The 229230-nt window shown below is 69.6% G+C and carries 220 protein-coding genes and 4 pseudogenes (2 of these 224 cut by a window edge); 86 read left to right on the top strand and 138 right to left on the bottom strand.

The window, feature by feature from the left end:
- The 3 genes from ACUZ2Y_RS28245 to ACUZ2Y_RS28235 form a co-directional block, all read left to right on the top strand.
- Positions 1-313, top strand: the 3' end of a protein-coding gene (locus tag ACUZ2Y_RS28245) for a M15 family metallopeptidase (protein WP_476324557.1). It extends 578 nt beyond the left edge of the window; 313 of the gene's 891 nt are visible here — the last part of the coding sequence; its start codon lies beyond the left edge, outside the window; it ends in the stop codon at positions 311-313.
- A 4-nt stretch (positions 314-317) separates the two neighbouring features.
- Entirely contained in the window at positions 318-650 is a 333-nt protein-coding gene (locus ACUZ2Y_RS28240; RefSeq protein WP_476324554.1) for a YnfA family protein, read from the top strand.
- A gap of 278 nt (positions 651-928) precedes the next feature.
- Complete coding sequence (locus ACUZ2Y_RS28235; RefSeq protein ID WP_476324552.1) at positions 929-1762, top strand: ABC transporter substrate-binding protein; 834 nt, start codon at positions 929-931, stop codon at positions 1760-1762.
- A gap of 206 nt (positions 1763-1968) precedes the next feature.
- Here ACUZ2Y_RS28235 and ACUZ2Y_RS28230 read toward each other — a convergent pair whose 3' ends face one another.
- Entirely contained in the window at positions 1969-3021 is a 1053-nt protein-coding gene (locus tag ACUZ2Y_RS28230) for a M48 family metallopeptidase (RefSeq protein ID WP_476324550.1), read from the bottom strand.
- A 128-nt stretch (positions 3022-3149) separates the two neighbouring features.
- On the opposite strand from ACUZ2Y_RS28230, the gene ACUZ2Y_RS28225 reads away from it, so the two are divergent.
- From ACUZ2Y_RS28225 to ACUZ2Y_RS28215, 3 genes are read left to right on the top strand one after another with little or no spacing between them, the layout of a single operon-like run.
- On the top strand, positions 3150-3686 hold the full coding sequence (locus tag ACUZ2Y_RS28225) for a YbhB/YbcL family Raf kinase inhibitor-like protein (protein WP_476324548.1): 537 nt from the start codon (positions 3150-3152) through the stop codon (positions 3684-3686).
- Between the two features lie 36 nt (positions 3687-3722).
- Positions 3723-5102, top strand: a complete 1380-nt coding sequence (locus ACUZ2Y_RS28220) for a mycothione reductase (protein WP_476324546.1) — start codon at positions 3723-3725, stop codon at positions 5100-5102.
- Positions 5103-5143: 41 nt separating this feature from the next.
- Positions 5144-5818: a FadR/GntR family transcriptional regulator gene (locus ACUZ2Y_RS28215; protein WP_476332114.1), complete on the top strand. Its 675-nt coding sequence runs from the start codon at positions 5144-5146 to the stop codon at positions 5816-5818.
- A 186-nt stretch (positions 5819-6004) separates the two neighbouring features.
- On the opposite strand, the gene ACUZ2Y_RS28210 is transcribed toward ACUZ2Y_RS28215, so the two are convergent.
- Positions 6005-7552, bottom strand: a complete 1548-nt coding sequence (locus ACUZ2Y_RS28210; protein WP_476324544.1) for a cobyric acid synthase — start codon at positions 7550-7552, stop codon at positions 6005-6007.
- Positions 7553-7601: 49 nt separating this feature from the next.
- Here ACUZ2Y_RS28210 and ACUZ2Y_RS28205 point away from each other — a divergent pair, with 49 nt between their 5' ends.
- Positions 7602-8291, top strand: a complete 690-nt coding sequence (locus ACUZ2Y_RS28205) for an alpha/beta fold hydrolase (RefSeq protein ID WP_476324542.1) — start codon at positions 7602-7604, stop codon at positions 8289-8291.
- On the opposite strand, the gene map is transcribed toward ACUZ2Y_RS28205, so the two are convergent.
- From map to dxr, 8 genes are all read right to left on the bottom strand, one after another.
- Positions 8288-9145: a type I methionyl aminopeptidase gene (gene map, locus ACUZ2Y_RS28200; RefSeq protein WP_476324540.1), complete on the bottom strand. Its 858-nt coding sequence runs from the start codon at positions 9143-9145 to the stop codon at positions 8288-8290. The genes ACUZ2Y_RS28205 and map overlap by 4 nt on opposite strands.
- A gap of 21 nt (positions 9146-9166) precedes the next feature.
- Entirely contained in the window at positions 9167-10972 is a 1806-nt protein-coding gene (locus ACUZ2Y_RS28195; protein ID WP_476324538.1) for a penicillin-binding transpeptidase domain-containing protein, read from the bottom strand.
- Between the two features lie 46 nt (positions 10973-11018).
- Complete coding sequence (locus ACUZ2Y_RS28190) at positions 11019-11876, bottom strand: GNAT family N-acetyltransferase (protein WP_476324536.1); 858 nt, start codon at positions 11874-11876, stop codon at positions 11019-11021.
- Between the two features lie 41 nt (positions 11877-11917).
- Entirely contained in the window at positions 11918-12520 is a 603-nt protein-coding gene (locus ACUZ2Y_RS28185; protein ID WP_476324534.1) for an HNH endonuclease, read from the bottom strand.
- Positions 12521-12651: 131 nt separating this feature from the next.
- Positions 12652-14016: an AAA family ATPase gene (locus ACUZ2Y_RS28180; protein ID WP_476324532.1), complete on the bottom strand. Its 1365-nt coding sequence runs from the start codon at positions 14014-14016 to the stop codon at positions 12652-12654.
- Positions 14017-14074: 58 nt separating this feature from the next.
- Positions 14075-15202 (bottom strand): flavodoxin-dependent (E)-4-hydroxy-3-methylbut-2-enyl-diphosphate synthase, encoded by a 1128-nt coding sequence (gene ispG, locus ACUZ2Y_RS28175; RefSeq protein ID WP_476332112.1) that lies wholly within the window; start codon positions 15200-15202, stop codon positions 14075-14077.
- 41 nt (positions 15203-15243) lie between these two features.
- On the bottom strand, positions 15244-16464 hold the full coding sequence (locus ACUZ2Y_RS28170) for a M50 family metallopeptidase (RefSeq protein ID WP_476324530.1): 1221 nt from the start codon (positions 16462-16464) through the stop codon (positions 15244-15246).
- A 2-nt stretch (positions 16465-16466) separates the two neighbouring features.
- Entirely contained in the window at positions 16467-17717 is a 1251-nt protein-coding gene (gene dxr / locus ACUZ2Y_RS28165; protein WP_476324529.1) for a 1-deoxy-D-xylulose-5-phosphate reductoisomerase, read from the bottom strand.
- Between the two features lie 215 nt (positions 17718-17932).
- Between dxr and ACUZ2Y_RS28160 the strand changes: the two genes are divergently transcribed.
- Together ACUZ2Y_RS28160 and ACUZ2Y_RS28155 are read left to right on the top strand one after the other, a co-directional pair.
- On the top strand, positions 17933-18202 hold the full coding sequence (locus ACUZ2Y_RS28160; RefSeq protein ID WP_476324527.1) for a GlsB/YeaQ/YmgE family stress response membrane protein: 270 nt from the start codon (positions 17933-17935) through the stop codon (positions 18200-18202).
- A gap of 290 nt (positions 18203-18492) precedes the next feature.
- Positions 18493-18768, top strand: coding sequence for a DUF2631 domain-containing protein (locus ACUZ2Y_RS28155; RefSeq protein ID WP_476324525.1), 276 nt, complete (start codon positions 18493-18495; stop codon positions 18766-18768).
- Between the two features lie 52 nt (positions 18769-18820).
- Here ACUZ2Y_RS28155 and ACUZ2Y_RS28150 read toward each other — a convergent pair whose 3' ends face one another.
- The 10 genes and pseudogenes from ACUZ2Y_RS28150 to ACUZ2Y_RS28105 form a co-directional block, all read right to left on the bottom strand.
- Positions 18821-18982 (bottom strand): hypothetical protein, encoded by a 162-nt coding sequence (locus tag ACUZ2Y_RS28150; protein WP_476324523.1) that lies wholly within the window; start codon positions 18980-18982, stop codon positions 18821-18823.
- Positions 18983-19237: 255 nt separating this feature from the next.
- A complete protein-coding gene (locus ACUZ2Y_RS28145) occupies positions 19238-19582 on the bottom strand; it encodes a type II toxin-antitoxin system PemK/MazF family toxin (protein WP_476324521.1) in 345 nt (114 codons plus the stop codon).
- Positions 19576-19824 carry a CopG family transcriptional regulator gene (locus ACUZ2Y_RS28140; protein WP_476324519.1) on the bottom strand — a complete coding sequence of 83 codons (249 nt, stop codon included), beginning with the start codon at positions 19822-19824 and terminating at the stop codon, positions 19576-19578. Before ACUZ2Y_RS28140 ends, ACUZ2Y_RS28145 begins: the two co-directional genes overlap by 7 nt.
- Positions 19825-19859: 35 nt before the next feature.
- Positions 19860-20432, bottom strand: a pseudogene (locus tag ACUZ2Y_RS28135) (radical SAM protein); the annotation flags it as partial.
- A 13-nt stretch (positions 20433-20445) separates the two neighbouring features.
- On the bottom strand, positions 20446-20880 hold the full coding sequence (locus tag ACUZ2Y_RS28130; protein ID WP_476324517.1) for a PIN domain-containing protein: 435 nt from the start codon (positions 20878-20880) through the stop codon (positions 20446-20448).
- The gene (locus ACUZ2Y_RS28125; RefSeq protein ID WP_476324515.1) at positions 20877-21122 is read right to left on the bottom strand and encodes a FitA-like ribbon-helix-helix domain-containing protein; all 246 of its coding nucleotides are present in this window, start codon (positions 21120-21122) and stop codon (positions 20877-20879) included. The genes ACUZ2Y_RS28130 and ACUZ2Y_RS28125 overlap by 4 nt, the downstream gene beginning before the upstream one ends.
- Before the next feature lie 67 nt (positions 21123-21189).
- A pseudogene (locus tag ACUZ2Y_RS28120) lies at positions 21190-21714 on the bottom strand (dual-specificity RNA methyltransferase RlmN); the annotation flags it as partial.
- A gap of 77 nt (positions 21715-21791) precedes the next feature.
- A complete protein-coding gene (locus tag ACUZ2Y_RS28115; RefSeq protein WP_476324513.1) occupies positions 21792-22124 on the bottom strand; it encodes a HepT-like ribonuclease domain-containing protein in 333 nt (110 codons plus the stop codon).
- Positions 22121-22630 (bottom strand): helix-turn-helix domain-containing protein, encoded by a 510-nt coding sequence (locus tag ACUZ2Y_RS28110; protein ID WP_476324511.1) that lies wholly within the window; start codon positions 22628-22630, stop codon positions 22121-22123. The genes ACUZ2Y_RS28115 and ACUZ2Y_RS28110 overlap by 4 nt, the downstream gene beginning before the upstream one ends.
- 150 nt (positions 22631-22780) lie before the next feature.
- Positions 22781-23353, bottom strand: a pseudogene (locus tag ACUZ2Y_RS28105) (radical SAM protein); the annotation flags it as partial.
- 128 nt (positions 23354-23481) lie between these two features.
- Between ACUZ2Y_RS28105 and ACUZ2Y_RS28100 the strand changes: the two are divergent.
- Entirely contained in the window at positions 23482-23703 is a 222-nt protein-coding gene (locus ACUZ2Y_RS28100; protein WP_476324509.1) for a nucleotidyl transferase AbiEii/AbiGii toxin family protein, read from the top strand.
- Between the two features lie 19 nt (positions 23704-23722).
- Here the strand turns inward: ACUZ2Y_RS28100 and rlmN are convergent, their stop codons facing one another.
- The 6 genes from rlmN to ACUZ2Y_RS28070 all read right to left on the bottom strand — a co-directional run bounded on the left by rlmN (position 23723) and on the right by ACUZ2Y_RS28070 (position 31760).
- Positions 23723-24829, bottom strand: coding sequence for a dual-specificity RNA methyltransferase RlmN (rlmN, locus tag ACUZ2Y_RS28095; protein WP_476324507.1), 1107 nt, complete (start codon positions 24827-24829; stop codon positions 23723-23725).
- Positions 24830-24956: 127 nt separating this feature from the next.
- Positions 24957-27503, bottom strand: coding sequence for a phosphocholine-specific phospholipase C (locus ACUZ2Y_RS28090; RefSeq protein ID WP_476324505.1), 2547 nt, complete (start codon positions 27501-27503; stop codon positions 24957-24959).
- Positions 27504-27535: 32 nt separating this feature from the next.
- Complete coding sequence (locus ACUZ2Y_RS28085; RefSeq protein ID WP_476324503.1) at positions 27536-28402, bottom strand: carbohydrate ABC transporter permease; 867 nt, start codon at positions 28400-28402, stop codon at positions 27536-27538.
- Positions 28402-29355 (bottom strand): carbohydrate ABC transporter permease, encoded by a 954-nt coding sequence (locus ACUZ2Y_RS28080; RefSeq protein WP_476324501.1) that lies wholly within the window; start codon positions 29353-29355, stop codon positions 28402-28404. The genes ACUZ2Y_RS28085 and ACUZ2Y_RS28080 overlap by 1 nt, the downstream gene beginning before the upstream one ends.
- 100 nt (positions 29356-29455) lie before the next feature.
- Positions 29456-30772, bottom strand: a complete 1317-nt coding sequence (locus tag ACUZ2Y_RS28075) for an ABC transporter substrate-binding protein (protein ID WP_476324499.1) — start codon at positions 30770-30772, stop codon at positions 29456-29458.
- Between the two features lie 202 nt (positions 30773-30974).
- Entirely contained in the window at positions 30975-31760 is a 786-nt protein-coding gene (locus ACUZ2Y_RS28070) for a DeoR/GlpR family DNA-binding transcription regulator (RefSeq protein ID WP_476324497.1), read from the bottom strand.
- A 197-nt stretch (positions 31761-31957) separates the two neighbouring features.
- On the opposite strand from ACUZ2Y_RS28070, the gene ACUZ2Y_RS28065 reads away from it, so the two are divergent.
- From ACUZ2Y_RS28065 to ACUZ2Y_RS28045, 5 genes are read left to right on the top strand one after another with little or no spacing between them, the layout of a single operon-like run.
- Positions 31958-32848: an SIS domain-containing protein gene (locus ACUZ2Y_RS28065; protein WP_476332110.1), complete on the top strand. Its 891-nt coding sequence runs from the start codon at positions 31958-31960 to the stop codon at positions 32846-32848.
- 26 nt (positions 32849-32874) lie between these two features.
- Positions 32875-33780 (top strand): ROK family protein, encoded by a 906-nt coding sequence (locus ACUZ2Y_RS28060; RefSeq protein ID WP_476324495.1) that lies wholly within the window; start codon positions 32875-32877, stop codon positions 33778-33780.
- The gene (nagA, locus tag ACUZ2Y_RS28055; protein ID WP_476324493.1) at positions 33777-34895 is read left to right on the top strand and encodes an N-acetylglucosamine-6-phosphate deacetylase; all 1119 of its coding nucleotides are present in this window, start codon (positions 33777-33779) and stop codon (positions 34893-34895) included. Before ACUZ2Y_RS28060 ends, nagA begins: the two co-directional genes overlap by 4 nt.
- Positions 34892-35818, top strand: a complete 927-nt coding sequence (locus tag ACUZ2Y_RS28050) for a 1-phosphofructokinase family hexose kinase (RefSeq protein ID WP_476324491.1) — start codon at positions 34892-34894, stop codon at positions 35816-35818. Before nagA ends, ACUZ2Y_RS28050 begins: the two co-directional genes overlap by 4 nt.
- Complete coding sequence (locus ACUZ2Y_RS28045; protein WP_476324489.1) at positions 35799-36635, top strand: class II fructose-bisphosphate aldolase; 837 nt, start codon at positions 35799-35801, stop codon at positions 36633-36635. The genes ACUZ2Y_RS28050 and ACUZ2Y_RS28045 overlap by 20 nt, the downstream gene beginning before the upstream one ends.
- Positions 36636-36687: 52 nt before the next feature.
- On the opposite strand, the gene ACUZ2Y_RS28040 is transcribed toward ACUZ2Y_RS28045, so the two are convergent.
- A complete protein-coding gene (locus ACUZ2Y_RS28040; RefSeq protein ID WP_476324487.1) occupies positions 36688-37776 on the bottom strand; it encodes an ABC transporter ATP-binding protein in 1089 nt (362 codons plus the stop codon).
- Positions 37777-37903: 127 nt separating this feature from the next.
- On the opposite strand from ACUZ2Y_RS28040, the gene ACUZ2Y_RS28035 reads away from it, so the two are divergent.
- From ACUZ2Y_RS28035 to ACUZ2Y_RS28020, 4 genes are all read left to right on the top strand, one after another.
- Positions 37904-38791 (top strand): SIS domain-containing protein, encoded by an 888-nt coding sequence (locus ACUZ2Y_RS28035; RefSeq protein WP_476324485.1) that lies wholly within the window; start codon positions 37904-37906, stop codon positions 38789-38791.
- 15 nt (positions 38792-38806) lie between these two features.
- Positions 38807-40555: a glycoside hydrolase family 35 protein gene (locus tag ACUZ2Y_RS28030; protein ID WP_476324483.1), complete on the top strand. Its 1749-nt coding sequence runs from the start codon at positions 38807-38809 to the stop codon at positions 40553-40555.
- Positions 40556-40739: 184 nt separating this feature from the next.
- Positions 40740-44543 carry an endo-alpha-N-acetylgalactosaminidase family protein gene (locus ACUZ2Y_RS28025; protein WP_476324481.1) on the top strand — a complete coding sequence of 1268 codons (3804 nt, stop codon included), beginning with the start codon at positions 40740-40742 and terminating at the stop codon, positions 44541-44543.
- Positions 44544-44578: 35 nt separating this feature from the next.
- Entirely contained in the window at positions 44579-45829 is a 1251-nt protein-coding gene (locus tag ACUZ2Y_RS28020; RefSeq protein WP_476324479.1) for an ROK family transcriptional regulator, read from the top strand.
- Positions 45830-45935: 106 nt separating this feature from the next.
- Here ACUZ2Y_RS28020 and ACUZ2Y_RS28015 read toward each other — a convergent pair whose 3' ends face one another.
- From ACUZ2Y_RS28015 to rpsB, 6 genes are all read right to left on the bottom strand, one after another.
- On the bottom strand, positions 45936-46703 hold the full coding sequence (locus ACUZ2Y_RS28015) for a class I SAM-dependent methyltransferase (protein WP_476324477.1): 768 nt from the start codon (positions 46701-46703) through the stop codon (positions 45936-45938).
- A 20-nt stretch (positions 46704-46723) separates the two neighbouring features.
- Entirely contained in the window at positions 46724-47572 is an 849-nt protein-coding gene (locus tag ACUZ2Y_RS28010) for a phosphatidate cytidylyltransferase (protein WP_476324475.1), read from the bottom strand.
- 81 nt (positions 47573-47653) lie between these two features.
- A complete protein-coding gene (gene frr / locus ACUZ2Y_RS28005; protein ID WP_187223802.1) occupies positions 47654-48211 on the bottom strand; it encodes a ribosome recycling factor in 558 nt (185 codons plus the stop codon).
- 34 nt (positions 48212-48245) lie between these two features.
- Positions 48246-48971 (bottom strand): UMP kinase, encoded by a 726-nt coding sequence (gene pyrH / locus ACUZ2Y_RS28000; protein WP_476324473.1) that lies wholly within the window; start codon positions 48969-48971, stop codon positions 48246-48248.
- Between the two features lie 87 nt (positions 48972-49058).
- Entirely contained in the window at positions 49059-49874 is an 816-nt protein-coding gene (tsf, locus tag ACUZ2Y_RS27995) for a translation elongation factor Ts (protein WP_476324471.1), read from the bottom strand.
- Between the two features lie 99 nt (positions 49875-49973).
- A complete protein-coding gene (rpsB, locus tag ACUZ2Y_RS27990; protein ID WP_091370961.1) occupies positions 49974-50822 on the bottom strand; it encodes a 30S ribosomal protein S2 in 849 nt (282 codons plus the stop codon).
- A gap of 152 nt (positions 50823-50974) precedes the next feature.
- On the opposite strand from rpsB, the pseudogene ACUZ2Y_RS27985 reads away from it, so the two are divergent.
- A pseudogene (locus tag ACUZ2Y_RS27985) lies at positions 50975-51907 on the top strand (murein hydrolase activator EnvC family protein); the annotation flags it as partial.
- 126 nt (positions 51908-52033) lie between these two features.
- Here the strand turns inward: ACUZ2Y_RS27985 and ACUZ2Y_RS27980 are convergent.
- The 20 genes from ACUZ2Y_RS27980 to ffh all read right to left on the bottom strand — a co-directional run bounded on the left by ACUZ2Y_RS27980 (position 52034) and on the right by ffh (position 70096).
- Entirely contained in the window at positions 52034-52954 is a 921-nt protein-coding gene (locus ACUZ2Y_RS27980; protein WP_476324468.1) for a FliA/WhiG family RNA polymerase sigma factor, read from the bottom strand.
- Positions 52926-54020 carry a tyrosine recombinase XerC gene (locus ACUZ2Y_RS27975; RefSeq protein ID WP_476332108.1) on the bottom strand — a complete coding sequence of 365 codons (1095 nt, stop codon included), beginning with the start codon at positions 54018-54020 and terminating at the stop codon, positions 52926-52928. Before ACUZ2Y_RS27975 ends, ACUZ2Y_RS27980 begins: the two co-directional genes overlap by 29 nt.
- A gap of 31 nt (positions 54021-54051) precedes the next feature.
- On the bottom strand, positions 54052-55185 hold the full coding sequence (gene dprA / locus ACUZ2Y_RS27970) for a DNA-processing protein DprA (protein ID WP_476324466.1): 1134 nt from the start codon (positions 55183-55185) through the stop codon (positions 54052-54054).
- 117 nt (positions 55186-55302) lie between these two features.
- Positions 55303-56814 (bottom strand): YifB family Mg chelatase-like AAA ATPase, encoded by a 1512-nt coding sequence (locus ACUZ2Y_RS27965; RefSeq protein WP_476324464.1) that lies wholly within the window; start codon positions 56812-56814, stop codon positions 55303-55305.
- A gap of 265 nt (positions 56815-57079) precedes the next feature.
- On the bottom strand, positions 57080-57436 hold the full coding sequence (locus ACUZ2Y_RS27960; protein ID WP_476324462.1) for a YraN family protein: 357 nt from the start codon (positions 57434-57436) through the stop codon (positions 57080-57082).
- 146 nt (positions 57437-57582) lie between these two features.
- Positions 57583-57906 (bottom strand): DUF2469 domain-containing protein, encoded by a 324-nt coding sequence (locus ACUZ2Y_RS27955; RefSeq protein WP_091371416.1) that lies wholly within the window; start codon positions 57904-57906, stop codon positions 57583-57585.
- A 34-nt stretch (positions 57907-57940) separates the two neighbouring features.
- The gene (locus tag ACUZ2Y_RS27950; RefSeq protein WP_476324460.1) at positions 57941-58678 is read right to left on the bottom strand and encodes a ribonuclease HII; all 738 of its coding nucleotides are present in this window, start codon (positions 58676-58678) and stop codon (positions 57941-57943) included.
- Complete coding sequence (lepB, locus tag ACUZ2Y_RS27945) at positions 58675-59511, bottom strand: signal peptidase I (protein ID WP_476324458.1); 837 nt, start codon at positions 59509-59511, stop codon at positions 58675-58677. The genes ACUZ2Y_RS27950 and lepB (ACUZ2Y_RS27945) overlap by 4 nt, the downstream gene beginning before the upstream one ends.
- A gap of 9 nt (positions 59512-59520) precedes the next feature.
- A complete protein-coding gene (lepB, locus tag ACUZ2Y_RS27940) occupies positions 59521-60372 on the bottom strand; it encodes a signal peptidase I (RefSeq protein WP_476332106.1) in 852 nt (283 codons plus the stop codon).
- 86 nt (positions 60373-60458) lie between these two features.
- Positions 60459-61394 (bottom strand): signal peptidase I, encoded by a 936-nt coding sequence (gene lepB / locus ACUZ2Y_RS27935; RefSeq protein ID WP_476332104.1) that lies wholly within the window; start codon positions 61392-61394, stop codon positions 60459-60461.
- 537 nt (positions 61395-61931) lie between these two features.
- On the bottom strand, positions 61932-62291 hold the full coding sequence (gene rplS / locus ACUZ2Y_RS27930; protein WP_476324456.1) for a 50S ribosomal protein L19: 360 nt from the start codon (positions 62289-62291) through the stop codon (positions 61932-61934).
- Between the two features lie 140 nt (positions 62292-62431).
- Entirely contained in the window at positions 62432-63211 is a 780-nt protein-coding gene (gene trmD / locus ACUZ2Y_RS27925) for a tRNA (guanosine(37)-N1)-methyltransferase TrmD (RefSeq protein ID WP_476324454.1), read from the bottom strand.
- Between the two features lie 9 nt (positions 63212-63220).
- Positions 63221-64288 carry a hypothetical protein gene (locus tag ACUZ2Y_RS27920; protein ID WP_476324452.1) on the bottom strand — a complete coding sequence of 356 codons (1068 nt, stop codon included), beginning with the start codon at positions 64286-64288 and terminating at the stop codon, positions 63221-63223.
- A gap of 206 nt (positions 64289-64494) precedes the next feature.
- Entirely contained in the window at positions 64495-65013 is a 519-nt protein-coding gene (gene rimM / locus ACUZ2Y_RS27915; protein ID WP_476324450.1) for a ribosome maturation factor RimM, read from the bottom strand.
- A gap of 16 nt (positions 65014-65029) precedes the next feature.
- Positions 65030-65269, bottom strand: coding sequence for an RNA-binding protein (locus tag ACUZ2Y_RS27910; RefSeq protein ID WP_054050002.1), 240 nt, complete (start codon positions 65267-65269; stop codon positions 65030-65032).
- Positions 65266-65748, bottom strand: coding sequence for a 30S ribosomal protein S16 (rpsP, locus tag ACUZ2Y_RS27905; protein WP_476324447.1), 483 nt, complete (start codon positions 65746-65748; stop codon positions 65266-65268). Before rpsP ends, ACUZ2Y_RS27910 begins: the two co-directional genes overlap by 4 nt.
- Before the next feature lie 171 nt (positions 65749-65919).
- Positions 65920-66675, bottom strand: a complete 756-nt coding sequence (locus ACUZ2Y_RS27900) for a LamB/YcsF family protein (RefSeq protein WP_476324445.1) — start codon at positions 66673-66675, stop codon at positions 65920-65922.
- Positions 66672-67412 (bottom strand): lysostaphin resistance A-like protein, encoded by a 741-nt coding sequence (locus ACUZ2Y_RS27895; RefSeq protein ID WP_476324443.1) that lies wholly within the window; start codon positions 67410-67412, stop codon positions 66672-66674. The genes ACUZ2Y_RS27900 and ACUZ2Y_RS27895 overlap by 4 nt, the downstream gene beginning before the upstream one ends.
- A gap of 75 nt (positions 67413-67487) precedes the next feature.
- Positions 67488-68561 (bottom strand): amidohydrolase family protein, encoded by a 1074-nt coding sequence (locus tag ACUZ2Y_RS27890; protein ID WP_476324441.1) that lies wholly within the window; start codon positions 68559-68561, stop codon positions 67488-67490.
- A complete protein-coding gene (gene ffh, locus ACUZ2Y_RS27885) occupies positions 68558-70096 on the bottom strand; it encodes a signal recognition particle protein (protein WP_476324439.1) in 1539 nt (512 codons plus the stop codon). Before ffh ends, ACUZ2Y_RS27890 begins: the two co-directional genes overlap by 4 nt.
- Before the next feature lie 493 nt (positions 70097-70589).
- Here ffh and ACUZ2Y_RS27880 point away from each other — a divergent pair, with 493 nt between their 5' ends.
- Together ACUZ2Y_RS27880 and ACUZ2Y_RS27875 are read left to right on the top strand one after the other, a co-directional pair.
- Entirely contained in the window at positions 70590-71699 is a 1110-nt protein-coding gene (locus ACUZ2Y_RS27880) for an RNA-guided endonuclease InsQ/TnpB family protein (protein WP_476332102.1), read from the top strand.
- A 333-nt stretch (positions 71700-72032) separates the two neighbouring features.
- Positions 72033-73724, top strand: coding sequence for a vWA domain-containing protein (locus ACUZ2Y_RS27875; RefSeq protein ID WP_476324437.1), 1692 nt, complete (start codon positions 72033-72035; stop codon positions 73722-73724).
- Positions 73725-73932: 208 nt separating this feature from the next.
- On the opposite strand, the gene ACUZ2Y_RS27870 is transcribed toward ACUZ2Y_RS27875, so the two are convergent.
- Together ACUZ2Y_RS27870 and ACUZ2Y_RS27865 are read right to left on the bottom strand one after the other, a co-directional pair.
- Entirely contained in the window at positions 73933-75417 is a 1485-nt protein-coding gene (locus ACUZ2Y_RS27870; protein ID WP_476324435.1) for a CoA-acylating methylmalonate-semialdehyde dehydrogenase, read from the bottom strand.
- A 16-nt stretch (positions 75418-75433) separates the two neighbouring features.
- A complete protein-coding gene (locus ACUZ2Y_RS27865) occupies positions 75434-76429 on the bottom strand; it encodes a LacI family DNA-binding transcriptional regulator (protein ID WP_476324433.1) in 996 nt (331 codons plus the stop codon).
- A gap of 137 nt (positions 76430-76566) precedes the next feature.
- On the opposite strand from ACUZ2Y_RS27865, the gene ACUZ2Y_RS27860 reads away from it, so the two are divergent.
- The 9 genes from ACUZ2Y_RS27860 to iolD are packed head-to-tail and all read left to right on the top strand — an operon-like array spanning position 76567 to position 85934.
- A complete protein-coding gene (locus ACUZ2Y_RS27860) occupies positions 76567-77574 on the top strand; it encodes a Gfo/Idh/MocA family protein (protein ID WP_476324431.1) in 1008 nt (335 codons plus the stop codon).
- On the top strand, positions 77571-78461 hold the full coding sequence (locus ACUZ2Y_RS27855) for a TIM barrel protein (protein WP_476324429.1): 891 nt from the start codon (positions 77571-77573) through the stop codon (positions 78459-78461). Before ACUZ2Y_RS27860 ends, ACUZ2Y_RS27855 begins: the two co-directional genes overlap by 4 nt.
- Positions 78462-78494: 33 nt before the next feature.
- Positions 78495-79517, top strand: coding sequence for a sugar ABC transporter substrate-binding protein (locus ACUZ2Y_RS27850; RefSeq protein ID WP_476324427.1), 1023 nt, complete (start codon positions 78495-78497; stop codon positions 79515-79517).
- A 20-nt stretch (positions 79518-79537) separates the two neighbouring features.
- On the top strand, positions 79538-80584 hold the full coding sequence (locus tag ACUZ2Y_RS27845; protein ID WP_476324425.1) for an ABC transporter permease: 1047 nt from the start codon (positions 79538-79540) through the stop codon (positions 80582-80584).
- Positions 80581-81366, top strand: a complete 786-nt coding sequence (locus tag ACUZ2Y_RS27840; protein ID WP_476324423.1) for an ATP-binding cassette domain-containing protein — start codon at positions 80581-80583, stop codon at positions 81364-81366. The genes ACUZ2Y_RS27845 and ACUZ2Y_RS27840 overlap by 4 nt, the downstream gene beginning before the upstream one ends.
- The gene (iolC, locus tag ACUZ2Y_RS27835; protein WP_476324421.1) at positions 81363-82295 is read left to right on the top strand and encodes a 5-dehydro-2-deoxygluconokinase; all 933 of its coding nucleotides are present in this window, start codon (positions 81363-81365) and stop codon (positions 82293-82295) included. Before ACUZ2Y_RS27840 ends, iolC begins: the two co-directional genes overlap by 4 nt.
- Positions 82292-83197 (top strand): Cgl0159 family (beta/alpha)8-fold protein, encoded by a 906-nt coding sequence (locus tag ACUZ2Y_RS27830; RefSeq protein ID WP_476324419.1) that lies wholly within the window; start codon positions 82292-82294, stop codon positions 83195-83197. Before iolC ends, ACUZ2Y_RS27830 begins: the two co-directional genes overlap by 4 nt.
- Positions 83194-84087, top strand: coding sequence for a 5-deoxy-glucuronate isomerase (iolB, locus tag ACUZ2Y_RS27825; protein WP_476324417.1), 894 nt, complete (start codon positions 83194-83196; stop codon positions 84085-84087). The genes ACUZ2Y_RS27830 and iolB overlap by 4 nt, the downstream gene beginning before the upstream one ends.
- Positions 84084-85934 (top strand): 3D-(3,5/4)-trihydroxycyclohexane-1,2-dione acylhydrolase (decyclizing), encoded by a 1851-nt coding sequence (gene iolD, locus ACUZ2Y_RS27820; protein WP_476324415.1) that lies wholly within the window; start codon positions 84084-84086, stop codon positions 85932-85934. Before iolB ends, iolD begins: the two co-directional genes overlap by 4 nt.
- A gap of 132 nt (positions 85935-86066) precedes the next feature.
- On the opposite strand, the gene ACUZ2Y_RS27815 is transcribed toward iolD, so the two are convergent.
- The 4 genes from ACUZ2Y_RS27815 to ACUZ2Y_RS27800 all read right to left on the bottom strand — a co-directional run bounded on the left by ACUZ2Y_RS27815 (position 86067) and on the right by ACUZ2Y_RS27800 (position 90831).
- The gene (locus ACUZ2Y_RS27815; protein ID WP_476324413.1) at positions 86067-86369 is read right to left on the bottom strand and encodes a hypothetical protein; all 303 of its coding nucleotides are present in this window, start codon (positions 86367-86369) and stop codon (positions 86067-86069) included.
- A gap of 359 nt (positions 86370-86728) precedes the next feature.
- Entirely contained in the window at positions 86729-89110 is a 2382-nt protein-coding gene (locus ACUZ2Y_RS27810; RefSeq protein ID WP_476324411.1) for a [protein-PII] uridylyltransferase, read from the bottom strand.
- A gap of 3 nt (positions 89111-89113) precedes the next feature.
- On the bottom strand, positions 89114-89452 hold the full coding sequence (locus tag ACUZ2Y_RS27805) for a P-II family nitrogen regulator (RefSeq protein WP_133794075.1): 339 nt from the start codon (positions 89450-89452) through the stop codon (positions 89114-89116).
- A 5-nt stretch (positions 89453-89457) separates the two neighbouring features.
- Complete coding sequence (locus ACUZ2Y_RS27800; RefSeq protein WP_476324409.1) at positions 89458-90831, bottom strand: ammonium transporter; 1374 nt, start codon at positions 90829-90831, stop codon at positions 89458-89460.
- A gap of 173 nt (positions 90832-91004) precedes the next feature.
- On the opposite strand from ACUZ2Y_RS27800, the gene ACUZ2Y_RS27795 reads away from it, so the two are divergent.
- The 3 genes from ACUZ2Y_RS27795 to ACUZ2Y_RS27785 are packed head-to-tail and all read left to right on the top strand — an operon-like array spanning position 91005 to position 92233.
- Entirely contained in the window at positions 91005-91577 is a 573-nt protein-coding gene (locus tag ACUZ2Y_RS27795) for a (2Fe-2S)-binding protein (protein ID WP_476324407.1), read from the top strand.
- A 27-nt stretch (positions 91578-91604) separates the two neighbouring features.
- The gene (locus tag ACUZ2Y_RS27790; RefSeq protein ID WP_476324405.1) at positions 91605-91838 is read left to right on the top strand and encodes a hypothetical protein; all 234 of its coding nucleotides are present in this window, start codon (positions 91605-91607) and stop codon (positions 91836-91838) included.
- A complete protein-coding gene (locus ACUZ2Y_RS27785; protein WP_476324403.1) occupies positions 91799-92233 on the top strand; it encodes a PIN domain-containing protein in 435 nt (144 codons plus the stop codon). The genes ACUZ2Y_RS27790 and ACUZ2Y_RS27785 overlap by 40 nt, the downstream gene beginning before the upstream one ends.
- 12 nt (positions 92234-92245) lie before the next feature.
- Here the strand turns inward: ACUZ2Y_RS27785 and ACUZ2Y_RS27780 are convergent, their stop codons facing one another.
- From ACUZ2Y_RS27780 to ftsY, 3 genes are read right to left on the bottom strand one after another with little or no spacing between them, the layout of a single operon-like run.
- Positions 92246-93469 carry a DUF6986 family protein gene (locus ACUZ2Y_RS27780; protein ID WP_476324401.1) on the bottom strand — a complete coding sequence of 408 codons (1224 nt, stop codon included), beginning with the start codon at positions 93467-93469 and terminating at the stop codon, positions 92246-92248.
- A gap of 1 nt (position 93470) precedes the next feature.
- A complete protein-coding gene (gene aceB / locus ACUZ2Y_RS27775; RefSeq protein ID WP_476324399.1) occupies positions 93471-95000 on the bottom strand; it encodes a malate synthase A in 1530 nt (509 codons plus the stop codon).
- Positions 95001-95037: 37 nt separating this feature from the next.
- Positions 95038-96471, bottom strand: a complete 1434-nt coding sequence (ftsY, locus tag ACUZ2Y_RS27770; protein WP_476324397.1) for a signal recognition particle-docking protein FtsY — start codon at positions 96469-96471, stop codon at positions 95038-95040.
- A 94-nt stretch (positions 96472-96565) separates the two neighbouring features.
- Here ftsY and ACUZ2Y_RS27765 point away from each other — a divergent pair, with 94 nt between their 5' ends.
- Both ACUZ2Y_RS27765 and ACUZ2Y_RS27760 read left to right on the top strand, forming a co-directional pair.
- Positions 96566-97744, top strand: a complete 1179-nt coding sequence (locus ACUZ2Y_RS27765; RefSeq protein ID WP_476324395.1) for an anhydro-N-acetylmuramic acid kinase — start codon at positions 96566-96568, stop codon at positions 97742-97744.
- A 1-nt stretch (position 97745) separates the two neighbouring features.
- Entirely contained in the window at positions 97746-99293 is a 1548-nt protein-coding gene (locus ACUZ2Y_RS27760; protein WP_476324393.1) for a sodium:solute symporter, read from the top strand.
- Here ACUZ2Y_RS27760 and ACUZ2Y_RS27755 read toward each other — a convergent pair.
- From ACUZ2Y_RS27755 to ACUZ2Y_RS27745, 3 genes are read right to left on the bottom strand one after another with little or no spacing between them, the layout of a single operon-like run.
- Positions 99219-99830 carry a GNAT family N-acetyltransferase gene (locus ACUZ2Y_RS27755; protein WP_476324391.1) on the bottom strand — a complete coding sequence of 204 codons (612 nt, stop codon included), beginning with the start codon at positions 99828-99830 and terminating at the stop codon, positions 99219-99221. The two genes, ACUZ2Y_RS27760 and ACUZ2Y_RS27755, sit on opposite strands and share 75 nt — an antisense overlap.
- 13 nt (positions 99831-99843) lie before the next feature.
- On the bottom strand, positions 99844-101283 hold the full coding sequence (locus ACUZ2Y_RS27750; protein ID WP_476324389.1) for an FAD-binding protein: 1440 nt from the start codon (positions 101281-101283) through the stop codon (positions 99844-99846).
- A gap of 43 nt (positions 101284-101326) precedes the next feature.
- Complete coding sequence (locus tag ACUZ2Y_RS27745) at positions 101327-102247, bottom strand: N-acetyltransferase family protein (protein WP_476324387.1); 921 nt, start codon at positions 102245-102247, stop codon at positions 101327-101329.
- Positions 102248-102494: 247 nt separating this feature from the next.
- Here ACUZ2Y_RS27745 and ACUZ2Y_RS27740 point away from each other — a divergent pair, with 247 nt between their 5' ends.
- A complete protein-coding gene (locus tag ACUZ2Y_RS27740; RefSeq protein ID WP_476324385.1) occupies positions 102495-102971 on the top strand; it encodes a hypothetical protein in 477 nt (158 codons plus the stop codon).
- A 53-nt stretch (positions 102972-103024) separates the two neighbouring features.
- Here the strand turns inward: ACUZ2Y_RS27740 and smc are convergent, their stop codons facing one another.
- The 5 genes from smc to ACUZ2Y_RS27715 all read right to left on the bottom strand — a co-directional run bounded on the left by smc (position 103025) and on the right by ACUZ2Y_RS27715 (position 108765).
- Positions 103025-106651, bottom strand: a complete 3627-nt coding sequence (gene smc / locus ACUZ2Y_RS27735) for a chromosome segregation protein SMC (protein ID WP_476324383.1) — start codon at positions 106649-106651, stop codon at positions 103025-103027.
- Positions 106652-106738: 87 nt separating this feature from the next.
- Positions 106739-107389, bottom strand: a complete 651-nt coding sequence (locus ACUZ2Y_RS27730) for an anti-sigma factor family protein (protein ID WP_476324381.1) — start codon at positions 107387-107389, stop codon at positions 106739-106741.
- The gene (locus ACUZ2Y_RS27725; RefSeq protein ID WP_476324379.1) at positions 107386-107901 is read right to left on the bottom strand and encodes a sigma-70 family RNA polymerase sigma factor; all 516 of its coding nucleotides are present in this window, start codon (positions 107899-107901) and stop codon (positions 107386-107388) included. The genes ACUZ2Y_RS27730 and ACUZ2Y_RS27725 overlap by 4 nt, the downstream gene beginning before the upstream one ends.
- Before the next feature lie 39 nt (positions 107902-107940).
- Positions 107941-108237 (bottom strand): acylphosphatase, encoded by a 297-nt coding sequence (locus tag ACUZ2Y_RS27720; RefSeq protein WP_476324377.1) that lies wholly within the window; start codon positions 108235-108237, stop codon positions 107941-107943.
- 216 nt (positions 108238-108453) lie between these two features.
- A complete protein-coding gene (locus ACUZ2Y_RS27715; protein WP_476324375.1) occupies positions 108454-108765 on the bottom strand; it encodes a hypothetical protein in 312 nt (103 codons plus the stop codon).
- Between the two features lie 177 nt (positions 108766-108942).
- On the opposite strand from ACUZ2Y_RS27715, the gene ACUZ2Y_RS27710 reads away from it, so the two are divergent.
- Both ACUZ2Y_RS27710 and ACUZ2Y_RS27705 read left to right on the top strand, forming a co-directional pair.
- Positions 108943-109686, top strand: coding sequence for a CAP domain-containing protein (locus ACUZ2Y_RS27710; RefSeq protein WP_476324373.1), 744 nt, complete (start codon positions 108943-108945; stop codon positions 109684-109686).
- Positions 109687-109723: 37 nt separating this feature from the next.
- On the top strand, positions 109724-109951 hold the full coding sequence (locus ACUZ2Y_RS27705) for an AbrB/MazE/SpoVT family DNA-binding domain-containing protein (RefSeq protein ID WP_476324371.1): 228 nt from the start codon (positions 109724-109726) through the stop codon (positions 109949-109951).
- 215 nt (positions 109952-110166) lie between these two features.
- Here ACUZ2Y_RS27705 and ACUZ2Y_RS27700 read toward each other — a convergent pair whose 3' ends face one another.
- Positions 110167-111318, bottom strand: coding sequence for a DUF1700 domain-containing protein (locus ACUZ2Y_RS27700; protein ID WP_476324369.1), 1152 nt, complete (start codon positions 111316-111318; stop codon positions 110167-110169).
- The gene (locus ACUZ2Y_RS27695) at positions 111315-111644 is read right to left on the bottom strand and encodes a PadR family transcriptional regulator (protein WP_476324367.1); all 330 of its coding nucleotides are present in this window, start codon (positions 111642-111644) and stop codon (positions 111315-111317) included. Before ACUZ2Y_RS27695 ends, ACUZ2Y_RS27700 begins: the two co-directional genes overlap by 4 nt.
- A gap of 133 nt (positions 111645-111777) precedes the next feature.
- Here ACUZ2Y_RS27695 and ACUZ2Y_RS27690 point away from each other — a divergent pair, with 133 nt between their 5' ends.
- Entirely contained in the window at positions 111778-112161 is a 384-nt protein-coding gene (locus tag ACUZ2Y_RS27690; protein ID WP_476324365.1) for a VOC family protein, read from the top strand.
- Here ACUZ2Y_RS27690 and mutM read toward each other — a convergent pair.
- The 7 genes from mutM to rsmD form a co-directional block, all read right to left on the bottom strand.
- Positions 112156-113007, bottom strand: a complete 852-nt coding sequence (gene mutM, locus ACUZ2Y_RS27685; RefSeq protein ID WP_187223839.1) for a bifunctional DNA-formamidopyrimidine glycosylase/DNA-(apurinic or apyrimidinic site) lyase — start codon at positions 113005-113007, stop codon at positions 112156-112158. The two genes, ACUZ2Y_RS27690 and mutM, sit on opposite strands and share 6 nt — an antisense overlap.
- Positions 113008-113751, bottom strand: coding sequence for a ribonuclease III (rnc, locus tag ACUZ2Y_RS27680; protein ID WP_476324363.1), 744 nt, complete (start codon positions 113749-113751; stop codon positions 113008-113010).
- Between the two features lie 15 nt (positions 113752-113766).
- Positions 113767-113949, bottom strand: coding sequence for a 50S ribosomal protein L32 (rpmF, locus tag ACUZ2Y_RS27675; protein WP_091370894.1), 183 nt, complete (start codon positions 113947-113949; stop codon positions 113767-113769).
- A 70-nt stretch (positions 113950-114019) separates the two neighbouring features.
- Positions 114020-114595, bottom strand: a complete 576-nt coding sequence (locus tag ACUZ2Y_RS27670) for a YceD family protein (protein WP_476332100.1) — start codon at positions 114593-114595, stop codon at positions 114020-114022.
- Between the two features lie 336 nt (positions 114596-114931).
- On the bottom strand, positions 114932-115654 hold the full coding sequence (locus tag ACUZ2Y_RS27665; protein WP_476324361.1) for a DivIVA domain-containing protein: 723 nt from the start codon (positions 115652-115654) through the stop codon (positions 114932-114934).
- A 141-nt stretch (positions 115655-115795) separates the two neighbouring features.
- Positions 115796-116293, bottom strand: coding sequence for a pantetheine-phosphate adenylyltransferase (coaD, locus tag ACUZ2Y_RS27660; RefSeq protein ID WP_476324359.1), 498 nt, complete (start codon positions 116291-116293; stop codon positions 115796-115798).
- A gap of 25 nt (positions 116294-116318) precedes the next feature.
- The gene (gene rsmD, locus ACUZ2Y_RS27655) at positions 116319-116915 is read right to left on the bottom strand and encodes a 16S rRNA (guanine(966)-N(2))-methyltransferase RsmD (RefSeq protein WP_476332098.1); all 597 of its coding nucleotides are present in this window, start codon (positions 116913-116915) and stop codon (positions 116319-116321) included.
- Positions 116916-116995: 80 nt separating this feature from the next.
- On the opposite strand from rsmD, the gene ACUZ2Y_RS27650 reads away from it, so the two are divergent.
- The 3 genes from ACUZ2Y_RS27650 to ACUZ2Y_RS27640 all read left to right on the top strand — a co-directional run bounded on the left by ACUZ2Y_RS27650 (position 116996) and on the right by ACUZ2Y_RS27640 (position 121193).
- The gene (locus ACUZ2Y_RS27650; RefSeq protein WP_476324357.1) at positions 116996-117439 is read left to right on the top strand and encodes a helix-turn-helix domain-containing protein; all 444 of its coding nucleotides are present in this window, start codon (positions 116996-116998) and stop codon (positions 117437-117439) included.
- Positions 117440-117572: 133 nt separating this feature from the next.
- Entirely contained in the window at positions 117573-119696 is a 2124-nt protein-coding gene (locus tag ACUZ2Y_RS27645; protein ID WP_476324355.1) for a HelD family protein, read from the top strand.
- Positions 119697-119705: 9 nt separating this feature from the next.
- Positions 119706-121193 carry a GGDEF domain-containing protein gene (locus ACUZ2Y_RS27640; RefSeq protein ID WP_476324353.1) on the top strand — a complete coding sequence of 496 codons (1488 nt, stop codon included), beginning with the start codon at positions 119706-119708 and terminating at the stop codon, positions 121191-121193.
- 151 nt (positions 121194-121344) lie between these two features.
- On the opposite strand, the gene ACUZ2Y_RS27635 is transcribed toward ACUZ2Y_RS27640, so the two are convergent.
- Both ACUZ2Y_RS27635 and ACUZ2Y_RS27630 read right to left on the bottom strand, forming a co-directional pair.
- Entirely contained in the window at positions 121345-124719 is a 3375-nt protein-coding gene (locus tag ACUZ2Y_RS27635) for a pyruvate carboxylase (protein WP_476324351.1), read from the bottom strand.
- Between the two features lie 195 nt (positions 124720-124914).
- Positions 124915-125985, bottom strand: coding sequence for a discoidin domain-containing protein (locus tag ACUZ2Y_RS27630; RefSeq protein WP_476324349.1), 1071 nt, complete (start codon positions 125983-125985; stop codon positions 124915-124917).
- Between the two features lie 298 nt (positions 125986-126283).
- Between ACUZ2Y_RS27630 and ACUZ2Y_RS27625 the strand changes: the two genes are divergently transcribed.
- Complete coding sequence (locus ACUZ2Y_RS27625) at positions 126284-127477, top strand: RNA-guided endonuclease InsQ/TnpB family protein (protein ID WP_476324347.1); 1194 nt, start codon at positions 126284-126286, stop codon at positions 127475-127477.
- Between the two features lie 37 nt (positions 127478-127514).
- On the opposite strand, the gene ACUZ2Y_RS27620 is transcribed toward ACUZ2Y_RS27625, so the two are convergent.
- Positions 127515-128612 (bottom strand): S8 family peptidase, encoded by a 1098-nt coding sequence (locus tag ACUZ2Y_RS27620; RefSeq protein ID WP_476324345.1) that lies wholly within the window; start codon positions 128610-128612, stop codon positions 127515-127517.
- Positions 128613-128727: 115 nt separating this feature from the next.
- Between ACUZ2Y_RS27620 and ACUZ2Y_RS27615 the strand changes: the two genes are divergently transcribed.
- Positions 128728-130281 carry a coiled-coil domain-containing protein gene (locus ACUZ2Y_RS27615; RefSeq protein ID WP_476324343.1) on the top strand — a complete coding sequence of 518 codons (1554 nt, stop codon included), beginning with the start codon at positions 128728-128730 and terminating at the stop codon, positions 130279-130281.
- 75 nt (positions 130282-130356) lie between these two features.
- Here ACUZ2Y_RS27615 and ACUZ2Y_RS27610 read toward each other — a convergent pair whose 3' ends face one another.
- From ACUZ2Y_RS27610 to ACUZ2Y_RS27590, 5 genes are all read right to left on the bottom strand, one after another.
- Positions 130357-132114 (bottom strand): choline/carnitine O-acyltransferase, encoded by a 1758-nt coding sequence (locus tag ACUZ2Y_RS27610; protein ID WP_476324341.1) that lies wholly within the window; start codon positions 132112-132114, stop codon positions 130357-130359.
- A 45-nt stretch (positions 132115-132159) separates the two neighbouring features.
- Complete coding sequence (locus ACUZ2Y_RS27605; protein WP_476324339.1) at positions 132160-132966, bottom strand: class I SAM-dependent methyltransferase; 807 nt, start codon at positions 132964-132966, stop codon at positions 132160-132162.
- 9 nt (positions 132967-132975) lie between these two features.
- On the bottom strand, positions 132976-133845 hold the full coding sequence (locus tag ACUZ2Y_RS27600) for a HalD/BesD family halogenase (protein WP_476324337.1): 870 nt from the start codon (positions 133843-133845) through the stop codon (positions 132976-132978).
- 102 nt (positions 133846-133947) lie between these two features.
- Positions 133948-136131 (bottom strand): ATP-dependent DNA helicase RecG, encoded by a 2184-nt coding sequence (gene recG / locus ACUZ2Y_RS27595; protein WP_476324335.1) that lies wholly within the window; start codon positions 136129-136131, stop codon positions 133948-133950.
- Positions 136132-136187: 56 nt separating this feature from the next.
- Positions 136188-137822, bottom strand: a complete 1635-nt coding sequence (locus tag ACUZ2Y_RS27590) for a DAK2 domain-containing protein (RefSeq protein WP_476332096.1) — start codon at positions 137820-137822, stop codon at positions 136188-136190.
- Between the two features lie 176 nt (positions 137823-137998).
- On the opposite strand from ACUZ2Y_RS27590, the gene rpmB reads away from it, so the two are divergent.
- On the top strand, positions 137999-138190 hold the full coding sequence (gene rpmB, locus ACUZ2Y_RS27585; protein ID WP_054294989.1) for a 50S ribosomal protein L28: 192 nt from the start codon (positions 137999-138001) through the stop codon (positions 138188-138190).
- A gap of 38 nt (positions 138191-138228) precedes the next feature.
- On the opposite strand, the gene ACUZ2Y_RS27580 is transcribed toward rpmB, so the two are convergent.
- The 4 genes from ACUZ2Y_RS27580 to ACUZ2Y_RS27565 form a co-directional block, all read right to left on the bottom strand.
- Complete coding sequence (locus ACUZ2Y_RS27580; protein WP_476324333.1) at positions 138229-139416, bottom strand: MFS transporter; 1188 nt, start codon at positions 139414-139416, stop codon at positions 138229-138231.
- Positions 139417-139702: 286 nt separating this feature from the next.
- On the bottom strand, positions 139703-140377 hold the full coding sequence (locus tag ACUZ2Y_RS27575; protein ID WP_476324331.1) for a uracil-DNA glycosylase: 675 nt from the start codon (positions 140375-140377) through the stop codon (positions 139703-139705).
- Between the two features lie 150 nt (positions 140378-140527).
- On the bottom strand, positions 140528-141046 hold the full coding sequence (locus ACUZ2Y_RS27570) for a gamma carbonic anhydrase family protein (protein WP_476324329.1): 519 nt from the start codon (positions 141044-141046) through the stop codon (positions 140528-140530).
- Entirely contained in the window at positions 141019-141495 is a 477-nt protein-coding gene (locus ACUZ2Y_RS27565; RefSeq protein ID WP_476324327.1) for a GNAT family N-acetyltransferase, read from the bottom strand. The genes ACUZ2Y_RS27570 and ACUZ2Y_RS27565 overlap by 28 nt, the downstream gene beginning before the upstream one ends.
- A gap of 72 nt (positions 141496-141567) precedes the next feature.
- Here ACUZ2Y_RS27565 and ACUZ2Y_RS27560 point away from each other — a divergent pair, with 72 nt between their 5' ends.
- The 6 genes from ACUZ2Y_RS27560 to ACUZ2Y_RS27535 all read left to right on the top strand — a co-directional run bounded on the left by ACUZ2Y_RS27560 (position 141568) and on the right by ACUZ2Y_RS27535 (position 144335).
- A complete protein-coding gene (locus ACUZ2Y_RS27560; RefSeq protein ID WP_476324325.1) occupies positions 141568-141780 on the top strand; it encodes a hypothetical protein in 213 nt (70 codons plus the stop codon).
- Positions 141767-142270, top strand: coding sequence for a DUF6879 family protein (locus tag ACUZ2Y_RS27555; RefSeq protein ID WP_476324323.1), 504 nt, complete (start codon positions 141767-141769; stop codon positions 142268-142270). Before ACUZ2Y_RS27560 ends, ACUZ2Y_RS27555 begins: the two co-directional genes overlap by 14 nt.
- Entirely contained in the window at positions 142257-143090 is an 834-nt protein-coding gene (locus tag ACUZ2Y_RS27550) for a helix-turn-helix domain-containing protein (RefSeq protein ID WP_476324321.1), read from the top strand. Before ACUZ2Y_RS27555 ends, ACUZ2Y_RS27550 begins: the two co-directional genes overlap by 14 nt.
- A gap of 98 nt (positions 143091-143188) precedes the next feature.
- Positions 143189-143743 carry a DUF5753 domain-containing protein gene (locus ACUZ2Y_RS27545; RefSeq protein WP_476324319.1) on the top strand — a complete coding sequence of 185 codons (555 nt, stop codon included), beginning with the start codon at positions 143189-143191 and terminating at the stop codon, positions 143741-143743.
- Positions 143744-143802: 59 nt separating this feature from the next.
- The gene (locus ACUZ2Y_RS27540) at positions 143803-144111 is read left to right on the top strand and encodes a hypothetical protein (protein WP_476324317.1); all 309 of its coding nucleotides are present in this window, start codon (positions 143803-143805) and stop codon (positions 144109-144111) included.
- On the top strand, positions 144108-144335 hold the full coding sequence (locus ACUZ2Y_RS27535; protein ID WP_476324315.1) for a hypothetical protein: 228 nt from the start codon (positions 144108-144110) through the stop codon (positions 144333-144335). Before ACUZ2Y_RS27540 ends, ACUZ2Y_RS27535 begins: the two co-directional genes overlap by 4 nt.
- Here ACUZ2Y_RS27535 and ACUZ2Y_RS27530 read toward each other — a convergent pair.
- Entirely contained in the window at positions 144332-145297 is a 966-nt protein-coding gene (locus ACUZ2Y_RS27530; RefSeq protein WP_476324313.1) for a thiamine-phosphate kinase, read from the bottom strand. The two genes, ACUZ2Y_RS27535 and ACUZ2Y_RS27530, sit on opposite strands and share 4 nt — an antisense overlap.
- A 109-nt stretch (positions 145298-145406) precedes the next feature.
- Between ACUZ2Y_RS27530 and ACUZ2Y_RS27525 the strand changes: the two genes are divergently transcribed.
- A complete protein-coding gene (locus ACUZ2Y_RS27525; RefSeq protein WP_091370855.1) occupies positions 145407-145640 on the top strand; it encodes an Lrp/AsnC ligand binding domain-containing protein in 234 nt (77 codons plus the stop codon).
- Positions 145641-145659: 19 nt separating this feature from the next.
- Positions 145660-146229 carry a DUF3515 domain-containing protein gene (locus ACUZ2Y_RS27520; protein WP_476324311.1) on the top strand — a complete coding sequence of 190 codons (570 nt, stop codon included), beginning with the start codon at positions 145660-145662 and terminating at the stop codon, positions 146227-146229.
- On the opposite strand, the gene ACUZ2Y_RS27515 is transcribed toward ACUZ2Y_RS27520, so the two are convergent.
- Complete coding sequence (locus ACUZ2Y_RS27515; RefSeq protein ID WP_476324309.1) at positions 146226-147317, bottom strand: D-alanine--D-alanine ligase family protein; 1092 nt, start codon at positions 147315-147317, stop codon at positions 146226-146228. The genes ACUZ2Y_RS27520 and ACUZ2Y_RS27515 overlap by 4 nt on opposite strands.
- A gap of 11 nt (positions 147318-147328) precedes the next feature.
- Complete coding sequence (gene pdxR / locus ACUZ2Y_RS27510) at positions 147329-148753, bottom strand: MocR-like pyridoxine biosynthesis transcription factor PdxR (protein ID WP_476324307.1); 1425 nt, start codon at positions 148751-148753, stop codon at positions 147329-147331.
- A 68-nt stretch (positions 148754-148821) separates the two neighbouring features.
- Here pdxR and ACUZ2Y_RS27505 point away from each other — a divergent pair, with 68 nt between their 5' ends.
- Positions 148822-149484, top strand: coding sequence for a pyridoxamine 5'-phosphate oxidase family protein (locus ACUZ2Y_RS27505; RefSeq protein ID WP_476324305.1), 663 nt, complete (start codon positions 148822-148824; stop codon positions 149482-149484).
- 39 nt (positions 149485-149523) lie between these two features.
- On the top strand, positions 149524-149976 hold the full coding sequence (locus tag ACUZ2Y_RS27500) for a DUF1203 domain-containing protein (protein ID WP_476324304.1): 453 nt from the start codon (positions 149524-149526) through the stop codon (positions 149974-149976).
- Here the strand turns inward: ACUZ2Y_RS27500 and ACUZ2Y_RS27495 are convergent.
- Positions 149954-150427, bottom strand: coding sequence for a cysteine dioxygenase (locus ACUZ2Y_RS27495; protein ID WP_476324302.1), 474 nt, complete (start codon positions 150425-150427; stop codon positions 149954-149956). The genes ACUZ2Y_RS27500 and ACUZ2Y_RS27495 overlap by 23 nt on opposite strands.
- Positions 150428-150695: 268 nt before the next feature.
- Here ACUZ2Y_RS27495 and ACUZ2Y_RS27490 point away from each other — a divergent pair, with 268 nt between their 5' ends.
- Together ACUZ2Y_RS27490 and ACUZ2Y_RS27485 are read left to right on the top strand one after the other, a co-directional pair.
- Complete coding sequence (locus ACUZ2Y_RS27490) at positions 150696-151292, top strand: sigma-70 family RNA polymerase sigma factor (RefSeq protein WP_476332093.1); 597 nt, start codon at positions 150696-150698, stop codon at positions 151290-151292.
- Complete coding sequence (locus ACUZ2Y_RS27485; RefSeq protein WP_476324300.1) at positions 151289-152011, top strand: anti-sigma factor; 723 nt, start codon at positions 151289-151291, stop codon at positions 152009-152011. The genes ACUZ2Y_RS27490 and ACUZ2Y_RS27485 overlap by 4 nt, the downstream gene beginning before the upstream one ends.
- Positions 152012-152205: 194 nt before the next feature.
- On the opposite strand, the gene ACUZ2Y_RS27480 is transcribed toward ACUZ2Y_RS27485, so the two are convergent.
- From ACUZ2Y_RS27480 to ACUZ2Y_RS27470, 3 genes are read right to left on the bottom strand one after another with little or no spacing between them, the layout of a single operon-like run.
- Positions 152206-153294 (bottom strand): cystathionine gamma-lyase, encoded by a 1089-nt coding sequence (locus ACUZ2Y_RS27480; protein WP_476324298.1) that lies wholly within the window; start codon positions 153292-153294, stop codon positions 152206-152208.
- Positions 153291-154292 carry an NAD(P)H-dependent glycerol-3-phosphate dehydrogenase gene (locus ACUZ2Y_RS27475; protein WP_476324296.1) on the bottom strand — a complete coding sequence of 334 codons (1002 nt, stop codon included), beginning with the start codon at positions 154290-154292 and terminating at the stop codon, positions 153291-153293. Before ACUZ2Y_RS27475 ends, ACUZ2Y_RS27480 begins: the two co-directional genes overlap by 4 nt.
- Before the next feature lies 1 nt (position 154293).
- Positions 154294-155016 carry a lysophospholipid acyltransferase family protein gene (locus ACUZ2Y_RS27470; protein ID WP_476324294.1) on the bottom strand — a complete coding sequence of 241 codons (723 nt, stop codon included), beginning with the start codon at positions 155014-155016 and terminating at the stop codon, positions 154294-154296.
- Between the two features lie 104 nt (positions 155017-155120).
- On the opposite strand from ACUZ2Y_RS27470, the gene cofC reads away from it, so the two are divergent.
- From cofC to ACUZ2Y_RS27455, 3 genes are all read left to right on the top strand, one after another.
- Positions 155121-155750, top strand: coding sequence for a 2-phospho-L-lactate guanylyltransferase (gene cofC / locus ACUZ2Y_RS27465; protein ID WP_476324292.1), 630 nt, complete (start codon positions 155121-155123; stop codon positions 155748-155750).
- A 63-nt stretch (positions 155751-155813) separates the two neighbouring features.
- Complete coding sequence (locus ACUZ2Y_RS27460) at positions 155814-158012, top strand: RNA degradosome polyphosphate kinase (protein ID WP_476324290.1); 2199 nt, start codon at positions 155814-155816, stop codon at positions 158010-158012.
- A 4-nt stretch (positions 158013-158016) separates the two neighbouring features.
- A complete protein-coding gene (locus ACUZ2Y_RS27455) occupies positions 158017-158889 on the top strand; it encodes an NUDIX hydrolase (RefSeq protein WP_476324288.1) in 873 nt (290 codons plus the stop codon).
- A 271-nt stretch (positions 158890-159160) separates the two neighbouring features.
- On the opposite strand, the gene ACUZ2Y_RS27450 is transcribed toward ACUZ2Y_RS27455, so the two are convergent.
- From ACUZ2Y_RS27450 to leuC, 3 genes are all read right to left on the bottom strand, one after another.
- Complete coding sequence (locus ACUZ2Y_RS27450) at positions 159161-159898, bottom strand: HU family DNA-binding protein (protein WP_476324286.1); 738 nt, start codon at positions 159896-159898, stop codon at positions 159161-159163.
- A gap of 237 nt (positions 159899-160135) precedes the next feature.
- Positions 160136-160738 (bottom strand): 3-isopropylmalate dehydratase small subunit, encoded by a 603-nt coding sequence (gene leuD, locus ACUZ2Y_RS27445; protein ID WP_476324284.1) that lies wholly within the window; start codon positions 160736-160738, stop codon positions 160136-160138.
- Between the two features lie 14 nt (positions 160739-160752).
- Entirely contained in the window at positions 160753-162156 is a 1404-nt protein-coding gene (gene leuC, locus ACUZ2Y_RS27440) for a 3-isopropylmalate dehydratase large subunit (protein ID WP_476324282.1), read from the bottom strand.
- 64 nt (positions 162157-162220) lie between these two features.
- On the opposite strand from leuC, the gene ACUZ2Y_RS27435 reads away from it, so the two are divergent.
- Both ACUZ2Y_RS27435 and ACUZ2Y_RS27430 read left to right on the top strand, forming a co-directional pair.
- Positions 162221-162922, top strand: coding sequence for an IclR family transcriptional regulator (locus tag ACUZ2Y_RS27435; RefSeq protein WP_176926721.1), 702 nt, complete (start codon positions 162221-162223; stop codon positions 162920-162922).
- A 209-nt stretch (positions 162923-163131) separates the two neighbouring features.
- Positions 163132-165000: a DUF2339 domain-containing protein gene (locus tag ACUZ2Y_RS27430; RefSeq protein ID WP_476324280.1), complete on the top strand. Its 1869-nt coding sequence runs from the start codon at positions 163132-163134 to the stop codon at positions 164998-165000.
- A gap of 79 nt (positions 165001-165079) precedes the next feature.
- Here ACUZ2Y_RS27430 and ACUZ2Y_RS27425 read toward each other — a convergent pair whose 3' ends face one another.
- From ACUZ2Y_RS27425 to ACUZ2Y_RS27405, 5 genes are all read right to left on the bottom strand, one after another.
- Positions 165080-168226, bottom strand: coding sequence for a M36 family metallopeptidase (locus ACUZ2Y_RS27425; RefSeq protein WP_476324278.1), 3147 nt, complete (start codon positions 168224-168226; stop codon positions 165080-165082).
- Positions 168227-168329: 103 nt separating this feature from the next.
- Complete coding sequence (locus ACUZ2Y_RS27420) at positions 168330-169265, bottom strand: hypothetical protein (protein WP_476324276.1); 936 nt, start codon at positions 169263-169265, stop codon at positions 168330-168332.
- Positions 169262-169849: an RNA polymerase sigma factor ShbA gene (gene shbA / locus ACUZ2Y_RS27415; protein WP_476324274.1), complete on the bottom strand. Its 588-nt coding sequence runs from the start codon at positions 169847-169849 to the stop codon at positions 169262-169264. The genes ACUZ2Y_RS27420 and shbA overlap by 4 nt, the downstream gene beginning before the upstream one ends.
- 290 nt (positions 169850-170139) lie before the next feature.
- Positions 170140-171093: a lysyl oxidase family protein gene (locus ACUZ2Y_RS27410; protein ID WP_476324272.1), complete on the bottom strand. Its 954-nt coding sequence runs from the start codon at positions 171091-171093 to the stop codon at positions 170140-170142.
- 129 nt (positions 171094-171222) lie between these two features.
- The gene (locus ACUZ2Y_RS27405) at positions 171223-171909 is read right to left on the bottom strand and encodes an FAD-dependent oxidoreductase (protein WP_476324270.1); all 687 of its coding nucleotides are present in this window, start codon (positions 171907-171909) and stop codon (positions 171223-171225) included.
- Positions 171910-172099: 190 nt separating this feature from the next.
- Between ACUZ2Y_RS27405 and ACUZ2Y_RS27400 the strand changes: the two genes are divergently transcribed.
- Entirely contained in the window at positions 172100-172627 is a 528-nt protein-coding gene (locus tag ACUZ2Y_RS27400; protein ID WP_476324268.1) for a glycosyltransferase family 4 protein, read from the top strand.
- 147 nt (positions 172628-172774) lie between these two features.
- Here ACUZ2Y_RS27400 and ACUZ2Y_RS27395 read toward each other — a convergent pair whose 3' ends face one another.
- From ACUZ2Y_RS27395 to ACUZ2Y_RS27380, 4 genes are all read right to left on the bottom strand, one after another.
- Positions 172775-173191 carry a hypothetical protein gene (locus ACUZ2Y_RS27395; RefSeq protein ID WP_476324266.1) on the bottom strand — a complete coding sequence of 139 codons (417 nt, stop codon included), beginning with the start codon at positions 173189-173191 and terminating at the stop codon, positions 172775-172777.
- An 84-nt stretch (positions 173192-173275) separates the two neighbouring features.
- Positions 173276-173647, bottom strand: a complete 372-nt coding sequence (locus ACUZ2Y_RS27390) for a cupredoxin domain-containing protein (RefSeq protein WP_476324264.1) — start codon at positions 173645-173647, stop codon at positions 173276-173278.
- 10 nt (positions 173648-173657) lie between these two features.
- On the bottom strand, positions 173658-174461 hold the full coding sequence (locus ACUZ2Y_RS27385; RefSeq protein ID WP_476324262.1) for a ferritin-like domain-containing protein: 804 nt from the start codon (positions 174459-174461) through the stop codon (positions 173658-173660).
- On the bottom strand, positions 174458-175267 hold the full coding sequence (locus tag ACUZ2Y_RS27380; protein WP_476324260.1) for a ferritin-like domain-containing protein: 810 nt from the start codon (positions 175265-175267) through the stop codon (positions 174458-174460). Before ACUZ2Y_RS27380 ends, ACUZ2Y_RS27385 begins: the two co-directional genes overlap by 4 nt.
- A gap of 297 nt (positions 175268-175564) precedes the next feature.
- Between ACUZ2Y_RS27380 and ACUZ2Y_RS27375 the strand changes: the two genes are divergently transcribed.
- The 20 genes from ACUZ2Y_RS27375 (at position 175565) to ACUZ2Y_RS27280 (ending at position 189762) form a co-directional block, all read left to right on the top strand.
- On the top strand, positions 175565-176143 hold the full coding sequence (locus ACUZ2Y_RS27375; protein WP_476324258.1) for a sigma-70 family RNA polymerase sigma factor: 579 nt from the start codon (positions 175565-175567) through the stop codon (positions 176141-176143).
- A 139-nt stretch (positions 176144-176282) separates the two neighbouring features.
- A complete protein-coding gene (locus tag ACUZ2Y_RS27370) occupies positions 176283-176774 on the top strand; it encodes a DUF4383 domain-containing protein (RefSeq protein WP_476324256.1) in 492 nt (163 codons plus the stop codon).
- 62 nt (positions 176775-176836) lie between these two features.
- Positions 176837-177385, top strand: coding sequence for a hypothetical protein (locus tag ACUZ2Y_RS27365; protein WP_476324255.1), 549 nt, complete (start codon positions 176837-176839; stop codon positions 177383-177385).
- A gap of 101 nt (positions 177386-177486) precedes the next feature.
- Positions 177487-178107, top strand: coding sequence for a D-sedoheptulose-7-phosphate isomerase (locus ACUZ2Y_RS27360; protein ID WP_476324253.1), 621 nt, complete (start codon positions 177487-177489; stop codon positions 178105-178107).
- Positions 178107-178322: a HypC/HybG/HupF family hydrogenase formation chaperone gene (locus tag ACUZ2Y_RS27355; RefSeq protein WP_476324251.1), complete on the top strand. Its 216-nt coding sequence runs from the start codon at positions 178107-178109 to the stop codon at positions 178320-178322. The genes ACUZ2Y_RS27360 and ACUZ2Y_RS27355 overlap by 1 nt, the downstream gene beginning before the upstream one ends.
- A gap of 27 nt (positions 178323-178349) precedes the next feature.
- Positions 178350-179048 (top strand): D-sedoheptulose-7-phosphate isomerase, encoded by a 699-nt coding sequence (locus ACUZ2Y_RS27350; RefSeq protein ID WP_476324249.1) that lies wholly within the window; start codon positions 178350-178352, stop codon positions 179046-179048.
- Positions 179045-180118, top strand: a complete 1074-nt coding sequence (locus tag ACUZ2Y_RS27345; RefSeq protein ID WP_476324247.1) for an NADH-quinone oxidoreductase subunit B family protein — start codon at positions 179045-179047, stop codon at positions 180116-180118. Before ACUZ2Y_RS27350 ends, ACUZ2Y_RS27345 begins: the two co-directional genes overlap by 4 nt.
- Positions 180119-180148: 30 nt before the next feature.
- Positions 180149-181930 (top strand): nickel-dependent hydrogenase large subunit, encoded by a 1782-nt coding sequence (locus ACUZ2Y_RS27340; RefSeq protein ID WP_476324245.1) that lies wholly within the window; start codon positions 180149-180151, stop codon positions 181928-181930.
- A gap of 6 nt (positions 181931-181936) precedes the next feature.
- A complete protein-coding gene (locus ACUZ2Y_RS27335) occupies positions 181937-182497 on the top strand; it encodes a NifU family protein (RefSeq protein WP_476324243.1) in 561 nt (186 codons plus the stop codon).
- Positions 182470-183117 (top strand): DUF5947 family protein, encoded by a 648-nt coding sequence (locus ACUZ2Y_RS27330; protein ID WP_476324241.1) that lies wholly within the window; start codon positions 182470-182472, stop codon positions 183115-183117. Before ACUZ2Y_RS27335 ends, ACUZ2Y_RS27330 begins: the two co-directional genes overlap by 28 nt.
- A complete protein-coding gene (locus tag ACUZ2Y_RS27325) occupies positions 183110-183742 on the top strand; it encodes a DUF6084 family protein (RefSeq protein ID WP_476324239.1) in 633 nt (210 codons plus the stop codon). The genes ACUZ2Y_RS27330 and ACUZ2Y_RS27325 overlap by 8 nt, the downstream gene beginning before the upstream one ends.
- On the top strand, positions 183742-185076 hold the full coding sequence (locus tag ACUZ2Y_RS27320; RefSeq protein ID WP_476332091.1) for a hypothetical protein: 1335 nt from the start codon (positions 183742-183744) through the stop codon (positions 185074-185076). Before ACUZ2Y_RS27325 ends, ACUZ2Y_RS27320 begins: the two co-directional genes overlap by 1 nt.
- A gap of 144 nt (positions 185077-185220) precedes the next feature.
- Positions 185221-185709 carry a hydrogenase maturation protease gene (locus ACUZ2Y_RS27315; protein ID WP_476324237.1) on the top strand — a complete coding sequence of 163 codons (489 nt, stop codon included), beginning with the start codon at positions 185221-185223 and terminating at the stop codon, positions 185707-185709.
- Between the two features lie 4 nt (positions 185710-185713).
- The gene (locus ACUZ2Y_RS27310; protein ID WP_476324235.1) at positions 185714-185818 is read left to right on the top strand and encodes a DUF6893 family small protein; all 105 of its coding nucleotides are present in this window, start codon (positions 185714-185716) and stop codon (positions 185816-185818) included.
- 9 nt (positions 185819-185827) lie between these two features.
- Positions 185828-186100, top strand: a complete 273-nt coding sequence (locus ACUZ2Y_RS27305; RefSeq protein WP_476324233.1) for a HypC/HybG/HupF family hydrogenase formation chaperone — start codon at positions 185828-185830, stop codon at positions 186098-186100.
- A gap of 11 nt (positions 186101-186111) precedes the next feature.
- Positions 186112-187239 (top strand): hydrogenase formation protein HypD, encoded by a 1128-nt coding sequence (hypD, locus tag ACUZ2Y_RS27300; RefSeq protein ID WP_476324231.1) that lies wholly within the window; start codon positions 186112-186114, stop codon positions 187237-187239.
- Positions 187236-188315, top strand: coding sequence for a hydrogenase expression/formation protein HypE (gene hypE, locus ACUZ2Y_RS27295; protein WP_476324229.1), 1080 nt, complete (start codon positions 187236-187238; stop codon positions 188313-188315). The genes hypD and hypE overlap by 4 nt, the downstream gene beginning before the upstream one ends.
- Complete coding sequence (locus ACUZ2Y_RS27290) at positions 188315-188644, top strand: hydrogenase maturation nickel metallochaperone HypA/HybF (RefSeq protein WP_476324224.1); 330 nt, start codon at positions 188315-188317, stop codon at positions 188642-188644. The genes hypE and ACUZ2Y_RS27290 overlap by 1 nt, the downstream gene beginning before the upstream one ends.
- A gap of 1 nt (position 188645) precedes the next feature.
- Entirely contained in the window at positions 188646-189428 is a 783-nt protein-coding gene (gene hypB / locus ACUZ2Y_RS27285) for a hydrogenase nickel incorporation protein HypB (RefSeq protein ID WP_476324222.1), read from the top strand.
- The gene (locus ACUZ2Y_RS27280; protein ID WP_476324220.1) at positions 189397-189762 is read left to right on the top strand and encodes a hypothetical protein; all 366 of its coding nucleotides are present in this window, start codon (positions 189397-189399) and stop codon (positions 189760-189762) included. The genes hypB and ACUZ2Y_RS27280 overlap by 32 nt, the downstream gene beginning before the upstream one ends.
- Here the strand turns inward: ACUZ2Y_RS27280 and hypF are convergent.
- From hypF to ACUZ2Y_RS27205, 15 genes are all read right to left on the bottom strand, one after another.
- Positions 189744-192011 (bottom strand): carbamoyltransferase HypF, encoded by a 2268-nt coding sequence (gene hypF / locus ACUZ2Y_RS27275; protein ID WP_476324218.1) that lies wholly within the window; start codon positions 192009-192011, stop codon positions 189744-189746. The genes ACUZ2Y_RS27280 and hypF overlap by 19 nt on opposite strands.
- A gap of 149 nt (positions 192012-192160) precedes the next feature.
- Entirely contained in the window at positions 192161-193180 is a 1020-nt protein-coding gene (locus ACUZ2Y_RS27270; protein WP_476324216.1) for a gluzincin family metallopeptidase, read from the bottom strand.
- 211 nt (positions 193181-193391) lie between these two features.
- Positions 193392-195080, bottom strand: a complete 1689-nt coding sequence (locus ACUZ2Y_RS27265; RefSeq protein ID WP_476324214.1) for a fatty acyl-AMP ligase — start codon at positions 195078-195080, stop codon at positions 193392-193394.
- Positions 195077-197806 carry an aminotransferase class III-fold pyridoxal phosphate-dependent enzyme gene (locus ACUZ2Y_RS27260; RefSeq protein WP_476324212.1) on the bottom strand — a complete coding sequence of 910 codons (2730 nt, stop codon included), beginning with the start codon at positions 197804-197806 and terminating at the stop codon, positions 195077-195079. Before ACUZ2Y_RS27260 ends, ACUZ2Y_RS27265 begins: the two co-directional genes overlap by 4 nt.
- Positions 197803-198063, bottom strand: coding sequence for an acyl carrier protein (locus ACUZ2Y_RS27255; protein ID WP_476324210.1), 261 nt, complete (start codon positions 198061-198063; stop codon positions 197803-197805). The genes ACUZ2Y_RS27260 and ACUZ2Y_RS27255 overlap by 4 nt, the downstream gene beginning before the upstream one ends.
- A gap of 74 nt (positions 198064-198137) precedes the next feature.
- Entirely contained in the window at positions 198138-198659 is a 522-nt protein-coding gene (locus ACUZ2Y_RS27250) for a 4'-phosphopantetheinyl transferase superfamily protein (RefSeq protein ID WP_476324208.1), read from the bottom strand.
- Positions 198660-198730: 71 nt separating this feature from the next.
- Positions 198731-199003 carry an acyl carrier protein gene (locus ACUZ2Y_RS27245; RefSeq protein WP_476324207.1) on the bottom strand — a complete coding sequence of 91 codons (273 nt, stop codon included), beginning with the start codon at positions 199001-199003 and terminating at the stop codon, positions 198731-198733.
- On the bottom strand, positions 198996-199862 hold the full coding sequence (locus ACUZ2Y_RS27240) for an alpha/beta fold hydrolase (protein WP_476324205.1): 867 nt from the start codon (positions 199860-199862) through the stop codon (positions 198996-198998). Before ACUZ2Y_RS27240 ends, ACUZ2Y_RS27245 begins: the two co-directional genes overlap by 8 nt.
- On the bottom strand, positions 199862-200848 hold the full coding sequence (locus ACUZ2Y_RS27235; protein ID WP_476324203.1) for an NAD(P)H-dependent flavin oxidoreductase: 987 nt from the start codon (positions 200846-200848) through the stop codon (positions 199862-199864). Before ACUZ2Y_RS27235 ends, ACUZ2Y_RS27240 begins: the two co-directional genes overlap by 1 nt.
- Positions 200848-201675, bottom strand: a complete 828-nt coding sequence (locus ACUZ2Y_RS27230) for an aminoacyl--tRNA ligase-related protein (protein WP_476324201.1) — start codon at positions 201673-201675, stop codon at positions 200848-200850. The genes ACUZ2Y_RS27235 and ACUZ2Y_RS27230 overlap by 1 nt, the downstream gene beginning before the upstream one ends.
- Positions 201672-201917 (bottom strand): hypothetical protein, encoded by a 246-nt coding sequence (locus ACUZ2Y_RS27225; protein WP_476324199.1) that lies wholly within the window; start codon positions 201915-201917, stop codon positions 201672-201674. Before ACUZ2Y_RS27225 ends, ACUZ2Y_RS27230 begins: the two co-directional genes overlap by 4 nt.
- Positions 201914-202795 carry a diiron oxygenase gene (locus tag ACUZ2Y_RS27220; RefSeq protein WP_476324198.1) on the bottom strand — a complete coding sequence of 294 codons (882 nt, stop codon included), beginning with the start codon at positions 202793-202795 and terminating at the stop codon, positions 201914-201916. Before ACUZ2Y_RS27220 ends, ACUZ2Y_RS27225 begins: the two co-directional genes overlap by 4 nt.
- 38 nt (positions 202796-202833) lie before the next feature.
- The gene (locus ACUZ2Y_RS27215) at positions 202834-203808 is read right to left on the bottom strand and encodes a hypothetical protein (protein ID WP_476324196.1); all 975 of its coding nucleotides are present in this window, start codon (positions 203806-203808) and stop codon (positions 202834-202836) included.
- A gap of 403 nt (positions 203809-204211) precedes the next feature.
- Complete coding sequence (locus ACUZ2Y_RS27210; RefSeq protein WP_476324194.1) at positions 204212-204538, bottom strand: hypothetical protein; 327 nt, start codon at positions 204536-204538, stop codon at positions 204212-204214.
- Positions 204539-204612: 74 nt separating this feature from the next.
- Positions 204613-206412, bottom strand: a complete 1800-nt coding sequence (locus ACUZ2Y_RS27205; RefSeq protein WP_476324192.1) for a carbamoyltransferase family protein — start codon at positions 206410-206412, stop codon at positions 204613-204615.
- A gap of 459 nt (positions 206413-206871) precedes the next feature.
- Between ACUZ2Y_RS27205 and ACUZ2Y_RS27200 the strand changes: the two genes are divergently transcribed.
- Entirely contained in the window at positions 206872-207843 is a 972-nt protein-coding gene (locus ACUZ2Y_RS27200) for an alpha/beta hydrolase (RefSeq protein WP_476324190.1), read from the top strand.
- A gap of 105 nt (positions 207844-207948) precedes the next feature.
- On the opposite strand, the gene ACUZ2Y_RS27195 is transcribed toward ACUZ2Y_RS27200, so the two are convergent.
- From ACUZ2Y_RS27195 to ACUZ2Y_RS27185, 3 genes are all read right to left on the bottom strand, one after another.
- Positions 207949-209697, bottom strand: a complete 1749-nt coding sequence (locus tag ACUZ2Y_RS27195; RefSeq protein WP_476324188.1) for a fatty acyl-AMP ligase — start codon at positions 209695-209697, stop codon at positions 207949-207951.
- 963 nt (positions 209698-210660) lie between these two features.
- Positions 210661-211251: a response regulator transcription factor gene (locus tag ACUZ2Y_RS27190; protein WP_476324186.1), complete on the bottom strand. Its 591-nt coding sequence runs from the start codon at positions 211249-211251 to the stop codon at positions 210661-210663.
- 855 nt (positions 211252-212106) lie between these two features.
- Positions 212107-213474: an MFS transporter gene (locus ACUZ2Y_RS27185; protein WP_476324184.1), complete on the bottom strand. Its 1368-nt coding sequence runs from the start codon at positions 213472-213474 to the stop codon at positions 212107-212109.
- 210 nt (positions 213475-213684) lie between these two features.
- On the opposite strand from ACUZ2Y_RS27185, the gene ACUZ2Y_RS27180 reads away from it, so the two are divergent.
- Positions 213685-214398, top strand: coding sequence for a TetR/AcrR family transcriptional regulator (locus ACUZ2Y_RS27180; RefSeq protein ID WP_476324183.1), 714 nt, complete (start codon positions 213685-213687; stop codon positions 214396-214398).
- A gap of 68 nt (positions 214399-214466) precedes the next feature.
- Here the strand turns inward: ACUZ2Y_RS27180 and asnB are convergent, their stop codons facing one another.
- The 10 genes from asnB to ACUZ2Y_RS27130 all read right to left on the bottom strand — a co-directional run.
- A complete protein-coding gene (gene asnB, locus ACUZ2Y_RS27175) occupies positions 214467-216311 on the bottom strand; it encodes an asparagine synthase (glutamine-hydrolyzing) (protein ID WP_476324181.1) in 1845 nt (614 codons plus the stop codon).
- A gap of 264 nt (positions 216312-216575) precedes the next feature.
- On the bottom strand, positions 216576-218003 hold the full coding sequence (locus tag ACUZ2Y_RS27170; RefSeq protein WP_476324179.1) for an ABC transporter ATP-binding protein: 1428 nt from the start codon (positions 218001-218003) through the stop codon (positions 216576-216578).
- On the bottom strand, positions 218000-218755 hold the full coding sequence (locus tag ACUZ2Y_RS27165; RefSeq protein ID WP_476324177.1) for an energy-coupling factor transporter transmembrane component T: 756 nt from the start codon (positions 218753-218755) through the stop codon (positions 218000-218002). Before ACUZ2Y_RS27165 ends, ACUZ2Y_RS27170 begins: the two co-directional genes overlap by 4 nt.
- Positions 218752-219327, bottom strand: a complete 576-nt coding sequence (locus tag ACUZ2Y_RS27160) for an MptD family putative ECF transporter S component (protein WP_476324175.1) — start codon at positions 219325-219327, stop codon at positions 218752-218754. The genes ACUZ2Y_RS27165 and ACUZ2Y_RS27160 overlap by 4 nt, the downstream gene beginning before the upstream one ends.
- A 101-nt stretch (positions 219328-219428) precedes the next feature.
- Complete coding sequence (locus ACUZ2Y_RS27155; protein ID WP_476324173.1) at positions 219429-220145, bottom strand: thioesterase II family protein; 717 nt, start codon at positions 220143-220145, stop codon at positions 219429-219431.
- 89 nt (positions 220146-220234) lie between these two features.
- Entirely contained in the window at positions 220235-221950 is a 1716-nt protein-coding gene (locus ACUZ2Y_RS27150) for an ABC transporter ATP-binding protein (protein ID WP_476324171.1), read from the bottom strand.
- Positions 221947-223788 (bottom strand): ABC transporter ATP-binding protein, encoded by a 1842-nt coding sequence (locus tag ACUZ2Y_RS27145; protein ID WP_476324169.1) that lies wholly within the window; start codon positions 223786-223788, stop codon positions 221947-221949. The genes ACUZ2Y_RS27150 and ACUZ2Y_RS27145 overlap by 4 nt, the downstream gene beginning before the upstream one ends.
- A gap of 134 nt (positions 223789-223922) precedes the next feature.
- On the bottom strand, positions 223923-224978 hold the full coding sequence (locus tag ACUZ2Y_RS27140) for a Gfo/Idh/MocA family oxidoreductase (protein WP_476324167.1): 1056 nt from the start codon (positions 224976-224978) through the stop codon (positions 223923-223925).
- Between the two features lie 20 nt (positions 224979-224998).
- Positions 224999-229036: a non-ribosomal peptide synthetase gene (locus ACUZ2Y_RS27135; protein ID WP_476324165.1), complete on the bottom strand. Its 4038-nt coding sequence runs from the start codon at positions 229034-229036 to the stop codon at positions 224999-225001.
- Positions 229033-229230, bottom strand: the final stretch of a protein-coding gene (locus ACUZ2Y_RS27130) for an amino acid adenylation domain-containing protein (RefSeq protein ID WP_476324163.1). 4302 nt of this gene lie beyond the right edge of the window; 198 of the gene's 4500 nt are visible here — the last part of the coding sequence; its start codon lies off the right edge, out of view — the gene reads right to left on this strand; it ends in the stop codon at positions 229033-229035. The genes ACUZ2Y_RS27135 and ACUZ2Y_RS27130 overlap by 4 nt, the downstream gene beginning before the upstream one ends.

Here is a 229230-nt window from a genome sequence, read left to right as displayed (position 1 = left end):
CGACCTGCACCCGACCGGGGACGGGAACAACACCTCGGCGTTCGTGTGCCGCAAGACCGTGCGCTCGACGACGTGGTCGGCACACGCCTACGGGCTCGCCGTCGACATCAACCCGTTCTGCAACCCGTACATCCGCGGCGACTTGGTGTTGCCCGAACTGGCATCGTCCTATGTGGACCGGAAGAACGTCCGGCCGGGCATGATCTTCGCGGGGGACGTCGTGGTTCGTGCGTTCAGGTCGATCGGGTGGACGTGGGGCGGGACGTGGACCTCACCTGTCGACATCCAGCACTTCAGCTCAACCGGAAGGTGAAGCGGTGAACGTCGTGAAGTCGGTCCTGCTGTTCGGGGTGGCGGCGGTCGCCGAGATCGGCGGGGCCTGGCTGGTGTGGCAGGGCGTCCGGGAACAGCGTGGGTGGCTGTGGATGCTCGGCGGCGTACTGGCGTTGGGGGCGTACGGGTTCGTGGCCACGCTGCAGCCGGACGCGCATTTCGGGCGCATCTTGGCCGCTTATGGCGGCGTCTTCGTCGTTGGGTCGCTGCTGTGGGGGATGGCGGCGGACGGCTTTCGGCCTGACCGGTTTGACGTGATCGGGGCCGCCGTGTGCCTGGTCGGCGTTGTGGTGATCATGTACGCGCCGCGTGGGTGAGCTCACCGGTTCCACTTCAGTCAACCCGAGATGGTCTGGTCCATTCTTTTCAGCAGCCCACACGGCCGTCTTGACTCGAATCCACAAAGGATAGTGCTCAAGCTGGACAATCTCCGTTGCGTGCGTCGACTTTCGACCATTGTGGACAGCGCTTTTGTTTCCGGCAACTTGCCACCCGACTCGACAATCTGCATACTCTCATGCCCGGGACGCAATTTGCGCACTTCACTCTGCAGTCACTGACCCCGAAAAGACCGCCGGGGACAGGGGTTGACCTCGTGTTCCCTGCCGCACCCGACGTCCGAACGGCCTTGCTTCCCGCGAAAGCGCGCGTCCCCGAGGTCAGGGACCAGAACGAGGGGGACAACTACACCGCGCCCCTCGGTGGTGCGTTCGCGAACGCCATCAGGGCGGACAAGACCGGCAAGTACGAGTTGGTGGATCCCCCGATGGTGTTCAACTCGACCCTCGACAGCGCCGGAACCATCCTCGGCGGCAACGCCAACAAGGTGTGCGACCACCGGGTCGACGTCGTCCACTTCGCCGGACGCGGCGGGGACTTGCGGGGGTTTCTGCACGGGCTCGCCCTGCGGACCTGCGCGGCTGAACGCCCCCTGCTGGTGCTCGGCCCACCGGATATCGCCCGCAACGTGGACGACGAGCTGTGGCGCAGCGGGTCCGCGGCGAACATGACTCTCCTCGTCCCTGGTCTGACGAGCGCCGAGATGTGGGAGCAGGACAAGGGAGCCGCGTCGGCGGAGATCGTCGCGCGCTTCGGCGAATGCCAAGGCTGCTACCGCGACCTCTTCCACAACGAGACGATGTTCGACAGTGACGCCGCACTGTCCCACGATGCCGTGTGGACGGCGATCTTGGCGATCCAGCAGGTCGTCAAACAAACCAACTCGACGCGGCCCAAGCGCGCACAGGTCGCCCAAGCACTCAATCAGCTCACCGTCAGCGGAGTGAGCGGATGGATCTGCACGTTCGACGCGAATCACAACCCGGTCAACAAGGCCGTGCCGATCCTCACTCTCGACCACGACGGCCGACTCAAGTATCAGGGCCTGTCGTCCACTCTCGGCTCGCCCGCCATCAACGGCTGCGGCTAGCTCCTGGCCTGCGAGTCCGGCACGCGCTATCCGCGCCCGGACTCACAGGACAGGTCCTAGGGATCGATAGAGCCGAAGCGGGGCGACCCGCTCTTGACCGCCAACGGCGGCTCGTCTCGACCGATCAATCGAGGCGAGCCGCATTGTCGACGCAGCAGCAGGCAGCATCGACCTGGGCGCCTTTCACCACCGCAGACCGCGGTGTGTCAGGAGTCGGTGGTGGTGTTCGCGTTGCCGTCGGGGCGGTTGCCGAACTTGCTGAAGACCTTGTTGGCCGCGTCGGACATGGCGTCGCCTACGCCGTTGAAGATTTTGAAGAGGGGGTCTGACGACTCGTTGAAGGAGTCCTTGTAGGACTTCGCGGCGGTGCGGAGGTCGTCGGTGAAAGCCGAGGAGGGGGTGTCGTCGTCTCGACGGGCGTAGGTGCCGGCGAGGATGGCTCGGTATTCCTCGGAGGCGGCCCACTTCTGCAACTGGGCGGCGCGGACTACGGCGAAGGGGTGGCTCATGCCCTCGACGCTGCGGAGCTTGTGGATGCTGTCGCGGATGTCGTCGACTTCCTCGTACTCCTTGGCCTGCTGCAGGAACGACGGGATATCGATCTGCGTCAGGTCGGTGCCGCCCGCGAGGTAGACGTGGGTGCGCAGCGCGGCCGCCGGGTCTTGGGCGCAGAGGAGTCCCGCGCGGTCGCAGGTCAGTTCGGCCTTGCGGAACCACTCGCGTAGGGCGGCGATGGCGGCTCGTAGGGCTAGGGCGCCCGCGGGGATGAAGGCGATCGTCATCTGCAGGTGGAGCAGGCGCAGCAGCAGGGTGCGCAGGACGGCGTGGCCGGACAACACATGGCCCATCTCGTGGCCGATGACGAACCGCAGGCTCTCAGTGTCGAGCGCCTCCACGAGGCCTGTCGTCAGGACGATGAACGGCTCGTCGATGCCGACGGTCATCGCGTTGGCGACCGGGTTGCGCTCGACATAGACCTTGGGGACGACATCGAGGTCGAGGGTCTCGGCGCACTCGACCACCAGCTGGTGGATCTTCGGGTACTGCTTCTCCCCCACCCGGATCGCCGACGCGAGCGCCAGCAGCCGCTCGCCGCGCTCGCTGAACAGGCCGGAGACCGCCTTGAGCACCTCGGACACACCCGGGATCGCGCGCAGACCAGCCATCGCGCCGCGGTCGGCCGGGTGTTCGTAGGCGCGCGGGCTGATCCGCGGGAACCGCACGCGCGTGGTCGAGCGCGAGACCTCGTTGTCCGTCACTTTCGTTCCTCCCCTGGGTGTGTTCCGGACCCACAGTAGGCCGATTCGGCGGAGAGCGTCGGCGTTTGTCCACAGGCACTAACCTTCGGATGAACAAGCATCGGCGAGCCCGCGGAGGATTGAAGACGATGAGCCTGGAACGCCCTGTCGCACCCGACCCGTACGCGCTGTTGCCGCGAACCGAGTCGTTCACCGTGACGTCCGACGACGTCCGCGACGGCGAGAAGGTCGCCCGCAAACACGTCTACGGCGGGGTGGGCGGCGACAACGTCTCCCCGCACCTGGCCTGGAGCGGCGCGCCGGAAGGCACCAAGAGCTTCGTCGTCACCTGCTTCGACCCCGACGCCCCGATCCCCGGCGGCTTCTGGCACTGGACCGCGGTCAACATCCCGGCGTCGATCACCGAGCTGGCCGCAGGCGCGGGCGCGCGGGACGAGACCCTGCCCGAGGGTGCTTTCCACGTCCGCAACGACTTCAGCACGCGCGACTACGCGGGCTCGGCCCCGCCCGAGGGCGACCAAGACCACCGCTACTACTTCGTCGTGCACGCCGTGGACGTCGAGAAGCTCGATGTCGACGAGAACTCCAGCGCGGCGGTGGTGAGCTTCAACCTGGCCTTCCACACCCTGGCCCGAGCCATCATCACCCCTACCTACCGGCACTAGGACGTTCACCGAGGGCCGATGCGGTTTGATGGGAAGGTGCGCCACTTCGATTTGATCATCATCGGGACCGGTTCCGGCAACTCCCTGCTCGACCCCAGGTTCGCGGACCTGGACGTTGCCATGGTCGAACGCGGGGTGTTCGGCGGGACGTGCATCAACGTCGGGTGCATCCCGACCAAGATGTTCGTCCACGCCGCCGACCTCGCCGCGACGCCGAAGGCCGCCGCCCGGCTCGGGGTCGACGCGACGCTCGACGGCGTGCGCTGGCCCGAGATCCGCGACCGGATCTTCGGACGGATCGACCCGATCGCCGAGGGCGGTCAGAAGTACCGCGAAGAGCACCCCGACAACGCGAACGTGACCCTCTACACGGGCAACGCGCGGTTTGTGGGCGAGCGGCGGTTGGAGATCGACGGCCAGGAGACGATCACTGCGGACCGGATCGTGCTCGCAGCCGGCGGCCGGCCGGTGGTCCCCGCGATCGAGGGCATCGACGACGTCGAGTTCCACACCAGCGACACGGTGATGCGACTCGACGAGCTGCCCGCGCGCATGGTGATCCTGGGTGGCGGGTTCATCGCCGCCGAGTTCGCCCACGTGTTCTCGTCGTTCGGTGTCGAGGTGACCGTGGTGGTCCGCTCCAGGGCTCTGCTGCGCCAAGAGGACCGCGACATCAGCGCCCGGTTCACCGAGCTGGCCCAGGCCCGCTGGGACGTCCGGCTCGACCGCAAGATCGAGCGCGTGGAGCGCGCGGGCGACGGTGTGCGGGTGCGGCTGGTGGGTGACGAGGTGATCGACGCCGACGTGCTGCTCGTCGCCGCCGGTCGCACGCCGAACTCCGACCAGCTCGACGTCGCCGCGGCCGGCATCAAGGTCGACGACCACGGCTACGTGGTGGTCGACGAGTTCCAGCGGGCGAGCGCGGAGGGCGTGTGGGCGCTGGGCGACATCTGTTCGCCGTGGGAGCTCAAGCACGTCGCGAACCACGAGGCGCGGGTCGTGCGGCACAACCTGCTCAACCCGGACACGCTGCTGGCCGCCGACCACCGGTTCGTCCCGCACGCGGTGTTCACCTCGCCCCAGATCGCCTCGGTCGGGCTCACGGAGCAGGAGGCGCAGCGCCAAGGCGTGAACTACGTGGTCTCCACGCAGGAGTACGCGGGCATCGCCTATGGGTGGGCGATGGAGGACACCACCGGTTTCGCGAAGCTGCTCGCCGACCCGAAGACCGGGCAGTTGATCGGCGCCCACATCATCGGCCCGCAGGCGTCCACGGTCATCCAACCGGTCGTCCAGGCGATGAGTTTCGGGCTCGACGCGCGGTCCATGGCGCAGGGTCAGTACTGGATTCACCCGGCCATGCCGGAGCTGATCGAGAACGCGCTGCTCAACCTCCCACTCGAGATGGGACACTGAACCCGACGGATGTGGGATGGCAGGACGAGAGGATGAGCGCGGTGCCGTTGGCGACGACTCGGCGAGCCGGTCTGGTGGACCAGGTGATCGAGCAGATGCGCACGGCGATCGCGAACGCCGAATGGAAGGTGGGCGAGCGCATCCCCACCGAGCCCGAGCTGGTCACCGCCCTGGGCGTCGGGCGGAACACGGTCCGGGAAGCCGTTCGCGCGTTGTCCCACGCGGGTCTGCTGGAGGTCCGTCAGGGCGACGGCACGTTCGTCCGGGCGACCAGCGAGTTCTCGGGTGCCGTCCGCCGGTTGGCGGGCACTGAGCTGCGCGATGTCCTTCAGGTCAGGCGCACCTTGGAGGTCGAGGGCGCCCGGCTGGCGGCGAGCAACCGCACGGACGCGGAACTGGCTGAGCTGACCACCCTGCTCGACGCTCGTGAGCGGGCGATGGAGGCGAAGGACTACGAGGTGGGCGTCGACAAGGACGCGGCTTTCCACCTCGCGGTGGTCCGGTGCTCGCACAACCAGCTGCTGGCGGAGCTGTACCAGGGGCTGACGGAGGTCGTGCGCGCTTCGGTGGCGAGCACGGTCCGCACCACACCGAGCAAGGCGAACGTCGACCACCGCCAGCTGCTCAACGCCATCCGAGACCAGGACGCGGACCGCGCGGCAGCCGAGGCAGCTGGCTTCCTCGACGAACTCCTAGCCAACCTCGACACCCCCTAGCCCCCACAAAGTCGCGAGTCGCCCCTCCAGGCAAGTGAGTCGCCCCTTCAGGCGACTGAGTTCAACGTTCAAGACCAGTCCGAGCCTTGGCGCCCGCGTCGCCTGCCCATGCCGCAGCCGCTCATGTCGGCGCCCAATGCGAACTCAATCGCCTGAATGTTGAACTCAGTCGCCTGAAGGGGCGACTCACTTGCCTGGAGGGGCGACTCGCGGTTTGGGGGCGCCGGGGGGGATGAAGGGGAGGGTGGGTGGGGGGCCGGTGTCGATCAGGTGGCGGATGGCGGCGGTGTCCAGGTGGTTTTCGACCAGGTCGCCGAGGATGTCGAGTTGGGTTGCTCGGGCGGTGGCGAACGAGGTGTCCGAGGCGGGCTTGAAGCCGTCGCGGCCTGCCCACTCGGCGGCCCAGCGCAGGATCGCGCGGCGGGGGGCGTCGTTCTCCAGCAGGCCGTGCCAGTGGGTGCCGAGGATCGCACCGTCGATGACGCCCTCGGTCGACCCGTCGGGCAGCGTCACCAAGCCCTCGTGTTCCGACCTGGTGACCCGCCCGTGGTGAATCTCGTAGCCGACCGCCTGCTCGCCGAAGACCGTCCCGTGTGGACGCGTCAGGACTTTCTCCGCGGCGAATTCCACGTCCATGTCCAGCAGCCCCAACGCCTCCACGGCTCCCGCGCCGGACTCGACCCGGTCGTCGATGCCGGTGCCGAGCATCTGGAAGCCCCCGCAGATGCCCACCACCGGCAGGCCGCGTCGGGCATGGGCCATGACGGCGTCGGCCAGACCGGTCCGGCGGAGCCAGTGCAGATCGTCCACTGTGGACTTCGAGCCGGGGAGGACGACCAGGTCGGCATCCGCGAGCCGCGACGGCTCGGTGACAAACCGGACCGAGACGCCGGGTTCGCAGGCCAACGCCTCGACGTCGGTCGCGTTCGAGATGCGGGGCAGGCGGACGACGGCGACGCGGAGCCACTGGGTGCCGACGGGAGGCGCGGGTCGGCCGACGACACCGTCGGCGGCGTATGACAGCGAGTCCTCCGCGTCGAGCCAGAGGTCTTCGGACCATGGGACAACACCCAGGACATCGCGGCCGGTCAGGGAACGCAACTGGCGCAGGCCCGGTTCGAGCAAGGCCGGGTCGCCGCGGAACTTGTTGATGACGAAGCCGGCGATCAGCGCCTGGTCGGCCGGATCGAGCAGGGCCAGGGTGCCGAAGAGGTGAGCGAAAACACCACCGCGGTCGATGTCGCCGACGACCAGGACCGGCAGGTTCGCCGCCCGGGCCAAACCCATGTTCGCGATGTCACTGGCCCGCAGGTTGATCTCCGTGGGCGAGCCCGCGCCCTCGCAGACGACGACTTCGTAATCCGAGCGCAGGTCGGCGAGAGTCGCCAGAACGGTCTCCATCAGCTCGCTCTTGCGCGCGCGATACGACAGCGCGGTAGTGACGCCGACCGGTTTGCCCAGGACCACGACCTGCGAACTGCGGTCGGACCCCGGCTTGAGCAGCACCGGGTTGAAGCGGACGCTCGGCTCGATCCCGCACGCCGCCGCCTGCAACGCCTGGGCCCGGCCGATCTCGCCGCCGTCGGGGGTGACCATCGAGTTGTTGGACATGTTCTGCGCCTTGAACGGCGCCACCCGCACCCCGGACCGGGCCAGCCACCGGCACAGACCCGCCACGAGGACGCTCTTGCCCGCGTCCGAGGTCGTCCCCGCGACCAACAACGCTCCGGACATTCGACCGTCCCCTCACCTTTCGTCGGGCCAGGCTGCCATCATCCCCGTTATGCCCGCCGCACCCGTCACCGCCGTCCTGGTGCACAGCCCGTTCCTCGGGCCCGCCAGCCTGCGTCCGCTCGCCGACGCGCTCGCCGCTCTCGGGCATCCCGCGGTCCTGCTGGACCTGCGCCTGAGCGTCGTCGCCTCACCCGTCCACCAGCGGCTCATCGGCGCGTTCGCCGACGCCCTGTCCGACGTGCCGCTCACCGGGCCGGTGGTCCTCGTGGGCCACAGCGCCGCCGGGCCGCTGCTGCCCGCGTTCGCCGAGGACCTGGAGGACGCCGTCGCGGGTCTGGTCTACCTCGACGCCGGCCTGCCGACGCCGGGTCAGAGCTGGCGCGAGACGGTGGCCCCCGAGGTCTACGACGGGCTGTACAAGATCAGCCGCAACGGCAGGCTTCCCCGCTGGCCGGACTGGTTCGACGCCGACCCGCTGCCCGACCTGGTCCACGACGAGGCCCTGCGGGCGGAGATCGCCGACGAAGCCCCCGAGGTGCCGATCGCGTTCCTCAAGGAGGCACGGCCGAGCGTGGAGTGGTCCGGCCCGTCGAGCTACGTCTGCCTCTCCGAGGCCTACGTCGATGAACTGACCCAGGCTCGCGAACTCGGCTGGCCGACCCGCGTGCTCGACTCGCACCACTTGGCTCCGGCGACCGATCCGGGACCGGTCGCCGCGGCTGTCCTAGAGGTGCTCTAAGCGAGCGTGAGGATCTCGGAGCCGGTGTCGGTGACGACGATGGTGTGCTCGAACTGGGCGGTCCAGCTCTTGTCCTTGGTCGTGACCGTCCAGTCGTCGTCCCAGATGTCGTAGTCGATGCCGCCGAGGGTGATCATCGGCTCGATCGTGAACGTCATGCCGGGCTCGATCATCGTGGTGACCGTGGGCTCCTCGTAGTGCAGGATCACCAGTCCACTGTGGAACGACGTGCCGATGCCGTGGCCGGTGAAGTCGCGCACCACGCCGTAGCCGAACCGCTTCGCGTAGGCCTCGATGACGCGGCCGATCACGTTGATCGCGCGACCCGGCCGCACGGCCTTGATCGCGCGCATCGTGGCCTCGTGGGTGCGCTCGACGAGCAGCCGGGCCTCCTCGGCGACCTCGCCCGCGAGGAACGTCGCGTTGGTGTCGCCGTGCACGCCGCCGATGAAAGCGGTGACGTCGATGTTGACGATGTCGCCGTCCTCGATCACCGTCGAGTCGGGGATGCCGTGGCAGATGACCTCGTTGAGCGAGACGCAGCAGGACTTCGGGAAGCCGCGGTAGCCCAGGGTCGACGGGTAGGCGTGGTGGTCGAGCAGGAACTCGTGCACGACCGCGTCGACGTCGTCGGTGGTCGCGCCCGGCTTGACGGCCTTGCCGCCCTCCCGCAGCGCCTGCGCGGCGATCCGCCCGGCCACCCGCATCGCCTCGACGATCTCCGGCGGCTGCACCCACGGGTCGGTGTTCTTCCGGGGCGCGGGCCGGTCGACGTACTCGGGACGGGCGATGGTGGAGGGCACGACGCGGCGAGGCGACTGCTCTCCCGGCTTCAGTGGAGCACGCACAGACATGACTACCAGCCTACGACCCGCTCAGGCGACCGCGCCGAGGAACCTCGCGGTGGCCTGCACGGCCGTGCCCGATTGGCCCACGTCGGTCAGCAGCACGGCGAACGCGAGGTCGCCGCGGTAGCCCACGAACCAGCCGTGCGAGTGCGTCCCGTCACCGAACTGCGCGGTGCCGGTCTTGCCCCGGACGTCGCCGTAGGGGCCGAGCGCGCCGGCAGTGCCGCCGGTGACGACCTCGCGCATCATGTCCCGCACCGGACCGAGCACCTCGGCGGCCACCGGCTCCGCAACGGTGTCTGACTTCGTCTCCGAGCCGCGCACCAGGACCGGCTTGGGCACCGAGCCGGACGCGACGGTGGCGGCCACGACCGCCATGCCGAACGGGCTGGCGACGACCTTGCCCTGGCCGAACCCGTCCTCGGCGCGCTCGACCTTGCCCGTGGCGGGCGGCACCGAGCCGGTGATGGTGGTGAAGCCCGGCACCACGTAGTCGACGCCCAGGCCGAGTTGCTTGGCCATGTTCGTCAGCTCGTCGGGTGCCATCGCGACGGCCAACTCCGCGAACGTGGTGTTGCACGAGAACGCGAACGCCGAGCGCAGCGGGATGACGCCCTTGTCGAACTTGCCGCTGTTGGGGATCTCGCGGCCGTCGATGACCTTGGTCCCCGGGCAGGCCAGCGGGGTGTCCGCGGCGGCCTTGCCGGACTTCAGCGCGGCCGCGGCGGTGACGATCTTGAACGTGGAGCCCGGCGGGTACCGGCCGGTGAGCGCGAGCTGGCCCGCGGCGTCGGCGGGCGCGTTCTGCGCGACCGCGAGGACGTCACCGGTGGACGGCTGGATCGCCACGATCATCGACGGCGTCGCCTCGCCGGCGATCGCGGCCTGGGCGGCGGTCTGCACCTGCTTGCTCAGCGCGACCCGCACCGCTGTCGCGGTCTCGGCCTGCTTGCTGAACAGCTCCTCGACGTCGGCACCCGCGCCGTCCACGGTGTGCACGCTCCACCCGGCCGCACCCTCGACCTGCTGTTCGACGAGCTTGCGGATGCCCGGCAGCAGGGTGGGCGCCAGCGCCTTGTCCACCGGCAGCAGCCGCGACTCGGCGGTGAAGCGGACCCCTTGCAGCTCGTAGATCTGCGCCCGGACCTTCTGGTAGTCGCCGTCGCGCAGCGCCACGATCTGGTAGGCCTTGCCGCCCGCTTTGGTCGCCCCGTCGAGGATCGACGCCTGGGTGATCGTCGGGTCGACCCCGGACAGCGCGCCCGCCAGCTGCCCGGCGATCGCGGTGGCGTCACCGGCCTTGCCCTGGTCGAACAGCACCGAGACCACCCGTTCGGGTTGCAGCATGGGTGTGCCGTCGCGGTCGAGCACCGGGGCGAGCGACGCCTCGATGTCGTGCACGGCGATCGTCTGCTGGGCGGCGAGCTTGGGGTGCAGGACGCTGGGCTCCCAGTGCACCTTCCACGCGTCGTTCTCGGTGCGCAGGTCGAAGGTGCTCGTGTAGGTCCAGAGCCTGCCGCGACCGAGGTCCCAGGTGATCTCGTAGGTCGCCTTCGCCGACGGCTCGCCTTCGGTGGCCACGATGTCCTTGACGTGCGCGATCACCGTCGCGGGCTTGATCCCGCCGCGCACCTTGTCCATCAGCGCCTTGGCCGATTCGACGGAGTCTGTGTGCTGGGAGGCGGTCACGGTGTCGCCGCCTGCGAACGCGGCGACGAACTGGTTGGCCGCGTCCTTGGGACCAGGGTCGGACCCGAAGCCGCAGGCGGTCAGCGGGAGGACGGCCACCAGCGCGGCGAGGAGAGCGGCGGGGCGGCTGAGGGAGACGCGCACGCCCCGCAGTATGCCCGTCGCCGTGTGCGGCTCGTGCGGGATCTCCTCAGAACAGCACCGTCGCGTACTGGCCGACCTGTGCGAACCCGATGCGCGTGTACGCGGCGCGCGCCGCGGAGTTGTACGAGTTCACGTAGAGGCTCGCCGTGCGACCCATGCCGTCGACCAGGCGGTGCACGACGGCGGCGGTGCCCGCGCTGCCGAGGCCCTCGCCGCGGCGGTCGGGGTGCACCCACACCCCCTGGATCTGGCCGACCGCGCTCGACAGCGCGCCGATCTCGGCCTTGAACACCACGTCGCCGCCCTCGAACCGGGCGAACGCGCGCCCGCCCGCGATCAGTTCGGCGACCCGCGCGCGATAACCGGACCCGCCATCTCCGATGCGGGGGTCGACACCGACCTCCTCGATGAACATCGCGATGGCGGCGGGCAGGTAGCGGTCGAGCTCGTCGGGCCGGACCGGGCGGACGAGCGGGTCGGGCGCGGTGGCGGGCGCGGTGGAGATCGCCATCAGCGGCTGGTCGGCGCGGACCTCGCGGGCCGGGCCCCAGTCGGGCTCCAGTTCCGACCACAGGCCGAGGACCTGCTCGGCCGGGCCGACCATCGACGAGCACATCCGGCGCCTGCGCAGCGCCCGCTCGGCGAAAGCCTGTAGAGCGGACCGCTTGCCGCGTAAGGGAATCAGATTGGGGCCGGCGAAGCAGAGCGCTTCCAACCTGCTCACCGGGCGCAGCCCGCGGGTCTCGCAGCCCCAGACCTCGCCACCCAGGCGCCACGGGTCCAGACCGACGGATTCGACTCGAGAGGCGACCATGCAGGACGCCACAGGGTCGGCGGTGAGCACCGCGCGCACCGCCTGACCGTCCCGTTCGTCGAGCAGCCGCGCTCCTGCAAGCCGCAACACCCCTCAAGCCTGCCAGAAACCGGGCCGCACGGGAAACGGAATCACCTGGCCAAACACGCGCGGAGCCGGGGATCGCGCAGGGTGGGCAGGACGTCGCTGTCGCGGCCGAAGACGATCTCTGCGCGCGGTACGTCGGCTTGGCGCAGCATCGCGTGGCACACGTCGGCGAACGGCTGCTCGCGGATGGTGAGGACGCATTCCTCCATGTCCGGCCCGTTGTCGCGGGTCCGGGCGCGCTCCCAGCCGCGCAGGCTCGCCACGACGACCCGTCTGGCCTGCTCACGGCCGCGCACCAGCAGCGCGCGGTTGAGCCCGAACACCTCGATGGTCGCGGTCCCTTTCGGCGTCAGCGCGCGGTACTCGCCGACCGACAGCGACAGCAGGAGGTGGTCGAACGGGTCTTCGCTGGTCGGGTCGACGAGCAGCGGCCTGCCCTTGTCGTCGACGGGGAACCGGTCGCGCTTCTGGTGGCTGTTGCACACCGAGCAGGCGAGGAGGTGGTTGAGCCAGTCGAAGGTCCGCAGCGGGGATCGGGAGAGCGGGTCGAAGTGGTCGATGTCGGCGCCGAGGCTGTCGCCGCAGTACATGCACCGCTGGACACCGGGGGCCATGTAGGCCAGCGCTTCACGAAGGGAGGCTTTCACCGCGGAATTCGTCCGCCAGAAGGCGCGAGCCGACGCCACACGTTCCGCGCGGCGGACGGCGGAGATTTTGTTGGTCAGGTCCGATAGTCGGTCCGTTGTTGTCGAGTGCAAAGTGACGCGAGCGATGCGAATCACGCGCCGGCAGCTCCCGCTTCGTGCAGCCGGGCAGTCACCTCTCCCACCCTGGCCACGGGTGAACTCTCAAGCAATTCGCGCAACTGCAGATAGCGCCGTTCCTGCTCTTCGTCGGCGACATCAGTGACGACCGCGACCTCAAGATCGACGAGTTCGCGGCGCAATGACTGCGCCTTCTCCGAGTATGGCGTATCCAGGCCGAAAAGGTCAGAGAGCACCGCGTCGTCCCCGCTGCCGAAAACGATGCGCTCATACAGGTCCTGACCGACCACGGAAGGAGGTTCTTCCTGGTCAGGGCCGGCAAGGCGGATCAGACCACCGGGGTCGGCGGCCTGGCAAATGTAGGGGCTATGGGTGGTGACAATGAATTGAATGTTGGGAAAATGAGACTTCAGCCAGCCACCGATACGCTTCTGCCAGGAGACGTGCAGGTGGGCGTCCACCTCATCGATGATGACCACTCCGGGTGCGGTGACCGCGGTGATCCCGGAGTCATTATTCACCGGAATGGTCCCATACGCGTCGTTGATCTGCTTCAACAAGTCGACAACGAGTGCCGCTACCGTTCGGTAACCGTCACTCATTTCGCGCAATGGGAATCGTTTGTCCCCATTGGCCACCCACAGGCCGTCGGAATCGACCTTCTCGATCCGATAACCGTCCGGTAGCAGTCCGTTCGCCAGAATTTGTAGCGCCGCTACCTTCAGCTGCTCGGCGCCGGGCCGCTCTTCGAGGGTTCGAAGGTGCTGCTCGATGAGCCACCCGACGCCCTCGGCGAGCGAGGCGTCCTCGTGGAAGAGGCTCACGAGCCGCGCGACCGGTCCGGGGCTGAGCATCAGCCGCTGCGCGTCACCGGCTCCGCCGACCAGCCTGCGGAACGGTCCGTAGGCCGCGCAGAACCACCCTCCCGGGTTGTCCTGCCACGGGCCGCGGGCGACGAACTGGCTGCGGCTGCTGGGGCTGCCCGCGGCCGCCATCGACGGCTGGTTGATGCGCCTGCCGTCGTCGCTGTCGTCCGGGTAGGTCCACTGCAGGCCCGCGCCGAAGTCGCGGGCGGGCAGCCTGCCCTTGCCGTAGAACCGGTCGAAGACCGGGTCGTAGGCGATGCGGACCTGGGCGGAGGCCTCGCGGCACCCCACCGTCACCCAGTTCTCGAAGTCGGGCACGAGACTGCGGGCCACGGCCGGGCCGCTGACCGCGAGGGCGATGCCCCGCAGCAGGGACGTCTTGCCGGATCCGTTGCGGCCCGCGATCACGGTCCAGCCCGCGTGCGAGCCGTCCGGTCGGGTGAGTGGCAGGTCGACGTCGCGCGCGCCGGAGAATCCGCGGATGTTCCGCAGTGTCACGCGGGCGAGGTACATGACGAAGGTCCCCTCTCCTGTCGACGCGGGGAACTCTACGGAAATTGATCCGTGTTCGTCAGCCCACGGTGACCGATGGCGTCCCTTCGGACTCGCCCATCTGCTCCGCGAGCCGCATCGCTTCCTCGATCAGGGTCTCGACGATCTGGTGCTCAGGCACGGTCTTGATGACCTGGCCCTTGACGAAGATCTGGCCCTTGCCGTTACCGGAGGCCACACCGAGGTCGGCTTCCCGTGCCTCGCCCGGCCCGTTCACGACACAGCCCATGACCGCGACGCGCAGCGGGACCTCCATGCCCTCCAGCCCCGCGGTCACCTCGTCGGCCAGCTTGTAGACGTCGACCTGGGCGCGCCCGCACGACGGGCACGACACGATCTCCAGCTTGCGCTGCTTGAGGTTGAGCGACTGCAGGATCTGGATGCCGACCTTGACCTCTTCGACGGGCGGCGCGGACAGCGAGACCCGGATCGTGTCGCCGATGCCCTGGCGCAGCAGGGCGCCGAACGCCACCGCGGACTTGATGGTGCCCTGGAACGCCGGACCGGCCTCGGTGACACCGAGGTGCAGCGGGTAGTCGCACTGCTCGGCCAGCAACTCGTAGGCGCGGATCATCACGACCGGGTCGTTGTGCTTGACCGAGATCTTGATGTCGTGGAAGTCGTGCTCGGCGAAGAGCGATGCCTCCCAGAGCGCCGACTCCGCCAACGCCTCCGGAGTGGCCTTGCCGTACTTCTTGAGCAGTCGCGGGTCGAGCGAACCGGCGTTGACGCCGATGCGGATCGGGGTGCCGTGGTCGCGCGCGGCCGCCGCGATCTCCTTGACCTGGTCGTCGAACTTGCGGATGTTGCCCGGATTCACCCGGACCGCGGCACACCCGGCCTCGATCGCGGCGAAGACGTACTTCGGCTGGAAGTGGATGTCGGCGATCACCGGGATCTGCGACTTCTTCGCGATCGCCGCCAGCGCCTCCGCGTCGTCCTGCGACGGGCACGCCACCCGCACGATGTCGCAGCCCGCCGCGGTCAGCTCGGCGATCTGCTGCAGGGTGGCGTTCACGTCCGCGGTGACCGTCGTCGTCATCGACTGCACCGAGATCGGCGACTCGCTGCCGACGCCGACGGAGCCGACCTGCAACTGCCTCGTCTTGCGGCGCTCGGAGAGCACCGGGGGCGGCAGCGCGGGCATCCCGAGCATCACGTCGGACATGTTCCTCAGACCTCTCGTGGTTACTGCAATCGAATCGGGTTGACGATGTCGGCGGTCACGGTGAGCAGCACGATCGCGCCACCCACGATCACCAGGACCATGGTGATCCCGGTGAGCTTGGTGTAGTCGACCGGACCCGCCGGGGCCAGGCCGCGCAGCTTGCGGATCAGATCGCGCGCCCGCTCGTAGAGCGTGATGGCGATATGCCCGCCGTCGAGTGGGAGCAGCGGCAGCAGGTTGAACACGCCGACGAAGAAGTTCAGCGCGGCCAGCATCAGGACGAAGATCTCCCAGATGCCCTGCTCGGCCGCGTCCGCGCCGATGACACTCGCGCCGACGACGCTGACCGGTCGCTCGGGGTCATTCTCCGCCCCGCCGATCGCGCGCACCACAGCGGGGATCTTCTCGGGGAAGCGCATGAGGCCTTCCCAGGTCTTGACGAACATCTCGCCGGTGAACGACACGGTGCCGCCGACCGCGGAGAGAACCGAGAAGTCGACCATCGCGGCCTTGCCGATGCCGACCGCGCCGACCTCCGTCAGCTTGGTGTCGTCCTTGCCGGGCTGCGCGTCGACCGGCACGCGCTTGACCGCCGCGACCGCGACCTTCATGGTCAGCTCCTGGCCGTCGCGGACGACGACGAAGGTGCTCTCCCCGCGCAGGTCGCGGACCGTGGTGAGGACCTCGGACCAGTTCGCGGTGCGCTTGCCGTTGACGCTGACGATCTCGTCGCCCTCGCGGATCCCGGCGGTGATGGCGGGCGACGGGTCGTTGGGGCCGCACTCGGCCTGCTTGAACGTCTTCGGGTCCATCGTGGGCGCCGCGCACGACGTGGAGCCGACGACCGCGCGGTTCTCGTAGTTCGGCAGGCCCATGGACACGGCCATCAGGTACAGGATGATGAAGCCGAGGATGAAGTGGGTGATCGACCCGGCGGACAGCACGACGATGCGCTTCCAGGCCGGGTAGCGCCACATGGCGCGGGGCGCCTCCTCGGGGGTGACCTCGTCGAGCGCGGTCATGCCCGCGATGTCGCAGAAGCCGCCCGCGGGGATCGCCTTGAGGCCGTACTCGGTCTCGCCGCGGCGGAACGAGAAGATCTTCGGTCCGAAACCGATGAAGTACCGGCGGACCTTCATGCCGAACGCCTTCGCGGTCAGCATGTGCCCCGCTTCGTGCAGTGCGACGGACACGCAGATGCCCAGCGCGAAGAGCACGAGACCCAGGAGCCAAACGAGCACGGTCAGTTCCTTCCCGGCCCGACGACGTCACGCGGACCAGCTGTCACCGCGAGGCGTTCTCGCGCGCGGGCGCGTGCCCAGTGCTCAGCGGCGAGCACCTCATCGACGTCGCGTGGCGCACCCTGCCAGTCGCCCGCGTCGTCGAGCACCCGAGCAATAGTGTCCACAATGGCTGTGAAGGTGGCGTCGCCTCGCAGGAAGGCGGCGACCGCCTCCTCGTTGGCCGCGTTGTAGACCGCGGGCAGGCAGCCCCCGGTCTCCCCCGCCGCCTGGGCCAGCCGCACCGCCGGGAACGTCTCGTGGTCGAGCGGTTCGAACGTCCATTGGGTGGCGGTGGTCCAGTCGCACGCCTTCGCGGCGCCCGGGATGCGGTCGGGCCAGCCCAGGGCCAGCGCGATCGGCAGCCGCATGTCCGGCGGGCTGGCCTGGGCCAGCGTCGACCCGTCGGTGAAGGTGACCATGGAGTGCACGATCGACTGCGGGTGCACCACCACGTCGATGCGGTCATACGGCACGTCGAAGAGCAGGTGCGCCTCGATCAGCTCCAGCGCCTTGTTCACCAGGGTCGCGGAGTTGATGGTGATGACCGGGCCCATCGCCCACGTCGGGTGCGCGAGGGCGTCGATCGCGGTGACGTCGGTCAGCTCGGCGCGGGTCTTCCCCCGAAAGGGACCACCCGATGCGGTGAGGACGAGTCGGTCGACCTCCTCGCTGCGACCGCCCCGCAACGCTTGGGCCATCGCCGAGTGCTCGGAGTCCACGGGGACGAGCTGGCCGGGCTTGGCCGCGTCCAGGACCAGCGAGCCGCCCGCGATGAGCGACTCCTTGTTGGCGAGGGCGAGCGTGGCGCCCGACTCGAGGGCCTTGAGGGTCGCGGGCAGGCCGCGGGAGCCGGTGATGGCGTTGAGGACGATGTCGGCGGGCACGGCCTCGATGAGGTCGGTGACCGCGTCCGGGCCCGCGAAGATGCGCGGCATCCGGAAGTCGCCCGAGGTGTAGCCCCGCTTCTGGGCCTCGGCGAACAGGGCTAGCTGGACGTCCTGGGCGGCCGTGGCCTTGGTGACCGCGATAGCGCCCGCCTGGAACCGCAGCGCCTGCTCGGCGAGCAGGGCCGGGTCGGACCCGCCCGCGGCGAGCCCCGCGACGGTGAAGCGGTCGGGGTTGGCGGCCACGACGTCGAGGGCCTGCGTCCCGACCGAACCGGTCGAGCCGAGTACCAGCAGTGAGCGCTCACGCGCGGGAGAGGGAGTCATCACGGTCCATTGTTCCCGAAGTCCGGCGGTCGGACGCACAGGTGGGGCGTGATGTAGCTGTCCGTGACGCGGGTCTCGCCGGTTCCCCCTGCCGTCGGACGCAAAATTAGCCCGTTCAGCGCAATCTGATCTCCGGGACGAATACCCGGGAGTTTCTGCGGGCACTCATCCGGCAGGACCCCGCAGGACGCGGGGCCCAAGCGAAGGAGTACCCGATGGGCATTCTCGGCTGGATCGTTCTCGGACTGGTCGCCGGTCTCATCGCCAAGGCCATCATGCCTGGTAACGACCCTGGTGGCGCCATCGTCACCATCCTGATCGGCATCGTCGGCGCCATTCTCGGCGGCTTCATCGGCAATGCCATCTTCGGCGGCGGCTTGGCCACATTCTTCAACCTGCGAACGTGGTTGCTGGCCATCCTGGGCTCGCTGATCCTCCTCGGCGTGTACCGACTCGTCACGGGGCGTGGTCGAGCGCGGGTGTGACCTGTCACGGGGCAGGCGGATGCCGCTAGCGTTTCGGTGGCGGTGAAAACCAAGCCGCCTGCCCCGTGACTTGGGTCGGTTGTATCGAGATCTGCTGCGCCGCCGGTTCGGGTGTCCCGTCCGGCGGCAACGGCGGGCTGCGAAGTGGTGTGCTCACCAGAGCACGCTCGCTGCGCAACGGTGTAGCGACTCCGATCACAGTGCGGGCGCCGTGGTGACCACGGCGCCCGCACTGTGTCCCGGGTATGGAAATATGACCCCCGCACGGACCGATCACCCTGGAGGAACACGTGGCGCGCACGGAGCTGGAGAAGCGGAAGGCCACCCCTGCCGCCGCGTTCAGGGTCAGCCCGCATGAGGAGCCCTCGGCCGAGTGGGGCTGGCACGGTTCGTTCCCGCGCGGGACGACGATCGCCGGTGTGTTCGTCGGCTTGGCGATGTTCGGGATGCTCATCGGCAACCACAGCGGCTGGACCGAGAACCTGTGGCTCATCGGCACCGGCGTGTTCCTGCTGGGCGGCGTGGGCTGGCTCGCCCACAAGCGCCGCACTTCCTGGCGCGGATAGGCCCGCGTCTCACCGACGCCGCGCGCACGCGTCGTCGGTTATTCGACCGTCGCTACGCGACGGTCCTCTCGGGTCGCGGCAGCTTCGCTATCAGATGTTTGATCGCGCGCTGCAGATCGGCCTCGTCGTGCCCGAAGTCGGTCAGGTACGAACGCAGCGCGGCCAGCATCAGCTTGAGCTCGTCGTCCTCGACTTCGATGACCTTCGTCGCCATGCCTCCACGGTAGACCCGCAGGTCACAGCCGCGCGACCGCCGATTCAGTCCTTCGGGTAACGAGTCGCCCAACGGTCGTCCACCGCCATCGCACGGCCCCGAACCGAAGGTGTTCGAACTGACGTCGAGGCGTTCGCGTTGGGTCCGCTCTGGACCACGGCCAGGTGCCGGGTCGCAGATGCGGTGGACCGCCTCGACCACGCGCTTGTAGTTCGCCAGCGGTTCGCCGCTCCCAACGGACTTACAACACCGCCATCACAGTCCGAGCACTCGACGCAGGCCCGAGTTCACGTCACGCATCAGGGCCATGGAGACATCGCCCACCTGCTGAGCGAGGTCGTCCTTGTTCAAAGTGACGACGGCGGTAACGTTCACCACCGAGTCCCGAGGCAACCCAGTCGCCGATGCCGGCAGGAAAACGTTTCCTGGCGCGGTGGCCAACTTGGTATTGGAGGTCAGAACGACGACCAGCACGGTCGCCAACCGGCTTGCGTTGTATGGGTCGGCCTGCACAACGAGCACTGGGCGGCGCTTGGCCGGCCGTGAACCGTCAGGTTCGCCGAGGTCAGCCCAGTGAATACTGCCTCGCTCGATCACCACTCGTCGTCCGCCGCCGCCAGCCGTCGCTGACCTGCGGAGACCGCTGCCGCCGAGGAATCGTCATCTCCATCGATCAGATCGAGGGCGGAATTGATCTCGTTGGTCAGCGACTGCTGTTCCAGGTGTTCCAAATAGAACCGCGCCGCACGCGCATAGAACTCGGAGCGCGTGACACCCAAACACTTCGCCCCGCGTTCCACCTGGGCGAACGTCTCATCGGGCACCGAAATCGCCGTCTTCATAAACGGAGTATAACTCGGTATTACCAGCTTGTCGATCAGCCTTCGGCGGCGAGTTGACCGCAGGCCGCGGCGATCTCCTGACCGCGGGTGTCGCGCACGGTGCACGCGACTCCGCCCGCGTTGACCCGACGGACGAACTCACGCTCCACCGGCTTCGGGGCCGCGTCCCACTTCGACCCCGGCGTCGGGTTCAAGGGGATCACGTTCACGTGGACCAACTGGCCCAGGTGCTTGCGCAAGCGCTTCGCCAGGAGATCGGCCCGCCAAGGCTGGTCGTTGATGTCCTTGATCAACGCGTACTCGATCGACACTCGACGACCTGAGACGTCGGCGTAGTAGCGGGCCGCCTCCAACACCTCATCGACCGACCAACGGTTGTTCACCGGCACCAGCGTGTCACGCAGCTCGTCGTCCGGGGTGTGCAGCGACACCGCAAGGCGCACCTGCATCTTCTCGTCCGCCAACTTCCGGATCGCGGGAGCCAGACCCACCGTCGACACCGTCACCGACCGGTGCGAGATACCCAGGCCCTCAGGTGCCGGGTCGCAGATGCGGTGGACCGCCTCCACCACCCGCTTGTAGTTCGCCAGAGGTTCGCCCATGGCGACACACTTACAACGATCACGGGGACTGAGACTTGATGTCCCACGGATTCAGCACGCGGACTCCGGTGTCGATGAAGTCCTTGGTGTTGCGGGTGGCCAGGTGTGCATTGTGGTGCCGACAGATCGCGGCGATCTGCGCGTCAGCCATGCTGATCGGCCTGCCACCGCGCTCGCGGGTCGCGGAGATCTGCGCATAGTGCGCCGCCGCCGCGATGCCGAAGGGCAGGACCTGGCCCTGGAAGTCCTCGGCCAGAAGTTCGGCGACCTTGACCATGAGCAAACTCTTACGACGGCCATCGGGCAGCCGCTCGACCCCGTACAGCAATTCAGCCGCCGTCACCGCCGTGACGAAAACGTCGCCAGCCGGGTACTGATCAACCCACTCGACCACTCGTTCATCCGGCTCGTTCCGCATCAACTCGGAGACGACATTGGTATCGAGAACGATCACTCAGGAAGCTCCGCCGCTCGCGCGAGTTCAGTCCGCGGCGGCGGCTCGATCGACACATCATCAACGTCGGCGAACCGCTGCCGGATCCGAGTCGCCATGCCCGACCCTGACGTTCGTCTGGTCAGCACCGAACTGAGAATCGCACGAACTTCAGCTTCCATCGAGCGACCGTGTTCGGCGGCCCGAATCCGTAGTGCAGCCTTCAAATCATCATCGAAATCGCGGATCGTCAACGTCGCCACTGCCCACCTCCAAATGCTGGCACTGCTGTCAATGCTAGCACTGCTGGGCTCGCTCGAACTCCGCCAGTCAGCCTTCCGCGGCGAGCTGACCGCAGGCCCCGGCGATTTCCTGGCCGCGGGTGTCACGGACCGTGCACGCCACACCCTGTTCGTTGACCCTGCGGACGAACTCACGCTCAACCGGCTTCGGGCTGGCGTCCCATTTACTGCCCGGGGTGGGGTTCAGCGGGATCACATTGACGTGCACAAGCTGACCCAGGTGCTTCCGCAGCAGCTTGCCGAGCAAGTCCGCACGCCAGGGCTGGTCGTTGATGTCTCGGATCAGGGCGTACTCGATGGACACCCGGCGGCCGGCGCGGTCGGCGTAGCCCTTGGCCGCGTCGAGGACCTCGGCCACCTTACAGCGCTCGTTGACCGGGAGCCTGACCTGCAGATTCTCATCGGTGAGCTTGCGGATCGCGGGCACCAGTCCGACCGTGGACACCGTGACGTGCCGCTGGGATATGCCCAGACCTTCGGGTGCCGGATCACAAATCCGATGCACCGCGTCCACCACACGGCGAAAGTTCGCCAGAGGTTCACCCATGGCAACGCACTTACAACACTCGCCAGCCATTACTACGACTCAGCGCGTCTACGTCGATCCCCGGGTCGTCGGACCCTGCGGGTTCACATCGTGGTGAGTAGCGGTTGGTCGATGGTGCGCCGGACAACGTCGGTGAGAACTCGAAAGTATTCATGGGACAGGAAGTTGCGCATATCCACTACATCACGCCACGGAACCTCAGGCTCCGCCCTGGTGATCTCGGCGGGCAGAGCGTTGACCGCTTCACCGATGACGACCAGGTTGTACAGGATCGCGTCAAGCGCGACCCGAGTCGCATCCGCGTCACCGATGGCCTCGGCGCGAACGAGACTCGCCTCGGCGCGCTTGGTTCGTTCGATCGCATCGAGAATGTCTTTCAGTCGCTCGCGAACCGCCCTACCTGCCCTGGGACTCACAGGGGCACCGCCTCAGCCAAGGCACGCTCGGCCACCTCCGGCCTCAGCAGATCGACTGTGGCTATGTCGACCCGCTCGTCGAGCAGATCCGACAACTCGCGGCGCAACCGGATCAGCGCCAGAGCGCCGTTGGTGTGCACATCGAAGTCGACGAGCAGATCAATATCGCTGGCAGGTTGATCTTCGCCACGGGCGACCGACCCGAACACGCGCACGTTGGTCGCCCCCACTTTGCGTGTCGCTCTCATGATGAGCGGCCGGGCAGCACGCAGGGACCTCATCCGGTCTCCGTCCAGGTTCGCCACCGCACCCGCGGACGTGGTGGATATCCGCAGTCGACGCCCCGCAGCATGGACCAGCCGCTCGAGAGTCCGCACCGATGGCGAGGACACGCCGGACTCGTAACGAGCAACCGCAGGCTGCGAGGTACCGGCCCGGCGAGCAAGCTCAGCCTGCGTCAAACCCGCCGCTTCGCGCGCCTGACGCACCAATGTCGCCGTATCCATACGAGCCACCATACCGGTACCGGTATGGTGGCACAACGCGATCCAAGCAGGAACCTGGCTACCGTGACCGACATTTGTGCGTTCTGACCGCTTGGGCAACAACAGGACGTGGCCCAGCGACTTGGCTTCCGCGCGCCCTCGGCGTGACTCCTAACCTTCGGCGGCGAGCTGCCCGCAGGCGGCGGCGATCTCCTGCCCTCGCGTGTCCCGCACAGTGCACGCGACGCCCTGCTCGTTGACTCGACGGACGAACTCGCGTTCCACCGGCTTGGGGCTGGCATCCCACTTGCTGCCGAGAGTCGGATTCAGCGGGATCACGTTGACGTGCACGAGCTGCCCGAGGTGCTTACGCAAGATCTTGCCCAGAAGGTCCGCGCGCCAGGGCTGGTCGTTGATGTCTCGGATCAGGGCGTACTCGATGGACACCCGGCGGCCGGCGCGCTCGGCGTAGCCCTTGGCCGCGTCAAGGACCTCAGCCACCTTCCAGCGCTCGTCGACCGGAACCAGGGTGTCACGCAGCTCATCGTCCGGCGTGTGCAGCGACACCGCGAGCCTGACCTGCAGATTCTCATCGGTGAGCTTGCGGATCGCGGGCACCAGTCCGACCGTGGACACCGTGACGTGCCGCTGGGATATGCCCAGACCTTCGGGTGCCGGATCACAAATCCGATGCACCGCGTCCACCACACGGCGAAAGTTCGCCAGAGGTTCACCCATGCCCACCGTTTACAACGCCAGCAGTGCCTCCGATGACAGCGTTCCTTACATTCTGTATGTAAGAAACGCTGCTCTATGTTGAGAACACCGATGTTCCCACCGGGGAACTTGTCGAGCGCTACTACCATCGCCGGTTGCTGGCCCGCGTGTTTCACGCCGACCACGAGGGCTGGGTTCTCAAAGGCGGCCAAGCACTGCTGGTGCGCTGGCCACAGGCGAGGTACTCGACCGATGTCGACCTGCTCAGGACTGGCGACGTGACAGTCGATAGCGCCGTCAACGCGTTCATCACACCGCTGCTCCAAGAACAGGCGCCCACCGGAACATGGAGGTTCGACCGTCTCAGGTGGGAGTGACGTGCTAACGCAGCGTCGATCAGCCTTCGGCGGCGAGTTGACCGCAGGCGGCGGCGATCTCCTGACCGCGGGTGTCGCGCACGGTGCACGCGACTCCGCCCGCGTTGACCCGACGGACGAACTCGCGTTCCACCGGCTTCGGGGCCGCGTCCCACTTCGACCCCGGCGTCGGGTTCAAGGGGATCACGTTCACGTGGACCAACTGGCCCAGGTGCTTGCGCAAGCGCTTCGCCAGGAGATCGGCCCGCCAAGGCTGGTCGTTGATGTCCTTGATCAACGCGTACTCGATCGACACTCGACGACCTGAGACGTCGGCGTAGTAGCGGGCCGCCTCCAGCACCTCATCGACCGACCAACGGTTGTTCACCGGCACCAGCGTGTCACGCAGCTCGTCGTCCGGGGTGTGCAGCGACACCGCAAGGCGCACCTGCATCTTCTCGTCCGCCAACTTGCGGATCGCGGGAGCCAGACCCACCGTCGACACCGTCACCGACCGGTGCGAGATACCCAGGCCCTCAGGTGCCGGGTCGCAGATGCGGTGAACCGCCTCCACCACCCGCTTGTAGTTCGCCAGAGGTTCGCCCATGCCCATGAAGACGATGTTGGACAGCCGCCCGGGTCCGCCGGGCAGCTCACCGTCGCGCATGGCGGCGGCGCCCATGCGGACCTGGTCGACGATCTCCGCGGTCGACAGGTTGCGGGTCAGGCCCGCCTGGCCGGTGGCGCAGAACGGGCAGGCCATGCCGCAGCCCGCCTGGCTGGAGATGCACAGGGTGGCGCGGCCCGGGTAGCGCATGAGGACGCTCTCGATGAGCGTTCCGTCGTGGGCGCGCAGCAGGGTCTTGCGGGTGGTTCCCTCGTCGCAGGTGATCTTGCGGACGACGGTGAACAGGGTGGGCATCAGCTCCCCGACCAGCTTGTCGCGGCTGGTGGCGGGGATGTCGGTCATCGCATCCGGGTCGACGGTCAGCCTGCCGAAGTAGTGGTTCGCAAGCTGGGTCGCGCGGAACGGCCTCTCCCCCAGCTCGGCCACCGCGGTACGGCGCTCGTCGGGGCTGAGGTCGACCAGGTGCCTCGGCGGGAGACCGCGACGAGGTGCGTCGAAAATGAGCGGGAGGGAAGTCATAACTCATCCATTGTCTCATGCTGAACAGCCGGGCCGTCCCGCCACCGGATGCGACGGCCCGGGCGGCCCGGCGCCCCGACATTCCCCGGTGGGTGCGCCTGGGTGGCGCCCCCACCGAGGAGCATCATCACCAGCCCAGTGCGATCACCTCGGCCGCCGAGGTCCACGGGCCCCGGTTGCCTGCCTCACTGAGTGCCCGCAAGCGCACATAGCGGGCCGTGGTGGGCCAGCAGCGGACGGTCTTCGACGTGGCGTCGTCGGCGAATGTGCCCGCTGAGACCGCGCCGCCCCAGGTGGTGCCGTCGGTGCTCGCGTACACCTCGTACCGCCCGATCCGGCCGTTGGCGGCGCCGTCCTGGCGGGGTACGTAGGTCAGGCCGGTCAGCGTTCGAGCCGTGCCCAGGTCCAGGACGATCTCGTGTGGCAGCGGGTCGGCGCCGCCGCTCCACTTGGTGTGCCAGATCGTGGTGGACCTGCGGTCGACGGCGTTGGCGGCGGCGCCGTTCTCGCCGGCGGTCTCCTGGCTGGAGTACGACCGGACGACCGCCGAGAGCGGGCCCGAGCCCATCACCGGGTCGCTTGTGGTTTCCGCGCCGGTTTCCATGTGTCCCGCGAAGCGCCGGGTGAAGCCGTCGGTGGTGTCCGCGGTGGCGGTGAGGTCGTACCAGCCGTTCATGCCGTTGCCGGTGCTGAACCAGTCCTCGGCGGTCGCGCCGGGGTTGACGACGTAGGTCCACGGGCCGCCGCCGCGGTTGTTCGTGCGGACGGTGACCACGCACGCCTTGGCGCCCGCGTTGCTCATGGTGAGGTACACCCGGCCCTCAGTGGGCGAATAGCGCAGGGTCACCTCTGGGTTGGCGTTGCCCGTGCTGGTCGCGGTGACCCGGTTCCCGGCGAAGCGGCGGATGAAGCCGTTGGGGCCGTGGACGTTCAGGTCGTACGCGCCCGTCGGGGTGCCCGCCTGCCAGTAGTCCGTCAGCGTCTTGCCCGCCTCGACGGTGTAGCGCCACGGTCCGTCGGTGCGGAAAGCGTTTGCGTAGACGTAGAAGTGCGCGCCCGCCGTGCCGGTGTTGGCGAAGTCGATCCAGAACTTGTCCGCGGCGACCCGCCCGGACGCGGTCAGGACGTAGGGCAGCGGACGCGCCGGGCGGACGCCTGCCTCGTGGATCGGGAAGGTCTGGTCGGCGGGCGGTGTGGGCTGGGTGTGTGTTGGGCCGCTCGTCGGCACCGGGACGGGCAGCGGCGGATACGTGGTGATGGGCCTGGTGGTGTCCAAAGTGGATGTAAGGTCGCCGCACACGCCGCGGCGCCACGCCGGGATGTTGGGCTCCGCCACACCGGTCCACCGCTCAAGGAAGCGCACGACGGAGGTGTGGTCGAACACCTCGGAGCACACCTTCCCGCCGCGGCTCCACGGCGAGACCACGAACATCGGCACCCGGGCGCCCAATCCGATCGGCGCGCTGGAGACGATCTCGTCGGTGTTGGCCACCGTGGACTTGCCGTCGGCGTCGGTGACCGGTGGGGCGGGTGGCGGCATGTGGTCGAAGAAGCCGCCGTCCTCGTCGTATGTGAGCAGGAACAAGGTCTTGTTCCAGACCTCCGGCTTGGAGGCGATCGCGTCCAACGTGCGCTTGACCAGGTCGGCACCGGTGTTCGGACCCCAATGCGGGTGCTCGGTCTGCGGCTCCGGCGCGACGATCCAGGACACCGCGGGCAGCCTGCCGGTGTCCACATCGGACTTGAACGCGGTGACGAGTTGGTCGGGGCGTTCCCGGTGCAGGCCTCGGTCATACAGGCTGCGCTCGGCGGCGGTCAGCGTGTTCACCCCGGCGGCAAGGTCTGCGAGCAGCTTGTCCCGCGCGGTCCCGGCAGCGGACTGCACCGCGTAGTAGAAGTATTCAAGCTTGGTGTAGGCCTTGCCGTTGGGGTCCTTGGTGAGTGCCAGGGCTTTGCGCCCGATGGCCATCAGGCTGGTGAAGTAGTCCAGCGAGTTGTCACCGTAGTTGTCCCACTCCTGGTAGACCTTCCAGCTCTTGCCCGCCCCCTGCAACCGCTCGGCGTAGGTCATCCAGGTGTAGCCGGTGTGGCCCGGGTTCTGCCACGAGGCGTTGCCGATGGCCCGGGTCGTGCCGTCCGGCTCGAACCCGATCTTGCCGGTGAACAGGTACATCCGGTTGGGATTGGTCGGTCCCATCTCGGAGCAGTGGTAGGCGTCGCAGACGGTGAACGCGTCGGCGAGCTCGTGGTAGAACGGCAGTGCTGACCGGGCGTGATAGGTCATCGACCGAACGCCCTTGTTCGGCACCCACTGGTTGTGCTTGCCCTTGTTCCAGGCGTTGTGCCCGTCCGACCACCCGTGCGGCACGTCGGCCATGAACTGGTCGCTGACCGAGTACGGCAGCACGTGACCGGTGCCATTGGGCTGGTAGAACACGGACTTCCCGGTCGGCAGGGTGATCGCGGCCGGGTCGGCGAATCCGCGCACGCCCTTGAGCGTGCCCAGGTAGTGGTCGAATGACCGGTTCTCTTGCATGAAAACCACCACGTGCTCGATGACTTCGAGCCCGCCGGTGGGTGCTTCCGCGGCGAGCGCGACGCGCACGCTTTCCGGTAGCAACGCGAAAGCGGCCGCCGAACCGGCAGCCGCTTTCAGCATCGTACGTCGCTTCACTGTTCTCTCCTCGGCAGGGGACGGGGATTGCCTTACTTCACGGCGCCCGCGGTCAGGCCCGAGCGCCAGAAGCGCTGCAGCAGAACGAAAGCGATGATGAGCGGGATGACGGAGACCGCCGCGCCGGTGACAGTCAGCCCGTAGTTCGACGTCGTGCGCAGGCTGTCCCAGTACGTGAGGCCGACGGTGATCGGCCACAGCTCGTCGTCCTGCAGCATCACCATCGGCAGCAGCAGGTTGTTCCAGATCTCGACGAGTTGGAAGAGGAACACCGTGACCAGCGCCGGGGACATGACTCGGAGCGACACGGTGAAGAAGATCCTCGTGTCGCTCGCGCCATTGATGCGGCCTGCCTCGATCAGCTCGTCGGGCACCGAGGCCGCGGCGTAGACGCGGCACAGGTAGACCCCGAACGGGGAGACGATACTGGGCAGGAAGACGGCCCAGAAAGTGTTCACCATGTCCAATTTGGCGAACATGAGGTAAAGCGGAAGTGCCAGCATCACTTTGGGCACCAGCACCGCGGCGATGATCACGCCGAAGACCGCTTCCTTGCCGCGGAACTGGTATTTGGCGAGCACATACCCGGCCGCGGCGGAGATCAGCGTGCTCACGGCCGCGCCCACACCCGCGTACAGGATGGTGTTTCCGACCCAGGTGAGGAACACGCCGTCGTCGGCCTTGAACAGGGTCGTCAGGTTCGTCCAGAGCTGGATGTCGGCGAACCAGAAACCGTTGGTGGAGAACAGCTGCCCGGTGCTCTTGGTGGACGAGACCAGCAGCCACCACAGGGGCAGCAGGAAGTACACGCTCAGGACGAACAGGAACGCCGTGCCGAGGACCTGTCCCCTGGTGAACGTCCGGGCGCCCTTGCGCGCCGTCGTGGCCGGTGCCGCCATCAGACTGCCTTCCTGCGGGCGATGCGGAGGATCAAGAACGACACCAGGAACGTCCCCAGTGCGAGCACGACGGACACGGCCGCGGCGAAGTTGTAGTCGCTGTTCTCCAGACCGGCGGTCTGCGCGAGCATCAGCGGGGTGTACTTGGAGTCGATGGCGGGCGCGATGTGCTTGACGATGGCGGGCTCGTTGTAGAGCTGCAAGGTGCCGATCACCGACATGACCGCGGTGAGCGTGATCGCGGGACGTACCAGCGGGATCTTGATCCGCCAGGCGATCTGCCAGCCGCTGGCGCCGTCTAGGCGCGCGGCTTCGTAGATGTCCTCGGGCAGGGCCTGCAGCGCCGAGTAGATGATCAGCATGTTGTAGCCGGTCCACGACCAGGTCACGATGTTGGCCAGCGACCACAGCACAGTGCCGCTGCTGGTGAAGTCCATGGACAGACCCACCAGCGCGAACAGCTTCTGGTACGGGCTAGAGCCCGGTGAGTAGAGGAACGACCAGAGCAGCGCGGACACCACGACCGGCAGCGCGAACGGGATGAAGTAGGCGATCCGAAAGAAGCCGGGGAACTTGACCACAGTGGAATCGAGCAGCAGGGCCAACAACAGGGCCAGACCCAGCATCACCGGAACCTGGACGGCGCCGAAGAGCAGCACCCGGCCGATGGCGGTGAGGAACGCGTCGTCGGAGAAGACCCTGGCGAAGTTGTCCAGGCCGGCGAACTCGGTAGTGCTCGGGCCAAGGCCAAGGCCGGACCGCTTGACCGTGTAGAGGCTCTCCACCATCGCGTATCCGATGGGCGCCAGGTACATGGCGACGAACAGCAGGCCGAAGGGGACCAGGAAGCCCACGACGAACTTCCGGTGCGACACCGGCTTGCGCCGTTTCGCGCTTGCCGCCCTGGCAGGCGTCGGGGCGGCGGTGGCTTTCCGCGGGGCGACGGTGGGCACGGCGGACCTTCCTTGGGGCGTGTCCTGTGGATCATGGTGGGGCGGGATCCGCCCGGACGGCCCGTCCCCGCATCGGGCAGGCCGTCCGGGCGGCGCGGGATCACCCGCCCGCGACCGAGAGGCCCTTCTGCTTGATCGCGCCGACGGTCTTGTCCTGCACCGTCTTCAGCGCGTCAGGCAGGGTGCCCGTGCCGGTGACCGCCTTGCCCGCGGCGTCGCCGAAGTCGGTGCTGACCTGGGTCATCGTCGGGCCCCAGCGCCAGCCGGTGTCGGTGTTGTTCGCTGCTTCCTTGAAGGCGGCGCCGAGGTTCTGGCCGGCGAAGTACTCCGACGGGGCGTTCAGCTCGGGAAGGTCGAGCAGCGACTTGGCCGCCGGGTACAGGCCCGCCTTCTCGATCAGGATCTTGTAGGCGGCCGGGTCGGTGCTCATCCACACTGCGAAGTCCCACGCCTGCTTGGGGTCCTTGCAGCCCTTGAGCACCGCGGTGGACGAACCACCCGCGTTGCCCGCCTTCTTCTCGCCCGCGGTCCACTGCGGCATCGGGGCCACGCCCCACTTGCCCTTGCCGTCGGGGGCGTTGTCCTTGATCAGCGCGGACGCCCAGGAGGCGCCGACGTAGCTGGCGACCTTGCCGCTGTTGACGTCGGCGTTCCACTCCTTGTCGAAGCCGGGCTCCGGCTTGACCAGCTTCTCGGCCAGCAGCCGCTGCCAGTACTCGGCGACCTTGACGGTGTCGCCGCCCCCGACGTCGACCTTCCAGCTCTCGCCCTGGGTGCCGAACCACTCGGCGCCGTTCTGCCAGGCGTAGCCGGCGAAGGTGTAGAGGTCGGCGCTGTCGAACGAGGTGATGAAGTAGCTCGGGTCGGCGGCGTGGATCTTCTTGGCGGCCTGCTCGTACTCGTCCCAGGTGGTCGGGACCGCGACGCCGAACTTCTCGAAGACGTCCTTGCGGTAGTAGAGCACCATCGGGCCGGTGTCGACCGGGGCGGCGAAGACGGCCTTGCCCACCTGCACCTGGTTCCACGTCCAGTCGACGAACTTGCCGCCGTCGCCCGCGGCGTGCGTGCCGACGTCGGCCAGGGCGCCCTCGACGACGAAAGTCGGCAGGGTCTCCAGGCCGACCTGGGCCAGGCACGGCGCGGAGCCGCCCTTCACCGCGTTGAGCATCTGCTGGTAGCCGCCCTTGGCGCCGGACGGCGTCTTGTTGAACTTGACCTTCACGTCGGTGTGCGTGGAGTTGAAGAGGTCGGCGGCTTCCTGGTAGCCGGGCGCCCAGCCCCAGAACTCCACCGTGACGGGGCCGGAGGAGAGGGGGGCGTTGTCGGAGTCAGGCGATCCCGCGCACGCGGTGACGCCGAGGGCGACCGACGCGGCGGCGGCCAGTGCCGCGAACCGCTTGGACACATCTGGGAACACGGGGGACCTCCGGGGCGATCGGCGACGCTGGGCGCGTGAACTTGTTAGATATTGGAGGATTCTGAGCGTAATCGAACATCGAGTCAACAGTTTCGCGCAACATCCAGGTCACGGTCGCTTCACCGCGACACGAATACGCCCAGGACCTTGGATGTAGACCATTCCTCGGGTCCGGACAGGATTGCGCAATCCCCCGCAAGGGTCAGACCTGGTACACCGAGACGCCCGCCGAACGGAAGGCCGCGATCACATCCGAAGGCGCTCCTGAGTCCGTGACCAGCGCGTTTATCCCCGACAGCGGGCAGATCCGGGTGAACGCGTGCCTGCCGAGCTTCGAGCTGTCGGCGACCACCACGACCTTGCTCGCCCGCTGGACCATCAACGCGTTGATGCTGGCCTCACCCTCATGGTGGGCGTAGGCCCCACTGTCCGGGTCGAAGGCGTCGACGCCGAGGAACAGGATGTCCAGTCCGATGTCGCCGAGCACGCGGGTGGCGAGCGGCCCGGTCAGCTCGAAGGACTGCGGACGCGCCACTCCCCCGGTGACGACGAGCTTGATGTTCTGCCGGACCGCGAGTTCGTTGGCGATGTTGAGCGCGTTGGTCACCACGGTCAGGGTCCGGCCGTCGGTCGTCCGCGCGAGATCACCGCGGGTGGCGAGGGCGCGCGCGACCTCCGTGGTGGTCGTGCCGCCGTTGAGTCCGACCACGTCGCCCTGCCCGACCAGCGCGGCGGCACAAAGCGCGATCTTGGACTTCTCCGGCGCGCGCCTACCCGACTTGTAGCGCAGCGGCAGTTCGTAGCTCACGTTGTTGACCACGGCGCCACCCCGCGTCCGGGTGAGCAGCTGCTGCTCGGCGAGGTGGTCGAGGTCGCGCCGAATGGTCGCCGCGGAGACGGTCAGCCCGGCCGCCAGATCCTCGATCTCGACCCGGCCGCGCTGGCCTAGCAACTCGAGCATCGCGCTCAGCCGCTCATGCCGGTCCATGTCCACCTCCGTAGGTCGCGAGGGGTTCGCGATCCATCCTGTTCGGTATCGAGCGGACCCGCGCATGATTCCGCAGGAGCCCCACGGAGGCTAGGTTCTCATCACTGCACAAACATGCGCAAAACTGTTTGAAACGCGCATGTTTTGTGTAGGATCGAGCACGCACTCAACAGTCAATCAGAGGAGGTCACGTGGGACTGTCCGCTTCCGCCGAGGAAACCAGCAGCCAGCCGGAGTGCTGGATCCGTGCCGCGGACGCCGTCGCGGAGCACCAGGCGGTGCTGCCGCGCGAAGGCGAGCGGGTGGCCGTGACCGGATGTGGAACGTCCTGGTTCGTGGCGATGGCCTATGCCTCGCTGCGCGAGGGCGCGGGCCACGGCACCACCGACGCGTTCGCCGCCTCGGAGTTCCCGGTCGGCCGCACGGACTACGACCGGGTCATCGTGATCACCCGCTCGGGCACCACCACCGAGGTGCTGACCCTGCTGGAGACCCTGCGCGGCCGCACGAAGACGGTCGCGATCACCGCGACCGAGGGTTCCCCGGTCACGACGGTCGCCGACCACACGATCGAACTGCCGTTCATCGATGAGCGCTCGGTCGTGCAGACCCGGTCCGCGACGTCGGTGCTCGCGCTGCTGCGCGCCTCCCTCGGCGAGGACCTGACCAAGGCCGTCGCCGACGCGCGCGAAGCGCTCACCCGGCCGCTGGGCGACCTGCCCGCCGCCGACCAGGTCACCTTCCTCGGCCAGGGCTGGACCATCGGCCTGGCGCACGAGGCCGCGCTCAAGCTGCGTGAGGCCGCGCAGGTGTGGACCGAGTCGTACCCGGCCATGGAGTACCGGCATGGTCCGGTCAGCATCGCCGAGCCCGGCAGGCTGACGTGGGTGTTCGGCCCGGCCCCCGAAGGCCTGCCCGAGGACGTCGCGGCGACCGGCGCCACCTTCGTCACCGACGACCTCGACCCGATGGCGCAGCTGGTGCTCGCGCACCGGCTCGCGCTCGCCATCGCCGCGCGCAAGGGGCTCGACCCGGACAACCCGCGCAACCTCACCCGGTCGGTGATCCTCGCCGCCACAGGCCATTGACCGCCGATGCGGCTAGCGTCATCCCGGTGAGCCTGGTCGCCGCCGTCGACATCGGCGGCACAACCATCAAGGCGGCGCTGGTCGACAGCGACCTGCGGGTCCGCCACACCCTGCGCCGCCCGACCCCGTACGGCGCCGACGCCGTGCTCGACGCGGTCGCCAAGGTGCTCACGGAGCTGGATCAGCTGGCCGACGCCCCAATCGCGGCCGCGGGTGTGGTGTTTCCCGGACTGGTCGACGAGACGGAGCGAATCGCCCGGTTCTCGGTGAACCTGGGCTGGCGCGATTTGGACCTTTCCCAGCTCGCCGACCGCACCGGCAAGCCCACCGCCATCGGCCACGACGTGCGCGCGGGGGCGCTGGCCGAGTGGCGGCTCGGGGCCGCGAGGGGCTACCAGGACGTCGCCTTCGTGCCCGTCGGCACCGGCGTCTCCGCGGCGTTCATCGCCGACGGCCGGATGGTGGTCGCGGGCGGCTACGCCGGGGAGATCGGCCACCTGGTCGTCGAACCGGATGGCGAGCCGTGTCCCTGCGGGGGCCGCGGCTGCCTGGAGACGGTCGGGTCGGCGAGCGCGCTCGCCCGCCGCTACAGCGCCCTGACCGGCGAAGACGTGTCCACCGCGCTGGCGGTCCTCGACCGGATGCGCGCCGGGGACGTGGTCGCCGCGCGGGTCTGGAACCAAGGCATCGACGCTCTCGCCGACGCCTTGGCGACAGTGGTGACCGTGCTGGCGCCGGAAGTCGTCGTCATCGGCGGCGGCCTCTCCGGCGCGGGCCAGGACCTGTTCGACCCGCTGCGCGAGCGACTCGGCGCGCGGCTGACCTTCCAGCGCGTGCCCACGGTGGTCGCGGCCGCGCTCGGCGACCAGGCGGCCTGCCTCGGCGCCGCACTGCTCGCCCTGGACCACATCAAGACCCGGAGCGGTGAATGACGACCGAAGTGCTGAGCGGCGGGCGGATCCTCACCGCCACCGGTTGGCTGGACCGCGGGTGGATCGCGGTCCGGGAGGGGCGCGTGGAAGCGCTCGGCGACGGACCGCCGCCCCCGGGCGACACCATCGAACTCGGCGGCGACCCCGTGGTGCCGGGGTTCGTCGACTTGCACGTCCACGGCGGCGGCGGCGCGTCCTTCCAGGACCCGGCCCAAGCCACGGCCGCCCGCGACTTCCACCTCGGCCACGGCACGACCACGATCCTGGCCAGCCTGGTGACCGCGCCGATCGACGAACTGGTCGCCGCGACGGCCGGGCTGGTCCCGCTCGCGCGCGCCGGGGTGATCGCGGGAATCCACTTGGAAGGCCCGTTCCTGGCCTCCTCCCACTGCGGCGCCCACGATCCGACGCTGTTGCGCGATCCCGATCCCGACCTGATCGAGGCCCTCCTCGACGCGGGTGCGGGCACTGTCCGGGTGGTCACGATCGCCCCCGAGCGGCCCGGGGCGATCGCCGCGGTCGCGCTGCTCACCGCACGTGGTGTCGTGGCGGCGATCGGGCACACGGGCGCGGACCTCGCGCGGACCCGGACCGCGATCGACGCGGGCGCCCGGCTCGCCACGCACCTGTTCAACGGCATGCCCGCGATGGGCCACCGCGATCCCGGTCCCGTGCTCGCACTGCTCGACGACGACCGGGTGACCGTCGAGCTGATCAACGACGGCGTCCACCTGCACCCCGATCTGGTCGCGCATGTGCTGCGCACCAAGAAGTCCAGCGCGCTGATCACGGACGCGATCTCGGCGACCGGCATGGGCGACGGCGAGGTCCGGCTCTCCGGGCTCGACGTCCGGGTCGAGTCGGGCGTGGCCCGGCTGGCCAACGGAGGGTCCCTCGCGGGCAGCACCCTGACCATGGACGCCGCCGTGCGCAACGCGGTCGACTCCGGCATCCCGCTGGCCGACGCCGTGCGCGCCGCCAGCGCCACCCCGGCGGCGGTGCTCGGGCTCGACCGGGTCGGCACGCTCGCGCCCGGGATGGACGCGGACCTGGTGGTGCTCGACGCCCGACTGGCGGTGCGCCGAGTGCTGGCGAAGGGGAGGTGGGTCCGGTGATCGTCACCGTCACCCCGAACACCGCCCTCGACGTCACCTATGTGGTGCCCGCGCTGCTGCCCAACGGCAGCCACCGGGTGACGTCGGTCCACAGTCGGGCCGGCGGCAAGGGCATCAACGTCGCCCGAGTGCTTGCCCGCCAAGGGATCCCGGTGATCGCGACCGGGTTGGTGGGCGGCCCGACCGGCGGCCTGCTGGACCGCGACCTGGCCGCCGCACACGTCGAGTTCCACCCGTTCGAGGTCGCCGCGGAGTCTCGGCGCACCGTGACCGTGGTCGCGGACGGCGACGCCACCGTCTTCAACGAGCCGGGCGAGACGGTCACCGCCGCCGAGTGGGCCGGTTTCCGTGTCCACCTCGCCGGACTGCTCGCCGGCGCGCGACTGGTGGTGCTCTCGGGCAGCCTGCCGCCCGGATTGGGTTTCGACGCGTACGCCGACCTGGTCGGCATCGCCCACGAGCACGGCTGCCGCGCCATCCTCGACACCAGCGGCGACGCGCTGCTGGCGGGCATCGCCGCGGGCGCGGACGTGGTCAAACCGAACGCCGTCGAGTTGTTCGAGGCCACCGGTGAATCCGACCCGGTGGCGGCCGCCCGGGCGCTGCGGCGGGCGGGCGCGGGCGCGGTGGTGGCCTCGCTCGGCGCCGACGGGATGGTCGCGGTCACCGCCGACGGCTGCTGGCGGGCCCGACCCGGCAGGCGGATCAGCGGCAACCCGACCGGCGCCGGTGACGCGGGCGTCGCAGCGCTCGCCGCGGGCCTGGTGGCCGGAAACCCTTGGCCGGACTTGATTCGCGAGGCGGTGGCGTGGTCCGCGGCGGCGGTCGCCGCGCCCCTCGCGGGAGACATCGACGAGGGCACGCGCGACGAGCTGCGTGCCGGGGTGAACGTGGAGGAACTCGATGCCGCTAGTCGGAACTGACCAGATCGTGGGGCCCGCCCGGGCTGCGGGCCGCGGGGTGGGCGCGTTCAACGTGATCCACCTGGAGCACGCCGAGGCGCTGGTCGAAGGCGCGGCCGCGGCGGGCGCGCCGGTGATCCTGCAGATCAGCGAGAACTGCGTGCGCTACCACGGCGCGCTGGAGCCGATCGCCGTCGCGACCCTCGCGGTGGCGCGGTCGGCGGAGGTGCCGGTGGCCGTGCACCTCGACCACGCGGAGTCGGTGGACCTGGTCCACGAGGCGGTCCGGCTGGGCTTCTCGTCGGTCATGTACGACGGCTCCACTTTGGACTACGCGGAGAACGTGGCGCGCACCAAGGAGATTGCCGAACACTGCCACCGCAACGGTGTGTGGCTGGAGGCCGAACTGGGCGAGGTCGGCGGCAAGGACGGGGTGCACGCGCCCGGGGTCCGGACGAATCCGGGCGAGGCGGTCGAGTTCGTCGAGGCGACCGGGGTCGACGCGCTGGCGGTCGCCGTCGGGTCGTCGCACGCGATGCTGACCCGGGACGCGTCTCTGGACTTCGCCCTCATCGCGGCCCTGCGGGCGGCGGTGCCGGTGCCGCTGGTGCTGCACGGTTCGTCCGGTGTCGCCGACCCGGACCTGGCGCAGGCCGTGCGCTCGGGGATGACGAAGGTCAACATCGCGACCCAGCTGAGCAAGGTCTTCACCGAGGCCGTGCGTGCCTACCTGGCCGAGAACACGACCACTGTGGACAGTCGGAAGTACGTCGCCGCGGGCCGTGCCGCGGTGAGCAAAGAAGCGGCGCGACTGCTAGAGGTTCTCGCAGCACGCTGACCGCGCGGTCCCGGCGGGTGCGTCTTCCTCGACCGCACCCGCCGGGATCAGCTCACTCTCCGTCGAGCCGCAACCCGGTCGCGGCGTCGAACACGTGCAGCCGCTCGACATCGGGGACGAGAGTGATCCGCTCTCCACGCATCGCCCGGGACATGCCTTCGGTCCGCACCGCGATCGGCTCGTGGTCGGGGGCGCCATCCGGGCGGCAGTAGAGGAATCCGTCGCTGCCGAGCTCCTCCACGACCTCGATGGTCACCGCCATCCCCCGCGAACCCTCGGCGCCGACGCGCCAGTTCTCCGGACGCACGCCGACGACCACATCAGGGCCGGTCAGGTCGTTGAGCTGGGCACGGGTCAGCGGCACGCGCTGCCCGCCGAACACCGCGTCGCGACCGTCCACGGTGGCCGAGAGCAGGTTCATCGCGGGCGAGCCGATGAAGCCGGCGACGAACAGGTTGGCGGGCCGGGAGAACAGGGCGATCGGGGTATCGCACTGCTGCAGCTCCCCATCCTTGAGCACCGCGACCCGGTCGCCCATCGTCATCGCCTCGACCTGGTCGTGGGTGACGTAGAGGGTGGTGACGTCGAGGCGCCGCTGCAGTGTGGCGATCTGGGTGCGGGTCTGCACGCGCAGCTTGGCGTCGAGGTTCGACAGCGGCTCGTCCATCAGGAAGACCCGCGGCCTGCGCACGATCGCGCGGCCCATCGCGACCCGCTGGCGCTGGCCGCCGGAGAGCTTGGCGGGCTTGCGGTCCAGGTACTTCTCCAGGTCGAGCAGTTTGGCCGCCTCCAGCACCCGGCGTTCCCGCTCGGCCTTCTCCACCTTGGTGATGCGCAGGTGGAAGCCGATGTTCTCGGCCACGGTCATGTGCGGGTAGAGCGCGTAGCTCTGGAACACCATGGCGATGTCGCGGTCCTTGGGCGGCAGCGAGGTGACGTCGCGGTCGCCGATCCAGATCTCGCCGTCGTCGACCGGCTCCAGCCCGGCGAGCATCCGCAGGGTGGTCGACTTGCCGCAGCCGGACGGTCCGACGAGGACGAGCAGCTCCCCTTGTTCGATCTTCAGGTCGAGTTCCGCGAGGGCGGGGCGCTCCACGCCGGGATAGCGGCGCGTGACACCGCGGTACGAAACGCCGGCCATGAGGGCTCCAAAGGTGGGAGTGTGCAAGAACATGCGAAATTCTATGGAGTTCCATTCATAAGTCAACAGTCGCAAACAGCTTTGTGTACGCTGTCGCCAGTTCACCCGGTCCGGACGGAGGGTCGCCATGTCCTTCATCACCAGCGAGATCGCCAGCCAGCCCGAGTGCTGGGACCGGGCGGTCGACCTGGCCGCCGACCTGGCCCGCGTGCTGCCGCAGTCCGGGGAGCGCGTCGCCGTGGTCGGCTGCGGCACCTCACGGTTCATCGCGGAGTCCTACGCGGCCCTGCGCGAACAGCGCGGACACGGCCGGACCGACGCGTTCGCGGCGTCGGAGTTCCCGGAGGCCCGCACCTACGACACGGTCATCGCGCTGACCCGCTCGGGCGCCACCAGCGAGGTCGTCGACCTGCTGCGCGCCCTGCCGCCACGCACCCGGACGGTCGCGGTCACCGCCGACCCGGACTCGCCGGTGTCCCGCTTCGCCGACGACCTCGTGGCGCTCGACTTCGCCGACGAGCGCGCGCTCGTGCAGACCAGGTTCGCCACCACAACCCTCGCCCTGCTGCGCGCCGGTCTCGGCGAAGACCTCGGGCCCGCCATCGCTGACCTGCGCGAAGCGATCACCGTCGCGCTGCCTGAGGACATCGTGCACGCGAGCCAGTTCACCTTCCTCGGCCGCGGTTGGACCGTCGGACTCGCGCACGAGGCCGCGCTGAAGCTGCGTGAGGAGTCCGCGGCCTGGAGCGAGTCCTACCCGGCGATGGAATACCGACACGGCCCGATCAGCGTGACCGAACTCGGCCGCGTCGTCTGGATGATCGGCGAGTTGCCCGCCGGACTCGGCGACGAGATCACCGCCGCGGGCGGCACCCTGGTCACCTCGAACCTCGACCCGATGGCCGACCTGGTCCTCACCCAGCGGCTGGCCTCCGCGATCGCCGAAGTCCACGGGCTCGACCCGGACCAGCCCCGCAACCTGACCAGGTCGGTCATCCTCCCCCAGCCCGCCTGACCAGTTAGGACACCCATGAGCGACTCGCCCCGGTTCGTCGTCGGCAGCAAAGACTTCCTGCTCGACGACGAACCGATCCGACTGGTCTCCGGCGCCCTGCACTACTTCCGGGTGCACCCGGACCAGTGGGCCGACCGCCTCGCCGCCGCGCGGGCGATGGGGCTGAACACGGTCGAGACTTACCTGCCCTGGAACCTGCACGAACCTGAACCGGGCAGGCACGACTTCGCCGCCGGACTCGACGTCGAGCGGTTCGTCGCGCTGGCCGAGGAAGCCGGGCTCTTCGTGCTGCTGCGGCCTGGTCCCTACATCTGCGCGGAATGGGAACTCGGCGGCCTGCCCTGGTGGCTGCTGTGCGACCCGGACATGCGGCTGCGCAGCTCCTACCAGCCGTTCCTTGACGCGGTCGACGCGTGGTTCGACGTGCTGATCCCCAAGCTGCTGCCGATGCTGACCACGCGCGGCGGGCCCGCGCTGATGGTGCAGGTGGAGAACGAGTTCGGCTCCTACGGCGCTGACCCCGACTACCTCGCCCACCTGCGGGATGGCCTGCTGCGCCGCGGTGTCGACGTGCCGCTGTTCACCTCCGACGGCCCGGAGGAGCACATGCTGGCCAATGGCCTGGTCGACGGCGTGCTCGGCACGGTGAACTTCGGCTCGCGCGCGGCGGAGGCGTTCGAGGCGTTCCGGGGGCACCGGCCCGAGGGCCCGCTGATGTGCATGGAGTTCTGGTGCGGCTGGTTCGACCACTGGGGCGAGCGCCACCACGCGCGCGATCCGCTGGACGCGGCGGCGACCCTGGACGACATCCTGGGCGCGGGCGCGTCGGTGAACTTCTACATGTGGCACGGCGGCACCAACTTCGGCTACCTCAACGGCGCCAACCACGGTGCCGGGTTCGAGCCGACCATCACCTCCTACGACTACGACGCTCCGCTGAGTGAGTGGGGCACGCCGACGCCGAAGTTCGAGGCCTTCCGCGATGTGATCGCCAAGCACCTGGGCGAACCCCTCACCGAGGAACCGCCCGCCGTGCGCCTGGCCGGGTTCGGCGACGTGCGGCTGACCGAGACCGCCGCCGTGCTGCGCAACCTGGTGTCGGTGGGTCGGTTCGAAGCGCCGCCGACCGTCGAGGAGGCCGGGATCGGACACGGGTTCGCCGTCTACCGCGCGAGCCTGCCCGCGGGCGCGGCGACCCTGCGGATGCCGGTCGTACACGACCGCGCGCAGGTACTCGTGGACGGCGTGGAGATCGACGTACTGGAGCGCGACGGCGAGCGCGACACCGTGGCGCTGCCGGCGGGGGGCGCGCTGCTGGAGATCCTGCTGGAGAACCAGGGCCGGGTGAACTACGGCCCGCACCTGCACGACCGCAAGGGCCTGCTCGGCGGCGTGCTGGTCGACGGTGTCGCCCTGACCGGCTGGGAGGTCCTGCGCCTGGCCGACATCGACAAGATCCACTTTGGACAGCCAGGCGGCGGGCCGATGTACCGGCGCGGTGTGCTGCGGGTGGACGAGCCCGCGGACACCTTCGTCGACCTGCCCGGGTTCGCCAAGGGCGTGGTGTGGGTCAACGGCTTCAACCTGGGGCGCTACTGGGACCGCGGCCCGCAGACCCGGCTCTACGTGCCGAAGCCGGTGCTGGCCGCGGGAGCCAACGAGATCGTGATGCTGGACCTTCATCCCGGCGACAGCGACACCGTTCGCTTCGTGGCCGAGCCCGAACTGGGCAAGCCGGACGTCTTCCGAGGCTCCCTGGACTAATTGTTGCGCGAAGTTGGTCTTGATCGACCAAATTCGAGCACATTTTTGCACCGCACCTCTTGACGTAGGCAAAGTGAGTTAGAACACTAGCTGAACTAACTCTCCTACCCCTGCAGGAGTGCGCATGCGTGCCCAAGTCCCGTTAACGCTTGCCTTGATAGCCGGAACCTTGGCCATCCCAGTCGTGACCGCCGCAGCCGAGGGCGCGGCGGTCACCATCACCTCGCCCGCCCTGTCCGTCAGCGTCGACGACAGCTTCCCCCGCGTGATCAGCTACACCGACCTCGCGAGCAGCGCCGTACTGCACGGCAACGAGGACCCGCTCACCCAGATCCGGGTCAACGGCACCACCTACACCCCCACCGTCACCTCGACCGTCGCGACCGACCGCGTCGACTACAAGCTCTCGTTCTCCGGCGTCACCATCGACGCCCGGCTGTCGGTGAGCGGGTCCGTCGTGCAGTTCGCGGTGACCGGCATCAGCGACACCACCTCCCTGCGGGTGTCCACTCTGGCCATCCCGGGCCACAACTTGGTCTCCGTGCGCAGCAGCCAGACCGGCGCGTCGATCGCCACCGCGCGGATGAACACCGCGACCACCGGCACCGGCGACACGTTCACCGCCATCACCTCGACCACCGCGGCCGACACCGCGCCGACCGGGGCGATGTTCGCCGTGGCCAACACCGCGACGCTCGGTGCCGCGATTGTCTCAAACTCCTACTACGACAACCCTTCCGGCACCAACGCCAATGAGAGCGGGCGGCTGCAAAAGCAGGTCGTGGCGAAGACGGGCTACCGCCGGGCCGGGCTGTGGAGCGGCGACTGGCTCTACCGGCCGGCGGGCGCGGCACTGACCGACACCGAGCCGCTGCCCTACGCCAAGGTCGCGATCACTCGCGACCGCAACGGCGACGGCGTGGTCGACTGGCAGGACGCGGCCGTCGCCGCCCGCGACATCTGGACGGCGCCGCAGGGCTGGGAGCACACCGCGGACCGCGTGGTGCAGCGCATCCCGTTCAACTTCGGCTCGCAGGCGACGCACCCGTTCCCACAGACACTCGACGAGACCAAACGGGTCGCCCGCGCCACCGACGGGCTCGGGCAGTTCGTGCTGCTCAAGGGTTACGGTTCAGAAGGCCACGACTCAGCGCACATGGACTACGGCTACGTCGGCCCGAAGATGGGCGGCGCGGCGGAGCTGCGCGCGCTGACCGAGGCGGCCGACGGCCTCAACGCCGACATCGGCGTGCATGTCAACGCGCACGAGGAATATCCCGTGTCGCGCACGTTCAACCCCGCCAAGCACACCGGCGCCAACGGCTGGGACTGGCTCGACCAGTCCTACGTCGTCGACGCCCGCAAGGACGGCCAGTCCGGCGACCGGCCGGCCCGGCTCAACGAGCTCAAGGCGGCCGTGCCCGGACTGGACTTCCTCTACGTCGACGTCTGGTACGGCGACGGCTACGTCTCCCGCAAGCTGGCCCGCGACATCAACGGCCTGGGCTGGCAGATGGCGACCGAGTTCCCGGACAAGCTGGTCGACAACACCGTGTGGACGCACTGGTCGGCCGACGTGAACTACGGCGGCAGCGACTACAAGGGGATCAACTCCCAGCTCGCGCGGTTCATCGGCAACCACACCCGCGACGACTGGATCGTCCGGCACCCGCTGCTCGGCGGCGCCGAACTCGAGTCCTACGAAGGCTGGCAGGGCAAGAAGGACTTCAACGCCTTCCTGCGCACCACCTTCGGGGTGAACCTGCCGACGAAGTACCTGCAGAACGCACCGATCACCAAGTGGACCACCGACACGGTGACGCTGGCCAACGGCGTCAGCGTGACCAACGCCGGCGGCACCAAGGTCATCCGCGACAACGGCCGGGAAGTGCTGCGCGGCAACGCCTATCTCCTCCCCCGTGACAACAAGCTCTACCACTGGAACGGTTCCGGCGGCAGCACGACATGGACCCTGCCCGCGGGTTGGACCGCGCCGAAGCTCTACCAGCTCACCGACGCCGGGCGCGTGCTCGTCGGCGACCTGGCCGTCACCGGCGGGCAGGTCTCGCTGAACGCGGCCGCGAACACCGCCTACGTCGTCCACAACGGCGTGGCGCCGGTCCAAGGCGACGCGAACTGGGGCCAGGGCACGCCGGTGAAGGACCCGGGCTTCTACGCCGGGAACCTGTCGGCGTGGTCGGTCACCGGGACGGGCGCCTCGGTCAGCCGCAACGGGTCCGGCCAGAACGAGCTGACCGTCGGCGCGAACTCCACGCCGACGGTGTCCCAGCAGCTCACCGGGCTGACCGCGGGCACGTACTCGGCGTCGGTGTGGGTGTCGACTCCCGCGGGACGCAAGGCCACGCTGAGCGTGACTCCCACCGGCGGGACAGCCGCGTCGGTGTACGCCGACTGGTCCGGGGTCACCCAGGCCGCGGGCGGCAGCGAGAAGAACGGCACGACGATGCAGCGGATGAAGGTCCTCTTCGACGTCCCCGCCGGGCAGACCACCGCCACGCTGGCGCTCTCGACCGCGACCGGTTCGGGCACCGTGGTCTTCGACGACGTCCGCGTGGTCCGTTCCGGGCGCACGCCCGTGGGCGCTCACTATTTTGCCGAGGACTTCGAGAACGTCGACGCGGGCTGGGGCCCATTCGTGGTCGGCGGCGGTTCGCAGACCGACCCGCGCACCCATATCGCCCAGCGCAACGCGCCGTACACCCAGGCGGGCTGGAACGGGAAGCTGGTCGACGACGTGATCACCGGCGGCAACTCGCTGAAGTCGCACGAGGAACGGCAGCGGCTGATCTACCAGACGGTGCCGCAGACGCTGCGGTTCACCGAGGGGCGCCAGTACAAGGTGACCATGAACTACCAGGCCGGGTTCGGCAACGAGTACGCCTTCATCACCGGCTCGGGCGCCTCGGAGACCAGCTCCACGAACTTCGCCCAGGCGCGGACCACCACGGTGTTCAGCAAGACGTTCACCGCGGGCCCCAACGCCTGGATCGGTGTCCGCAAGCTGACACCGGAAGGGTCGAACAACGAAGCGGACCTGATCCTCGACGACCTGGTGGTCGACGACCTCGGCCCCGGCTCCGGCGGCGATGTGGTGCGGGTGCCGCAGTCCGGGATGTCGGTGACCTATGTGGACTCGCAGGAGACCACCGGCGAGAACGGCGCCGCGGCGAACGTGTTGGACGGCAACGCGAGCACCATCTGGCACACCAAGTGGTCGGGCGGTTCGGACCCGATGCCGCACGAGATCCGGGTGGACCTGGGCGCGACCTACAACGTGTCCACTGTGTACTACCTGCCGCGGCAGACCCAGAGCAACGGGCGGATCGCGAACTACGAGGTGTACACCTCGACCGACGGGGTGAACTGGGGCACGGCGGCGGCGACCGGCACGTTCCCGGACACCACGACGGAGCAGGCGGTCACCTTCACCGCCCGGCAGGCCCGGCACGTGCGGCTGCGCGCGCTGTCGGAGGTCGGCGGGAACCCGTGGACCGCGATGGCCGAGCTGAACGTCGGATACAAGGCGGCGTCGAGGATCCCGCAGTCGGGGATCACGGTCGAGTCGGTGTCCAGTGCGGACACCGCGACCAACGGCGGCGCCGCCAACGTGCTCGACGGCGTGGCGGACACGATGTGGCACACCGCGTGGTCGCAGGTCGACCCGGACGCGGCGTACCCGCACGAGATCGTGCTCGACCTCGGCCGCTCGTACTCGGTGTCGTGCCTGCACCACCTGCCCAGGCAGAGCGGGGTCAACGGCAAGGTCGCGGGCTACGAGGTCTACGTTTCCGCGGACGGCACGACGTGGGGCACGGCGGTGAAGACCGGGACGTTCGCCAACACGACGGCCGAGTCGGATGCCTGCTTCACGGCGAAATCGGGGCGGTACGTCAAGTTCCGCGCCACCTCGGAGCAGGCGGGCGGGCCTTGGGCGTCGGTCGCCGAGCTGAACGTCACCGGGGTGTAGGAAAGTAGTGGGACCGACCAAGGGGGACCGAAACGATGCGCATGACACGAGCGGACGTTCCGGTTCCCCTTGTCCGGTCCGGTGAGCCTGCCAGCCGGACCGCCATCCGCCGGGCCAATCTGGGCTTGGTGCTGCGTGAGCTCAACACCCACGGATCGCGGTCCCAGACCCAGCTCGCCGAGGATCTCGGGCTGCCCAAGGCGACGGTGTCCACGCTGGTCAGCGAGCTGATCGAACTCGACTTGGTCTACCAGGCCGACGCCACGAGGGCCGGTGCGGTCGGCAGACCCCGGCAGACGGTGGAACTGCGCGGCACGGCCATCTGCGGCCTGGGCGTGGAGATCACCGCCACCGGCGCCCGCGCGGTCGCACTCGACCTGCGCGACGACGTCCTGCACGACCGCGCCATCGCCGTCGACCGAGCCGACCCCGACACCGTGCTCGACGCCGTCGCGGGACTCATCGACGACGCCCTCACGGTCTTGGCCGCGTCCGGCAGCCAGGTCCTCGGCATCACCATCGCCGCGCCGGGCCAGATGGACCGCGACACCGGCGTGATCCGTTTCGCCGCCCCGCTCGGCTGGTCGGACGTGCCTCTGGTCGACGGACTGATCGAGCGGCTGACCGCGGACGTCCCCCCGATACGCATCGACAACGATGCCCGGCTCGGCGCGGTCGCCGAATACGCCGTGGCCCGCACCGAGGGCGTCCACGACCTGCTCTACGTGACCGGCGGACTCGGCGTGGGCGCCGGAATCCTGGTCGACGGACAGATCCTGCGCGGTGCCATGGGCTTCGCGGGCGAGATCGGCCACCTGCCACTGGGCCGCCCCGACCTCGTGTGCCCGTGCGGGCGCAGCGGGTGCGTCGAGGCCACGATCGGGATGACAGCGTTCCTCGACGCCGTGGCCGACCCACCGCACGCCTTGGGCGACCTCGACCAGTTGATGACCGGCCTGCGAACCCGCGCCGACGCCGGCGAACCCGATGTCCTGGCCGCACTGGGGACGGTCGGGCAGGGCCTCGGCGTCGTCGTGGGCATGCTGATCGACGTGCTCAGCCCCCGAGCGGTGATCCTCGGCGGCTACTTCTCCTACTTCGGCGACCACCTCCTCACCCACGTACGCGGCGCTGTGGAGGCGCGGGCCATCGCGGGCCAAGCGGGCGGCTGCGAGATCAGGACCTCCGCCTTCGCCTTCACCGGCCCCGCCCGCGGCGCCGCCCACACCGCCCTCGAACCGGTCTTCACCGACCCCGTCGCCTGCATGGAGCACGCGGCCCGGTAGGTCGGATCGCCGCAAACCCGGCGGGAACAGCTACCTAAGGGGACCGTGACGGCAGACGACCACGGCTACAACGCATCCGCAGCAATCCACATCAGGCGACCAGGGGTCACAATTGCGGGGAGGCGGGACAGACGAGCCCGGTGGGCTTGCGCCGGATCAAGACCCGGTAGCCCACGGTGAACTCGAGTCCCGGCACCTCCGCGAGCGCGCGCGTCGCCACGGCCGCCGAGAACTCGATCCGCAGGACCGCTGCCATGCTCTCCCGGTCGGCGAAGCGCCACACCGTGGAGACCCGGTGGCGGGTGAACCCTACGAGGTCGAAGAACTTGTCGACCTCCGCCGGGTCGTAATCGGGCAGGTCAGCCCGCATCCACCGGCCGTACGGCGGGCACGCCGCGTCGAGGTCGACGATCACCAGCGTGCCGCCGGGCCGCAGCACGCGGTCGGCTTCACGCAGGCCCGGGTCGCAGCCGGGGCCGAAGAAGTACGCCGTTCTGGCGTGCACCACGTCGAAGGTCGCGTCGCCGACCGGCAGATCCTGCGCCGACCCGGGCGCCACCGCGATCCCGGGCATCTTCGCGATCCGGGCGCGGGCCCGCTCGACCAGCGGCAGGTGCGGCTCGACCCCGAGCACCGCTCGGGCCGCCGAGGCGAACCGCGGCAGGTGGAAGCCGTCGCCGCAGCCCACGTCCAGGATGTCGCCGGACCAGTCGCACAGGTCGCCAAGGAGTCGCCACAGCGCGCCCTCGGCGTCCTGGGCGCGGTTCTCGGTCTCGTAGACCTCGGGCCAGTGCCAGATGTTCGGGCTCGGCACGATCTCCGCCGCACGCAACGACGTGATCAACCGTGCTCTAGCGCGCGCGACCATCCCCATACCACCCAGGAAAGCACGAATCAGGCGGGGAGGAATAGGCGAAGCAACAACCAGGACACCACGGCCGAGGGCAGCAGCGAATCCATGCGGTCCATCAGGCCGCCGTGACCCGGCAGCAGGGTGCCCATGTCCTTGACGCCGAGGTCGCGCTTGATCACCGATTCCACCAGGTCGCCCAGGGTGGCGGTGGCGACGATGGCGACACCGAACAGCACGCCCTGCCAGATCTCGCCGCCCAGCATGAAGTGGACGGTGAGCGCACCCGCGACGACACCGGCGACCACCGAACCGCAGAAGCCCTCCCAGGACTTCTTCGGGCTGATCACCGGTGCCATCGGGTGCTTGCCGAACAGCACACCGGCGATGTACCCGCCGGTGTCGGAGCTGACCACGAGGATCATGAAGCAGAGCACGCGGGCGGCACCGTCGGCGGGGACCACGAGCATCGCGGCGAAAGAGGCGAACAGCGGCACGTAGGCCGCGGTGAAGACCGACGCGCTCGCGTCACGCAGGTAGCCCTCGACACCACCGCGCAACCGCCACAGCAGACACGCCAGGATCGTCACCACGAACCCGGTGAGCAGACCGTCGCGACCGAGTGGCCACGACAGCCACACCATCGCCTGACCGCCGATCAGCACCGGCCACAGCGCCACGTCGATCCCCGCGCCGCGCTTGAGGGCGCCCACGAGTTCCCACGTCGCCACGGCGACCGCGATCGCCACGATCCCGATGAACACATGCCGGGCCGTGAGCAGGGCGAGCAGCACAGCCCCACCGAGCACCACGCCGACGCCGATCGCCGCGGGCAGGTTGCGGCCCGCGCGCGAGACGTTCGGCGCGGGCAGATCCGCGCTTCCGGTTGTCACCGGGTGCTCCCTAGATTCATGCTCCAGCTCCCCGACGGGCCCGGCCACCATCTCCGCGTACTCCTTGCCTGCTGTTCGAGGTCAGACCTCGAGCAGTTCGGCTTCCTTGTGCTTGACGAGCTCTTCGACCTGGTGGACGTACTTGTCGGTCAGGTTCTGCAGTTCCTTCTCGGCGCGGACCACGTCATCCTCACCCGACTCGCCGTCCTTCACCAACCGGTCGAGCTCTTCCTTGGCCTTGCGGCGGACGCTGCGGATCGAGATCTTGGCGTCCTCACCCTTGGTCTTGGCGACCTTCACCATCTCCTTGCGGCGCTCCTCGGAGAGCTGCGGGATGACGATGCGGATGATGCTGCCGTCGTTGCTCGGGTTGACGCCCAGGTCGGAGTCCCGGATCGCCTTCTCGATGGCGTTGAGCTGGGTGGCGTCGTACGGCTTGACGACCGCCATCCGCGCCTCCGGGACCGCGACGCTCGCCAGCTGGTTGAGCGGGGTCATGGAGCCGTAGTACTCGACGTGGATGCGGGAGAACATCGACGGCGTCGCGCGACCGGTGCGGACGGAGTTCATGTCCTCCTTGGCCACCGACACGGCCTTTTCCATCTTCTCCTCGGCGTCGAGGAGTGTCTCGTCGATCAAGGGGGCGCTCCTTAAGTGCGGTGGGTCACGCTGTTCACTTCGCGGGCGTACTGACCAGCGTGCCGATCCTCTCACCACGCACCGCGCGCGCGATGTTCCCCTCCGTCAGAAGGTTGAACACGATGATCGGCATGTTGTTGTCCATGCAAAGGCTGAACGCGGTCGCGTCGGCGACCTTGAGTCCACGCTCCAGCACCTCGCGGTGGGTGATGTCGGTGAACATCTTCGCGTTCGGGTCGAGCTTCGGGTCCGCGTCGTAGACACCGTCGACGGCCTTGGCCATCAGCACCGCGTCGCAGCCGATCTCCAACGCGCGCTGCGCGGCGGCGGTGTCGGTGGAGAAGTACGGCATGCCGACCCCGCAGCCGAAGATGACCACGCGGCCCTTCTCCAGGTGCCGCTCGGCGCGGCGCGGGATGTAGGGCTCGGCGACCTGGCCCATGGTGATGGCCGTCTGGACGCGGGTGTCGATGCCTTCCTTCTCCAGGAAGTCCTGCAGGGCGAGGCAGTTCATGACGGTGCCCAGCATCGCCATGTAGTCGGCCCGGTCGCGGTCCATCCCGCGCTGGCTCAGCTCCGCGCCGCGGAAGAAGTTGCCACCGCCGATGACGATGGAGGTCTGCACCCCGCCGCGGACGACGTCGGCGATCTGCCGGGCCACCGCGTAGACGACGTCCGGGTCGACACCGACCTCGCCGCCGCCGAACATCTCGCCGCCCAGCTTGAGCAGGACTCGGCGGTAGCTGCCGTTCTGAGTCACGTAAGACCCCTCCTCGTGACTATGCCCCGCCCTCGGTCGGTACCGGGGACGGGGCATAACCCTAGTCACTAGATTGCTTAGCGCAGGTCAGGCCTGGCCGACCTCGAAGCGCGCGAAGCGGCTGACGGTCACGCCCGCCTCGTCGAGGATGGCCTTGACCGACTTCTTGGAGTCGACGACCGAGGACTGCTCGGTCAGCACGGCGTCCTTGAAGAAGCCGTTGACCCGGCCTTCGACGATCTTCGGCAGCGCGGCCTCGGGCTTGCCCTCTTCGCGGGCGGTCTCCTCGGCGATGCGGCGCTCGGTCGCGACGACGTCGGCGGGCACCTCGTCACGGGTGACGTAGCGCGGCTTCATCGCGGCGATCTGCATGGCGACCGAGCGGGCCACCTCTTCACCGTCGCCGGAGTACTCGACCAGCACGCCCACGGCGGGCGGCAGGTCGGAGGCGCGGCGGTGCAGGTAGCTGGTCGCGGGGCCGTCGAAGACGACGACGCGGCGGAGCTCGAGCTTCTCGCCGATCTTGGCCGAGAGGTTGTGCACGGCTTCGGCGACGGTGCCGCCGTCGAGCTCGGCGGCCTTGAGCGTGTCGACGTCGGTGGCCTTGGTGTCCCGGGCGACGGCGACGATCTTGTTCGCCAGCGCCTGGAACTCCTCGTTCTTGGCGACGAAGTCGGTCTCGCAGTTCAGCTCGACCATGACACCGCCGTCGGCGGCGACAAGGCCCTGGGCGGTGGTGCGCTCGGCGCGCTTGCCCACGTCCTTGGCGCCCTTGATGCGCAGGATCTCAACGGCCTTCTCGAAGTCGCCGTCGGTCTCGGTCAGCGCCTTCTTGCAATCCATCATTCCGGCGCCGGTGAGGTCCCGGAGCTTCTTGACGTCGGCCGCGGTGAAGTTCGACATCGTGCGTTTTCCGTCCTTCTTCGGTTACGCGCGTTCGCTTAGTTTGAGGCGCGATGGCCGCCCCGGACCGAAGTCCAGGGCGGCCACCGCGAGCCGAGATCAGGACTCGGCGGGGGTTTCGGTCGCGGCCTCGACCGCGGCGACGGCCTGCTCGCCATCGGCGGCGGCGGTCTCGGCACCCTTGAGCAGCTCCTGCTCCCACTCGGCCAGCGGCTCGGTGGCAGCACCCGCTTCCGGCTTGTCGGCGCCGTTGCGGGCACCCGAGCGCGCGATGAGACCGGCGGCGGCGGCCTCGGCCACCACCTTGGTCAGCAGCGCGGCGGAGCGGATCGCGTCGTCGTTACCCGGAATCGGGTAGTCGACCTCGTCCGGGTCGCAGTTGGTGTCGAGGATCGCCACGATCGGGATGTGCAGCTTGCGCGCCTCGCCGACCGCGATGTGCTCCTTCTTGGTGTCCACGATCCAGATGGCGCTGGGAACGCGCGCCATGTCGCGGATACCGCCGAGGGTGCGGTCGAGCTTGTCCTTCTCGCGGGTCAGCATCAGGATCTCTTTCTTGGTGAGACCCTGGAAGCCACCGGTCTGCTCCATCGACTCCAGCTCCTTGAGGCGCTGAAGACGCTTGTGCACGGTGGAGAAGTTGGTGAGCATGCCGCCCAGCCAGCGCTGGTTCACGTAGGGCATGCCGACGCGCAGCGCCTCGTTGGCGATGGCTTCCTGCGCCTGCTTCTTCGTGCCGACGAAAAGGATCGAGCCGCCGTGGGCGACAGTCTCCTTGACGAACTCGTAGGCGCGGTCGATGTAGGTCAGGGTCTGCCGCAGGTCGATGATGTAGATACCGTTGCGGTCAGTCAGGATGTAGCGCTTCATCTTCGGGTTCCAGCGGCGGGTCTGGTGCCCGAAGTGCACGCCGGAATCCAGCAGTTGCCTCATGGTGACGACGGCCATGGCCGGGTTCGCACCTCTTCGTTTCGGGCGCGCCCGGCGGTGGGGCCGTGGCGCGCGTACTCGGTTGTCGCCGCAGGTCGGTGACCTGCCGGCCCTGGTGCCGTGCGGGCGGCCGAACCCGCTGGTGAGAACGGGACCGTCGATCGCCCTTGATGCCGCGGCCGCCACTTGCGGTAGCCGCGGACGCGCACTGGCACGCGAAGTCGCCTCATGTCGCCACGAGACGCGGATCGAAGTGTACGCCGGTCAGGGTCGGAATCGAGAATCGGAGCCCGCGGTTATCCACAGGGCCCGGATTCATCCACAGATCTGATCAACCCCTGGTGCCGCGGAACAGGCTCCGGCAGCCTTGTCGTATGCCCCGCCACCAGCGCGAACACCGCCGTCACCGCCTCTGGTCGGTGATCGTCGCGACGCTTCTGGGGGCGCTGATGGGGGCTGTGGTGGCGGGCTGGTTGTGGCAGGCGGGCGCAGGCCCGGCCACTGGTCGAGATGCCGCCATCTCCTTCAAGGTCGCCCGGGTCGGCCAGATCGCCGCGACCCCAGCTCGTCGAGCCCAGCTGCCCGGGCGCCCGACAGCTCCGGCCCGACCACGCGGCAACGCCCCCACCCGACCGGCTGAACCGCCGGATCATCGCCCTATCCGCCCGGCTGAACCGGATCACCGCCCCATCCGGTCGGCCCTGGCCCGCGGCGACAGCTCTGCCGATCCCGCCGAGCCGCCGGGCCAAGGCCGGGCCGCGGAGCCGAAACCGGAGTCGGAGTCGGAGCCGCCGGATGATGGGCGTTTCTCCTGGCCGCTTCCTCCACCCCACGAAGTCGTGCGGCCGTTCCAAGCCCCGTCGAGCCCCTATGGGCCCGGTCATCGCGGTGTCGACCTGGCGAGCGCACCTGGAACACCGGTCCTCGCGGCGGGCGACGGTGTGGTGGCGTTCGCCGGGCGGGTGGTCGACCGCGAGGTCATCGCCATCGATCACGACGCCGGTCTGCGCACCGCGTACGAACCCGTGGTGCCGTCGGTGGCGGCCGGGGCGCGGGTGCGTCGGGGCGACCAGATCGGGGTACTCGCCCCGGGCCACCCGGGGTGTCCCGCCTCCGCGTGCCTGCACTGGAGCCTGCGGCGCGACGGGGTGTACCTGGAGCCCCTGTGGCTCATCCGCCCGCCGAGGGTGCGGCTGCTCCCCCTGCGACCCGGCTGGGAGTCCGGTGCCTCAGACTTCCGCGACCTCGAGGAGTTTCGCGCGGAGGCGGAGCACGGCGCGGGTGTGCAGCTGGCAGACCCTCGACTCGGTGACGCCGAGGACGCGGCCGATCTCGGCGAGGGTGAGGTTCTCGAAGTAGTACAGGGTGACCACGACCCGGTCGCGCTCGGCGAGCCTGCCGATGGCCTCGGCGAGCTGGCGGCGGTTGTCCTGGTCGACGAGCAGCGCCACCGGGTCCTCGGCGGTCTCGTCCTCCAGCGTGTCGGCCAGCGAGGTCGATCCCCGCCCGGCGGCGGCGAGTTCGTCGAGCGCGACGACGCTGGTGAGCTGGAGCTGGGCGTAGACGTCGCGCAGTTCGCCGACGGTCAGGCCGAGTTCGCCCGCGAGTTCGGCGTCGTTCGGGGTGCGCTGCAGTTTGGCGCCGAGGCGTTCGATGCCGCGTTCGACTTCGCGGGCCCGGCCGCGGACGGTGCGCGGCACCCAGTCCTGGGCGCGCAGGTCGTCGAGGATCGCGCCGCGGATGCGCTGCATGGCGTAGGTCTCGAACTTGAGGCCGCGCTCGGGCTCGAACTTCTCGATGGCGTCGACCAGGCCGAAGATCCCGGACTGGATCAGGTCCGACACGTCGACGTGCGCGGGCAGGCCGGTGCCCACCCGTCCCGCCACGTACTTGACGAGGGGCGCGTAGTGCAGCACGAGCCGGTCCCTGAGGCCGTGCTCGCGCTGCTCGCCGAACTTCCGCCACAGGGCGACGATGCCCGCTTCGACGTCGTCGGCGGTGCGTTGGTCTCCGGGCAGCACTCCGGAGGTCTCGCCGGTCCCGAAGGGGACGGCGGTGCCGTTCACCGGGGGTCTCGATTCCGGGGACGGGGCCACCGGTGTCCGAGAACCTTCCCCGGTGTCACCGGGAACGGGGATGGGTTCGGTCATGGATCGCCTTCAGCCGTTCGACGGTCACGTGGGTGTAGAGCTGGGTCGTCGAGAGCGTAGCGTGACCAAGTAGCTCCTGGACGCTACGAAGGTCAGCACCCCCTTCGAGCAGGTGTGTAGCCGCGGAGTGGCGAAGGCCGTGCGGGCCCATGTCCGGGGCGCCCGAGACCGCCCCCAAAGCGTCGTGCACGATGCGTCGCACACTGGCTGGTTGGAGCCGTCCCCCACGGGTACCGAGCCACAGTGCCGGCGGGGAATCATCGCGTGCAAGTGCCTGCCGACCCTGATCAAGCCAGGTCGACACGGCGGCGGCGGCGGGAACACCGAACGGGACCGTCCGCTCCTTGCCGCCCTTGCCCATCACCCTGAGTACCCGCGACCCCGAATCGACGTCGTCAATGTCGAGCCCGCAGAGTTCCGACACCCGAATGCCGGTGGCGTACAGCAACTCCAGCAGCGCGTGATCACGCAGCGCCACCGGATCCAACTGGGCCGCGCCCGCCGCCGACACCCGCATCAACTCCGAGGCCTGGTCCTGCCGCAACACCGACGGCAGCGTCCGATGCCGCACCGGAGCGACCAACCGCGACCCCGGATCGACGTCGAGGTGCTCGCGCCGAAGCGCCCACGCGGTGAAAGTCCGCGCCGAAGCCGACCGCCTGGCCATAGTCGTCCGACTCGCACCGGCCCCCAACTGCGCCGCCAGCCACCCACGCAGCCCTTCAAGATCGAGCCCGACGCCCCTGAGGCCCGCCCCTGGCCGGCCCTGACGGTCATCGGTATGCCGATCACCGTCACCGTCACCGTCACCGTCACCGTTGTCGGTCTCGGTTCCGGCCTCCCCGGCGGTGTCGCCGAGGAGGCCGTGGAGGTGTCCGAGCAACGAGACCGCGTCGCCGACGTAGGCGCGGACCGTGTGCGGGGACAGGCCCCGTTCCAGGGCCAAATGGCGTTCGTAGTCGGCCAACACCGTGCGGACCTCGCCCGGCAGCGCGGATCGGACCCGGTGGAGGTCGACCCGGCTTGATCCGGTGGAGGCGCGAGGCACCCCCTGACGCTGCGCCATGGCGGGGCTCGGGTCAAGCATCGCCACGCCGTCATGATCGAAGTCGGCACCACCCTTCTTCGCCGCGTGCGGCGAGTCCGGTGAGTTCCAGCTCCGGCAGCAACGCTCTGACCCGCGACAACGGCACCCCCGACGCCGACGAGACCTGTTCCGGGCTCAGCCCGCCCCGTGTTTTCAGTGCTTCGTGCACACGGAGAGCCTGATCACCCAACCCGTCGGTCGACCGCTTCGGCTTCTCCCGGGGCGCGACGAGGTCCGCGCCGACCTGCCCGACCGCCTCCAGGATCTCCGGCACCGAACACGCCACCGTGGCCGCCCCGAGCCGCAGCAGTTCGTGGCAGCCCAGCGACATCGCCGAGCCGATCGGGCCGGGCACCGCCAGCACGATCTTGCCCAGCGCCGCCGCCGTCGACGCCGTGTTCCGGGCGCCGCTGCGCACACCGGCCTCGACGACGACCGTGCCCGCGCTGAGCGCGGCGATCAGTCGGTTGCGCACCAGGAACCGGTGTTTCGCCGGTGGTGTGCCCGGCGGGTACTCGCTGATCACCGCGCCGGTGTCGGCGATCCGGTCGAGCAGCCGGGAGTGCGCCGCCGGGTACCGGACGTCGACTCCGCAGCCGAGCACGGCGACGGTCGTGCCCTCGGCACCGAGCGCGCCGCGGTGGGCGGCGCCGTCGATGCCGTACGCGGCGCCGGAGACGACTGTCGGGCCCGCCTCGGCGAGGCCGTAGCCGAACTCGGTGGCGACGTGCTCGCCGTAGCTCGTCGCGGCCCTGGCCCCGATGACGGAAACGGCACGCTGGAGGGCGTCGTCGAGTGCGACCGGACCGCGCACCCACAGCGCGAGGGGCGGCCCCGCCCAGCGCAGGCCGCGTCGGCACGCGTTGTGCAGGGCGAGCAGCGGCCAGCCGGGCCACTCGTCGTCCTCCGGGATGACCAGCCGCGCACCCGCAGCCGCCGCGTTCTCAAGGTCGGCTTCGACGCGGTCGCGTGCGCTGCGAGCCGAGGTCTCGTCCCGAACCGGGTCCGGCACCTCCCCCGCCCTGACCCGCGCGGCGGCCTCCACCGGGCCGAGCGCGTCGACGAACATCGACAACGCGGGCGCGGGTGGCTCAGCCACGCCCAGGAGGTAGGCGCGAGCGGCGCGAATAGGGTCGATTGTCATATCCTTCCCCCACAATCGCTTGTGACCAAAGGGAACCGGACCAGTTGCGCTTCATGGTCCTTCGTGGGCAAGCTATTCATCGGTATTCCTTCGCGAAGTCGTTTTATGGCAAGGAGTTCACGTCGACCGGCGGTCGCGGAACTCGAGAGCGGCCGCGACATGGTCTGCGGTGGGGGTTGCCGACTCCGCCAGGTCGGCGAGCGTCCAGGCGATGCGCAGGCAGCGATCGGCGCCCCGGGCCGTGAGGGCACCGGTGTTGAGGCTGCGGTCGAGCAGGGCGGTGGTGTCGCGGGGTAAGGCGAATTCCCGGCGAAGCATCGGGCCCGGCGCTTCGGAGTTGGTCGGCCAGCCGTGGGCGGACCAGCGGTGGGCCGCTCGGTCGCGGGCATGTTCGACCCGCTCGCGGACCGTGGCGGTGGACTCCGGCTCGGCGTCACCGGCTCGGGACATGGCGGTGATCGGCCGCATCCGCACCCGCAGGTCGACACGGTCCAGCAGCGGCCCGGAAAGCCTTGCCAGGTAACGACGTCTGGCGTGTGGAGCGCAGACACAGTCCGCTTCGCGAGACGGTGCGCAGGGGCAGGGATTGGTGGCCAGAACCAGCTGGAACGCGGCCGGATAGCGGACGACGCCGTCGCGCCGGGCCAGGCGGATCTCGCCTTCCTCCAGTGCGGTCCGCAGCGCTTCGAGTCGGTTCGGGGCGAACTCGCAGGCTTCGTCCAAGAAGAGAATTCCCCTGTGCGCCTTGCTGATCGCACCCGGCTTGGCCAGGCCGACGCCGCCGCCGACGAGCGCGGGCACGGACGTCGTGTGGTGCGGCGCGATGAAAGGCGGGAGGGTGATCAGCGGTGATTCGGCGGTCAGGTCGCCGGAGACGGAGTGGATGGCGGTGACTTCAAGCGCTTGCTCCCGGGCGAGTGGGGGCAGCAAACCTGGCAGTCTTTTGGCGAGCATGGTCTTGCCCGTGCCGGGTGGCCCGGCGAGGAGCAGGTTGTGCCCGCCGGCCGCCGCGACTTCCAAGGCCCACCGGGCTTCGGGCTGGCCGAGCACATCGGCGAGATCCGGCGGCGCGGCTCCGGTGTCGGCGGTGAGCGGCTCGGGCCGGGCCAGTTCGCCCTCGCCGCGCGCCCAGACGAGGACGTCGGTGAGGCAGTCGGCGCCATAGACCTCCAGCCCGCCGACCAGCGACGCTTCGGCCATGGCAGCCGTGGGCACGATCGCTCGACGAAGCCCGGAACGGCGGGCCGCGAGCATGCACGGCAGGACACCCCGAACCGTGCGCAGCCTGCCGTCGAGCGCGAGTTCGCCGAGGAGGACGGTGCCCACCAGCAACTCCGGCGGGGCCTTGCGGTCGGCGACCAGGACGGACAGCGCGAGCGCGAGGTCGTAGCCGGAGCCGCCCTTGGGGAGGGCCGCGGGCGAGAGGCCGAGGGTGACCAGTTGATCGGGCCACTGCAGCCCGCTGTTGCGCACGGCGGCGCGAACCCGGTCCTTGGCTTCGTTGAGGGAGGCGTCGGGGAGCCCGACGATCGTGGTTTTGGGTTTGCCGCCACCGATGTCGGCCTCGATCTCGACGGTGATCCCGTCGACGCCGAACAGGGCGATGGACCAAGCGCGGGCGAGAACCATCAGGCCACACCCCGAGTTGGACAGGCCGCGGCGCCGAACCCGGCGATGGAGAGGGCGGCAGCCGAGTGGGTCGGTATCGACCGAGAGCCGGCAGAGCGGGAAACGGTGGAACGGGTGGCACCGGAACACCTGCCGGCAGGGCGGCAGGCGGTAGAGCGGCTGGCGGCGGAGCGCGTGGTTGGTGGGCAAGTCGCTGTCGGGAGCGCGGTCGTCGGAGCGGGCGTGATGGGGTGCGTATTCACGGTCCCGAAGAGACAGCCGCCCATCAGAAGGCCGCCTTGAGGTGACGGATCTCCGGTGTCCCGCCTGGCGCCCACAGCACCGACACGATGTCGAAGCGGGTTTCGCAGGGCAGGAGGCCGTGGTCTACCCGCCAGCGGGTGGCCAGGCGGCGGATTCGGGCGGCTTTGGCGTCCGTCACCGACTCGGTTGGGGTGCCGTAGGCGGTGGAGGTTCGGGTCTTGACCTCACAGACCACAAGCCGGGTGCGGTCGGTGAGGATCAGGTCCAGTTCGCCCTGGCGGCAGCGCCAGTTGCGGTCAAGCAGGACCAGGCCGGTGCTCTCCAGGTACCTGGCCGCGAGGACTTCGCCTTGGGCGCCTAGGTCGAGATGGGCGGGCATGGTGCTCCAGTCGGGATCGAGTGGTGTCGATCTCGACGGTGTCGCACCTCAGGGCCCGGCGGGAGTACCCGGTGGCGGCCTGTGGATTGGTGTGGACGGACCCGGAGAAGTCGATCTCCGGGTCACTTCTTTGTCGCCCGCTTGTGTTAGGTGCCGAAGGGGCCGTCTTCGGGCAGCCGGAGGTCCGGTTTGTCGAGTTCCTCGACGTTGACGTCCTTGAAGGTGATCACCCGGACGTTCTTCACGAACCTCGCAGGCCGGTACATGTCCCACACCCAGGCGTCGGACATGCGTACTTCGAAATAGACCTCGCCGTCGGCGTCGCGTACTTGGACGTCGACGCCGTTGGCCAGGTAGAAACGTCGCTCGGTTTCCACCACGTAGGCGAACTGTCCGACGATGTCGCGGTACTCCCGGTAGAGCGACAGCTCCATCTCGGTCTCGTACTTCTCGAGATCCTCCGCGCTCATGTGCCGCGCGCCCCTCCTGGTCGTGATGTCCCGCTCACTGCGGTGGTCCACCATTCTGAACCACGGCGGCCGCGGCCACACTCAGCGCCACCCGGTGTGGCGCGCGCAGGCCGTGGGTCAGCCCCGCCGCGGCTACGTTGGCGAAGGACCACCGGTGCTCGTGGCTTGGTCCGTGCTCCTCCAACGCGGCGGTGTGGATGCCGGTGCAGTAGCCCTTGTGAACATCGAATCGGTACTGCGGCAACTGGTCGTGCAAGTCCTCCATGATGCGGTCCCGGGTGACTTTCGCCAAGACCGACGCCGCCGCGACGCACGCCGCGGCCTGGTCGCCCTTGAGGACGGGGACGCTCGGGGCCGTCAGGCCCGGCACGCGGAAGCCGTCGACCAGCACGTACCCGGGGTGGGTGCCGAGCCGCGCGACCGCGCGCCGCATGCCTTCGATGTTGGCGACATGCACGCCCATCCGGTCGACCTCGGCGGTCGGCACGACGACGACCGCGTAATCGACCGCGCGCTTCTTGACCAGGTCGAACATCCGGTCGCGCGCCGCCGCCGTCATCAGCTTGGAGTCGGTCAGCCCGTCGAGCCGGTCGGCGTCGCCGGGGCGCAGCACGCAGGAGGCGATGACCAGCGGGCCCGCGCACGCGCCACGTCCCGCCTCGTCGACGCCCGCGACCGGGCCGAGGCCGCGGCGGTGCAGCGCGGCCTGCAGGCTCCAGTTGCCCGCGTCGCGGCGGACCACGGCGCGGGGTGGGCGCAGGAAGGCGGTCATCGGGGCCGCACCAGGGTGCGCACACGCCGACCCAGCCACAGCGTCGGCCACGCCGCCGCGATGCCGAGGCCCGCGGGGATACCGGTCTGCCACGCGGGGGCGGAGAGCGCCTGCGAGTCGTGGTCGCCGACGCCCCGCCACCGCGACGGCGGCAGGATGATCGCCCGCACCTTGCCGATCACGTTGTCCACCGGCACCAGTCCGTTCCCGCCGCCACCGCCCTGGCTGCGCGAGTCACCCGAGTTGTTGCGGTTGTCGCCCATCACGAACAGCATGCCCCGCGGAACCGTGATCGGACCGAACTTGGCCTGCTTGGCATCGCCGAGGGTGGTGTCCCAGAAAATGTAGGGCTCATCGATCGGCTTGCCGTTGACCAGTACCCGGTTCTGCTCGTCGCAGCACTCGATCGTCTGACCGCCGACCGCGGCGATCCGCTTGACGACGTCGTCCTCGTCGGGCGCCGCGAGCCCGAACAACCCGCCGATGCTCTCCAGCCAGCTGACCAGCACGTTGTCCGACCGCGAGGAGGTGAACTCCGGGCGGTTCCAGGTGGCGGGCCGCTTGAACACGACGACCTCGCCGACCTCCGGCTCACCGAAGGTGTAAACGAGCTTGTCGACCAGGACCCGGTCGCCGTAGCACCCCGGGCAGCCGTGCAGCGTCTGCTCCATCGAGGCCGAGGGAATCACGAACACCCGAGCGAGGAACGTCTGGATCAGGAACGTCAGCACCAGCGCGACCGCGATGAGAATCGGCAACTCCTGCCAGAACGGCCGCCTCTTCTTGCTCTTGCGCGGTTTCGGCTCATCCTCGTCGAGGGGTTGGTCGGACACCGATCAAGCCTACCGGGGAGCCGAGCGACCACCGGCGGTGAGCATGCCCCGCACCCTGCGTCCCAGCCACAGCGTCGGCCACGCCGCCGCGATGCCCAGTCCCGCGGGGATTCCGGTCTGCCACGCGGGAGCCGAAAGCACCTGCTGCGGGTTGTGGTCGCCGATGCCCTGCCAGCGTGACGGCGGCAGGATGATCGCGCGGGCCTTGCCGATGATGTTGTCGACCGGGACGAACCCGTTGACGCCGCCGCCGCCCTGCGAACGCGAGTCGCGCGAGTTGTTGCGGTTGTCGCCCATCACGAACACCATGCCCTGCGGGACGGTGATCTTCGCGAACACATCCTGCTGGGCGTCCGGTGCGGGCATATAGCGGTACGGCTCGTCGAGGGATTTGCCGTTGACCATGACGCGGTTCTGGTCGTCGCAGCACTCGATGGTCTGGCCCGCCACGGCGACGACCCGCTTGACGACGTCGTCCTCGCTCGGCTCGACCACGCCGAACTGGGAGCCGATGTCCTCGATCCAGGCGACCAGCGCGTTGTCGGACCGGTTGTTCGCGCCGTGCTGGTCCCAGGTCGACGGACGCTCGAAGACCACCACGTCGCCCGGCTTCGGGTCGTTGAAGTAGTAGACGACCTTGTCGACGAGCACACGGTCACCCGTGCACCCCGCGCACCCGTGCAGGGTGCGTTCCATCGACTCGGACGGGATGACGAACACCCGCGCGATGAACGTCTGGATGAGGAAGGTGAGTACCAGGGCGACCGCGATCAGGATCGGCACCTCGACCCAGAAGGACCGCTTCTTCTTGGCCTTACCGGACTCCTGCTCGCCCGATACGGGCTGATCCGACTCCTGCATGTCCGGCTCCTGGGTGCCCGGATCGTCGACGGCGAGATTCTCGGCGCCGCGTCCATCCCCTGGCACGGCACCGTGTGCGTCCGACACTAATCAGCCTTCCGTGATGTGAGAGCGATCTTCGCGCGACGGCTGATCCACAGCATCGGCCACGCGGCGGCCACGCCGAGACCGGCCGGGATCCCCTGCTGCCACGCCGCCGCGGCCAGGTCCGCGTCCCCTTGCGGGTTGTGGTCGCCCACACCGCGCCAACGCGACGGCGGAAGCACGATGTAGCGGGCCTTGCCGATGACCTTGCCGAGCGGGACGACACCGCGGATGCCGCCGCCACCCTGGAATCGGGAATCGGAGGAGTTGTCGCGGTTGTCACCCATGACCCACAGGGTGCCCTCGGGCACCGTAACGCGGGCGAACTGATTGCGCTCGCTGGGCGTGCCGTGCTCCCAGTAGATGTAGGGCTCGTCGAGGGGCTTGCCGTCGACCAGCACGCGGTTCTGTTCGTCGCAGCACTCGACGGTCTGGCCGCCCACGGCGATGACCCGCTTGACGAAGTCGCGCTCGTCGGGCGGGGCGACACCGATCAGCGAACCCATGTACTGCAGGCCGCGGACCAGCGGGTTGTCCGACCGCTCGTCGCGGATGTCGTTCTCGGTCCAGGTGTTCGGACCCTGGAAGACGACCACGTCGCCCGGGCTGGGGTCGCGGAAGTCGTAGACGATCTTGTCGACGAACACCCGGTCGCCGGTGCAGCCGGGGCAGCCGTGCAGCGTCTTCTCCATCGAGCCGGACGGGATGGAATACACCCGTCCGATGAAGTGCTGGATCGCGAAGGTGAGGACCAGCGCCACTCCGGCGAGGACGAGCAGCTCGCGCCACAGCGGCTGCTTGCGCGGCGGCCTGCGGTGCTTGCCCTGCCTGCGCCTGCGCTCCTCGTCGGTCTCCTCGGCGTCCGCCTCGGGTGTGACCGCGGGCTCAGCCTTGGGCGGCGCCGACTGCTTGGGGAAGGGCTCGTCCGTGGGCGGCACCGCGGGCTTGGCCGGGACCACGGGCTTGGGCGGGAGCGTGGGCGCGGGGCCGTGCGGCTCGACCTTGGGGATGAGCTCGGTCTCGGCATCTATGGGGCGACGCGCGATGCGCTCGGTGACGTGCGCGTCCGGCGGCGGCACGTCGAGGCGACGGGAGATCTGCTCGGTCACTTGGGTGGACACGCTGGGGACCGGCGGCTTCGGCGGTTCTTCGGGCAACGGCGGGAGGGTTTCCTCCGGCAGCGGTGCGCCGAACCAGAACTCGGGACTCCCGGACTGCGGACCTGAAGGCGGCGTTTCGGCGGCTCGTCGGATCGGCTCGGTGTAGGCGACCTCGGGAGCGGCGGTGCCGTTGACCCTGGTGCCGTTGACCCGCTTGGCGCTCACCGGAGTCCCGTTGGTCTGGGCATGACGCTGGTCCGCCGTCTCCCCCTGGAAATGCCCGACGTGTGCCGCGCCTTCAGCAGGCGGCGGCACACGGCGGGAGGAACGGTCGACCACGCACGCCAGCGTACGTGAGCCGGTGTGCTGAGCGCGTCAGGAAGCGTTCTGAGGCTCGCGCTTCTCCTTGATCTTCGCGGCCTTGCCGCGCAGCTCACGGAGGTAGTACAGCTTGGCGCGCCGGACGTCGCCGCGCTTGGCGACCTCGATCTCGGCGATGTTGGGAGTGTGCACCGGGAAGGTGCGCTCCACGCCGACACCGAACGACACCTTGCGAACGGTGAAGGTCTCGCGGATCCCGCCACCCTGGCGACGGATGACGACGCCCTGGAACACCTGGACACGAGTACGAGTGCCCTCGATGACGCGGACGTGGACCTTCAGCGTGTCACCCGGGCGGAAGTCCGGGATGTCGGAACGCAGCGACTTGGCGTCCAGGGCATCCAGGGTGTTCATCGGTAGTCCGTCCTCGTCAATTCGGAGATGTTCGTTCGTCGCTCCCGGCCGCAGGCGGCAAGCCGCCGATGTGTCCAGCCTGGGAGTGGGCTTGAGGTGCGCGCTCGGGAAGACCCGGACGCGACAACTCAGGAAGTATGTCAGACGGGATCCTCGGACCGGAAATCGCCCCCTGGTGGGGCTTGGCGCAGCCGCTCGAGCAGGGCCCGGTCGTGCTTGTCCAGCGACTCGGCGGGCAGGGCCGCGAGCAGGTCGGGGCGGCGCTCGTAGGTGCGCTCGATCGCCTGGTCACGGCGCCAGCGGTCGATCGCCTTGTGGTTGCCCGAGCGCAGCACGTCGGGCACCGCGCGGTCGCGCCAGACCTCCGGGCGGGTGTAGCTCGGGCCTTCCAGCAGGCCGTCGGAGAACGAGTCCTGCTCGGCTGAGAGCGGGTTGCCCAGGACGCCGGGCAGCAGCCGGGCCACCGCCTCGACCATGACCATGACCGCGACCTCGCCGCCGACCAGCACGTAGTCGCCGATGGAGACCTCGTCGACCCGCATCCGGGTCGAGGCGTCGTCGATGACCCGCTGGTCGATTCCCTCGTAACGACCGCAGGCGAACACCAGCCGCGACTCGGTGGCGTACTCGTGCGCCATGGCCTGGGTGAACGGCCTGCCCGCCGGGGTCGGCACGACCAGCCGCGGCGGCTCGCCCGCGCACACCTCGTCAAGCGCCTCACCCCAGACCTGGGGCTTCATCACCATGCCGGGGCCGCCGCCGTACGGGCTGTCGTCGACGCCTTTGTGCACGTCGTAGGTCCAGCGACGCAGGTCGTGGACGTCGAGGCTGAGCAGGCCGCGTTCGATGGCCCGGCCCAGCAGCGCGCCGCGCAGGGGGTCGAGGTACTCGGGAAAGATCGTGACAATGTCGATCCGCACCGCAGAAGGCTAGCCGCGCGTCTCCAGGCGCTTCGCGATGGCCGGGACCAAGTCCAGGAAGAGGTGCTCGAACCAGCGCATGAGCCCGCCGGGCAGGTCCAGCGGCGGCACCGGAACCGTGGCGCGCGTGTATTCCTGCTCGATGACCGGCCACAGCGCGTCCCAGCGCTGCCCGGACGGCGGGTGCCCGCTCGGCGCGGGCGGGTAGCCGACGACCTTGAGTTCGCCGTCGAGTTCGTGCAGCACCAGGTCGAGCAGCAGGAAGTACAGCGGGCCGGTGGCGGCGGCAGCGGCGGCGAGGCCGTGCCTGCGGACGAACTGCGGGTCCTGTTCGGCGGCGGCGGCCAGCCACTGCTCGGTGAGGACCAGTTGGGCGCCGAGGCGGTCGGCGGCGAACTCGTCCTCCGCGGACCGGGTGTGGACCTCGACCTTGGAGTCCACCGAGGTCAGCGTGGTGCGGCCGACCGGCGCGTGCTTGGCCACGATGTGACCGTACTCGTGGCCGATCGCGAACCGCACCGAGGCGTTGACCAGCAGGTCCAGCATCACCTCGCGGTGGCCGGTGAGCGGCGGCAGCGGCGAAGAGCGCCACGGGTCGCCGTACCGCAAGTGCGCGGCGAAGACGTCGGCCAGCGCGGCGAGCGTCCGCGGGCGGTCCAGGATCGGCGGTTCACCGAACATCTGGGCGGACATCATATTGATCTTCAGGGTGAGGAAGACCAGGCCCATCGCGCCGCTGCTCATCAGGATGAGGTCGCCGCCGGCGGCCGGGGTGGTCCAGGCGTTGAGGTCACCGAGCGGGTAGAGGCCGGTGACGATCCGGAGCGGGTCGAACGACAGGTTGAGCGAGTGGGCCGCGGCCTCGACCTCCTCGACCCGGCGGTCCAGCAGGTCCTGGGCGGAACTGAGCCTGCGCAGCGGCTCGGCGACGTGGTCGTCGGTGGCGGCGAGCAGGGCCCCGACGCGCTCGGCGGTGTTGTGCCCGCCCACGGCGGGGCCGATCAGTCTGCCGCTGAACCCGTCCCGCTGCACCAGCGCGAGATAGGTGGTGACCAGCTTCCTGGACCGCCTGCTCATCGCGGATCTAAGCGCCCCTGCCCGTGACGGCCTCGGCTAAGGCGACGTCACGCAGGGACTCGACTAAGGACAGCACGGCCTCGACACGGGTCCGCGACGGCACTCGGCTCGTGAGCACGTTCTCGGACATCCGCCACCCCCAGGGTCGAAGCGGTCGTCAGAGTAGCGGAGGCTTTTGTGGATCAGTGGATACCCGCGACGCGGGTTTATTCGATCAGGCCCTCGGGCGGGTCGAGCACCACGCGGCCGCCCTTGACGTCCACTTCCGGGACGATCTGGCGGACGAACGGCACCAGGACCTCTTCGCCGCCGGGGCGGTTGATCACCAGCAGCTCACCGCCGAGGCCGTGGGCGATTTCCTTGACCTTGCCGACCTCGGTCCCGTCCAAGAGCACCGCGGACAGGCCCGCCAACTCGTAGTCGTAGAACTCGTCGGGGTCGTCGATCGGGGCCAGCGTCGAGGGGTCGGCGAGCAGGAGCGCCCCGCGCATGTCCTCGGCGGTGTTGCGGTCGGGGACTTCCTCGAAACGCACCAGCAGCCGCCCGGCGTGTGGCCGGGCGGCTGTGATGGTGAGCATGCGCTTGGAGCCGTCACGCAACTGGGCTGTCACCGACTCACCGAGCGCGAAACGCTGCTCGGGCGAGTCGGTGTGCAGCTCGATAGCCAGTTCGCCGGTGATTCCGTGTGCCTTGGCGACACGGCCGACGAGTACCAGCGCGTTCATTCGCTCCACAGTCCGATCAGTGATCGGTGTCGACCACGTCGACCCGGATACCGCGACCGCCGACACCGGCCATCACGGTACGAAGAGCCGTGGCGGTGCGGCCGCCCCGGCCGATCACCTTGCCCAGGTCCTCCGGGTTGACATGGACTTCGAGCGTGCGGCCACGACGGGTCGTGACCAGCTCGACCTGGACATCGTCGGGGTGGTCGACGATGCCGCGCACGAGGTGCTCGAGTGCGTCCGCGAGGGCACTCACTCGGCCGGCGCCTCGGTCTCGGTGGCGGCCGCGGCCGGTGCCTCGGCGTCAGCCTTCGGCTCGGCGTCAGCCTTCGGCTCGGCCTTCTTCGGCGCCGACTTCTTCTTCGGCGTGGTCGCGTCGGTCGAGGGCTCCTCGCCCGCGGCCTTGAGCGCGGCCTCGAACAGCGACTGCTTCGACGGCTTCGGCTCCTTGACGCGCAGGGTGCCCTCGGTGCCCGGCAGGCCCTTGAACTTCTGCCAGTCGCCGGTGATCTCCAGCAAGTTCTTCACCGAGTCGGTCGGCTGCGCGCCGACACCCAGCCAGTACTGGGCCCGCTCGGAGTCGACCTCGATGAGGCTCGGCTCTTCCTTCGGGCTGTAACGGCCGATCGTCTCGATCGCCTTGCCGTCACGACGGGTGCGCGCGTCGGAGACGATGATGCGGTAGTACGGCGCACGGATCTTTCCGAGGCGCTGCAGCTTGATCTTGACAGCCACGGGTTGGGGTGCTCCTCAAAGCTCTCGGTACTGCGATGTGTGAGCGCGGCGTTCCGAGTGGGGTCGGTCGGCCTTGCCCGAAGGTTCAGGCGTCACGGCACGGTGAGAGGGTCCGGCCATGACGGACAGCGGGTAATTGTGCCAGACGCGCGACAGGCTTGACGCCCTGGGTCACCCGACGAAGGCGGCGACCTTGACACCTGCCTGGTCGAGCGCCGTTCGAACGGCCCGCGCGTGATGCACGGCACCCGGTGTGTCGCCGTGTAGGCACAGCGACCGGGCGGGCATCAGGAGCACCGTCCCGTCGACGGCGACGATCTCCCCGGACACCGCGAGGCGCACCGCGCGCTCGACCACGGCGGCGGTCTCGGTGATCAACGCGCCGGTCTGGCCGCGCGGCACGAGCGTGCCCTCCGGGGTGTAGCCGCGGTCGGCGAACGCCTCGAAGACGCAGGGCAGACCCACCGATTCGGCGGCGTCGAGCAGCCGTGATCCAGGCAAGCCGAGGACGGGCAACTCGCCGAACGCGCGCACGGCGTCCGCGACGGCGGCGGCCTGCGCGTCGTGGTGCACCACGGCGTTGTAGAGCGCTCCGTGCGGTTTCACGTAGCCCACGGAAGTCCCGGACGCGCGCGCGATGCCGTCGAGCGCGCCGATTTGATAGAGCACCTCGTCGGCCAACTGGGCGGGGTCGACGTCGATGAAGCGCCTGCCGAACCCCGCGAGGTCCCGGTAGGAGACCTGGGCGCCGACAGCCACTCCCCCGGCCGCCGCGGCCTGGCAGACCGCGCGCATGGTCGAGGCATCGCCCGCGTGGAAACCGCAGGCGACGTTGGCGGAGGTGACGATGTCGAGCAGGGCGACGTCGTCGCCGAGGCGCCAGACGCCGAAGCCCTCGCCGAGGTCGGCGTTGAGGTCGAGGATCAAGGCTGCATCACCCCGAGGGTGATCAGCAGGATGGCGAGGGCAGGCACGAAGTTGTTTATCTGGTGGGCGACGATGCTCGCGCCGAGCCTGCCGGTGTAGAGCCGTGCCAGGCCGATCGGGATGCCGACGACCAGCAGCAGGGAGGTGCGTATCGGTTCCAGATGGACGATCGCGAAGATCGCGGTGGTCAGGCCGAACACCACCCAGCGGCCCATGTTCAGCCGCTCCAGCGCCCCCCACAGCAGGCCGCGGTAGATGATCTCCTCGAACAATGGGCCGATGAGCCACACATAGACGAACAACGTGATCGCGGCGGCCACCGGCATCAACCGGTCGTCGACGAGCATGCCGAGGGAGGACTTGGCGGCCTCCTCGCCGACGATCTTGGCCCACACGGTGCCCGCGATGGTGGTGGACACCAGGCCGAGCAGGCCGAACTTGAAGCCCGCCTTGACGTCCTCGCGGGTGTACGACCACCGCAGGTCGACCTTCGGGCCGTTGCCGCGCACCTTGGTGACCAGCAGGGCCAGCAGGGTCGCCAGGACGGTGGGCACCATGGTCCCGACGAGGATCACCGCGATCGAGGGAGTCTTGGTGAGTCCGTACATTCGCGCGATCGTGCCGATGACGACGGCGGACAGGAGGTAGACGCCGAATACCAGCAGGAACGCGCCGAAGCCCCATTTGTGGTCTCGAACCTGCGGCTCGACCGAGGGAATCTCCGTTACCGGGGTCACCGATCGCCTCCCCCCGTGTCCGGATGTCGCTATTCCAGTGTGGGGCACGAGACTAGCGGCGGTGGGACGCCGAAGTTAACCGACCACCCGGCCCCGCAGCACGATCCGCTTCGGTGACCGCAGCACGTCGAGGTTCTTCCGGGGGTCCTCGTCGAAGGCCAGTAGGTCTGCGGCGGCACCTTCGGTGAGGCCCGGCCAGCCGAGCCACGACCTCGCGCCCCAGGAGCCGGCGGCGATGGCCTGTTCGGGGGTCATGCCCGCCTTGTGGAGCGCGATGATCTCGTCGACCAGCCTGCCGTGGGCGATGCCGCCGCCCGCGTCGGTACCCGCGTAGACGGGGACGCCCGCCTCCACGGCCTCGGCGACCATTCCCGGCGCGCGCGCGTGCAGGTCAAGCATGTGTTGGGCGTACTTCGGGTACTTGCCCGCGCCTGCCGCGATGCCGGGGAAGTTCTCGATGTTGATCAGGGTGGGGACCAGCGCCGTGCCGCGTTTCGCCATTTCGGTGATGACGTCGGTGGTGAGGCCGGTGCCGTGTTCGACGCAGTCGATCCCCGCGTTGATGAGCCCGGGCAGGGCGTCCTCGCCGAAGACGTGGGCGGTGACGCGGGCGCCTGCCGCGTGGGCGACCGAGATCGCTTCGGCGAGTACGTCGTCGGGCCAGAGGGGGGCCAGGTCGCCTTCGGCGCGGTCGATCCAGTCGCCGACGAGTTTGACCCAGCCGTCGCCGTATTCGACCTGCTCGGCGACGGCGGCGGGGAGTTGTTCCGGGTCGCCGACGTCGATGCCCAGGTGGGGGATGTAGCGCTTGGGTCGGGAGAGGTGCCTGCCCGCGCGGATGATGCGCGGCAGGTCCAAGCGCTCCTGCAGCGGGCGGGTGTCGATCGGCGAGCCGCAGTCGCGGATGAGCAGGGTGCCCGCGTCGCGGTCGGTTTCGGCCTGCTCGGCGGCAGTGTCCAAGTCGACCGGGCCCTCGGGGCCGATGCCGACGTGGCAGTGTGCGTCCACCAGGCCGGGGACCAGGTAGCCGCCGTCGAAGACCGTTTCCGCACCGGGTACCGGCTGGGTGCGGACACGGCCGTTGACGATCCAGATGTCTTGTTCGTCTTCGCCCGGGAGGATCACCCCGCGCAGGTGTAACGCGGTCACTTGTTCTTGGGGAACTTCAGCTTCGACGGGTCGAAGCCGGGAGGCATCTGGTCAAGCCCGCCGAAGCCGGGCGGCAGGCCACCCTGCGGGCTGGGCGGCAGCTGCGTCAGGTCGGGCATCCCGCCGGGGAAGCCGGGCATGCCGCCGCGCATCTTGGGCGGGGTCGGGCCGCGGCCCTTCTTCCCCTTTTTGCCCTTCTTGCCCTTCGCGTTGGTGCGGCCGCCGGGCATGCCGAAGCGGCCCGCCATCTGCTGCATCATCTTCTTGGCGTCGTAGAAGCGGTTCACCAGGTCGTTGACCTCGCGGACCTGCACACCGGAGCCCTTGGCGATGCGCAGCCGCCGCGACGCGTTGATGATCTTCGGGTCGTTGCGCTCGGCCGGGGTCATGCCGCGGATGATCGCCTGCAGCCGGTCGATGCTCTTCTCGTCGACCTGGGCCAGCGCGTCCTTCATCTGGCCCGCGCCGGGGAGCATGCCGAGCAGGTTGGCGATCGGGCCCATCTTGCGGACCGCGAGCATCTGCTCGAGGAAGTCCTCCAGCGTCAGCTCGCCGGTGCCGATCTTGGCCGCGGCCTTCTCGGCCTGCGCCTGGTCGAAGTGCTGTTCGGCCTGCTCGATGAGGGTGAGGACGTCGCCCATGCCGAGGATGCGCGAGGCCATCCGGTCGGGGTGGAACGCGTCAAAATCACCGAGTCCTTCGCCATTGGAGGCGAACATGATCGGCATGCCGGTCACTTCGCGGACCGACAGGGCGGCGCCGCCTCGGGCATCGCCGTCGAGCTTGGTGAGGACCACGCCGGTGAAGCCGACGCCGTCGCGGAACGCCTCGGCGGTGGTGACCGCGTCCTGGCCGATCATCGCGTCGACGACGAAGAGGACTTCGTCGGGCGACACGGCGGCGCGGATGTCGGACGCCTGGCGCATCAGTTCCTCATCGACGCCAAGGCGGCCGGCGGTGTCGACGATGACGACGTCGTGCTGGGCGCGGCGGGCCTCGTCGAGGCTGTCGCGGGCGACCTTGACCGGGTCGCCGACGCCGTTGCCGGGCTCGGGCGCGTAGACGGCGACGCCCGCGCGCTCGGCGACGACCTGCAGCTGGGTGACGGCGTTGGGGCGCTGGAGGTCGCAGGCGACCAGCATCGGCGCGTGGCCCTGGCCCTTGAGCCAGCGAGCGAGCTTGCCGGCGAGGGTCGTCTTACCGGCACCCTGCAGACCCGCGAGCATGATCACGGTCGGTGGGGTCTTGGCCAGGTTGAGCCGTCGGGTCTCGCCGCCGAGGATGGCGACGAGCTCCTCGTTGACGATCTTGATGACCTGCTGGGCCGGGTTGAGCGCGCCGGAGACCTCGGCGCCCTTCGCCCGCTCCTTGATCTTCGCGATGAAGGTGCGCACGACCGGCAGCGCGACGTCGGCCTCCAGCAGCGCGATACGGATCTCGCGCGCGGTCGCGTCGATGTCGGCTTCGGTGAGCCGGCCCTTGCCCCGCAGGTTCTGCAGGACGGATGTGAGCCGGTCGGAGAGTGTGTCGAACACGAGTGTGGCGCTCCAGCCAATCAGGTCAACTCAGTCGGCAAGCTGGCCGAGAACGAGCCCAGCCCGATCGAGGGTAGCCGCTCCAGGCCGCGGGGTTGGCACCAGCTGGGGTATTCATCAGTGGTCCTTCGTGTTCATCGGTGAAGTTCTTCATCTTGGTGTCGGATTGGGCGCGTCGTGGCTGCGGGTGGTCCGGCCGGGAGTACGTCGGGTCAGTGTTTTGTCGGTGGGCGGTCGTAGCCTGCGGGCGTGGTCGCCCCCGCTCGGGGGTCGGTAGCGGTCCGATGCTGGAGGGTGACTGGGGTGGGGTTCGGGGTTCGTTGTCTGCGGTCTGCGCAGCGAGCGTTTGTGCGCGCACACGTGGGCTGCCTCGGAGATTGGCGGTGAGTAAGCAGGGGTTTCGGGTGGAGTTGGCCCCGACTGACGAGCAGTTGGTCCGGTTGGGGCGGCATGCTGGGTTGTTCCGGTCGGTGGAGAATTTGCGTTGGAGCGGGTGAAGGCCGCCCTTGATCAACGGGAGGCGGAGAAGACCTACGGGATACCCGATGGCGAGTTGACCTTGGTGCCGTGGTCGGGCCCTGCGTTGGAGTCCGCGTGGCGTGCCGCGCACCCGGTGCGGTTTCCGTGGTTTGTCGAGGCGGAGTTGTCCTCGCGGGTGCCGAAGGAGGCGTGTCGGGTCCGGGCGGCCGGGTTCCGCACCTTCTTCGATTCCCGCACGGGTAAGCGCAAGGGCCGCGCGGTGGGGTTCCCGTCGTGGCGCAAGCGTAAGCATGGTGGCCGGTTCCGCTACGACGCCGACCGCGCCAAACCTCTGGACCTTCGCACGGTGCGGCTGCCCGGGGTCGGGGCGGTCGCCACCCGGGAGGACATGACCTGGCTGGTGGAGCGACTCGCGGTCGGCGACGCCCGGGTGTTGGGCGCGACGGTGAAAGAGCGGGCCGGGCGCTGGTGGATCTCGTTCCAGATCGAGATCCACCGCACGGAACTCGACCAGCGCCGGACCGCCCCGGCCGACGCCCCGGCCTGTGGGGTCGACCTGGGGTTGGCCACCTTCGCGACAATTGTCGATGCCGATGGCGCGGTCACCGAGATCCATGCGCCCAAGCCGCTCAAGGCGGGGCTGCGGAGGCTGCGGAAGGCGAACAAGGCGCTGGCGAGGTCCCGGCGGGGTTCGGCGAATCGGGTCAAGCGGCGTGCCGAGGTGGCCCGGGTGCATCTGCGGGTCGCCCACCAGCGGAATGATTTCCTGCACAAGACCACCACACGGTTGGCGAGAACCAAGTCGGCCATCGCGGTGGAAACCCTCAACATCACGGGGATGGCCGGCAACCGCAGGTTGGCTCGGGCGATCGCCGATGCCGGGTGGGGTGAGTTCGTCCGCCAACTCGACTACAAGGCCAGTTGGTATGGGTCGCGGGTGTGGAAAGCCGACCGCTGGTTCCCCAGCTCCAAAACCTGCTCCACCCCCAAGTGCGGGCAACGGCATGGTGGGCTCACTCTGGCCGAACGGGCTTGGACCTGCACCGGGTGCGGCGTCATCCATGACCGGGACCGCAACGCCGCCACCAACCTGCTCGTGGCCATGCTGGCGGATGGCGGTTGACCGGGTCTCTCGCCGGGAAGTTCTCTCGGAGAGACGAAACGCCTGTGGAGACCATGTCAGCCTCCGGCCCTGCCGGAGCAACGGTCAACGAAACATGAAGAATCACTGAGATTCAACGAACGGCATGACCACAGGGGCGAGAAGGTGCACCCGATGGGGCGACGCCGTAACGGAAAGCGCGAAACCTCCGAACTAGTTTCCGTCCAATTGAGACCGAGGTCACACCGTCGCGGGGATGCGGGTGACCCGGGGGAGCGCACCAGCGTCGGCCTCACTTTCCAGCGGTCGCACTGCCGGGAACTCGCGCGCCCAAGAGTGGAAGGTGCACGTCATATGAGCAGGGGAATCCGAAGATCCGCGGTCGTGGCGCTGGCCGCCGCCGCGGCGATGACCACCGTGGCGGGCTACGCCGCCGCCGCCGGAGGGACGGTCACCGGGGACAAGACGGTCGGCACGACCGACATCACGTGCGGCGGTTCGGTGCCCGTCACTGTCACCTTGAACGCTATGGACGGAATCGCGGGCAACCCGACGGACATCGAACTGGTGCTCGACCGTTCGGGCAGCATGTCCGGTCAGCCGTTCACCGACCTGAAAGCCGGGGCCAAGACGTTCGTCGACATCATCGACGAGGCCACCGACGGCTCGCTGGACGGTGTGATCGCCAACGGAAGCCGCGTTGGCGTCGTCAGCTTCGCCAACACCGCCTCGCCGACGCACGCGCTGAGCGGTGACGCGACGTCGATCAAGGCGGCGATCGACGCCCTGGTGGCCGGAGGCGCGACCAACCACCAGGACGCGTTCGACGACGCGCAGGCGGAGCTCGCGGGCTCGCAGCCCGCCAACAGCAAGAAAATGATCATGTTCACCGACGGTCAGACCACCGCGGGCGGCAACCCGGACACGGCGGCGGCCAACGCGCGGGCGGCGGGGACGGAGATCTTCGCCATCGGCCTGGGCAGTGTCGACGTCGCCGCGCTGAACAACTGGGCGACCGACCCCGACTCCTCGCACGTGTTCGTCACCCCGAGTTCGTCGGAGCTGGAAGCGATCTTCGCCGCCATCGGTGCGGCGATCGTGGTCCCGGCGGCGACCGACGTCTCGGTTGTCGACACCGTTGCGCCGCAGTTCTCGGTCAGCGGAGCGGCGGTCTCCAAGGGCAGCGTCGCGCAGGTGGGCAACCAGCTCACCTGGACGATCGATTCGCTGCGGACCGAGTCCGCGACGATGACGTTCACCGCCACGCACCTCCCGGCGGCGGGCGGCGGAGCCATCGCGATCAACCCGACGGTCGTCTACAGCGACGCCGAGGGCCACAGCGTCGCCTTCCCCAACCCGACGGTGAACGTGCACGGCTGCGCGGCGAACATCGACGTCGAACCCGAGCACGAGGTCAACGAGCTGGGCACCCCCGGCCAGACCCACACCGTGACCGGCACGATCACCGACGACTTCGGTGATCCCGTGGCGGGCGTGAGCGTGGACTACTCCATCCTGTCCGGCCCGAACGCGGGCGGAGCGGGATCGGACGTGACCGTGGCCGACGGGACGTCGGACTACACCTATGCGGCGGTCCAGGGCCTGGCAGGCCTGGGCACCGACTCGGTCCGCGGCTGCTTCACCACCGCGGGTGGCGTCCTCAAGTGCGACGACGTGCTCAAGGACTGGGTCGACACCACCCCGCCGACGGTGAGCTGCACCCCGACCAACAACCCGGGAGGCGGCACGATCCCGCCCGCGGCCAACGAGGACGGGTTCTACCAGCTCAACGCCACCGACGCGGTTGACCCGAACCCTCAGCTCTACGTCGCTGACGACGCGAGCACGGCGGTGTTCGGCGGGTTCCCGGACGGCACGAAGATCAAGCTCGTGCAGGCACCCGGGGCCACCCCGAACCAGACGCCGGGGACGGGGGACATCGACTGGAAGATCACGCTGAAGGGCGATGCCCTGGTGACCGCGGTCGACGCCTCGGGCAACGTGTCGGCTCCCGTGAGCTGCCGCGTTCCACCGCCGCCGAAGTAACCGCACGATGATCGGGCCCCGCTGCGGCGGGGCCCGATTCGCGTCGGTCGAACCACCCGGAACAGTCCGTCCCGGATGGGAGCTTCCGAAATGCTGTTCAACCGCAGTGCACGGGGACACCATGGGTGATCCGGTAGTCGGCACGAACCCGCTCCCTGCCCGCTTGACCGTCACCTCGGCCCTGCTGCTGGGCACCACGACTGAGTGATCAGCGGTGCACGGGAAAGCCCAGGTCCACGCCCGCGTGCCGCGGCCACCGCGCCGTGATGGCCTTCCCCCGGGTGTAGAAGCGCACCCCCTCGGCACCGTGCACGTGCGTGTCACCGAATAGCGAGTCCTTCCAGCCGCCGAACGAGTAGTACGCCATCGGAACCGGGATCGGCACGTTGATGCCGACCATGCCCACGTGCACTCGGCGCTGGTACTCGCGGGCGGCGAGGCCGTCGGAGGTGTAGACGGCCGTGCCGTTGCCGTACTGGTTGCTGTTGACCAGGTCGACCGCGGCGTCGAACGAGGGAACCCGGACCACACTGAGCACCGGTCCGAAGATCTCGTCGGTGTAGATCGACATCTCCGTCGTGACGTGGTCGAACAGGGTCGGCCCAAGCCAGAAGCCGCCCGGAGTCGGCGCGGTGCCCCGGCCGTCGACGACCAGGGTGGCCCCGGCGTTCTCGCCCGCGTCGACATAAGAGGTGACGCGATCGCGGTGTACGGCGGTCACCAGGGGCCCCATGTCGGAGGTGTCATCCGTGCCCGGTCCGGTGCGCAGCTTGCTGGTCCGCCGCGCGATCGCGGTGACCAGGTCGTCGCCGATGTCGCCGACGGCGACCACCACGGAGATCGCCATGCAACGTTCCCCCGCGCTGCCGTAGCCCGCCGACACGGCGGCGTCGGCCGCGGCGTCGATGTCGGCGTCAGGCAGGACCACCATGTGGTTCTTCGCCCCGCCCAACGCTTGGACCCGCTTGCCCGCCGCGGTGCCGCGGGCATACACGTGCCGCGCGATCGGGGTGGAACCGACGAACGACGCCGCCGCGACGTCCGGGTGGTCGAGCAGGGCGTTGACCGCGGTCGCGTCGCCGTGCAGGACGTTGAACACGCCGTCGGGCAAGCCCGCTTCGGAGAACAACTCGGCCAATCGGACCGCTGTGGACGGGTCTCGTTCAGAGGGCTTGAGGACGAAAGCGTTGCCGCACGCGATCGCGACCGGGAACATCCACATCGGCACCATCGCCGGGAAGTTGAACGGCGTGATGCCCGCGACCACACCCAGCGGCTGGCGCAGTGAATAGGCGTCGACCCCGCGCGATACCTGCTCCGAGTGCTCGCCCTTGAGCAGCTGCGGGATGCCGCAGGCGAACTCGACGACCTCAAGGCCCCGCTGCACCTCGCCCGCCGCGTCGGAGAGCACCTTGCCGTGTTCGGCGGTGATCAGCGCCGCGAGTTCGTCGCGGTGCTGGTCGACCAGTTGCCGGAAGGCGAACAGGACACGGGCCCGCACCGACAGCGACGACTCGCACCACGACAGCGACGCCTTGGCCGCCGAGGACACCGCCAGGTCCACATCGGACTGGTCGGCGAGCGCGACATGCCTGGCGACGGCGCCGGTGGCCGGGTCGAAGACCTCGGCGGTGCGGGTCGAGGTGCCGGGAGTGCGGGCGCCATCGATCCAGTGTGCAACGGTGCTGATCACGGATGTCCTCCTGGACTCACGGAGTCGGTGGGGCGGTCGTCGAGCGGACGACCAGGGACGGGTGGAGCAGGTGGCGGACCGGGTCCGTCCGCTCGCCGCGCACGCGCTGCAGCAATGCGTCCGCGGCGAGGGTGCCGATCTCGGCGCGTGGCTGGTCGATGGTGGTGAGCGAGACATGCCGCAGCGCCGCGAGCGAGGTGTTGTCGTATCCGACGACGGACACGTCGTGGGGAATCCGCAAGCCCGCGTCTTCCAGGGCGGAGATGGCGCCGACGGCGTTGAAGTCGTTCGACGCGATGAGCGCGGTGGGCACGGTGCCTGCCTCCAGCAGGCCGCCGACGGCCTTGGCCCCCGCCAAGTCGGTGAACTCACTGGAGACGACCCACGGCCGCAGTCCGTGGCGACGCATCGCTTCGACGTAGCCCGCGCGGCGCGGCGCGGCCTGGGAGCCCGCCCCGCCGTCGAGGTGCACGATTCGGGTGTGTCCCAGGGCGACGAGGTGGTCGACGGCCAGACTTGTCCCGGCGCGGCCGTCGTCACTGACCGTGTCGACATGTCCCGAGCGTGACGTCCTCGAAACGAGCACTGTCGGGCACTGTTCGGCGGCTTCGTTGATCGCGCTGGTCGACACCACCGGCGACAGCAGGGCGATGCCCGCGGGCCGGAACGCGAGGAGGCTCCGCAGTGCCGCGCGCTCTCGGGCGGGGCTGCGGCCGCCGGTGTTGATGATCAGTTCGAAGCCGGAGGCCCGGGCCGCGGCGTCGAGGCTCTCCACGACTTCGGCGAAGAACGCGTTGCGCAGATCGGACACCATCACGCCGAGCACCGTGGACGTGCGGCTGGCCAGCGCCCTGGCCATGACATGCGGGCTGTAGCCGAGTTCCTTGGCGGCCCGCTGGACCGCTTCGCGGCGCTGGTCGCTCACTTTCGGGGAACCCCGCATCACCAGCGACACCAGCGCGCGGGACACCCCGGCGAGTGCCGCGACGTCCTCCATGGTCGGACGAGACACGGTTGACCTCCCCACGGACGGCGAATTGGGCGTGACCCTTGACATGACGGCCGTCACGTTACACCATTAGCGCGCTCTAACAAATAGAGCGCTCTAATCCCAGAGACGTTTCTTCGTGAAGACAAGGGAGCCAGCGGATGCGCATCGGAGTTGCCGGTGTCGGCCGAATCGGCGCTATGCACGCAACCAACCTGCACGCTCTCGACGTGGTCGACCAGGTGGTGTTGTTCGACCCGGTGCCGGGGCGCGCCGCCACGGCCGCCGCCGAACTGGGCGCAGGCACCCGGGCCGTCGCGGACCTCGACGAGTTGTTGTCCGCGAGCGACGGTGTACTGGTCGCGACCCCGACCGACACCCATCCCGACATGGTTCGACGCTGCATCGGCGCGGGCAAGCCCGCGCTGTGTGAGAAACCCATCGCGGACAGCCTCGACGGCATGCGCGCTCTGGTCGCCGAGATCGAGTCCTCCGGTGTGGAGGTCCTGGTGGGATTCCAGCGCCGGTTCGACCCCGCGATCCTCGAACTCAAGAAGCGCATCCAGGACGGCAGGGTCGGCACCGTCTACTTGGTCCGGTCGATCGGCCAGGATGCCCAGCCACCCGACTTCGCGTACCTTCCCTCCTCGGGCGGGATCTACCGCGATCTGCTGATCCACGACCTCGACGCGGTGCCCTGGCTCGTGGGCGAGCCGGTCACCGAGGTGTACGCGTCGGGCTCGGTGCTGGTCGACTCGGCGTTCGCCGACGCCGACGACGTCGACAACGCGGTCGCGGTGCTGAAGTTCGCGGGCGGCACGCACGCGATGTTGTCGGGTGGCAGACACGATGCCTTGGGCTACGACCACCGGATCGAGGTGATCGGCAGTCTGGACGCGCTCGCGGTCGGCGTCGACGCCCGGACCCCGATGACGTCACTGGAACCCGGTGAAGTACCCGCACGGGATCCGTATCCGGGCTTTCCCGAGCGATTCCTTCGGGCATACCGCAACGAGATGGCGGTGTTCGTCGACGTCGTCGCGGGTGCGGCCGAGAACCCGTCGCCCGCGCGCGACAGCCTGACCAGCCTCGAACTGGCGCTCGCCTGCGACCAGTCTCGCCGCTCCGGCGCCCCCGTGCGCCTCGACGCGAACGCCGTGTCGACGTGACCGGCGGCCGACAGAGCCTGCGCATCGCCGCGGCGCCCATTTCGTGGGGAGTCTGCGAGGTTCCCGGCTGGGGTCACGTGCGCGGGCCGGGCAGCGTGCTGGCCGACATGGCGGAACTCGGCATCGCCGCCACCGAGCTCGGACCGCCCGGGTACCTGCCGGAAGACCCCACCGAGCTGCGCGGCCTACTCAAGACGCACTCGCTTGACCTGGTCGGCGGCTTCCTCGCGGTACCGCTGCACACCCGGGTCGAGGAGACCCTCGCCGAGGCCGACCGCGTGGCCCGCCTCCTCGCGGACTCGGGTGCCGAGGTCCTGGTGCTCGCCGCGGCCACCGGCCTCGACGGCTACGACGACCGGCCGACACTGAGCGCCGCCGAATGGGACACGCTGCTCGACACCGCGCGACGCATCGCGACGCGCGCCGCGGATCACGGGATGCGGACGGTCTTGCACCCGCACGTCGGCACCCAGGTCGAGCAAGCGGGCGAGGTGGCGGATTTCCTTGCCCAGTCACCCCTGCCGCTCTGTCTGGACACCGGTCATCTGATGATCGGCGGGGTCGACCCGGTCGAGTTGGCCGCCCGTCATCCCGATCGGATCGGCCATGTCCACCTCAAGGACGTGCGCACGGATCTCGCCGACCAGGTTCGCTCCGGTGAGCTCGCCTACACCGAAGCCGTTCGTCGGGGCATCTATGTCCCGCTCGGCGAAGGCGACGTCGACATCGCCGCCATAGTCGACTCGCTCACCGATTCCGGATACGACGGCTGGTACGTCCTCGAACAGGACACCGCACTCGCCGCCGACAGCCCAGCCGATCTTCCGCGCGACAACGTCGCGAGCAGCCTCGCGCATCTCGCGACACTCCAGGCCTCGGCCCGCTAGGACTTGGCCGGTCATCACTCAGAGGAGAGCATGATGAGGTTCGAATCCCGCCCCGCCGTTTCCAGCCGGTCGAGGCACCGCTACCGGGGCGTCGTCTTCGCCTCGGCCGCCGCGGGCGTGCTGCTGCTGGCCGCTTGCAGCGGGCCGGCGGGCACCGACTCGGGCGGTGGCGCCACGGGCGGTCCGGCGCCGTCGTCGGGTGCCCTCAAGGTCGCCGTCGTCACCCACGGCTCCTCGGGCGACGCGTTCTGGAACGTAGTGAAGAACGGCGCCACCGACGCGGGCAGGCAGTTGGGCGTCGAGGTGCAGTACTCCTCCGAGGGCGACCCGGGGGCCCAGTCGAAGCTCGTCGACAACGCCGTGTCGCAGAAGGTGTCCGGCATCGTGGTGTCGATGTCCAATCCGGACGCGCTGAAGACCGCCATCGAGAACGCGGTGAAGGCGGGCATTCCGGTGATCACGATCAACTCCGGCGAGGACAAAAGCGCTTCGTTCGGCGCGCTGGCCCACGTCGGGCAGAACGAGGGGATCGCGGGTCAGCAAGCCGGGAAGAAGCTCAAGGACGCGGGCAAGACCAAGCTGTTGTGCGTGATCCACGAGGCCGGGAACGTGGGTCTCAACCAGCGTTGCGACGGCGCGCGCCAGACCTTCGGCGCGGTGCAGAACCTGCAGGTCGACATCAACAACCCCACCGATGTCGAAGCGCGGATCAAGGGAGCGCTGCAGGCCGACTCGTCCATCGACGCCGTGCTCTCGCTCAACCCGCAGGTCGCCACGAACGCGGTGAGCGCGCGCAAGGGAGCGAACTCGAACGCCGCGGTGGCCACCTTCGACCTCAACCCCGACGTCGTGGCCGCCATCCAGGCGGGCGACGTGGGCTTCGCCATCGACCAGCAGCAGTACCAGCAGGGCTACGTGCCCATCGTGATGCTGAAGCTGTTCCACGACAACGCCAACACCCTCGGTGGCGGAAGCCCGGTGCTCACCGGTCCGGGATTCGTCGACAAGGGCAACGTCGACTCCGTCGCCAAGTACGCGCAGCGCGGCACGCGCTGACGCGGACGGAAGGCACTGACATGGCAATCGCAACGCAGCCACCGCCCGCCGACGAACGCCTCGGCACGACAGGCCTGTTCCCCCGGCTCATCGTGCGGCCGGAGATCGGTGCGCTGCTCGGCGCGATCCTGGTGTTCCTGTTCTTCACCGTGGTCACCGAGCAGTTCGCCACGGTCGGGGGGATGTCCACCTGGCTCGACGACTCGGCCACGCTCGGTATCGTCGCCGTCGCGGTCGCCCTGCTGATGATCGGCGGCGAGTTCGACCTGAGCGCGGGCGTCATGACGGCGTCCAGTGCGCTCGTGACGGCGATCCTGGCCACCCAGCTCGGGTGGAACGTATGGCTGGCGCTGCTGGTCTCACTCGCGTTCGCCCTCGGCGTCGGCGCGCTCAACGGGTGGCTGGTGATGAAGACCGGCCTGCCGAGCTTCATCGTCACGCTGGGCTCGTTCCTTGCCCTGCAGGGTCTCAATCTCGGAATCACCCGACTGGTGACGGGTACCGTCCAGGTGTCGGGCATGCGCGCTACAGACGGGTACGAGTCCGCGGGCCTGCTGTTCGCCTCCACGATCAGGATCGGCGGCGCGTCCTTCCAGGTCTCGATCCTCTGGTGGGCCGTCGTCGCCCTGATCGCGGCATTCGTTCTGGTCCGGACCCCATTCGGCAACTGGATCTTCGCCGTGGGCGGCTCCGCGCCCAGTGCGCGCGCGGTGGGTGTTCCCTTGGTGCGCACCAAAGTCGTGCTGTTCATGTGCACGGCGGGGGCGGCCTGGCTCGTCGGGTCGATCAACATCCTGCGGTACACGACAGTCCAGGCCAACCAGGGCATCGGACTGGAGTTCCAGTACATCATCGCGGCGGTGATCGGCGGCTGCCTGCTCACCGGCGGGTTCGGATCGGCGATCGGCGCCGCGCTCGGTGCGCTGATCTTCGGCATGGCGCGTCAGGGAATCGTCTACGCGCAGTGGAACAACGACTGGTTCCAATTGTTCCTCGGCGTGATGCTCCTGTCGGCGGTGCTGGTCAACAACGCCCTACGGCGACGCGCGGAAAGGGTACGACGATGAGCGCCACCCCCCTCATCCGGACAACCGACATCGGCAAGACCTACGGCAGCGTCATCGCGCTGCGCGATGTGTCCACTGTGGTCAACGCGGGCGAGGTCACCTGCGTGCTCGGCGACAACGGTGCGGGCAAGTCGACGCTGATCAAGATCCTCGCGGGCGTGCACCAGCATGACCGGGGCGAGTTCGAGGTCGAAGGCTCACCGGTGCGGTTCCGGTCGCCCCGCGAAGCGCTCGACCTGGGTATCGCGACGGTCTATCAAGACCTGGCCGTCGTGCCGCTGATGAGCGTGTGGCGCAACTTCTTCCTTGGTTCCGAGCCGACCACCGGAGCCGGACCGTTTCGGCTCCTCGACCGCAAGGAGGGCAAGTCCGTCACCCGCAAGGCCCTCGCCGACATGGGGATCGACCTTCGGGATGTCGAGCAGCCGGTCGGCACGCTGTCCGGCGGTGAGCGCCAGTGCGTGGCCATCGCCCGGGCCGTGCACTTCGGCGCGAAGGTGCTGATCCTCGACGAGCCCACCGCCGCACTGGGGGTCAAGCAGGCCGGTGTGGTGCTCAAGTACGTCGCGCAGGCCCGCGACCGTGGCCTCGGTGTCGTGCTGATCACCCACAACCCCCACCACGCCTATCCCGTGGGCACTCGGTTCCTGCTGCTCAAGCGCGGCGCCGCGCTTGGCTGCTACGAGAAGTCGGAGATCGACATCGGTGAGCTGACCAGGCAGATGGCGGGTGGCGCCGAACTCGACGCGCTCGAGCACGAGCTGCGCGGAGTCGGGGCGTGAACGGATTGGAGGTGCTGACCGTCGGCCGCATCGGGGTCGACCTCTACCCGCAGCAGAGCGGAGTACCGCTGTCCGAAGTCGCCACATTCGCCAAATCGCTCGGTGGGACCGCGACCAACGTCGCGGTCGCCGCCGCCCGGCTCGGCCATCGGGCCGCGGTGCTGAGCAAGGTCGGCGCCGACGATTTCGGCGAGTACGTCCGCCGCGCGCTGACCGCGTTCGGCGTCTCGGCGGACCACGTGGGCACCGCCGCGGACCTGCTCACTCCGATCGTGTTCTGTGCTCTTGATCCGCCGGAGGATCCGCCGTTGCTGTTCTATCGGCTGCCCACCGCCCCGGACCTCACGCTGACCGACGACGACATCCCGTGGGCCGTTGTCGATGAAGTGCCGCTGCTGTGGGTGACCGGTACCGGAGTGAGCGCCGAACCGGCGCGGTCGGCACAGCGCGCCATGCTCGGGCGCGGGCGCACCGGCAGACACACCGTGCTGGACCTGGACTACCGGCCGATGTTCTGGCCGAGCCCGGAGATCGCGAGTCGGGAGATCGGCTGGATGCTCGACCATGTCACGGTCGCGGTCGGAAACCGTTCCGAGGTCGAGATCGCGGTCGGCACGGCGGACCCGGACGAGGCAGCGAAACGGCTCCTGGACCACGGGATCGAGCTGGCTCTGGTGAAGAAGGGTGCCGAGGGGGTTCTGGTCGCCACCCAGAGCGGGACTTGGACCGTGCCGCCACATCCCATCGAGGTCGTCTGCGGGCTCGGCGCCGGCGACGCGTTCGGCGGCGCCGTGGTGCACGGCCTGCTCTCCGGCTGGGATCCGGTCGACATCGCCCGCTACGCCAACATCGCGGGCGCGCTGGTCGCGGGCAGGCTGGCCTGCGCGGACGCCATGCCAGAACCGCACGAGATCGAGGAGCTGCTGTGATCACCGACGAGCAATGGTCGGCCCTGCTGCGTACCAGGGCCACCGACCCCGGGGCGATCGCCCGCGCCTACACCGCGCGGCGGAGGAGGAAGCGCCTGCTGTCGGACACGGGAACCTTGTTCCTCGTCGCGGCCGACCACCCGGCCCGTGGCGCGCTGGCGGTCGGGTCCGACCCCATGGCGATGGCGGGACGGCGGTCCCTCGTGGAGCGTCTGCTCACGGCTCTGGCGGATCCCGCGGTCGACGGACTTCTCGCGACCCCGGACGTGGTCGAGGATCTGCTCCTGCTCGACAGCCTGCATGACCGGGTGGTCATCGGCTCGATGAACCGCGGCGGACTCGCCGGGGCCGCATGGGAGATCGACGACAGGTTCACCGCGTACGACCCGGCGTCCATTGTCGAGTTCGGACTCGACGGCGGCAAGATGCTCCTGAGGCTCGTCGACGACGACCCCGGCACGGTTCCCACCTTGCAGGCCTGCGCGGAAGCGGTGTCCGCGTTGGCGACCCGCGGCGTGATGGCGATGGTCGAACCGCTCCCCTACCGCCGAGACGAGGACGGGGTGCTGCGCCTGAGCCAGGACGCCGCCTCGCTCGCGCGTGCCATCGCTGTCGCGTCGGGGCTGGGCCGAACCTCCGCGCACACGTGGCTGAAACTGCCCGCCCCAGCCGACGTGGCGGTCCTCGACGCGACATCGCTACCCGCGCTGGTGCTCGGCGGAGTGCCTTCGCCGGACCCGGACGCGGATCTCAAATCCTGGGGCGCGGCGCTGGAGCATCCGGTGGTCCGCGGTCTGGTGGTCGGTCGGTCGCTGCTGTACCCCCCGGACGGGGATGTCGCCCGCGCGGTGCGGGCGGCGGCGACGATCCTCGCGGGAGCCACTCAGGGCGTCGCGGTATGAGTCGACTCCACCATCCACACTCGACACTCGCCGACGGCGCGGATCCGGTGCTTCTCACCCCCGACACCGCGGGGTGGGCGTACACGGGACTGCGGGTGCTGGCGCTCGCGGCCGGGACGCCGCGGACCATCAGCACGGGCGAGTTCGAGGCGTTCGTGCTGCCGCTGGCCGGCTCGCTGACGGTGCGGGTCGACGGGGTGTCGTTCGACCTTGCCGGGCGGGAGTCGGTGTTCACCAGGGTCACCGACTTCGCCTACGTTCCACGCGATGCCGAAGTGACCCTGGCCAGTGCCGAGGGGTGCGAGGTGGCGTTGCCGATGGCCAGGTGCGAGCGACGCCTCGAACCCCGCTACGGGCCCGCGGAGCAGGTGCCCATCGAGGTCCGCGGCGCGGGCGGCGCCACCCGCCAGGTCACCGGCTTCGGTGTGCCCGGCGCCTGGGACCACGCGGACAAGCTCAACGCCTGCGAATTGATCACCCCGGACGGCAACTGGTCGTCATACCCGCCGCACAAGCACGACGAAGCGACGGAGTGCGAGGTGATCAACGAGGAGATCTACTACTTCCGGGTGGCGGGCCGCGACGGTCGCTCGCCATCGCGGGACGGCTTCGGCCTGCATCGCACCTACACGCTCGACGGGGTGCTCGACGAGGACGTCACGGTGCGCGACGGGGACGTTTTCCTGATTCCGCGCGGCTATCACGGTCCCTGTGTCGCGGCTCCCGGATATCCGATGTATTACCTCAACGTGCTGGCCGGTCCGGCGAAACAGCGATCCATGGCGTTCTGCGACGACCCCGCGCACAGTTGGGTCCGCGAGACCTGGGCCGACCAGTCGCCGGACCCCCGCTGCCCCGTTACCTCTGCCGCAGGACGGACCGACCGATGAAGCTCACAACCGCACAGGCACTGGTGCGCTGGCTGTTGGCCCAGCGAACCGAGTTGCTCGACGGCACCGAGGCCCCGCTGTTTCCGGCGGTCTGGGCCATTTTCGGACACGGAAACGTGCTCGGCCTCGGCACCGCGCTGGAGGAGCACCGCGCGGACATCCCGGTGTGGCGCGGCCACACCGAACAGGGGATGGCGTTGGCGGCGATCGGCTATGCCAAGGCGAAGCATCGCCGCCAGGTCGGCGTTGTGACGTCCTCGATCGGGCCGGGTGCGCTCAACATGGTCACCGCCGCCGGGGTCGCCCACGCCAACCGCCTGCCGGTGCTGTTGCTGCCCGGCGACACGTTCGCCAGCCGCGCTCCGGATCCGGTTCTGCAGCAGGTCGAGCACTTCGGCGATGCGACGATCACCGTCAACGACGCGTTCCGGCCGGTCAGCCGCTACTTCGACCGTATCGTGCGCCCGGAACAGCTGATCGCGACGCTGCCCCAGGTGGCAAGGGTGCTCACCGACCCGGCGGACTGCGGCCCGGTCACCCTCGCGCTGCCCCAGGATGTGCAGGCGGAGGTGTTCGACTTCCCGCCCGAGCTGTTCGCCACCGTGGTTCACCGTCCACTTCGGATTCGGCCGGATGTCGCCAGCGTCGCCGAAGCGGCGGGCGCGTTGCGGGCCGCGCGACGCCCGCTGCTGGTGCTCGGCGGCGGCGTCAGGTACTCCGGCGCCGCGGCACAAGCTGTCGCGTTCGCCGAACGACACGGCGTGCCGATGACCGAGACGACGGCAGGCCGAACGCTCGTACCGAACGATCATCCGCTGTTCGCCGGGCCACTCGGTGTCACCGGGTCCTCCTCGGCGAACGAACTCGCGGCCAATGCCGACGTCGTGCTCGCGGTCGGCACCAGACTGCAGGATTTCACCACCGCGTCCTGGACTGTCTTCGCTCCCGACGCGAAACTGGTCACTGTCAACGCCGCGCGGTTCGACGCGGTCAAGCACGGTGCCCTGGCGGTTGTGGGCGACGCGTTGGAAGCGATCACCGAGCTCGACGCCGCACTGGAGCAGTGGCGTGCCGACGACATGTGGACGGAGAGCGCGGGCCGGCTGCGGGCACGGTGGGACTCGCACATCGACATGCTCCGCGCACCGTCCACCGACCTGCCGACGTACGCCCAAGTCGTCGGCGTGGTCAACGACGGTTCGGACCCGGGCGACTATGTGATGACCGCGTCCGGGGGCCTCCCCGGCGAGCTGCTCGGAGGATGGCGTGCGGGCAAAGCCGCCACGATGGACGTCGAATACGGCTTCTCCTGCATGGGGTACGAACTCGCGGGCGCGTGGGGAGCCGCCATGGCGTGGGACGGCGTGGTGACCACGATGCTGGGCGACGGTTCCTACCTCATGCTCAACTCGGAGCTGTACTCCGCCGCGTTCGCGGGACATGGATTCGTCGCCGTCGTCTGCGACAACGGCGGCTATGCGGTCATCGACCGGCTGCAACGCAACCAAGGCGGTGCCGGATTCAACAACATGTACGCCGATTGCCGGTCGGTGCTGCCCGATCCGCCCCGGGTCGACTTCGCCGCCCACGCGGCCGCACTCGGCTGCATCGTGCTGACCGCGGCCACAGTCACGGAGGTCGCCGACCGCTATGCCAAGGCCCGCGACCACGCCCGCGCGGGCAGGCCCGCCGTTGTGGTCGTCACCACGCACCCGTCGTCGTGGACGGAAACGGGGGCGTGGTGGGAAGTCGCCGTTCCCCAGTCCAGTCACCGCGAAGACGTCGATGCGGCACGGCGGCTCATGGAGATGGGCAAAGCGCGCCAGGTCCGATTCACTGAGCGCTGAGGATCACTGGAACGATCTTCCAGCGTCACCGCGGCTCGACCCGTTCCCGCTGGTCGGTGGCGCGCGATGGCTGTTACGACCGTGACCACCAGGGCGCTACCGGCGTCCTGGTGGTCATCGTCGTCAGTGCGTCTAGGTGACCATGCACGTGGAGCACGCCGTCCGAACCCGCACCCGGCGGTCCGCCAACGCATCGGTGGTGGGGCAGAGGTTGTCGTCGGGGACGTCGAGCCCGCAGTACGTCCGCCAACGCCACTCCGCGCGGGGCACGTCCATGTCGAGGACATAGGCCAGGTGTCGGGCGCCGGGGGTGTCGGTCTCGGCAAGCATCGGCCGCCCATGGATACCGGCGTAGTCGGTGGGCAGTCCGCACATCTCAGCGATCAGCCACGACAGGGTTGCCTTGCGGGCGGACTCGGCAACGGTGGCCAGCATCTCCGGGTCACCTCTATGCACAACGGTGATGTCGTAGGTGTAGGGGATCCGCGTTGATCTGGGAGGCGATCAAGGTGACGCGGCAGCGACTGTGCGAGGTCGATGATGGTCTGTCACCGACAATTCCGCAGGGAGCGGCCCGACCCCCAGGCGGGCCTCTCCCTACGGCACAGACCCTGCGGTCTGTTCGAACGACGCGGGAGAGGAGCCCGACCCCTCGACGGGCTCCTTCCCTACGTCGTCTGGTGATCGCGACGAGCCCTCCCCGGTCCGCCGCTTCACCCGACAACAAGAAGACTGTCAAGGATCGAGGGCCGGTCCCAGCGTGATCACCCGCGAGTAGGGGTGAGTAGGTCTACCTATTTGCTGGCCCGCAAAACCGCGGACTCGACCGTGTGCCGCCAGCCCGAGGCCTTGCCGGGGACGAAGCTGAACGAGTCGACGGCCGAGCCGCCCATGGTCGCGACCCGTGCCCACAGCACGTCGATCCCGCATCGCTCCAAAGCGGACGCGACGCTGTGCAGCAGGCCGATGCGGTCGGCGGCGCGCAGTTCCAGGACGACCGCGGCGCCGTCCTCGGCGCCCGCCTCGTGGTCGAACCACAGCACCCGGGGATCGGGCGCGTCCTCGGCGCGGCCGCCGTAGTCGCGTTCCTTGGCGGCCAGTTTGTCCGCCAGGGGAAGGGATCCGGCTTCGGCGCGGAGGAACTGCTCACGCAGCAGCGCCGGGTCGGGCATGGAGCCGAAGCGCGGGGTCACGGAGAACACGCCGACCGCGACGCCCGCGTGCGTGACGAGCGAGGCCGCGTGGACTTCGAGGAGGTTGAGGGCCAGGACACCTGCCGCGCGGGACAGGACGCCGGGCCGGTTCTTCGCGGCGAGCGTGATGGTGGCGACGTTGTCGCTGGTGTCGACCAGGAAGTCCGCCTTGCCGGTGGCGTTGACCGCCTCGGCGAGTTCGGTCTGCGCGACACTGAGCGGGATCGGGCCGGGGAGCCGCTCACCTGCCATCGCGGCGCGGCAGCGGGTGACCAGATCCCTTGTGAGAGCGGCTTTCCAGTCCGTCCACACGCCGGGTCCGGTGGCCAGCGAGTCGGCTTCGGCGAGGGCGTGCAGCAGTTCCAACAGGACGGGATCGCCGCCGAGGACGTCGACGACGCGCAGCACGGTGGCCTCGTCCTCGACGTCGCGCCGGGTCGCGGTGTGCGGCAGCAGCAGGTGGTGGCGCACCATCGCCGAGAGCGTGTCGACATCCTGTTTGGACAGTCCAAGCCGGGCACCGACCTGGGTGGCGAGCGCGGCGCCGACGATCGAGTGGTCCTGGTCTCGGCCCTTGCCCAAGTCGTGCAGCAGCGCGCCGATGAGCAGCAGGTCCGGCCGGGACACCCGGGTGACCAACCGGGACGCGTTGACCGTCGTCTGCACCAGGTGGCGGTCGACGGTCCAGATGTGTGCGGCGTCGCGCGGGGGCAGGTCGCGCACGGCACCCCACTCGGGGAACAGCCGCGCCCACAGGCCGGTGCGGTCGAGCGCCTCCACGACGTCGGTCAGGCCCTCCCCCGCACCCAGCAGCGACACCAGGTCTTGGCGGACCGCGGCGGGCCACGGCGCGCGCGGTTCGGGGGCGTGGTCGCTCAGCCGCGACAGCGCGCCGGGGGCGATCGGGTGGCCGGTGCGGCCGGAGGCGGCGGCGACGCGCAGCAGCAGTCCCGGGTCCTTGCCGGGATCGGCGTCGCGGGCTAGCGCGACCTCGCTGCCGTGCAGCACGACACCCTCGTCGAGGGGGCGACGGTCGGGGCCGCGGAGCAGCAGGCCGAGGACCCGTTTGCCGTTGGCGGCGCCGGTGGAGCGCAGCGCGACGTCCATCGCGTAGGCGACCGAGCGGCCTGCCCCGGACAGGGCCCTGGCCAGCGCGAACCGGTCGGCCAAGCCGAGTGCGGCGGCGATCTCGTCGCCGTCCTGGGGCCGGACGATGTCACGCGGGCGGCCCGCGATGCGGCGCAGCTCGGTGCGGGTGTCGAGCAGGAGCGTGTGGGCGGCGACGACGTCGGCGCCGGGTCTGTCGATCAGCTGGGCGAGCGAGAGGGCGTCGAGGATGCCCAGGTCACGCAGGCCGCCGCGGCCGTGTTTGAGGTCCGGTTCGACCCAGTGGGCGACCTCGCCCGCGCGGCGCCAGCGCTGCTTGACGGACTCGATCAGGTCGCCGAGCCGGTTGCGCACGCCGGTCCGCCACTGCTCGCGGGCCGAGGTGGCCAAGCGGACGGCGACCTCGGCGTCGCCCGCGAGGTGCCGGGCGTCGAGCAGGCCCAGCGCGGTCCGCAGGTCGGCCTTGGCGACGTCGAGCGCCTCACCGACCGTGCGCACGGAGTGGTCGAGCCCGACACCGGAGTTCCACAGCGGGTACCAGAGGCGCTCGGCGATCGTGTCGACCGCCTTGCGGCCGTCGTGCACCAGCACGAGGTCGAGATCGGAGTACGGGACCAGCTCGCGCCTGCCCAATCCCCCGACCGCCAGGAGCGCCACCCCACCGCCCCGGCCACCGACACCGGCCTGCGCGGCGGCGGCGGTGAGCCAGAACTCGTGCAGGTCGGTCAACGCCTCGCGCAGCGTGTCCGGTGCGAGCCGGTGGCCCGACTGAGTCGACTGCCCAGACGGGCTGGCGGACCTGGCACCCTGACCGAGAAGCCGGTCACGAGCGAGCACCAGGTCCGCCGCCGTCGGGGAACTTTCCCCCGTCGTCATGATCTAGATCGCGTCCGTCCCGCGCTCTCCGGTGCGGACCCGAACCACGGTCTCGACCGGTGTGACCCAGACCTTGCCGTCACCGATCTTGCCGGTGCGCGCCGCCTCGACGATCGCGTCGACGACCTTGTCGCCGGTCGTGTCGTCGGCCAGCACCTCGACCCGAATCTTCGGGACGAAGTCCACCGAGTACTCCGCGCCGCGGTAGACCTCGGTGTGGCCCTTCTGCCTGCCGTAGCCCTGGACCTCGGAGACCGTCATGCCGAGCACGCCGATCTGTTCCAGTGCCGCCTTCACGTCGTCGAGGGTGAAAGGCTTGATGATCGCGGTAACCAGCTTCATGTCCCTCAGCCTTCCTTACCCGCGGTGGCGGAGACCTTCTCGGCGGTGTGTTCGGCGTGCTTGACGGACGTGGTGCCGCCAGAGCGCAGGCTGGAGAACTCGTAACCGCTCTCCGCGTGCTCGGCCTCGTCGATGCCCGTGGCCTCGGCCTCGGCGGAGACCCGGAAGCCGATCGTCTTCTGGATGATGAAGGCGATGATCAGGGTCGCGACGAACGAGTACGCCATGACCGCGATCGCGGCGACCGCCTGCTTGCCGAGCAGGTCCAGGCCGCCACCGTAGAAGAGGCCTTCCTTGCCCGCCGAGTTCACGGTCGTGGTGGCGAAGAAGCCGATCAGGATGGTGCCGGTGAGGCCGCCGACCAGGTGGACGCCGACGACGTCGAGCGAGTCGTCGTAGCCCAGCTTGAACTTCAGGCTCACCGCGAGGGCACACAGGACACCGGCGATGAGGCCGATGGCGAGGGCGCCGAGCGGGTTGACGAAGCCACAGGCCGGGGTGATGGCGACCAGGCCCGCGATGGCGCCGGAAGCGGCGCCGAGCGTGGTCGGCTTGCCGTCGCGGATCTGCTCCACGACCAGCCAGCCCAGGATCGCGGCCGCGGTGGCGGCGGTCGTGGTCAGGAACGCGACACCGGCGAGGTCACCCGCGCCGAGCGCCGAGCCGGCGTTGAAGCCGTACCAGCCGAACCACAGCAGACCGGCGCCGAGCAGGACGAACGGCAGGTTGTGCGGCCGCATGGGCTCCCGCGGCCAGCCCTTGCGCTTGCCGAGCACGAGCACCAGCGCCAGGGCCGCGGCACCGGCGTTGATGTGCACCGCCGTGCCGCCCGCGAAGTCGAGCGCGCCGAGCTGGTTGGCGATCCAGCCGCCGACGAAGTCGGTGCCGGTGACGCCGTTGAAGTTGAACACCCAGTGCGCGACCGGGAAGTACACGATCGTCACCCAGAAGGCGATGAAGATCGTCCACGACCAGAACTTCGCGCGGTCCGCGATCGCACCAGAGATCAGGGCCGCGGTGATGATCGCGAACATGAGCTGGAAGACGACGAAGACGACGTGCGGGATCTGGTGGCCATCGACCCACGGCGCCGCCGCGTCGGCCGGTGCGACACCGACCAGGGTGCCCACGATGTTCTTCAGGTTGACGAAGTCGAAGCCGCCGAGCAGGCCGCCACCGAGATCGTTACCGAAGGTCAGACTGTATCCGTAGAGCACCCACAGCACGGTGACAACACCGAGCGAGATGAAGCTCATCATGAGCATGTTGAGCACGCTCTTCGCGCGCACCATACCGCCGTAGAAGAATGCGAGGCCGGGAGTCATCAGCATGACCAAAGCCGCGCTGATCAGCACCCAAGCTGTATCTCCTGCGTTCACATCGTCCTCCCGTGAACCTGTTGATTGCCGGGAAGCATGGGTTTGTCCTGTTTCGCGGGATCGCTTACGACGTTTCGCCCACGTGAACTGTCGGCCTGCTCGTGTTACGGACAGGTTTCCTCTACGGGCTGTATTCGATCGACTACCGAATCGTGTCGGTAACGTGATCCCCTGTGGACCCCGCCCCGATCTCGCGCATCCAGGACGTCGGGTGGCTCTCCACGCAGCTCACGCTGGCCTCGCGGCGCTACCGGACCCGGGACGAGGCGGTGCTGGGGGTGCTGTGGTGGTACTCGGCGAGCTTGGTGCTGCTGGGACCGGTCGTCGACTCGTCGGCGGACCCGGCTTCGGTGACGTTGCTTGTGGAGCCGGATGGGCGGGTGCTGTCGGCGACTGCTTCTTCTTTGTGCACGGATCCGGGGCCGCGGCTGCGGGAGGTCGTCGCGGCGTCGGTGGGTTCACTGTCGAGCTTGAGTGGGGCGTCGGAGCGGGCGCTGTGGGCGATCACGACGGACTCGCTGGCGAACCGGGTGCTGTGGGCCGGCGGTGAACCGGCTGACGCGGTCGCGCTGGCGCGGGCGGTTGGGCCGGAGCTGCCGGTGCCCCGGTTCGTGGAGGTCGGCGGCCGCACGGTGGTCCGCCGAGCGTCGTGTTGCCTTGTTTACGAGACGCCGGGCGCGGAGAAGTGCGTCAGCTGTCCACGCCAGACTCCCGCCGTGCGGGAGCGGCGGCTTCGCATGATCTAGCGGCAGACTGTGGGCTATGCTGTGGCCATGCGACTGCACATAAGCATCGACGACGGTGTCGTCGAGGAACTCGACGGCAGGGTTGGCGCCCGTCAGCGCAGCGAGTTCATCGAACGGGCGGTCCGCCAGGCCCTCGGTGATCTCCAGCGAGCGGACGCACTCGAGCAGGCGCTCGGATCGATCGAAGACACTGGCCACGACTGGGATGAGGATCCCGCCGGATGGGTTCGCAATCAGCGCACCGACCGGGCGGCGAGCTGACAGTGCCTGCCATTGTCGTCGACACCACAGTGCTGATCGATGCCTTGCGAGGGCGCCCGGCCGCTGGTCGGCTGCGTGAGTTGATCTCTTCGCGAGCGGTACTCGTGACTACGGCAATCAACGCCGAGGAAATCGTCCGTGGCCTGCGACCGAATGAGACCGGATCCGCCCAGGCTCTATTCAATGCCATTCGCGTGCTCCCGGTCCGTCGCGAAGACGCCGAGCTCGCAGGCACATGGCGACGGGAGTTCGCGGCTCGCGGGATCACCCTGCACCAGGCTGATTGTCTCATCGCCGCGACGGCGTTCGGCGTGAACGGCACTCTCGCCACCGGCAACATCAAGGACTTTCCGATGGAAGGGCTGACGGTGGAGGAGTGGCCGGTAGGCCGCTAACCACCGGGGCGGTCAGCGGCGCATGGACAGCGCTGCCAGGGATTCCGGGCTGAGCCCGCTGTAGTCCGTCACCTCGGCTTCGGTCAGGGCACCGCAGTCCGTTGCGCGGCGCAGGGACATGGCCAACGCCGCGGCGGTCGCCGGCTCGTCCAGGATTGAGCCGCTGGTGCGGGCGACGTAGGCGGCGAGGCGGGTGCCGTTGGCTTCCGCGGTTTCCAGGTGGTGGGTGAACACCGCGCAGTAACGGGAGACCAGTTGGGCGGGGTGCAGGTCCCAGCCCTGGAAGAAGCCGCGCGACAGCGACCTGCGGACCAACTCGTAGTGCGTGAGCCACCCGTTGCGGACGTTGTCGCCGATGGGCAGGACGTTCGACGAGCCGTCGGACAGGCGTACGCCGGTGCCTGCCGCGCCTACCTGCATGGCGTTGCGGGCGAAGTCGCACGCCGGGTGGGCCAGGTGTTGGTCGGCGGCGCTGAGGCCGCAGGCTGCCGTGTAGTCGTAGGTGCCGAAGTGCAGGCCCGAGACCCGGCCCGCGCCCGCGCCGATCAGGCGGGGAATCGCGAACCGTCCTTTGTGGTCGATCACGGCCTGGGTGGTCTCGATCTGGATCTCGAACCGCAGCGAGCCCTCCGGCAGGCCCAGGCGTGTCTCGAACAGGTCCAGGAGCTCGACCAGGGCGGTGACCTGCTCGGGGCCGGTGACCTTCGGGAACGTCACGACGAACCCCGGGGGTGGCGTGCCGAGCTCGGTCAGCACGAGGTCGAGGGTGTCGACCGCCCGGTGGATCAGCTCCATGGTGTCGAAGGACTTCATCCGGATGCCGACACCGGCCAGCCCCCAGCCGCGGATCAGGCGGGCCGCGCGGAGTGCGTCGGCGTCTTCGGTGACGTCGTCGCGGGTGCCGTAGCCGTCCTCGAAGTCGATGCGGAGGTCTTCCACGGGTTCGCGTTCCAGCTTGGCGCGGACCCGGTCGTACACCGTCGGGGCGAGCGCCGCGGGCACGCCGATGATGCCCGCCATCGCCGCCGGGTCGGGCGCGTGTTCGTCGAAGGCGGCCAGTGCCTGTGCGCCCCACCGGGCGGGCAGGTCTTCGGCCGCCTGGTCCGCGGGGACGTAGCAGGTGTGCACCGGCTGACGGCCGCCGCTGTCCCCCGGGTAGCGCCGCGCCCGCGCACTGTCCACTTCGGCCAGACGGTTGGTCAGCACGGCCAGGAAAGAACCATCGATCGTGCGCATGTCAGATCCGCTCGTAGGCAGGAATCGTCAGGAAGTCGACATACTCCGCGGCGAGGGCGACCTCGGCGAACAGCTCGATGGCGGGCGACTCCGGCTCCTCGGCGAGGATCGCCCAGACGAGGTCCTCGGTCACCTGGTCGCCGGTGTCGAGTACGACCTTGTTGCGCACCCACTGCCACACCAGCGACCGGGAGATCTCGGCGGTCGCCGCGTCCTCCATGAGGTTGTGGATCGCCGCCGCCCCGTTGCCCGCAAGCCAGGACTCCAGGTAGCGGACGCCGATGTCGATCGCCGAGCGCAGACCGGCCATCGTGGCCCGGCCGGGCGTCGCGGACACCGCGAGGAGGTCCGCGGCCGTCACCTTGACGTCCTCCCGCAGCCGGTCGAGCTGGTTGGGCCGCTCGCCCAGCGCCGCGTCGAACACCTCGCGGCACACCGGGACCAGGTCGGGGTGGGCCACCCACGAGCCGTCGAAGCCGTCGCCCGCCTCCCGGCCCTTGTCCTCGCGCACCTTCTCCAGCGCCCGCGCGGTGACCTCCGGGTCGCGCCGGTTCGGGATGAACGCGGCCATCCCGCCCATCGCGAAAGCGCCGCGCCGGTGACACGTGCGCACGAGCAGTTCGGTGTACGCGCGCATGAACGGCGCGGTCATGGTGACGGCGTCGCGGTCGGGCAGGACGAACTCCGGGCCCGCGTCGCGGAAGTACTTGATCAGGCTGAACAGGTAGTCCCACCGGCCCGCGTTGAGGCCGGACATGTGCTCGCGCAGCTCGTAGAGGATCTCGTCCATCTCGAACGCGGCCGGGATGGTCTCGATCAGGACGGTGGCGCGCACGGTGCCGTGGGCGATGCCGAGGTCGCGCTGGGCGTGGGTGAAGACGTCGTTCCACAGCCGCGCTTCGAGGTGGCTCTCCATCTTCGGCAGGTAATAGTAGGGCCCGGCCACGCGGGCGTTGTGGAAGAAGTGCAGGCCGAAGTCCACGAGGGCACCGACCGCCCGGCGGCCGTCGAGGAGGACGTGCTTCTCGTCGAGATGCCAGCCGCGGGGGCGGACCACGACGGTCGCGGGCCGCTCGGCGTCCACGGCGTAGTGCTTGCCTTCGGGCGAGGTGAACTCCAGCTGCCCGCGCGCGGCGTCAAACAGCGTGACCTGGCCGGACACGACGTTGCGCCAGTGCGGGGTGTTCGCGTCCTCCAAGTCGGCCAGCCACACCCGGGCGCCGGAGTTGAGCGCGTTGATCGCCATCTTGGCCTCGGTCGGGCCGGTGATCTCGACCCGCCGGTCGGTCAGCGCGGGCGGCGCGGGCGCGACCTGCCAGTCGGACTCGCGGATGTCGCGGGTCTCGGGCAGGAAGTCGAGCTTGCCCTCCCGCGACGCCCGCTCCCGCTTGGCGACCCTGGCCCGCAACAGCTCGTCGCGCCGTTCGGCGAACGCGTGGTGCAGCCCCGCGACGAATTCCAGGGCTTCGGGCGTGAGGATCTCCGCGTCACGGTCGGCGCCGTGCTCAACCACAAGCTTGATGTCGACCATGGGTCCATAGTGGCCCCCGTCACGCGGTTGGAACAGCTCAGCCGAGCAGCGCGTCCACAAATGCCGCCGGGTCGAAGGGGGCCAGGTCGTCGGCGCCCTCGCCGAGGCCGACCAGCTTGACCGGAACGCCCAGCTCACGCTGCACCTGGAAGACGATGCCGCCCTTGGCGGTGCCGTCGAGCTTGGTCAGCACGATGCCGGTGACATCGACGACCTCGCCGAACACCCGGGCCTGAGTCAGCCCGTTCTGCCCGGTGGTGGCGTCGAGGACCAGCAGCACCTCGTCGACCTTGGCCTGCTTCTCCACGACCCGCTTGACCTTGCCCAGCTCGTCCATCAGGCCGGTCTTGGTGTGCAGGCGGCCCGCGGTGTCGATCAGGACGGCGTCGACGCCGGTCGCGATTCCGCGCTTGACCGCGTCGAACGCGACGGCGGCCGGGTCGGCGCCTTCCTTGCCGCGCACGACCTCGGCGCCCACCCGGTCGGCCCAGGTCTGCAGCTGGTCGGCGGCGGCGGCGCGGAATGTGTCGGCGGCGGCGAGGACGACCGTGCGGCCGTCGGCGACCAGGACGCGGGCGAGCTTGCCGGTGGTGGTGGTCTTGCCGGTGCCGTTGACCCCGGCGACCAGCACGACGGCGGGCTGCTTGGTCTCGCCCTCGCCGTGCGGCAGCGCGCGGACGGCGCGGTCCATCTCGGGGTGCAGCGCGTCGATCAGGACCTCGCGGAGCACCGCGCGGGCGGCCTCCGGGGTGCGCACGGCGCGCGCGACGAGTTCGGCGCGCAGCCGGTCGACGATCTCCTGCGTGGTGGCCGCGCCCAGGTCGGCGAGCAGCAGGGTGTCCTCGACCTCGGTCCAGGAGTCCTCATCGAGGTCACCGGCGCCGAGCAGGCCTAGCAGGCCTTGGCCGAAGGCGGACCGGGAGCGGGAGAGACGCCCGCGCAGCCGTTCGAGCCTGCCCGACGTCGGCGCGATCTCGTCCATCTCGGGCGCGCGCGGCCCGATGGGCTGCTCGGGGATGACCGGCGGCGGCACGATGTCGGTCGGCCCGGCCTGGGCGGGGATGCGGTCGCTCGGCGCGTGCCCTTGGACCGGGATGCTGTCGGCCAGGTTCTGATCGGCGGCCATCTCGGTCAGCTCGTCATGGATCAGCTGGTCGTCGGGCAGTGTCACGTCGACGATCCCGCGCCGCGGCGAGTCGCGCGGCACCGAGGCGTCGTCGCCGACGCCGGGCTGGCCGTCGACCTCGGTGCGGTCCTCGACCGGGTGCGGCGGGGGGGTCGCCTTCGGACCGCCGTGGGTCAGGCTGATCCCGCCGCCTGCCTGGTAACCGCCGCCCTTGGGCTTCTCGACCTCCCGCTTCGCCTCGGCCAGGCTGATGCGCCTGCGCTTGGCCAGCACGACACCGGTGACCAGGGCGGCGAGCAGCACGACAGCGGCGACGATGAGGATGACGATCAGGGTCTGTGACACCCGGCCATCCTCGCATCCCGCCAGGCGAGCGCACCGACCACCGGGAAAAAGTCCCCTCTTGCGCCAAACGGACGGGTGCAATAGACCAAGAGCAATGGGTTGGTACCGCGTCGTCGGGGTGATCTCCGGGACTTCGATGGACGGTGTCGACGTGGCCGTCGCCGATCTCACCGTCCGCGGGGACACGATCGATCTCGTCCCGGTTCGGCACGCCCAGATCCCCTACCCGGACCCGTTGCGGGCCGCGCTGACGGCCGCGCTGCCGCCGGGGGACTGTTCCGCCGAGATACTTTGCGCCCTGGACACCGCCGTCGGGCAGGCGTTCGCGGAGGCCGTGGTCGCTGTCGGGATCGAGAGCGCCGACCTGGTCGCCTCACTTGGGCAGACGTTGTTCCACTGGGTCGTCGGCGGCCGCTGCCGGGGCACGCTCCAGATCGGACAGCCCGCGTGGATCGCCGAGGCGACCGGGCTGCCGGTGGTCGCCGACCTGCGGGCCCGCGATGTCGCGGCCGGTGGGCATGGCGCGCCGCTGGCGCTGATCCTCGACCGGCTGCTGCTGTCGGATCCGGACCGGCCGACGGCCGCGCTCAACCTCGGCGGGATCGCCAACATCACCGTGCTCACCCCGGGCGTGCCCGCGCCGGCCTTCGACACCGGCCCCGGCAACGCCCTGCTCGACGCCGCCGCCCACGCCCGCCTCGGCGTGCCCCACGACGTCGATGGCGCGGTCGCAAGGCGTGGCACCGTCCGCGAAGACCTCCTGGACGTTTTGCTGGCCGACCCCTATTTCGCCGCGCCGCCGCCCAAGTCGACCGGCAAGGAGCTGTTCAGCGCCACATACCTCGCCGACGCGCTCACCCGCGTCCCACCGGTCGCCGACGCCGACCTGCTCGCGACGCTAGTCGCGCTCACCGCCACCACGGTCGCCGACGCCTGCCGTCGCCACGACGTCAAGCAGGTCGTCGCGTCCGGTGGGGGCGTCCACAACGGAGCACTGCTCTCCGCCCTGCGCACCGCTCTAGATCCAGTCCCCGTGTCCACCACCGACGACCTCGGCCTGCCGGTGGACGCCAAGGAGGCCTACCTCGCCGCGCTGCTCGGGTTTCTGACCTGGAGCGGCATCGCGGTCGACCCGGCCACTGGGGCGGCTGGACCGCGGCTGCTCGGAAGCATCACCCCCGGCGCTCGGCCCTTGCGCCTGCCCGACCCAGTCGGCGGCACCCCCAGCCGACTGCGGATCATCGTCCCCACTCCCCAACCCGTCGGAGGATGAAGTGCGCGCACTTGACCTGGCGATCATCGTGGTCTTCCTGGTGGGGATGCCGCTGTTGGGCATCTGGATCGCGGGGCGGCAGCGGTCCGGCAGCGACTACTTCGTCGGCGAGGGCAAGATCTCCTGGTGGGTGGCCTGCCTGTCGGTGGTCTCGGCGGAGACCTCGACGCTGACCGTGCTGAGCGTCCCGACCGTGGCCTACCTGGGCGCGTTCACCTATCTGCAGCTCGCGATCGGCTACGTGATCGGCCGGATCGTGGTGTCGTTCGTGCTGCTCCCCCGCTACGTCGCGGGCAACATGACCACCGCCTACAACTTCCTCGGCAAACGCTTCGGCGGCGGGATGCAGGGCACGGCGTCGGTGACGTTCCTGTTCACCCGGCTGCTCGCCGACGGCGTGCGGCTGTTCGCCACGGCGATCCCGATCAAGATCGTGCTGGCCGCCTACGGCGTGAACGCCGCGTACTGGCAGATCGTCGCGGTGCTGGGGATCGCGATGGTCGTCTACACGTTCTTCGGCGGTGTCCGCGCGGTCGTGTGGGTCGACGCGATCCAGATGCTCTGGTACGTCCTCGGCGGTGTCGCGGTGATCGTCGTCCTGGCGAACCGGCTGCCCACCGGCTGGCTCGGCGCGGCGGTGGACGCGGGCAAGACGCAGCTGCTGGACTTCACGAGCGCGCCGCTGAGCAACAACTACGCCTTCGTCACCGCGGTCCTCGGCGGCGCGGTGCTGTCGATGGCCTCGCACGGCGCCGACCAGCTGATCGTGCAGCGGCTGATGGCGTGCAACGACCTCAAGGCGAGCCAGAAGGCGCTGATGGCCAGTGGGGTCGTGGTGTTCCTGCAGTTCGGGCTGTTCTTGCTGATCGGCACCATGCTGTGGTCGTTCTACAAAGGACTCAACCCGGTGAAGGACCTCGGGCTGGCGACCAACGACGAGCTGTTCGCGTCGTTCATCGTCAACGAGCTGCCGAGTGGGCTGTCCGGGTTCGTGATCGCGGGCATCCTGGCGGCGGCACTGAGTTCGTCGCTCGGGGCGCTGGCGTCGTCCACGGTGACCGACGTCTACCAGCGCTTCGTGCGGCGCCCGCTCACCGATGCCGAGTCGCTCAAGCATGGCCGGATCTGGACGGTCGTCTGGGCGGGCGCGCTGATCGTGTTCGCGTCGATGTTCACCACGACGAAGAACCCGATCGTCGAGACCGCGCTGGCGATCACCGGCTACACCTATGGCGCGCTCTTGGGCGCGTTCCTGTTGGGCCTGCTGGTGCCCAAGGCGCGGCAGACCGACGCGATCGTCGCGTTCCTGAGCACGGTCGCGGTGATGGCGTTCGTGATCCTCGGGCTCAAGTTCAGCAAGAAGACCGGCGAGTTCCTCGGGGTGGACTTCGCCAAGGCCGCGGGGGATTCCGTGGCCCTGGCGTTCCCCTGGTACACGCCGCTGGGCGTGGCCGTGACGCTGGTCGTCGGCGGCCTACTCGCCCTGCGCCACCGCGGTTCCACCGCCCCCGCGACCCTCGACGACACCGCCGTTCCCGCTGCGAAGTGAGCGCCACTCCTCAGCCAGGATCGACCACACCTCGACGTCGTGGCGGGCGCCCCGGTGCGGGAACACCTGGCGGTGCACGCCCTCGCGGGTGAAGCCGATGCGCTCGGCGGTGGCCAGGCTGCGCGTGTTGCCCGCCGCCGCCTGCCACTCCACCCGGGCCATGCCTCGCTCCTCGACCGCCCAGTCGATCATCAACCGAACCGCGCGGGTGACCAGCCCCCTGCCGACGGCCTCGGGCGCCAGCCAGACCCCGACCTCGCAGGTGCCGAACCGCTGGTCGAAGGTGCGGAACAACGCGCCGCCGAGCAGCTTGTCGCCTGCCCGGATGCCGAAGATCCGGCCCTCGCCCGCCGCCTGCCGGTCGGCGTAGTTCTGCAGCCACGCACCGGCGGACTCGGTGTCGACGATGCGGTCGACCCAGGGCAGCCAGATCGAGAGGTACTCCCGCGCCGAGTCGATGTGCTCGAAGAACTCCGCCGCCTGCCACGGTTCGAGGGTCCGCAGCTCGGTGTCGTCGGTCAGCGCGAGGGAAAGCAAGGTGGCCTCCTGGTCAGCCGAAAATGTGCTGGCCCGGCGTCAGCACCCCGTGCGGATCGAAGCGTGCTTTCGCGCGCAGGGCCACCGAATATCGGTCGCCGTAGTGCGCGCGCCAGTCGCCGGGCTGGACTGGGATCGCGCTGACGGGGTACTGCTTGCCGCCGACGGCGACGGCCGCGTCGAAGGCGGCCCGGTTGTCGGCGAGCAGCCTGCGGACCGTGTCGTCGTTGGGTGGGGCGACAACGCGCAGCATCGCGAAGAGGAACACCGTGGGGCTGTCGGGGAGCGCGACCATGGGCGTGGTCAGCCTGGCGCGGGGCACCGGGTAGAGCAGGATCGGGCCGCCGACGTCGGCTGGGTTCAGCCGGGAGACAAGGTCGGCGACGTAGGCGTCGGTCGCCGCGTCCGGCAGGAAGAGGTTGATCCACGGGTTGGGGAACTTCAGTGGGCGCAACTGGTCGACCAGCGCGGTGATGCGGTCCAGCCAGTCGAAGTAGGGCATCTCGGCGATCTGGGTCGACTTCGGCGCGGGCAGACCGGCGAGCATCGCGGCGTCGTCGGGGCTGTTCGGGGCGGTGAAGTAGGCGACGCCCTCAAGCAGGTAGTCCCAGCCGCCCTCGACGGGAACGACTTGGCCTTCCAGATAGGAGAACCGGCCGTCGGCGACCGCGGTCCGCTGGGCGGCGAGCAGGGAGGGCAGGTCGTCGTAGGTGAGGTTGTAGACGCGGGCGGTGGTCGGGGCGGGGATCAGTCGGACTGTCGCGCGGACTATGACCGCGTACTGCCCGAGGCCGCCGAGCACGGCGTCGAACAGTTCGCGGTTCTCGGTCTTCGAGCAGGTCTCGACGTCGCCGGTGCCGGTGACGACTACGAGCGCGATGACGTTGTCCACCAGCATCCCGTGGTGCGAACTCGCGCCGCCGATGCCGCCCACCGACAGCGTCCCGCCGACCGAGAGGCCGATGTAGTCGGTGGCGACCGGCGGGGTCAGTCCACTCGCGAGGGTCCGCTTGATCAGGTCGGACCAGGTGACACCCGCGTCGACCACCGCGCGGTCCGCCGAGACCGAGTGCACGCGGGCCATCGTGCGCGAGTCGATGACCACGCCCGCGCCCGCCTGCGCCTGGCCGCGCACGGCGTGGCCCTGCCCGCGCGTGGCGACAGTGATGTCGTGCGCCGCGGCGAAGGCGATGATCTTCGCGATGTCGTTCACCGAGCCCGGCCGCAGCACCGCGCGCGGGCGCTCGTGCACGATCTGCCCGTAGTCCTCGGCCGCTTCGGCAAGCGCGGCCTCATCGGTGACCAGCTCCCCGTCGAGGCGGGGCACGGTGATCCCGTTCGGACTGGCGTCGGCCTCGGTGAGCCACCCGACGCCCAACGGGTCGAAGGCGACGACAGCGGTCGCGGCCCCCACCGCGAGAAACCTGCGTCGATTGAGCCCGGTCTCGCGCATGTGGACGCTCCTCACCCTTAAGTGATCTTGGCCGCCGATCACTCTATCGAGTGAGTCGATACCCGACGAGTTCCACATGGAGGTCGAAGCCGAGCGCGGTGAACATGCGCTCCGAGGCGTCGTTGCCCAAGGAGATCACCGCGGCGGCCTGGGGACGGACACCGTGGTCGGCGGCGAGCTTGCGAAGCAACGCGCGGACCAAGCCGCGGCCGGTTCCCGCCGCGCGCATCTCGGGGTCGACGGCGACATAGTCGACGTAGAGCTCCCCCTGCTGGACGAACCCGGCGGCGTAGCCGAGCAGCCCGGTCGCACCCGTCGCGACGACCACCGTGTGGCCGCGGGCGCCGTCGACCAACTGCCCGCCGGTGGCGGACCGGTTGGGGAAACACCGTTCATGCAGGTCGATCACCCGCTGTCGGATCTCCTCGTCGGCGCCGAGCGGCCGCGCTGTGTCGGCGTCGTTCACCGCCGAGATGAGCGCCGAGCGCAGCGCGGCGCCGGTCAGGGTGAACACCCGGCTGGTGCCGCGGGTGGTGAAGCCGTGGCGGGCGGCGAAGTCGCCGAGTCTGCGGTTGAGGCGGTGCCCGTAGAGCTCCAGGTCGTCGATGCCCGCCAGGCGCGGCACGGCCATGGCGTGCTCCAGCAGTTCGTCGGCCGCGTTGTGCCAGCACTGGCGGGCGGCAGGGTGGTCGGCGGGGACGTCGACGAACGGCCCGTGCAGCCAGGCACGCCCGACCACCGGGTCGGCGTCGACGCTGAGGACCCCGCACGGCTGGTCGTCGCCGTCCACCGCGAGGACCGCGCCGGAGGCCCAGTCGGGCGCGAAGCCGGTCAGTTCCTCGGCGACCTGTGCCTCGGTCACCCCGTGATAGCCGACGTGGTGGGTCGGGTCGGCCTGCGAACGGACTACCAGCGCGACGACCGCGGGCAGGTCGGCGGGCCGGGCGGGGCGAATGGCATACATACCCAAAATGGTGAACGTTGAGGCCACGCCGACGCGACCGGATTTCGTTCGGAACACACCGCGACCGGTTATGCCCGTACAGTGACGACCTGGGGAAACCTGTCAGATCTTGGAACGATCCCGTTATTCCGGCGCGTCTCAATCGGACCATACTTTCCCCAACTCCGGCGTGGCCGTCACAGTCCCGACCGGACCGGCGATTTCATAGCGGAATCCACAGTGTTCAGATCAGAAGGGCCGCAATCCGATGGCTAATTTCGACGCAAAGCAGGTCACCCCGATCGAGTGGGCAGGCATCGGCGCGGGCGCGCTCGCGTTCCTGATCAGCTTCTTCCCCTGGTACTCCTTCTCCTGGGACGGTGGCGGCCTCGGCATCGGCGGCACCAGCGGCAGCGCCAGCGCGTGGAGCGTGGGCATCGGCGGCTGGGGCGCCGTCCTGCTCCTGGTCGCCGCGGCGGTCATCATCGTGCTTCCGCACCTGGGCACCACCGTCCCGAACAAGGCGAGCCTGTGGCTGGGCTTCGCCGTGGGCGCCACGGTGATCATCCTGATCCGCTGGCTGACCCTGCCCGACGACGGCGGCCTCGGTGAACTGGGCGGCCTCGCGGGCGGCGGTTTCTCCTCCGGCGCGGGCTTCGGTCTGATCATCGGCCTGATCGCGGCCATCGTCTCCAGCGTCGCGGCGTTCCTGACCTTCAAGGGCGCCAAGAAGGCCACCGCGTAATCCCGTACTGACAGCGAAGCCCCGATCGCGCGCGATCGGGGCTTCGTCGTGTCTCAGGCGGCCGGGTCTTCCTCGGTCGGCTCCTCGATCGCCGCGTCCCGGTCGGTGCGCTGCAGGCGCTGGGAGATGACCTGGGTGATGCCGTCGCCGCGCATGCTGACGCCGTAGAGGGCGTCGGCGATCTCCATGGTGGCCTTCTGGTGGGTGATGATGATCAGCTGCGAGCTGGACCGCAGCTGCTCCAGCAACCCGATGAGGCGCCGCATGTTCGTGTCATCAAGGGCGGCCTCGACCTCGTCCATCACGTAGAACGGCGAGGGGCGGGCGCGGAAGATCGCGACCAGCATGGCGACCGCGACCAGCGACTTCTCGCCGCCGGAGAGCAGTGAGAGCCGCTTGACCTTCTTGCCCGGCGGCCGGGCCTCGACGTCGACGCCGGTGGTCAGCATGTCGTCGGGGTCGGTGAGGATCATCCGGCCCTCGCCGCCAGGGAACAGCACGTTGAACACGATCTCGAACTCGCGGGCGACGTCGGCGTAGGCCGAGGTGAAGACCTCCAGGATCTTCTCGTCGACATCCTTGATCACCGTGAGCAGGTCGCGGCGGGTGTCCTTGAGGTCTTCGAGCTGCGTGGAGAGGAACTTGTAGCGCTCCTCCAGCGCCGCGAACTCCTCCAGGGCCAGCGGGTTGACCTTGCCCAGCAGCGCCAGGTCGCGCTCGGCGCGCTTGGCGCGGCGGGCCTGGGTGTCGCGGTCGTACGGCGACGGCGGCGGCATCGTGACGTCCTCGCCACGCTCCTTGGCCAGCTCGTACTCGGCCAGCTCGGCCGGGCTCGGCGGCACCAGGACGGTCGGGCCGTACTCGGCGACCAGGTCGTCGAGGCCGATGCCGAACTGCTCGGCGATGCGCGTCTCCAGCTGTTCGAGCCGCAGCCGCTGCTCGGCGCGCAGCACCTCGTCGCGGTGCACTGCGTCGGTCAGCTTCTCCAATTCGCCCGCCAGTTCGCGAACCTTGGCGCGCACCTCGGCGAGCACCCGCTCGCGTTCGGCCCGCTGCCCCTGCACCACGTCGCGTTCCTCGGCGGCGCGGCGCAGTGACCCGGCGATGCGCCGCAAAGCCAGTTCACCGCCCTCGACGACAGCCTGGGCGACGACGGCGCCGCGCTTGCGGGCGGCCATCGCGCGGGTGGCGCGTTCCCGGGCCTCCCGCTCGGCGCGGGCGGCCCGGCGCAGGCCGTCGGCCTTGCCCTGCAGCGCGCGGTGGCGTTCCTCGGCGGTGCGCAGCACGAGCCGCGCTTCCATCTCCTCCTGGCGAGCCGTGGCCAGCTCGGCGGTGTACTCGTCGCGCTCGGCGGAGTCGGGCTCGTCTTCGACCTCCTGCTCCTGCACGACCGCGAGACGTTCCTCCAGGTCGGCGAGCTTGAGCAAGGACTCCTCGCGGGCCTGCTCGACCTTCGCGCGCTGCGACGTGGCCCGCTCGACCTCGGCCTGCGCGGCCCGCAGGGCCTGGCGCAGCCGGTTGAGCCGCTCGGAGGACCGAGCCGCCCGCACCCGCGCCTCGTTCATCGCTTCCTTGACCGCGCCGACCTCGGCACGCCGGGCCTGCTGCTCGGCACGGGCGCCTTCGAGCGCGGCGGCGGAGCCCTCCAGCGACCGCTCGGTGGCGGCGAGCTTGGCGTTGGCCTCGTCGACGGCGGCCTGCACCTCGATGACGCTCTGCGCCCGCTCGGACCCGCCGACGGCCCAGTGCGCGCCCAGCACGTCGCCCTCGGCCGTGACCGCCCGCAGCTCGGGGTATTCGGTGACCAGCGCCTGCGCGGCGGGCAGGCCGTCGACCACGGCCAGCTTGTCGAGCGCGCGGTGCACGGCGGGCAACAGGGCGTCCGGCGCCCGCACGAGATCGACGGCCCAGCGAGCCCCCGGGGGCAGCGTCGGCCAGGACGAGCGGTCCGACGTATACGCCGGTCCGCCGACCAGCATCCCCGCGCGGCCCGCGTCGCCCGCGCGCAGCATCCGCAGTGCGGCGACCGCGCCTTCCGGGTCGGCCACGGCGACCGCGTCGGCAACCGGACCCAGGGCGGCGGCCAGCGCGGCCTCGGCACCCGGCTCGACGGTCAGCAGCGCGGCGACGGACCCGAGCAGGCCCGGCAGCCGGTCGCTCGCGGCGAGCAGCGCGCCCGCGCCGTCCTTGCGGGCCAGACCCATCGACAGCGCGTCGACCCGGGCCTTCCACGAAGCGATCTCACGCTCGGCGTCGCGCTCGGCCTTGACCAGTTCCTCGACCCGGGCCTTGGCCGCGTCGTTGGCCCGCACGGCGCGCTGGTGGCGCTCATCGAGGCCGGCGTCGTCGCCTTCCTCGGTGCCGGTGGCGGCCTCGCCCTCGGCGAGCTCCCGCGCGGCGAACTCGGCGCGGTCACTGGCGTCGGCCAGCACGGTGGAGAGCCGTTCGATCTCGTCGGCGGTGGCGTTGGTGTTGCTGCGCAGCGCCTCGACCTGACCGGCGAGCCGGGCCAGGCCCTCGCGGCGGTCGGCGATGGCCCGCACGGCGGCCATGTGGGCCTTCTCGGCGGTCCGCACGAGCTGCTCCAGCTCACCGCGGCGCTCGGTGGACTCGGCCAGCGTGTAGCGGGCCTCCGCGACGGCCTCGAACAGCTCGGCCTCGCGCATCGCGGTGTGCTCGGCCTCTTCTTCCATCTCGTCCGGGTCGCGACCACCGCGCGGCGCCTCGACCGACGCCGACAGGTGGCGCGCGCGCTCCACGGCGAGCCGGACAGTGCCACGCAACCGCTCTTCAAGAGCGGAGAGCCGATACCAGGTCTCCTGGGCGGCGGCCAACATCGGCGCGTCCACCGCGAGCTGGTCCTCCAGCTCGGTCTGGCGGGACTGGTAGATCTCCAGGGCCTGCTCGACCTCGGAGCGCTTGCGCCGCGCGCTCGCCTCGTCGGCCTCCTCGCGGGCGATGTCCTCGCGCTGGTTGACCAGGTCGTCGGCGTGCAGGCGCAGGCGCGCGTCGCGCAGTTCCGACTGCACGCTCTGCGCCCGGCGGGCGATCTCGGCCTGCTTGCCCAGCGGCTTGAGCTGGCGGCGCAGCTCTGCGGTGAGGTCGTTGAGGCGGGTCAGGTTGGCCTGCATCGCGTCGAGCTTGCGCAGTGCCTTTTCCTTGCGCTTGCGGTGCTTGAGGACGCCCGCGGCCTCCTCGATGAACCCGCGGCGCTCCTCGGGCTTGGACTCCAGGATCGCCGAGAGCTGACCCTGTCCGACGATGACGTGCATCTCGCGGCCGATGCCGGAGTCCGACAGCAGCTCCTGCACGTCCATCAGTCGGCAGCCGTTGCCGTTGATCTCGTACTCGCTGGCCCCGTCGCGGAACATCCGGCGCGTGATGGAGACCTCGGAGTACTCGATCGGCAGGATGCCGGAGGAGTTGTCGATCGTCAGCGTGACCTCGGCGCGGCCCAGCGGCGCGCGGCCGGAGGTGCCGGCGAAGATGACGTCCTCCATCTTGCCGCCGCGCAGGCCCTTGGCGCTGCCCTCGCCCATGACCCAGCGCAGCGCGTCGAGGACGTTGGACTTGCCCGACCCGTTGGGTCCGACGACACAGGTGATCCCCGGCTCGAATTTCAGCGTCGTCGCCGAGGCGAAAGACTTGAAGCCCTTCAGCGTCAGGCTCTTGAGGTGCACGAAACCGGCCCTTCCGAGTGCTGTATCCGGGAGAGACTACCTGCGGATATGCGGCCACCCGGGGAGGCGGGGCCATTCGGCGGCGTGTCAGGCCGGGGCGGGGACCGTGACCAGCACCTTGTCGTCATCGGTCACGACCTCGACCTGGGCGATCCGGGCAAGATCGAACGACGTGCTGCCCGGGATGGTCTCACCAGGCTCGAAGGTCGTCGACCACCAGCCCGCGACCTGCCTGCCGCCCTCGCGGTCGCGCACCACGAGCTTGCACGGCTTGCCCGCGGGCACGTCGTGCAGTGTGATCCTCACCTCGGTGCCCCACGGGCGGTCGGTCAGCGCCACGTCGGCGCCCACCCCGCTGGCCGTGTCCTTCGCCGACCAGCTGACCACCGTCGGCTCGGGCTCGCGCTGGTTCTGCGCCAGGACGGCCGTGCCCGCGCCCAGGGCGACCACGATGACCACGGCGGCGGCGAGCGGCCACTGCCGCCGGGGGCCCCGCTTGCGGAGCGGGACCGGCTCGGCGAGCGGTGCGTGTTCGGGTCCCGGTTCGGGTAGGTCGGGCTGGTCCTCGTAGTCCTCCGGGGTGATCCGGTGCAGCAGACCCGGCAGCGGCGCCATGCGCAGCAGCTCGGCCTTGCAGGAGGCGCAGCCCGCGAGGTGCGCCTCGAACTCGGCCCGGTCGGCCGGGTCGAGGGCGCCGAGGACGTAGGCGCCGACGGAAGTGAGAAGCAGGCAGCTCACGGCTCGGTCACCCCTCGTTCCTCCAGGGCGTCGCGCAAGGCCCGCAACGCGTAGAACGTGCGGGACTTGACGGTGCCTGCCGGGATGCCGAGGACCTTGGCGGCCTCGGCGACGGTCCGCCTGCGGTAGAACAGCTGGCCGATGACCTCGCGGTGGTCCCTCGACAGGGCACGCATGGCCTCGGCGACCTGCCAGCCTTGCAGGACCTGCTCGAAGTCGTCGGTCGGGCGGGCCCAGTCGGTCTCGATGGGCACCTCCGCGACCCGCGCGTTCTGCTTGCGGTAGCCGGAGATCACCAGGTTCTTCGCCACGGTGTAGAGCCACGGGCCCGCGTGGTCGACCTGGAGCCGGTCCGCGTGGCGCCAGGCGCGCAGCAGGGTCTCCTGGACGATGTCCTCGGCGCGCTGGTGATCGTTGCCGACGGCGCGCAGGACGTAGCTGTGCAACGGCCGCCGGTAGCGGTCGTACAGCTCGCGGACGAGATGCTCGTCCTGTCCCGGGTCATCACCCACGTAAGTGCCTACGCGGGTGGGACGGGATCGGTTCACCGGTCACCGTTCGACGAACCCCTCGACAGTCCCCTTCGCCGGTCCCCACTGCTCGACCACGGCGTCGACGCTGCCGGGAGCCTGACCGGACTGCAGCGCCTGCAGGAGCCGGTCGCACTCGTCGCGCGCGCCTTCGGCCACCACCTCGACCCGACCGTCGGCGGTGTTGCGGGCCCAGCCGGACAACCCGAGTTCCAGCGCGCGGCTGCGGGTCCACCACCGGAAACCCACGCCCTGGACACGGCCGCGCACCCACGCGGTCAGACGGACGCGATCGGCACGGTTCTCGGGCTGTGACACAGCGTCATCCTGCCGCACGACGGGCCAAACACCCACAGTGAGAAATCGTACGCACGGGTAGCAGGCCGTCCCCGAGATGGTATTTTTCCGCGCCGTCACGGCCGACAAACCGGCTCGCTTCGCGAGTCAGGGGGAGTGGACCTGCATGTCCGAGCCAGCAGACCGGGTCGAAGTGTCACCAGTGGACGACGAAACACCAGGTCTCCGCCGCGCGCCCTACGCGATCCTGGGTGTGTCCGGTGTCGTCGTGGCGACCGTTTTCGCCGCCGTCGCGGCCTTCGCCTCGAGCGAGAGCGACGACGCGAGCCCGATCGCGCCCGCCGCCCCGGTGAAGACCACTTCCGCCAAGCCCACGTCGACGACCAGCACCGTGTCCACGTCCTCGTCGGAGGTGCCGTCGTCGTCGACGACGGAGAGCACCACGACGACGACAGAGTCGACCACCACGGACGCGACGACGACCACGACGAAGCGCCGTACGACCACAACCACGACGACCACGACTCGGCCACCGGCCCCGCTGACCACGACTCCTCCGAAGCCGCCAACCACGACTACAACCACCACCACGACAACGACGCCTCCGGTGACTACTACGACTACGGAACCGAATCCGTAACAGAGAGTTTCGGAGTATTCACGTAGATCCACTCGTTGGTGGTACCTTCCGCGACCGTGACACACCGTCGTGGACGTAGTGGGCTAGTGCAGGCCGTTCTTGTCGCGCTCGCGGTCGGCGCGGGCACCGCTGGGGTCGTCACGCTTCTGGGCAGTCCATCCAAGATCAACGAGAAACCCAGCCGGATTTCCCTGGACGTCCCCGCGACCTCGACACCGCTCGATCCCACGCACCCCACGGTGTCGCTGCCCCCGACGGCGTCGGCGAGCGCGACCGGCATCTCCGCGCCCCCGCCGTCCTCAGCCGTGGGCAGCATCGTGCCCTCGACCTCCGCGGAGGCGACACCGGGGCAGCCGGAACCCGGCAAGCCCGGGTCGGGCGGCCCCAAACCGACCAACGGCCCCGGCACCACGACGACCCGCCCCCCGGCCACCACCACGGCGGCGCCCGCGCCGGTGGACAGCTCCGTCCCGCCGAAGGTGCTCAACATCGTGAACAACTGGCGCCTCCAGTTCGGCTGCGCGCCGTTGTCCCTGGACAGCAGGCTCAACCGCGCGTCCCAGGCGCACAGCGCCGACATGGCCGCGAACAACTACTACTCGCACACCAGCCAGGACGGCCGCAGCTACATGGAGCGCGCCTATGACGAGGGCTACTGGATGCCCGCAGGTGAGAACCTGGCCCGCGGCCCCCGCACGCCAGAAGAAGTGATGAACGCGTGGATGAACTCCTCCAGCAACCGCGCCAACATCCTCAACTGCAACGTGCGCACGATGGGCGTGGGCTTGGCGGGGCCGGGCTACTACTGGACCCAGATGTTCGGCTACTGACTCGAGCCCGTACCCAGCACGGTTCTGCTGTTGCTTCATGAGACTCACCAGGAAGGGGCAAGTCACCATCCCTGTCGCGGTCCGCGAACAACTCGGTCTGCTGCCTGGTGACGAAGTCGAGTTCCTCCTCGAAGGCGAAGAGGTTCGACTCAAGCGGTCCCGCACTCACGGCCGACGCGGGCGACGCATTGTGGCGAACTTGCCAGGCCGCGGGGATGTCGCCATGAGCACCGACGAGATCATGACTATCACTCGGAGCGAGTGAGCGCTGTTCAACGCTGAAGACCGCGCCCCGTCCTGACTCCACATCGGCGCCGCCGTCAGCAAGTTCGCGCTGCTCACTCGGGACGCTCGGCGATATCGGACTTGCTTCCCGACCGTCGAACTTGTGTCACCGAGCTGACGACCGACCTGTCATCGAAACGAAGGTGGGAGCGGGCCCCCGATGCCCGCTCCCACCTTCACTCCCCACCCCGAGGCTCAGCCCGTCGGCGGGACGGCCGCAGTCGTGACCGGCGCCTTCTCCGGTGTGGACGCGCCCGTCGACGGCGGCACCGAAGTCGCCGTGGTCGATGGGGGTGCGGTCACCGTGCCCGAAGTCGACGGAACCATCGACACCGACGGGGGCAGCGGCACGAACGGGAGACCGGTCCGCTCGTCGCAAATGCCGTTGGTGTAGACGATTCGCGGCAGTGGGAAACGGTTGCGGTTGTCCGTGTGCTCACCACACGAGGGGCGGTAGACCGTGATCGGCCTGCCGTCCTCGTCGTAGAGGTAGAACTCGTCGATGGCTTTTCCGTCGACGTCTACCGCGTACACATTGGACAGTGGGCTGCCGTGGTAGTACAAGCCATTGCCCGAATATCCGCCGCCGTAGTAGGTCGTGCCGCCGTTGTACGACGCGGCCGCCACCGCCAGCGCGATACCGCAGCCGACGACGAAAGCGTTGCCGGGCACCGTGATCGCCAGCAGCCTGCGGTCGGTCTTGACCCGGCCCGCCGTCCACAGCAGCACACCCGCCGCGATGAGGACCGCCACCGCGAAGCCTGGCGCTCGGCTGATGACAGCGAGGAAAGCCAGTGCCAGCACCACGATCCGCAGGACCGTCCACGCGGGACGCAGGGATCGCAGGTAGTCCACCGCCGCGGGCTGGAGCAGGTTCAGTCCCGTCCGGACCGCCCAGCGGTACTCCCGCAGCTCCTCGATGTCCGAGCGGCGGACGCGGCCGGTGAAGATGAGCCACACCGCGGCCGCGAACAGCGGCAGGAACAGGAGGACCGCGGCCAACGGGCTCCCCGAGCGCTCTCCGACCCCGGCGATGCCGACGATCAGGGCGACCAGTGTCGTGATCGCCAGCGCCCACAGGGCGAACCGGCCCGCCAGCTTGCGTGGAACCGCGGGCGTGGTCTGGTTCGGCGGCGGCGGGTAGCCACCCGTCGCACGCAGTTCGGCCGCGTAGTCCTCCGGTGTGCCAAGGCGTTCGACGGGGGAACCGTCCTCGCCGAAGACCTCCGTGACGTGCGGCTCGACGTCCTCCATCAGCTCGGTCAGCTCGTCGGCGGGGAGGTCGGCCAACGCCGTCCGCACCCGCACGAGGTACTCGTCGAGCTCCAGGCGAGTGTCGCTGTTCACGCCGCCTTCCCCTTTCGCAGAATCCCGTCCAACGTCTCGGCGAACGCCCGCCAGGCTTGCTCGGTCTCGACCAGCCGGTCCCGGCCCAAGTCGTTGAGTCCGTAGTACTTGCGGTGCGGCCCCTCGTCGCTCGGCACCACATAAGAAGTGAGGTACCCCGCCTTGTACAGCCGCCGCAGCGTTCCGTAGACCGAAGCGTCCCCGACTTCCTCGATGCCGCCGCCCCGCAGTCGTCTGAGAACGTCGTAGCCGTAGCCGTCCTCATCCCGCAGCACGGCGAGCACCGCGAGGTCCAGCACTCCCTTGAGCAGCTGGCTCGTATCCATGCACCCTCCCCGGTATCGCGCTATGAGCACTATTGCGCATTACGCAGTACCGCGCAACAAGGAAACTGGTGACCCCAGCGGTTTGACTGCGCGTTCTACCGTGGAGGGCAGCATCCGCACCGGGAGGACCACCATGGCCGTCCAGCTCAACCACACCATCGTCAACTGCCGGGACAAGGCCGTCTCGGCGAAGTTCATGGCCGACGTCCTGGGTCTGCCCGAGCCGTTCCTGTTCGGCCCGTTCCTGTGCGTGCGGACCGCGAACGACGTCACGCTCGACTTCATCGACACCCTCGAGGAGATCACCGAGCAGCACTACGCGTTCCTTGTCAGCGAGGACGAGTTCGACGTGATCTTCGGCCGGGTCGAGGACCGCGGCCTGACCTACTGGGCCGACCCGTTCCACCTGCAGACCGGGAAGATCAACACCAACGACGACGGCCGGGGCGTCTACTTCGACGACCCCGACGGGCACGCGCTGGAGATCCTCACCCGGCCGTACGGCAGCGGGTCATGAGCGGCGCTGGCAGCGCGGGCAGGAGAACGATGAGCGGTTCATGAACGGCTCGCGGCGGATCGGGCTGCCACAGCGGGGACACGGCAGCCCCTCCTGCCCGTAGGCGGCCAGCGACCGGTCGAAGTAGCCGGACTGGCCGTTCACGTTGACGTACAAGGCATCGAAGGACGTGCCGCCCGCGACGAGGGCCTCGGCCATCACGTCGGTGGCGGCGCCGATCAGCTCACGAGCCTTCGCCGCGGACAGCCGCTCCGTGGGCCGCGCCCAGTGCACCCGGGCACGCCAGAGGGCTTCGTCGGCGTAGATGTTGCCGATGCCGGACACCACGGTCTGGTCCAGCAGGGCCCGCTTGACCTCGGTGCGCTTGGCCCGCAGCGCGCGGACGGCGGCGTCGAGGTCGAACGCGGGGTCCATCGGGTCGCGGGCGATGTGCGCGACCGGCTCGGGCAGCGTCTCGCCGTCGACTTCGACGGTGTCCTCGACGGACAGGCCGCCGAAGGTGCGCTGGTCGACGAACCGCAGCTCGGGGCCGTCGTCGGCGAAGCGGACGCGGACCCGCAGGTGCTTCTCGTCGGGCGCGTCGGCGGACTGGACGAGCATCTGCCCGCTCATGCCGAGATGGGCCAGGACGGCCTCACCCGAGCTCAGCTCGACCCACAGGTACTTGCCGCGGCGGCGCGCGGCGTCAAGGGAATGCCCCACGAGCCGGGACGCGAAGTCGATCGCGCCCGGGACGTGGCGGCGAATGGCACGGGGGTGCAGGACGTCGACCGAGGCGATCGTGCGACCGGTGACGTGGCGTTCCAGACCCCGGCGGACAACCTCGACCTCAGGCAGCTCGGGCACTCAGGACTCGTCGGACCGCTTGGCGTCGATCGACTCGGAAAGCTCGCGCCAAGCCGCTTCCGCGGCCTTCTGCTCGGCTTCCTTCTTGGTGCGTCCGTCGCCGTTGCCGTAGCCCTGGCCGTTGACGACGACGATGGCCGTGAACTCCTTGCGGTGGTCCGGGCCTTCCTCGCGCACCCGGTACTCCGGCACGCCGAGGCCCGCGGACGCGGTGAGCTCCTGCAGGCTGGTCTTCCAGTCGAGCCCGGCTCCGCGAAGCGGCGCTTCGATGAGCAGCGGGTCGAACAGGCGGTGCACGACCTGGCGGGCCGTGTCGATGCCGTACTGGAGGTAGACCGCGCCGATGACCGCTTCCAAGCCGTCGGCGAGGATGCTCGCCTTGTCGCGGCCACCGGTCAGCTCCTCCCCCTTGCCGAGGAGCAGGTGCGCGCCGAGACCGCCGTCGCCCAGACCGCGGGCGACACCGGCGAGGGCGTGCATGTTGACCACGCTGGCCCGCAGCTTCGCGAGCTGCCCCTCGGGCAGGTCGGGGTGGCGGCGGTACAGGTGGTCGGTGACGACGAGGCCGAGGACCGCGTCGCCGAGGAACTCCAGGCGCTCGTTGGGCGGCAGGCCGCCGTTCTCGTACGCGTACGAGCGGTGCGTCAGCGAGAGCACGAGCAGCTCGGCGTCCAAGTGGACGCCGAGCGCGTCGAGCAGCGTTGACGGATCCGCGGTCGGACCTCGAGACGCCTTAGCCCCCATGGCGTGAACCTACGGTCACGCGGGCTGAACGACCTGGCGACCGTCGTACTGGCCGCAGGTCGGGCAGGCGATGTGCTGCGGCTTCGGGGCCCGGCAAGCCTTGTTCGAGCAGTTCACCAGGTGCACCGCAGTGGTCTTCCACTGCGACCGGCGCGAGCGGGTGTTCGAACGCGACATCTTCCGCTTGGGGACGGCCACGACTGATCTCCTCTGAGCAAGCTGTGTGAGCAGGACGGACAGTTACAACGACGCTACAGACTGTGTTGTCTCAGCCATCATCCTGTTGGAACCGCTGTTGGAGCGCGGCCCATCGAGGATCAATGGTCTCATGCCGATGATTCGGGCCGAGTTCGGCCCACTTGCCACCACAGTCCGTGCACAGACCGGCACAGTCCGGGCTGCACAGCGGCACATGCGGCAGTGCCAGGACGACCGCGTCGCGGACGACTGACTCAAGATCGATGAGGTCGTCGATCAGGCGGCTGACCTCGTCTTCGTCGGTCGTCTCGACCGTCGCGCTCAGCGGGTAGGCGAAGAGCTCGGTGATGTCGACCTCGACCTCGTCGGTGATCGGGTCGAGACACCGGGAGCACTCCCCCGCGAGCGGCGCGGCGGCGACCCCGGAGACCAGGACACCCTCCACGACGGACTCCAGCAGGACGTCGAGATCGACATCGGCGCCCGCGGGCACGGCGATGACGCCTTCGAGCCCGATGGCGTAGTCGGCCTGGGCGGTGCGGTGGACCGGTCGCGAGGATCCGGGTCGCCTTCCCAGCTCACGGGTGTCGATGACCCACGGGCTGGTCAGGACCGGCCGGGCCGGGCCTTTGCGCTTCTCGGACATGGTGGACTCGGTCACGCCTTCGTGGATTGGTGGGGCCGACGCGGATGTCCGCGCGGCCAGCTAGAACAGGGTACGTGAGCCACCGTGAAACCGGAAATCAGATCGCGAGTCGCCCGTTCCCGACACTGAGTTCCCCGTTCACGACAGTGAGTTCCCCGTTCACGACAGTGAGTTCCCCGTTCACGACAGTGAGTTCCCCGTTCACGACAGTGAGTTCCCCGTTCACGACAACGAGTCCGAGATCCCGGCACGTCCTGAGCGTGGACTCAGTGTCGGGAACGGGGAACTCAGTGTCGGGAACGGGGAACTCACTGTCGGGAACGGGGGACTCGCGGGTCAGCCGTGGTAGTCGAAGGGGACGGCGCCCGCGGGGACGCCGTTCATGACGCCGCGCAGGTGGGTGCGGCCCTTGCCGACGGTGCGCAGGGTGTGGCTGAGCAGGTCTTCGAACTCGGCCAGCTTGGTGTCGACGTAGTCGTCGCACTCGGCGCGCTTGCGGGCGGCCTCGTCGGCGGTGGCGTCGAGGATGCGGGCGGACTCGGCGTGGGCGGCCTGCACGACCTCGGTCTGCGAGACCAGCCTGGCCTGCTCGAAGCGGCCTTCCTCGACCGCGCGCTCGTAGGACTCGCGGCCCGCCTGCAGCATCCGGTCGGCCTCGGACTGGGAGCGGCCGACCAGGCTCTCGTACTCGGCGCGGCCTGCGGCGACGGTGCGGTCGGCCTCGTCCTGGGCCTCGGCGACGAGGCGGTCGGCGTGCGCGGTGGCGTCGGCGATGAGGCGCTCGGCCTGGGCGCGGGCGTCGGCGACGAGCTGCTCGGCTTCGAGGGCCACCTTGGAGCGGGACTGCTCGGCCTGGTGTTCGGCGCCGCCGATGATCTCGTCCTTGCGGTCGAGCACGTCCTGGGCGTCGTCGATCTCGGCGGGCAGCGCGTCGCGCACCTCGTCGAGCAGTTCGAGGACGTCACCGCGGGGCACCACGCAGCCCGACGTCATCGGCACGCCCCGGGCTTCCTCCAGGATCGTGACCAGTTCGTCGATCGCCTCGAAGACCTTGTACACAGCTCCTCCTCCACCTCCACGCCGTGGGACGTGACGGCTCCCCGTTCGATTCTGCCCGCTTACCGGGCTTCGCACGTGGAGATCGAGTGGGCGTGTTCCTTTGTGACGGGGTGCGGGCTTGTGATGATCCGCACCGTTCCCCTAGCTCTCGTTCGCCGCGGCGTTCTCGGCCAGGCGCTTGAGGAGGCGGGCGTGGACGATCTCCGGGAGCAGGTGCGAGACCGCGCCGCCGTAGGTCGCGACTTCCTTGACCAGGGAGCTGGACAGGAAGCTGTTGAGCGGGCTGGTCGGCATGAACATGGTCTCCACGCCGGTGAGGCCCTGGTTCATCTGCGCCATCTGCAGCTCGTAGTCGAAGTCGCTGATGGCGCGCAGGCCCTTCACGATCGCCTGGACGTCGTTCTGGGTGCAGTAGTCCACCAGCAGCCCATGCCACGAGTCGACGCGGACGTTGGGGAGGTGGGCGGAGGTCTCGGCGAGCATGTCCATCCGCTCTTCGACGGTGAACAGGCCGCGCTTCGATTTGTTGATCATGACGGCGATCACGACCTCGTCGAACAGCGCCGCGGCCCGCTCGATGATGTCGAGGTGGCCGTTGGTGGGCGGGTCGTACGAGCCCGGGCAAACTGCGCGCGTCATGGATTTGGACCGTAGCAGCCGGGGATCAGTCGGAGTCCGTGTCGACACTCACTTGCGAGGCCCAGTGCAACTCGGTATCGCCGTAGCGGCGGGACCGTTCGGGCACGAGGGCGGCGGGCCAGTCCGGCACGCCCGCACGGGTGGACCGTTCGACGATCACCGTCGAGCCGGGCGCGGTCCAGCCGTAGTCGACCAAGGCGTTGAGCATCACCGCGAGTTCCGGGCCCTCGACGGCGTAGGGCGGGTCGGCCATGACCAGGTCGTAGGGCTCGGCGGCGCCGGTGGCGAGGACCTGGGTGACCCGCCCGGCCCGAATGTCGGCGCCGGGCAGCGCGACGATGGCGGCGTTGCGCTTGAGGACGCCGACGGCGTTGCGGTCGGCCTCCACCATCGTGGCCAGGACCGCCCCACGGGACAGCGCCTCGAACCCGAGCGCGCCGGAGCCCGCGTAGAGGTCGAGCACCCGGGCGCCATGCAGGCCCACACCGGCCTCCAACGCGCTGAAGAGAGCCTCGCGCACCCGGTCCGACGTCGGCCTGGTGCCCTTGGGCGGCACCGCGAGCCGCCTGCCCCCGGCGGCGCCCGCCACGATCCTTGTCACCTCCACATGGTGCCTGACCAGCTTTGCTCCACCGCGCGTCGGGGTTGGCGCCGCGCAAGAACTACCCACGATTGTCGGTCCTCAGCGCTACGGTGCCGATCGTGTCCGATGAAGATCGACCGCCCGGTATTGATGTCGAGCACCGGTTGCCTGCGGGAGGTGTGGCTAGTTTGCTGGTCACCCGCGCTTACCGTTTCGCATTGGACCCGTCCCCGCGTCAGGTGGGCGCGCTGGCACGGCATTGCGGTGCCGCACGCGTCGCGTTCAATTGGGGCCTCGCCCTCGTGAAGGCAGTGAAACCCACACTGCCGCTGCGCGTACGAACGTTCTGCTGCGAGTACTGCGGCCTGACCCTTGATCGCGATGTCAACGCCGCGCTCAATCTCGCCGCGCTCGTCGATAGGCCTGTCGCCGGGAGTGGCCCGGAGACAGGAACGGACGTGGAGCCGACCGTAAGACCGCGCCTGGCGCGGCTGGTGGCCATGAAGCGTCAACCCCGCACCGCGCGATTTCCGCCGGGCCGGACGGGGACCTTCACCTGGTAACGGTGGATCACGGAGAGTTATCATCACTCCGCTGAACGGTGAGCCGGCGCACATCGGCCATCAGGTCGATTCAGGCGCGACGCAAAGCGCGTAATCTCGCTCTTCCTGTCGGAAACCAACCTGGGAGCGCTGCGTGTCGGAAACCTCTGTGAGAGAGGCCGAGATCGCGGTCGAGCAGAAGCACGTCGATGTCGTGTACGCCCGTGTCGACGAGATGCGCGGCGAGGCCGAGGCGATGCGCAACCGCGGCGACGCGCTCGCCCACGGAGCACGCAACGAGGCGGTCTTCGAGCAAGCCGCCATGCTCTTCGAACGCGATGTCATGGTTCGCCACGCGAACCAGATCCTGCGCACGCTCGACGCGGAACACGAAGGGCTGGTCTTCGGGCGGCTCGACGACACCGCGGGCGAGACGATGTACGTCGGGCGCCTCGGGGTCCGCGACGTCGAGTTCGACAACCTGGTCACCGACTGGCGCGCCCCCGCGGCGGCGCCGTTCTACCAGGCCACCGCCGAGCAGCCGATGGACATCATCCGGCGCCGGGTGATCCGCTCCTCGGGGCAGACCGTGGTCGACATCGACGACGACCTGCTCATGCCGGAGCGGCACCTGGAGAGCATGGCCGTCGTCGGCGAGGGCGCGCTGATGGCGAGCCTGACCCGCGCGCGCGGCGAGAACATGCGCGACATCGTCGCCACCATCCAGAAGGAGCAGGACGAGGCGATCCGGGCGCCGTGGCGCGGGGTCACCGAGATCACCGGTGGTCCCGGTACCGGCAAGACGGCGGTGGCGCTGCACCGCGTGGCGTACCTGCTCTACCGCGACCGCAGGCGGATGGGCGGCACGGGCGTGCTCGTGGTCGGCCCGTCGCCGGCGTTCACCTCCTACATCTCGCGTGTCCTGCCCTCCATGGGTGAGGACAACGTGGAGCTGCGCTCGCTCTCGGACCTGCTCGACGGTGTCAAGGCGGTGCGGGTCGACCCGGCGCCGGTCACGGCGGTCAAGGGGTCGCTGCGGATGCGCCGGGTGCTCAAGCGGGCCATCCGCGAAGCCCCCGCCGACGCGCCGAACGAGCTGCGGATCATGTACCGGGGCGAGGTGCTCAAGCTCGACGCCCGGGAACTCGACGCCGTTCGCAACAATGTCCACAATGGACGTCGTCCGCCGAACCAGGCGCGCGTGGACGCCGCCGAGGCGCTGCTGGAAGCGTTGTGGCGCAAGGCGGACTCCTACACCGACTTCCCGGTGAAGCGGGCCGACCTGATCACCGAGATCGGCGAACGGATCGACTTCCACCGGTTCGTCGTCGTGTGGTGGCAGCTGCTCACCCCGGCGGAGGTGCTGCGCTCGCTGAGCGACCGCCGCCGCCTGTCGCGGATCGCGGGGCGCGGGCTCACCCGGTCCGAAGTGGACATGCTGGCCGACTCGTGGGCCGACCCGAGCGGGCCGTCGGTCGCCGACGTCGCCCTGCTCGACGAGCTGCGGATGCTGCTGGGCAAGCCGCCCAAGCGCCGCAAGCGCCAGACCGACACCTCGGCCGCGGAGCTGAAGACGTGGTCGGAGCGGCAGAGCGGGCCGGGCTATCACCGGCCCGACGACTACGACGAGTACTCCCACATCGTCGTCGACGAGGCGCAGGATCTCTCGCCGATGCAGTGGCGGATGGTCGGCAGGCGCGGGAAGTACGCGAGCTGGACCGTCGTCGGCGACCCGGTGCAGAGCTCCTGGCCGGACCCCGCGGAGTCGCGGCAGGCGCAGGACGGCGCGTTCGGCGGCCCGCGGACCGTGCGCAGGCAGTTCGCGCTGCGCACCAACTACCGCAACTCGGCGGAGATCTTCGACCTCGCGGGCAAGGTCGTCCGGGATGTGTCGACCCCCGAGCAGCTGCCGCACGCGGTGCGCAGCACGGGAATCGAACCCTCGATCCAGGTCTGCTCGTTCGATCAGCTGACGGAGCTCGCGGTCACGGCGGCGAAGGAGCTGCTCGGCACGGTCGACGGCACGGTCGGGGTGATCACCGCGACCAGCCGGGTCGACTCGACCCGGTCGGCGATCGAGCGGCTCAACGACGAGCGGCTGCGGGTGGTCGACGGGCTGGAGTCCAAGGGCTTGGAGTACGACGCGGTCGTGCTCATCGAGCCGGCGGAGCTGATCACGGAGTCCACCACGGGCCCGCGAACTTTGTATGTCGCCCTCACACGGGCCACTCAGCGGCTTACGGTAGTGACGACCGACCGAAACTGGCCGGATAGCTAAAGGAGCAGCGTGCCGGAGCCCGACCCGAGCCGACCAGCAGGTCAGTGTGCCGACCTGCTCAGGCTCATGGACGCGGGCAAGTTGCGGGACGCCGCGGCCAGGGCCAGGCTGCTCACCCGGTTCAGCACCGATCCGCACGAGCGGACCCAGGCGCACCTGTTCCTCCTCGGCGCGCTGCTCACGCTGGGGCAGGCGGGCACCACGGAGTTCGCCCGCGTCCTGGCCGAGGCCGACGACGCGGTCAAGCAGTTCCCGGAACCCGCCTTCGTCGGCGAGTTCCACGCCCTCGCGGGCGGCGCGGCGTTCGCGGTCGGCGAGATCGAGAACGCGATGCTGCACACCGTCGACGGGATGCGGGCGGCCGCGCAGGCGAGCCCCAGCGTGACGACCGCGTTGGCTTGGTACGACCTGGCCTGGACCGCCGGCGAGCTGGGAATGACCGACGAGGTCGACCTCGCCCTGCGCCAAGCCCACGACATGGGCAGGGCATGGGGGCTGCACTACGAGGACGCCCCGATGCGGCTGATCACCGCGGTGTCGGCAGATCACCGCGGTGACACCGACCAGTGCGCCCTGATGCTGGCGGACCTGTCCGCCGATGGGCGCAGGCTGGCGGCCGGAGACCTCGCCGGCGTCGCCATGGCCGACCGGGCATACCTGGCCTACGCCACCGCGCGGTACACCGTGCTGGGCGGCGACCCCGGCGTCGACCCGCGGCGGCTGATGCCCGCCGAGGCCGACCAGGCGAGCAACCCGTACCGCATCCTGACCCGCGTGTGCCTGGCGATCACCGCCGGCCGCCCCGCCGACGTCCTGCCGGCGTTGGACGCGACCGTGCCGATCAACCTGGTGCACGAGGTGGAGATCTTGCGGCTGCGTTCCCTGGCGCTGAGCTCGGCGGGCGACATGACCGGTGCCCTGGCCGCCGAGCGGCAGGCGATCCGACGGTTCACCGAGCCGTGGCAGAACCTGCGCAGGCTGGCCACCAACGCGGCACGATTCCGCGCGGACCACGCGGTCCTGTCGGAATACGCGGCGGCCGCGCTGACCGACCCGCTGACCGGCCTGCCGAACCGCAGGCACCTGGAGGAACGGCTCGAGGAGATCAGCGGCAGGCGCGAACGGGCGATCGTCGGGCTGATGGACCTGGACAACTTCAAGGACGTCAACACCCACCACGGCCACTTGGCGGGCGACGCCGTACTGGCCCGCATCGCATCGGTGGTGGCGTCTTCCCTGCGGGAGGGCGACTTTCTGGCGCGGTACGGCGGCGACGAGTTCGTCGCGGTGCTCACCGAGACTTCGCTGAGCACCGCCCACGAAGTCGGCGACCGCGTGAGTGCGGCCCTGGCCCGGGAAACCTGGGGCGAACTGGCACTTGGGGCGCCGGTGGGGATCAGCATCGGCTGGGCGGAACTGACCGAAAAGGGCCCGGGGGCGGCACTGGCGGCGGCGGACCAGGCGATGTACGCCCGCAAGGGCGCCCGCGACTGCTAAACGAAAGTCCGCGCCGGCAAAGATCCCCTGTCCTGACCGCGAGTCGCCCCTTCCAGCAAGTGAGTCGCCCCGCCCAGCCACGTGAATGTCGAATTCACTTGCCGGGCGGGGCGACTCGTTTGCCGGGAGGCGCGACTCGCGGGATTGAGCGTCAGCCCAGGACCACCAACAGATCCCCACCCTCGACCTGCTGAACCTTGCCAATCGCGAGCCGCGAAACCTTGCCCGCCTTCGAGGCAGTGATGGCAGCCTCCATCTTCATCGCCTCGATAGTCGCGACAGTCGCGCCGGCCTCAACCTCATCGCCCTCGCTAACTGACAGCGTGACAACGCCCGCGAACGGAGCGGCGACATGGTGGGGGTTCGACTTGTCGGCCTTCTCCGCCACCGGCAGATCGGACGCGACCGCCCGGTCCCGCACCTGGATCGGCCGCAGCTGCCCGTTGAGCGTGGCCATCACGGTCCGCATGCCGCGCTCGTCCGGGTCGGCGACCGCTTCCAGTTCGATCAGCAGGGTCACGCCCTTGCCGATGCCGACGGCGTATTCCTTCCCCTGCTCCAGGCCGAAGAAGAAGTCCTTGCTCGCCAACACACTCGTGTCGCCGAACTGGTCGCGGTGCGCGAGGTATTCCTTTGTCGGCCCCGGGAACAGCAGGCGGTTGAGTGTGGCCCGCCGGTCGGAAGCCAGACCCTCACGGTCGGCCTCGGTCAGTTCCGCGACGCCCTTCGGGGCCGCTCGGCCCTTCAAAGCCTTGGTGCGGAACGGTTCCGGCCAGCCACCGGCCGGGTCGCCGAGTTCGCCGTGGAGGAAGCCGACGACCGAGTCGGGCACATCGAAGCTGCCCGGTTCGGACTCGAACTGCTTCGGGTCCACGCCCGCGCCGACCAGGTGCAGCGCCAGGTCGCCGACGACCTTGGACGACGGCGTCACCTTGACCAGCCTGCCGAGCATCCGGTCGGCCGCCGCGTACATCGTCTCGATGTCCTCGAAGCGGTCGCCCAGGCCCAGCGCGACCGCTTGGGTGCGCAGGTTCGACAGCTGCCCGCCCGGGATCTCGTGGTGGTACACGCGGCCGGTCGGCGACGGAAGGCCCGCCTCGAACGGGCGGTACACGCGCCGGACGATCTCCCAGTACGGCTCGAGGTCCGACACCGCCTGCAGCGACAGGCCGGTTTCCCGCTCGCTGTGGTCGGTCGCGGCCACGATGGCCGAGAGCGACGGCTGCGAGGTGGTGCCCGACATCGAAGCCACCGCACCATCCACGGCGTCCACACCGGACTGGATCGCGGCGAGGTAGGTCGCCAGCTGGCCACCGGCGGTGTCGTGCGTGTGGAGGTGGACCGGGAGGTCGAACTCCTTGCGCAGCGCGGTGATCAGGCGGGCCGCGGCGGGCGGGCGCAGCAGGCCCGCCATGTCCTTGACCGCCAGCACATGGGCGCCCGCGCCGACGATCTGCTCCGCCAGCTTGAGGTAGTAGTCCAATGTGTACAGCTGCTCGGCCGGGTCGCTCAGGTCCGCCGTGTAGCACAGGGCCACCTCGGCGACCGCGGATCCGGTCTCGCGCACGGCCTCGATCGCCGGGCGCATCTGCTCGACGTCGTTGAGGGCGTCGAAGATCCGGAAGATGTCGATGCCGGTCTTCGTTGCCTCCTCGACGAACGCGGAGGTCACCTCCGTCGGGTACGGCGTGTACCCCACGGTGTTGCGCCCGCGCAGCAGCATCTGCAGACAGATGTTCGGCACAGCCTCGCGCAGCGCGGCCAGGCGCTCCCATGGGTCCTCGGCGAGGAACCGCAGCGCGACGTCGTAGGTCGCGCCGCCCCAGCACTCCAGTGACAGCAGCTCCGGGGTCATCCGCGCGACGTGCGGGGCGACCGCGAGCAGGTCCTTGGTGCGCACCCGGGTCGCGAGCAGCGACTGGTGGGCATCGCGGAACGTGGTGTCGGTGACGCCGACGTTCCTCGACTCGCGCATCCAGCGGGCGAATCCCTCCGGACCCAGCTCGACGAGCTTCTGCTTCGAGCCCGCGGGCGCGTCGGCGCTGAGGTCGATCTCGGGCAGCTTGGTGTGCGGGTCGATCACCTTCGGCCGCTCGCCGTGCGGCTTGTTGACCGTCACGTCGGCGAGGTAGGTCAGCAGGCGGGTGCCGCGGTCGGCCGAGTGCCGCGCGGTGAGCAGGTGCGGGCGCTGCTCGATGAACGACGTCGTCACCCGGCCCGCCACGAAGTCCTCGTCGTCGAGGACGGCCTGCAGGAACGGGATGTTCGTGGCCACGCCGCGGATGCGGAACTCCGCCACCGCGCGCTTCGCCCTGCGCACCGCGGCGTCGAAGTCGCGGCCGCGACAGGTGAGCTTGACCAGCATCGAGTCGAAGTGCGCGCTGACCTCGGCGCCCGCCGCGGTGCCGCCGTCGAGCCGGATCCCGCTGCCGCCCGGGGAGCGGTAGGCGCTGATCATGCCGGTGTCCGGGCGGAACCCGTTGGCCGGATCCTCCGTGGTGATGCGGCACTGCAGCGCCGCACCGCGCAGGTAGATGTCGTCCTGGGTGAGCCCCAGGTCGGGCAGCGTCTCGCCGGAGGCGATGCGCAGCTGCGACTGGACCAGGTCGACGTCGGTGACCTCCTCGGTCACCGTGTGCTCGACCTGGATGCGCGGGTTCATCTCGATGAAGACGTGGTGACCGCGGGTGTCGAGCAGGAACTCGACGGTGCCCGCGTTGAGGTAGCCGATGTGCCGGGCGAACTTGACCGCGTCGGCGCAGATCCGGTCGCGCAGCTCCGGGTCGAGGTTCGGCGCGGGCGCCAGCTCGATCACCTTCTGGTGGCGCCGCTGCAGCGAGCAGTCGCGCTCGTAGAGGTGGATCACGTTGCCGTCGGCGTCGGCGAGGATCTGCACCTCGATGTGGCGCGGGTCGACGACGGCCTGCTCCAGGAACACCGTGGAGTCGCCGAACGCCGACTCGGCCTCGCGCATCGCCGCTTCCAGCGACTCGCGCAGGGCCTTGGGTTCCTCGACGCGGCGCATGCCTCGGCCGCCACCGCCCGCGACCGCCTTGACGAAGATCGGGAACCCGATCTCCTCGGCGGCCTTGAGCAGCCCCTCGACGTCCTTGGACGGCTCGGAGGACTGCAGCACGGGCAGGCCCGCGGCCTTGGCGGCGGCGATCGCGCGCGCCTTGTTGCCGGTCAGCTCGAGGATGTCGGCGGTCGGGCCGACGAACGTGATGCCTGCCTCCGCGCAGGCCGTGGCCAGTTCGGGGTTCTCGGAGAGGAACCCGTAACCCGGATACACCGCGTCGGCGCCCGCCTTCTTGGCGGCCTTGACGATCTCCTCGACAGACAGATACGCCCGAACCGGGTGACCGGGTTCGCCGATCTCATAAGCCTCATCGGCCTTCATCCGGTGCTGGGAGTTGCGGTCCTCATATGGGAACACCGCGACAGTCCCGGCGCCGAGTTCATACCCGGCCCGGAACGCCCGGATGGCGATCTCGCCACGGTTGGCGACGAGCACCTTGCGAAACATGCCCGGATACCTCCTGCTACTTCAGGGTCGGTCGCAGGAGATTACCGCGTCAGTCTCGCCAGTCGGGAATATCGTCCCACGTGACGGACAACTCGCCAGTAACCTCGTCGCCGTGTTCCGCACGTTCGGCCGACCCTCGGATCCGAAGTCTCACCCAGCCGACAATTGTCCCGCCCGGTGGGTCTGCGCGCCGGATCAGTCGACCACGATCTCGTGCACTCCGACGGTCGAGCCTGGCGGGAAAACGACGCGTACCTGCGAAGCCATGAGGCCGTGGGCGGAGACGTCGCTGTACTCCCCCGCGATCCGGCCCACGGTCCGCCAAGCCCCGACGCCGTCGCGCAGCTGGATCTCCCCGCGCGGGGGCGTGTGGCGCGCGGCCAGGACGACCACGCTGGTGATCGGCCGGAGCCCCTCCACGGGCACCTCGGCGACCCCGGACGTGACGGGGAACACGGTCTCGGCGGCGCCGTCGGCGCACGCGTCGACCGGCGCCGGGGTCACGCTGAACTCGCTCACGGCCAGCCAGTGCCGCTGCCCGGCGGTGGCCCGCAGCCGCAGGTACCGGGTCGCCTCGGACAGCCCGGCCACGACGGTCGGCCCGCCCGCGACCTGGCCGACCGGCTGCCAGCTCACGCCGTCGACCGATCGCTCGATCACGCCCGAACGCAGGTAGTCGTGGGGGCGCGCGGCCTGGCCCATGACGAGCCGCACGCCGCTGAGCGAGCGGACCCGGCCCAGGTCCAGGACGACCTGGGTGCCCGCGCGCGGCGCGCCGGCGCTCCAGAAGTAGGTGGTGGCGTCGCCGTCGGTCATCCGGGACGGGACGTGGTCGCCGTAGGCGCCCATGTCGGTCGTCGGCGCGGGGTGGGTGCGGCGCAGGCCGAGTGCCCGGTCGGACTCGGCCCGGGCGGCGGCGACGAACCGGCGGTGGCGCGGCGGCACGTCGAGCCCGGCCAAGGCGAGGCGGTGCGCCCACGCGCGCCGGTGGTGCCCGAGGGCGTGGGCGAGCAGGATCCGCGCGGCGCGGCGCGCGCTCTCGGTGTCGCCGGAGGTGTCTGTCCGGAGTCGGTGGTCTAAGACCGCGGCGGTCCGACGCAGGTCGGTGCGGCCGACATAGGCGGCCCAGAAGTCGGCTATGGCCTGAGAGGTGGCCACGGGCGATGTGGGCGCGAGCGGCTCGGCCGCGGCCGGGGCCTGGGCGGCCAGCAGCGCGGCGACGATCACGGGCAGCCCGCGTCGAAGGTGGCGTCCGCCTGGTGGCACGGCAGGGTCCTCTCCTTGGTGCCTCGGACAGGCGGGCACAGCACTGGGCCCGAGCGGCTGAAATGTCTCAGCAACGCCCGGGCCCGCGCCAGAGCCGTCACCCGAACGGCGGCTGGACGCAAGCGTCCGACCGCCGGACGGCGGCGATCCTCACCGGTATCGCCCGAGGATGCTTCGGCGTTCACGCTGGCGAGGAATCGGGAGCGGACCGGTCGCCAGGGCGTGTGTTTGTCCTGGCATGTCCGGGTTTTACCAGTGTCTCCTGGTTTTGTCGGTACTGGTCGCTAGGTTGATCGGCATGTCCCGTTTCCGTCTTCAGCCGACACCTTCCCAGGAGCGGGTGTTGTTGGAGCACTGTGGGCATGCCCCATTCGTGTGGAATCTCGCGGTGGAGCAGCACGCGCACTGGCGGTTGGGGCGTAAGGCCGCGCCGGGGTTCACCGAGCAGTGTCGCCAGTTGACGCGGGCGCGGGCGGAGAACCCGTGGTTGGCGGCCGGGTCGGTGGTCGTGCGGCAGCAGGCGTTGAAGGACTTCGCGCAGGCGATGGCGAACTTCTTCGGTCGGACCCACCGGCGCCCGACCTGGCGCAAACGCGGGCGGGCTGAGGGCTTCCGGATCGTCTCGGTCAACCCGGGCGACGTGCGCCGGGTATCCCGCAACGTGGGTGAGATCAAGGTGCCCAAGATCGGATGGGTGCGGTTCCGCTGGTCGCGTGCGGTCGCCGACGGCGCGAAGTCCTACCGCATCACCCGTGACCGGGCGGGTCGCTGGCACGTGGCGTTCGCCGTGGTGCCCGCACTCATCGCCGGACCGGGCACGGGTGCGATGGTGGGTGTGGATCGCGGTGTCGCGGTCTCGGCCGCGCTGTCCACCGGGGATTTGCTGAACGCGCCCACCCTCCCCGACAGCGGGAAGGCCCGGCTGCTGCGGCTGCAACGCAAGCTCGCCCGAGCCAAACGCGGCTCCAACCGGCGCGGCAAGGTCAAGACGGCGATCGCGAGGCTCAAGGCCCGCGAAACCGACCGGCGCAAGGACTGGGTGGAGAAGACCAGCACCCGTCTGGCCCGGGACTTCGACGTGATCGCCGTCGAAGACCTCAAGATCAGCAACATGACCCGGTCGGCCAAAGGTACCCGGGACGCGCCGGGCCGGGGTGTGCGGCAGAAGGCGGGTCTGAACCGGGGCATCCTCGCCAACGGGTGGGGGCTGCTCGTGACCCGGCTGGGGCAGAAGGCACCGGGTCGGGTGGTGAAGGTCGATCCGCGGTTCACGAGTCAGCGTTGCTCGGCGTGTGGGGTCGTGGATCGGGAGGCGCGCGAGAGCCAAGCCGCCTTCCGGTGCCGATCCTGCGGTTTCGCCTGCAACGCCGACGTGAACGCGGCACTCAATATTCGATTCGCGGCAGGGCATGCCGTGACCGCACGGGGAGGCCCGCCGTCGGGCGAGCCCGCGAACCGTGAACCTCAACGCGACAACCTCCTCGTGCGGTAGTTGCTGTTGGAATCCCCTGCTTCAGCCGGGGAGGACGTCAATGTCCTGTGTAGAGGATTCGGTCGGCGGTGTTCGGCGGGAGGTTGCACACTCCCCGACTGGCCGCGGCCTTGAGCGCGGCCTGGACCTGCGCCGGTGTCGCCGCGGGATTGAGTGCGGCGAACAGCGCGGCGCCGCCGCTCACGTGCGCGGCGGCGAAGGAGGTCCCGCTGATCGTCACCGTGGCGGTGTCGGAGGTGATCCACGGGGCGGTGATGCCGACGCCGGGCGCGTAGAGATCGACAAGCGGACCGTAGTTGGAACTGCGGGAGGCGCAGTCGGAGCGGTCGATCGCGGCGGACGTGATCGCCTCGGCGACGCGCGCGGGCGAGAAGTTGCCCGCCTGGCTCGCCGAGGAACCGGCGGGCACCGAGTAGGTGACGCCGGAGGCGATCGAGCGGCGGACGGCATCGTCGAGCGCCTGATTGGCCGAACCGCCGAGACTCATATTGGCGACAGCGGGCTTCACCGCATTGCGGGTCACCCAGTCGATACCGGCAATTACGGTGGAGATCGTTCCGGACCCCGAGTTGTTGAGCACCCGAACCGGGACGATCCGGACTTCCTTGGCCACACCGTGCGCGGTGCCGCCGATGACGCCCGCGACGAACGTGCCGTGGCCGTTTCCGTCGGCGGGATCTTGGTCGTGGTCGACGAAGTCGTAGCCACCGGAGACGCGGCCGGCGAAATCCTGGTGCGTGGCCTTGACTCCGGTGTCGATGACGTAGGCGTGGACGTTCGCCGCGGTGGTCGCGTAGCGGTAGCGGGCGTCGAGCGGGAGGGCCCGCTGGTCGATGCGGTCGAGGCCCCACGACGGTGGATTGAGTTGCTCGCCGAGGGCGTGCACGGGACTGTCGGGGACTAAGTAGGAGACCGCCGGATCGGTCGCCAAGGCGCGCGCCTGCCTGCGGGTCAAGTGGGCCGAAAACCCTTGCAGCGCAGCGGAATAGCGGTGTTCCACGGTTCCGCCGTGGCGGTGGGTGAGGTCATCTGCGGTGCCCGCGCGCAGGACCACGACGTAGGCCGCGGCGGACTCGGCGCCCGCGGGGACAGGGATGGCCGCCAACGACAGCGCGACAATTGCCGGAAGCAACATGCGAATTTTCTTCGGCGTCATATACCTGATCTACGTCGCTCGAGCTTCCGCGAACAATCATCCCCAATTGCCATCCTGCGGAACACGCGATTGGGGGACCCACTAAAGTGGGGTAATGCCGACTGCCGACGCCGAGTCCGCCGACAAAGTCCCGCACTTCGACACGGTCCTGCGTGGGTATAACCCCCGCCAGGTCAACGAGCGGGTCACCCGTCTCACCTACGACCTGCGCCACGCGGCCAAGGGACGCGACGAGGCCTCGGCCAAGGTCGCGGAGCTGACCAAGTCGCTCGGTTCGTTGCAGCAGCAACTGTTGGAGACGACGACCCGGCTCAACCGGATCACCTCGAACCCCAACAGCACCGAGGGGATGACCGAGCGCGTCCGGCTCATGATGGAGCTGGCCCGCGAGGAGATCGCCGACTTCAAGCGTGAGGCCGACGAGTACGCGCAGGCGACGCGCACCGAGGCCGACACCTACGCCACGGGCGTGAAGTCGAGCGCCGACGACTACGTCGCGCAGACCCGCAAGAACGCCGACGGCTACGCCCAGAACACCACGCGCGCCGCCGACGAGGCCGCCGCCGGCCTGCGCGCCGAGGCCGAGGCGTACGCCGCGGACCTCCGGGCGAAGCACGAGCGCCTGGTCGCCGATGTCGAGGAGCGGCGCAAGCAGCTGGAGGCGGACTACACCCGCAACCACGCCGAACTCGACACCGAGTACGAGACGATGCGCGCGAACCTCGTCGCCGAGCACACCAAGCTCATGGCCGACTCCCGCGCGGAGATCGAACGGCAGTCGAAGGCCAACGAGGCCCGCATCGCCGAGCTCTACGACGACGCGTCCGCCCACCGCGACGAACTCGACGCCGAAGCGCAGCGCATCCGCGAACAGCTCGACGCCGAAGCCGCCGAACTGCGCGCAGCCGCCGCAGTGAAGGCCGACCAGGACCTCACCGCCACGCGCGCCGCCGCCGAAGCCGACCTCGCCGCCCGCACGGAGCAGGCGGAGGCCACCTTCGCCGAGCGCACCGCCGAACTGGACCGCGAGTACGCGGCGAAGTCCGCGGCCATCGAGAAGGACCTCGCCGACGCCCGCGCGAAGTCCGACGCGGAAATCACCGCCCGCCTCGACTCGGCGGAGAAGCGCGCCGCCACCCTGATCGCGGACGCGGAGAAGTTCCAGGCCGACACCGAGTCCACCCTCGCCGCCCAGTCCGCGGCCGTGGAGAAGGAACTCGAGGACGCCCGCGCCAAGTCGGACGCGGAAATCCTGGCCAACCTCGACACCGCGGAAAAGCGCGCCGCCACACTCATCGCCGACGCCGAGAAGCTGCGCACGGACACCGAGGCCAAGCTCGCCGAGGAGCGCGAGCGCGCGGAGGCCGAACTGGCCACCCAGCGAGCCACCACGGACAAGGAAACCGCAAAGCTCCTGTCCGACGCGCAAGCCCGCCTGACCGACGCCACGGAGAAGAACCGCGCCGCGACCGACTACGAGACCCGCGTCTCGGAACAGGTCACCAACGCGTTCGCTCTGCTGGAGGAGGCCAAGCGCCACTTCACGGCGGCGATGCCGGAGAAGACCGAGAACCCCAACACCCCAGCGGACTCGGCCATCTCGGTCAACTCGGCCAACGGCAACAAGGCCCCCGCCAAGACCCGCTAAGTGTGATCCCAAGGAAAGGCGCCCGAGAGCTACGGCTCCGGGCGCCTTTCCATGTCAAGCCGAGGCTCTCGGGCGCTATTCGGCTGACAGCAAGTCTTGCAACTCCTGCACAGCCTTCTTCAGCTCATCCGCGAACGCGTACATCTCGTCCGCAACCCCCACCGGCGTGCTCAAGTACAGGTTCAACCGGTCCGGCAGCAGCACATACGCCACCCCAATGCACTTCGACGACGTGGACCCAAACCCGAAGTACTGGATGTTGACCGACGGCGCCGAGCTCGTGCTCAGGTAGTCGTCACGCATCGTGGTCCAGCCCGGGCTGTCATACAGCGCAAGGGGTTCCCCACCGCCGCGACGCTTCTGGATCAGCTGGAGTTCCCACAGGTGCTGCTCCGGAGCCCGACCGGCCTGGCAGTCCTTCGCCCGGGCGACGTGCTTCTCAGCCGCCGCACGGAAAGCGGCGCGGCGGGTGTCGGGGTCGCCGGACTCCATGGCCTCGACGAACTCCAGGACCTCCGGGGTCACGACCCGCATCGCTTCGGTGCGGCCCCGGTTGTACTGGCGGGTGGCGATGGACTCGTAGGTGGCGCCGGTGATGCCTTTGGTGCGCTTGTGCGCGAGTTGGTACGCCATCTGCGCGAAGGCATCCGGGGACATGCCCAGCTGCTTCGCCTTGTTGGCGCCGAAGTCGTCGAAGGAGACGATCGTGGTGGCGTTGGCGGCGGCGTAGTCGGCGAAGGACTTGGCGGCGGCTGCCACATCGGCGCGCAGGGTGTCGGTGAGGGTGAACTCGACCAGCTCCGATGTCGGGACGCCGGGCGCGGTCTCAGTCGATGGGGTTTCGCCGAGGATGCTGTCGACGAAAGCGAGGATGGTCGTCCCGTCGAGGCCGCAGTGCTCGATGTTGATGCCCGCGCGGCCGTCGGCGAAAACGATCAGCGACACGGCCTTGTCGAACCACCGGTTGCCGCTGTCGCCGTGCAGCAGGTGGTCGCACGCCTCCTGGGTGTCCTTCGGCGCGAAGTCCTCAAGGCACACGCAGAACAGGGCGGTCTCCACGACGTCCAGAGCTGCCGCGTTCTCCTGCGCAAGCGCTTGCCTTGTCGCTGCCCAGTCCGCGCGGGCCATGGTGGTGAGGTGGCCGACGCAGGTGTCGGAGCGCTCGGGGGTCATCAGGGCGCGCAGGGCCTCGACGAGGCCCTCAAAGGAGTACGGGCGGCCGTCGGGGGCGATGACGTCGAGCCGGATGATGTTGCCGCGGAACAACACCGCGATGTGCCGCGCCTGTGACGGGCCCGGCCACTCGTCGGTGTACGGGACGCGGACGGTGTCCTGTTCGGCGCCGGGGATGCGGGTGGCGGAGAACAGGTACTTGTTCTGCTCCATCGACAGCGGCTGCCCGCGCTGCAGGACCGGCGGGATCCGCTCGTCGTCGAGGCGCAGCTTGTAGTCGACGGCGGCCGCGGTCAGGGCGGCGGCGCGCTCGACCTGGCCGAGGTCGCTGTCCTTGAACAGGAAGAAGAAGTTGGCGTTGAGCGCGATCCGGTCGCGCCTGCCCAGGTAGCGCGACGGCCAGAACGTGTCGAGCCAGCTGTGCACACCCTCGGTCTCGTTGTACCGCACCAGCTCCGCGTGCAGTTCCCGCGCGGGGCTGTCGGACCGCAGGTAGTCGGCCACGGCGGCCTCGGTCTGGGCCAGCTCTTCCGCCGTCAGCAGCGGCGCGCACCAGGCCAGGAAGCGCTCGCAGGTGTCGTCCAACTCGGGCAGCGGGACCCGTGGCAGGAGGTCCTCGTTGCCGAAGGTGCGGGGAGACCATTGCTGGCTGCTGTTCACTGTGATCCTCGAACTCGGTGGTCGGGTGTGCCCATCATCGCGCGATCAGGCGCGCGGACGGGAGATATGGAGCCGGGCGTAGAGCCAACCCTCGGCTTCGAGCCCGGCGGGGTCCACCGACACGCTCGACAGCGTGTCCAGGACCTGCGCCTGCTCTTCCGCCGAGGCGAACCGCCGCTGCCGGAAGTCCCCGTCGACGGCCTCGGTTTCGTACCCGAGTTCGGCCAGGCTCTCGGCCACCGGGTCGAAGGAGAACATGCGCAGCACGAAGTGCGCCATCCACGGCCGCCGCTCCTGCGCGCGGGCGATCCGGGAGATCGTCTTCTCGGTCACGTAGCCGACGCAGCCGGTGGAGATGACGATGTCGGTTCCGGCCAGCTCGACGCGCTGCTCCGGTGTCGGGTCGGAGCGCTCCAGGTCGGCGTGCAGAGCTGCGTCGATGAATCCGGCCGACAGCGCGTAGGACAGGGCGTTCTCGGAGGCGTCGAACCCGGCGAACCGGACGCCGTCGAGGCGCGTGCGCGCGCGAATCAGCTCGCGGTCGCGCGCGACCAGGTCGTTGTGGCCGAGTTCCCCCGTGTCGGCGTAGTGCTGATACAGGTCGTCCATCGTCGCGTCGCAGCGCAGGAGCGTGGCGTTGATCCCGTACGAGCAGCCGACGTCGAGGACGTTCACCTCGGCGGCGCCGGTCGTCTCCCGGTACTCGTGAATCAGCTTGAGGAAGTACGGCTTGGCCAGTTCGGGAATGCGGTAGTCCAGCTCCCGCAGCGCGCCGAAATACGCGCGCGGATCGGGCTGGATGTAGACGTCGTCGAAGGAGATCTTTCCGGTGGTGTCGAAACGCACGGACACGCTCGCTCCCTAGTCCAACAGCTGGTCGCCCCGCACGGCGCGCCCCGCGGCCGCCAGGTGTTCAGGCAGGACGCGGCCGAAGAGCTGCCGGGTCCGTTCCACGTTGCCGATGACGCCGGGACGCTCGCTGTAGGCGAAGATCGCCGAGTGGCGGGCCGTCTCGCCGCGCACGGAGGTCACCCGGTGCAGCGAATAGCGGCCTTTGAACAACTGCAGATCGCCCGGGCGCAGGGAAAGCCGGCGGATAAGCCTGTCCCCACTTCCGGTCAGCACCGAGCGCACATCGCCGAAATTCTCGGCCTGCCCGGACCGAATATTCGGGCAGTATTCGAACACGCCGCCCGCCTGCGATTCCTGGGTCAGCATGCTCACGGTGAATTCGTTCGTGTCGAAATGCCACGGGTGTTCCATTCCCGGCGACACGACATTGAGGCACAGCCCGGCCAGCGGGTCGGCGAACTCATGCAGCTCCGGCAGCTCGAAGCACTCGGCGACGAATCGCTTGAACAGCGCGCTGGCGTAGAGCTGATGGATGAGCGACGTGACCGGGATGCGGTCACGTGCCACAAAAGCGTTGCCCCGCTCCAGAATCATCCGGCCGGGGTGATCCTCGGGCAGGTCGGCGTCGAGCGGGATGTTGTAGGCGTTGACCTGCTCCACGTCGTAGTGCGCGAGCGGCGCGACGCCCGCGCCCTCCGCGCGGAGCGTCTCCCTCAGTTCCGATCGGATGAAATCCGGCAGCACACTGCAGCCGTCGGCGCGCAATTCCTGACGGGCCCGGGAAACAGCGGTTTGCCACGCACCGCTTGCCGGATCCGTCAGCGGATAGCGAGCCGTGTCGACCACCCGGTCGATCACTCGGGCTTCCGTAGCGACCATGCGGTTCATTGTCTTGACTCACGAGTAGCGCCCGCTACCTGAAATGCGCGACAATTTCGTGATCGTAGCCATATTGTGTCAGGACACCAAGATCCGTTACGTTCAGGACTTTTCCAGATATTCCGCGCGGTCTTCGGCGACCAACTGGCGGACCATCGTGGCCAAGCCCGGATAGGGTTTGAGGTCCGGGTCGTCGGCGATGAGCGCCTGGGCGACGACCCGGGCGTCGGCGATGACGTCCTCGTCGCGCAGCAGCGACAGCATCTTCAGCCCAGAGCGCGAACCGGACTGGCTCGACCCGAGAATGTCGCCTTCGCGCCGCATCTCCAGGTCGAGCCGGGCGAGCTCGAATCCGTCCAAAGTGGACGCCACAGCGGCCAGCCGGTCGCGCGTCGCGGTGCCGCCCGGCATCTCCGTGACCAGCAGACATAGCCCTGGCGCGCTGCCACGGCCGACCCGGCCACGCAGCTGGTGGAGCTGGCTGACGCCGAACCGGTCGGCGTCCATGATCACCATGGCGGTCGCGTTGGGCACGTTGACGCCGACCTCGACGACCGTCGTCGCGACGAGCACGTCGATGTCGCCCGCGGCGAACGCCCGCATCACACGGTCCTTCTCGTCGGGCACCAGCCGCCCATGCAGGATGCCGAGCCTCAGTCCCGCGAGCGCGCCCTCGGCGAGCAGCGGCGCCACGTCGGCCACGGCCAGGGGCGGCCTGCGGTCCGGCCCGGAGTCTTTAGGGGGCTCCCCCTCATTTGTGTCCTCCGACGAGGCCTCCTCGCCGATGCGCGGGCAGACGACGTAGGCCTGGTGGCCTTTGGAGACCTCCTCGCGGACGCGCTCCCAGACCCGGTCGAGCCACGCGGGCTTCTCCGACACCGGCACGACGTTGGTCGAGATCGGGGACCGGCCCGCCGGGAGTTCACGCAGCGCCGAGGTCTCCAGGTCGCCGTAGACCGTCATCGCGACCGTGCGCGGGATCGGCGTCGCGGTCATGACCAGCACGTGCGGGCTGACGTTCTCCCCCGCCCGCGCGCGCAGGGCGTCGCGCTGCTCGACACCGAAGCGGTGCTGCTCGTCGACGACGACGAAGCCCAGGTCGGCGAAGGACACCTTGTCCTGGATCAGCGCGTGCGTGCCGACCACGATGCCCGCAGCCCCGCTTGCCGCGTCGAGCAGCGCCTGCTTGCGTTGCGGGGCGGTCAAGGACCCGGTGAGCAGTGTGATGCTGGTGGCGTTCTCCGCGCCGCCGAGCTGACCGCCCTGGGCGAGGTCGCCCAGCATCTCGGCGAGCGAACGGGCGTGTTGCGCGGCAAGGACTTCCGTGGGCGCGAGGAGCGCGGCCTGCCGACCGGAGTCGACGACCTGCAGCATCGCGCGCAGGGCCACGATCGTCTTGCCGGAGCCGACTTCGCCCTGCAGCAGCCTGCTCATCGGGTGGCTGCCGGAGAGGTCCTCGGCGATCGCGTGGCCGACCTCGACCTGGCCCTTGGTGAGGGTGAACGGCAGCCGCTGGTCGAACGCGTCAAGGATGCCGCCGGGTCGCGGCGGGCACGCGGGCGCGGGTCGGGCGCCACTGGCCATCCGGCGCTGGGCGAGCACCAGCTGCAACGCCAGCGCCTCGTCCCACTTGAGCCGGGTCTTCGCGGACTCGACGTCGGCCCAGTCGGCGGGCAGGTGGATCGCGCGAACCGACGCGTCGTACTCGGCGAGGCCGAGCTTGTCGCGCAGCTCGTCGGGGAACGGGTCCTCGATCTCGTCGAGCATCCCCAGCGTCTGGCTGACGCATTGGGCGATCTGCCAGGACTGGATCTTCGCCGAGGCCGGGTAGACCGGGATCAGGCTGCCCGCGAACTCCTCGGCGTCGACCTCGTCGGTCGAGTCGAACAGCTGATAGTCCGGATTGGCTAGCTGCAGCTTGTTGCGGAACGCGGTGACCTTGCCCGCGAAGAGGGCGTTGAGGCCCGGCTTGAGCTTGTCCATGTGCCAGGGCTGGTTGAAGAACGCGCACTCCAGTGACTTGCTGCCGTCGGTGAGGACGACCTCGATGATCGACCCGCGCTTGGTCTTCATCTGCCGCTTGTTGACCGAGACGACCTTCGCCATCACCGTGACGTGCTCGCCGACCTCCAGACCGGCGATCTCGGTGAGCTTGCCGCGCTCGGCGTAGCGGCGGGGGTAGTGGCGCAGCAGCTCACCCGCGGTCTCCAGGGAGAACGCGGCCTTCAGCGCGTCGGCCGACTTCTTGCCCACCACCCGGTCGAGCTTCTCGCTCAGCGAAGCCATACTTCTCCGTTCCGCACTCGGCTCGCCCGATTATGTCGACTCACACCGACACCGGCTTATTCGAGGCCGAGCGTGAGCACCGAATCGGACTGGCCCCCGCGGTAGACGACGAGCTCGGCCTCGGGCCGCGCGGTGCGCAGGTACTCGGTCAGCGCCTCGGCGAGCCCCTCGGGGGCGTCGCGCCCGAGGAGCGCGGTCACCAGTTCCCCGCCTACCGCGAGCATCCGCTCGACCACCCCGCAGGCGACCTTGATCAACGTGTCGGACAGCGGCGGGCCGGGCTCGATCAGGACCACCTCGCCGTCGGCGAACCCGACGACGTCGTTCGCCGCGCACGGGCCGATCCAGGTGATCGCGGCCTCCGCGGCGACCACGACCGCGCCGCGCCGGGTCGCCGCCGCGGCCTCGGCCATGGCGACCACGTCGTCGCCTGACCGGCGCCTCGGGTCGTGGACCGCGATCGCGGCAAGCGCCTGGACGGGGGACGCACACGGCACCACCACGACATCCTGGCCTGCGGCGACAGCACGGATCGCGGCCTCGTCGGCGATCTCCATCAGTCCGGCGTCACCCGGCAGCACGGTCACGTGACCCGCGCCGGAACCGGTGATCACCTGCAAGAGCTCGTAAGGCGTCGGCACGTCCGCGTCGCCGACCCGGAGCACGGCGACGCCCTCGGACAGGAACAGCTCGGCCAGGTCGTCGCCCCGCACGGCGGCCACCACGGCCCGGTCCTTCGTGTAGCGGCTCTCCTCGCCGGAGACCGCGTCGGCGAATCGCGCGACCCTGATCTTGCGCGGCCGTCCGACGTCGATCCCGGCCTCGATGGCGGCGCCGACGTCGTTGCAGTGCACGTGGACGGTCCACAGGTCGGCGCCGTCGCCGACAACGGACACGCAGTCGCCGAGGTCGTCGAGCGCGTCGCGCAGCCGGTCGACCTCGGTGGCGTTCTCCAGCAGGTACATGACCTCGTAGGCGTAAAGGTCCGACCCCGCCTCGCGAGCCGCGACCAGCGGGTTCTCCGCCCGCCGGGGGGCGATCGGCGCGTCAGCGGTGACCCGCGCGGCGACGGCCAGCTCGGGTGGCTTGCCGCCGATCACCGCGACCAGCGCGTCGAGGACGACGACGACTCCCCTGCCGCCCGCGTCGACGACGCCGGCCTCGGCGAGCACGGCGAGCTGATCAGGGGTGCGGTCGAGGGCCTCCGCGGCGGCGATCGCGGCGGCGGCGGCCACGTCGTGCAGGCCGTCCGGTCCGGTGGCCGAGGCGGCGGCGTCGAGCACGCTGAGCATGGTGCCGGGCACGGGCTTGGACACCGCGGCGGTGGCCAGCTCGGCTCCCCGCTTGAGCGCGGCCCGCAACTCGGGTCCACCGACTTCGCGCTGGTCACGAACCGTTTCGGCGATTCCGCGAAGCAGCTGGGAGATGATCACCCCGGAGTTGCCCCGCGCGCCCGCGAGCGCGCCCCTGGCCAGCACGGCGAACGCGCCGCCCGCGTCGGACCGCTCCATGACCGGCGCGCGCAGCAGCGCTTCGAGGGCCGCGCGCAGGGTGTTGAGCAGGTTGGAGCCGGTGTCGCCGTCGGCGACCGGGTAGACGTTGATCCGGTCGATCGCCTCGCGGTGGGCGTCCATCGACTGCACGCAGGCCGCCGCCCAACGACGCACCTCGCCCGCGTCCAGTGCCTGCAGCACGCAGCCTCCCAAATCCGCCGGTATCCGGCAGCGTAGCGACCGGGTCCCGCCCCGGTTTGGAACACCACACCGGCACCCGTTACGCTGTGCTGACTGCCCGGGCCCCTGGGGCCCTCGTATGTGCGCCCATGTACAGATCCGTTTATGGGCACCGCAACCTGAAGGAGTTCGACGTGGCTGCCGTGTGCGACGTCTGTGGCAAGGGGCCAGGCTTCGGCAAGTCGGTCTCGCACTCCCATCGGCGTACCAACCGTCGTTGGAACCCGAACATCCAGACCGTGCACGCCAAGCTGGGCATTTCTCAGCGCAAGCGCCTGAACGTGTGCACCTCCTGCCTCAAGGCGGGCAAGGTCGTGCGCGGCTGACGCTGCCGCAACTTGTCGTCGAAACCGGCGTCGGTGACTCAGGTCACTGACGCCGGTTTTGTCGTCCCCACCGCTCTGAGCACGCGCAGTGCGGCCAGCCCCGCGATCAGTGAGGCCGCCCCGGCGATGGCGAACGCCGACCGCGGCCCCACGAGCGCGACCACGGCCCCTCCGAGCACGGTGCCCAGGACGTTCGACCCGATGAGGATCGCCCCCGCCGCGGCGAACACCCGCCCACGCAGTTCCTCTGGCGTCCGCGAGCGCAGCAACCCCTGGTTGCACACGTTCTGCACACCGTTGGCCACCCCGCCGAGCAGGTAGCCGGCCGCGACCGGCCCCGCGAACGGCAGAGACGCGGGCACCAGCATGGCCGACCCCACCACGCAGCAGGACAGCCCGAGACCGGTGAGCAGGACGCGCTCGGCGCGCACCCGGCCCGCGAGCCGAACCCCGACGAAGACGCCGATCATCCACGCCGCATGCAGGATGCCGAGGGTCGCGGCGCCACCGTGCAGCACGTCGACCACGTAGAAGACGTTGGCGACGTCGGCGATCATCACCCCGGCCAGCGCCACGGCCAGGCTGACCTGGACGGTCCGCAGGACCGGGTCCGCCGCGACGTGCCGGGCCCCCGCCATCGCCGCGCCCCGGGCGCGTCGGGTGCGGGTGCCGCGCGGGTCGCGCTCGGCCCGCACGAGGCACAGCAGGCAGGCTTGGACGAGGTAGGTGGCGGCGTCGAGGTACAGCGCGTCCCGGGTGCCCAGCGCGGCAACCAGCAGCCCGCCCGCGGCCGACCCGCCGAGCATCCCGAGTGTCCGTCCGGTGGCGACGACGGCGTACCCGCGCGTGGAGTCCCGCTCTCCGCAGATCACCGGCACCATCGCGGCCGCGGCCGGGTTGACCACGGCGGTGCCGCAGCCGAGCAGCACGAGCATGACCAGCACCAACGGCAACCGGTCCAACACGGACACGACCCCGAACACGGCGCCCGCTTGGACCAGCTGGCCGACGATCATGAGCCTGCGGTTGGGCAGCCGGTCCACGAGCAACCCGGCGAGCGGCGCCCCGAGTGTCACCGGGACGAACTCGGCGATCAGGATCGCGACGACGGCGTAAGCGCCGAAATCCTTGACGTGCAACAGAAGGACAATGAGGGTGATGGCGGTGCCGAACATCGACACAGCGGAACCGGATGCAACTAAAAGGAGATCGCGGCGTCCCAGCACACAGCCGACGCTACTGACGATCTTGAGGAAACTGAACGGACATCACACTCTTGCCGGACCGTGCGACTGGGACACGCAGTCCGCCGCGAATCCATTCACCCGGTCGCCCCAAACGGTCCACTAACGGCCGATAGGGGCTGCGGGGAATCGTTGGCGAAGGCAACTTCCAGTCGATGCCGCCCCGCGCTTGCCGCCACCTTAGGGGGACCGTGACGGCACCCGACCACGGTCCCCCACCATCACAGCGCGGGTGACCCAAACGCGAAATCCCGGGGAGGCGGAACAGTCACAGCAGCTTCCAGTCGACTGGGTCGGCGCCCTGTTCGACCAACAGCGCGTTCGCCCGACTGAACGGCTTCGAACCGAAGAACCCCGCGTGCGCCGACAGCGGACTGGGGTGCGGGGACTCGATGCAGGGCACCGGATCCAGTATCGGCCGGAGGTTGCGGGCGTTGCGGCCCCACAGGATCGCCACCAGCGGACCACCCCGGGCGGCCAACGCCCGGATCGCCTGCTCGGTCACCTGCTCCCAGCCCTTGCCCTGGTGGGAGTTCGCCTTGCCCGGCTCGACCGTCAGCGCGCGGTTGAGGAGCAGCACCCCGTGCTCGGCCCACGGCGTGAGGTCGCCGGTGGAGGGCGGCGGGTGGCCGAGGTCCTCGCAGTACTCCTTGTAGATGTTGACAAGACTCTTCGGAATCGGCCGCACATCGGGGGCCACCGAGAAGGAAAGTCCGACCGCGTGCCCCGGCGTCGGGTACGGGTCTTGGCCGACCACAAGCACCCGCACGTCGGCGAAGGGTTGTTGGAAGGCACGGAGAACGTTCTCCCCGGCGGGCAGGTATCGGCGCCCGGCGGCGATCTCCGCGCGCAGGAATTCGCCCATCTCGGCGATCTTGTCCGCGGCGGGGGCCAAGGCCTGCGCCCACCCGGCTTCGACTATCTCAGTCAGCGGTCGTGCCACGCCCGGAGATCTTACTAGGTGGTGTCTGCCAAACCCGGCCGCGCTCTCGACCGGCCCCAAGGGGACCGTGACGACAGCCGACCACGGTCCCCACCAATCCGCACCCGTCCGAAGACAGGTGACCAAAGCTTTGAATTTCGGAGAGGCGGGCTAGAGCCTGCGCAGCCCCGCCCGGTAGGTCTTGGCGTTCTGCAGGTAGATCTCCACGATCCCGGAAGTCATGTCCTCGGGCACCACATGGCCCTCGCGGACCTTCGCCGGAACACCCAGCGCCATCGACCGCGCGGGGATGAAACCGTTGAACGACATGACCGCGCCCGCGCCGAGGATGGAGCCATCCTCGACCACGGAACCGTTGAGCAGCACCGAACCCGACGCGATCATGCACCGGTCGCCGACCGTCGCGCCCTCGATGTGGACGTTATGCCCGATGACACAGTCGGCGCCGATGATCGCGGGGTGGAACGGGGTGCAGTGCACGACCGTCCCGTCCTGCACACTGGTCCGCTCCCCCACCACGATCTCCCCCGCGTCACCGCGCAGGACCGCCTGCGGCCACACCGAAGCACCGGCATGCAGGGTGACGTTCCCGATGACCGTGGCGTCCGGGTGGACGTAGGCGTCGGGGTGGATGGACGGGGTCAGGTCGCCGAGGGCGTAGACGGGCACGCGATCTCCTTGCCGAGGTGGACGGACAGCTCATGCCCGGCGTAGTAGCCGAACGCGGGAACGGGCGTGTACCCGGAGGACTTGTAGAGCGCGACGGCCTCGGGCTGCATCAGACCGGTCTCCAGGATCAGCCGCCCGATCCCCGCCTCGGCCGCCGTTCGCTCGATCTCGGCGAGCATCCGCCGCGCCAGGCCCTTGCCGCGGCCATCCGGGGAGACGTACATGCGCTTGATCTCGGCGGTGCCGTCACCGTGGTCGCGCCAGGCTCCGGTGACCAGTGGGCGGCCGTCGACGTAACCGACGAGGAAGCGGCCCTTGGGCGGCAGGAACTCGGCGGGGTCGACCGGGGTCTCGTCGGGTGTGCCGTAGCGGACCACGTACTCCTGCTGCACCTCGTCGATGAGCAGCTGGGAGTGCGGGTGGTCGTAGGGCAGGGCTTCGATACGCACCGGCCGATTGTCGTTTATGCGAGTGCGCGACTAAAGGTCAGGTCTGTCACCCTCAGATGCTAGAACGGTCACATGACGCAACAGCGCGTAACCATGACACTCCGCAAGGTCGCAGGCGACTGCGAGCTCGGCACCTGTCCCACTGTCTACCTGAGCGACCGAGGAACGATCGTTCTCCAGGGTGACGCTGTCACTGTTGCCAACGGGCTGGCACTTGGTGAGGGTGAACAGGCCGTGGAACTGCCCATCGCGCTCGTCCAGGAGGCCATCCGTGCCCTCGCCTAACCCGTTCCACACCTACCGGCGGTCGGCATGGCGCTTAGAGATCCCGCAAGCCTTCTCCATCCCGAGCGAGCAGGAACGAATCCGCGCGTTCCGGGCGGGTGAGCCCGAACCGCCGCGCAGCGCCGGCTATCGAGAGTGGTACGAACTCACCAGGACGAATGTCACGTCGGGCAAAACCATGGGGCGAGTGCGCGTGGTCCGCAGGCCACTCAGCGAATACGTCCGGTTTCAGTTCGCCTGGGGCATCCCCAACAACATCGCGGCGGGCGAGGACATCAGGATCCTCGACGTCACCGACCTCGACCTGTCCCTGCCGGACCACGACTTTTGGATCTTCGACGACGAGAGCGTCCTCCGAATGGACTTCGACCCGGACGGCGCGCTGACCAACCAGGGGATTCTGGCGGACCCAGACCTCGACCAGTACCGAGAATGGCAGCGCTTGGCGCTGGCACACTCCGTTCACTTCGAGGACTATGTACGACCCTGAGCGGCAGCGGCAGGAACGCCAGGACTTGGCCCGCGCCCTCCGCGAACTGCGGAGGGCTTCCGGCCTGTCCGGCGAAAGGCTGGCGGCTCGATGCGCGCTGTCCCAGTCCAAGATCAGTCGAATCGAGACCGGCCGTGTCCTTCCCTCCGTCATCGACGTCCAGCGACTGCTGGACGCGCTGGAGGTATCGGCGGAGGTGAGCAAGCCGCTGCTGGACTTGGCGCGAGTCGCCAACGTCCACTACCGCTCCTGGCGGTCTTACGCCGAAACGGGTTTGTGGCGCAAGCAGGAGGAGATAGCCGCGCTGGTGAACGCGTCCAGCGTGGTTCGGCATCTCACCCCGGCGGCCCCACCGGGCCTGTTGCAGACACGCGAGTTCGCCACCGCCGTGCTCTCCTCGGCCGTCGCCGGGCGCCCCACGGTCGATGTCGAACGGGTGGTCGAGGCGCGTATGCGACTCGGCCAGACGCTGCACGACTCGGCTCGACGTTTCGTCTTCGTCTTGACCGAGCAATCCATCCGCTGGCCAAGAGCACCTTCCGAGGTGATGGCAGCACAACGCGCACATATCGCCGATCTGACAGCCCTGGAGAACGTCACCATCGCTCTCGTTCCGAACACGACGCAGGTCGCGGTGATCCCGTTGAGTTCCTTCGTCGCGCACGACGAACGACTCGTCGTGGTGGAGACATTCTCCGGGGAAATGGTTCTGCGTGATCCGAAGGACATCTCCTACCACATCAATATCGTCGACCACCTGACGGAGCGAGCATTGATCGGCCCGGCCGCAGCCGATTTCCTACGCACTGTGGCCGACTAGCGCCGACAACGGATCAAATCGATACCGAGGGGCAGAGACACTTCATGTCATCCGAGGCGACGAATGTGGACTATCGGTCCGTACACTCCCTTGCGGAAATGGGCGTCTGGCGAGGACAGGAAGAACTTGCGGCGTTGGTCGACTCGGCGTCGACGGTGCGCTACTTCACGCCTGCCGCGCCGTCCGGCATGCTCCAGACCCGCGACTACGCGACAGCCATGCTGAGGCCAAGCGTCAACGGCAGGCCCAACCGCGAAGTCGAGCGAGCCGTCGTAGCCCGATTGAAGCGGAAAGAGGCACTACACGACCGGTCTCGGTCGTTCATCTTCGTCATGACTGAGCAAGCCGTGCGCTTGCGACAGGCGTCTGCTGAAGTCATGTCGGCGCAGTGCCACCACATCGCAGAACTGACGGACCTGTCCAACGTCACGGTCGCCATAGTTCCCAACGACGCCGAGATGGATTGCGGCGTCCCGCTCAACAGCTTCACCGCTTATGACGAACAACTGGTCTTGGTGGAATTGTTCTCGGGCCAGATGACCCTCCGCGATCCGCGAGATATCGTGTACCACCTCGACATCGTGAATCATTTCCTGGATCGAGCACTTGTCGGACCAGATGCCGCCGCTTTCCTACGGCGAGTCGAGTTCTGATTATGCCGATGCGCGACTAAACCACGCACCAACGCACGGGCACCGGTTACGTTCGAAGTGTGGAAATTCTGGGGCTGACCAATCCCTATCGCGGCGATAAGCCATGTTCGCGCGCGTTCAGACACGGATTCACGTTCCGCTGGGTCAAAGGCGACCGCTACATCGCCGTCATGCGCGGATTCTGTGTCGACGTTCGCCGATACCTGATCCTTCACGACCATCTCGCGGGCTATCTCGTCCACGAGACACCGCAGCCCCTCGTCGATGCGATTCCCGCCCCGCCGGACGAGTGGTGGGACAACGCCCAGCTTCGCCGACTCGCTGACTCGTGGGCCGCCAACCGCTCTCCACTCAGGAGGGCGGGATGACTCAGCCGATCTTGCTGGTCCGCCTTCGCCCGGGGCCTGGGATCGGGGAGCGCCGGCGTGGGGTGCATCTGGTGTCCGCGCCCGACTCCGTGCCGGAGCGCCTCACCGCCTGGTGCGGCATCAAGATCGCGCCCGGTACCGCCGACCTTCTCCCGGACTTCTTCGGAATGCCCTGCGAACTGTGCCTCGCTCGGGCGCCTCGACCAGATCTCGCCGAGCGCTAGCGCCAGTGCTGCCAGCCTGCCGCGCCCTCGTAGGTCGAGCCGTCGACGGTCACGCCCGAACCCCGGGTGACCGTCCCGATCGCACGCCAGCCCTCGGGGATCGCGCCCGGGTCGGGGAACGTCGCGGCGAGGGCGTGGTCCTCTCCGCCGGTGAGGACCCAGTGGCGGGGGTCCGCGCCCAGGGCCTGGGCTACGTCGATCAGGCGCTGGTGGACCTCGATCAGGTCGGTGCGCACATCGATGGCCACGTTGGACGCGACGCCGATGTGGCCGAGGTCGGCGAGGAGGCCGTCCGACACGTCGATCATCGCGGTGGCTCCGCAGTCCGCCGCCTGCGGTCCGGCGGCGTACGGGGGTTCCGGAGCGCGGTGGGCGCCGACGACGGTGACCGGGGAGCGGAAACCTCGGCCCAGCACGGCCAGACCCGCCGCGCTCCAGCCGAGGCGGCCCGCGACCGCGACGATGTCTCCGGGCATGGCCCCACCACGCGTGATCGGCATTCGGCCCTCCAAGTCACCGAGGGCGGTGACCGAGATCACCATGGTGTCGGAGTTGGCCATGTCGCCGCCGATGATGCCGATTCGGGCCCGCGTGGCCTCGTGCCACATGCCCGCCGACAGCTCGTCGATCACCGACACCGGTGTCGTCGGCGGACACGCCAGGCCGACGAGGACCCCCGTGGGGACCGCGCCCATGGCGGCGATGTCGGCGAGGTTCACCGCGATCGCCTTGCGCCCCACCTGGTCCGGCGGTGACCAGTCGAAGCGGAAGTGCACACCCTCGACCAAGACATCCGTGCTGGCCACGACTCTGCCGTCGGCGGCGGCGACCACGGCGGCGTCGTCGCCGGGGCCGAGCAGGGTCGGGGCGCCCTGTTTGCGGCCCTCGGTGATCCGGCGGATGAGACCGAACTCACCCACATCGGCCACGGTTTCCGGGCCCTGGGTCGAATCCGGTCGCACGACTTCCTCCGATCACCGATGTTCGGATCCCCCAACGAATCCTGAACTGGGGTACGTTGCTGAACACGTTCCTACATCTTGGGGACTCCTAGCCGCGAAGGGGCGCGCCGTGGTCCACGCTTACATCCTGATCCAGACCGAAGTCGGCAAGGCAGCTGCCGTCGCCTCCGAGATCGCCGAGATCTCCGGAGTCACCACAGCGGAGGATGTCACCGGGCCGTACGACGTCATCGTCCGGGCCGAAGCCGACAATGTCGACCTCCTGGGCCAACTGGTGGTCGCCCGCATCCAGAATGTGGACGGCATCACTCGCACGCTGACCTGCCCGGTCGTTCACCTCTGACCCGTGGTCTAGTGGGCCGGTGAGCGACCAGCCCCCAACCGGGCCGCCTCGCGCCGCCGTCATCGCCGCCGTGGTCCTCGTGGGCCTGCTGGCGGTCGGCGTGGTGATCGCGAGCCGGTTCCTGCCGTCCGACACCGCGACTCCGGCGCCGACGACCTCCGCCGCGCCCAAGACCGGACCGGTCGGGCTGGTTCCCGTCGAGGCTCCCGACTCGGGGTCGACGCACTGCGCCGCCGTCCTCGCCGCCCTGCCCTCGTCGCTGGTCAGCGCGGGGACGACGCTGCAGAAGCTGCCGCTGGCCGACCCGGCCCCGCAGGGCGCCGTCGCGTGGGGCGACCGGATCGCCCCGCCCGTCGTGTTGCGCTGCGGGCTGCCCAAACCGGCCGAGCTGACGCCGACATCGGCGCTGCGGGAGGTCTCCCGTGTGCGCTGGCTGCCGATCGAGGGCACTGGCAGCTCCACCTGGTTCGTCGTCGATCGGCCGGTGTACCTCGCGCTGACGCTGCCCGAGGGCGTGGGCACCGGCCCGCTGCAGACAGTGTCCGAAGTGGTGGGTGCCACGCTCCCGGCGCAGCCCGTCAAGCCTTAGCGGAGACCGGTTCCACGGGCGATCGCGGTGTCGATGAGCGTCGACAGCAGCGTCGGGTAGTCCAATCCGGTGACCTCCCACATCTTCGGGTACGCCGAAGTGGGGGTGAAGCCGGGCATTGTGTTGATCTCGTTGATCGTCAGCGTGCCGTCCTCGCCGACGAAGAAGTCGACCCGGGCCAGGCCCTGGCAGTCGAGCGCGTGGAACGCCTCCACGGCCATGGCGCGCAGGCGCTCGCTGACGTCGTCGGGGAGCTTGGCCGGGATGTCGAGCTCGCAGACGTCGTCGAGGTACTTGGAGTCGAAGTCGTACCAGTCGATCCCGTCGACCAGCCGCACCTCGGCGGGCTGCGACGCCTCGACGCGGCCGTCCGGGAACTCCAGGACCCCGCATTCGACCTCACGGCCGACAATCGCGGCCTCGATCAAGACCTTCGGGTCGATCTCGCGCGCGTGCGCGATCGCCGCGTCAAGCTGGTCCCACTCGGTGACGCGGCTGATGCCGGTCGACGATCCGGCGCGCGACGGCTTGACGAACACCGGCAGCCCCAGGCGCTCGCGCTCGGCGGCGTCGAGCGTGGTCTGCTCGCGGCGCAGCTCGACATACGGGCCGACGGGCAGACCCTCGGCGATCAGCAGCTTCTTCGTGTAGCCCTTGTCCATCGCCACGGCGCTGGCGAGCACGCCCGGCCCGACGTAGGGGAGGCCGACCATCTCCAGCAGGCCCTGGATGGTGCCGTCCTCGCCGTAAGCGCCGTGCAGCATCGGGAAGACGACGTCCACCGCCGAGAGCACCTCGCCCTCGCGACCCTTCTCCAGCACCACCAGGCGGCCCGAGGTCGGGTCGGCGGGCAGCGTCAGCTCGGTCCCCGCCTCGACGCTGGGCAGTGCCCGGCCCTGGATGCGCAGCACCGCGGGGTCCGACGGCCCGAGCACCCACGCGCCCTCTCGGGTGATCCCGACGGGCAGGACCTCGAAGCGCTCCGGGTCGAGGTTGGCGAGCGCGCCCGCCGCGGACACACAGGAAATCGTGTGCTCGGTGCTGCGTCCGCCGAACACGACGGCGACTCGGATCTTTGAGCTGGACATGGGTCCCGACCCTACCCGGATGGGTTAACGGCGGACCCGATCGACCTCGCGAAGAGCTCCACCAGCACCGGGATCGCGTCCCGCAGCTGGTCTCGGGAACACGCCGCGTACCCGAGGGCGATGCCGAACCAGCTCGCCCGGCCGCTGTGGTGGCGGGCGAGGCCGTCGAGCAGCAGACCCCGACGCAGGCCCTCGTCGATCAGGGCACGCTCGGCCTCCGCGGAGTCGAGCGGGACCACCAGGTGCGCGCCCGCGTCGTCGCCGATCATCGGGATGGCGGCGGCCTCCAGGGCGTCGACGAGCAGCGCCCGGCGCTCCGAGAGCTCTCGGCGGAGTTTGCGCAGGTGCCTGCCCAAGTCGCCGTTGCGCGCGAGTTCGACGAGCACGAGTTGGCCCGCGGCGGCCGGGCTGGTCCCGCACTGGTCGCGGTGTTCGAGGACGGCGGTGACGACGGACGGGGGCGCGACCATCCAGCCGGCGCCCAGCGTCGGGGTGAGGATCTTGCTGGTCGTGCCCAGGTGCACCACGACATCCGGGGCGAGCGCGGCGAGCAGGGGCAGCGGGGCGACGTCGTAGCGCAGTTCGCCGTCGTAGTCGTCCTCGATCACCAGCCAGCCCTCGCGGCGGGCGCGTTCGACCAGCTCGACCCGCCTGCCCGCGGACATCCGGCGGCCCAGCGGGTACTGGTGGGCGGGCGAGCAGTAGATCATCTTGGTGGCGGCGGGCAGCGCGTCGAGGAGCAGCCCGTCGGCGTCGACGTAGGCGGGCACGACGCGCAGGCCCGCGGCGCGCAGGGTGTGGACGGCCCGCTGGTATCCGGGCTCCTCGACGGCGACGGTGTCGCCCCGGCGCAGCACGGCCGCGGCCAGTTCGCCCACCGCGGCCGTCGTGCCGCCGGTGGCCAGGACGGACTCGCCTTCGCCGCCGTCGTCGAACTCGCCGCTCACCCGCAGACCGCGGTGCCGCAGCAAGTGCTCGGCGACGACGGCCCGGTATGCGGGCAGGCCCGCCCGCTGCGGCCGCGACAGCGGGGCGATGTCTGCCGCGCCGCGCCAGGCCCGCCGCCACGCGGAGCGGTCGATGCCACCCGCCCAGGGCGATCCGGGGGTGAGGTCGACGGCGTCGGCGGTGATGACGTCCGAGCGGGGCCTGCGCGGCTTGGCGCGCAGCGATCCCGGCGGCTCGGTGGTGATGTAGGTGCCGGAGCCGTGGCGGCCCGCGATCCAGCCCTCGGCGTGGAGCTGCTCGTAGGCGGCGGCGGTGACCGTGCGGCTGACGTCGAGCTGCGCGGCCAGCGCCCGGGTCGAGGGCAGCCGGTCGCCGCTGCGGAGCCTGCCGTCGCCCGCCGCGGCCCGCAGCTCCTCGGCGAGCTGCACCGCGAGCGGGGTGGCCGACTCACGGTCGAGGGTCACCGGCAGCGCTGGACTCTCTGCCATAAGTGGCCTCCTGAAATTGCTGAGCTGTGGCCCTACTGGAATGCCACTCTACTCGGCAGGCTAGCCGGGTGACCCAGACACCGCTCTCCCCGACCCGTCGCAGCACCGTCCGCCGGGGCAAGAAGCGCGCCGTCGCCGACCGCGCGGTCCTGCACTCGATCCTCGACTCCGGCCTGGTCTGCCACCTGTCCACGATCATCGACGGCGCACCGGTGGTGTTGCCGACCGCCTACGGCCGCGACGGCGACACGCTCTACGTGCACGGCTCGACCGGCGCCCTGAGCCTGCGGACCGCGGGCGCGGGCGTCGAGGTGTGCGTCGCGGTGACCCTGGTCGACGGGATCGTGTACTCGCGGTCGGTGTTCAGCCACTCGATGAACTACCGGTCGGCGGTCGTGCACGCGATGGCGACCGCGGTGACCGACCCGGACGCGAAGTGCCATGCGCTCAAGATGGTCACCGAGCATGCCGCCCCAGGGTCCTGGGACTACGCGCGCGTACCCAACGCGAAGGAACTGGCGCAGACCTCCGTCCTCGCGATCGACCTCACCGAGGCGGCGGTCAAGATCCGGTCGGGTGGCCCCGGCGACGACGAGGACGACATCGCGGCGAACCGGGTGTGGGCCGGTGTGCTTCCGCTGCACCAGGTCTGGGGCGAGCCGGAGCCCTGCGAACTGCTTCCCGAGGGGTTCGCGGCACCGGAGCACGTGGTCGCGCGCGAGGTCCGATAGCCGCCGGCTCGGGCGGGCGGCGGCGGACAGGCTGGGCACATGACGTTCAAATTCCACGCCATTGCGGCCACCGTCCTCGCCGAGGTCCGCTCGAAGCCCGCGCAGCCGTGGCTCGCGGGCGGCGGTGAACCCCTGCGCTGCTGCCTGCGCGACGCCAAGGCGGGGGACGAGCTGATCCTGTTCAACTACGAGCCGCCGCTGCCTTTGGACAGTCCATATCGGGAGACGGGCGCGGTGTTCGCGCACCCGGCCGACTGCGACGGTCCCGCCGCGACCGACCGGTATCCGTCCGACTGGCTCGGCAAACCGCAGGTGTTGCGCGCCTACGACAGCCGGGGCTGGATCCATCCGGCGACGACCGTCCACGACGGACACGACCCGGAAGGCGAGATCGCCAGGCAGCTGGCGGACCCGGACGTGGCCTGGGTGCACAGCCGCAACATCGCCTACGGCTGCTACATGTTCGCGGTCACACGGGCTGCGGGCCGGTGAGCGGGTCGAGCCGGTAGTGGCCCATGGGCGGACGGCCCTCGCGGTAGACGTGGATGCTCACCGCGGGGTCGGTTCCGGCGTTGGTCACCTGGTGGACGTAGCCGGGGCCGAACACGCGGGTCTGGCCGACGATCACCGGGTGCAGCACCTCGGCGGGTCGGGCGCCGCCGCGGGCCACGCGCTCGGTCAGGATCCCGGACACGACGGTGAACGCGCCCGCGACCGCGCCGTGGTCGTGCAGGTCGGTGCCCTGGTCAGGCAGCCACGACATCAGCCAGACCTCCTGGCCGTCAGCGCGGTCGATGAGCGCGGTGAACCGCTGGTCCGGGTCGTAGCTGAGCAGGTCGCGCCAGCGGTCGCGGTCCAGCGCGTACTCGCGGGCGATCAGCGCCGGGTGCGCGAGGGCCGGGATACCGCCGAGGGCGATGGTGTTCGGGGGAACGGCGAACATCGGAAGTCTCTTCTCGGGATGCACGAGCACGACACGACCGGATCAGGTCGCAGGGCGGGCTGGATCACCGACAGAGACAGAGCGCGCCGGCGACACGACAGAGGTCGATGTGACCCCGCCGGTCGGTCATAGCGCGAAGAAGCATGGGAATAGGGAACCATGGGAACGACCGGCCGTCAAAGGCGCCCAAGTGGTGGGAAGACCCATCCGAACTCCGCCGGGCGCCGAATGCGTGATGTCGGGGTTGGACGGATGAGAGCGGGTGGCCATGGCCGACCGGGTTCGACGGATCTTGGGGAGCGTGCCCGATACGGAGCTGCCCCCGGACGCGAGTGCGCTGCTACAGCGGGTCGCGCGGGGTGATGAGCAGGCGTTCGACGCGCTCTACGACCTTGTCTCAGCGCCCGTGTTCGGTCTGGTTCGACGCATTGTCCGAGATCCTGCGCAGTCGGAGGAGGTGACCCAGGAAGTGATGCTTGAGCTGTGGCGTACCGCCGCCAGATTCGCCCCGGACCGGGGCAGCGCGATGACCTGGGTCATGACCCTGGCCCATCGCCGCGCCGTCGACCGTGTCCGCTCGGCGCAGTCGGCGACCGACCGTGAGGACAAGGCGTTCCGCCGCGAGACCACACGGCCCTTCGACGAGGTCGCCGAGCAGGTGAGCACCCGTTTGGAGTACGAGCAGGTGCGCCGCTGCCTGGCCTCGCTCACCGGTCTGCAACGCGAATCGGTCGAACTCGCGTACTACCGCGGGCTCACGTACAAGGAAGTGTCGGAACTGCTCGACACGCCACTCGGCACGGTCAAGACTCGGCTTCGCGACGGGCTCATCCGTCTGCGCGACTGCTTGGGGGTGGCCCGATGACCCCGGATATCCACGCGCTGACCGGCGCGTATGTGCTCAACGCCGTCACCGAGACCGAACGCGCGGACTTCGAACGCCACCTGGCCGAGTGCAACTCGTGCGCCGAGGAAGTACGCGAACTGGAGGCGACGGCGACTCGGCTTGGGGAGGCCGCGGCCGCACGACCACCGGCGGCGATGAAGGCGACGGTGATGGCCCAAATCCGCGACGTGCGGCAGCTGGCGCCGGTCAGGGACGACCTCGCGGCGCGGCGCAAGCGCTGGTCGACTCGGGTCCTGGGCATGGCGGCGGCGGCGCTGTTGGTGGTGTCGGTGGCGCTCGGGGTGGTGCTGGCGCAAACCCAGCAGGACCTGGACGCGGGTCGGCAACAGGTGGCGGCGATGTCGGAGTTGCTGTCGGCGTCGGACGCCCGTGTGGTCAATGGGTCGACGCCCGCGGGGCTCAGCGGGACTGTTGTGGTGTCACGGGAACGTGGCCAGGTGATGCTGCTGGCCGACAAGGTTCCGGCGGCGCCGGCAGGCAAGACCTACCAGGTCTGGCTCATCGGCGGCGAGAAGCGGTCGATCGGCCTACTCACCCCGGACGGACGCGGCAAGGCCAGCTTGCTCGACGCCTCCGGCGTCGGCGATGCCGTCGCGATCGGCGTGACCGTGGAACCCGCCGGCGGCTCCCGCCAACCCACCACCGAACCCGTCATGGCCATGACCTTGCCAGCCTGATTGTCCCGAATGTCGAACTCATTCGCCCGAACGCACAACTCACTCGCCTGAACGTCGAACTCATTCGCCGGAAGGGGCGACCCGCGAACATCGCGAGTCGCCCCTTCCGGCAAGTGAGTCGCCCCTTCCGGCAAGTGAGTCGCCCCTTCCGGCAAGTGAGTTGTGCGTTCGGGCGAGTGAGTTCGACATTCAGGTTAGGTGGAGAGGGCGGTGAGGATGTCGGTGACTAGGTCGGTGGGGTCTTCGCAGCCGCAGGAGAAGCGGAGTAGGCCGTCGGGGACGGGGTCGCCCCAGCGGGCTCGGCGGTCGGCTGTGGAGTGGAGGCCGCCGAAGCTGGTGGCTGAGGAGACCAGGGTGGTGGTGGCTACGAATGAGTCCGCTGCCACCGCCGACGCCAGTTCGAAGGTGACCACTCCGCCGAAGCGGCGCATCTGGCGGGACGCGATCTCGTGCGCCGGGTCGTGTTCGGAGCCAGGCCAGCGGATTCCGCGGATTCGCGGGTGCTCGCGCAGCGCTTCGTAGACGGCAGCGGCGTTCTCGGCTTGGCGGGCCAAGCGCAGGTCGAGGGTCCCCAGACCCCGGTGCGCCAGCCAGACCTCGAACGGGCCCGGGACGCTTCCGCTGCCGGTGCGTTCCGAGCGGAGGCGGGCCGCGAGGTCCGGGTCGGTGGTGCTGATGTGGCCGAGCACGACATCGCTGTGGCCGGAGAGGGCTTTGGTGTCGCTGGCGAAGACCACATCCGCGCCCAGGGACAGGGGGCGTTGGCCCAGTGGGGTTGCCGTGGTGTTGTCGACGGCCATGAGCGCGCCCGCCGCGTGGGCGAGGTCGGCGACGGCGGCGATGTCGCACACGTCCAACCGCGGGTTGGACGGCGTCTCGACGATCACCAACCGGGCGCCTTCGACCATATCCGCCGTCCACACCATGCCGGTCGGCAGTTCGCGGACCGTCAGGCCCAGCGCGGCCAGATTGTCGCGGACGTAGGTGCGGGTCAGGTAGTAGCCGTCCGACGGGAGCACGACGGTGTCCCCCGCGCGAAGCACTGTGCGCAGCAGTGATGTCGTGGCGGCCATGCCTGAGGCGAAGACGACGCACGTGCCGCCGTCGAGGTCGCCGATCGCCGACTCCAGTGCCTCCCAGGTCGGGTTCTCGGCGCGGCCGTAGGAATGCGCGCCGCCGAGGTGGAACTGGGAGGCGAGCACCGGCTGCGGCCCCACCGGCGCACCGGGTTCGGCCGGGGGAAGTCCCGCGTGCACGCAGCGGGTGCCGTCGCCGAGGGTCATCGTTCCGGCTTCGTCTTGCGGCCGAGCAGCTCGCCCGCCATCTCGCGCGGGTCGAAACCGTCGTGGCAGACCCGGTGGACGACCTCGGTGATCGGCATCTCGACCCCGTGCCGCTGCGCGAGTTCGCGGATCGAAGAGCAGGATTTCACGCCTTCGGCGACCTGGCCCTGCGCGGCGGCTTGGGCCTGCGCGACAGTCTCCCCCTTGCCCAGACGCGCGCCGAAGGTTCGGTTGCGCGACAGCGGTGAGGAGCAGGTGGCGACCAGGTCGCCCAACCCGGCCAGGCCGGAGAAGGTCAGCGGGTCCGCGCCGAGCGCCGCGCCGAGGCGGGCGGTCTCGGCGAGGCCGCGGGTGATCAGCGTGGCCAGGGTGTTCGCGCCGAAGCCGAGGCCGGTGGCCATGCCGCAGGACAGCGCGATGACGTTCTTGCAGGCGCCGCCGATCTCGCAGCCGATGACGTCGGTGATCGTGTACGGCCGGAAGTAGCTGTTCGTGCACAGCTCCTGCACACCGACCGCCCGGTCGTGGTCGCGACAGGCGATGACCGACGCGGTCGGCTGCTCCTGCGCGATCTCCACCGCGAGGTTCGGTCCTGACACCACCGCGACACGGTCCTCGTCGACATCGGTGATGTCGAGGATGACCTCGCTCATCCGCTTGAGCGTGCCCAGTTCCACGCCCTTGGCCAGGCTCACCAGGGTCGCGTCCGGCGGCAGCAGCGACGACCACGCGGCCAGGTTGTGCCGCAGGCTCTGGCTCGGGACGGCGAGTACTACCGTGTGCGCGCCGTCGAGCGCGACCCTCGGGTCCGAAGTGGACCTCAGGGTGTCCGGGAGCCGGACACCGGGCAGGTACTCGGCGTTCTCCCGGTGGTGCTCGATGGCCTCCGACACCGAACCCCGGCGAGCCCACAAGGTGACCTCGCGCCCGGTGTCGGCCATGACCTTGGCGAAGGCGGTGCCCCACGACCCGGCACCCAGAACGGTGATCTCGGCCATGTCAGCTCGCGGTCTCGTCGCGCTTGGCGCCGGGCCGGAAGAACTCGGCGGGCGGCTGCTCCTCGCGGATCTCGGCCAGCAAATCGCGGACTTGAGTCATCAGCAGGTCGGTGACCTCGCGAAGCATCTGGTTGGTGATGGGCTTGCCGCGGTACGCCGAGAGGTCCACGGGGTCGCCGACGACCGTGCGCACGTGCTTGCGCGGCAGCGGCCGGAACTTCTTGGTGTAGCCGTCCCAGATGTCGTTGGTGCCCCAGCGCGCGGCGGGCAGCACCGGCACGTCGTTCTCCAGGGCCAGCCGCGCCACCCCGGTGCGGGCGCGCATCGGCCAGCCCGTCGGGTCCTTGCTGATGGTGCCTTCGGGGTAGATCACCACGACCTTGCCCTCCTTGAGCGCCTCATGCGCGGCCCGCAGGCTGTCCTTGGCCTCGGAGGAGCCACGGTAGACGGGGATGCCGCCGGAGCCCTTGAGGATGCTGCCGAAGATCGGCACCTTGAACAGGCTGTCCTTGGCCATGAACCTCGGCACCCGCTTGTTGCGGTGCACGAACACGGCGTCGTTGGGCGGGTCGAGGTGCGAGACGTGGTTCATCACGAGCAGCGCGCCCCCGGTGCGCGGCAGCTTGTCGCTGCCCACGTAGGTGCGTTTGCCCAACCAGGTCATCGGGTAGAAAGCGGCGGCGGCCGCACCGACCCAGAACCCACCCTTCTCGCGCTTGCCCAACGTTCGTCCTCCTCCTGCTGCTGCCGTGGCCCGTGAGTCTCCCTGGCGACCCCGCCTCCGGTCCAGACGGGGTGCCATCGGGGGAGCCGGCAGGATCTCGGGTTGTGGTGGACCTCGTGGTCCCGGTGAAGCACCTCGACCGGGCGAAATCGCGGCTGCGCGGCGCGGTGCCGGGCGGTCCGGCGGGCCACCGCGAACTCGTGCTCGCCCTGCTCGTCGACACCCTTGCCGCCGCCGTCGCGGCCCCCGGCGTGCGCCGGGTCCTGGTCGTCTGCGAGGACGAGCGGGTGACCGAGGCGGTGGCGGCCACCGGGGCGGAGTGTGTCGACGAGCGCGGGCTGCCGGGTCTCAACGCGGCCCTCCGGTTCGGCGCGGACGTCCTGCTCGCCGACGACCCGAACACCACCGTCGGCGCGCTGCAGGCCGACCTCCCCGCGCTGCGTCCCGCCGAACTGGGAGCCGCGATCAGTCAGGCCGCGGGTGCCCGGGCGTTCGTCGCCGACCGGGAGGGCACCGGCACCACACTGCTGATCGCCGCCACGGCGACCGCACTCGTCCCGAGCTTCGGCGCGAGCTCCGCGCTCGCCCACGGCCGCACGGCGCTGATGGTGGGTGCCGGACTCGCCACGCTGCGCTGTGACGTGGACACCGCGGCAGACTTGACCGAGGCGTTGACGCTGGGTGTCGGCCCCCGTACCGGCCGGGTGGTTCGGGGCATCCGCAAGGTGTGCTGAGAATCAACCGCTCGGTTCGCCCGACAGTGGGCTTATGGCGAGTTCTTGCTGAACAATAGGGCCGTGAGCACCCAGAGCAGTCAGGCCAGCGAGAACACTGAAGAGAAGGTCATCGCCCCACCCGCCGCGGCGACCGACAACCGCGCGGCCGAGCCGCGCGCGCTGCCGTCCGCGCCGCCCGCGGTGACGCCCGCGGCGGCCGTGACCGACCTGCCCGACGACCGGTATCTCAACCGCGAACTGTCCTGGTTGGACTTCAACGCGCGGGTGCTCGCCCTGGCCGAGGACTCCTCGCAGCCGCTGCTCGAGCGGGCCAAGTTCCTGGCGATCTTCGCCTCGAACCTCGACGAGTTCTACATGGTGCGCGTCGCGGGCCTCAAGCGGCGCAACGAGACGGGTCTGTCGGTCCGCAGCGCCGACGGCCTGACCCCGCGCGAACAGCTGGCCTACATCGCCAAGCGCAACCAGGAACTCGTCGAGCAGCACTCGCGGGCGTTCGAGGAGCGGGTGCGCCCGGCGCTGGCCGAACGCGGCATCCGCATCGCCACGTGGAACGAGATCACCGACGACGAGCGCACCCGCCTGTCGGCTTATTACCGCGACCAGGTCTTCCCGGTGCTCACACCGCTGGCCGTCGACCCTGCGCACCCCTTCCCCTACATCTCCGGACTGTCGCTCAACCTCGCGGTGACGGTGCGCGACCCGGAGGGCGGCATTGAGCGCTTCGCCCGGGTCAAGGTGCCCGACAACGTGCCCCGGCTGGTGCCGATCGACCGCAGCGCCGACGAGCAGGTCGCGATCTTCCTGCCGCTGGAGGAACTGATCGCCGCGCACCGCAACACCCTGTTCGCGGGCATGGACGTCACCGGGGTGCACGCGTTCCGGGTCACCCGCAACGCCGACCTCGAGGTCGAGGAGGACCGCGACGAGGACCTGTTGCAGGCCCTGGAAAGGGAGCTGGCGCAGCGCCGCTTCGGCGCGTCGGTGCGCCTGGAGGTCGCAGGCGACATGACCGAGCACATGCTCGAACTGCTGCTGCGCGAGCTGGAGGTCCACCCCAACGACGTCGTCGTCGTTCAGGGACTGCTGGACCTGTCGTGCCTCTGGCAGCTCTACGGCGTGGACCGCAAGGAGCTCAAGGACCCGGTCGTCGTGCCCGCCACGCACCCGGCGTTCGGCGAACGCGAGACACCGAAGAGCATCTTCGCCACCCTGCGCGAGGGCGATGTGATGGTGCACCACCCGTACGACTCGTTCTCCACGAGCGTGCAGCGCTTCGTCGAGCAGGCCGCGAGCGACCCGCACGTGCTGGCCATCAAGCAGACGCTCTACCGCACCTCCGGCGACTCCCCTATCGTCGACGCCCTGATCGACGCGGCCGAGGCGGGCAAGCAGGTCGTGGCGCTGGTGGAGTTGAAGGCACGCTTCGACGAGCAGGCGAACATCAAGTGGGCGCGCGCGCTGGAGAAGGCGGGCGTGCACGTGGTGTACGGGCTGGTGGGTCTCAAGACGCACTGCAAGATCTCGCTCGTGGTGCGGCAGGAGGGGTCCACGATCCGCCGCTACTGCCACATCGGCACGGGCAACTACAACCCGAAGACGGCGCGGCTCTATGAGGACGTCGGCTTGCTCACCGCCGAACCCATCATCGGCGCGGATCTCACTGACTTGTTCAACGTGCTCACCGGATATGCCCGCCAGGACACCTACCGGGGTCTGCTCGTGGCGCCTTACGGCGTGCGGCGCGGGATCATCGAGCGGGTCGACGACGAGATCGAGCACCAGCGCGCGGGCAGGCCCGCCGGGATTCGCATCAAGGTCAACTCACTGGTGGACGAGCAGGTCATCGACTCGCTCTACCGGGCGTCGCAGGCCGGGGTGCCGGTGGAGATCGTGGTGCGTGGCATCTGCGCCCTCAAGCCGGGGATCCCGGGGCTGAGCGAGAACATCGAGGTGCGGTCGATCCTGGGGCGGTTCCTGGAGCACTCGCGGGTGTTCGTGTTCAAGGGCTGCGACGAGCACTGGATCGGCAGCGCCGACATGATGCACCGCAACCTCGACCGGCGCGTGGAGGTCCAACTGCGGGTCACCGACAAGCGGCTCACCAGGCAGTTGGACGACATGCTGGACTCGGCCATGCACCCGGCGACCCGCTGCTGGATCCTCTCCGGCAACGGCGACTGGCACCCCTCACCGGTGGGCGCGACTTCGGTGCGCGACCACCAGGCCGAGCTGCTCAAGCATCACCGAGCCTTGGGTTAGCCCGATGACGAAGCCCATTCTCGCCGCCGGTGCCGTGCTGTGGCGGCGGGCGGCGGAGGTCGAGATCGCCGTAGTGCACCGGCCGCGGTACGGAGACTGGACGCTGCCCAAGGGAAAGCTCGATGATGGCGAGTCCCTTTACGCCGCGGCGGTGCGGGAAGTCGCCGAGGAGACGGGGTTCCACTGCGCCCTGGGCCGGTCCCTGGGTCACGTGTCGTACGCGGTGAACGGCGTGCCAAAGACCGTCGACTACTTCTCGGCCCGGGTCATGGACGGGAAGTTCACCGTCAACGACGAGGTCGACAAGCTGGAATGGCTGACGCCCACGGCGGCGGCGACCCGGCTGACGTACGACCACGACCGCGCGGTGGTGGCGACTTTCTGTGAGCACGGCCCGGAAACCGCGACCCTGCTCCTGGTGCGCCACGGCCACGCCGGCCGCAAGGACAAGTGGCCGGGCCCGGACGACGAGCGACCGCTGTCGAAGACCGGTAGGGCGGAGGCGAAAGCGCTCGCGAAGCTGATTCCCCTGTTCGGCCCCGACCTGGTGCACTCGGCACCGAAAACCCGGTGCGTGCAGACGGTTCAGCGGGTCGCTGAGCGGCTGCGGGTGGACGTGCGAAGGGAACCGGCGCTGGCGGAGTCGGCGCCGCTGGACGAGGCCATGGGCCGGTTGCGAGAGATCGTCAGCGAAAGCGGGACGGCGGTCGTGTGCAGCCAGGGCGGAGTGATTCCCGACCTGGTCAGGGGCCTCGCCAAGGATTCCAGTGTGGACGTTGGAGAGGTACACAGCCGCAAGGGCAGCCTCTGGCTCCTGTCCTTCGCCGGGGAAAAAATGATAGGCGCCCTATACATAAGGCAGGCCGCCAACACTTGACTCAACAGGCCCCCCCCGCTTCGGTCGCGGTGACGTTTCGGGGGTCCCGCACGAACACGCCATCGAAGTTGGCAGTGTTCGTGCGGGACCCCCGAAACGTCACCTCAAAAACGACCGAGCCGCGCCGGCGAGCCGGCGCCATGTCACCGCGACCGAGCCGCGCCGGCGGGCCGGCGCCATGTCACAGCGACCGAGCCGCGCCGGCGGGCCGGCGCCAATAGCAGAGCCCCGCACGGGAGAAGCGTGCGGGGCTCTCGCGATGTGCCTATAACTACTTCTTGGCTGCCCGCTTCGCGGGAGTGGCCTTCGCCGTCGCCTTGGCCGCGGTGGTCTTCGCCGCGGTCGTCTTCTTGGCGGTGGTGGCCTTGGCCGCTGCCGGCTTCTTGGCCGCGGTGGTCTTCGCCGCTGCCTTCGGGGCCGCCTTGGCGGCCGTGGCCTTCGCCGCGGTCGTCTTGGCCGCGGTGGTCTTCGCCGCTGCCTTCGGGGCCGCCTTGGCGGCCGTCGTCTTCGCCGCCGTGGCCCTGGTGGTCGCGCGAGCCGTGGTGGCCTTGGGGGCCGCCGCGGGCTTCGCCGCCGCCGCGCGGGTTCGCGTGGTGGTGCTACGCGTTGCCGTGGGACGCGCCGTGGTGCCCGCCGCCGCCCGGGTGGTCCGGGTCGCCGTCGCGGTACCGCGAGCCGCGGGGGCCTTGGCCGCCGCTGCCGCCGGACGAGTGGCCGCCACCTTGGGCAGCTTCTTCGTCCCGCTCACGACCTCCTTGAACATCGTGCCCGCGCGGAACGCGGGAACGTTGGTCTTCTTCACCTTCACCGTCTCGCCGGTGCGAGGGTTGCGCGCGGTGCGGGCAGCGCGAGCGCGCTTCTCGAACACGCCGAAGCCGGTGATGTTGACCTTCTCGCCCTTGTTGACCGTACGAACGATCACGTCGACGAGACCGTCGACCGCAGCGCCTGCGGCCTTCTTGTCGCCAAGACGCTCGGACAACGCCTCGATGAGTTGGGCCTTGTTCACCCTTCAGTCCTCCGTAAGAGACCACACTGCCGTTAACGGCCCAATTTGGCCGACTTCACGCCACCGTATGCCTATAGGCGCGTAATTTCCACGCGACGCGCCCGATTTTTCCTTGCATCGTGCGATGTTCGGCCCTCTGGGGGTCGAAATCGGCGAAATCGGGTGCGTCGCTCTGAAAGTCGGCGGCTGGTTTGTGGTCCCCGGATACCCCTTGCGGGAAGGGATTCCAGGAGTGGATCAGGGGGTCGGCAGGGGTGTGGTCACTGGCTTCCACTTGGGCCTGGCCTGCTCGAACTCGGTCACGGCTGCCTCGTGGCGCAGGGTCAGGGCGATGTCGTCGAGCCCTTCGAGCAGCCGCCAGCGGGTGTAGTCGTCCACGAAGAACGGGGCGGTGAAGTCCTTTGCCCGGACGGTCTTCTCGACGAGGTCCACCGTGACCTCGGTGCCTGGCTCGGCTTCCAGGATCTTCCAGAGCAGTTCGATATCAGACTGCTCACACTGGGCGGCCACCAGGCCCTGCTTGCCCGCGTTGCCGCGGAAGATGTCGGCGAACCGCGACGAGATGACGGCCCGGAACCCGTAGTTCGACAGGGCCCAGACCGCGTGCTCGCGGGAGGATCCGGTGCCGAAGTCCGGTCCGGCGACCAGGACACTGCCCGCCTTGTAGGGCTCCTGGTTGAGGATGAACTGCTCGTCGGCACGCCAGGCGGCGAACAGGCCGTCCTCGAAACCGGTCCGGGTGACCCGCTTGAGGTAGACGGCCGGGATGATCTGGTCGGTGTCCACGTTGGACCGGCGCAGCGGCACCCCGACGCCGGTGTGGGTGGTGAACGGCTCCATGGTGTTCTCCGTCCTCAGTTCAGGTCGTCGGGGGTGGACAGGGTGCCACGCACGGCGGTGGCGGCGGCGACGAGCGGGGACACCAGGTGGGTGCGGCCGCCCTTGCCCTGCCTGCCCTCGAAGTTGCGGTTCGACGTCGACGCGCTGCGCTCGCCGGGAGCGAGCTGGTCGGGGTTCATGCCCAGGCACATCGAGCAGCCCGCCTGCCGCCACTCGGCGCCCGCGTCGAGGAAGATCTTGTCCAGGCCCTCGGATTCGGCCTGCGCGCGTACCCGCATCGAGCCGGGCACCACGAGCATGCGCACGTTCTCGGCCACGTGGTGGCCGCGGATGATGTCCGCCGCCGCCCGCAGGTCCTCGATGCGGCCGTTGGTGCAGGAGCCCAGGAATACCGTGTCGACGTGGATGTCGCGCAGCGGCGTGCCGGGCACGAGGTCCATGTACGTCAGCGCCTTCTCGGCGGCGACGCGCTCGTTCTCGTCGGCGATGTCGGCCGGGTTCGGGACGCTCGCGGTGAGCGGCAGACCCTGGCCGGGGTTGGTGCCCCACGTCACGAACGGCGCGAGCGAGTCGGCGTCGATGACGATTTCCTCGTCGAAGACGGCGTCTTCGTCGGTGCGCAGTTCGCGCCACGCGGCGACGGCGGCGTCCCAGTCCTCGCCCTGTGGCGCGTGCGGACGGTCCTTGAGGTATTCGAAAGTCGTGTCGTCGGGCGCGATCATGCCCGCGCGGGCACCCGCCTCGATGGACATGTTGCAGACCGTCATCCGGGCTTCCATCGACAGCGTCTCGATGGCGCTGCCGCGGTACTCCAGGACGTAGCCTTGGCCGCCACCGGTGCCGATCCGGGCGATCACCGCGAGGATCACGTCCTTCGCGGTGACACCGTGCCGCAGCTCACCGTTGACGGTGATCGCCATCGTCTTGAATGGACGCAGTGGCAGGGTCTGGGTGGCCATCACGTGTTCGACCTCGGACGTGCCGATGCCGAAGGCCAGCGCGCCGAACGCGCCGTGCGTGGAGGTGTGGCTGTCGCCGCACACCACGGTCATGCCGGGCTGGGTGAGGCCGAGCTGCGGGCCAACGACGTGCACGATGCCCTGCTCGACATCGCCCATCGGGTGCAGCCGCACGCCGAACTCCGCGCAGTTGCGGCGCAGCGTCTCGACCTGGGTGCGGGACACTGGATCAGCGATTGGGAGGTCGATCCCAATCGTTGGCACATTGTGGTCCTCGGTGGCGATGGTCAGATCGGGCCTGCGCACCGGCCTGCCCGCCAGCCGCAGGCCGTCGAACGCCTGCGGACTGGTCACCTCGTGAATGAGGTGCAGGTCGATGTAGAGCAGGTCAGGTTCGGCGCCGTCGCCACGGCGCACCACATGCTGGTCCCAAACCTTTTCGGCGAGCGTCTTAGCCATCGCTCATCACCATCAACTTCCCACGGACTGGACTTCCCATATAACGGGAACGTAGTATCGAGTTGTGGGACAGCATAGCGGCATCGGGGTTCTGGACAAGGCAATGGCCGTACTGCAGGCCGTTGCGAAAGAGCCCTGCGGTTTGGCGGAGCTGTGCACCAAGACCGGACTGCCCAGGGCCACGGCCCATCGCCTGGCGGTCGGCCTTGAAGTGCATCGCCTGCTGCGCAGGGGTTCTGACGGTCGGTGGCGGCCGGGGGCGGCGCTCGGCGAGCTGGCGGGCGGCGCGACCGACCCGCTGCTCGACGCGGCCACCGCGGTGTTACCGAGATTACGCGACCGGACCGGCGAGAGCGTCCAGCTCTACCGCCGCGACGGCCTGCACCGGATCTGCGTGTGCTCGGCGGAGCCGCAGAGCGGGTTGCGTGACACCGTTCCAGTTGGAACGCGGCTGCCGATGACCGCCGGGTCGGGCGCCAAGGTGCTTGCCGCGTGGGCGGATCCGGCCACGCAGCGCAGCCTCCTGGCCGACGCGGTGTACGGCGAGCGCGCCCTGCTCGAAGTCCGCAGGCGCGGGTGGGCGCAGAGCGTCGCCGAGCGGGAACCCGGTGTGGCCAGTGTTTCCGCCCCGGTCCGCGACGCCACCGGCACGGTCGTGGCCGCGGTGTCGGTCTCCGGCCCCATCGACCGGATGGGACGCAGGCCGGGCGCACGCTGGGCCGCGGACCTTCTCGCCGCCGCGGACGCCCTGCAAAACCGGCTGTAGCTACTACCTGACAAATCCGACCCCTTCGCACCCGCACCCAAGGTGACCGTGACGACAGTCGACCACGGTCACCCACCGACTGCACCATCACACGGCAGGTGACCCAACCCCTAAATTCCGGGGCGGCGGGCTAATTAGTGACGCAATCGTCATCGCGGCTGAGTAGTGCTACGGATCTCTTTGGGGCCCGGCCGGGCCATTCTCAGCGCATGCCAGCCGAGAGAACCGCACTCGCGCGTCTCGCCGAGGAGATCGACGAACTTGGGCGCCGCCTTACCCTGGTCGGCGCGGAACTGCGGACGCTGCAAACGTGGCCGACAGCACAATCGCCAACATCGCCGCAGTCACAGCCCTCGCAGCCCTCGGGCGAGCCGGTGGCCGCGACCGGTCCGGCGCCGTACGCCGCACCCGTGTGGCCGCCGGCGCCGATGGCGCCGCCCGGGTACGCCTGGCCGTCGCCGCCGATGGTTCAGCCGCCCATGCCCGCGATGGGGCAGCGGCCGCCGATGTGGCCCGCGCCCGCGCCGGTCCGCCGGGAGTCGCTCGGCGAGAAGCTGGGCAAGGAGGGCGCCGGGAGCAGGCTGCTGGCCTGGATCGGCGGCGCCGTCACGCTTCTCGGGATCGTGCTGCTGCTCGTGCTGGCGATCCAGCGCGGCTGGCTCGGACCGCTCCCCCGGGTCCTCGTCGGTGCCGGGTTCGGCCTCGCGCTGGTCGCGGTCGGCCTTCGCCTGCACCGCGATCCGGCGGGCCGCACCGGGGCCTTCGCGCTCGCGGCGACCGGCATCGCCGTGCTCTACCTGGACACCATCGCGGCCACGGCCCTCTACGAGTACCTGCCCGTCGTCGTCGGCTTGGGCATCGCCCTGGCCATCGTGGTCGGTGGTCTGCGACTGGCCACGCACTGGGACTCCGCGTTGCTCGGCACGGCAGTGGTCCTTGGCTGCGCGGTGTGCGCTCCCCTCATCACCCAGGGCTTCACGCCGACGCTCGTGATATTCCTGTTGGCCGTCCAGCTGGCGACCACCCCGGTTCAGCTGAGCAGGGAGTGGACCCCGGTGGCCTGGGGCGCCGGGATCCCGCCGCTGCTGGCGTCCGCGGTAAGCACCTTCGTGCTGGCGAAGCCCGGATCCTGGGCCAACACGGCAGCCGCGGTGGGCGCCGGGGTGATCGGCGTCGGGCTGGCCGTGCTCGCGACCCGCCGCCGCCCAGAGGACCCGGCCGCGCTGACCCTGCTGGCGCTCGCGGCCGCGCCGACGCTGATCGCCGCGCTGTTCCTGCCCAAGTCCCAGGCCGTCCTGCTGGCCGCGGGCGCCGCTGTGGTCCTGTTGGGGGTGTGTGTGGCCCTGCGTGGGGCGGCCGGACAGCTGGCGGGCATCGCCGGGCTGGCGGCGGCCTTCCAGGCGACGGTCACCCAGTTCGACGGCACCGCACGCACCGCGGTCCTTCTCGCGGAGGCGCTGCTGCTCACGCTGGTGGCCTGGCGCGTCCGCAAGGACTTCGCGCTCTACGGCGGCCTCGCGTTCGCCGTGATCGGCGGTCTGCTCGCGTGGAGCAAGGATTTCCCGCCGACGATGATCGCCGAGTTCCGCGTCTGGACGCCCGGGAGACTGGCGGGTGCGTGCCTGGTGGCCGCGCTGATCCTCGCTGTGTCGGTGGCGCTGCCGTGGACGGCGTCTCGGCTGGGCAAGCTCGGTGGCCCGGGCAAGAGCATGCCGCCGTGGCTATTCGCCGGCTTCACGGCGCTCTATGGCGCGTCGGGAGTCGTGCTCACCGCGTCCCTGCTGGCGATCCCGAGCCGGTCCGGCTTCCTCGTCGGACATGTGCTCATCACGGTGTCGTGGACAGCCGCGGCGCTGGTCTTGCTCGTGCGCGGGATCAACGTGGTGGCACTGCGGGTGATCGGCTTGGTGCTGGTGGGCGCGGCCGTGCTCAAGCTCATCCTGTTCGACCTGTCCGCGCTGGACGGCATGGCCCGGGTCGCGGTCTTCCTCTGCGCCGGGCTGATCCTGCTGGCCGCGGGCGCCCGCTACGCCCGGCAGGTGGCCGCGACCGCCCGGCCGGAGGAGAAGGTCTCTTAGCCGGACGCGGTGACCAAGGACTGGCACTTCCTTCCCGGAAGGACCGGTGGCCGCGACCGGAGTCGCGGCCACCGGTGCCCTACTGGGTGTCCGTCGCAGTCAGCGCAATCGGCACCGCGGCGCCGAGCCAGAGCTGGGTCAGGACGTAGCGGGTGCCGCTGGGCAGCGTCCCCGACTCGTCCGCCGCGGACGACGCGGCGGATCCGGTGGGCTGGCAGGCGGCGTCGTAGAAATAGAGGTCGAGGTCGTACGGCGCGGGCGAATCGCCCTTGACCTCGACGTTGTGCGCGCCGTCGCCGAAGCTCGACGGCAGTTCGGTCACCCAGCCATCAGCGCCCTGCGCCGGCGCGGCGGGCACACCGCACGCCGCCGTCAGGGCCGTCGCGGTGACGCCGGTCGGCGCCGTCCCGGTGGACGGGTTGGCCGCCACGATGGTGCCGGTGTCGCTGATCGGCTCGTCCGGCGGCAGCGGCGGGAGCGGGTCGATTCCCTTGACCTTGCCGGAGAACACCTGCACTTCGGCGGTCTGCACGACCGTCTTCGTCTCACCCTGCGCCGAATCCGTCCAGAAGCGGATGTACTGCGCCTGCACGGGCTTGTCGAGGGTGAACGTCCGGTAGTTCAGGTCCGGGGCGGTGGGCCGCGGGGCCTGGTAGCCGAACGCCGCGGACTCGGTCCGCACGGTCTTCCAGTTCACGCCGTCGGTCGAGGTCTGCAGGGTGAACCCGCGCAGCGCCTCGAAGCGCGACGTGGTGAACGCGCTGATCTGGATCGCCGAGATCGGGGCCGCCTTGGCCAGCTTGACGGTCGCCCTCCCGGTGCGCGGCGCGGATTTCCAGGTGCTGCCCGCGGTGTCGTCGAGCAGCTTCTCCGCATCCGGCGTCGTGCTGTCGACCACGGTCGCGCCCATCGCCGTCGAGGCCAGGTTCGGGCTCAGCGTGAACTTCCGCGCGGTGATCGCGCCCGCCGCGACCGCGATGTCGTCGAAGGTCTGCGTGCCGAATCCGGGAGCGGACATCGTCACCGGGTAGCGGCCCGCGGTCACCGGCGCGGAAAACGCTCCGGTGGCCGAGCTGGTGCGCAGCGGGGTCACCCTGGCCTCGAACCGACCGAGCACGATCTTCGCGCCCACCACGGGCGAACCGGTGGCGGCGTTGACGACGCTGCCGGTCAAGGTGCCGTTGTGGGCTGGGTTGAGGTGCGTGAACGACGGCACGGGATCAGTGTCCTCGCCACCGTTGGTCGCCGCGCCGACACCGAGTCCCCGCTGGGCGAAGGCGCCGAAGACAAGATCGACGACGGTGTCGTAGTCCGACCGCGAGTGGTAGCGGTTGTCCAGCGCGGTCCGCATGGCGTCCCGCATGTCCACGAAGGACGGGTCGGGCGGGGACAGCGGCATCGCGTCGGTGACGATCCGGGCGGTCATCTCCCCGCCTTGCGCCTCACCGAATCTCGCGACGAGGGACTTGCGCACGTCCCAGAGGATGGTCGTCCAGATCTCGCCGTCGGAGTGCACCTCCGGACCGCCGAGGTCGTAGCCGATGTCGCCGAAGGTCGTCGGGTTGCGGTCGTAGTCCCAGTTGCGGATGCCGCGCTCGGCGTTGCCGGTGGCGTACTCGCCGACGACGGCCTTGCTCGCCAGTCCCTTGCCGTAGAGGTAGTTCAGCGCGTACCAGTCGCCCCAGCCCTCGCCCATCGAGCCGGACTGGTGGGCGTTGAGCGAGTTGTCCTCGCCGCTGACGTACCGGTTGGACAGACCGTGGGCGTACTCGTGCTCGATGACCGAGGCGTCGAAATTGCCGTCGGTGTACGGGCCCTCGAAGGCGTCGTTGATCGGCTCCCACAGGAACATCCCGCTCCACGGCGGGATCCCGTCGGGCAGCGTGAGCATGTAGGCGTTGTCCCGGCCGGTGTAGGTCGGCGCGCCACCGGAGGCGGCGCCCGCGTGGACCAGGCCGATGATCGGGTCGCCGCCCTGCCCGCCCTTGCCGTTGTTGTTGACCTGGAAGTTGCCCGCGGACTCGGTGAAGCCGAGTTCGGCGAACTCGTCGTGGATGCGGTTGTGGTGGAAGAACAGGTTGGTGGCGGCCGGATCGAGGTCGAGCGCGTAGCTCGGCGGGACGGTCGCGCCGAAGGTGTGGGCCCAGTTCGCCGCGTAGGCGTAGTTGAACTGGGAGGTCGGGCTCACCGGGCGCGGGCCCTGGTCGGCGGGAACGAGGAAGTTGGAGTAGTTGGCGTAGGTGTTGGCGTTGTTGCCGAACGTCGTCGGGCCCGGCAGGCCTGCCAGCCCGGTCGGGTCCACCCAACCGGCGGGCGACCGCGGGTTGGGCCCGAACGGCTTGATGACCGGGTTCCCGCCGCGCGCGGCGCCGGGGTGGTTCTCGTAGACGGTGCCCTCGGACTCGTGCGCGACGAGGTTCGCGCGGTAGAGCACGGCGCCGGTCTCCGCGTCGACCATGGTGTCCCACGCGGCGTCGAGCGCCTTGACGAACAGGACCCGGTACGCGGGCCGCGCGCCGTCAGCGGTGGGGAAAGCGGCCCGCTGCACGTAGGACTCCGCCGCGAACGGGCCCTTGGCGAAGGTCTGGAAGCCGGCGCGCTCCCCCGCGCCGGCAGCGGCGAACGCGACTCCGGGGGCGAGCGAGGCGGCGACACCCTGCAGCGCCTGCGCGGGACTGAGCCGGTAGTCGCCGCGCAGATCGCCGCCGCGCGCGGTGGCTCCGGAGTAGGACAGCACCCGTCCGTCAGCGGCGACGGCCACGACGAGGTGTCCGCCTCGGGCGGCCCGCACGCCTTCGAAGGTCTGGGCGAAGGTGATCAGCCGGGTGCCGGTGCCCGCCAGCTCGTGCTCGCGCACGACGGCCATGCCGGCCACATCCGCGGCACCAAGCCCGAAAGCGGCGCGGTGGCTGTCCACGAAGGACCTCGCGATGACCGCGGCGGCGCCGGTCGCGGGCTTGGTCAGCCAGCCGCCGTCGCGCCGGATGGTGCGTGGCGTCCCGAATCTCGGGTCCCACGTCACGCGCGTGCCACTGCCCGCCTGGCCGGCCAGCCGGTTGGCGGCGGTGAGCTGGTCCCCGGTGGGGGCGACTTCGGTGGCGCGGCGTACGTCGACGCCCTCGCCTGGGGGCGCCGCCGGATCGACGGTGACCGAGTTGGCGGCTGGAACGAGCGCCACTGTGGTGGCGACGGCCAGCGCGGCCGCTAGCAGCGGACGGACACGCATGATTGCTCCTCACAGGCACGAGCAGGGATCCGATCGGACGTGAATCGGCCGGATGCCGTGGGCGCAACAGCGGAGGAGCGGAATTACGCCATTTGTCGTAACACTATCGGAAGGTCGGAATCACGCTTGGTAGCAAGGTCGGCAGCCCCGGCCTGGTCCGCACGCTGGGCGTGGTCGTCGTGACCTGCGGCGGTTTGGCTGGACCGCCCGCCGTGACCGGGACGACCGTGGTGGTCGGGAGCACCATCTGGGCGGGCCGGGTGGTGACCGTGGTGGAAGTCGTGGACGTGGGCGACGGCTCGACGGCCAGGGCGCGCAACCGGTCCATCTCGGCCCGCAGGCGCCGCTCCTGCGCGGGGTCGTGGACCTCGTCGATGAGCGCGGCCGCCCGGTCGAGGAGGTTTCGCGCGGACCGCAGGTCACGACGTTCGATGGACCCCCGCGCCTCCCCGAGGACCTGCTCGGCGGCGGCGATGGCGACCCGGTCGGGCCCGGCCGGGGCCGTGGGTGCGGACGGCCCGTCGGTCTGGTTGCCGGTGAGGGTGACGACCCCGACGCCTGCCGCGATGACAGCCGCGGCGGCGGCCAGCCAGCGCACCACCCGACCGGCGCTTCGCGGCTTCGCCGCCGGGGGCGCGCTCTTGCCCGGCCGGGCTTTTCCGGACCGTGCGGCGGGTGGATGAGAGGTCTCGTACACGACCGGGGAGTCGAGGAACGCTGTGGTCTCACCCGGCGCGGCCGGCTCGCCGGACAGCAGCGGTTCGAGCGTGCCCACGTGCGGCCGGTAAGGCGGCGACGCTTCCTCGGCCTGGTCGTTCGACACCGCGGCGGCAGGCGGCGCCATCGAGTCGTCGGAGGTGCCGGCCGCGCGCCGCGAGACCGGTCGGTCCGGGAGGGCCGCGCGCCACTCGGCGAGCAGGGCGATGGGGTCGGGGGCGTCCTTGAAGTGGTCGCCACCGTCGCCACGGCCGATGCGATCGAGCAGGTCGTCGTCCGCGGCGAGGCGGGCGAGGCCGATGGCGAGCTGGTCGTCGGTCATGCCACCACCTCGTCGGCCGGGTCCCGAGTCCACTCCCGCAGGCGCGCGAGCGCCCTGGACTGTGCCATGCGCACGGCGGCGGGCGTCATTCCCAACACCGCCCCGACCTCCTCCGCGGACAACCCGGCGGCGATTCGAAGCGTGATGATCTCACGTTGGGTGTCCGAGAGGTGGTGGAGCATCCCGGCGACCCGCTGGAACAGATCCGCCGACAACGCGTGCCGCTCCGGGCCGGGCGCCTCGTCGGCGGGCTCGGGCACCCGGTCGAACGGGTACACCGACGACGTCTTCATGGCCGCGCGGTGGGCGTCGGCGACTTTCCGGGCGGCGATGGCGTAGACGAACGCGGTGAACGGCAGCCCGCGGTCCTGGTAGCGGCGCAACGACTGGAAGACCGCGAGGCACACCTCCTGGGCCACGTCGTCAGGCGAGGCGTACCCCCGGCCAGAGGCCCCCAGCCGCGCCCAGCAGTACCGCAGGATCCCCGGCCGGATGGCGGCGAGCAGCGCGGCCTCGGCCCGCGAATCGCCGCGCACCGCCGACCGCACCACATCGCGGTCGACAGAGCCGTCCACTCCAGCCATCACCACGCCCCTCCGCCTGCCGCCGGGATCGCCGGACTCACGCACACGGGAACAACGACGAATAGGCGAACAGGTCACTGTGACATGGCGCCGGCCCGCCGGCGCGGCTCGGTCGCTGTGACATGGCGCCGGCTCCGCCGGCGCGGCTCGGTCGCTTTTGTGGTGGCGTTTCGGGGGTCCCGCACGAACACTGCCAACTTCGATGGCGTGTTCGTGCGGGACCCCCGAAACGCCACCGCGACCGAGCGGGTGGGTTATCGCGCCTTGGCTCGCGACCGCACTGACCTTTGTTAGTGGGCCAGGCAGTGTGACTCTCCGGGGCAGCTGCGGAGCAACCTGACTTCCGGCGCGCCGGTGATGGGGCCCGGCGCGTCGGCGGCGGTCGGCGGCCACTGGATGGAGACCGCGATCGACGAGGAGTTGTTGGCGTAGTTCTTCTCGATCAGGCCACGGTCCTCGTTGACCGTGTGGACCAAGTCGTAGGTGCCGGACGGCACGTGCGTGATGTCCAGCCACTGGTAGCCGATGCCGAACCCGTACTCGTCGCCCGCGCCGACCGAGATCCCCTGGGTCACGTCCAGCGCGGAGGGCTTGTGCATGCCGCAGTAGTTCTCGCGGAGGAACTTGGCGAGTTCGCCCGTCGCACTGGTTTCGTCGCGCGGGGTCTGGGGCAAGCTGTCGGCGTCCTTGGTCACGTAGCGGTCGCCCAGGCAGAAGCCGTTCTTCCGGTCGCTCACCACCGTGGCGCCCATGTGGTCGCGCAACTGGAAGCGGTCGAAGCCATTGAGGTGCCAGTGGTGATGCGACTCCGCGGGCTCGTAGTACGCGGTCGCCGGGGTCGAGGCCTGCGCTTCGCCGTAGCCCTTCGGGAGCGGTCCGTCCGGGCCGACCTGGAAGGCCTGGCGCACCGACATCAGCGCCTGGTCGACGCTGTCGCGGTGGCTGAAAAGCAGCATCGGGCCGTCGCCCACGTTGTCCACCGAGGTGGTGAACCGCAGCCGGACCGCCTTGGCCTTGCCGAAGTACCCGATGCACCGGCCTTTGGGCGCGTCGGGGTCCTCGACCAGGCAGACGTCCCAGTCGGTGCAGGTCGCGGGGTCACCCGCGAAACCACCAGGACAGCCGACCGGACCCTGCCGCAGGTCCGGGACCATCGTCTCGGCCATGGCGCCCGCCTGAGCCGATGGCGCCAGGACCGCCGCCGCCATCACCGCGGCGGCCAGTGCCGCATACGTCCTGATCATGTGTTTCACGCCCGTCCAGCGATCTTGATCATCAACGTTCGACCCTAGCGACGGCCGCGCCGGCCGGTCTACAGAGGACAACCCAGATTCACTCGATCGATGGGAAACAAGAACCGGAAGTGCGGGCCATCACGCCTTGGTCAGGATCCCGGCCACCCGGTTGGCCGGCCCGACGCTGGAGTTCCAGCTGGTGACCTCCGGGTAGACGTGTGCCGTGGTGGCCAGCAGCAGCGGGGTGTCGGCGACCTCGATCGGCGGCTGGTGGGTAAGGAACCCGAGCGGGTACACCGGCTCCACGAACGGCGCCTTGAACACCTGGACGTCCTCGATGTCCTCGGCGGTCAGGCCGAGTCCCGCGTAGAGGTCCACCAGCTGCCCGGTCCACCTGGCCGCGATCGCGGCGCTGTCCTCGCGGTACAGCGCGGATTCCCGGTCGGTGTAGCGCATGGCGTACACCAAGTGCCTGCCACCGTAGGCCTCGACGCCCGCCAGCTCCGACATCTCGATGACGCCGTCGAAGTCGGTCCCGGAACGCAGAACCGGCGTCCAGTAGTGCCCGGCCAGTGGCCTGCGCAGAAAGAACAGCGCGTTCACCACACCCTGGTACGGCAGCTGGAGCCCGGGCAGCCGCGCGGCCAGGTCGGCGTCGGCGAGACCGCGGAGCAGCGGTAGGGACACAGTGGACACGACGTGGTCCGCCTCGACGATTTCGTTGTGCGCCAGCGTGATCCGCTCCCGGTCGCCTTCGGCGGACACCTGCCGCACCGGGACCGAGGTGCGCACTGCCCCGCCGTGGGACTCGATCGACGTCCGCAACCCGTCGATGAGCGACTTGTAGCCCCCTCGGGATAGCCGCGGGTGGCGACGTCGCGCTCACCCGCTGTGTGGGGACACGAAGGCGGTCGGTGAGGAAGGTGGCCATGCTGGGGGCCGGGGCGACCGTGCGGGCGACTACGCGCGCCACCAAGGCGTCGGCGGTCAAAACGGCCCGGGTGTGGTCCGGAAGTTGTTGTTCGCCGGCCTCCTGGTGGAACGCAAGGGTTTGGACCTCCTGCTGGAGGCGTCGGCCATCCCCGGCACCATGCCCCCGGACGCGACCCGCACCGTGGCGGGCGACGGCCCCGAACGCGCCAGGGCGCAACGTCTGGCCGACCGTCCGGGCCTGCGTGGCCGGGTGCGCTTCCTCGGCTTCCGAACCGATGTGCCCGTTCTCCTGCGCCGGCACGACGCTTTCGTGCTGCCGTCCAGGATGGAGCAGCAGCCACTGGTGATCGCGGAGGCCATGGCGGCGGGGAAGCCGGTGCCGGCCACCGACACGGGCGGCGTCGCCGACATGCTCACCGTCCCCGGGGCGCAGCGGTATATGGCCGTACCAGGTGATGTCCAGGACCTATCCAGGCAGCTACGCGCCCTCTTCGCCGCTCCTGGGCACAACGGCGACCTTCTGGCGGCGGGCGCAAGGTCCCGCTTCTCCCCGGAAACCTGCGCCCAGCAACACCTGGCCCTCTACCGCGATCTTGCCGCTCAGGTTTGATCACCCCTGGCCGACTTGTGCGGGCGGCTCCGGCTTCGCGGGTGGTTCCCGGGGCTTGACCTTCGGGTGGTTGGGCTTGATTCGGGACCCCTGAGATGGCCCTGCGGGTCGACAGGACTTGGGCCTGCGCCCAGCCTGCCCCGGTCGTCAGTCGGCCACCGCGTCGCGAACTGTTCGACGCCGGGAGACGAGCAGGGAGGCGGCGGCCGTGACGGTCGACACCGCTTCGGCGATCGCGCTGATGGTCTTGTCGCTGTACCAGGCCGGTTCATACATGTTCGGGAACGGGCCGACCGCTCCGACATCGACGTACACCGACGCCACGACGGCCGCCAGCGACGCCGCGGCCACGACCAGCGCGAACGCGATCACCGCACGGTGGGCGGTGAGGAGGACGAGTACCGCGGCGAGGGCGGCGACCGAGGCTTGCACGCGGAACAGGGTTCCCTGGCTGATGTCGGCCACGTTGCCGTCGTAGGCGGCGGCGAGGTCGAAGTGGATGTAGGAGCTCACCGCGAGTCCGGCCGCGGTGAGGATTCGCAGGAACAATCCCGGACCGAACATGGTGTCTCCCGGCGGTGGTGCCCGGCGCCCGGCCGAGGAAACGCAGTGATCGTCGGCCGGGCACCGGGGTCTGGGTGAACATGGCTATTGGACGGTGACGGTGCCGGTCATGTACTGGTGCAGCGAACAGATGTAGTCGTACGTGCCCGGCTTGTTGAAGGTGTGCTCGAAGGTTTGCCCGTCACTGAGGTCTTCGGAGCCGAAGGACCCGTCGGATGCCTTCACGTTGTGCTTGGCTGAGTCCTCGAACCGCCACGTCACCTTCGTCCCCACCGACACGGTCAGCGATTTCGGTCCGAAGGTGAACTGCTTGACCTGCACGGTCGGGGACGCGCCGGCGGGGGCGGTGCTGCTGTCCCCGCCGGTCGGCCCGTCCTGGGGCTTGTCGCCGCCGCACCCGGCCAGGGCGGCGGCCGTGATGACCGAGACGACGACCGACGCGAACCGCTGTGCCATGGTCACACCCCTACTTGACCGTGAGGGCGTCCGGCTTGACCGCGTTGGATATCCCGACGAACGTCACCGGCACGGGGTACTGCCCGAGGACGAAGTTCAGGATCGCCGCGTGCATCGCCTCGACCGGCTGGATGGTCGCCGCCGTCATGATCCCGCCGGCGTCGGTGACGTTCGCGGCGGCGAAGGTGTACGTCTCCGCGGCGGCGTTCTCCAGGTCCAGTGCCAGTTTCGCCACGTCGGGCACCGACTTGGCCTCGCCGAGCTTCTTGACCTGGGCGTCGGTGATGGTCAGCGGCGCGTCGGAGATCGGCGGCTTGTTGGCCTTGGTCAACACCGAGTTCCAGGCGGCGGCGTGGTCTTGGTGCTGCTTCATCGCGGTCTGCACGAACGTGGCCACCGCGGGCGGCACCGTTCCCAGCGTCCCCTTGCCCGCCATGTCGAGCGCGCCGGTGTACGCGGTGACGGCGAGGTTCTCCAGGGCGGCGGCGAGCGCGACAACCTTCAGGTCGCCCTCGTACGTGCCGCCACCGGTCGGACTCGACGCAGGCGCCGAGGTCTGCCCGGACTGAGGGCTGTCGTCGGTGCCGCAGGCCGCGGCGAGCCCAAGGGTCACCGCGCCACTCGCGCCGAGCAGGAAGCCACGTCGGCTGGCGGGTGCGCGGGTGATGTGCGCCAGGTTCGCGGAGAACTCGTCGAGCAGCTTGCCGACGCCGGGAAAGGTGGACTTGTGCATGTCGTCGAGCTCGCGCGTCATCGAGGACAGCTCGTGCTCGCTGATGGCCATCTCGGGCCGCTTGCCCTTGCGGATGCTCACTTGACCGCTCCTTCCTCAACGGGGGACGCCTTCTCCGTGGGGAAGAACCCGTCCGGGAACCCGACGCCGCCCGCGGCGGCGGGCAGTTTCGCCGCGTCCGGCGGCAGCGCGATCAGCTCCGGGGAACCCAACAACGCCTGCACGGCCAGCAGGATCGCCTTGTGCTGCGATTCCACCCCGGCCACGCTGGCGAACAGCTGGCGCAACTCACCGGTGGACACCTGACCGACGTTCTTGACGTAAGTCTGGGTGGCGATGTCCTCCAGCGTGATCGCCAGACCCACCACGTCCGCCGGGCCCTTGATCGTCGGCACCGCCTGCTCGACCACCGTCAGGTACTTCGGGTTCGGCGCGGTCTGCGCTTTGCCACCGAGCTTCTCCGCCGCGGCGTTGAACGCCTGGGCGTGCTCGGTGTGCTGCTCCATGGTCTTCGTCGCGAACGCCTTCACCACCGCGTTGGCGTCGGCGCCGCCGATGAACGGCAGCGTCAGGGCCGTCTTGTAGGTGTTGACGGCCAGGTTCTCCAGGCTCGCCGCGGTCTGCAGCGCCATGACATCCATCGCCGTGTCGGCGAACGCCGACCGTGACGTCACCAGCGTCGCCGCACCGGCGAGACCCGCGCCGACCGCGACCTTCCCCCAACCGGGCCACATGCCGCCGGGGTCGCGCGATCCCGACGCGGCGTCCTTCGCGGCCTCCACATAGGAATCCAGGTCACGACGCGCGACCTTCATCGCGTCCGATTGCAGGTCGTCAGACTCCACGAGGAGTTCCTTGAACCTGCGTTCATCGATGTGATGACCCACAGTGTCTCCTTCCGCGGCCGCGGAACCTCGCGGCCGATCGACAGTCCGGTACACCCATCAGTCCGCCATTGATTCGGACTCGACGCAGGAAGGGTTCACCGATTTCACTCCATCGAGTGATGCCGTCGATCCAGGCGACCTAAGTAGACTGCCCACAGCCCGGACTGCCCTGAAATCCCCGCCTGCCCGGGGTTCCACCAGGTCCACGCCTGCCGCACCGAAACCATTCCAAGCTGATGCCCGCCTCGCACCGAATGTCTGCTGAACCCGTGAAGGTCCGAGTGGACAGGAGTGTGCGTGGGTGGTCACGTGCTCGCGAGGATCGCCGGCGGCGACCCGGCCGCGTTCGAGCAGCTCTATCACGAGGAATTCTCGACAGTCCTGCACAGCGCGTGGCACATATTGATCGACCGGGCGCAGGCGGAGGAAGTGACCCAGGAGGTGTTCCTGGAGATCTGGTGTGGAGCCGCGGCCCATTTCGACCCGCGTCTTGGCACCACCCGCACGTGGCTGACCACAGTGGCGCGCAGGCGCGCGATCGACCGCGTCCGCCAGGCACAGGGCGCGACCGACCGCGAAACGTTGTTCTCGGCCCTGGGCCCGGCGGAGCCTGCCTCCGACCCCGCCGATGACGTCGAGGCCCGCGCCGAACTCGACCGCGTCCAGCGAGCGCTCCTACGGATGCGCTCTGACCAACGGGACCTGCTCGACGCCGCCTACCTGCACAGCGTCCCGTACCAGGAGCTCGCCGACCGGCTGAACATCCCGGTGAACACCGTCAAGTCCCGGGTGCGCCTCGCTTTGGACCGACTGCGCGTCCTCATGGCCCGCGAGCGACCGACCGGGTGGCGCGCTCCAGACCAGACCCCTTGGTGATCGCACCTTCAAGGGTTACCGAACCGATCCAGCCATCGGATGCGGCCGAGCACCGCGGGAGTTACCGTCGAATGTTCGGATCCGCTGATCGCGGCCCACCGTCACCGCTCCGGGTCGCGGCGAACGGAAGGAGACGGTCATGACCCACCAGGGCACCGGCGCCCGCCAGGTCGCCGCCCGCAGGCACCCAGGACAGCTGCTCGCCGCGGCAGTGGCCGCGGTATTCCTCCTCGTCGGAATCCTCGGGTTCATTCCCGGGGCCACGACCAACTACGACCAACTGGACTTCGCGGGCCACGAATCCGAGGCCCTGTTGCTGGGTCTGTTCAACGTCTCGATCCTGCACAACCTGGTGCACGCGGCGTTCGGCGTGGTCGGACTGGTCATGGCGCGCACGCTCGCGGGCGCGCGCGCCTTCCTGATCGGCGGTGGTGTGATCTACCTGGTGCTGTGGATCTATGGCCTGGTGATAGACCACGACAGCGCGGCCAACTTCGTGCCCGTCAACACCGCGGACAACTGGCTGCACCTCGGCCTGGCCGTGGGCATGATCGGTCTCGGCCTGCTCGTGACCGGCATGACCCGCGCCCGGCACACCACGCCGACCGATGGGATCACCGGCCCAACCTGACCGGAACACTCAGGACAAGGCGGGACAATGGCGAACTTGCCGCGGCGTACCCAGGTCAGACCGTGAACACGACGACCAGGGATCCGCGTCTGCTCGGGGTCTACCTCAACGACCACCTGGCGGGTGCGATGGCAGGCGTCGGGCTATCCCGGCGAGTCGCCCGGGCGCACGCGAAAGAGGAGTCGGGACTGGCCCTCGCTCGCATCGCCGCGGACATCGCAGACGACCGGCGCGACCTGCTGCGGTTCATGACCGCGCTGGACGTGCCCGTCCGCCGCTACAAGGTCGTCGCGGGCTGGCTGGGCGAGAAGCTCACCAGGATCAAACCGAATCGGCGGCTGCTGCGCCGGTCGCCGCTGAGCGACGTCCTGGAACTGGAGACCCTGTGCCTTGGTGTGGACGGCAAGGCGGTGGGCTGGCGGACGCTGCGGGCTGTCGGCGATCCGCGCGTCGACTCGCGTTCACTCGATCGGCTGATAGACCGCGCCCGCCAGCAGCGCGAGGACCTCGAGGCATTCCGCATCGCCGCGGTGAGAACAGCGTTCACGCAGTCCCAGCAACGGAGCGACGCGGATGTCCGGCCGTTGAGACGCGACCGCCCTCAGTCTTGACCTTGACAGCGTGCAGATCTTGTCAATCCCAGATTGTGTGATCTCCCACACACATTTATCGTGGGGAGGTCGGCTCCCACCACAGAGGAAGTGACTCGCGAATGACGCGGTCATCACCCACGACGGACGACCTGGACGCCTTGTTCGAGCGCCGAGCGGGGCCGATCGATGATGTGATCGCCCAGGCCGGGGACATTGCCCGCACGTGCCACGCGATGGCGGCACGGTTCCACCGCGGGGGCAAACTGATCGTGTTCGGCAACGGGGGCCCGAGCACGGACGCCCAGCACATCGCCGTCGAGTTCGTGCACCCGGTGATCGTCGGCAAGCGGGCGCTACCCGCCATCTCGCTGACCGCGGACGTCGCCACGGTGACCGGCCTGGCGGCGCGGGTGGGAATGGCGGAGGTGTTCGCCCACCAGATCCGCTTTCTCGCCGATCCGCAGGACATAGCCCTTGGGGTGTCCACCGACGGCGAAGACGAGAACGTGCTGGCCGCACTGCGAGCGGCGCACGCCCGGGGCCTGCTGACCATCGCCTTGACGGGCGGCGACGGCGGGCGCACCGCCCGGACCCCCGAGATCGACCACGTCCTGGTGGCCCGGTCGACGGACCCGCTCGTGGTGAAGGAAATTCACGTGACGATCTACCACATCCTCTGGGAACTCGTGCACGTGTTCTTCGAACAGCCCGGCGTCCTGGCCCCGGGAGTGGTGCCGTGATGAGCGAGTACTCCCACTGCTCCACCGACGGCGTGTGCGTGACCTGCTCGGACCTGGCCGTCGAGGTGACCGTCGTCGAGTTGCTAGACCGCGCGTTCGCCGTGGTCGACACCGGCTCGGGCCGCGAAGAGGTCAGCGTGGCGCTCGTGACCGCGGGCGTCGGCGACCGGGTCCTGGTGCACGCGGGCGAAGCGATCGCGGTGCTCAGGGACTGAACCCCGACCGGCTAGGGAGGTGATGGCGTGACCGGTAAGCGCACCACGGCCCCGGAGTCCGTCCGGGCGCTGTACCCGTTCCTCTACGCCGACCGGTCCGATGTCGACTCCGTGCTCGCCGAGGTCAGCCAGTCCACCGTCGACAAGGCGCACGAGATCCTCAAGCTTCGTCGGACGGTGCTCGCCCAGGACGGCGAGCGGCTGCTCGCGTGCGCGCGGGACATCGCCGAGCGGTTCGCCCAGGGCGGCAGACTCCTGACCTTCGGCAACGGCGGCAGCTCCACCGACGCCCAGGACCTGGCCAGCCTGTTCCTCTGTCCGCCAGGGGAGGCGGGCCCGCTGCCCGCGCTCGGGCTGACCAACGACATCGCCGTGGTGACCGCGTTGAGCAACGACATCGGCTTCGACGTGGTGTTCGCCCGGCAGATCGGCGCGTTCGGCCGATCGATCGACATCGCGGTCGGGTTGTCCACCAGTGGCAACTCGGCGAACCTGCTGCGCGCGTTCGACGAGGCGGCCCGCCGCGGGCTGCTCACCGTCGGCATCGCGGGCTACGACGGCGGGAAGATGGCCGAGCTGGACTCCATCGACCACCTGTTCGTCGTGCCGTCGCCGTCCGTGCACCGCATCCAGGAAGCCCAGACCACCATCTATCACGCGCTGTGGGAGCTCACGGTCGCTGAGCTGGCAGCAAACACGAACCCAACCGGGGGTGATCAGTCGTGACCACATCGGCCGAGACCACGGACGATCGGTCCGCCGCGGAAGAAGAGCAGCCCATCCATCTCCTGTGGATCAACGCGGGCCTGTCCTGCGACGGCGATTCGGTCGCGCTGACCGCCGCCACCCAGCCGAGTATCGAGGAGATCGTGCTCGGCGCCCTGCCCGGCCTGCCCAAGATCGCGGTGCACTGGCCGCTGATCGATTTCGAATGCGGCCCGGACAAGGGCGCGGACACGTTCATCGAGTGGTTCTACAAGGCCGACCGCGGTGAGCTGGAACCGTTCGTCCTGGTGATCGAGGGGTCGATCCCGAACGAGGCCATCAAGGAGGAGGGCTACTGGTGCGGGTTCGGCAACAACCCCGACACCGGACAGCCGATGACCACCAGCGAGTGGCTCGACCGGTTGGCGCCCAAGGCGCTGGCCGTCGTCGCCGCGGGCACCTGCGCGGCCTATGGCGGCATCCACGCCATGGAAGGCAACCCGACCGGGGCGATGGGCGTTCCCGACTACCTCGGCTGGGACTGGAAGTCGGCCGCAGGCATCCCGATCGTGTGCATCCCGGGCTGCCCGACGCACCCGGACAACTTCTCCGAGACCCTGCTGTATCTGCTCTACCAGGCCGCGGGCCAGGCGCCGATGATCCCGCTCGACGACCAGCTGCGCCCGACCTGGCTGTTCGGCGCGACCGTGCACGAGGGCTGCGACCGGGCGGGCTACTACGAGCAGGGCCAGTTCACCACCGAGTACGGCTCGCCGAAGTGCCTGGTGAAGATCGGCTGCTGGGGCCCGGTCGTCAAGTGCAACGTGCCCAAACGCGGGTGGATCAACGGGGTCGGCGGCTGCCCGAACGTCGGCGGCATCTGCATCGGCTGCACCATGCCTGGCTTCCCGGACAAGTTCATGCCGTTCATGGACGAGCCGCCCGGCGCCCACATCTCCTCGGTGGCCAGCGGCGCCTACGGCAAGGTCATCCGCACGCTGCGGACGTTCACCGCGAAGAAGGTCGACCTGGAGCCCAAGTGGCGCGGGAAGGGCAAGCAACTGACAACCGGCTACCGCGCGCCGTGGTGAGCCAGGCCGAGACCGAAGGGATGGCCCACGATGGCCACAGCACGGCACAAGTCAAGCGGCGAGTCCGAACTGGTCGAGATGGCGTGGGATCCGATCACCCGCATCGTCGGCAGCCTCGGCATCTACACGAAGATCGACTGGGCGAACAAGCGCGTGGTGGAGTGCCACAGCACCTCGTCGGTCTTCCGCGGGTACAGCATCTTCATGAAGGGCAAGGACCCGCGCGACGCGCACTTCATCACCAGCCGCATCTGCGGGATCTGCGGCGACAACCACGCCACCTGCTCGGTCTACAACCAGAACATGGCCTACGGGGTCCGTCCGCCGCACCTGGCCGAGTGGATCATCAACCTCGGCGAGGCGGCCGAGTACATGTTCGACCACAACATCTTCCAGGAGAACCTGGTCGGGGTGGACTACTGCGAGAAGATGGTCGCCGAGACGAACCCGGGGGTGCTGGAGCAAGCCAACCGAACCGAGGCGCCGCACGCCGAGGAGCACGGGTACCGCACCATCGGCGACATCATGCGCTCGCTCAACCCGCTGGAGGGCGAGTTCTACCGGGAGGCGCTGCAGGTCAGCCGCAGCACCCGGGAGATGTTCTGCCTGATGGAGGGCAGGCACGTGCACCCGTCGACGCTGTACCCGGGCGGGGTGGGCACGGTCGCGACCATCCAGCTGTTCACCGACTACCTCACGCGCCTGATGCGCTATGTGGAGTTCATGAAGCGGGTCGTGCCCATGCACGACGACCTGTTCGACTTCTTCTACGAGGCGCTGCCCGGCTATGAGGAGGTCGGCAGGCGCCGAGTGCTGCTCGGGTGCTGGGGCAGCCTCAACGACCCGGACCACTGCGACTTCACCTACGAGAACATGGCCGACTGGGGCCGCAAGATGTTCGTCACCCCCGGGATCGTGGTCGACGGGAAGCTGATCACCACCAGCCTGGTCGACATCAACCTGGGCATCCGCATCCTGCTCGGCAGCTCCTACTACGAGGACTGGGCGGGCAAGGAGACGTTCGTGACGCACGACCCGCTGGGCAACCCGGTCGACTCGCGGCACCCGTGGAACCAGCACACGATCCCGCGGCCCGCCAAGCGCGACTTCGACAGCCAGTACTCGTGGACGATGTCGCCGCGCTGGTTCGACGGCAAGGACTACCTGCCGCTGGACACCGGCGGCGGCCCGATCGCCAGGCTGTGGGTCACCGCGCTCGCGGGGCTGGTCGACACCGGCTACGTGAAGTCGACCGGCCACAGTGTGCGGATCAACCTGCCGCGCACCGCGACCAAACCCGAGGCGCACTTCGAGTGGAAGATCCCGCAGTGGAGCAACGCGATCGAGCGCAACCGGGCCCGCACCTACTTCCAGGCCTACGCCGCGGCGCAGGCGCTGTACTTCACCGAGAAGGCGCTCGCCGAGGTCCGCTCGGGCAACACGAAGACGTGGGAGCGGTTCACCGTGCCGGACGAGGCGGTGAGCGTCGGGTTCACCGAGGCGGTGCGTGGCGTGCTGTCGCACCACATGGTGATCCGCGGCGGCAAGATCGCCAACTACCACCCGTACCCGCCGACTCCGTGGAACGGCAGCGTGCGCGACGTCTATGGCACGCCTGGCCCGTATGAGGACGCGGTGCAGAACACGCCGATCTTCGAGGAGAACCCGCAGGAGAAGTTCAAGGGCATCGACATCATGCGGGCGGTGCGCAGCTTCGACCCGTGCCTGCCGTGCGGTGTCCACATGTACCTGGGCGGCGGGAAGACGCTGCAACAGCTGCATACCCCGCACGCTTTCGGCTCGGCGATGTAGCCGGCCATGGCCACCGACATCGACGCCGTCGGCGAGCGGATCGAGCAGATCCTCTCCGGGCTGGTGACCGCCGACCCGGCGGTGCGCGAGCGGGCCGAGGAGCTGGTGCACACGCTGCTGGAGTTCTACGGCGCCGGGCTGGGCCGGATCGTGCAGGTCGCACGGGAGACCGATGGCGGCGGGCCGGTGCTCGCCGCCCTGTCCCGTGACCCGCTGGTCGCGGGGCTGCTGGTGCTGCACGACCTACACCCGGAGTCCACGCTGCAGCGGGTGTCGGCGGCGCTGGAACAGGTCCGGCCGTATCTCGGCTCGCACGCCGGTGACGTCGAACTGCTCGACATCGATGACGACGGCGTGGCCCGGCTGCGGCTCATGGGAACCTGCGACGGGTGCCCCTCGTCGACGATCACGGTCAAGAACGCCATCGAGCGAGCCGTGCGCGATGCCGCCCCGGAGATCAGTGAGATCGACGTGCAGGGCATGGTCCCCGAGCAGGTCGCGCCCAACGGGCGGGAGCTGCTGCCGTTGCAGGCGCTGGAGTGTCCGGTCCCCGGGGCCGCCCGATGACCATGCCGCTGCGCCGCTTCCTCCAGCCCCCGCCCCGGCCCGAACCGGGTGAGCGGTGCGAGCTGTGCACGGAGCCGATCGCCGAGGAGCACTCCCACGTCATCGATCTGGAGGCACGAACCATCCAGTGCGCCTGCCGCGGGTGCCACCTGCTGTTCACCCGCCCTGGCTCGGGCGGCGGGCGATTCCGGGCGGTTCCGGACCGGTACTCGCACGTGCCGCGGTTCGGGCCCGGGGAGGCGCTGTGGGAGTCGGTGGGCATCCCGGTGCGGATGGCGTTCTTCTTCACCAACTCGACCGCGGGGGCCACCACCGCGTTCTACCCGAGTCCGGCCGGGGCCACGGAGTCCTTGCTGCGGCTGGACTCGTGGGCGGAGATGCTGGCCGCGGCCCCGGAGCTGGCGACAGTCGCCGACGATGTGGAGGCGCTGCTGGTCAACCGCACCGACGACGGGTTCGAGTGCTTCCTCGTCCCGATCGACGCCTGCTACGCGCTGGTCGCGCTGGTCAAGCTGCACTGGCGGGGCTTCGACGGCGGGAGCGAGGCGTGGGCGGCGATCGACGGGTTCTTCGCCGACCTGCGCGACCGGTCGACGACGATCGGGGCGGCCGGTGGCTGAGCTGAGCTTCGACTGCCTCGACGTCGCGCCCCAGCCTTACGCGGTGGGCCCGACGCTGATGTTCCGGCTGCGCGTGGGGGAAGTGGACGCCGAACCGGTGCACGCCATCGCTTTGCGCTGCCAGATTCGGATCGAGCCGCGGCGGCGCGGGTATGGCGAGCACGAGCGGGAACTGCTGGCTCCGCTGTTCGGCGAGTCGTCGCGGTGGGGCGAGACGCTCAAGCCGATGGAGTTCACCCAGGTCTCGACCATGGTCCCCAGCTTCACCGGGTCGACCGAGTTCGACCTGCCGGTGCCGTGCTCCTACGACCTGGAAGTGGCCTCCGGGGCGTACTTCCACGCGCTGGAGGACGGTGTGGTGCCGCTGCTGCTGCTGTTCTCCGGCACGGTGTTCGGCAAGGGCGAGCGCGGGTTCTGGGTGCGTCAGATCCCGTGGCACACCGAGACGACGTACCGGCTGCCCGTCGAGGTGTGGCGGCGGCTGATGGACACCTACTTCCCCGCGTCGGGCTGGCTGCGGCTGCGCCGCGACACCCTCGACGCGCTGCTGCGCTACCGGTCCGACAACGCCATCCCCACCTGGGACGCCGCGATCGACAAGCTGCTCGGGGAGGCGCGGCCATGATGACCACCGCGCTGGAGCACGCCAAGGCCGTCGGCGACGCCGTCCTCTACGAGGGGTACCTGCTCTACCCCTACCGGGCGTCGGCGGCGAAGAACCGGATGCGCTGGCAGTTCGGGGTGCTCATGCCGCCGGCGTTCGCCGCGGACGAGACCGGCGAGCACGCCGACTCGCGCACCGAGTGCCTGCTGGAGCCGGGGTCGCACGCCGTGGTTCACATCCGGCTGCGGTTCCTGCACGCCCAGCGCCGCATCCCGCAGGTCGCCCGGGCGGGCGGCTTCGCGGATGTGGAGTCCCTGATGGTGGACGGGACCGAGCACACCGCGTGGGACGAGGCGGTGGAACGCGAGGTCGACGCGGTGCTGCCGATGGCCGAGCTGCTGGCCCAGGACAACGAGATTCCGTTCTCGGTGCCGGGTGAGGAGCGGACCGAGCCGCTGGAGGGCGGCAGGCTACTGCGGCGCACCTCGCCGCTGACCGGGCTGCTGCGGGCCAGGGCCGAGCCGCTGACCGGCCCCTTCGGCGGCGTGCGACTGCGTGTCCAGGTACTCAACACCACCGAGTGGGGATCGGACACCCCCACCCGGGAAGAGGCGCTGCACCGCGCGCTGCTCGCCGCGCACCTGGTGCTGGTCGTCGACAGCGGCCGGTTCCTGTCGCTGGTCGACCCGCCGGAATGGGCCGCGCCCGCGGCGAAGGCGTGTGTCAACGAGCGCGCCTGGCCGGTGCTGATCGGCGAGGACGAGCGGGCCATGCTGTCCGCGCCGATCATCCTCTACGACTACCCCAGCATCGCCCCGGAGAGCCCCGGCGCGCTGTTCGACGGCACCGAGATCGACGAGATCCTGACCCTGCGCACGATGGCGCTGACCGATGAGGAGAAGCGCCAGGCCCGGGCGACCGACCCGCGGGCCCGCGATCTGCTCGACCGGGTCGACACCATGCCGCCGGAGCTGCTCGAACGCCTGCACGGCACGATCCGCTACCTGCGCTCGGTCACCGGGGAGCCCGAACCGATCACGCCGCCGGACGCCCCGTGGTGGGACCCGGGCGCCGACGCCTCGGTGTCCCCGGAGACCGACAGCGTCCAGGTGGCCGGGGTGGCGGTGGCCGCGGGCAGCAAGGTGATTCTGCGCCCCGGGCTGCGGCGGGCGGACGCCCAGGACATGTTCCTCGACGGCCGCGTCGCGACCGTGCGGGCCGTGCTGTCCGATGTGGACGGCGACACGCACGTCGCGGTGACCGTGGACGACGACCCGGCAGCCGAGCTGCACGGCCTGCACGGCCGGTTCCGCTACTTCTCCCCCGACGAGATCGAACCGGTGGAGCGGCCATGAGCGAGCTTGCGCGCGAATCATTGTCACAGTGCCTTCGCGAGTGGAGCCACCGACCTTGGGAGGTGGTCGCATGAGCGAGCTTGCGAGCGAATCAATGTCACAGTGCCTTCGCGAGTGGAGCCACCGACCTTGGGAGGTGGCCGCATGAGCGTGCTGATCGCGGGTATCGGCAACATCTTCCTCGGCGACGACGGCTTCGGTGTCGAGGTCGTCGCCCACGTCGACCCGGCGCGGCTGCCCGAGGGCGCGAAGGTGGCCGACTACGGCATCCGAGGCATGCACCTGGCCTACGACCTGCTCGGCGGCTACGACACCACGATCCTGGTCGACGCCACCGCGCGCGGTGGGGAGCCGGGGACCATCTATGTCATCGAGGCCGACACCGAGGGCCCCGCCGACCCGGCCGTGCTCGACGCGCACGGGATGGACCCGCGGGCGGTGCTCGGGCTGCTCGACCTGCTCGGCGGGCAGCCGGGGCGGGTGCTGGTCCTTGGCTGCGAGCCCGCCGCCACCGAGGAGCACATCGGGCTGAGCGCGCAGGTGGCCGCGGCGGTGCCCATCGCCGCGCAGCTGGCGACCGAGCTGGCCTGGGACGCCTGTGCGAGACCACAAGTCACGACAACGGAGGTGTGATGCGGTGAAGCGAATCATGATCATCGTGGGTGTGCTCGGCCTTGGCGCGTTCGTCGCCCGGGCCATCGCCCCCGACGTGCGGCGCTACGTGCGCATGAGCCGGATGTGAGGCGACGGCATGTGTCTGGGCATCCCCGGTGAGGTCATCGAGATCGACCAGGCCCGGCCCGATCTGGCGAAGGTGGCGGTCTGCGGGGTGAAGCGGGCCATCAACGTGGGCCTGCTCGCCGACGACCCGCCGGTCCCCGGTGACTGGATCCTCATCCACGTCGGCTTCGCGCTGTCGAAGATCGATGAGGGCGAGGCCAAGGCCGCCATGGAGTTCCTGGAGAGCATCGGCAAGGCCTACGAGGACGAACTGGCCGCGCTGCGCGACTCCCGAATCGACTAGGAGCGGACACCATGCGGTTCGTCGACGAGTTCCGCGACGCGGAGAAGGCCCGCGCGCTCGCGGCCAAGATCACCAGTCTGTGCGAGCCCGGCAGGCAGTACAAGTTCATGGAGGTGTGCGGCGGGCACACCCACACGATCTACAAGCACGGACTGGAGGACTACCTGCCGGAGAGCATCACGCTCGTGCACGGCCCGGGTTGCCCGGTGTGCGTGATCCCGATGGGCCGGGTCGACGACGCCATCCACATCGCCCGCCAACCCGGCGTGCTGATGACCTCCTTCGGCGACATGATGCGGGTTCCTGGCAGCGGCGGCACGTTCTTCGACTCCAACGCCGAGGGCACCAACATCCGCATGGTGTACTCGCCGCTGGACTCGCTCAAGATCGCCCGGCAGAACCCGGACATGCGGGTGGTGTTCATGGCCATCGGGTTCGAGACCACCGCGCCGTCGACGGCGATGACCGTGCTGCGGGCCGCGGAGGACGGCATCGAGAACTTCTCCGTCTTCTGCAACCACGTCACCATCGTGCCGGCGATCAAGGCCATCCTCGACTCCCCCGACCTGCGTCTCGACGGGTTCATCGGACCCGGGCACGTGTCCACGGTCATCGGGTGCATGCCTTATGAGTTCATCGCCGGGCAGTACGGCAAACCGGTGGTGGTGGCCGGGTTCGAGCCGCTGGACATCCTGCAGTCGATCTACATGCTCATGCGGCAGCTGCGGCAGGGGCGCTCGGAAGTGGAGAACCAGTACTCCCGGGTCGTGCCGTGGGAGGGCAACCCGGTGGCGCTGCGGGCGATCAGCGAGGTCATGGAGCTGCGACCGTACTTCGAGTGGCGCGGCCTGGGATTCATCTCCCACTCGGCGATGCGCGTGCGCGAGGCCTACGCCGCCTTCGACGCGGAGCGCGCGTTCGACCTGCCCGGTGTGCGGGTGGCCGACCCGAAGGCGTGCCAGTGCGGCGAGGTGCTCAAGGGCGTGCTGAAACCGTGGGAGTGCAAGGTGTTCGGCACCGCGTGCACCCCGGAGACCCCGATCGGGACGTGCATGGTCTCCCCCGAGGGCGCGTGCGCGGCCTACTACAACTTCGGCCGGTTCAGCCGCACCCGGGTTCGGGAGGCGAGCCGGATATGAGCGTCGACCAGCGTGAGCAGCAGGTCCTCGACCGGATCGACAAGGCCAGGAGGCGGCGGGCGAAGGTCCGCGAGGAGCGGATCACGCTGTCGCACGGCTCGGGCGGCAAGGCGACCCAGACGCTGGTGGAGGCGGTCTTCCTCGACGCGTTCCGCAACCCGCTGCTGGAACCCCTGGAGGACGCCGCCGAGTTCACTGTGGGCGCGGCACGCATGGCACTGACCACGGACTCCTATGTGGTCTCGCCGCTGTTCTTTCCCGGCGGGAACATCGGGGACCTCGCGGTGAACGGCACGGTCAACGACCTCGCGGTATCCGGTGCCCGGCCCCTGTACCTGAGCGCCGGGTTCATCCTGGAGGAAGGGTTCCCAGTCGCGGACCTGATCCGGATCGTCGAGTCGATGAGCGCGGCGGCGCGGGCGGCGGGCGTGCAGGTCGTCACCGGCGACACCAAGGTCGTGCAGCGCGGCAAGGCCGACGGCTGCTACATCAACACCGCGGGCGTCGGGGTGATCGAGCGGCCCGGCAGCCTCGGCGTGGCCACGGCCCGCCCCGGCGACGTGGTGCTGGTGTCCGGGTCGATCGGCGACCACGGAATCACGATCATGCTGGCCCGCGGCGAACTCGACATCGACGCCGACGTCGTGTCCGACACCGCCCCGGTGCACGGCCTGGTGGCCGACCTGTTGGCCGCGGCGCCCGGCGTGCGCGCGCTGCGCGACGCGACCCGCGGCGGGGTGGCCACGATCCTCAACGAGGTGGCCCGCGCCGCCGACGTCGCCGTGGTCGTGGACGAGAAGGCGGTGCCGGTGCGCGACGAGGTGCGCGGCGCGTCGGAGCTGCTGGGCATCGACCCGCTCTACGTCGCCTGCGAAGGGCGGATCGTCGTCGTGGTGGCACCCGAGTCGGCCGACGCCGCGCTGGCCGCGCTGCGGGCGCACCCGCTCGGGCACCAGGCCGCGGTCATCGGCCGGGTGGTTGCCGACCCGCCAGGTCTGGTCCTGCTCAACACCACGTTCGGCGGAACCAGGATCGTCGACCTGCTCGTCGGCGACCCGCTGCCCCGGATCTGCTGATGCACGAGCTGTCCATCACCCAGAGCGTGGTCGACGCGATCGTCGACCGCATGGACGGCGCGACGGTGACGGCGGTGCGCCTGGAGATCGGCGCCCTCAGCGGGTTGATGCCCGACTCGGTGCGGTTCTGCTTCGACCTGGTCTGCGCGGGCACCCCGTTGGACGGCGCTCGACTCGACATCGACCGGCCGCCGGGTCGGGCGCTGTGCCACTCGTGCGAGCTGGAGTTCACTGTGGACGACCCGATCCTGCTGTGCCTGTGCGGCAGCGCGAACGTCGAGGTGCTCACCGGCCGTGAGCTGCGGATCAAGTCCGTGGAGGTGGTGTGAGGTGTGCGCGACCTGCGGGTGCGGCGACGACGCCGGGGTGCGGATCGAGACCCCGGGCCACGGGCACGGCCACGGGGTGCCGCGCACGGTGCTGCTGGAGCAGGACGTGCTCGCGAAGAACAACCACCTGGCCGAGCACAACCGCGGGTGGCTGCGGGAGCGGGGCATCCTGGCGCTGAACCTGATGAGCTCGCCCGGCGCGGGCAAGACGACGCTGCTGGAACGCACCGTGCGCGAGATCGGCGCGGAGCTACCGATCTCGGTCATCGAGGGCGACCAGGAGACAATGCTCGACGCACACCGGATCAAGGCCACCGGGGCGCCCGTCGTGCAGATCAACACGGGGGCGGGCTGCCACCTCGACGCCGACATGCTCGCCCGCGGGCTCGCCGAGCTGGAACCGGCGCACGGGTCGGTGCTGTTCATCGAGAACGTCGGCAACCTGGTGTGCCCGGCCCTGTTCGACCTCGGCGAGTCCGCCCGGGTGGTGGTCACCTCGGTCACCGAGGGGCCGGACAAGGCACTGAAGTACCCGCACATGTTCGCCACCGCGGACCTGGTGCTGCTCAACAAGATCGACCTCACGCCGTATCTGGACTTCGACGTGGACGCGTTCATCCGGGACGCCCGGACGGTGAACCCGCGGGTCGAGGTGCTGCCGATCAGCGCGACGCGCGGCGACGGCTGCCAGGACTGGCACCGCTGGCTGCGCGGACACCTGGCATCCGGGCTCGACAGGGAAGGGAAGGACAATGTCCGAGAAACCAGGCCGGTTCGACGGTGACGACCAGCACGGCTGGTCACCCGACATCGGCACCGAGGGCGACGAGGCACGGCGTGGCGTCGACAAGGCGATGGACGGGCCGGGGGGCGGCCGCGGCGAGGGCCGCGAGAGTTCCAAGGCCGAGCGGGAGGGCGTGGACTCCACCGACACCGAGCCGGATTCCCCGCACGGCGCGGGCGATTCCACCACCCGCGGGGCCGAGGAGCAGCCCGACAACAGCGAGACCGAGGGGTACAAGGGCAAGTCGCAGCGCCCCTACGGCCGCACCGACGAGGACGACGACGGGGTCGCCGACGACGACAGCTCCGCCGGGAATCAGGGTGGCGGCGGCTGACCGCGGTCGAGTTCGGCGGCCACGGCGACCTGGCCGAGGCTGATGCCGCCGTCGTTGGTCGGGACCCGGTGATGGGTGAGCACCCGCAGGCCCGCGTGCTCCAGCAGGGTCACCGTGCGGTCGAGCAGCAGGAGGTTCTGGAACACGCCACCGGAGAGCGCGACGACCTCGATCCCGGTGGTGTCCCGCAGGCGCAGGCAGGTTCGGGCGATGGCCGCGGCGAGCCCGTTGTGGAACCGGGCCGCGACCACCGGGCGCGGCACCCCGGCGCGCAGGTCGTCCACACAGGACCGCAGCAGGTCCACACCGGACACCGTGATCGGGCCGCCGCCGACGAGCTCCGCGGGGTAGGCGCCGTCCTCGGCCGAGTCGGCGAGCTGCTCCAGCTCGACCGCGGCCTGCCCCTCGTAGTTGATCGTGTCGCGCACTCCCAGGATCGCCGCGGCGGCGTCGAACAGCCTGCCCGCGCTGGACGTCCTGGGTGAGTTCACCCCGGAGCCTGCCAGGGCGACCACGTCCGCCCACCGCCGTGCGTTGCGCCGCACCACGTCGAGGTCGTCGGTCACCTCGTCGCCGAGGTAGGCCGCGGCCATCCGCCAGGGTTGCCGGATCGCGGCCGCGCCGCCGGGCATCGCGACGGTGGCCAGGTGCCCGAGCCTGCGGAAACCGGCCAGGTCCGCCACGAGGAACTCGCCGCCCCACAGCGTGCCGTCCGTGCCGTAGCCCAGGCCGTCGAAGGCCACGCCGATCACCGGGCCGCGCTCCCGGTTGTCGGCCAGGCAGGACGCGATGTGCGCGTGGTGGTGCTGGACGCCGACCAGTTCGACCCCGGCCAGGTCGAGGGCGTACTTCGTGGACAGGTACTCCGGGTGCAGGTCGTGGGCGACGAGCACCGGGTCGATGTCGAACAGCGCGCGGAAGTGCGTGATGCCCTCGGTGTAGGACCGCAGGGTCTCGTAGTTCTCCAGGTCCCCGATGTGGTGCGACAGGAACGCGTGGGTGTCCTTGGCCAGGCAGAAGGTGTTCTTCAGCTCCGCGCCGCAGCCGAGCACGTGCCTAGGCGCCGGACGCGCCAACGCCACCGGCTCCGGGGTGTAGCCGCGGGAACGCCGCTGCACCTGTTCACGGCCCCGGAAGGGACGGACCACCGAGTCGTCGGTGCGGATGTGGATGGCGCGGTCGTGCAGGAGGAACGCGTCGGCGACGCCGGACAGCCGCGCCACCGCCTCCTCGTCGCGGAACACAATCGGCTCGTCGGAAACGTTCCCGCTGGTCAACACGATCGGCCTGCCCCGCCCGGCGAGCAGCAGGTGGTGCAGCGGCGTGTAGGGCAGCATCACACCAAGCTGCCGGTTCTCGGGCGCCACCGACGGTGCGACCGGGGCGTGCGGCACCCGAGGCAGCAGCACGATCGGCCTGCGCCTGCCAGTGAGGGCCCGCTCCGCGACCTCGTCGACCACGCAGAGCCGCCGGGCGGCCGACACATCCGAGACCATCACGGCGAACGGCTTGTCCTCCCGGTGCTTGCGCCCACGCAGCGCGGCGACCGCGGTCTCGTCACCCGCGTCCGCGGCCAAGTGGTAGCCACCCAACCCTTTGACCGCGACCACCGCGCCCGCCCCAAGCAGCTCCACAGTGGACTCCAGCGGGTCGCGGACAACGTGGCCGTCGACGAGCAGCCGTAGCGTCGGGCCGCAGGCGGGGCAGCACACGGGTTGGGCATGGAATCGACGGTCCGCCGGGTCGTGATACTGCCGTGCACAGGCGGCGCACATCGGGAAAGCGGCCATTGTCGTCAATGGACGGTCGTAAGGAACACCGCGCACAATGGTGAATCGTGGCCCGCAGTTGGTGCAATTGATGAACGGATACCGGTACCGGCGGTCCCCGGGATCGGCCAACTCTGCCAGGCAATCGGCGCAGGTCGCGCTGTCGGCCGACACCAGCGTCGCCGCGCCGCCACCTGCCGGGCTCGCCACGATGTCGAACCCGGCCCCGCCCACGGCTTCGATCTCGTCGGCGTGCACGGCCTCGATCACCGCCAGCGGTGGGGCCTGCGACCGCACCGACGCCAGGAACTCGGCCGCCGCCCGGTCACTTCCCTCGATTTCGACGAACACGCCCGCGGAGTCGTTGCCGACGTGCCCCGCCAACCGGAGCCGGGAGGCCAGGGCGTGCACGAAGGGGCGGAACCCGACGCCTTGGACGACACCCTCGATGCGTATCGCCAGCCTTACCTGTCGCACCACCCATCCAGTGTCGAGCACCTGGGGCCGCCGGTCGACTCGAGAAGTCCGTTCACCGGGTAGGTCGCTCAGCGCGATGCTCCGCCGATTCGTGGCGGAGCGGCGTGTGGAACCGGCGTAGCGTCCGGGTGGTGGCAGGCGCCGGGTCGCGATCAGTGCGGTACCCGACATCCCGCCGCGACATGATCATTGGAGGCGGTCGTGAGTGCTGACCGACGTGCGCAGCTGGTAGCGCTGCTGCCCGCCTGGGACGGCACCGCGTCGCTGTTGCACGGGATCTGCGAGGTGTGCGTATCAGAACTCGCCGTCTCGGGAGCGCTCGTGCGGCTGCTGGGCGCGTCCAACGGCAGCGGTGGTGGTGCGATCAGGTCGCCGGAAGACACCGTTGGCGCCAGGCTGAACGATCTGGCCTTGACAGTCGGACAGAGCCCCTGCGTCGAGGTCGACTCCCGCACGGTGAACCGATCGATGCCGATCATGGTGGCGGACGGGGCGATCGGCGTGCCCTCGGCCCAGGTGACCGTCGTCGACTGACCGGTCCGGGCCGATTCGCGGACGCCGTTGGACACCACTGTCCAGCCGTTCGGCACGGTCGCGGTGACACGCGACGTGGCCTTGTCGGCGGTGGTGTCGTTGACCGTCGCCGAGTGCGGAGCGCCCGCGGCGAAGGCCCCTCCCGACATCGAGGGCCGCCACCCGGTCCAGCCACGGGGCGTCAACTCGGCCTGCGGCCGTCCACAGTAGACAACCGTCACGGTGAACGTCGCACCGTCGGCCAGCGCGGTCCGCGGGGTGATGACCAGTTCATGTTCCTTCACCCGGGTGAAGGAGGCGGGCACGCCGTCGACCTGGACACCGCTCACGGTGAGGCCGCGCAGATCGAGATTGAACCGACTGAGCCGCTGCGTCGTGACGGCGGTGACCTCGGTCCTGGCGTCGAGGTACCGGTTCGCCGGGTCGTAGGAAAGGGCGACCTCGTAGTGCGAGACGTCATAACCGCCGTTTCCGTCGGTCGGGTAGTAGGGGTCCACGCCCAACACCGTGCCGTTCGGCGCGACATGGACATAGCCGTCCGTGCCGACGGTGTCTTCCTGGGCGGCGGCCGGACACACGATCAGACCACACAACAGAAGGGTGGCAGGCACGCCGAGTCGCCGGAGGAGTACAGCCATGGGAAACCCTCTCGGAGAGGGACAGTTCCGCGCCAGTCTCGGTGACCGCACGCACCTGGCCCACTGCTATTTCCCCATGCCGCAACGTTATCCGCCTCCTGCGGCGACCTGGTGAAACCGTTGTGGCGGCTGATTTCTCACGCCGTCACGGAAGGCCCAAGTCGTCGACCTGGGCCTTCCGCGTCGCCGTCACGACAGTCCACTCAGGTGGTCAGGGGCGTGTCCAGCCATCGACGAACCGCCCGCGCGTGAGCGACCGCTGGACCTTGCCGCTTGTCGTCTTCGGGATGCTGCGCCGCGGCACCGTGTGGATCGCGACCGGGGGCACACCGGTGCGCGCGCTGACCGCGGAACGAATCGACGCCCGCAGTTCGTCGTGCTGTTCGGCGTCGAGGTCGGTCTCCACCACCAGGTGCAGTTCCTCGGAGTCACCGTCCTCGGCCCGGTACCCGACCGCGACGACACCGCCGAGCCGGACACCGGGCACCGTCTCGGCGGCCTGCTCGAAGTCCGACGGGAAGTAGTTCGCGCCGCGGATGATGACGAGGTCCTTGGCGCGACCCGTGATCCGCAGGCTGCCGTCGCGCAGGTAACCGACGTCGCCGGTCTTCCACCAGTCCGCGCCGTCGACAGCTTCGGCGGTCGCGTCCGGGAGGCCGAAATAGCCCACCGTGCGCGACGGCCCGCGGAACTGGATGTGGCCGATCCGGTTCTCCCCCAGCTCGGCGCTCTGGTCGTCGACGATCCGAATGTCCGTGCCCACCAATGGGATGCCGCAGTCGACAACACGCAAGGCGTGGGGGCTGTCCGCCTCGACGTCGACCACCCGCGCGTCGGCCACAGCGGCCTGGCGGTCGATCGTGTCGTACCTCATCGGATCGGCGCCCGGCGTCATGGTGATGCCCAGCACCGCCTCCGCCATGCCGTAGCAAGGCACGACGACGTTCGGCCGCAGGCCCCACTTGGTGAAGCGGTCGGTGAAGCGCTCGATCGTGGCGGGGTTGATCGGCTCCGCGCCGCAGAAGACCATCCGCCACGACGACAGGTCGACGCCCTCCATGTGCTCGTCCTTCACCCTGTCGGCCAGGTAGCCGTAGGCGAAGTTCGGCGCCGCGGCGGTCGTGCCGCGGAAGTGGCTCATCAGGTGCAGCCACTCCGCGGGCGCGCGCAGAAACCACGTCGGCGGCATGACCACGGCGCCGCTGCCCGTGTAGATCGGCAACAGCAGGCCCGCGACCAGGCCCATGTCGTGGTAGAGGGGCAGCCAGCTCACGCCGACGTCCTCGGCCGACCAACTGGTGGCGAGCGCGAGCTGCTCCAGGTGGGCGATCAGGTTGCCGTGCGTCACCATCACGCCCTTGGGCGTGCCGGTCGATCCGGAGGTGAGCTGGATGAACGCCAAGTCGTCAGGGCCAGGCAGGTGGACGGGGTGGGGTGCCACCTGCGCCGCGGCGGCCCGCGCGACCATGGCGTGGCCGTCGATCAGGACGGTGTCCGCGAGTTCGCCTGCCACCTCGATCATGGCCGCGGTCGTGACGACCGCGGCCGGCCGCAGATAGCCGACCAGCTCCTTGAGCTGGCCGTCGAAGCCCGCGGCGGCGCCGAACGTGGTCGGCAGCGCCACGGAGGCCGGGGCAGCGCCGCACACCTGAGCGCCGAAGAAGGCCGCCACGAACGGCCAACCCGCGGGCAGGCAGATCAGGATCCGGTCACCAGGGCCGATTCCGCGTTCGGCGAGGATCGCCGCGCTGCGGGCCACGAGGTCGAGCACGGCGTCATAGCGCCGTGGCTCCACCCGAGTGGGGTCCGGCACCATGGTCATCTCCGTGGTCGATCCGCTCTCGGCTCGGGCGACCAGTGCGTGGACGATGCTCAGGTGACGCGGTTGTAGGGAGATCATCGAATGCGCTCCTCGATTGTGTCGCTGGACCCGTTGACGAACCACGGCCGCACGGTCACCTCATCCGCGACGACGCGGGCCGGATACAGCCCGTGCCGCACGGCGAGTTCCCGGGCGGCACGCACGCCGGCCACGGAAAGGCCGCCGTACGAGGGACTCGGAGTCCGCGGTTCGAATCCGAGAAGAATCGTCTCGGCCATGCAGGAGTAGACAATCCCCGGCGGCAGCGTGATGCCGGGGAACCGCGGCGCCTGCCCGTCGGGAAGCTGGATCCGGCCACCGGACACCAGTGTCACGTTCGACAGGTTGGCCACCGCCGGGTGCACATCACCCGGCACCGCGAGGTCGCAGACGAGGACGTCCCGGTCACCCGCTAGGTGGCTCGGCAGAATCACCGGGTCGGCCGAGTTGGTCGCGCTGACAACGGTCGGGCAGTCCCGCAGGGCCGCGATGTCCTCGGCGATGGAGACGTCGGTCAGGTGCGACAGCCGCTCGGCGACGCCCGCCAGCCGACGGCCGGACCCCGGCCTGCCGACCAGCACCAGCTCATCGCAGTGCGGGGCGATGAGCTCGGCCATGACGGCGCCGATGTTGCCGAGGCCGCCGACGAGCCCGAGCCTGCGCGCTCCCGGGCCCGCCTGGGCCAAGTGCGCGCGCACCAGATCATAGGCGCAGGCCGCGGTCAGCGAGTTGCCCGAGGTGACCCTGACCTCGTTCTCCACCACGTCGCGACCGGCGCCGGTGACGATCGAGGTGTAGCCGCCGAGTCCGATGACGTCGGCGCCGAACCAGAACCCGAGGTCGACCGCGTCGAGCACGGTGCGGCGCAGCCAGGCGCCGTGGCCCGCGCGCTGCCCCTCCACCGCTTGGGCCGCCGTGAACGGCACGGCCACCACGTTGACCTCGACCGCGCGGCCGGTCTTGGAGAAGATCCGCCGCTGGACGACCTCGAACGGGCCCAACTCGCCGCAGATCCGGTCGACGGCCGCCTCGCATTGGTCCTCGGACCAACCCGCCAACTCCGGCGCCAAGGCGCGCAGAGAGGTCGCGGTGTCGAGGTTCGCGAGGAACACCACCCGGGGCACATCCTCATTGCGGCCGTCGCCGGGCCGCCGGTTCCCGCGCGGGTCCGGGACGTGCTGGCGCGGCCGCCAGATGCCGGTGGCCGCCACGGTGAGGTGGTCGAGCAGCGTCGCGTAGTCCCCCTTGGCCAGCAAGCCCGCCGCGTCGTCGAACGCGGCGACGACCCGGTCGATGTCGGCGGACTCCAGCAGCGCCGAGGGCTGCACGCGCAGCGTCTTCGTCGCGGACAGGGTCGGGATGACGCGGACGCGGTGTTCGTGCAACAGCCTGCCCGCGATCAGGAAGCCGAGCGTCTCCGAGTCGAACACCTGCTTCAGCAGCGCGGAGTCAGGCTTGGGCAGCGTGAACTCGACACCGAGCAGCAGGCCGCGCCCGCGCACCTCGACGATGGCCTCGGGCCAGCGCTTCGCGACCTCCGTGAGCCGGTCCCGCAGCTCGTCGCCGACCGCCACGATCCGGTCCTGGTATCGGACGCAAAGGTCGAGACCCGCCAGAGCGACCCTGGCCGACAGATCGTCGTCGGCGAAGGTCGAGGTGTGGTGGCGCCCGAACTCGGCGATGTAGCGGTTCTCGGCGACCAGCAGCGCCGAGATCTTGACCATGCCGCCACCGAGGGACTTCGAGAGCAGGTAGTAGTCGGCGACGACACCGGACGGCTCGGACGCGAGAAATGTCCCGGTGCGGCCCATACCGCACTGGATCTCGTCGAACACCAGGGCCGCGCCGTGCCGGTCGGCGAGCTCGCGCAGCGCGGCGAGCGTCGCGGCGGGCACCTCGCGCACACCGGACTCGCCCTGGATGGGTTCGACGAAGCACGCCGCGACCGGCGAGATGTGGCGGGTGGCCGAACGCGGCACGCCCGCGGCGTCGACGGTGACCGTGTCCAGTCGTACGCGCAGGGGGTCGAGCGCGGACACGACGGAGCGCGGAGTCCAGTCGTGCAGCCGGATCCGCCTGGGACCGTGGACGTGCAGGTCCTTCGGCACGTTGGCGCCGTGTGTCAGCGCGCCGGCCGCGGATGTCTTGCCGTGGAACGAGTCCTTGAGCGAGACGAAGACCGGCTCGGCCTTGCCCAGCTCCTCGACGCGCGCGATGGCCTCGGCCACCACCTCACCGCATGGCCGCCCCCGCGCGGGGCCGTCCGCGCACGGCACGTCGTCCACGCCGTCGCGCCGCAGCCTGCGCAGCGTCAGCTCGAACTCCTCCCGCAGCGCGCCGAGCCCGCGGCTGTGCTCGACCGACGCGTGCTTCACCGCGCCCTCGACGGCGTCGGCGCCGGTGCTGCCGAACGTGACGACGTAGCTCGCCCCGGTCGACGCGCCGACCATCGCCGAGAGCCGCTCGGCCAACTCACCCGCCCACGGGCGAACACTTCCCTGCGCGTTGAACGGCAGCCGCTCGTCGAGACTGCGCCGGGCGACCTCGACGAGGTCGGGGTGGTTGTGGCCGAACAGCGAGGATCCCGCGCCGCCGACCAGATCGAGCACCCGCTCGCCGGTGGCCGTGTCGTCGGCGCCGGCGGTGGGTTCGAGGGTCAGGTAGTCACCCTGGCCCGCTCGATATGTGACATCCAGGTTGAGTGCCCGGAAGAGCCTTGCTAGTTCGGGCCGGGTGTGCCGGGCGAAGCCGTTGGGAACGCTCATTTCTCACGGTGTCCTTGTCCGACCCGAACCGTCAGCGCCGCGGTGACCGTGGCCACCACGTCGCGCAGGGTCACCATCGATCCCGCCTGCTCGTCGCTGATGCTCACGCCGAACTTGTCCTCCATCTCCACGATGAGGTCCACGGAGCGCACGGAGTCGAGTCCGTAGTCCACAAGCGGGCGATCCGGGTCGAGTCCGGGCAGTTGCAGCCGCTGACGGAACAGCTCGTCAACGACATCGAAAATGTCGCGATCCATAGGTTGCTTCCTCTCACCCAACTCCACGCACACTGCTTGGCCCGTATGGGCGCGACCGAACACGACGGACCGCGTCACCGCCGTATCGCCACGGCGAGCGAGAGATGCGGCACAGACCGGACCCACACCGGCACGGATACACCTCGGTGGGACGCGACGAGCGTCCCGTCGATCCGGTCGAGCTCGATCCACCAGAACAAGAACTGATCCGACCCACCAAGGCCACCCTCGCCACCGAGAGAGCAGAGAGCCTTGAAGGCCGCCTCCTTCGCCGAGAACAGGTCCCGCGTGCTGTACGCCCCGGCGGGCCGCAGCAGCGCGTCGCGCTCCCGCTCGCGCAGGACGAACCTGGCCACGCGCGGACTGATCTCGGTGTCCTCGATGTCGACGCCCACCGCCTCGGCACCCGGGACGACCACCGCCACGGCCACGCTGCCCGTATGGGCGATGGCCCCGGCGAACCCCGCGGGAAACCTCGGCCTCCCATCGGGTTCACGCGGCACGACCAGGTCGGTGGACCCGGCCTCGGCCAGTGCCGCCGCGGCGGCGGCTCGGCCCGCCGCGGACTGCTCGCCCGGTCCGCGCGGCGGCCGCACAGGGCGCCACTGGAAGTGGGCACCCGGTGCGACACCGGCCGGAACCGCGGGCGCGAGCGACACCGCCGGCCCTATGCGGGCAGGGACGCGACGTGCCCGGCCAGCGAACTGATCGAGCGCAGGGCCTCCGGAGCCACGTCGTCCTGCCACTCGAAGCCGAACTCGTCCTCCATGGCCACCAACAGGCTCACCAGCGCGGTGGACGAGACTCCGCCCTTGCGCAGCGACACGGTGTCCGACAGATCGGTGACGAAGCTGTCGGGACCGAACAAGTCGACCAGGAGCGCGCGGATACGCGCCCTGGCGTCGACCACCGCATCGGATTCGGGCGCTGGATCAGGCACCGGCTTCGGCTTCCGCGACGAACTTCCGGATGATCGCCTGGAAGCCCATCGCATCGTCGAGGAAAGGCAGGTGACCCGCGCGGGGCATGATCTCGTAGCCGCCCTTGGGAAAGTGCGCGGCCAGTTCCTCGGCTCCCGAGTTGCTCAGCAGGATGTCGTCATCGCCGATGACGACCAGCGCCGGGCACTCGATCTGCTTGAGCAGTTCGGGACTGGTCTCGCCGGTCAGCGCCAGGTTGAGGCCGTTGGCGAGATCTTCCTTGGTGGACAGCGCGAGGAAGCTCTCCCGCAGGCCCAGGAAGCCGGGGGTGCCGAGCTCCTCGTTCATGTCCGCGCCGAACACCTCGGGGTAGAGGTGGTTGTACAGAGCGGCCATGCCGTGGTTCTCCAGGGTGAGCAGCCACGCCCGCTGGATCTGGCGGTGGCGGCGCATGCCCTTGGGCCCCAGAGCGGGCCCGGCGAGCACGATGCCCGCGACGCGGTCGGGGTAGGTCAGCGCGATGTCGCGGGCGAGGACGGTGGAGATCGAGGTGGAGACCAGGTAGGTCTTCTCGACCTCCAGGGCGTCGAGCAGGGCGATGGCGTCGGCGGCGTGCTGCCCCCAGGACGGGTACGTCTCCGGGTGGGTGGACTGCCCGTGGCCCGCGAGGTCGTAGCTGATGACGCGGTGGTCCTTGGCGAGGTCGTCGGTGAGGACACGCCACGTCGGGGTGGTCATGAAGAAGTTGTTGAGCGTGGTGACGACCGGGCCGTCACCGGCGGACTCGTGGTAGAGCTCGACGCCGTCGCGGACGCGGACCTTCAGGGTGTCCTCGCGGTACTTCAGGTCGAGCCGTTCGAGCACGTCGGAAGCTGACATCATCTTTCCTTTTCTGTTTCGGCGACTTCATGGCCCCGCAGGACACGGTCAAACGCGGCGACGATCTCCGCCGCCGAGGGTTCACGGGTGATCGCGTCACAGGACAGGCCGCAGTACATGGCCATCTCCTCGACGCGCCCGGTGGTCGAGTCGGTCGGCACCGCGGCGCTGAACCGCGGCACCAGGAACGACTTTCCTTCGATGGTCGTTCGGCCGATGAAGTTCTTGGCCTGCCCCGGGTTCTCGGTGACGGCGGTCGACAGCACCCGGTGCCGCCGATTCGGCCAACCGATCTCGTAGACACCGGTGATCACGGTGTCGGCCCCCGCGGCGCCGATCACCGCTTCCTTGAAGTACGGATGAGCCGCCGACTCGCGCGCGACGACGAACGCCGTGCCGAGCAGGACACCGTCGGCGCCCGCGGCCAGCGCCATGGCGGCGTCACCGGGCGACCCGATCCCGCCCGCGGCGACGACGCACGCGTCGGGCAGCCGCTCGCGCAGCCGCGCCACGAGCTCATCGCGCGTGACGTGGCCGAGCAGGTGTCCGCCCGCCTCGATGCCCTGGGCGACCACGACGGCGCCGCGCTCGGCGGCGTGCACGCCGTCCTCGACGGTGCCGACCTGGACCACCAGGCGCCTGCCCGAGGCGGCCACGCGGTCGAACACCGTCTCCTCGGGCATCCCGAACAGCGAGACGTAAACCGACTCCGGGGTCTCACCGAGCAGCTGCGCCAGCTGCTCGGTGAGCTCGTCGGGGCCGACGACCTCGGGGATGAAGTTCACCCCGACGGGCTTGTCCGTACCCGCGACCAGCCGCTTCAGCATGGTGGAGAGGTGCTCGCGGACGAGCTTGTAGCCGCCGACGCAGCCCGCCGCGCCCGCGTTCGACACGGCGACCGCGAGCTCCGGGTCGGAGACCCCGCCCATGCCCGCCAGCAGCACACCCACATCGACGCCGAGCGCCTCGGCCGCGGTGGTGCGCATCAGCCCAGCGCCTCGACGGCGGCCAGCGCGGCGACGGCGCCGCCGAACCGGTCGGTCAGGGTGTGGATCCATCGCTCCAGGCCGAAGGCGAGGCAGCTGGTGTGCGCCGTCTCCTCGCCAACCTGGATCGAGCAGCGCTCACCGAAGAAGTTCCGGTGGTAGTTGACCGAGCCGATCGCCAGGCCGTTGACCACGAACTCTTCCTTGACCGGGAACAGCTTCTGCATCTTCGCCTTGCCGCTGTTCTTGTCGAAGAACGGGTCGGTGGCGACCTCGATGCCGTACTCGATACCCAGCTCGACGAGCAGCGCGATCACGGCGTCCTTGGCGCGCGCCAGGTGCGCCTTGGCCGCGTCCTCAGGCCCGACGCACACGATCTCGCGCATCGTGAAGCCCAGCAGCCGCTGCAGACCGTTGTAGTGGTCCTCGTTGCGGAAGCAGGTTCCGACGGTCGTGCGCATGACGCCCTCGGCGGGCAGCACCGAGCCCGCGAGGTCGACGTAGACCGAGTAGCAGGAAGCGGACGGCAGCGCGAACGCGGTCGGCTCCATCACGTCCGGGCCGACGCGTTCCACCGGCCGCTCCGCGTCGGCCAGCGAAGCGCCGAGCCGGGCCGGGTCGAGCCGCACCGCGGCCAGGCCCAGGTGCGGGAAGTTGTCGTAGTAGTCGAACTTGTCCAGGTCCGAGCACCGGATCAGGTGCGGGTAGCGGAACTCCGGGGCGTCCCATCCGTCCGCGAGCCGCAGGAACACCGCCTCGATCGCGCGCAGCAGCCGCAGCTGGTCGCCGTCGAGAACGCTCAAGCCGTTGTCGGTCACCGTGTTCATCGCACCGTCTCCCGCGTGAAGAACCGGGCCTCGATCGCCTTCAAGGTCCGGAAGTCGTCCAAGTCGAGGTCCTCGGGGTCGATCGACTCGCCGGTGAGCTCTTCCAGCAGGAAGATGAACTCGACGAAGGCCAGCGAGTTGATGGCTCGGCTGTCGATCAGGTCCAGGCCGTCGGACAGAGTGTCCATTGTGGAATTGCGTTCCAGGATGAAGTCCCGGACCGCCCGCATCTGGTCGGTCATCGCTTGACCAGTTCCCTGCCGACGCCCACCTTGGACAGAAACTTCCTGGTGCGCTTGAGGATCTGTTCGTGCGCCTCGTGCCGCGCCGGGTGCTCGAGCGCGCGCCGCCGCAGCGCCAGCGCGTCCGGAATGCCCGCGTCGCGGTATGCCGCCGGGTTGTACAGGGTGCCGATGCTGTAGGTCAGGTAGCTCTCGAGGTACTCCGCGACCAGCGGCACCTCGTCCGGGTCGCGCTTGGCCACCTGCTCCAGCAGGTTCACGAAGATCATGCGGCCGAACGCGACGTGCCTGCTCTCGTCCTGGTGGTGCACCCGGTTGATCTCGCGGGCGATGACCGGCAGGTCCATGTCCGTGGCCATGTGCGCGTTGTAGTGGTCGACGATCTCCTCGAAGATCAGGATGCGCGCGAACACGATCAGCTCGCGGGCCACCGCCGACAGGTGCTCGACGGAGTCCGCCTTCAGCGACGGCTGCGCCGGGTAGAGCTTGCCGCCGTAGCGCAGGCAGAACTGCGCGAAGAACCACATGTGCTCGTTCTCCTCACCGATGAAGTGGTGGAGGAACTCCGAGACACCGGCATAAGTGCGGTCATGGATGCGCATGACCACCTCGCTCAACAGCTCACGGATGCCGTGGATGTTGAGGCTGAAGAAGTTGATCGCCTCATACCTGGTCAAAGCGATCTGCTGCTCGCGGGTGAGCTCGTCCCACATGGGGGTGCCCGCCAGCGTGGTGAGGCTTTCACTCATCCATGGCTTGTCCGGCTCGATGGCCTCGGGCCAGTCGAACATCGTGTACGGGTTGTAGTAACCCGACTCGGCCATCAGCTCCAGCCGGTCCAGCGCCAGGTCGATCGGCTCGATCTCACGTACTGCCATCTCAACTCTTTCCTACGGAGTGGCTCGACATTCCAGCGTCACCGCGTCGATCGGATATCCGCACGCACGTGAACCGGCACCGGTGAACCGCAGTCGTGATAGCCGAAGGAGGCATTACCGGAGGCGGTGGACGGGATCACCTTGTTGTAAGTCGATCCCTGGCACAGTTCCTGGAAGTCGCCGGTGGCGGGCGACAGCCGGGCGGCCAGTTGGGCCTTGGCGATGTCGACGGTCTTCACCGCGCCGTCGTCGTCGGTTACCTCGACGCACGCGTGCGGCAGGTCGAGAGCCCCGCCCAGGACGCCGCAGAACCAGCCGCGCTTCGCCTCGGCCGCATAGCCCGCGGCCCGGAACCGTTGCGCCAGCAGCAGACTCGCGGCGATGCAGCTGGTCGCGCCCAGCTCGTGCACCAACTCGTGGTCGGCCTGCATGGCGATGGGGATCATCTGCCAGCGGTAGCCCGAGTCCAGGTAGTCATGCACCAGGCCCCGCAGCCGAGGCGCGACCAGCGGCGTGCGGGCGCCGGTGGTGGTGACGGTGGCCGAGTACTCGCCGGAGGACGCCGCACTGGGCTCGATGACCTCGTGCACTTCGACGCGACCGCCGAAGCGCTCCACGTCGGGCACCTCCAGGCGCCACGGCGCCTCACCGCGACAGTCCACACAGTCCATCCGGACCCGGAAGTCCCAGGTCTTGTCGCGCAGCAGGTCGTCCATCGACTTGGTGGCGAAACGGAACAGCATCCGGAGGGCGAGCTCTGGCTGCGTGTTCCCCTTGCCCGAGTACATCCCGAGGTTGTAGAGGTCGTTGACGTCGAAGTGACGGACCCCGTCGCGGTCCTCGAACGGCAGGCCCGCGTCGACCAACCGGTCGAGCTCGGCCTGATCGCAGCGCAGCATCTCCCGCGCCACGATGTCCGACTGGGTTTTGTGGGAGTACTCCGCGGGAACGAACTCGATGGTGTCCGCCACCTTTTCCCAGTGCGTGCTCGCGGATGCGGCTTGCAACGACACAGTCCATCTCCCTGGGCAGAACGAAAGCCGACGATCGGCGCCACACCCGACACCCGGAAGAATTCGGACACCGGCGGCTACTGGTCCAGTTGATTGCGAAAACATTCCGTCGTCCCATATGACGCGGACCAACCGAACGATATCGACCGTACCAGCCGGACACGACGCGGCAACAGATTAGTTTCACATGGACACCCATGTGTTCCACATATACAGATTGGAGAAATCAATACCTGGTCGCGACCTCGGGATACCCGCCGTGCGCTGGACGCGCCGCGGACAACCCATTTCTTCGCAAGCACCGCCGGAAATGAATTCCGACCGGAGCCGGCTCGTGAAATCCTCGCCGCTCGGACTGGAATTCACCGTCGGCGCGATGGGGTCGAGCGAAATCGAGAGCTTGTCAGCTCTCGTCGGCGCGCGGCCCGCCGTCAACGACCACATGGGGCACGTGATGGGACCCGATGCGCTCCCGGGCGGCCCACTTGGTCGCCTCCACCGTGCTCCGGGCCAGACCGATGGCCTCATGCAGAAGCTCGGTGTGCGAGTGGTCGCCGTCCACGCTGCCCTGCTGCGTCCGTAGCAGGGCGGCCGCGCAAGTCAAGGCGTCGCACGCGGCGCTGACCTCGGGAACGCGCCACCCGCGCGAGTCCCGCAGTTCCACGGCGAGGTCTTCGAGCAGTTCGACGGCCAACGCGAAGTCCGCGGCCGCCTCGTGGGCAGTGCTCATGGGCGGGGCCTCATCACCTTCCTGACATGCGCTGGGACGCCGCGGCCCGACGTCCCAGCGATCCGGTCACGGGGTCACGCGGTCTTCTCGATCTTGGTGACGAGGTGGTTGCCGAGCAGCAGGTAGTCGATCTCGGTGCCGAGGAAGCAGTTCACCGCGTCGGCCGGGGCGCAGACGATCGGCTCGCCCGCGACGTTGAACGACGTGTTGATCAGGCAGGGAACACCGGTCAGCGAGGTGAACTCGCGCAGCAGCGCGGCCAGCCGCGGAGTCTCCTCGTCGGTGATGGTCTGCACCCGCGAGGTGCCGTCGACGTGGACCGCGCCCTGGATCTTCTCCCGGTACTCCTCCTTCACCGGGAACACGAAGGTCATGTGGGGCGAGGACTTCTTCTTGCCCATCTCGAAGACCTTCGAGGCTTCGGACTCGATCACCAGCGGCGCGAACGGGCGGAACGGCTCCCGGTGCTTGACGCGCAGATTGATAACGTCCTTGATGTCGGAGAAGCTCGGGTTCGCCAGGATGCTGCGGTGACCGAGCGCGCGGGGACCGTGCTCCATGCGGCCCTCGAAGTACCCGACGATGACCTTCTCGGTCAGCAGCTTGGCCACCTGGTCGACGACCTCGTCGTCGGTCAGCTTGGTCCACTCGACCTTGCCGGCGTAGTCCCGCAGGGTCGCCTCGACGGCTTCCTCGTCGTACTCGGGGCCGAGGTACGGGGTGACCGACTCGGGAGCCTTGACCTCGCCCTCGGCCGCGGGGTCGTTGACCCAGGCGTAGACGGCGGCGCCGATGGCGATGCCGGTGTCGCTGGCACCGAAGCTGACCGACATGTCCTCGAAGCGCGACTCCTCGAGCATCGGGGTGTTGTTCAGGCAGTTGAGCGCCACGCCGCCCTCGAACAGCAGGTGGGTCAGGTCGGTCTTCGACTCGAGTGCGCGCAGCTGGTGGTTGGTGACGGCCAGCAGCATCTCCTGCGCGGCGGCGGACACCGTCGACTGGTACTCCAGCGTGTCCTGGAACGGGCCGAAGTGCTCCTCGAACAACGGCTCGAAGCTGCGGGGGTTCTCCAGGTCATGCTGCCGGCAGAGGGTGTAGCGGCCGCTGTCCTCCAGCTTGACGACGTGCTCAAGGAACGGGTTGGGCGACGGCGCCTCACCGTAGCCCGCCATACCCATGACTTTGTACTCGTCGTTGTTCGGCACGAAGCCCAGGAAGCGGGTGATCGCGGAGAACAGCATGCCGATCGAGTCGTGCGCGGTGACCATCTGGTCGTCGAACAGCTTGATCTTGGCGTCGCGGATCTCACCGACCACCGACGAGAACAGCTCGGCGCGGCCGTCGCTGATGAGGAACGCCGCGTCCTTCATGCCGGCGAAGTACCAGCCGGTGGTGGCGTGGGCGAGGTGGTGGGGGACGAAGACGACCTTCTCGCGGTCCGGGGTGAAGCCGGTGCGGGCGGCGAAGTCGGCGAGGATCGCCTCCTCACCGAGGACGTGCATGAACAGCTGGCCGATCTTGTTCAACCGCGACAGCTTCTCCAAGGGGGCGAACGGCTGCATCGCGAGGTCGAACAGGGCGGCGTTGAAGACAAGTTCGTTGAAGCTCCACGGGATCGCGATCAGGTCGACGTCCTCGAACTTCACGCCCGCGTGGTCGAGCACCCACTTCACCGAGTTGACCGGGAAGTCGGAGGTCTTCTTCTCCCGGTTGAGGCGCTCCTCCTCCACCGCGGCGACGAGTTCACCGTTCACCAGCAGCGACGCGCCCGCGTCGTGGCCGAGACCGTAGTGCTTCTCCTTGCCGACCGCGTCATAGTGCTCGGCGAAGATCGCAGAGCTGCGGGAGAAACCGTTGCACCCCAAGACAATCATGACCAATGTTCCTTCTCTGTCGCACTGGGTCGCGGGCACACGGACGTCACGGAATGCGCCGTGCGGCAAGGAGCGACGAAATCATCAGGAAAGTATGAGTTCAGCGCACGTCAAATAGAGCGAACACACTCATTCTGCCGATTCCCGACCAGGCTACCAGCGCAAAACTCGCGCCAGCAATGTGAGAACCGCACCATCGCGGATGCAGTCCTCACGGGCGGCCCAGTTCGCCTGACCCGCGCTTACCCGCACGTCACCAGGGGTGCAATAGCGCGCATCCGTGGGCGGAAGATACACGAAGCGGGTCACATATTCGGGGATAATCGAACGAAAGAAGTCGACAGAAATGCTCGCGCTTGACAGCGTCGCCGCCTCCCGGTTCGATCGGGTGCGCGTCCCATCACAGAGTCCGGGTCAGCCGCGATCCTTCTCTCGAACCAATCCGCACAAGGGGCCGCCATGCCTTTGGACCGCATCCTCCGCAACCTGATCACCTGGCAGCGCGCCGACGGCCCGCCGACGCCGCTCCGCGCTCTGTCCATTGAGGACGCCCGCGCCCGGTACCTGGCGAACGCGGTCCGTCCGCGCCGCGGCGGCGGCCCGGCTGACACGGTCACCACCGTCGACCGGACGATCGACGCCGCGGACGGTTCGTCAATCCGGGCGAGGGTGTACCACCCGGACACCGAGCCGACCATGTCGCTCACCTTCCTGCACGGCGGCGGCTGGGTCGTCGGCGACATCGACAGCCACGACTGGGCCGTCCGCATCATGGCCGCGGCGCTGGGCGCGGTCGTGGTCTCCGCGGACTACCGGCGTGCGCCGGAGTTCCCGTACCCGGTCCCGCTGTACGACGCGATCGCCGCCGCGCGGTGGACAGCCCAGGAGTTCCCGGACCTCCCGCACGTCCTCGCGGGCGACAGCGCGGGCGCGCACCTGTCAGTGGGCGTGGCGCTCGACGCGCGCGACAACGGCGGCCCCCGGTTCGCGGCGCTGCTGTTGCTGTACCCGCCGACGGATCCGAGCCTGCGGCTGGCCGCGGCGTGCGAGTATCCCGAGGGGTACTTGCTTTCCGTCGACGACATGGCCCACCACTACGACCTCTACGTCCCGGACCCGGCCAGGCGCGGCGACCCCGCGGTCGACCTGCTCGGCGCGGACCTGCGCGACCTGCCGCCCGCGGTGGTGGCCACGGCGGAGTTCGACCCGTTGCGCGACGAGGGCATCGCCTTCGCCGAGCGGTTGGCCGCCGCCGGGGTGCACGCCAGGCAGGTGCACGGCCCGGGACTGGTGCACGGCTATTTTCTGATGCAGGACGTCGTGCCCGCCGCGGCCAAGTGCGCCCAAGGCGTACTCGACGAGCTGACCGCGATGCTGGCGGCGCCGCACGACGTGGCCACCGCGCGACTCGACGCGGTCCCAGGCCACTGACACCCACGAATCGGGGGCGCTCCGGCTGGAGCGCCCCCGATTCTGGTGGCTCACCGGCGAACGTCGGCCTGGCATCGGCGTCGACGTCGCCGGATCCACCAGCCGTCAAACGCTCGCGGGTTCCCGGCGCCGCGCCCGCAGCGCCTCCACCACCCAAGGTTCGTAGTCGGCGTAGACGGCTGTCAGCTCGTCGGCCAGGAGCATCCTGCGCATCGTCGCGCGCTGGATCTTCCCGCTCGTGGTCCGGCGCACCGCGGCCCGCCGCAGCAGGCCGATACCGTCGACCGGGACGCCGAACTCGCCGACGACCGTCGCGCGGATCCGCTCCGCGAGGGCGCGCAGGCGGTCGGCGGTCGGCCGCCCGCTGATCTCGTGGATGACGATCAGGGCGTCCGTCGCGGCGTCGGCCTCGCCGAGCGGCACGCTGAATACGGCGCCGACCGAGCCGAGCTCGGGGTGACGCGACCGCAGTGTCCGCTCGATGTCCTGCGGCGAGAACTTGCGTCCGGCCACGGTCACCAGTTCGGCGCAGCGACCGGTCACGTAGATCTCACCGTCGTACACCGTGCCAAGGTCGCCGGTGCGCAGGTAGCCGCCCGCCGTGCGGGCGGACTCGTCGGCCACCTCGTCGTTCCAGTACCCGGCGGCCACGCTGCCGCCGCGCAGGCAGATCTCGCCGATCGAGCCGGGTGGCAGTGGCTCGGCGGTCGTCGGGTCGACGATCAAGACGTCGAACGTGTGCGGTGTCCCGCAGCTGACCATCCCGACCCCGCCGTCGGCGGCGACGAAGCGCTGCCGCTCAAGCAGATCAGGGTCCACTGTGGTCACCTTGGGCCGCCGGTACGCCTCACCCGAGATGTAGACCGTGGCCTCGGCCATGCCGTAGCACGTGGTCAGCACGTCGTCGCGCAGCCCGGCGGACACGAAGCGCTCGATGAACCTGTCGAGTGTGGCGGGCCGCACGGGTTCCGCGCCGATCGCGGAGAACCGCCACCTGGACAGGTCCAGTTCGGCGACCTGCTCGTCGGTGATCCGGGTCCGAACCAGGTCGTAGGCGAAGCTGGGTCCCGCGGACGAGTGGATGCCGTACTTGTCGATCAGCCGCATCCACAGGTGTGGGCGCTTGAGGAACGACGCGGGGGGCATCAGCACGCAGCAGGTGCCGACCAATAAGGCGGGAAGAAGCTGACCGAGCAAGCCCATGTCGTGGTACAGCGGCAGCCACCCGCCCAACCGCGTCTCGCGGTTCAGGCCGCACATGGCGCGCTGGTTCGTCACGTTGTGCAGGATGTTGCCGTGGCTGAGCATCGCGCCCTTCGGCGCGCCTGTGGTGCCCGAGGTGTACTGGAGCATCGCGAGCGCCGAGCGGTCGAGTTCCTCCGGCTGCCAAGAGCCCGCGTCCGGCAGGTCGCCGCCGTCAGTCGCGACCACTGGTGTCCCGAGCCCCTCGGCCCGCGCCCAGTCCGCGACGGAGAGGAAGTTCTCGGAGTCGGTGAGGATGGCGCACACACCGGCGTTCTCCGCGATGCCCTGCACACGCGACTGCTCCTCGCGGTAGCGGCCGGGCAACGGCGCGGGCACGGCGACCATTCCCGCGTAGAGACAGCCGACCAAGGCCGCGACGAAATCGACGCCGGTCGGGTAAAGCAGCAGCAGCCGCTCCCCCACTGGGAACCTGGCGCGCAGCGACGCGCCGACTTTCCTCGCCTCGGAGTCGAGCCGGGCGTATGACCACCGGGTGTCGTCGTTATCGTCCACGTCGTGCACGACGATCACCGCCAGGTCCTCGGGCACCGCGCGGGCGTGATCTTGAATCACCGCGGCGACGTTTGTGGCGTTCAGCAAATCGACCATGGAGCTGGTTTCTCCTTCTTCCGCGCGCAAGGCTGGGCGACTCCGGGAGAAGCACCGGTCGGGCACTTCCGGGATCGATCCATTGACGGATGGCGCGAACGGGGTTGGGTACGCCACTAGGCCCGCCCACCGGAACAGGGCGCGGCGGAGCATGGCGATCCTCGAGTTCCGAGAAACGCCAAAGGGAATATGCGAGTGAGGTGCCCGAGGCTGAGTGCGAGCTCGCCGGGAAGACCTCGATGGGACCGGCACCGGGTGAGAGCCGCTGTCGAGCACCGGCGCACGCGGCTACGCCGCGCCGCGGACCCTACTCATCCGAACGAGTCCTCGCGGACGTCTTCCAGCACGTCACGCCGTCCAGGGCCGCGGAAAGAGAGCCGGGGCACGCCGTCCGCGACGGGCGCGGGCGCGATTCCCGCACCCAGGTCGCCACTAAACGGCGCGGAATGTCGAGCACTGATCCGCGGTACTCGATGTTTTCGGCTCCGACCCCGAACAATTCGGGGGGCGAGCGCGTCGACACTCATTTTCAGCCTTCCATCGGGATGTCCCGACTGGAGGGACATCGCCCCAGCAGAACAGCCGCATTGACTCGATTCGAGGCTAGCACGAATCTGCTTAACCATCGGCAAGTCGCTCGACAAAGGTGCGGATCGCGCGGACGCGTATTAGGAACGCATCGGTAACAATTACCGATGCAGCGGACTCGATCGTAATGTGGACATACATCGCCCGCTTGGCGCAAGTAGTCGATAACAACGTCTCGACACTCGGACGGAACTTGCGAAACCGATCGCGCTCGCGATAGCGTGAGACACAGCCGCTCAATGGGATTCGCTGCCCGCACGAGCGGACAGCGAATCCCTGAGCCACATCGTGGCGGTGAACGATCGGGAGCACATCTACTGGGAGGTCAGCGCCAGGCCACGCCTGGCGGCGATAGATTTTCAGAGAAAAGCCGGCTCAGATCCAGTACGAGGCCCTGGCAATCCGCAGCGCGTCGATGCGGTTGCGGGCGCCCAGCTTCGCCACCACTGACGAGAGGTAATTACGGACCGTTCCCTCGGATAGGTGCAAGCGCGACGCTATTTCGACCACGGCGTCTCCCCGCGCCACATATTCGAGCACCGACAGTTCCCTGAGTGTCAGTGGACAGTTCTCGTTGCCGAGCGCCGCGACGGTGAGTTCCGCGTCGAAAACGCGTTCACCCTGGTGTACCCGGTGGATCGCGTCGAAGAACTGGCGCGGCGGCGCGCTGCGCTGCACCATCCCGTCGACGCTGCCGGTGAAAGCCTGGCGCACGACCGACCGCGTGAACGCGGTCGCCAGCAGCAAACTGCGACACCCTGGCAGCGCGGCGACCTTCTCGGCGACGGCCAGAACGCCGTCGTCCGCGCCCTCAAAGCTGACGATCACGACGTCCGGCCTGTGTAACTCAGCGAGGTCCAGGGCGTCGAGACTGGTGTCGGACGCCCCTACAACGTGGATCTCGTCGCTTTGCTCCAGTAAGGCGGTAAGCGCGAAGCGAGAAAGATGCACGTCGTCGGACACCATTACATTGATCCCCATTATTTTCTCCCCTGTTACGATCCCACTATTGATCGGAAACGCACCTCTGGAACCGGATTCTACGCGTTCGAACCGACCACGCTCAATCGCGCACTCAGCCCAACGAACCCCCTTGATCGCCGTTCACAGCCCCTTATGGTAAGTACTCGGGACAGCGATCGGCGACACACCGACATTTCGCGCCATCGAAGTGTCGAGTTGTATTTTCGGCCGATTTCAGCCAATCCGGCACCCATCGTCACATAGCGGCAGCAGCCCTTGGTGATAAAGTGGCGCCGAGCCGGCGCCGACCCGCGGTTACCCACTCACGGGAGAACCGATCCTGACGTTCGAGTATTCCCCCTCTCGACCTGATGGCCGTGTCGACGTTCTCGAAGAGGCAAGCCGCTGGGGCCACCGAGAAAAAGAAACATTTCGGCGGAAACAGTCGACCGACGTCGATACGCCACCGATGAGTCCGCGCGAACGCGCACGTGCCATCAACCCCTCACCCCTCACGAACTCCATCATGCCAAAAGGTGCGCATCGCGGCCACAACATAGGGACAGACCACCGCGACATAATGCGATCGGCACGATCCGTGGATTCGACACGCTCCTACGTGAGGAACACAGTCCTTCGACCGGCGGCTTGACAGTGGAACGAATGTCGGAACCAGAGCCGACGCGTGGCGTCCTCGTTCGAATTCCGGCGGAGACGCGGACAGAAGGCGGTCGCTGGTTGAGCCGGGGGGGGACGGCTCAACCAGCGACCTTATTCATATCGGGGCGACGCCATTGTCCCCCTCGACACAATCTTGAATCGGGCGGCGACTCCACAATGGACGCGCCGGACCTGCTCTTATTCCGCGGTGACTGCCTTGACGGGTTCCGGGCCGGCGGGGATCACGAGCAGTGCGATGGCCGAGGCGGCGACCAGGAGGATGGCGCCGAGGGTCAATCCCCAGGCGTAGCCGTCGGTCAGGGCCGCGGGAGTGGGGATCGGGCCGGTGCGAACCTGGGCGGCGGTGCCCAGAGCCGCCAGGCCGAGCGAGGCGCCGATCTGGCGGCTGCTGCTCAGCAGCCCGGACGCGGCACCCGTCTCCGCGGGGTCGACGCCCACGGTGGCTGTGGAGACCGTCGGGCCGAGGCAGATGCCGAAGCCGATGGCGGTGATGATCGATGGGCCGAACGCGTCGGCAAGGAACGATCCGTTCGACTCGATCATGCCGAACCAGAAGAATCCGATGGCGGTCATCAGGCCACCGACGACGATCAGCGTGCGCGCCGGAACCTTCAAGCCGAGCTTGATGGCGATGACCGCGCCGATGACCACGCCGATGGCCAGCGGCAGGAACTCGACGCCGGTCAGTGCCGGGCTGGTGCCCAGGACTCGCTGCAGGTACAGCGAGACGAAGTAGAACGACGAGGCCATCGTGGCCCCGAAGACCAGGTTGAAGATGTTGGCGCCCACCACCGAACGGTTCGACAGCATGCCAAGGCGGATCAGCGGGTCGCGGCTCGTGGTCTTCTCCACGTAGACGAACGCGACGAGCATGGCGACCGCGATCCCCAACGTGGTCAGCGTGGTCGACGAGCCCCAGCCGTGCTGTTCGGTGCGAACGACGCCGAACACGAGCAGGCACATGCCCGCGGTGGCCAGAACGGCACCCAGGATGTCCGGGCGGCCAGTGCGGCCGGTCAGCGGCGTGCTGTGCACGCGCAAGGCCATGAACAGTGCGATAGCGGCCATGGGCACGCTGATGAACATGACCCAGCGCCAGCCCGCGTACTGCGTGAGCACGCCGCCGATCAGCACACCGAGCGCGCCACCGGCGGCGTTCATCGCGCTCCAGATGCCGAAGGCCTTCACGCGCTCCTTGCCCGAGGGGAACGTCGCGCTCAGCAAGGCCAGTGCGGCGGGCGCCAGGGCGGCGGCACCGATGCCCTGGGCGGCACGCGCGGCCACCAGGTGTTCGGGCTCCTGCGCGAAACCGCCCACGAGTGAGGCGATCGCGAACAGCGCGAGGCCGAAGACCAGGATCTGCTTGCGCCCGAACATGTCGGCGAGCTTGCCGCCCAGCAGCAGGAGTCCGCCGAAGGTGAGGGCGTAGGCGTGGATGACCCATGTCAGGCCCACTGCGCTGAAGCCGAGGCCGGTGGCGATCTCCGGAAGGCCGACATTCACGACCGACAGGTCGAGCGACACCATGAACTGCACGACCGCCACCACGGCCAGGATGAGCCCCGGCTTGCGAGCCTGATGGATGTCCCGTGCTTCTTTTGTTGATTCCGTGTTCGTCAACGCGACCCAGTCCTCTGCGCAGTGCTCCGGTCAACGGACTTTGCGAGCATGTTCCGAAACTATCACCGCCTCCGCCGGGCTGTCGAGCGGTATGGGGGTTTTGCGGGCCGCGTGGCGGAAATAGATGATGGGACGGTGCCAAGTCCCAACGCGAAGGCCGGCCGCACCGGCAGGCCACCTGTCACCTCCCGTGTGGAGATCCTGACCGCGGCCCGCGAGCTGATCGACCGCCACGGCTGGGAGAAGGTGACCATCCGCGCACTGGCCGGTGAGCTCGGCATCGGGGCGACGACGCTGTACCGCCACGTCAGGGACAAGGAGGACCTGCTCCTGCTGCTGATGTCCGAGTACGCGGACCAGCTCCCCCGGCCGACGCTGCCCAGCGAACCCCGGGAACGGATCATCGCCGCGGCCATCACGATCCGCGACGCCCTGACGGCCTGGCCGTGGGCCGCGGACGTGCTGACCACGGACGGATTCATCGGCAGACTGGGCGATTCCGCGCTGTTGCTGGTCGAGGCCATCGTCTCCGGCGCCATCGACCACGGCTGCACGCAGGAGCGGGCGGTCCACATCTTCCGCCACCTCTGGTACTACACCGTCGGCGAGGTTCTGGTCCGTGCGAACTCGGCACGCGTGCACGAGGACGTCGACCGACCCGCGTTCGCCGACCCGGGCCTGGTCGACCTCGACCCGTCCCGAACGCCGCACTTGGCCGCCGTCGGCGGCCACTGGGCGGTCCTCGCGGCGCAGGACACGTACGCCCAGGGCGTTCGCTCCTTCGTCGACGGACTGCTCGTGTGGGCCACCGCCGACGCCCCTGACGTCAAGGGCACTGATCAGCACTAATCGGCACTGAACGGACCGGTGGTCCGGCCCGGGATCCGGACCGGACCACCGTCCGCGCGTCGTTTCGGTCAGTCCAGGTCGAGTTCGGGCGAGTGCAGGTCCAGCCAGGCGGCCACGTCGAGCACCCGCTCCAGTCCACCGCGCACCGCGAGCGACATCCCTGCCGGGTCCGCGTCCGCGGTCTGCTTGGCCCAGCCGCTGTCGATGATCGCGAACAGCGGCGCGCCGGGCTCGGCGAGCAGTTCCTTGACCTGCTGCTGCAGTGCCGCCGCGTAGCCGGGGTTCTGCAGCGACGGGTACGGGCTCTTGACCCGGTCCACCACCGAGCGCGGCAACACGGGCGCGGCGGCATGGCGCAGCAGGCTCTTCTCCCTGCCGTCAAAGGTCTTCATCGCCCACGGCGTGTTGTAGACGTACTCGACGAGCTCGTGGTTGCAGAACGGCACGCGCACCTCGAGCCCGACCGCCATGGACAACCGGTCCTTGCGGTCGAGCAGCGACCGCACGAACCGGGTCAGGTGCAGGTGACAGGTGATCCGCATGAGCCGGTCGAACTCGGACTCGCCGTCGAGCAGTTCGATCTCGGCGACCGCGGTGGAGTACTGGTCGGCGGTGTAGGTCTCGACGTCCAATCGCTTGCGCAGCCCCGGTTCGACGTGGTCGGTGCGGCCCGCGAGGCTCAGCGGCGGGATGACCGTCATCCACGGGAAAGTGCCGGACCGCAGCACCTGCTCGTGGAAGAACCACGGGTAGCCGCCGAACACCTCGTCGGCCGACTCGCCCGACAGCGCCACCGTCGAGTGCTCGCGGATCGCCTTGAACAGCAGATACAGCGAGTTGTCGAGGTCGCCGAAGCCGTTGGGGATATCGCGAGCGGCGACCGCCGCGCGCCGCACCGCGGGGTCGGAGAGAGCTGCGGGGTCGAGCATCACGTTGTGGTGCTCGGAGTTCACGTGGAGCGCCACGTCGCGGACGAACGGCGAGTCCGGCGTGTCGCGCATCTCGTCGGGGACGAAGTTCTCCTCCTGGCCGATGAAGTCGACCGAGAACGACCGCACCCGCTCGCCTTTGGCGGCCAGCCGGTCGGCGGCGAGCGCGGTGATCGCGCTGGAGTCCAGGCCGCCCGAGAGCAGCACGCAGCGCGGCACGTCGGAGATCATCTGCCGCTCGACGACGCCGGTGAGCAGGTCGCGTACGCGGGCGACGGTGTCCTCGCGGCTGTCGGTGTGCTCCAGCGCGCGCAGGCGCCAGTAGGTGCGCTCCTTCACCCCGCCGCGGTCCACGGTGATCAGGGTGCCCGGCAGCATCTCCCGCATGCCCTTGTACAGGGCCCATCCCGGCGCCTTGGTCTGGGCGAACAGTTCCCGGAGGCCGTCCGTGTCGACCACCTTGCGCACCGCCGGGTTGGCCAGGATCGCCTTCGGCTCGGAGCCGAACAGCACGCCGTCGGGGGTCGGGTAGTAGAACAGCGGCTTGACGCCCATGCGGTCGCGGACCAGGACGAGCTTCTCGTCGCGCCCGTCCCAGATCGCGAAGGCGTACATGCCGTCGAGGTGGTCGACGACGCTCTCGCCCCATTCCAGGTAGGCGCGCAGGACGACCTCGGTGTCGCTGTCGGTCCGGAACGTGTGCCCCTTGCCCCGCAGGCGGTCGCGCAACTCCTCGAAGTTGTAGGCCTCGCCGGAGTAGACCATGACGACGTCGCCCGCCGGGGTGGTGATGGTCATCGGCTGCGCGCCACCCGGCAGGTCGATGACCGCGAGACGGCGGTGGCCGAGTCCGACGTGAGTGCGCAGGTAGGTGCCGCGCGCGTCCGGGCCGCGGCACGACATCGTCTCGGTCATCGCATCGAGCGCGCCGCCCCGGCGCGTCAGGTCGGCGTCGAACGCCACCCAGCCCGCGATCCCGCACATACGCACAACCCCATTCCCCGTAAATGGATTTCCCCATGCAATAAATCAAACATCTATTTGCATCGTCATACTATCCAGCGCCGCCGCCGCGGGACAATATTCGTTCCACCCATATCCTGGTGGATTCCTCACACCCCACCTGCCCCACGCCGTTTACCTCGACAAACACGGGTGGCGCGGGCCATCGACCCGACTATTTCAAACGGCGTCGCGAAGCGCCGAAGAAACGAAAGCGCACTTATACGACGTGCGGTGAAATACCGGTCACGAGAGCGGGCGCAGGCGCAGTTCCCGGTCCGCGGCGAGGTCGAGCAAATCAGCGTCATGGCTGATCAGCACGACGACCGCACCGCCCGCGGCGACATCGCGCATCGTCCGCGTCATCGACCGCAGGTGGCGGCGGTCGACGCCCGAACTGGGCTCGTCGAAGATGACGACCCGGCGCCCGCTCAGCCGGGCCGTGGCGACGACGAGGCGCTGCTGCTGGCCGCCCGACAGCGACAGCGGGTGCCGGTCTCCGAATTGGTCGAGGTCGAGGTCCGCGAGCACCGCCGCGACGTGGTCAGCCTGCTCGGGGGTCCTACCGAGGCGCAGTTCGGCGTCCACGCTGTCGGTGAACAACTGCCGCTGCACATCCTGCATCACGATCGCGGTCTCCCGCTGGCGTTGCGCGCGCGAGCGGGGGCGACCGTCGAGCAGCACTCGGCCGTCGTGGCGCTGCAGGCCCGCGAGAACCCGGGCCAGGGTGCTCTTGCCCGCGCCGTTGGGGCCGGTGACCGCGGTGATCCGGCCCGCGGACAGGTGCGCCTCCTCGATGTCGAGGACGCGGCGGCCGCGGAAGCCGCACCGGACGCCGCGCAGCACGAGACCCGAGCCCGCCACCGCGGCGCCGGTCGGTTCAGGGTCGGCGGTCTCGACGCTGGGGCCGTGCGCCGCGGCCGCGGCGACCGCGACCCGCACTGGAGCCACCAGGCCGCGCAGGCCTTCGGTGCGCAGCGTCTCATCGGTCAGCGTCGCGATCTCCGGCCGAGTCCACTGCCTGGTGACCTTGCCACCATGCAGAACCACGATCCGGTCAGCGAGATCACGCAGGTAGTGCAGGCGGTGTTCCGCGATGACCAGCGTCATCCCCAGATCGCGCAGGTGGCGCAGGACCCTCGTGAAATCGTCGACAGCCCGCGCGGACAGGTTGGACGTCGGCTCGTCGAAGAGCAGGACGGGCGGACCGTGCGTGATCGCCGCCGCGCACGCCACCCGCTGCTGCTGGCCGCCCGACAGCTCCCGCAGCCTGCCCGTGAGCTCGTCGAGCCCGAAGTCGGCGGTCACCTCGGCCACCCGTTCACGGATCCGCTCGGACGGGGCGCCGAAGTTCTCCAGCGCGAACGCGAGTTCGGTGTCGATGGCGTCGGTGAAGAACTGGCGACGCGGATGCTGCAGCACGGTCCCGGTCACCCGCCCGACCTGAGCGAGATCGGTGATCGGCGCCCCGTCGACGCGGACCTCGCCCTCCAGTTTTCCCTCGTGGAACAAGGGAATCAGGCCGTTCATCAGGCGCAGCGCGGAGCTCTTGCCCGATCCGCTCGGCCCGCACACGACCACGGTCTCACCGCGCCCGACGCGCAGGTCGAGCCCATCGAGGACGGCGGCGTCACCGCCCTGGTAGGTCCATCGGACGCCCGACAACTCGATCACAGCGAGCCTTTCCACAACATGGTGGCCGCAATGAGGACCGCCACCACGGCCACGACGGCCACGTCGGTGCGGCCGAATCGCGGTGGGTGCATCGCCGTCGGGTGCTTGCGCGAACCCAGGCCACGCAGCAGCGCCGACGCGGACAGGTCCTCGGCCGACCGCAGGCTCGACGCCATCAGCGGCACGGTGAAGTACTCGATCGCCCGGAGGGGATGGCGCAGCATCGCCCCGATGCCACCGAGCCCGCGCAGCCGCATGGCGTCCCACACCGCCGCCGTCTCGGCGATGATGGTCGGCATAAACCGCAGGAGCACCGCCCCGGACACGGTGAACGCCGTCGGCACCCGCGCCGCCCGCAGTGCCGCGGTGAGCCTGGTCGGCGAGACGGTGCGGGCCAGGTGCGCGGCGATACCGCCGATGGCGATCAGGCGCAGCGCGAACCCGGCCGTGATCGCCACGATGCCCAGGATCGGCCAGGGAGCGACCAGCGGAAGCAGGTAGCTCGCCACGGCGGCCGCGAGGGCGGCCAACGGGATCGCCACCGCCCGCCGCCACGCCCGTTCGGTCACCGCGAGCAGGACACCGACGACCAGCGCCGCGGGCACGAACCACAATCCCCCGGGCGCCATGATGGTGATGCTCGCGGACAGCAGCAGCGCGACCGCGGTGCGCGGGTCCATCGTCGCGCGACCGAGTGTCCCGGCCCCCGCGGGCAGCCCGGCCTGTTCCGTGCGCGACCGGGCCACCGTCACGCGATTCCCGCTTTGCGGAAGTGCTTGTCCAGCAGGCGCAGCCCCAACGCGCCGCCGATCAGTCCGAAGGCGAACGTCGACAGGTCGAACGCGGCCAGCACTCCCGGCGACAGGAACGAGTCCAGCGCGTCGCGGTACTCCTGGCCCATCGACTGCATGTACTCGCCGGACAAATAGTCCTCACGCGCGTAGAACATCGGCAGGAACAGCCCGGCGAACCACATGCTGAACACCGCGTACGCGACCACACTGAGCTTGCGCGACCGGTATTGGCCCAGCCACAGCAGCGTTTCGGCGATCAGGGCCAGCACCACACCGAGGACCAGAGCGACCGCCGGGCTGCCGATCAGGAGCATGAAAGCGTTGACGATGACCGTGAACACGGTCACCATGCCCGCGTGCTTCACCCTGGTGAGGAACAGCATGAACGGCACGCCGCCCGCGATGACGCTGACCACGATCGAGACCAGTGTCGCGAGTGGACCGATGAACTCGAGGGCGTTGAGCACCCCCACCGTCACGAGGTAGAGCGCGGCGAAGATCCCGATATTGATCAGGTCTCGGGGGCTCATCTTGACATCGAGGCGTGGCCGGCTGGTGGATTCGATGGTCACGGTGTCGCTGCTCTCGTCTCGTGTGGAAGCTCGGTTCTCGGGGGTGCGGAAGGATTCGGTCACGGCGCTGAGGGCCACGGAACCGCCGACGCGCACGCCGCGGCGGCGCGTGCGTGGGCGGTCACCAGATCGATCACCCGGTCGCGGTGGTGGTCCAGGTAGAAGTGCCCGCCCTCGAAGACCGTGACGTCGCACGAGCTGTCGGTGACGTCGGCCCAGCCATGGGCCTCCCGCTCATCGACCTCGACGTCCCGGTCGCCGTGGAGCACCGATACCGGCGCGTCCAGGCGTGCCCCGGGAGTCACCGTGTAGGTCTCGCTCAGGCGGTAGTCGTTCCTGATGATCGGCAGGAACGTCTTGATCAGCGCTTCGTTGTCCAGCACTTCGAGGTTCGTCGCCTCGGTGCGACGCAGTTCCTCGATCAGCTCGTCGTCGTCGCCCAGGTGCACGGTCCCCGGCCGGGCGAGTGCCGGGGCGGGATGCCCCGACACCACCAGCCGGGCGGGGGCGCCGCCCGTGACCGTCATGCGGCGGGCGATCTCATACGCGGCGAGCGCGCCCATGCTGTGTCCGAACAGGACTGTCGGCAGCGGCTGCCCGAACGGCAGGTCGCCCGCCAGAACCGCGGCGAGCTCCTGAATTGTCGTCGGCAGCGGCTCGTGGAACCGGTCCTCGCGGCCCGGGTACTGCACGGCGACGAACTCGATGTCCCACGGCACCGCCGCCGTCCATGGCTTGTAGTAGCTCGCGCTACCGCCGCCGTGCGGAAACAACACCACGCGCGCCCGTGCGTAGGGGCGAGCCGCGAGCGGGCGAAACGCCCCCGCTCGCCCTTCCCAGGCCGGGGAACCGCTCATCATGGCGCTCACCCGCTCGCCGTGGAAGCCGTGGAGATGTTCCAGAAGTTCGCGTAGCGGCCGCCTTGGAGCAGCAACTCGTCGTGGCTGCCTTCCTCCACGATCTTGCCGCCGTCGAGGAACACCACGCGGTCGGCACGGCGGACCGTGCGCATGCGGTGGGCGACCGTCACCACGGTCCGGCCCGCCATCAGCCGCTCGATGCCCTCGTGCACGGCCGCCTCGTTGACCGGGTCCAGCGACGAGGTCACCTCGTCGAGCAGGACGATCGGCGCGTCCTTGAGCAGGGCGCGGGCGATCGAGACGCGCTGGCGTTCGCCACCGGAGAGCCGGGCGCCGCCCTCGCCGACGTCGGCCGCCCACCCCTCGGGCAGTCGGTCGATCACCTCGTCGAGCCGGGCGGCGCTCGCCGCCGCACGCACCTCGGCGTCCGTGGCGTCCGGACGACCGACCCGCACATTCTGCTCGATGGTGCCGTCGAAGAGGTAGACGTCCTGGAACACGATGGAGATCCGCGACATCAGGTCTTCGGTGTCCATCGAGCGCACGTCCACCCCGCCGATGCGCACGGCGCCCGCACCCACGTCATAGAAGCGCGCCAGGAGTTGGAGCAGCGTGCTCTTGCCCCCGCCCGACGGGCCGACGACCGCGAGCCGCTGTCCGACCGGGACAGTCAGCGAGACGTCGTCGAACACGACGCGGTCGCCGTGCTTGAAGGTGACGGAATCGAACTCGACACCGTGGGTGTCCGGGCGCACCGGCTCGGCCGGTTCCGGCAGCGGCGCGGTGCGCAGCACCGTGTCGAGGCGGTCGAGTTCGACTCGGGCGCCGCGCAGTTTGCCGCCGATGTCTGACAGCGACAGCAGCGGGTCGGCGCAGCGGGCTGCCAGCACCAGGATGCTCAGCAGTTCGGCGACACCGATGTCGCCGCCGAGGCCGAGATACGTGCCCAGGACCATGAGAAGCGTGAAGACGATCTGGACCGTGACGGTCAGGCTGACCGCGCCGGGCAGCACCGCGGCGACACTGCGGCGGGAGGTGCGCTCCACGTCCTGAAGCGCGTTGTCCAGCAGCCCGAAGCGCTCACCGGTCCGACCACCCGCGCGCAGCACCGGCTGCGCCTGGATGAACTCGATGACGCGCCCGGCGGCCTCTTTGTCACGCTCGTGGCGCTCGGCGTCGACAGCGGCGGACGAGCGCGCGGTCCACTTCTGGATCACCGCGACGACCGGCGCCGCGGCCAGCGCGGCCAGCCCCAGCCGCCAGTCGTAGGCGATCATCACCGCGACGATCGTCAGCGGGGTCACCAGCGCCGAGATGAACGGCGCCAGCAGGTGCGCGGCGACACCGAGGGCGGCGAGCAGACCCTTGCTGGCCATCGTGGACACATCGCCGACCCGGGTGGCGTCGTACCAGCCCAGCGGCAGGCGGGCCAGGTGGTCACCGAGCTTGTAGTACATCCCGCGCAGCATCGAGGTTCCGACCCGCATGCCGGACACGTCGCTGGTGTAGCGCAGCACCGCGTAGACCGCGACCGCGCCCGCGAAGCCGAGAAGGTAGGGCCAAGCGTGCGCGGGGTTACTCCCGAACAGCTCGCGCAGCACGGGGACCAGCAGCGCGTACAGCAGGCCCTCGACGATCGCCGTGACGGTCATCAGGGCGACGGTGCGGCGCATCGGTTTGGCGTACTCATGTCCGAGTACGCGCAGCAGCAGTCCGATCATCGGGTTTCCTCTCCTGACACGGCGGCGCTGCTGGTCTCGACCTCGGCGATGGCCGACTGCTGCGCCTGCCAGAACGCCGCGAACTTCCCGCCGCGGGCCAGCAGATCGGCGGGTTTGCCGCGCTCGACGATGACGCCTTCCTCCAGCATCACCACGGTGTCGGCGTGGGCGACGGTCTCGAGCCGGTGCGCGATGACCAGCACGGTCCGGTCGGTGCCGCGCGCGGTCAGCGCCTGGCGCACGGCGTGTTCGGTCTGCGGGTCGATGAAGGCGGTCGCCTCGTCGAGAACCAGGACGGGCGCGTCGGCGAGAAGCGCACGGGCGATCGAGATGCGCTGCGCCTCACCGCCGGAGAGCTTGACGTCCTCACCGATGATCGAGTCGTAGCCTCGCGGCAGCTCGAGCGTCCGGTCGTGGATATTGGCCAGCTTGGCCACCCGCACGATGTCGTCGTGTTCGGCTTTGGGCACCGCGAGGGCGATGTTCTCCGCGACCGAGGCCCGCAGCAGACGGACGTCCTGGAAGACGAACGAAACCGTCCCGTAGAGCTCGCGGGCGCCGAGGTCACGCAGGTCGACTCCGCCGAGCATGACCGAGCCGTGCGTCGGGTCGAAGAACCGCGGCAGAAGTTGGACCAGCGTGGACTTGCCGCTGCCCGACGGACCGACGAGCGCGGTGACCGTGCCCGGTTCCAGGGTCAGGTCGATCCCGCGAAGCACCTCGTTGTCGTCCTCGTAGCCGAACCGGACGTCGCGCAGCTCCACCCGGTGCCCCCGCGAAACGACCGGGTTCTCCGGCTCCGGCAACGGTTCGACGTCGAGCACCTCCTTGATGCGCCCGACCGCGCGGCCGGCGGCCTGCATGTCGTCGAAGCCGTGGCCGATCGCCGCGATCGGCGCGGTCAGGCCAAGGCCGAGCAGCAGGAACGGCAGCAGATCGGCCGGTGCCATGTCGCCACCGGTGATCAGCGATGTGCCACCGAGCAGCACCACCAGCAGCACGAATGGGGGCGAGAGCCACAGCTGCATCGCGGCGGCGACCACGGACATGCCGCGGACCCACTTGGAGAAGATGTCAACGAAGTCGTCGGCGGCCCGGAGGAACTTCCGGTGAGCGCGCTCGGCCCCGCCGAACGCCTTCACCACCGAGATGCCCTGCACGAATTCGACGACCGAGCTGGCGATGCGGCCCATCGCCGCGTCGAAGTCCTTCTGCTCCTGCGTGCGGGCGGGCAGCATGAAGAACGGGACCATCAGCATCGCGAGCAGCACGGGAATCAGCGTGATCAGCGTGAGCCGCCAGTCGATCGACAGAAGGTAGATCAGCGACGCCAGCGGCACCACGAACGCCGCGACGAGCTCGCCGGGCGCGTGGGCGATGAACGGGTGGACGGCGGCGACGTCGTCGCCCACGACTTTCGCCAGCTCGCCACTGCGGCGGCGGGAGTACCAGCCGATCGGGACGCGGCCCAGCTGGGCGGCCAGCATCCGGCGGAAGCCCAGCTGCACCGCGCCGTCGACGTAGTGGCCGAGTCCGAACGACGCGGACGTGAACACCAGCCGGACCAGCAGGCCGGCCGCGCCGATGATCACGACGGTCCAGATGTGGTCGCGGTCGACCGGCCCCGACGCCAGCAGGCCGCGCCCGATCTCGACGACGGCGAGCAGCGGCGCGAGGCCCGCGAGCGCGCCGATGACCTGCAGGGCCACGACGATGGCGAACTTGCCCGCGAACGGGCGGATCAAGGAACCCATCTTCACCCCCGGGGTCTCCGCGGGAATGACCTCCGGTGGCGGCGTGGACTGCTCCCCTGCGTCAACGAGGTCGGTCACATTCATCGCTCTCCCACTCGATTTTCGACACTCCGACGATCTTGAACCTATCGGGCCCGGTCTCGGCGCGATACCACAATGCGTCGTGTTCCACCAGGCCCTCCGTACGCGCATGGACGTACGGGGGTACGCCATCGGACCTACAAGTCGGCGACGGTCAGCGGGTCGCCCGCGTCCGGAGTGGCCACGTCGGGGTAGCCGATCGCCTCGGTCAGTTCCTTCCAGGCATGTGCGACCGACAGAGCGCGCCTGCCGCGCCGCAGCGGATCCGCACCCTCCTCGACCCGCGCGCGCAGGTCGTCCATCGCGGTCACCACACCGCCGCTCCACATCTCGTCCACGGCCGTCGCCCAGGTCGGCGGTTGGGCCGGGCCGAGGTAGTCGGCGGTGCGTCCGCCGAAGTCGTCCACCCACGACCCGTCCTCGGCCGCGACCGGGAGGAACCGGCCCACGTCGTCGGACCGCACGCGCAGCACCGGGCTCCAGATCACCGGTCCGTGGGTGTTGGCCAGCATCAGGTTGCCCGCGTCGGTGCCGATGGTGATCCGGTGCAGGAACAAGCTGGTGCTGTCGTCACCCGCCCGCATCCGGTTCTCCACGCGCAGGGTCAGCGGCACCCCGCCGACCTGGCCATGCACGCCCGCCAGTGGCAGGCCCGCGCGCCGCGGAACCGGGTCCAGCGACCACGGCTTGAGCCCCTCGAAGACCTCGGCGAGGATGTCGATCAGGTCATAGGAGACCTGGATCGCGCACATCGCGTCGACGAACACCGGCTTGCGCAGGCTCACCAGCTTCCGCGCGGCGGCGGTGAACCGGCGGACCGGTTCCAGGTGTGGGTAGAAGGTGTTCACCAGGTACTGCGACCCGGTGCGCCGCGCGACCTTCAGGCAGTCCGCCAGTTCGGTCGGGTGCAGCGGATGTTCTTGCAGCACGTGGATTCCGCGTTCGAGCAGGGCCTTGGCCAAGTCGGCGCCGGACCCACCGCCGACCGCGGCCGACACGACGACACAGGCGGCGTCGATGTCGTCCGGCAGGCTGTCGACCGTGGGATACAGCGGGACCGCGTAGTCCCGCGCGAGTGCCGCGGACCGGGCGCTGCCCCTGGCCACGATGCCCGCGAGCTCGTAGCCCTCGGCGCGGGCCAGGGCCGAGAGGTAGATCTGGCCGAAGCGCGTGCCGCACACGACGACACGCATCGGCCGGGGTGTCTCGGTCATCATCGGCCCATCGGGGGTGTCGAGATCGCGTCCACTGTCGTGGACACGTTGGGCCGCACGAGGCAGGTGGCATGGTCACCGGGGACGTCCACGACAGTCAGGTCACCGAGGCACACATCGCTCCAGAACCCCGTTGTGTCCTCTTCGGACTCGACGGGCCGGAGCAGGGTGATGTCGTCGGCGTAGGGCGACGGGTCGTAGCACGCCACCGCCTCGGCGGTGTGCGCGAGCACCAACCCGCTCTCGCCCGCCCCTTCGCCCGCGATGCCGGACAGGATGGTCAGCCGTGCTGTCGCGTCGGCCTCGCCGAGCGCCCTGGCCAGTTCCAGCGCGATCGGACCGCCGAGGCCGTAGCCGATGACCTCCACCTCGCCGAAGCCCGCGGCCAGCACCTCACGCGCGTATCCCGCGCCCAGCGTCTCGACGAGCTCCGCCGCGGCGATGCCCAGGTAGCGGTCGGTGTCGGGCGCGGTGAGGCCCAGCAGCGGCCCGGCGCCCGTGAGGCCCTCGATCAGTTCCTCGTATGCGGCTAGGGTTCCCGTGCCGTCGTGCACGAGCAGACGCACCGGACCGGCCCCCGCCATCACGAGCGGGACGAGCGCCTGCCGCTCGACCACCGGGCCGGTCCCCGCCTCGGGTCCAGCCACAGGCTCGGACTCCAGCCATTTGCCCAGCCCGGAGACCGTCGGCGTGTCCAGCAGGGCACGCAACAACACGTCGAAGGTGATCCGAGCGGCGTTGGGGACGCGCTCACGCAGCTGTCCGACGAACTGCGCGGCGAGCAGCGAGTTGCCGCCCGCGTCGAAGAATCCCGTGGTGCGGCTGGGAACCTGCCCGCCGAGTACCTCGACCCACAGCCGCGCGATGCGCTCCTCGACACCCGGGCGCGGCGGCTCGGCGGGTTCCCCGGTCGACACGGTCGAACCGGTCGGCGCGGGCGTCGCGTCGAGCAGCCGCTTGCGGTCGACTTTGCCGTTCGCGGTGAGCGGCAGGGTCTCGACCACATGCACCCGCGCGGGAACCATGTGCCCGGGCAGTCGACCGGCCACCCAGCCCACCAGTTCCAGCGGGTCGACCGGTTCGCCCGGCCGCGCGGGGATCACGAACGAGACCAGCGTCCGCTCGAACGCGTCCCTGCCCGCCGCCAGCACCACGCAGGTGCCCACGTCCGGGTGCTCGCCGAGGACCGCCTCGATCTCGCCGAGTTCGATCCGGTGGCCGCGGATCTTGACCTGTTGGTCGGCGCGGCCGAGGAACTCGATCTCGCCGTCGGGCAGGTACCGGCCGAGGTCGCCGGTGCGGTAGAGGCGCTCGCCGCTGTCCGGGTGCTCGAAGAAGCGCTCGGCGCTGCGCTCGGCGTCGTTGAGGTACCCGTCGGCCAGCCCGGCGCCCGCGATGTAAAGATCGCCGGGGACCAGCTCCGGCCGGTCGCGCAGCGCGGAGTCGAGCACGTGGAAGCGCTGGTTGGCCAGCGGCACGCCGTAGGGGATGCTGCGCCAGTGCGGCTCGACGGTCGTGATCCGGTGGTAGTTCGACCAGATCGCCGCCTCAGTGGCGCCGCCGAGGCTGATCAGCTCGGCGCCCGGCACGTGCCGTCCGGCGTGGGCGGGCAGCGACAGCGGAATCCAGTCGCCCGAGAGCAGGGCCAGCCGCAGCGTGGGCAGCGCGGTGGGCTCGACGTCGAGGTAGTGCATCAGCATCTGCAGCTGCGCCGGAACCGAGTTCCACAGCGTCACGCCGTGCTCGGCGACCACCTTGGCCCAGTGCGACGGGTCGCCGCGCCGGGTCGCGTCGGGCAGCACGAGGGTCGCGCCGACGGCGGTCGGGCCGAACAGGTCGTAGACGGACAGGTCGAAGCTCAGCGCCGCCAAGCCCAACACCCGGTCCGCCGCGCCGACGCCGAAGCGGACGTTGATGTCGTGCACCGTGTTCGCCGCGGCCTCGTGGCTGATCATCACGCCCTTGGGCGTTCCGGTCGACCCCGAGGTGTGCATGACATAGGCGAGTTCGCTCGCGGCCACGCGGGGCAGCTCGGGCAGGTCGGCCACGGGGATCGGCCGCACGTCGGTGACGTCGACCGCGTGGGCGCCGGGCGGCAGCGCGTCGGCCGCCGCGGGGTCCGCGACCACGACGAACCTCGCTCCCGCGGCGGTCAGGATGGCGTCCCGGCGCACCCGCGGCTGGCCCAGGTCGACCGGGACGTACACACCGCCCGCGAGCAGGACGCCGAGAACGCCGACCGTCTGGGCCCGGGACTTGTCGATCAGGACGCCGACGAAGTCGCCCGGTACGCACCCGGCGGCGCGCAGCCGCTCGGCCACCGCGGCCGCCCTGCCCAGCCACTCGCCGTAGGTCAGCGACCCGGTCGCATCGATCACCGCGACCCGGTCGGGCAACTCGCGACCGTAGGCCATGAGCGGCTCGTGCAGCAGGCCGCCGGGGGTGGGCGCCTCGGTCGCGTTCACCTGGGCCCGACGGGCACGCTGCGACTCGGGCAGGGGCCGCGGGTCGATGGCCGACCACGCCGTGTCCGAGGCGGCCAGGCCGTGCAGTAGCCCGACGAACGCGGCGAACATGTCGTCGACCAGGCCGGCGGGGAAGATCCCCTCGCGCACGTCCCAGTTCATGTCGAGGACGCCGAGCTGGTCGCCCACCTGGCAGTCGATCCACACCTGCGGGGTCTGGCTGATCCCGTACACCGGGCGCGCCTTGCGACCCGCCGCCGAGGCCATCTCGCCGCCGACGCCGATGCTGCCCGTGAACACCACGGGCAGCGCGGCCGCCGCGTCGCGGCCCCGGCGCCTGGCGAGTTCGCGCAGCACCTCCACACCGCTGAACAGCCGGTGGTCGAGGTCGTCGAAGACGCGTTCGCCGATGGCGCGGGCGCGGTCGGCGAAGCTCGCCCTGCCCTCGAGATCGAGGGCGAGCAGGCTCAGCGAGGTGAAGTCGCCGAGCATCCGGTCGACCCTCGGGTGCAGCGGCATTCGGTTGAGCACGGGCAAGCCGAGGCAGAATCGCTCGACCCCGCTCCAGCGGGCGATCGTCTCGGCGAACGCCGCGAGCACCGCGTTCGCGGCGGTGATCCCCTGCCGCGCGGCGCGCGCCTTCAGCGCCTGCCACACCCGACTGTCCACTGTGGTAGTCAGCCGGCGGAACAGCCGGGGCGCCGTCGCCGGATCGTGGTCGTCGCGAGTCGGCAGTGCGGGCGCGCCGGGCAGTCCGTCGAGGCGCCCCATCCAGTACTCGCGGTCACGCGCGTACCGCTGGGTGTCACGCAGCCGCTTCTCCGCCAGGACATAGTCGCGGAACGTCGCCTCGAGTGGGGGCAACTCGCAGTCGGGCCGCTGGTAGCGACGGTCCAATTCGGACAGCAACAGCCGGATGCTGACCCAGTCCAGGGCCATGAAATCCACCGACACGTGCAGCACAGCACGGTCCTCGGCGAGTGTCAGGCGCAGCTCGTACATCGGGCGCACACCCGCGGGGTGCACCTTGTGGGAGATCTCGTCCCGGACGGCGGTGATCGCCTCCCGCACCGCCTCCGCCGAGGCGCCGCGCAGGTCGGCGACCGGGATGCGGGTGTCGGCGAGTTCAGGCAGGACGCGCTGGGTGCCGTCCTCACCGATGATCACCCGCAGCGCGTCGTGCCTGTGCACCAAGCTGTCCCACGCCCGCTGCAACCGCTCGGGGTCGAGGTCGGCCGGGTACTCGAACTCCTCGTAGATGTGGCACGAGACGCCGCCGTACGCGAAGGCCCCGTTACGGCCGAACAGGTACGCGGACTGGACATCGGTCAGCGGGAACGACTCCAGCCGCGCCTCGGGGTCGTCCCGCCACAGCGACTCGCCCGCGTCGGGCCGCGCGCTCGGCGGCCCCTCGGGCAGCACGGTGAGCAGGTCGGCCTTGTGCACGCGCAGGTTCGCCTTGCGCTCGTCGGTCATCGCGCCGCGGGGAGCGCGAAACCTCAGCTGCTCTCCCTCGCGCCACAGCTGGATCCCGGCCGCGCCGAGGTCCTCGATCAGCTCACCCGCGGTCAAAGTGACCCCTCCTCGATGTCCTCGAACGCGTCGATCAGCGCGCTCAGGCCCGCGACTGTCGGCGCGCGCATGACCTCGCGCATCGGCACGTCGGCGCCGCGCTCCCCGCGCACCTCGGCGACGAAACGGGTGGCGAGCAGGCTGTCGCCGCCGAGCCGGAAGAAGTTCTCGTCACGGCCGACCGAGTCGAGCCC

The organism is Actinokineospora sp. UV203, from assembly GCF_056323665.1.
The sequence above is the reverse complement of the archived record's forward strand: the minus strand, read 5'-3'. Positions and strand labels throughout refer to the sequence as shown.

Coding starts and splice junctions, on each gene's coding strand:
- ACUZ2Y_RS28225 (WP_476324548.1), top strand. CDS start 3,150: ATGAGCCTGGAACGCCCTGTCGCACCCGACCCGTACGCGCTGTTGCCG.
- ACUZ2Y_RS28210 (WP_476324544.1), bottom strand. CDS start 7,552: ATGTCCGGAGCGTTGTTGGTCGCGGGGACGACCTCGGACGCGGGCAAG.
- ACUZ2Y_RS28205 (WP_476324542.1), top strand. CDS start 7,602: ATGCCCGCCGCACCCGTCACCGCCGTCCTGGTGCACAGCCCGTTCCTC.
- map (WP_476324540.1), bottom strand. CDS start 9,145: ATGTCTGTGCGTGCTCCACTGAAGCCGGGAGAGCAGTCGCCTCGCCGC.
- ACUZ2Y_RS28180 (WP_476324532.1), bottom strand. CDS start 14,016: ATGTACCTCGCCCGCGTGACACTGCGGAACATCCGCGGATTCTCCGGC.
- ispG (WP_476332112.1), bottom strand. CDS start 15,202: ATGCCCGCGCTGCCGCCCCCGGTGCTCTCCGAGCGCCGCAAGACGAGG.
- dxr (WP_476324529.1), bottom strand. CDS start 17,717: ATGACTCCCTCTCCCGCGCGTGAGCGCTCACTGCTGGTACTCGGCTCG.
- ACUZ2Y_RS28160 (WP_476324527.1), top strand. CDS start 17,933: ATGGGCATTCTCGGCTGGATCGTTCTCGGACTGGTCGCCGGTCTCATC.
- ACUZ2Y_RS28150 (WP_476324523.1), bottom strand. CDS start 18,982: ATGGCGACGAAGGTCATCGAAGTCGAGGACGACGAGCTCAAGCTGATG.
- ACUZ2Y_RS28140 (WP_476324519.1), bottom strand. CDS start 19,824: ATGAAGACGGCGATTTCGGTGCCCGATGAGACGTTCGCCCAGGTGGAA.
- ACUZ2Y_RS28110 (WP_476324511.1), bottom strand. CDS start 22,630: ATGGATACGGCGACATTGGTGCGTCAGGCGCGCGAAGCGGCGGGTTTG.
- rlmN (WP_476324507.1), bottom strand. CDS start 24,829: ATGACTTCCCTCCCGCTCATTTTCGACGCACCTCGTCGCGGTCTCCCG.
- ACUZ2Y_RS28085 (WP_476324503.1), bottom strand. CDS start 28,402: ATGGCGGCACCGGCCACGACGGCGCGCAAGGGCGCCCGGACGTTCACC.
- ACUZ2Y_RS28070 (WP_476324497.1), bottom strand. CDS start 31,760: ATGGACCGGCATGAGCGGCTGAGCGCGATGCTCGAGTTGCTAGGCCAG.
- nagA (WP_476324493.1), top strand. CDS start 33,777: ATGACGACCGAAGTGCTGAGCGGCGGGCGGATCCTCACCGCCACCGGT.
- ACUZ2Y_RS28045 (WP_476324489.1), top strand. CDS start 35,799: ATGCCGCTAGTCGGAACTGACCAGATCGTGGGGCCCGCCCGGGCTGCG.
- ACUZ2Y_RS28040 (WP_476324487.1), bottom strand. CDS start 37,776: ATGGCCGGCGTTTCGTACCGCGGTGTCACGCGCCGCTATCCCGGCGTG.
- ACUZ2Y_RS28035 (WP_476324485.1), top strand. CDS start 37,904: ATGTCCTTCATCACCAGCGAGATCGCCAGCCAGCCCGAGTGCTGGGAC.
- ACUZ2Y_RS28030 (WP_476324483.1), top strand. CDS start 38,807: ATGAGCGACTCGCCCCGGTTCGTCGTCGGCAGCAAAGACTTCCTGCTC.
- ACUZ2Y_RS28020 (WP_476324479.1), top strand. CDS start 44,579: ATGCGCATGACACGAGCGGACGTTCCGGTTCCCCTTGTCCGGTCCGGT.
- ACUZ2Y_RS28015 (WP_476324477.1), bottom strand. CDS start 46,703: ATGGGGATGGTCGCGCGCGCTAGAGCACGGTTGATCACGTCGTTGCGT.
- tsf (WP_476324471.1), bottom strand. CDS start 49,874: ATGTCGAACTTCACCGCGGCCGACGTCAAGAAGCTCCGGGACCTCACC.
- rpsB (WP_091370961.1), bottom strand. CDS start 50,822: ATGGCCGTCGTCACCATGAGGCAACTGCTGGATTCCGGCGTGCACTTC.
- ACUZ2Y_RS27980 (WP_476324468.1), bottom strand. CDS start 52,954: ATGACCGAACCCATCCCCGTTCCCGGTGACACCGGGGAAGGTTCTCGG.
- ACUZ2Y_RS27975 (WP_476332108.1), bottom strand. CDS start 54,020: ATGGCGCAGCGTCAGGGGGTGCCTCGCGCCTCCACCGGATCAAGCCGG.
- dprA (WP_476324466.1), bottom strand. CDS start 55,185: ATGACAATCGACCCTATTCGCGCCGCTCGCGCCTACCTCCTGGGCGTG.
- ACUZ2Y_RS27965 (WP_476324464.1), bottom strand. CDS start 56,814: ATGGTTCTCGCCCGCGCTTGGTCCATCGCCCTGTTCGGCGTCGACGGG.
- ACUZ2Y_RS27960 (WP_476324462.1), bottom strand. CDS start 57,436: ATGCCCGCCCATCTCGACCTAGGCGCCCAAGGCGAAGTCCTCGCGGCC.
- ACUZ2Y_RS27955 (WP_091371416.1), bottom strand. CDS start 57,906: ATGAGCGCGGAGGATCTCGAGAAGTACGAGACCGAGATGGAGCTGTCG.
- ACUZ2Y_RS27950 (WP_476324460.1), bottom strand. CDS start 58,678: ATGACCGCCTTCCTGCGCCCACCCCGCGCCGTGGTCCGCCGCGACGCG.
- lepB (WP_476332106.1), bottom strand. CDS start 60,372: ATGCAGGAGTCGGATCAGCCCGTATCGGGCGAGCAGGAGTCCGGTAAG.
- rplS (WP_476324456.1), bottom strand. CDS start 62,291: ATGAACACCCTGGATGCCCTGGACGCCAAGTCGCTGCGTTCCGACATC.
- ACUZ2Y_RS27920 (WP_476324452.1), bottom strand. CDS start 64,288: ATGAGCAGGCGGTCCAGGAAGCTGGTCACCACCTATCTCGCGCTGGTG.
- rimM (WP_476324450.1), bottom strand. CDS start 65,013: ATGAACGCGCTGGTACTCGTCGGCCGTGTCGCCAAGGCACACGGAATC.
- ACUZ2Y_RS27875 (WP_476324437.1), top strand. CDS start 72,033: ATGAGCAGGGGAATCCGAAGATCCGCGGTCGTGGCGCTGGCCGCCGCC.
- ACUZ2Y_RS27860 (WP_476324431.1), top strand. CDS start 76,567: ATGCGCATCGGAGTTGCCGGTGTCGGCCGAATCGGCGCTATGCACGCA.
- ACUZ2Y_RS27850 (WP_476324427.1), top strand. CDS start 78,495: ATGAGGTTCGAATCCCGCCCCGCCGTTTCCAGCCGGTCGAGGCACCGC.
- ACUZ2Y_RS27845 (WP_476324425.1), top strand. CDS start 79,538: ATGGCAATCGCAACGCAGCCACCGCCCGCCGACGAACGCCTCGGCACG.
- ACUZ2Y_RS27840 (WP_476324423.1), top strand. CDS start 80,581: ATGAGCGCCACCCCCCTCATCCGGACAACCGACATCGGCAAGACCTAC.
- iolB (WP_476324417.1), top strand. CDS start 83,194: ATGAGTCGACTCCACCATCCACACTCGACACTCGCCGACGGCGCGGAT.
- iolD (WP_476324415.1), top strand. CDS start 84,084: ATGAAGCTCACAACCGCACAGGCACTGGTGCGCTGGCTGTTGGCCCAG.
- ACUZ2Y_RS27815 (WP_476324413.1), bottom strand. CDS start 86,369: ATGCTGGCCACCGTTGCCGAGTCCGCCCGCAAGGCAACCCTGTCGTGG.
- ACUZ2Y_RS27810 (WP_476324411.1), bottom strand. CDS start 89,110: ATGACGACGGGGGAAAGTTCCCCGACGGCGGCGGACCTGGTGCTCGCT.
- ACUZ2Y_RS27805 (WP_133794075.1), bottom strand. CDS start 89,452: ATGAAGCTGGTTACCGCGATCATCAAGCCTTTCACCCTCGACGACGTG.
- ACUZ2Y_RS27790 (WP_476324405.1), top strand. CDS start 91,605: ATGCGACTGCACATAAGCATCGACGACGGTGTCGTCGAGGAACTCGAC.
- ACUZ2Y_RS27785 (WP_476324403.1), top strand. CDS start 91,799: ATGGGTTCGCAATCAGCGCACCGACCGGGCGGCGAGCTGACAGTGCCT.
- ACUZ2Y_RS27780 (WP_476324401.1), bottom strand. CDS start 93,469: ATGCGCACGATCGATGGTTCTTTCCTGGCCGTGCTGACCAACCGTCTG.
- aceB (WP_476324399.1), bottom strand. CDS start 95,000: ATGGTCGACATCAAGCTTGTGGTTGAGCACGGCGCCGACCGTGACGCG.
- ACUZ2Y_RS27765 (WP_476324395.1), top strand. CDS start 96,566: ATGGGTTGGTACCGCGTCGTCGGGGTGATCTCCGGGACTTCGATGGAC.
- ACUZ2Y_RS27750 (WP_476324389.1), bottom strand. CDS start 101,283: ATGCGCGAGACCGGGCTCAATCGACGCAGGTTTCTCGCGGTGGGGGCC.
- ACUZ2Y_RS27745 (WP_476324387.1), bottom strand. CDS start 102,247: ATGTATGCCATTCGCCCCGCCCGGCCCGCCGACCTGCCCGCGGTCGTC.
- ACUZ2Y_RS27740 (WP_476324385.1), top strand. CDS start 102,495: ATGGCTAATTTCGACGCAAAGCAGGTCACCCCGATCGAGTGGGCAGGC.
- ACUZ2Y_RS27705 (WP_476324371.1), top strand. CDS start 109,724: ATGAGACTCACCAGGAAGGGGCAAGTCACCATCCCTGTCGCGGTCCGC.
- ACUZ2Y_RS27695 (WP_476324367.1), bottom strand. CDS start 111,644: ATGGATACGAGCCAGCTGCTCAAGGGAGTGCTGGACCTCGCGGTGCTC.
- ACUZ2Y_RS27690 (WP_476324365.1), top strand. CDS start 111,778: ATGGCCGTCCAGCTCAACCACACCATCGTCAACTGCCGGGACAAGGCC.
- rnc (WP_476324363.1), bottom strand. CDS start 113,751: ATGGGGGCTAAGGCGTCTCGAGGTCCGACCGCGGATCCGTCAACGCTG.
- ACUZ2Y_RS27670 (WP_476332100.1), bottom strand. CDS start 114,595: ATGTCCGAGAAGCGCAAAGGCCCGGCCCGGCCGGTCCTGACCAGCCCG.
- coaD (WP_476324359.1), bottom strand. CDS start 116,293: ATGACGCGCGCAGTTTGCCCGGGCTCGTACGACCCGCCCACCAACGGC.
- ACUZ2Y_RS27635 (WP_476324351.1), bottom strand. CDS start 124,719: ATGTTTCGCAAGGTGCTCGTCGCCAACCGTGGCGAGATCGCCATCCGG.
- ACUZ2Y_RS27625 (WP_476324347.1), top strand. CDS start 126,284: ATGTCCCGTTTCCGTCTTCAGCCGACACCTTCCCAGGAGCGGGTGTTG.
- ACUZ2Y_RS27620 (WP_476324345.1), bottom strand. CDS start 128,612: ATGTTGCTTCCGGCAATTGTCGCGCTGTCGTTGGCGGCCATCCCTGTC.
- ACUZ2Y_RS27615 (WP_476324343.1), top strand. CDS start 128,728: ATGCCGACTGCCGACGCCGAGTCCGCCGACAAAGTCCCGCACTTCGAC.
- ACUZ2Y_RS27600 (WP_476324337.1), bottom strand. CDS start 133,845: ATGGTCGCTACGGAAGCCCGAGTGATCGACCGGGTGGTCGACACGGCT.
- recG (WP_476324335.1), bottom strand. CDS start 136,131: ATGGCTTCGCTGAGCGAGAAGCTCGACCGGGTGGTGGGCAAGAAGTCG.
- ACUZ2Y_RS27560 (WP_476324325.1), top strand. CDS start 141,568: ATGACGCAACAGCGCGTAACCATGACACTCCGCAAGGTCGCAGGCGAC.
- ACUZ2Y_RS27550 (WP_476324321.1), top strand. CDS start 142,257: ATGTACGACCCTGAGCGGCAGCGGCAGGAACGCCAGGACTTGGCCCGC.
- ACUZ2Y_RS27545 (WP_476324319.1), top strand. CDS start 143,189: ATGGGCGTCTGGCGAGGACAGGAAGAACTTGCGGCGTTGGTCGACTCG.
- ACUZ2Y_RS27535 (WP_476324315.1), top strand. CDS start 144,108: ATGACTCAGCCGATCTTGCTGGTCCGCCTTCGCCCGGGGCCTGGGATC.
- ACUZ2Y_RS27515 (WP_476324309.1), bottom strand. CDS start 147,317: ATGTCCAGCTCAAAGATCCGAGTCGCCGTCGTGTTCGGCGGACGCAGC.
- pdxR (WP_476324307.1), bottom strand. CDS start 148,753: ATGGCAGAGAGTCCAGCGCTGCCGGTGACCCTCGACCGTGAGTCGGCC.
- ACUZ2Y_RS27500 (WP_476324304.1), top strand. CDS start 149,524: ATGACGTTCAAATTCCACGCCATTGCGGCCACCGTCCTCGCCGAGGTC.
- ACUZ2Y_RS27495 (WP_476324302.1), bottom strand. CDS start 150,427: ATGTTCGCCGTTCCCCCGAACACCATCGCCCTCGGCGGTATCCCGGCC.
- ACUZ2Y_RS27490 (WP_476332093.1), top strand. CDS start 150,696: ATGGCCGACCGGGTTCGACGGATCTTGGGGAGCGTGCCCGATACGGAG.
- ACUZ2Y_RS27485 (WP_476324300.1), top strand. CDS start 151,289: ATGACCCCGGATATCCACGCGCTGACCGGCGCGTATGTGCTCAACGCC.
- ACUZ2Y_RS27480 (WP_476324298.1), bottom strand. CDS start 153,294: ATGACCCTCGGCGACGGCACCCGCTGCGTGCACGCGGGACTTCCCCCG.
- ACUZ2Y_RS27475 (WP_476324296.1), bottom strand. CDS start 154,292: ATGGCCGAGATCACCGTTCTGGGTGCCGGGTCGTGGGGCACCGCCTTC.
- ACUZ2Y_RS27455 (WP_476324288.1), top strand. CDS start 158,017: ATGACGAAGCCCATTCTCGCCGCCGGTGCCGTGCTGTGGCGGCGGGCG.
- leuD (WP_476324284.1), bottom strand. CDS start 160,738: ATGGAGCCGTTCACCACCCACACCGGCGTCGGGGTGCCGCTGCGCCGG.
- leuC (WP_476324282.1), bottom strand. CDS start 162,156: ATGGCTAAGACGCTCGCCGAAAAGGTTTGGGACCAGCATGTGGTGCGC.
- ACUZ2Y_RS27430 (WP_476324280.1), top strand. CDS start 163,132: ATGCCAGCCGAGAGAACCGCACTCGCGCGTCTCGCCGAGGAGATCGAC.
- ACUZ2Y_RS27425 (WP_476324278.1), bottom strand. CDS start 168,226: ATGCGTGTCCGTCCGCTGCTAGCGGCCGCGCTGGCCGTCGCCACCACA.
- ACUZ2Y_RS27420 (WP_476324276.1), bottom strand. CDS start 169,265: ATGACCGACGACCAGCTCGCCATCGGCCTCGCCCGCCTCGCCGCGGAC.
- shbA (WP_476324274.1), bottom strand. CDS start 169,849: ATGGCTGGAGTGGACGGCTCTGTCGACCGCGATGTGGTGCGGTCGGCG.
- ACUZ2Y_RS27410 (WP_476324272.1), bottom strand. CDS start 171,093: ATGATCAGGACGTATGCGGCACTGGCCGCCGCGGTGATGGCGGCGGCG.
- ACUZ2Y_RS27395 (WP_476324266.1), bottom strand. CDS start 173,191: ATGTTCGGTCCGGGATTGTTCCTGCGAATCCTCACCGCGGCCGGACTC.
- ACUZ2Y_RS27390 (WP_476324264.1), bottom strand. CDS start 173,647: ATGGCACAGCGGTTCGCGTCGGTCGTCGTCTCGGTCATCACGGCCGCC.
- ACUZ2Y_RS27370 (WP_476324256.1), top strand. CDS start 176,283: ATGACCCACCAGGGCACCGGCGCCCGCCAGGTCGCCGCCCGCAGGCAC.
- ACUZ2Y_RS27360 (WP_476324253.1), top strand. CDS start 177,487: ATGACGCGGTCATCACCCACGACGGACGACCTGGACGCCTTGTTCGAG.
- ACUZ2Y_RS27355 (WP_476324251.1), top strand. CDS start 178,107: ATGAGCGAGTACTCCCACTGCTCCACCGACGGCGTGTGCGTGACCTGC.
- ACUZ2Y_RS27340 (WP_476324245.1), top strand. CDS start 180,149: ATGGCCACAGCACGGCACAAGTCAAGCGGCGAGTCCGAACTGGTCGAG.
- ACUZ2Y_RS27335 (WP_476324243.1), top strand. CDS start 181,937: ATGGCCACCGACATCGACGCCGTCGGCGAGCGGATCGAGCAGATCCTC.
- ACUZ2Y_RS27320 (WP_476332091.1), top strand. CDS start 183,742: ATGACCACCGCGCTGGAGCACGCCAAGGCCGTCGGCGACGCCGTCCTC.
- ACUZ2Y_RS27315 (WP_476324237.1), top strand. CDS start 185,221: ATGAGCGTGCTGATCGCGGGTATCGGCAACATCTTCCTCGGCGACGAC.
- ACUZ2Y_RS27305 (WP_476324233.1), top strand. CDS start 185,828: ATGTGTCTGGGCATCCCCGGTGAGGTCATCGAGATCGACCAGGCCCGG.
- hypD (WP_476324231.1), top strand. CDS start 186,112: ATGCGGTTCGTCGACGAGTTCCGCGACGCGGAGAAGGCCCGCGCGCTC.
- hypE (WP_476324229.1), top strand. CDS start 187,236: ATGAGCGTCGACCAGCGTGAGCAGCAGGTCCTCGACCGGATCGACAAG.
- ACUZ2Y_RS27290 (WP_476324224.1), top strand. CDS start 188,315: ATGCACGAGCTGTCCATCACCCAGAGCGTGGTCGACGCGATCGTCGAC.
- ACUZ2Y_RS27280 (WP_476324220.1), top strand. CDS start 189,397: ATGTCCGAGAAACCAGGCCGGTTCGACGGTGACGACCAGCACGGCTGG.
- ACUZ2Y_RS27270 (WP_476324216.1), bottom strand. CDS start 193,180: ATGGCTGTACTCCTCCGGCGACTCGGCGTGCCTGCCACCCTTCTGTTG.
- ACUZ2Y_RS27265 (WP_476324214.1), bottom strand. CDS start 195,080: ATGATCTCCCTACAACCGCGTCACCTGAGCATCGTCCACGCACTGGTC.
- ACUZ2Y_RS27260 (WP_476324212.1), bottom strand. CDS start 197,806: ATGAGCGTTCCCAACGGCTTCGCCCGGCACACCCGGCCCGAACTAGCA.
- ACUZ2Y_RS27255 (WP_476324210.1), bottom strand. CDS start 198,063: ATGGATCGCGACATTTTCGATGTCGTTGACGAGCTGTTCCGTCAGCGG.
- ACUZ2Y_RS27240 (WP_476324205.1), bottom strand. CDS start 199,862: ATGTCAGCTTCCGACGTGCTCGAACGGCTCGACCTGAAGTACCGCGAG.
- ACUZ2Y_RS27235 (WP_476324203.1), bottom strand. CDS start 200,848: ATGCGCACCACCGCGGCCGAGGCGCTCGGCGTCGATGTGGGTGTGCTG.
- ACUZ2Y_RS27230 (WP_476324201.1), bottom strand. CDS start 201,675: ATGAACACGGTGACCGACAACGGCTTGAGCGTTCTCGACGGCGACCAG.
- ACUZ2Y_RS27225 (WP_476324199.1), bottom strand. CDS start 201,917: ATGACCGACCAGATGCGGGCGGTCCGGGACTTCATCCTGGAACGCAAT.
- ACUZ2Y_RS27220 (WP_476324198.1), bottom strand. CDS start 202,795: ATGGCAGTACGTGAGATCGAGCCGATCGACCTGGCGCTGGACCGGCTG.
- ACUZ2Y_RS27210 (WP_476324194.1), bottom strand. CDS start 204,538: ATGAGCACTGCCCACGAGGCGGCCGCGGACTTCGCGTTGGCCGTCGAA.
- ACUZ2Y_RS27205 (WP_476324192.1), bottom strand. CDS start 206,412: ATGATTGTCTTGGGGTGCAACGGTTTCTCCCGCAGCTCTGCGATCTTC.
- ACUZ2Y_RS27200 (WP_476324190.1), top strand. CDS start 206,872: ATGCCTTTGGACCGCATCCTCCGCAACCTGATCACCTGGCAGCGCGCC.
- ACUZ2Y_RS27195 (WP_476324188.1), bottom strand. CDS start 209,697: ATGGTCGATTTGCTGAACGCCACAAACGTCGCCGCGGTGATTCAAGAT.
- ACUZ2Y_RS27190 (WP_476324186.1), bottom strand. CDS start 211,251: ATGGTGTCCGACGACGTGCATCTTTCTCGCTTCGCGCTTACCGCCTTA.
- asnB (WP_476324181.1), bottom strand. CDS start 216,311: ATGTGCGGGATCGCGGGCTGGGTGGCGTTCGACGCCGACCTGACGCGC.
- ACUZ2Y_RS27160 (WP_476324175.1), bottom strand. CDS start 219,327: ATGAGCCCCCGAGACCTGATCAATATCGGGATCTTCGCCGCGCTCTAC.
- ACUZ2Y_RS27150 (WP_476324171.1), bottom strand. CDS start 221,950: ATGATCGGACTGCTGCTGCGCGTACTCGGACATGAGTACGCCAAACCG.
- ACUZ2Y_RS27145 (WP_476324169.1), bottom strand. CDS start 223,788: ATGAATGTGACCGACCTCGTTGACGCAGGGGAGCAGTCCACGCCGCCA.
- ACUZ2Y_RS27140 (WP_476324167.1), bottom strand. CDS start 224,978: ATGCGTGTCGTCGTGTGCGGCACGCGCTTCGGCCAGATCTACCTCTCG.